The following is a 180,000-nucleotide window of genomic DNA, read 5'->3' on the forward strand; positions in this document are numbered from 1 at the left end:
GCGAGCTGGGTTCAGAACGTCGTGAGACAGTTCGGTCCCTATCCGTCGCGGGCGTAGGAAATTTGAGAGGATCTGTCCTTAGTACGAGAGGACCGGGATGGACATACCGCTGGTGTACCAGTTGTTCTGCCAAGGGCATCGCTGGGTAGCTATGTATGGATGAGATAAACGCTGAAAGCATCTAAGTGTGAAACTCGCCTCGAGATTAGATTTCCCATTCCTTTGGAAGTAAGACCCCTGAGAGATGATCAGGTAGATAGGATGGAAGTGGAAGTGCCGTGAGGCATGGAGCGGACCATTACTAATCGGTCGAGGACTTAACCAAAGTCAAAACGCAGTTTTCTCTGAAGTGTTTGAATCTAGTTTTGAGAGAACAAATTTCTTTCAACATTTAAATAGTGCGGTGACGATGGCATGAAGGATACACCTGTTCCCATTCCGAACACAGAAGTTAAGCTTCATTACGCCGAGAGTAGTTGGGGGATCGCCCCCTGCAAGGGTAGGAAGTTGCCGTGCGACTAAAGTCGTTAGCTGTTTGGCTAGCGGCTTTTTTTGTTGTAAAATTTAACAAAAAATATCAAACAAAAAAAAAATAAAAAAAACAAAAAATATCAAAAAAATATTGACGATTATTTTGTAAGCGCTTATAATTAACCGTGTGATTTAACAAGGGGGGATTTATTATGAGTGTTTGTAATCGTTTGTTTTCTAGTGAACATATCTATATTAGCAATCAACAAGATCAAATAAAAGTTTTTGAAGAAGTTGCACAAAAATTGGTGGAAGCCAATTTAGTGACAGATGATTTTTTGAATAATTTAGTTGAGCGAGAAAGTAACTATCCTACAGGTTTATCACTTAAACCCGTGGGAGCACAATTGCCAGATATTGCAATTCCGCATACGGAAAGTGAGTTTGTTAAGGTAACAAAGATTGTACCGATTAAATTAGTACATCCAGTTAAGTTTAAAAATATGTTAAATCCTAGTGAAGAATTGGATGTATCGTTTTTATTTATGATTTTAAATAAAAATGGACAAGCGCAAACAGCCATTCTAGCTAAGATTATGGATTTTATTAATGCGCAAGACCCGACTAAATTACAAGAATTTTTTGGATATACAGATCAAGCAATGGTATTTGAATTTTTAAAAACAAACTTTAAGGAGGAATTTTAAATGATTAAAATTTTAGCAGCATGCGGAGCAGGAGTTAACTCAAGTCATCAAATTAAAAGCGCGTTGGAAGAAGAATTAAGTAAAAGAGGCTATCAAGTTAGTTGTGATGCAGTAATGATTAAAGATATCAATGCTGAAATGTTGGAACATTATGATATTTTTGCACAAATTGCCAATACTGATTTAGGGTTTGAAGTAAAGATTCCAGTTGTTGATGCAGGAGCAATTTTATATCGTATTCCAGCTATGGCAGAACCTGTTTACCAACAAATGGAAGCGGTTATTAAAGAACTTAATAAATAATAAAAGGATAAACTTGAAGGTAGGGGGCTATCAAGATGGACGTAATTATTAATTTTGCGAATTGGGTACTTAAGCCATTAATTCAAATGGGAGCAGCACCTTTAATGACGATTGTCTTAACGTTTTTAGCGTTGTGTTTTAGGGTGAAGTTTTCAAAGGCATTAGAAGGTGGAATTAAATTAGGGATCTCGATTACGGGTATTAGTGCAATTATTAATATTTTAACCACTGCTTTTTCAGGAGCTATGACTGACTTTGTTGGGCGAACTGGTTTATCTTTAAACGTGACAGACGTTGGTTGGGCACCGCTAGCAACAATTACTTGGGGATCACCATATACACTTTATTTCTTATTAATTATGGTAATTGTTAATATTGTGATGTTGCTTTTGAAAAAGACAAATACTTTAGATGTTGATATTTTTGATATTTGGCATCTATCAATCGTTGGATTATTTGCAATCTTTTGTGGTGCAAGTTTATTTATAGCAACTCTTTTGGTTGTCTTTATCGGTATTTTAAAGATTATTAATTCTGATTTAATGAAGCCAACCTTTAACGATTTGTTAAATGCACCTGATTCTAACCCGATGACAACAACTCATATGAACTTTATGATGAATCCAGTTATCATGGTTTTTGATAAGATTTTTGATAAGCTTTTCCCATGGCTAGATAAGTATGATTTTGATGCAGCTAAGTTAAACAGTAAAATTGGTTTTTGGGGTTCAAAATTTGCGATTGGTATTTACCTAGGAATTTTTGTGGGCTTGTTAGCTGGACAAAAACCATCACAAATTTGCACATTAGCCTTTACAGCTGCGGTCTGCTTGGAATTGTTCTCATTAATTGGTAGTTGGTTTATTGCGGCTGTTGAACCATTGTCTCAAGGAATTACAGATTTTGCTTCTAAGAAATTAAAAGGTCGTACATTAAACATTGGTTTGGATTGGCCTTTCATTGCAGGCCGTGCAGAAATTTGGGCAGCTGCAAACATCTTGGCACCAATCATGTTACTTGAAGCAATTATTTTACCAGGTAATAAATTATTGCCATTAGGTGGGATTATTGCGATGGGGGTAACGCCTGCTTTGCTTGTTGTAACACGAGGTAAATTGATTCGAATGATCGTAATTGGAGCAATTGAGTTGCCATTATTCTTATGGTCAGGTACATTGATTGCACCATTCGTAACAAATATTGCTCAAAAAGTAGGAGCGTTTCCGAAAGGGTTGAATGCACATTCAATGATTTCACATACAACGATGGAAGGACCGATTGAAAAATTCTTAGGTTATTTAGTTGGTCATGCATCACAAGGTGAAATTCAAATGATTATTTATATGGTATTAGCCTTAGTAGCTTATTTGCTAATTTTTGTATGGTATGCTTTTGAAATGAAGAAACGTAACAAAGCATATAAAGATGCCAAAAAATAGCTCTTTACTTGAGATAGACAATATTTATTTTGATTTGTTAAACTAGTTTTGTTTAAAGTAAAGACTAAGGAAGGGATTTTTAATGTTAAAAAAAGAACGTTTAATTGCAATCTTAGAACAAGTTAATCAACGAGGCATTGTGACGGTTAATGATTTGATTACGATTTTAAATGTCTCTGATATGACTATTCGACGTGATTTAGATGAGCTAGCCAAAGATGGAAAGATTATCCGTATTCATGGTGGCGCTCAAAGCATTAATGCACCGACTTTAACAGAGTTATCCCATATTGAAAAAAAGAAAATTCATTCTGTTCAAAAAGAAGCCATTGCTAAACAAGCAGCTAGTTTGATACAAGAGAATTCAACGATTTATCTAGGCCCAGGAACTACAATTGAACTGATAGCTCAATATGTCCATAGAACCGAGGGCTTAAGAATAGTTACTAATAGTTTGCCAGTTTTTAAAACATGGAAAAATAAAGATATCGAATTGATTTTAATTGGGGGAAATTACCGTAAAAAATCAGGCGCATTTATTGGAAGCTTAACAGTTGATATGTTAAAACAACTAAAGTTTAACCAGGCATTTGTGGGGATAAATGCATTGCGCGATCAACATTTGATGACAGCAAACCCAGAAGAAGGGTTAGCACAAACAATTGCGCTAGAAAATTCACGTAAACGAATTATTTTAGCCGATAAATTCAAGATTGAACAAGACGATTTTTATGAGTTTTACAACTTAACAGATATTGATATGTTTGTGACAAATGAAATCGAAGATATAGAAATACTTGAAAAATATCAAAAGTATACCCATGTAATTGAGGCAAAGAATTAATTAGGAGGAATTTATGAAAGTAGCATTAGGGGCGGATCAAAAAGGGTTTGCATTAAAAGAAGAAATCAAAGAATATTTAACATCCAAAGGTTATGAGATTTTGGATTTGACACAACAACCAGCTATAGATTTTGTTGATTCAGCAGTAGCCGTTAGTGAAGCGGTGCTAAGTAAACAAGCCGACAGAGGTATTATGTTTGACGAATATGGTGTCGGCTCAGCTATGGCAAGCAACAAAATTCAAGGTATGGTTACAGCTAATGTTGCCGAAGAAAACACAGCGCATATGACTACTGAACATAATGGAGCTAAGGCAATTGCATTAGGAGCTGGCATAGTGGGGATAAAGCTAGCACAAGCGATTGTAGATAACTATTTAGGAATCGAATATGCTGGTGGACGTCATCAAATTCGATTGGATATGCTAGAAAAATTATCATAAAAATGGGGGATTGTGATGATTATTGCACTTGGAAATGATCATATTGTAACAGATGTTAAAATTAAGATTTCAGACTTTTTAAAAGAAAAAGGCCATGAAGTGATTGATGTAGGAACTTATGATAACACACGGACACACTATCCAATTTACGGCTTGAAAGTAGCTGATTTAGTTCGTAACAAACAAGCTGATTTAGGTGTTGTTTTGTGTGGAACCGGCGTGGGAATATCGACTGCTGCAGATAAAAATACAGGGATTCGTGCAGCTTTAGTTTCTGATGTATTAGCTGCTAAGTATGCCAAAGAACAACTAAATGCCAATGTGATTGGCTTTGGGGGAGCTGTTGTTGGGCAACATGTGGCGCAAGAAATTGTAGCAGCCTTTTTAGATGCCACCTATCAGCCAACAGAGCAAAATCAAGCAATTTTAAAGAAAATGGAAGCTTTAGAAAAAGATAATCCAAAACAACACAACAATCCAGACTTTTTCAAAAAAGAATTACAACTTTGGGATGAAGGGTATTATCACGATTAATAGGGGAAGAAAATATGTCAAACAAAATTGAAGCTTTAAAGAAAATGTCAAATGAAAATGGAGTTATCGCAGCTTTAGCGATTGACCAACGTGGCTCTCTAAAGAAAATGTTAGCGGCAGCAGCTAACAAAGAAGCTAATGAAGAAGATATTGTTGAATTTAAAAAGGTAATTTCTCGGGAATTAACCCCTTATGCTTCTGCAATCTTACTTGATCCAGAATATGGCTTGCCAGCAGCAGCGATTCGCCATGAAAATTGTGGCTTATTAGCAGCATATGAAAAGACAGGTTATGATGTGACCGAACCAGGACGCATGCCTGATTTGTTGGCTGATTGGTCAGTAAAACGTCTTAAAGAAGCCGGTGCTGATGCGATTAAATTCATGTTGTATTATGATGTGGATGAAGATGCTAAAATCAACGAACGCAAACAAGCCTTTGTTGAACGCATTGGAGATGAATGTTTGGCAGAAGACATTCCATTCTTCTTGGAATTAATGTCATATGACACAGAAATCGAAGATACCAAGAGCAAAGAATATGCCAAAGTAAAACCACACAAGGTTAATGAAATGGTTAAAGAATTTGCCAAAGACCGCTACAATGTTGATGTGTTGAAGGTAGAAGTGCCGGTTAACATGGAATATGTGGAAGGCTTCAATGGCGAAAATGAAGTAGTTTACAGCCGCCAAGAAGCGCTTGATTACTTCAAAGCTCAAGATGAAGCAACTAACAACGTACCATTTATCTTCTTGAGTGCAGGGGTTTCAGCAAAATTATTCCAAGACACCTTATTATTTGCGGCTGAAGCAGGCTCAAGCTTCAATGGAGTATTATGTGGTCGTGCAACCTGGCGTCATAGTATCGAACCATTCGCAACTAAAGGTGAACAAGCAGCCATCGAATGGTGCCAAACACAAGGTAAGGCAAACATTGAAGAATTAAATGCGGTCTTAGAAAAGACCGCTCATTCATGGTTAGATAAAAAATAATCCAGTGATTTTGCTTATTAAAATTGCGAGATGAGGTTCACTAGAAATGGTGGGCCTTATTTCATTTGATAAATTCAAAATTTTTAGATAGATTAAAGTTACTTATAAAAACATGATTCAAGCTATTTTTTTAATTCAGCGGTAATTTTTATATTTAATAAATATTAGTTTTTATTGTTGAGTTTTATTCGTGTATGTTAATGTTAATGAGGAAATTTAAAATTAGGGGAAATTTTATGCTAAATAAGAAGTTTGTAACTGTGGTAGCGACGGCATGCTTAACTGTAGGAAGTTTTTATCCTAGCTTGGCTAGCATTAAAGCTGTAGGGTTAAATGAAAGCGTTACCTCAAAAGAGGAGGGTTATCAACCAATGGATCTAGCCAAGGATAGTGATAATGTATTAACATCTCCTAAAGAAACTGTTGATGTGAATCTTTTGGGTGATAATGAGCGTACAGTTTTATTTGATGATAACTGGAAGATTCATTTAGGCGATGTTGATCAAGGACAGGATACTAATCTAGATGATTCTGCTTGGAAAGTAATTGATTTGCCAAACGATTATAGTATTTCGCAAAAAGTCAGTGAATCAAACGAAGCAGAAAGTGGTTTTTATCCTGGAGGAATTCAATGGTACCGTAAGAGCTTTGTTTTACCGCAAAAATATCAAGATAAACAAATTGTGCTTGAATTTGATGGCGCATATATGAATACAGAAGTTTATTTAAACGGTAAAAAGTTAGGGATTCATCCAAATGGTTATAGTCCATTTGCCTTTGATTTGACTAAAGATTTAATATGTGACGGAAAAACAACAAATGTATTGGCAGTTAAGACCAATAATAAAATTCCAAGTAGTCGTTGGTATTCAGGAAGTGGGATTTATCGCGATGTCCATCTAACGGTTAGTGATAAATTACATGTTGCCTATAATGGTGTTCAAGCAACAACACCTAATTTAGCGCAAGATCAACAAAATGTGACATTAAACTTACAAACCAAAGTACAAAACGATGATCAAAGTACAAAAACATTTAGTGTAAAACAAGAGTTATTAGATAAAAACAATCAAGTAGTTGCAAGTCAAACTAGTTCTAGCCAAAGCTTAGAACAACAGCAAACTACAACGGTTGCGCAAAATTTAAAGGTAACTAAACCGACATTATGGCAACCAGATAATCCATATTTATACACGATTAAAACGACCATTTTGCAAGATCAAAAACCAATTGATATGTACACAACCACTTATGGATTTAGATACTATAAATTTGATCGTGAAACTGGTTTTTATTTGAATGGTAAAAAGATGAAGCTACAAGGCGTAAGTATGCACCATGATCAAGGTGCGTTAGGTGCCGTGGCAAATCCAAGTGCGATTGAACGTCAAGTTAAGATTTTAAAAGAGATGGGTGCAAATGCGATTCGCTCAACTCATAATCCAGCTTCACCTGTTTTGATTCAAATGGCTAACAAGTATGGGATGTTAGTCATCGATGAAGCTTTTGATGATTGGACAGCTTATAAAAACGGTAATGTTAATGACTATAGCAGTCATTTTAATGAAAAAATCGGCCAAGACAATCAAATTTTAAATGCCAAACCAGATATGACTTGGGCAGAATTTGATGTAAAAGCAATGGTCGATAGTGCTAAAAACGATCCATCGGTAATCATGTGGTCAATAGGTAATGAAATCACTGAAGGAACTACAGGTGATACTTCTAATTATCCAAATATTGCTAATAACTTAATTACTTGGATTAAACAAATTGATCAAAGTCGGCCGGTGACTTTAGGTGATAATCAATTAGGAAATGCGACGCTAGATCAAATCAATGATTTAATTACTAAGGTTGACGGTGTCGTTGGAAAAAACTATAAGAAGCCAGCACAATTAGAAGAAGTGCGCAAACAACATCCAGATTGGATTTTATATGGTTCTGAAACAGCTTCAGCCATTCATAGTCGAGGCGTGTACAACACTTATGGCAAAGATGATAAAAACTTACAAATGTCAGAATACGATAATGATTCTGCCGTGGTTGGTTGGGGTGATAGTGCAAGTGACGCTTGGAAATATGTGATTGAAAACGACTGGAATGCCGGTGAATTTGTGTGGACCGGTTTTGACTACATTGGAGAGCCAACGCCTTGGAATGGAATTAGTACAGGTAGTGTGAGCCAACAAGGGGCAAAGCCTAAGTCATCTTATTTTGGAATTGTAGATACGGCTGGTTTCCCAAAGGATACGTATTATTTGTATCGCAGTATCTGGAATCATGATTCGCATACTTTAAACCTAATGTCAACTTGGAATGATAATGAGATTGTCAAAGACGAGGGTGGTAAAGTTCAAGTTGATGTTTATACGGATGCACCAAAAGTTGAGCTTTATTTGAATGGTCAAAAAATTGGTACGCAGACTGCGACAAAGCATACCACTAAAGCTGGTTATACCTATCAAACCTTTGATAATGGCAAACCATATCCAACTTTTAAGGTTAAATGGCAAGCTGGAACTTTGAGTGCAAAAATCTATGATGAAAAAGGAAATGATATTACTAAAGATGCGGTAGGACGTAAGGAAGTTAAAACTTCAAGTCAAGCAACCCAGCTCAAAGCAACGGTAGATCATACTGAAATTACGGCTGATGGGCGTGCCTTAGCTTATGTCAGTGTTGATGTATTAGATAAAGATGGGAATTTTGTACCTGCTGCAGATAATCGGATTAATTTTAATGTAACAGGGCAAGGTAAGTTGGTTGGTGTAGATAATGGAAATCCTACTGATATAGATAGTTATCAAGCCACAAGTCGCAAAGCATTTAATGGTAAAGCCTTAGCTATTGTACAAGCAACTAAACAAGCCGGACAAATTAACGTTGAAATTAGTGCTGATGGATTAACCAAAACCAAAGTAAGCATTCAAGCTAAACAGCCGCCACAAACAACATCAGTATATATTAAGAGTTATGAGTTAGCTAAGAATTACTATCTTTATCCAAATGCGCAATTAACTTTGCCAGAAACGCTGACGTTAAATTATAGTGATGGTTCAAGCAAGCAAACGGCGGTAACTTGGGATAAATACGATCAAAGTCAATTGGGTAAAGTCGGATCATTTACACTTCAAGGACAAATTGAAGGTACAGACGTGAAACCGCAAATTACTATCAATGTGATTTCACCACTTGTTACTGTGCAAAATTATTCTGCAATGGCGGTGCAAAGCCAACAAGATTTAACTTTACCGACTCAATTAAAGAGTGTGGATGCAACAGGCAAACCAAGTGTTGCGGTTAATGTAACTTGGCAAAAGCCAACCTTAGATATTAGTCAATTAGGAATTCAAAAAGTTCAAGGAACGGCTAATGTTTATGGTAAAACATATCCAGTAACCGCAAGTATTCGTGTCGTTAAACCTGCAGATAATCCAAAAAATATTGCACGTTTAGATAATGATAAACCTAAAGTAACTAATGGTTATCAAACAACAGATGGCAAAATAGTTGACAAGCAAACGACACCAATCAGTGATTCTTTAGATGCATTGACTAATGGAGTTACTAATAATGGGACAGATACTAGTCAACGTTGGACTAATTGGTCGTTAAAAGATGATAAGAGTGTTGCTCAGACTTATGTTCAATTTGAGTGGAAAAATGACTATCCAATCAATAATTTGAAGTTGTATCACTTTACTGATAGTGCAGGTTCAACTTTACCAGGTCCACAAAATATTCATTTTGAATACTTTGATGAAGCAACCCAAAAATGGGAAAAAATAGAAGCCTCAAATATTACGCAAGTTAGTTATACAAATGGAGATACACCATATGGATTTATTAAACCAGTAACAACTAAGAAATTGCGTATCTGGGTAAAAAATCCGGCACCAGGAAAATCAATCGGATTTACAGAAGTTGAAGTTTATCCTTATGTACAACAACCACAAGCTAATAGTACAGCTACATTGGCTTCGCTTAAGGTAAATGGACAAGAATTGCTTAAAACAAGACAAGCTGATTTGAATTTTGAAGTTAATACCCCAGATGAATTAGCGGTAACTTATCAAGATGATCCACAGGCAAATTCAGCGGTAACAGTTGCTAAGTTAGATGATAAAACAACCAAAGTCTTAGTGACATCAGAAGATCATCAACAAACAACGACGTATACGATTGTTAATAAGTATCAAAAACCAGCTGATAATCAACCACAAAATCCAGGACAAGGTGATTCAACTACACCAACACCAGATCAACCACAATTAGTTGGTGATAAAAATCCGCCTAAGACACCTGATAATCATTTTACGGTTAACAAAAAAGCAACAGGTAAATTACCAAAAACGGGTCAAACAAACAGGCCTCAAGCAGTGATTTTAGGAGTAAGTTTGAGTCTAGGCGCTGTAGTGGGGTGGCTATTATTGCGTAAAAAAGGGTAAATGTTTGCATTTTTACGATGAAAAGAATATATTAAACGTAAGAGAAGAGATTAGATTTCTTGAAAAATGGGGTGTTTATAATGTCAAATTATCAACGGATATTAGTTGCTGTTGACGGTTCAAAAGGAGCACAGATCGCATTGGAACATGCGATTGAAATTGTTAAACGTAACCCACAAGCGCATCTGGATATTTTACGAGTTATTGATATTAACGCGTTAGAATACGGTGGAGCGGGGATTGCGTTAGATGGTGCTAAGGTTTATGAATTAGAACAGGCTAATGAACAATATATGTTTGATTTAAACACACAACTAGTGGAGCAATACCATCTAGATGCGGCGAAAGTTCACGTACATTTGCGTTTTGGTAATCCTAAAACAGTGATTGTACATGACTTTCAACCTGAGTATCAAAATGATCTCTTAATTGTAGGTTCGACGGGCAAAAACTTCATTCAACGAATGGTTGTCGGCTCTGTAGCAGCTTACGTTATTCAAAATGCAGGCTGTGATGTTTTAGTCGCTAAGTTTGAGTAGTTAAAAACGAGGAAAGTTTTAAGCTTTCCTCGTTTTTTTACTTATTTGACAAAGGTAGGTAAAGTGTTTTTCATATAAACTAAAAAATTTTAGAAAATTATTTCAAAAAAACGCTTGCAAAATATTTTATAACATATTATATTTGTGATATAAAAAATTATAAAGAGGGGTGGAGCTTATGTATAAGCCAATTATTGGGATTTCTGGAAGCATTATTGTAGACCAGGGTGGAATGTTTCCAGGATATACACGTTGTTATGTCAACGAAGATTATGTTAAAGCAGTAATCCAAGCAGGTGGGGTACCTTTTATTATTCCAATGAATGATAAAACTGATGTTTTACACGACCAAGTTGAATTTTTAGATGGGTTGATTATGACTGGGGGCCATGATGTTACACCTTATTTTTATAAAGAAGAACCACAACAAAAATTGGGTGAAACCTTGCTTAAACGGGATTTGTTTGATTTTAAATTATTAGAGTTAGCGCAAGAAAAACAAATTCCAGTTTTAGGAATTTGCAGAGGATTTCAAATTATCAATGCTTTTTTAGGCGGAAGCATGTATCAAGATTTAAGTTATGCACCACAAGAATGTTTGAAGCATTGGCAAGGTCATAATCCAACACAAGCTACGCATACGGTAAATGTTGTTGCAGATTCTTATCTTGAAAAGATTGTTAGGACAGATGAAATGATGGTTAATTCATTTCATCATCAGGTTATTAAAGATGTTGCAGAAAACTTAATTGTTAGCGCAAGAGCTAAAGATAATGTGGTTGAAGCAGTAGAGAGTAAAGATCATTTGTTAGTCGCAGTTCAGTGGCATCCAGAAATGATGCATGCAGTTGATGATACGATGCAAGCGTTGTTTGATGACTTGGTAGGTAAAGCAGAGCAGGGGAGAATACAATGAAAAAGAAATTAGGTTTTTGGTCGATTGTTTTATTGGCGGTAAATGCGATTATCGGATCAGGAATTTTTTTATCACCTGGTTCGGTGGTAACCTTAGCGGGAACTAAAACCGCCTGGGTTTATCTGACGGCCGCTTTATTTGCCGCTGTTTTAGCGATTACATTTGCGGCAGCAGCCAAATATGTAACGAAAAGTGGAGCAGCTTATGCTTATGCCAAGGCGGCTTTTGGCGAAAATGTTGGCTTTTATGTAGGAATTACTCGTTTTGTGGCTGCAAGCATTGCTTGGGGAGTTTTAGCCACCGGCGTGGTTAAAACGGTGTTGTCAATTTTTGGGCTAGATAGTACAGATTTTTGGTTAGTCACATATGGTTTTATCGGCTTGATGGTTGTTTTGTTATTGATTCATTTGCTAGGAGCAAAGGTTTTTGAGTTCATTAACAACTTATCGACAATTGGGAAATTGTTTGCCTTAGTGACAACGATTGTAGCTGGGGGATATTTGTTGATAACAACAGGGCAAAATCATTTTGCAGATATCAATGATCTAAAAAATGCTAGTGGACAACCCCTGATTGCACCGATGAATACTTCGGTGTTTGTGACAGCAACGATTGCCGCTTTTTATGCTTTCACGGGTTTTGAAAGTGTGGCCAGTGGTTCAGAAGATATGCAAGAACCACAAAAAAACTTACCTAAAGCAATTCCGTTGGCCATTTTAATTATCGCAGCGATCTATATTGGAATTGTTTTGGTAGCGATGACCTTAGATCCTAAAGCAATTGTTGAAACTAAAGAAGTTGTAGCGCTAGTGGCCATTTTTGATAATGTGATTATTCGTAACATTGTCTTGTATGGTGCTTTGATTTCGATGTTTGGGATTAATGTGGCTGCTTCATTTTTAACACCACGAGTTTTAGAAGCGATGGCAAATGAAAAACAGATTCCACAATGGTTTGCTAAACGTACCAGTAGGGATTTTCCGTTACGTGCCTTCATGATTACGGCTTTGATTGCGATTGTTATTCCAATGGCTTTCAAATATAACATGACAAGTATTATTGTTTTAAGTTCTATTTCACGCTTTGTGCAATATTTAGTCGTTCCAATCGGAGTAATTTGCTTCTTTTATGGTAAAAATGCCGAACCAATTTTGAACAATGTTTCTAAAAATTGGTTGACCGATGTGGGCTTACCAATCATTTCGGTGGGGCTAACAGGCTTTTTATTGATTAAGTTTGATTGGGTAGGTCAATTTACCATTCTTGATGCAGCTGGCAAAGCCCATGCTAATTGGTATGCAATCTGTGCTATGCTGATAGGTTATCTTATTTTACCGGCAATTTTATTTATGATGACAAAAAAAGAAAAGAAAATGGGGGATTTTTAAAATGTTAGAAAGATTATCAAGTCAAAATGCACCAAAGGCAATCGGAAGTTATAGTCCAGCTAGTCGAGTAGATAATTTGATTTTTACTTCAGGGCAACTTGGTTTAGAACCGACGACTGGTAAATTGGCAGGGGATGATATTACTAGTCAGGCAACACAAGCCATGAATAATCTTAAGGCTATCTTAGAAGATAATGGTTCCAGTTTAGCTAAAATTGTTAAAACAACGGTTTATTTGAGTGATATTGCTGATTTTGCTTCTTTTGATAAGGTTTATCAAGGCTTTTTTGCAGGGCAATATCCAGCACGGACAGCCTTTCAAGTTGGAGCTTTGCCAATGGCAGCCAAAGTAGAAGTTGAAGTCGTGGCACTTATTGAGGAGTAGATATCATGCGAGTGAATACGTCTTTATTGCACGGTTATCCGGTGCTAGATACACAAACCGGGGCGGCTTCAATTCCAAAATATCAAACCTCAACTTTTGCCCAAAAAAAGATTGGTAGTAAGCAAGACTATAGTTATACGCGTTTTGGTAATCCAACGGTTCATGCTTTAGAGGAAGCTTTTGCTAAATTGGAAAAGGCTGATTACGCCTTAGCTTATGCTTCAGGCATGGCGGCAATTTCAAATGTTTTAATGTTGCTTGAAGGTGGCGATCATTTGTTATTGCCTAAGGAAGTTTATGGTGGGACGTGCCAATTTGCCAACCATATTTTACCAAGGTATGATATAGAGGTGTCTTGTATTGATATGTCGGATATCAACGAGATTAAAGCTCATCTCAAACCAAACACGAAGATGATTTATTTAGAAACACCTTCTAATCCGTTATTGAAGATTACCGATATTGCGGCGGTTGTTGCGTTAGCAAAACAACATCAAATTTTAACGGTAGCGGATAATACTTTTATGACGGCACTATATCAAAATCCATTAGCCCTAGGCGTTGATATTGTAGTTGAAAGTGTTACGAAATTTATCAATGGACACAGTGATGTTGTTGCTGGTGTAGCGGCAACTAACGATAAAGAAATCTATCAACAGTTATTGTTGTATCAAAAGAATTTTGGGGCAGTTTTGGGAGTAGAAGAAGCATGGCTTGTTTTACGGGGAATGAAGACCATGGGATTGCGGATGGAAAAATCGATTGATAATGCAACTCAGATTGCAGCTTTCTTGCAAACATGTCCTAATGTTAAGCGTGTCTATTATCCAACCTTACCCAATCATCCTAATGCTGCTATTCAAAAGAAACAAGCAACCAATGGTGGTGCAGTTTTATCATTTGAAGTAAGTAATCAAGCGGTCTTAGAAGCAGTTATTGATAAGTTGCAAATTCCGATTTTAGCAGTTAGTCTAGGTGGTGTGGAATCGATTTTATCGCATCCAGCAACGATGTCACATGCTTGCTTATCGCAAGAAGAACGTCAAAAACAAGGAGTAACAAACAATTTATTGCGTTTATCTTGTGGAATTGAAGACCTTGAGGATCTATTAGCTGATTTAAAACAGGCCTTAGGTTGTTAGATTAAGGAGTGTTATATGCAACCAAAATTACAAAGTTATGTTGCGTTAGTTGATTTTTTAGCTGATTTTTTAGGCGAGCAGACGGAAGTGGTTTTGCAAGAAATTACAAATGATCATCACGCAGAAATTGTTTATATAAAAAATAGTATTTCGGGGCGGACAATAGGTTCACCTGGAACCGATTTTTTATTGCGTATTTTGCAAACTAAACAATATCAAACGACCGATTATCTGGCGCATTACACAAGTAAAGCAAGTAATGGTAAGCTTTTGAATTCTTCAAGCTTTTTTATCAAAGATGAACAAGCACAATTAATTGGGATGTTATGTATTAATTCCGATCAATCACAACTGTTAGAGTTAGAAAAATCATTAACTCAAAGCTTAGCGTTATTAAAAGGTGTGATGCAACCTAAACAAGATGAGGTCATCGCTCAACAGATTCAAGAAAACTTGTATCTTTCTACAGATAATGTTATTGAAGATGCTATTTTTGAAGTTTTAGGGGTGTATAAGTTTCCAGAAACCTTGGTAGCTAAAAAAGATAAACTAGCGATTGTGGAACGGTTGTATGCGAAAGGCTTTTTTGAGCTCAAAGATGCCGTTACTAAATTAGCCCAAGCTTTTAAGATGTCGGAAGTGAGTATATATAAATATATTCAAGAAATTAAAAAAGATATAAAAAAATAACCTTTTCTTATGAGATGTACTTTTTTACATATAAATATGTGTAAAAGGTGCATCTCATTTTTTATGGAGATTGTTTAAATTTATAGCATTTATTTATATATTCAGTTATATTGATAGTATATAGGGGATAACGTATATAAATATATAAAATTGCTAATTATAATGAGTGATATGTTTAATATCTTAAGTTAAATTTTATTATGTATAATGTTTTTTTTTTCACTTTTTTGTGAATATAATTATCTTTTTTGGAAAGCGTTAACAAAATATAATTGAATTATATTAGAGGAGGTTTTGCAGATGAGATTGTTTTTATTAGTTACTGAGTTAAACTCTACTGATGCCTATAAATCAATTGATTATTTATCTCAAAAATATCAAGTCACTAAAAGAACGATTCAAAGTGATATTGCATATTTAAAAAATGTTTCCTCTAAGCATGGTTTTCAAATGCATACTAAAAGAGGTGAGGGATATTTTTTAGAAATTATTGATAAGGAATTGTTTGATGATTTCCTGAAATTTTTAGATAAGAATAGTTTTCTTGATTATGAAAATCAAAGAGAAAAACTAATTTTGACATACATATTGTTAAACAATTCATATGTTTCTATGGAAAAAATTGCAGATTATTTTCGAGTTTCAAGAACCTTAATAAAAAATACATTGACGGGTGTAGGTAAATTAGCTAAAGAAAATAATTTATTTTTAGAAAAGAAAAGTCATTATGGCTTAAAGATAAATGGTAATAGAGATAATATTATCAATTATTTGATTAAAGCATTGAATGCAAATGATATTGTATTAGAAAACTTATTGAAAGACAAATTAAGTGATTTTACGCATATAGAAAATGATATTGCAAAAATTATAAATAGCGAGCGATTAGATGTATATTATGTTGAATTTTCGAATATTATTAGTGTGATAAAAATAATAATGTTAATTAATACTTTGAATTTTTCATCTGATAAAGAAGTTGAAGAATATGAAGTTGGTGAAAATATAGACCAACTGGCTGCAAAAATAATTGCATTATTAGAAATGAAATATCAACTTAAAATTTGCGAAAGTGATCGAGTATATCTAAGGAAGATTCTATATGAAAAAGTAAAGCAGCCTTTTAACATAAGGGAAGAAATGCTTGAAAATGATATTGATGCCTTTTTATTGGATATTGATAAAAAATACAAGACATCATTTTATAGAGATTTAGACTTTAAAAGAATGTTGAAATTACATGTTTCAATGTTGTTGGATAGATTGAATCGAGAGGTGTCTTATCAAAATCCTGTTGCAAATGAGTTGAGCATCAAAGAACCAATGATTTTTAATATAGCCATAAAATTTGGCGAGATGTTGAATGCTAAGTATGGAGTTACTAGTAGTTTCGATGAACTAGGATTTATTGCTATGCATTTTGCAGCACACATAGAACGAGAACAGCAAGAGAAGCTACTGACGTACAACAATATTGGGATTGTTTGCTCATCAGGTTTAGGAAGTGCCTATATGCTAAAGCTAAAGTTGCAATCGATATTTCAAAAAGCAAACATTAAAACATTTTCTTTTTTGCAACAAGATGAATTACAAGCATTTACACCGGATATTATTTTTACAGTAATGCCATTAAATTTGAAGATAGATTGTCCAATTATATATATAAAAGAACTATTAAATGAAAAAGATTTTTATCACATAAGAAATATAGTTCAAAATGAATTATCAAAGAGTGTTGGAGTTGAGCTTAAAGAATCAAAGGAATTCTTATATAGTAATTTATTCAATAAAAAATTTTTTAAGATATATTCAAGAATAGATAAAAGTTACACACAAATTATTCATGAAATGGCAGTGGAGATAGAAAAATATGGATATGGACAAAGTGATTATTCAGATATGTTATTAAAAAGAGAAAGTTATGCTTCAACAATATATCAAAATGGAATTTGCATTCCGCATCCATTAGAAACGAATGCAAAAAAAAGTGTAATTTCTATAGCTATTAACCAAGGATACGCTTTAGGTGAGTCTAAAGTATCGGTAATTTTTATGATTTGTCTAAGACGAAGAGATGTTAGATTTTATACAGAAATAAGTAAAGTCTTGTATAAATTAATAAATATGCCCAAATACGTTGAAAGGATGGTAGAGGCTAAAAGTTTAGAGGAAGTAACAATTATTTTTAAAGAAATTGAGGGTGAACTTTATGAATAACGATTTATTAATAGAACTAAGTAATACAGATAGTATAGCTTCTTGTGAATATGAAACGAGAAAAATATTGTATGAAAATTTAAAGGATAAGTGTGATGAAATTTTATTTGATAAATTAGGGAGTATTATTTTTCATAAAAAAGGAACCTCTAAAAATCCACTTAAATTAATGTTTTGTGCTCATTTAGATGAAGTTGGATTCAAAGTTAGAAGTATATCAGAAACTGGACTAATTTATTTGATTGCGGTAGGAGGTGTATTAGATAAAAGCAAAGAGATGCAAATAGTGAGAATTACGACTAATTCTGGAGAAAAAATAGAAGGAATTTTAAATGTTTCTCGTAATTCAGAGGGAAAAGTTGCAGAAATGTACGTGGATATTGGTGTAGATTCAAACCAAGAAGTTTGTGATTTAGGAATTGAAATTGGAAATATGGTTTGTTTTGCTACAGAGGCACGTAAATTAAATAAAGATATTTATTTAGGGAAAGCATTTGATGATAGAACTGGCTGTTATGTGATTGCTAATATTTTACAGGAAGTGTCAAAGACAGAAAATGATATTTATATAGTTGGAACGAGTAGTGAAGAAGTAGGAATTAGAGGTGCTAAAACAGCAACCAATTTGATTAAACCTGATATTATTTTTGCAATTGATGTTGCCAATAATCCTGAGACTGATAGAAGTCATTTTAACCATCGAAGAATAGGTTATGGCCCGATGATTGTTCAATATGATAAGACAATGGCTCCTAATCTTAAGTTAGTGTCTTATATTAAACAATTAGCTAAGAAAAATGGAATTAATTATCAAGAGGATATGTTCAAAGGAGGTGGAACAGATGCTGGTAGTGCGCATTTAGACGAAGATGGAAGATTAGCTGTAGTTTTAGGGATTCCGTTACGCTATTGTCATGGAAGTTGTTCTTTAACACATAAAAATGATTTAAATCAGTTAATTTCTTTAGGAATCTTATTAGCACGAACTTTAAGACGCAGTGATTATGAAAAATTTATTAACTATATGGAGGTGTAAATATGAATGAAATGGAACGCAATGTGATGGTAATGATATCTTCTGCGGGACAAAGTAAAGCTAAAGCATTTGAAGCTTTAAAAATGGTCAAGCTGGGTGACTATGAAAAAGCGCGTAAATTATTACAAGAATCTAAAGATGCTGATTTAGAGGCGCATAAAATCCAAACCAAACTTATTCAAGAAGAGATTGCATCAGGTAAAAATAATGAAGTTAATTTATTAGTGGTTCATGCGCAGGATCACTATATGACATCACAATTAGCTAGAGATTTAATTGAAGAATTAATTAATGTTTTTGAAGCAAAGGAGAAATAACTATGAGAATCGTTTTATGTTGTGCAGGTGGTTTTTCAACCACAATGTTGATGGATAGTATGAAAGAAACTGTCAAAAAGAGTGCTAAATTAAATGAAGATGATTTTGATTTTATTGCTATCCCTGTTGATATTTTACAAAATGAAGTCGAAAACTGTGATGCGTTAGTTATTGGTCCACAAATTGCGCATAAAATTGATTATATTAAACCAATTATCGCTCCTTACAACATTCCATACGTTATTGTAGATCAAGAAACTTATGGAAAAATGGATGGAGCTACAGTTTTAAAGCAAGTATTAATTGCGCGTAGAAAGGCAGATATGGATAAAAAATAGAAAGTGAGGAGTTGTTTATATGTTTGATAAGTTTGAAGCTTTTATGTCGAAATATTTGACTCCACTTGCTAATAAAATGGATAAGCAAGTTCATCTCAGTGCAGTGAAAAAATCAATGGTTGCGATGACTCCGTTGTTAATTATTGGGAGCTTTTGTTTGATACCTGAAGCAATTCCGAATATGATTGGAAAATCTAATCCTGTATCGCAATGGATTTTGGCTAACTTAGATATAATTTATATTCCCTACAATGTAGGTATGGCATTAATGTCACTTTATGTTACTGTTGTGATTGCATATCATTTAGCAAATTCTTATAAACAAGATGTTCCAGGCTCTGTTAGTATGGCATTAATTTCATTTTTAATGATGACAGTACAGTACACTAAAGATGGAGGAGTGGATACAACATTTCTTGGACCTAAAGGGTTATTTGCAGCTATGTTTGCATCGATTATTGCAGTTGAATTATTTAGATGGTGTAAGAAAAAGAACTTTACAATTAAAATGCCAGATTCAGTTCCAGATTTTGTATCTCGTTCATTTGAAATGATTCCAATTTCAGTAATTATTATTGGGTTCTTTTTAATTATTAGAATAGTTTGTGAAAATGTGTTTAACATATTACCACCATTGATTTTCACAAATCTATTAGCTCCATTGGTAGGATCGATGGATAATCCTTTAGCATATACATTTTTAAAGATTTTGCAATGTTTATTATTCTTCTTTGGAATCCATCCATCTGTATTGAGTCCAATTACAAGTCCAATTTCGACTCAATTCTTAGCAGATAATATTGCTAATTATAAGGCACATTTACCAATGACACATTTTTATTGTCCTGGACCAGATTCTGCATTCGGAAACTTCACAGGAACTGGTGTAACCTTTGGATTAGTCTTCTGGTGTTTGCTTTCCAAAAATAAAGCGCTTAAACAAATTGGTAGAGTAGCTTTGATACCTGCATTATTTGGTATTAATGAACCAATTCTTTTTGGTGCCCCAATTGTATTGAATCCAGTATTTTTCATTCCATTTGTTATCTTAGGTGGCATTATTTCAAGTATAGGTGGTTGGGCAATGTATTTTGGATTGATGCGTTGTTCATTTTTCACACCACCTTACGTAGGTGTATTTTTAGAAGGGTATTTAACAAATATGGATTGGCGTTCACTAGTTGTAAATGCAATTCAACTTATTTTGTCAATAATTGTATGGTACCCATTCTTTAAAATATATGAAGGGCGTTATGGAAATAAAGAAGATAAGAAAGATACAATTTCTAAGGAAGATGAAGAAATATTGAAAGATTTAGATTTGGATTTCTAATAATGTTGGTGGAGGTAGGCTGGGTAAGCCTACCTTTATTTTTATTATTGAAAGGTGATTATGATGCAGAAAGTTACAAAAGTAAGAGAATTATTAGGGCAAAAAGGCTTAGATGCAATATGGATCAAAAGTAAAACTATGAAAAAATGGTTAGCAACAATGACAGGTAGCGGATGTCAAATTTTTATCACTAGGGAAGATGAATATTTAATTTTAGATGGTAGATATCTTGCAGAAGCAAAAGATAAAGAACCAAATTTAAATATTTTGCTACACGAACAAAATGCTAATGCAATTGAATATGTGTATATGATGATAAATATTTTTCAAAAAAAAGGATACCAAAATTTAGGAGTAGAAGCTAGAGATATATCTGTTAAAGAATATCAGGCTCTATTAGATGCAGGAATAAATGTTACTTTATTAGATCAAGAGATTGTATCTTTACGAATGATAAAAGATGAAAGCGAAATTGCTAAACTTAAAGAAGTAGTAGAATTAACAGATCAAATTTTTCTTAAAGTTTTATCTAAGGTAAGACCCGGAATGACAGAAAATGAGTTGAGTGCATGGATACAATATTATTCTATCTCAGCAGGGGCACAAAAAATGTCATTTGATACAATTGTTGCGACAGGTGAACGAACAGCATATCCACATGGACGTCCAACTAATAAAATCATTAAAGAACATGAACCTATAATGATTGATTTTGGAATACAGTATGATAACTACCAATCTGATATGACTAGAGTATGTTTTATCAAAAAACCAACTCCAGAAATTAAAGAAGTATATAATTTGGTATTAGAAGCTCAAAAAAAATCAATTGAATCTATTAAAACAGGAGTTCTTGCAAAAGATGTGGATTCTGTTGCAAGAAATATTATCACTGATGCAGGATATGGAAAGTATTTTAATCATGGGTTAGGACATGGATTAGGTATTGGCGAAGATGGGGAAGGCCCTTTATTAAATAAACAAAGTACAACTATTTTGCAAAATAATATGGCTATGTCATGTGAACCTGGGGTATATATTCCTGGCTTGGGAGGTATTAGAATTGAAGATGATGTTGTAATTTTAAATGGTATAGGAATGAGTTTAAATAAAACAACTAAAGATTATATTATTTTAGATTAGGCAAAGGAAGTGCGAGGATGGAGTATAATTTTAATGAAATAAATAATCGATTGGGTACTTATTGTACACAATGGGATTATATTGAGGATCGATTTCATAAAAAAGATTTATTACCTTTTTCGATATCTGATACAGATTTTATAGTACCTTATCCAGTAACTAAAAAGATACATGAATTAGCAGATAAGCAAATTTATGGTTATACTAGGTGGAATCATACAGACTTTAAACATTCAATAACCGATTATTTAGTGAAAAGATTTAATACAAAAAGTAATGCTGATTGGGTAGTATATAGTCCCTCAGTTATGTATTCTGTTTCAGTTTTAATTAGACTATTATCTGAGGAAAATCAAGGAGTCTTAACTTTAAGTCCGATGTATGATTCATTTTTTACTGTTATTGAAGGAAATAAACGTAAACTTGTTTCAAGTGAACTTATTAATAATAATGGGAAATTTGAGATTAATTTTGTAGATTTAGCTAATAAGGCTGAAAAATGTGAAATTTTATTACTTTGTTCTCCACATAATCCAACCGGAAGAATTTGGACTAAAGATGAATTGGAAAAAATAATTAGTATTTGTCGAGAGCATAATGTTAAGATTATTTCGGACGAAATCCATATGGATATTCAAATAGGAAATAACAAACATATCCCTATTTTAAATTTTTATAGTGAATACCCAGATATTTATTTAGTATCTTCTTCCAGTAAAACTTTTAATACTCCAGGATTAATAGGTTCTTATGCATTGCTTCCTAATGAGAAAATTTATGAACAATTTTTGTATCAAACTAGGAAAGTAGATTTCTTAAATTCAGCTAGTATTTTTGGAATGTATGCGACAATGATAAGTTATAACGATTGCAGTGATTATGTCGAACAGTTAAATGAATATATTCGTGGAAATATGTATTTAGTTGAAGACTTTATTCAAGAAAACTTATCAGATTTTAAATTTAGAGTGCCGGATGGAACGTATTTGGCATGGATTGATGTTAGGGATGTTCCATATACCTCTGATGATATTCAAAAAGCTTTAGTTGATGTAGGTGGTGTTGGAATAATGCCAGGCGAGACATATGGCAGTCAAAAATATTTAAGGATGAATGTTGGATGCCCGCAAAAAAAAGTCATGGAAGGGTTAAAAAGAGTAAAAAAAGCTATGAATTATTTGTATCAAAAATAATATACTATAAGCAAGGAAGTGTGTGAAATGCATGCATTATGGAATTATTTAACAATTTTGATTGATAAGACTCCTAGCAATGTTAAGGTATCAAGTAGATTAATAGCGTATATTATTGATTGGGCAGTAGGGGGGATTTTTGCAGGAATTCCTTCAGTATTAATTTATGCCGGTGTAACTAAAAGTTCTAAAATGTTTAGTAATTTATATGTGTTTCCTGCACAGGGATATGGAACTTTATGGTCGTACATAGCTGGTATATTATGTGTACTATTTGGATTATGGTATTATGTCTACGTTCCATATAAGATTTATCCTGGTCAAACATTAGGGAAACATTGGTGTAAATTAGAAATAAAGAAAACCGATGGTACATCTTTAACTTTAAAAGACCTTTTAATTCGACAATTTATTGGACTAACTTTGTTAGAAGGAGTAGCTATAACAATTACGCGTTATATTTGGGAAATGTTGACATTGGCAACGTCTTTTTATATAGATTCTTATATTTCTATAGTTGCAACGATTATAACTATGATTTCTATGATGTTAGTAATAGCCACACCATCATCTAAGGCACTTCATGACTATTTATCTAAAACAAGTGTATGTACATGTGAATAGAAAGATATAATTAAAAAAAGATGCTTTTCTCATGAAATATTGGAAAAGCATCTTTTTTTTACAATTTAGCTTCGTCGACTTTAACGATCCAGCCTTCAGGGGCCTTGCGATCGCCAAATTGAATCCCAACTAATTCATCGTAAAGTTTTTTAGTAACAGGACCTACTTCTGTTTCGCTATAGAAAACATGGAACTTATCGCCAATTTGGAATCCACCGATTGGCGAAATTACAGCAGCAGTTCCACAAGCACCTGCTTCGGCTAAGTGATCGAGCTCATCGATATAGATGTCAGTTTCTTCAACAGGCATATTGAAGTGATGCTCAGCTAGATAAAGTAATGAGTACTTTGTAACGCTTGGCAAAATGGATGGTGAGTCTGGGGTAACGAATTTGCCATCTTTAGTGATAGCAAAGAAGTTAGCCGAACCGACTTCTTCAATTTTTTTATGTTCGATTGGATCTAAGTAGATACAATCTGAAAAACCTTGTTGTTGAGCTTGCTGGCCAGGGAATAGGCTAGCTGCATAATTTCCGCCAACTTTAGCTTGACCGGTTCCTTTATGAGCAGCACGATCATATTCGGAAGCTAAGAAGTTAGTAGGAGTTAAGCCACCTTTGAAATAATTTCCAACAGGCATAGCAAAAATCGAGAAAATATATTCTTCAGCTGGATGAACTCCGATATTTTCACCTACCCCGATGATAAAAGGACGTAAGTAAAGAGAAGCGCCCGTACCATATGGTGGAATGTATTCTTTATTAGCACTAACAACTTGTTTTAAAGCGTCAATGAACATTTCTGTTGGGACTTCAGGCATTAACAAGCGTTGGCAACTCTTTTGTAGACGTTTTGCATTTTGATCGGGTCTAAATAAATTAACACTACCATCTTTGCAACGATAAGCTTTCAAACCTTCAAAAGCTTCTTGACCATAGTGAAGGACAGGTGAACCTTCATTGATTGTGATGGTAGCATCTTCAACCAAACCGGCGTTTTGCCATTCACCATCTTTAAAGTAAGCACGATAGCGGTAAGGTAAGTTCATGTAATTAAAGCCTAAATTGTTCCAATCAAGATTAACAGTTTGAGTCATCTGGATTCCTCCTTTATTTTTAGAAAAGCCCACTATTAAAAGAAACAGCGGGCTTTCCAAGAGTTAGAACTCTTATTTGGTATACTATTATCAAAGCATTTATGATACTTTATTTACACTGTATTTTAACAAAATTTTAAGCAGTTTGCAATTTTCTCTGTGGCAAACATGTGTAAGAAAAAGGCTAAAAATCTTGACTTTGTTTTAGAAAACGATTACACTTTAGTTGTAGGGAATAGTGGCTCACAATCTGTTGATTCGTGAATTACGTGATTAGTTTTCCAAAAAAGCTAGAAGAAAAGAGGTCGAGAGCTTGTTTTATTCCTTATTAAATAGCGATTAGACTCACTAAGGAGTTTGCAGATGTTATCAGATACTAAGAGAAGTATCATTTATGAGCATTTGTAAGTCCTTGAGTGTAAGTCTGATCGTTATTTTTTATATTATCGTTAATAAATTTAAGGAACCTTTGCAAAATTTGGCTAGGTTCTTTTTGTTTAGACCAAGCAACCACGTGTCCGCTCGTTAACTTAGGTTCAAAGGTGACAAAAGTTAGCTGAGATGGATTGATTAATTCTTGTAAACTGGCGATACTTACTAAGGCATAATGATGTTTTTTCACTAATAGTATGCCATTAGCGCCGAGATTGATATAGCCAGCGATATTTAAGTCAGCTTCTTTTAAAATTAAATCTAGTTCATCTTGGACGATTTTGCGGCGGGGTAAGAGAACCCGATGATTTTTTAAATCTTGGGGTTGAAGTTGTTTTTTAGTTGCTAAAGGATCGTTTTTTGCAAGGTAAACGCCCCATTGCTCAGTAGCTGGTAAGCTGAAAAAATGATATTTCTCAGCTTCAATTGGTCGGATTAAGAAAATTAAATCTAATTGGTTGTTATCAAGTTTTTCTTTTAAATCATCGCCATCTGCATCGTATAACGAAAACTTAACTAAGGGATATCTTTTTTGAAATTGTGCAATTAAGTCGGTTACTAAGTAGCTGATACTTGATTCAACAATTCCTAAGCGTAAAGTGGCAGTAGGTTGTTGTTTTAGAGAGCTTAATTCATTTTTGGTTTCTTCCAAAAAAGCCAACATAGCATTAGCCCTTTTTTGAAAAATGAGTCCAGCAGGAGTTAGGACAATACCAGATTTTTGCCGAACGAAAAGAGTTGTTTGGAGTTGGTTTTCCAAATCTTGCAATTGACGTGATAAAGTCGGTTGGGTAATGTGTAATAAATTAGCAGCTTTAGTAATATTACCGGTATGTGCGGTTACGAGAAAATATTTAAGTAGACGTGTTTCCATTTTTTACCTCTATCCATGCTTAAAATGTATAATTTAGTATTCGTTATAAGTATTTTACATCATTTTATCGGGGAAGTAGAATTAAGTTGCGAGGTGAGTAAATAATGGAAACAAATTTTAAACAACAAAATATTTTTGGAATGGGGCATGAAAATCAGGATTATGCTCAATTTTTCAATAAAAACAGTTATTTAAATGAACTAGCAACACTCACAAAAGAGGGAATGCAAGTTGCCAATGTAACCTTTGAACCAGGATGTCGTAATAATTGGCATATCCATCATGATGGTTATCAATTGTTATTGGTAACAGCAGGTCAAGGTTGGTATCAAGAAGAAGGAGCACCGGCTAAAAAATTACTGCCAGGTGATGTTGTCTATATTGCTGAAGGAATTAAGCATTGGCACGGTGCAACTAAAGATAGTTGGTTTGCACATGTTGCAATTACTAAAGGGACTAGCGAATGGCTCGAATCTGTCGACTTTTTAGATTAAGGAGGGTTTTAGATGAAAAAACAAACAGCAGGACACCAACAATTAGGAGACTTTGCTCCACAATTTGCGCACTATAATGATGATCTTTTATTCGGAGAAGTTTGGGCTGATGAAACGGTTCTATCGCCTAAATTACGCAGTATGTTAACTTTGAGTGCCTTAATTAGCGGAGGTAACTTTGCTCAAGTTGAGCCACATTTAAAAATGGCCAAGGAAAATGGTGTAACAAAAGATGAAATTAGTGCGTTAATTACACATTTAGCTTTTTATGTTGGATGGCCTAAAGCGTGGTCAGCCTTTAATTTAGCCAAAGAAATTTATCATTGATAGGAGAAAGTTAACTGTTACTAAAAATATAGAATAATGTAGAAAAATGTGTTATAATAAACCATGGAAAGAAATAAAAATGTGGGTGGTTATTATGACAATGTTAAAACCAAAAGAAATGGCTGAACGTTTAGGAGTTACAGTCAGAACTTTGCAAATTTGGGACAGTAAGGGTGTGTTAAAAGCATATCGGACTCCCACAAATCGAAGATATTATACTGAAGAACAGTATTTAAACTATATTGGTAAATCAGAGTTAAACAAACGTAAAATGGTTGCTTATGCTAGAGTATCGACAAATGGTCAAAAAGATGATTTAAAAAATCAAATTGACTTTATTAAGCAATACGTTAACGCTAAAGGCATCATCTTAGATGAAACAGTTACCGATATTGGTAGTGGGCTTAACTATAATCGCAAAAAGTGGAATAAATTACTAGAAGAAGTAATGAATAATCAGATTGATACGATTTACATTACCTATAAAGATAGATTTATTCGTTTTGGTTATGAGTGGTTTGAACGATTATGTAAAATGCACAATACTAAGATTGTGGTATTAAACAACGTTGAAACCAGTCCAATGCAGGAAATGATTGATGATATGGTAAGTATTATACACGTATTTTCCTGTCGTTTATATGGTTTACGTAAATATAAGCACGAACTAGAAAATGACAAATCTTTGAAAAGTGGTGGAAATGATGGTGCTAAGAACTCAAAAAGTTAGACTTTATCCTAATAAAACTATGCAAAAAATCTTAGATGAGTTGTGCGATTATCGGAGATATTGCTGGAATGCTGGTTTGGCTTTATGGAACGATATGTATGAAGAAGCACTAATCTTAGATGATAAGCGTTTCAGACCAAATGAATACAAGGTTCGCAACGAGTTAGTGGCTAATAAAGCTGATTGGCAATATCGTTTTTCCGCTCGTTGCTTACAACTAGCAATTAGCGACTTAGACAAGGCTTGGAAGAACTTTTTTGATAAGGCACAAGTTGATTGGGGTAAACCACACTTTAAGTCAAAGAAAGCCCCTAGACAGGGATTTAAGACTGACCGTGCTACGATTATTAAGGGTAAATTGCGTCTAGATAAACCACACGGAATTAAGAATTGGTATGACATTCGCACGAGTGGTGCTAAATCGTTAACTGGTAAATTAAAAGTCGTTTCAATTTACCGTGAAAATGGTAAGTATTGGGCAAGTTTACCTTTTGAAATCGAAGTGGCAAACAAAGCTAAAACTGGAAATAAAACCGCAGTTGATATTAATGTCGGACATTTCAATTACACTGACGGTCAAATTAATGTTTTACCTAAACAATTAAATTACCTTTATCAACGTATCAAATATTATCAAAAATCTTTGTCAAAAAAGCGTATAGTAAATGGTAAACAAGCAATGCAAAGCCATAATTATGTTAAAACGAAAGCCAAGTTACAACGTGATTATCGCAAGGTTGCCAATATTCAACGTGACCTTATTCAAAAGTTCACTACAAAACTAGTTACTAATTACGATAAAATCGCAATTGAAGATTTACAGGTTAAACAAATGCAAATGAATCATGTGGCTTCAAAAGGTTTGCAAAGGTCTTTATTTAGCTATTTCAGACAAGTTTTAACCTACAAGTGTGAATGGTATGGTAAAGATTTGCTTATCGCTGATAAATACTATCCAAGCACACAAAGATGTTCTAGATGCGGTTATGTTAAAACTGGTGATGACAAAATCAGTTTAGCTGGTAACCAAAAACATAATACAAAACATAATGAATATATTTGTTATGAATGTGGCAATGTTATGGATAGAGATATAAATGCAGTTTATAATCTTTTGGCTTTAATATAAAGAAAAACGGGGTGGGCTACACCCTTAAACTGTAAGAGTTAGTCACTGTCATTACCCTCTAGTTAGGATATGGGAATACTAATGTTGACGACAGTAAATAAAATTAGGAAAGGAAAACTATATAATTCTTTCTAACAATGTAGAAGAACGTATTTAAACTTCTATATTGTTCTACATTTTATATAGCAGGCAAAATCAATGGTAAAGTATCTTTATTTAATGCGACATGGTGAAACATTATTTAATGTTCAACATAAAATCCAAGGTTGGTGCGATTCACCCTTGACGTCTAAAGGAATTGCACAAGCCAAAGTTGCTGGCAAGTATTTTAAAGAGCAACAAATTGAATTTGACTATGGCTATTGTTCAACGTCTGAACGTGCTAGTGATACACTTGAAATTGTAACTGAAGGTAAATTACCCTATCAACGAGAAAAGGGCTTGAAAGAGTGGAATTTTGGAGCTTTTGAAGGAAAAGATGAATGTCTAAACCCTAAGCTGCCATATCGTGATTTTTTTGTTCAATATGGCGGTGAAGATCAAGAAGAAGTCAAGCAACGTTTAGGTAAGACGTTAACTAGGATTATGCAAAATGAGACACATACGACTATTTTGGCAGTATCTCATGGGGGTGCATGTGCGAACTTCTTACGATATTGTCTAAAAACAGATGAACTTAAACCGTATACAGGCGGAAAAATTGGTAACTGTGCAATTTTTAAGTTTAGTTTTGAAGATGGGCAATTCTCTTTTGAAAAAGTGATTAATTTAGACTTTTCTAAGTTGCCTTAAAGTTAACTCTAAGGTTTAGAATAGTAAATGAAAGGGGTTTTTATGAACATTAAACAAGTTAGTCAAGAAACGCAAATTTCAAAAGATACTTTACGTTATTGGGAAAAAGTTGGTTTAATTACAGATGTGTCTCGTAATTCAAGTGGATATCGTGATTATACTGAGCAACAATTACAGCAGATTGAATATGTTAAATGTATGCGTGCTGCCGGAATTTCAATCGAAGCACTCTTAGAATACACTAAGTTATCGCAACAAGGTAGCGAGACCCTAGCGATTCGTAAACAAATTTTAATAGCACAGCGAAAACAAATTGTTGCTCAATTGAAACATTTTCAAACGATGTTAGAGTTGTTAGATAAAAAAATTGAAAAGATTACAGGCTAATCAATAATATAGATTGAAATGAATAGAATCTTGCGATATGGTTAAAAGATTCTATTCATTTTTTTGGTTAATTAATACATAATAAAATTAAAAAAGATCGTAAAAAAATAGCCAACCGACACATGGACTAATAGTGGAGATTATCCCACCTAAAAGCACATTTTGTGTTGTTGGCTATTTTTTTAGTGTGTAGTTCCTGTTTTTAAATCTGTGATATCAGTTGGATTTTCCACTGCGGCTTGAATGGCTAGTTCTAATGATTTAGCAATAGTTTCAAGTGGCATTGATGGAGTTTCCACGGCTTTATTGATGACTTGTTCAGGCGCAAAAGGTACATGGATAAAGCCACCGCGAATATCTGGATACTTGTTTTCGATTAAGTATAGTAAAGAATACATTAATTCGTTGCAAACAAAAGTTCCAGCAGTATAGGAAATATATGCGGGTAACCCAGCTTCATGTGCTTTTTGCACCATCGCTTTTAATGGCAATGATGTGAAGTAAGCATTAGCGCCGTCTTCTTTGATTGGACAGCCGAGGGGTTGTTTGCCTTCATTATCAGGGATGCGTGCTTCAATCAAATTGATGGCTACCCGTTCAAATGAAACGCTAGCTCTGCCACCTGCTTGACCAACGCAAATGACGATATCTGGTTGTTGCGCTTTAATAGCTTGTTCAAGTGTTCGCCCACTTTTGTCAAATACGGTTGGAATTTCGACTTTGACAATTTGTGCACCAGCAATGGTATCTGGCAAAAGTTTAACTGCTTCAAAAGCAGGGTTAACTTTTTCACCACCAAAAGGATCAAAACCAGTAACTAAAACTTTCATAAAAAAAATCCTTTCTAAAATTATTTGAAAAAGATCATATAGCAAATTTGTAAAATCAACATCACAATTGCGATTAGAGCTTGATTTTTAATAACACCGTATTTATCTTTCATTTCCAAAATGGCAACGGGAACGATGTTAAAGTTGGCAGCCATTGGAGTAAGTAAAGTACCACAAAAACCACAAGTTAATGCTACCATTGTAACTAAAGCAGGCTCGGCTCCTTGGTTTAAGACAAATGGTGCACCAATCCCGACAGTCATCACTGTAATAGCTGCAAATGCATTTCCCATAATCATGGTAAAGATTACCATGCCTAAAGCGTATAAGATAATACCGATATTGACATTGCCGGTAGGAACGATACTGCTGACTGCATTAGAAATGATTTTGCCAACGCCTGCTTGGGTAAACACGGCACCTAAAGATGCTAAAAGCATAGGTAACATTGATAATGGCCCCACAGTTGCTAACATATCAAATGAATCTTCTAAAAAGACATGCGGTTTGTTGTCTTTTGATAAAATCATCAAGATAATCATTGCTAAAATAACACCTAAGCCAACCCCAACTAAAGCGCCTAGATTGGTAAATAAAGCTGTTAAGATAGCAACAACACCGATGCACAACGCTGGAATGAAGACTTTATTGCCAATCTTGTCGGCCATTTGATACATGTAGTCTTTACTAGCTGTATGTGTATGGCCTTTGCTAACACGTTTAAAGATTGCAGGTAATGTCATGATGATAATCAAGACACCGTTTGTCAAAGGAGTCAAAAAGCGTCCTGCACCAATTACAATCCCTAATGCACTCCAAAAAATTCCTGTGCCAATGCGATGTGGATTAGATTTATCAATGAAGTTATGCACACCCAAGAAAAAAGCGATTAGTCCCATAACTATGTAGACGAGTTCTAGTAGTTTGTCGCTTAGTAAAATTTGAGGATCAGTAAAAAATGTCATTTGTCATCCTCCTTAGTAATACCGTAATATTTTTTCATCAAGCGTTTGTCTTTAAAGTACACATAAGCACTTGCGACCAGTAAAGCAACTAAAGCCACTGGGATTTCGACTGTCATTAATTCAACGAGGCTAACATCAAATCCTAGGCTTTTGAGGGTAGATTGGACTAATAAAGCACCGGCTCCACCGATAAATAAGTTTTGTCCAAAAAACCAAGCAGTGTTTTCCATGGCAGAAGACATACCTTTAAGTTCTTCGAAATATTCTTCATTATCAGGTAAGTTTTTAGACTCGATGGTTCCTTCCATCATTGGATAAACGATTGGACGGACAAAACCAGCTACACCGCCAAAACTAACGTTAAATGCAGCAAAGACGGTTCTAAAAACGCCATAAATAATCATAATCATACTATTATTAACACGTTTAACATGCTTAATCATGCGCGCAGCAGATTCTTTTAGACCGTTACGTTCAAGCGTACCGGTAACAAGCATGATTATGATAAAGATTGCCATTCCACGGTTAGCGATAAAACTGCTACCTAATGTTTCTAGCATTGTTGTGATGCCCATCCCACTAACTAAAGCAGTTACAATTAATGATGCGACAACAATTAAAATTGAGTCAAGTTTAAGAGCAAAACCGATAATTACGATTAAAACGCCGATTAAACTCCAGACATTTCCATCCACGAAAAAATGCCCCACCTTTCTTAAAAAAGTATTAACAATATTTCTATTATATAAGAAATGTGCCTAGATTAGCAAATTATGCTTTAGTTATTGCTTATCAGTAGGAGGTTTTTGTGAACGTAATTTGCGCCACATATAAAGGATGGCGATTGTTATTGTAGAGATACAAGCACTGATTAGCAAAAAATTGATAAAAAATAGGCCAAATAAAGCAAAGGTGCTAGGAGTTGCGTTTAAAAGATAATTGATACTAAAAAATAAGACACATAAAGTTACAAACCAAATGCAACCACTGATTAAGATAACTTTTATTTTCATCGTTTTCCTCGTTTCTTATTACAAGTTAAATCTATTATAAGCTAGAAAGCAAAACTTGTCTTGAATGATTTTTAGCGGTAAACTGATAAAGAAATCAGCACAGAAAGGATAAATTAGATGAGTGACGTAATCGATATCAACGATATTTTGGCTAAGATGAATCCTAACCAAAAAATCAACTACGATAAAGTCATGCAAAAGATGACACAAGACTGGCAAAAACAAACTAAACGTCCTAAACTCTTGTTGCATAGTTGTTGTGCCCCTTGTAGTACGTATACATTAGAATATTTGACGAAATATTGTGATATTACCGTTTATTTTGCTAATTCAAATATTCATCCGCGTGAAGAATATTATCGCAGAGAATACGTGCAACAAAAATTCATTCATGATTTTAATGAAAAAACAGGTAATAATGTTCAATTTTTGGCAGCTGCATATAAACCCCAAGAATACTTTCAAAAAGTGCGTGGATTTGAAAAAGAACCTGAAGGGGGCAAACGTTGTGCGGCATGCTTTGATTATCGCTTAGATGCGGTGGCTAAAAAGGCTGTTGAATTAGGCTTTGATTATTTTGGTAGTGCCTTGACAATCAGTCCCCATAAAAATTCGCAAGTTATCAATCAAGTCGGGATTGAAGTCCAAAAATTTTATACAGCGCATTATTTACCAAGTGATTTCAAGAAAAATGGCGGTTATGCACGCTCAGTTGAGATGTGTAACGAATACGATATTTATCGGCAATGCTATTGTGGTTGCATTTTTGCGGCTAAAGATCAAGGTGTAGATTTCACCAAAATCAGATATGATGCCCTAGACTTCATGCAAGGTAAAGATGCTGCTAAAGAGTTCCCTGAAATTTTCTTTAAAATTGATGGTCAAGAAGTATAAAAAAGCGTGAAATGAACAAAAAGTCCATTTCACGCTTTTTTAATCTCCTCCAACGATGGTTGCGACTTGGCTAGATAAATTACGCCAATAAAGAATTGAATTGGCAGCAAAATCTTCGGAAAATGTAGCAAAGCCTTCACGCGGTTTGATTTGACCAAGTGTTTCGCCAATGATACCAGTAACGTTTAAGACTTGATCACTTTCTTGCCAAGTGATGTCCCAATATGGGCCTTCCAATGCGTCTTCAAACATTGCACTAACGCCTTCGAGTGTAGTTTTTAGCAAAACTTCTTCTTTAGTTGCTTCTTCAAAGCCGTTTGCCTTAAGCCAAGCGAGTTTTTGTTCGACTTGCGCCATATCATCTGGAATTAAATTATACATTGTAATACCTCTTTAGTATTTAATTTGTCTTTAGTGTAACAGATTTGTGCAAGGAAAAGTATAGAAAAATATCTAAAAAACAGTATAATGAAATTAATATTAGGTAAGGAGAGCACGTATGACACAAGTAATACTTGAACGACCGTTTATTAATATTGTTAATTTGATTTGGAGCTTTGATCGGTCAACGAATCAAGTGTATTTGTTGTTGCTAAAAAGAGCACATACACCTTGTCAAGGACGTTGGGCCTTACCAGAAACGTATTTACGAAGCGAAGAAAGTGCAGATCAAGCGGCTTTACGCTTAGTAAGAGAAAAGATAGGATTGGACTTGTCGGCAATACATACAGAACAATTAGCTACGTTCACACATCCTAAACGAGCACCTGGAGCTAAAGGACAAAGTCGGACCTTGTCGTTGGCTTACATGACGTTTTTACCGGAGATGCCACCGTTAAAAGCAGGGTATGGAGCAAGTGATGCTAAATGGTTTAGTTTTTCGTTTAACCAAGCTGGGTATTGCCTACAAAATGGGAAGTTAGCGTTTGAAGCAGCCTTATCGTTGACAGAAGAGCAATATTATCAAAGGGCTCCTAAAGTAGCCGCTGATCCTACTCATTTGGCTTTTGATCATGAATGGATCTTTAAGGTTGCTAGTTTGCGAATTCGTAACAAGCTAGATTATCAACCTAATATTTTGTTGATATTAGGTAATGAGTTTACCTTAAAAGAAGCGCGCAGTGTCTATGCCAGCTTTTTAATGACAAAACTAGAAGCCATCGATAATTCAAATTTCAAAAAAACCCACGGGCATTTGTTTGAAGAAATTGGCACAGCTAATCAACAACGTCCCGGACGCCCAGCAAAACTATTTAGATTGCATAAAACCACCTAGTGTATAAACACGGGTGGTTTTTTGATATCAGCTTGACTTTAAATGCAAATGCATTTAATATTGATTGGTATGTTATTTTATTGAGGAGGAAGAGAATTTGGCAAATATTTCAAAAACAATTAATCCAAAGATTCGTTTGCTTGTGACAGTTTTGCTTTTAGCATCGACTTTTGTTAGTTTAACCAGCCAAACGATGATGGTAACGGCTCTACCAGTAATTCAAAATGAAATGAATGTAAAATTAACCGCAGTACAATGGCTGACGACCGGTTATACTTTAATCATTGGGATCGTCACCCCATTGTCGTCTAATATGTATGAAAAATTTAAAAATCGCACGGTCTTTTTAGGGACGATTGGGACATTTATTGTTGGGACATTTTTAGGCTGCATAGCAACTAGCTTTAATATGTTGTTGTTAGCACGTCTAGTTCAAGCGTGTGCCGGTGGGATTTTGATGTCGTTTCAAATGACAACGATGATTTCGATTTATCCACCAGAAAAACGCGGTTCGATCCTAGGAATGTCAGCATTAATCATTGCGACAGGCCCAGCGATTGGACCTACGCTGTCAGGTGCGATTTTAGAATACTTACCTTGGCAATGGTTATTTATTATCTTTGTGCCAATTATGATTGCAATTTTTGTACTTGGATATTTTATTTTTCCAAATTTCTCAGAGCCTAAAGATATTAAAATTGACTTTGTTTCTGTATTGTTATCGTTAGCTGGTAGTGGCTTGGCTTTAGCAAGTTTGACGGTAATGATTGGAAATATCGTAAACGGCTTGGTAATGTTTGTTGTCGGAATAATATTAGTCGTAATCTTTGTCAAACGACAATTAAAATTGAAACATCCAATGCTCAAAGTCCAAATCGTTAAGTATCGTTCGTTTAGAATGATGACGTTAGTAGGGATTTGTGCATTTATGGTCTTGTTGGGAACAGAACAAATGATTCCGATTTTTGCTGAAGGAGTTAGTCATGTAAGTAGTATGGAATCTGGGATGATCTTGTTGCCAGGGGCAATTGTCAATGCTGTTTTAGCACCTTTTGTAGGTAAGATTTACGATGCAAAAGGGCCTAAGTTTTTGATTCCAATTGGGTTTTTCTTGATGATTATAGCTAGTGTTCCGTTGGTATTTGTGACTAATGAAACACCGGTATGGGTCTTGACTGTTGCTTATGCAGTGCGTTTAGCAGGAAATGCTTTTTGTTTTTCACCAGCAGTTTCCGAGGCGTTCTTAGATGTACCTCACACAGATATCAGTCATGCCACAGCGTTAAATAATGCTTTGCGCCAAATTTCTGGGGCAGTTTCTGTCACATTGATGGTCGTTTTATCAGATTTACCAGGAAACTTAGTCAGCGGTACACGCTTGGCATTTAGTTTTACAGTAATTTTGATTGTAGCTTATCTATGTATTTTCTTAGCTTACATGAGCAAAAGAAAGGAAAGTTAGATGATTGCAGATATCGAACGCTATACGGCGATATTTAATCGACAATTACGTCATGATTTAAAGCAAGAATTAGAACCTTTAGGATTAAATGAAACGAATTTCTTTTATTTACCGTTGCTAGTACAACATCCAGGGATTAATCAGGCTTACTTTATTACGGCTATTATGCGTGAACAAAGTATAGTGACTAAACAAATTAATAAGTTAGTCAAAGAAGGTTGGATTGAAAAGCGAATTTCTAATGAAGATCGTAGGCAATCTGAACTTTATCCAACACAAAAAACTTTGAAAATAATGCCTAAAATCGATGAAATTACGAGTAGCGTCAGTCAAAAGTCAGTAGCAGGACTAAGCAAAGAAGAACAAGAACAATTTGCAAAGTTATTGATGAAAGCAACTCAAAGCTATGCACAAATAGTATTACATTCTTAAATTAAAGCGCTAGTTAATTTGACTAGCGTTTTTTATTTGTTTTGCGATTTTTAGGTGGCTAGGCTATACTTGAAAAGGAGAAAAAAATGAAGTAATGAGGTGTAGTAATGCTTGAAAAGACTCCTTTAATTTCTGTAGTGGTACCAATTTATGGAGTTGAAAAATATTTGCAGCGCTGTTTAGACTCAATTGCTCAACAAACATATCAAAACTTAGAAATTATTTTAGTAGATGATGGTTCGGTAGATAATTCAGGTAAAATAGCTGATGAGTATGCTTTAAAAGATGAACGCATGCTTGTAATTCATCGGGAAAATGGTGGTTTGTCAGCTGCAAGAAATACAGGGATTAAAGCTGCAAAAGGTGAATATATCACGTTTGTTGATTCAGATGACTACATTGATGAAGATTACGTAGAATATATGTATCAACTATTAAAGAAAGATAGTTTCAAAGCTAAGCTGGCCGTATGTTCTTTACGTAATGTGTTTGAGCAGACTGGAAAGATTCACGGAAATGGTAACGGTAAAGAATGTATCTTGACCGGTAAAGAATGCTTAGAGATGATGTGTTATCATGATCAGTTCGATACCTGTGCCTATGCGAAATTAGGCGAAACTAGTTTATATCGTGAGCATCTTTTTCCAGAAGGAATGCTTTTTGAAGATATTGGGCATACTTATAAAATTTTATTGGAATGTCCACGTGTGGCCTGTGGTTTTGTCGACAAATATTCGTATGTGATGCGTGCTAATTCGATTGTCCAATCTAGTTTTAGTTCTAAAAAATTAGATTTATTAACAATGACTGATCAAATGGCAAAAACAGTGAGTGACGTGTATCCGGATTTAGCTAAGGCTGTTTTAAGACGACAAGTGTATGCGAGATTTAGCACGTTAAATCAAATGTTAGATGCTAAAAATGTGTTACAACAAAGAAAAGAAATAGTAAACTTTTTAAAAAAGCACAAAAGAGAAGTGTTAAAAGATCCTAAGACGCCTAAAAGGGATAGATTAGCCTATCTGATGTTAGCTTTAGGTTATCCAATTTATCGTATGGCATGGAAATTTTATGAAAAAAAGAAGATTAGTTAAGGAGAAGACATATGCTACTTTCGGTTGTAATGTCAGTTTACAATGGTGAAAAATATATACGAGAACAGCTTCAATCACTAAAATCTCAAAGCAGGCAACCAGATGAAGTGTTAATTTTTGATGATGGTTCAACGGATAATACGTCAGAAATAGTTATCGATTTTATTCGAGATAATAATTTGAAGAATTGGCAGTTTATAAAGAATAGAGTAAATAAAGGGTGGCGTAGAAACTTTATTGAAGGAATGTGGCAAGCTAAGGGTGATTTGATTTTCACTTGTGATCAAGATGATATTTGGCGACCAGATAAATTGCAAATAATGGAAGAAGTAATGAAAACTCATCCTGAAGTTAAATTATTGACATCAAATTATAAAGAATTTTATGAAGACGGAACAACTAAAATAGGTCCTTGGAAAAATGACCATAATTTGATGAAAATTGAGTTGCCTAATAATTATCTGCTAGTTAAGAGTCCAGGATGTACACATTGTATTCGTAAAGGAATAGTCGAACTTACTAAGAAATATTGGCGTCCAACTTATGCACACGATGCCTTGGTTTGGCGGTTAGCTCAGTTTGCAGACGGATTATATGCTTATACAGATACATTAATTTCTTGGCGAAAGCATACACAAAGTGCTTTTGCTAAAGAAAGTCGAGATTTAAAATGTATTTCTGAAAAAGAAAAATGGATTGGTGAAGCTAAGAAATTTTGTAAAGATCTGCACAAGTATATAAGAGAAGATGTTGCAGGAAATGTGGCCAAACAAGAAAAGGTTTTAATGCGTAACGATAAATGGTTAGCAGTTAGGACTAAGTTTTATCAAACAAAAAATCCATTAAGAGGCTTACAATTGGCATTTTATTGGGATTGTTTTCCAAGATATCGCCAATACTTAGGAGATTGGTATCTATTATTTATTAAGCGTAAATAAATTCTGTATAACCGGTAAGTATTTGCGGTATACTCTAGAAAAGATAATTTGTAATATGATGAGGTGAATCAAATGAAGGCGATTTTAACAACAATAGGAAAAGATCAAGTCGGAATTGTGGCTAATGTTAGTCAATATCTAGCGCAAAAACAAATCAATATCTTAGACTTGTCACAAACAATTATGGATGGCTATTTTACGATGATGATGATGGTTGAAATTCCTACAACTGTGGCAATTGAAGAAGTAGCTAGCCAACTCAATGATCTGGGAAAGAAATTAGGCGTAGAAATCAACATTCGCAACGAAGAAATTTATCGTGCAATGCATCAATTATAGGAGGTTGCCAGCGTGGAAACAGAAAAAATTCTTGAAACAGCACGTATGATTTCGGATGAAAATCTTGATGTGCGTACAATTACGATGGCAATTTCTTTGATCGATTGTATCGATAGCGATAGTGATAAGGCTTGCCAAAAAATTTATGACAAGATTACAACGAAGGCACGTGACTTGGTTAAGGTCGGCGAACAAATTCAAGCAGAATATGGGATTCCTATCATTAACAAGCGCGTGACCGTAACACCAATTTCAATCATTGCAGCTGCAAGTCATGACAAAGATTATGTCAAATATGCTTTGACTTTGGATAAGGCAGCTAAAACGTTAGGAATTGATTTTATCGGAGGCTTTTCAGCTTTAGTAGATAAAGGCTACCAAAACGGAGATAAGACGCTGATTGCTTCTTTACCTGAAGCATTAGCGCAAACAGATTATGTGTGTGCATCGGTTAATGTTGGTTCTACAAAAAATGGGATTAACATGGATGCCGTGGCACAAATGGGACAAGTGATTGTCGATGCATCTAAGTTAGATGTGATGACAAACGCTAAAATGGTGGTCTTTTGTAATGCAGTTGATGATAACCCATTTATGGCTGGAGGATTCCAAGGGATTACCGAACCTGATGTAGTTATTAACGTGGGTGTTTCTGGACCTGGAGTAGTTAAGTGTGCGTTAGAAAAGGTTAAAGGGCAACCAATTGATGTGGTTGCTGAAACAATTAAGCAAACAGCTTTTAAGGTTACTAGAATGGGACAATTAGTTGGTACGTTAGCCTCACAAAGATTAGGTGTACCATTTGGAATTGTCGATTTATCTTTAGCACCAACACCAGCAGTTGGAGATTCGGTAGCGCAAATTCTAGAAGAAATCGGCTTAGAACAAGTTGGAACACATGGAACAACTGCTGCTTTAGCTTTGTTAAACGATGCAGTTAAAAAAGGCGGTATCATGGCATGTAGCCACGTTGGTGGGTTGTCAGGCGCATTTATTCCGGTTTCAGAAGATGCCGGCATGATTGATGCGGTTAAATCAGGTTGCTTGAACCTTGAAAAGCTTGAAGCAATGACAGCCGTATGTTCCGTGGGATTAGATATGATTGCGGTACCTGGCGATACGCTGGCTGAAACGATCAGTGCGATGATTGCAGATGAAGCTGCAATCGGCATGATTAACAATAAAACAACAGCGGTTCGAATCATTCCAGTTCCAGGCAAAGGCGTGGGCGAAAGCATCGAATTTGGTGGTTTACTAGGTTATGCACCAATCATGGCGGTTAACGGTGCATCATCGGCGCAAATGATACACCGTGGAGGATTAATTCCGGCACCAATTCATAGTTTCAAAAACTAGAAAATATCCCTTGCTCAAAATTTTGGGCAAGGGATATTTTATGCTCTTTTTTTGAATGGGTAATCTCTGTTGAGATAAAGAGAACGAATAATTGGAATTTTAGGAATGATAATAATAGCAATAATTGTCAAAAGTACACGATAAGATATTAAACCAATCATTTGAACAATGTCGTTATAATGATTTCTGCCTAAAAACAAAGCAACTTTGTTCCCAATAGAAAAACTATTCATATCAAACAAATGAACGCATAAAACTATTAAAGACATCTTTCCATAGTATTGGACAGCTTGCAACTTCCAACCTAATTTATCTGTTATACAGTAGGATAGGTACATGATAAAGTAGCTTCCACCAATAGCGCCAATAACAGCCATGGCAGGATTTGTTGCGTAACCTACGTTAATATAAAAGGCGCCAGATTTCATGGATAACAACCAGAGAACAATTCCTGCTAGTGCAAGATAGATATTTCCTTGATGGATTAAATCGTACTTGCGGATTTGTTGACCAGCAAAATAAAAGCTAAGGCTGATTAAGGCTGCATCCAAACTCCATGGTAATTGAATAAATTTAGCGATATAAAAACCTAATACGGTACAAATTAGTGAATAGCAAGCTAAAAATAAAGTAGAATTGGTAGACTTGTTGCTTAGCTTTATTCCTAGATTAAATAAAAAGTTTCCTAGATACATTGCAAGCAAGAACCAAATAGCACCGATTGCGTAGACAGTTAAATTAATTTTAGGAATTACCGAACTGGTTCCGAGACCGTATATTCCGGTAACTATAAAGTCTTTTAAATTAATTTGTGATATCCAGTTGGGGACATAATTATGCCCAAAATAGCAGACAAGCCCAATTAAGATAACGGTTGTAAAGTAAGGTAATAATAGATTTTTATTACCGCCACTAAAAACTTCAGACCATTTCTTTTCACGCGATAAGTAGCCTGACAATACAAAAAAGATAGGAACGTTAACTGTGAATAGGAAATTACTCCACATTGGATGATTGCCGATATTTGAATGAACCATGATGATCATCAACATCCCTAAAGCTCTCGAAATATCAATCCAATAAACTCTTTTTTTCATAATTTATACTCCCGTAATATAATAATCAACATTAATTATATTTTTGTATTGAGCGCAATGCAATTATCAATTTTTTAATCATTCAATTTACTGATTGTTTGACGGACGGTATTAACGATACTGCGGTCTGCAGAAAAGACGATGTGATCGCCAAGTTGAATCTGTGTATCACCATGTGGAGCGATGGGTTTGCCTTCGCGGAAAATACGGCTGATTGTGATGTGTTGGATGAACGGCAGATCTTTGACTTCGAGGCCAGCGAACTTGGCATTGTTGACGATAACTTCATACAAATGAGCAGAACCGGTCAACAATTCAAGTGTCGATGGCGTTTCGATAATGGCACTCATGATTCCTACGCTGGTGTCAAAGGCGCTAAAGTACTCAATACCGGCTTTTTTAAGAGTTTTATCCATCTGTGACATGCTGACAGGATCAGAATTTTCGATACTTGTAATAACGCGTTCAACACCGTATTCTTTTGCGGCTAAAGCCAGCTTGAAGTTAATTTCTGGCTTAGAGTAACCAAAGACCATGATGTCGGCATCAAAAACTTGTTGAGAAATTAAATCATCAGGTTCTAGTGATTCTAAAAAATTAATGTTGCCGATATGATTATAGGTCGTGTAATTCTTCTTACTATCAGTGTACATCTTGATGTCATACCAATCGGCTGTCAGGCGTTTTAAGACGTTGACGGTCACGAGGTTGACTCCCAAAATATGCACGGTGGTTTTTTGTAAGTCTTCAGGTTCTGGTTGAGTTAATTTGTTAAAGAGCAACGGGCCAACGATACAAGTTAAAATGCCGGCAATCAGAAAGGCTCCGGATTGTTGTGCGTTAATGACTTTGAGGTCTTCAGCAACGGTTAAAACGGCCAAGACTAAAGTAATCGTTGTGCTTGATAGAAATGCCCCAGCTAAGGCGTTTTTTTCTTTAAAACGCAAGCGCAAACCAAAATATGTCGTCATTTTAGCTAAAATAAAGCAAATAAAGAAGATGGGAATCAATACTAATGTCTTAGGTGAACTCAAGAGACTAGGAATATCTAATTTAACCCCTGTTAAGATGAAGAAATATGGGATAAAAAAGCCGTAGCCTAAGGCATCTAGTTTATGTTGGGTGCTTGTAGCTGGCTGTAGCAGCTTAAGGACTATTCCAGCGACAAATGCACCTAAGATATTTTCTGCGCCAACTGCTTCGGCTAGCAAAACCAAGGCGATGATAATCGCAAAAGCCAAGCGAATATCAATTTGGGTGGTTGCCTTATTAAGAGCGTTTAGATCCTTGAAAAACCATTGGAAGTGTTTGAAGATCAAAGCACCAGCGATAAACAATAAAGAAATCAACCAAATACTGCCGCCACGACCAGCGACTAGTGAACTATAAATCGTTAAGGATAATAACGGAATGACTTCACCTAAAACTGCAATCAATAAGAGCGCTTGACCTAAGGGTTTGCTTAATAATTCATTTTCTTTAAGCACAGAAATAACAATCCCTAAGGCAATGGTTGAAAATAAAATAACGGCTAAAAATAAGTCGCTAAATAGACCACTTAATTTTAAGAGATATGCCAAAATAACCGAGGTGATTAAGGTTGCACCATAAGCGATGACGGCCACTTGATCGGCGGAAGTCGTCGGTTGATTTTGCGCACGCTTTAAGGCTAATGGAGTGACCGGGCCGGCATTTTTCTTAAACAAGCTAAAATCGATCTCCATGCCACTTAAAAACAACAGGATAATCACGCCAAACGTTGACATATAGTTGAGCAGACTATCTAGATGAATGATGTTAACCCCACTTTTGCCAAGAATGATACCAACGATAATTTCTGCGATTGAAGTCGGAATTAATGAAATTTTTAATCTGTTAAGCAACATAGGGGTACAAAAGGCCACCAGTGCGACCAATAAAAACGAAAGTTCCAATTTAAAACCTCCTATTTAATTTAGGTTGTTAGATAATTATACGGTAATTTATAGGAAATAACCAAATAAAGTGATGAAAAGGAAAATACTATTTTATGAGTTAACTAAATAAAAGTATGTATGGTGAGTAAAGAAATGGTTTATAATATCAGAGTGAGTGTTAATTATTAAAGTTAGAGAGGGAAAAGTTGTGTCAATTAGAGAAAAAATTGAAAGATTTGTTTATCGTAGTATAAAAATAATATATATTTTTTTGATGATGTGGACTTTTTTGGGAGCAGTTAGGTCTCCTAATTTAGAAATAAATAATGTTAGTGGGATAAGTATTGGAATTATTCTTATAGCGGTTTTTATTTACATAATTGGTAGAATTAATAAGATAAAAGCCATAATACATTGGATGATTCGTAAGTGTAGTAGTATGAAAGTAGTGATTTGTTGGACAGCTCTAGTGTTTATATTACAGTTTTCTTTTGTTATATTCACGCATCCTAAAATAGGTTTTGATGTAGGAGGAATCCATAGGGCTATTTTGGGAGATATAGATATAAATTATTTTTCACATTGTACGAATAATTTACCTATCCTTTTAGTACAGCATTTTATTTATACTATTTTTCATAATGAAGGATGGCTATTATTAGATGTAATAACACTTTTCTTAGTGGATATTTCAGCTGTTTTAAACGTTTGTACTCTTGCATTAGTTAATAAAAAGTATGTAGTTAGGGGAGTATACGTTCATCTTATCTGGTTAGCTTTATTTCCTATGATTATTGTTCCGTATACCGATACTTGGGTTTTGCCATTAGTATCTCTGACTATTTTAATGTGGGCTTTGATGGTTAAGAAAAATATAAACTACGTTGTTAAAATTTTGTGTGCAGTAATAATGGGTGCGGCGATTGTCGGCGCATATTTTATAAAACCCTCTGCTGTAATAACTGCTATAGCAATTGCTTTAGTAGAATTAATAAGAGTTGGATTTAGAAGGAAAGTTGGAAAAGATACAGTTAAGAATTTAGGAATAATAGCTTGTTTATGCGTATCTTTTATAGGCTTTTTTTTCATGGCGAAATCTACAATTAACAATCAGAAATATGTTGCTTTAGAGAAGGACAAGGCTATGCCGCCAATACATTTTGTTGCAATAGGATTAATTGGGAATGGAGGTTATAATCCACAAGATGCATCGGATATGTATAGAGCAAAAGATACAAATGAAATAAAAGAGATATCCAAAAGAAAAATAAAAGAACGCTTAGAACAAAAAGGACCATTAGGTTATATTAGGTTTTTGTTGCATAAACAAAACATGAATACTGCAGATGGAACGTTTGGCTGGAATGCAGAAGGGGCGTTTTTAGATCAACAAATGCCAACAAAAGGAGTAGAAAAAAGAATAGCAGAATATATCTATCCTAATGGCAGAAGACTACATGATTTTTCTTTTGTGGCACAAGTGTGGTGGATAGTTTGGTTATTTATTTTACTATTTGGATGTACAAGTAAAAATGATAGAATTACGTGGATGACACGACTAGCGATTATCGGTGGAATGGTATTTTTATTATTGTTTGAGGGAGGGAGAAGTAGATATTTAATTCAATTTTTACCTAGTTTTTTAATTTTGGCATCTATTCAAATTGAAACAGCTAAATTTAAAATTAAGAATCTTTTACAAGATGTTATATAGGCATGTGGCTGTAATTAACTTAGAAGTTTATATGATATAAAAATGGCTTAACGTATTAGTTGAGCCATTTTTTGTTGTTTTTGACTGGTTTTTGAAAGTTTTTGGAGTTTTGTGATTGATTTTTATTGAAAGCGTGTTATAATCATTTAGGAAAGAGGTGTTGAAAATGCTTGCGGAAAAAAGACAACAGCTGATTCTAGAAATGCTTAAGAATAATGGCATCATCAAGATGCAAGACATCTGTGAGAAGACCGATTGCTCGGAATCTTCGGCCCGGCGTGATTTGCAATTGTTAGAAGAACAAGGTTTACTTGTCAGAGTTCATGGTGGAGCTAAGATGAAATATTCGCTCCAACGTGAAATGGACATGTCTGGTAAAGAAAACCAAAACATTTCTGCTAAAGAAGCAATCGCTGAATTTGCAGCAAAATTAATTCGCGATGATGATGTGATTTATTTAGATGCTGGTTCGACAACTTTGGCACTAATCAAGTACTTGGGAACGTTTAGTGGTTTGACAGTCGTGACTAACGGTGTTCAACACGCCAGTGCCTTAGCCGATCAAAATGTGCGCACAATTCTTGTTGGTGGTCAATTAAAAAATTCAACCAAGGCACTAGTTGGTTCACAAACGGTCAGCGATTTACAGCGATTGCGTTTCAACAAAGCTTTCTTAGGAATTAATGGCATTCATCCTAAGTATGGCTATACGACGCCTGATCCAAGTGAAGCGGCTGTTAAGCAAGTTGCACTGGAACAAAGCGAAAAAGCCTATGTCTTAGCCGATGCAAGCAAATTCAATAATGTGTCGTTTGTCAAGATTGCGGATTTAGGAGCAGCAGAGATCATTACCCAAGAATTATCAAACGAACTGTTTGCACACTATAGCAGTCAAACGACGATTCAGGAGGCAAAAGAGAAATGATTTATACAGTAACGGTTAATCCGTCAATCGATTATATCGTCCAATTAAAGGAATTGACCTTGGGTGAAGTTAATCGTATGGACTATGATAACAAGTTACCAGGAGGTAAAGGAATCAACGTTTCACGGATCCTTAAAGAATTAGGTCAAGATAGTGTGGCCTTGGGCTTTTTGGGTGGTTTTACCGGTGAATTCGTCAAAAATGAACTTGAAAAAACAGGTATCAAGACGAACTTTACCATGATTAAAGACGATACACGTATCAACGTCAAGATTAAGGCCCAACAAGAAACTGAAATCAATGGGCGTGGTCCGGTTGTTTCGGAAAGAGAACTAACACAATTTACGGCGCAATTTGATAAATTGAGTGCCGGAGACGTGGTGATTTTTGCAGGAAGCTTGCTACCTTGTTTGGATCAAAACTTCTATTTTGACTTAATCAAGCAAATTCGGGCGCGTGGCGCAGAATTTGTGATTGATACAACGGGCGAAAGTTTATTGAAGACTTTGCCTCAAAATCCATTGGTTGTTAAGCCAAATAATCATGAACTAGCAGAATTGTTTGAAACGACATTTACAGGCATCGATGATATTGTTGAGCACGGTAAAAAACTTTTAAAATTAGGTGCACAACACGTGTTGATTTCGATGGCTGGAGATGGTGGTTTATTGATCACTAAAGATGCTATTTATCGTTCATTGGCACCAAAGGGCACGGTTATTAACTCTGTTGGTGCAGGTGATTCAATGATTGCTGGCTTTACCGGCACACTTGCTTCAACTGGTGATGTCGTTGAGGCTTTCCGCTATGGTTTAGCATGTGGTTCGGCAACTGCATTTAGCGAAGACCTGGCAACAAGAGAAAAAATTGATGAAATCTTACCACAAATTAAGATCACTAAATATTAATACTTTCAGGGGGAAAACAGGATGGATATTCGTAAGTTATTACTAACCGATATCATGATCATGGATTTGCAAGCTAAAACTAAAGAGCAAGCAATCGATGAAATGGTGCATCAATATTTTGTTAAAGGAATCATCGATGATGAAGAACTTTACAAGAAAGATATTTTAGCACGTGAAGCTCAATCATCTACAGGTATGGGTGATGGAATTGCAATTCCACACGCACATGATAAAGCTGTTAAAAAGCCAGCTGTATTATTTGCACGTAGTATCGCCGGAATCGATTATGATGCAATGGATGGTCAACCATCCCATCTATTTTTCATGATTGCAGCTCCAGAAGGCGGCGACAATACGCATTTGCAAGCCTTAGCTGCTTTATCTAAGGTTTTAATGGATCCAGAAGTTGTGGCTGCATTGAAGCAAGCAAGTACTCCACAAGATGTACAAGATATCTTTGCCAAGGCAATTGAAGCTAAGCGACAAGCTGAAGCAAGTCAAGTGACACCAGAACCTAAAGCAGACAGTGATCGTCCATATGTGGTCGCAGTAACAGCGTGTCCAAACGGAATTGCTCACACATATATGGCTGAAGAAAATCTTAAGAAAAAAGCAGCCGAAATGGGTGTTGATATTAAGGTTGAAACAAATGGTTCCGAAGGGGTTAAAAATGAATTAACCGCACAAGAAATCAAGCAAGCTAAAGGTGTGATCGTGGCAGCGGACAAAAAAGTTGCAATGGCACGTTTTGATGGCAAACCATTGGTTAACAAATCCGTAACTTCTGCTATCAAGAACCCAGAAGAACTATTACAGACAGTCTTAGACGACAAAGCATCAATCTATCATGCTAGCCAAGCTGAACAAGAAAGTACAACAGCTTCTGATGGTAGCTTCTGGGGTAACATTTATAAACAATTGATGAACGGTATTTCTCATATGTTGCCATTCGTTATCGGTGGTGGAATCTTGATGGCCCTATCCTTTGTGGTTGAACAATACTTCGGTGGGGCAGATTCAATGGCATTTATCTTCTTGAATAATGCCGGTAACTTAGCCTTCGCGTTTATGGTACCTGTTTTGGCCGGGTATATCGCGGAAGCTATCGGTGATAAGCCAGCCTTGATGCCTGGTTTTGTCGGTGGTTTGATGGCAACTGTTTATAGTGGTTCGTTTGGTGGTGCATATGTTGCAAACGTGATGACAGATGCTAAATCAGCCGCAGGTTTCTTGGGTGGGATTGCAGCTGGGTTTATCGCTGGTCATATGATGAATGGCTTAAAGAAAGCTTGTGCTAAATTGCCACGTTCTGTTGAAGGTATGAAACCAATGTTGATTTATCCAGTTTTAGGTTTATTGATTATGGCGTTGATTATGTTCTTTATCATCAACCCAATCTTTTCAACGATCAACCTATGGATTACTAATTTCTTGGAACATTTAGGAACAGGTAATGCTGTTATTTTAAGTTTAGTATTAGCAGGGATGATGTCTATCGATATGGGTGGTCCTTTCAACAAAGCAGCTTATGTCTTTGCTGCTGGTGCATTCGCCAATAACCCACATTCTGTTGAAGCTGCTGGTTTAATGGCAGCCGTAATGGTTGGTGGGATGGTACCACCATTTGCAACAGCAATTGCAACATTGGTCTTTCCTAAGAAATTTACTGATGACGAAAGAAAAGCTGGTATTTCTAACTGGGTTTTAGGTTTCTCATTTATTACTGAAGGTGCTATTCCATTTGCAACAGCCGATCCAGGCCGTGTGTTGCCGTCATGTATCGTAGGTTCTGCAGTGGCTGGGGCTCTTGTTGGTTTATGGCATGTTAGTGTGCCTGCACCACATGGTGGTTTCTGGGTAGCTCCACTTGCAACTAATATTTTAGGTTATTTCGCAGCCGTGATTATTGGTTCAATTATTGCAGCCGTAATCTTAGGTATGTGGAAAAAAGAAGTGAAATAAGCGACTAACTCTAAGGATTTTCTGAAAAGAGAATCCTTTTTTAGTATGACAAAGTCGTGGATATAGAATATAATTAAAGAGACTATATAAAAGTATAAATGAGGTCTTATTAATGAGAGAAAAATTTGTAGATAGTATGAATTAGCTGATAAAATGGATTTATATTCTTTTTATGTTATGGATATTTTTAGGAGCTTTAAGAGATTCTAACTTAGAAATAAATAATGCTACCGGTGTTAGTGTAGGTGTGTTAATACTGTTAGTAGTGTTGTTTTTTGTTTTCAAAAAATTGGATTTAGTAAGATTGGAAATTTTTTCTTAGGTAAATATAAATTTCTTATAGCAGGTATTTTAGCAGTTGGTGTAATTACTTTTCAAATATATTTTGTGATGAATATACATCCTGCTATTGGTTTTGATATTTCAGCATTACATAATGCATTGATTGGAAAGCCGGATAATGTTTATTATTCACAATATCCTAACAATGTTTCTTTCTTCATGTACATGCATTTTTGGTCACAACTTTTTGGTTCAACAAGTTGGTTATTTTTAGATTTATGTACACTTGTTTGGACGGATTTATCAGCAATTTTAAATATTTTAGCATTATATTTTATAAATAAGAAGTTAGTGGTTCCTGGGATATATATTCATTGGTGAAATGTTATTTTTATTAATTTTTGAAGGTGGGAGAAGTGGATGACTGATTCAATTTTTACTTGTATTTTTTATTCTTCCCACAATTCAATTAGAATGTTACAAGAATGAAAATAATTATAAATTAACAAAATTTATAGGAGAAACAGAATGAATATTTTTAAAAGAAATAAGATATTAATTAATTTAGGAATAGTTAGTCTATTTAGTATTTTTGCGTATTTGATGATTTTACCATTATATACAACTGGGAAAGTTGCTGTATTATCGGATTTTTATTTTCATGCAGCTAGGGTAGAAGAAATCTTTAATAATTTAAAGCATGGGGAGATGTTTACCTTCATTGCTACATTAACATTTCAACATACTGGAGTAGGATCATTTTTATTTTATCCAACGTTATTTTTGTATCCATGGGCAATATTAAGGTTCTTTTTTAATCCTATAAATTCATTTTATATGTGGTATTGGTTAATTACGGTATTAACATTTGTAATTAGTTATTATTGTATGTTTAAATTCTCTAAGAATAGACTTCAATCGTTAATTTTTTCATTTTTATATGTTTTAATGCCATATCATTTATATTTAGGAACTTCTGTTTTTGGAGAGTTTATTGCCTCTATGTTTTTGCCAATTATTTTTTTAGGTGCATACTATATTTTTTATGGAGATTATAGAAAATGGTACTTTTTGAGCATTGGTATGGCTTTATTAGGATATAGTCATATTCTTAGTGTGTTTATGACATGTGAAGTACTAGTTATAATATTTATAATATTATTATTTATAAAGAAAATAAGTATTAAAAGAATTGGGTATATATTAATATCAGCAATAGTCACTTTGTTAATGGTTTTACCAGTAATTTATCCATTTATTACAGACTTTATAGGAAAAAATATAAGTAGTGCATTGCCTGGAATTTCTCCACCATTATTAATGACAGGTAGTAGAATTTTTGAAGCATCGATTTCTAATGAAGTTACTAATTGTAGTATTGGTGTGATATTGCTAGTTACATTATTTTTTGGATATGTAAAAGAAAAGCCGTATAGATTTATTTATTATCTAGGAATATTATGTGTTGTTATTTCAACTAACTTAATCCCTTGGATGGCAGTATCAGATACTTTTTTGGGGATGGTACAATTGCCATTTAGATATTTAATGTATGCAGGATTATTTTTGGCAACAGTATGTTGTTATAAAATTTTAATGTATATGCAAAGAAATACGAATTTGAATCAAAAAAATGTATATCATAGGATACAAATTACTTTAATTATTTTTGGAGGTAGTTTTATATTTTATTATGGCGCTAACTCAGATATTATTGATAGGGTCAAAGTAGATAATTCTGAACAGTATTTACAACCAGCAAATAGTTCTGACTCGGTACAAGTTGTTCCTAATATAGTTCAACTAGACAAAAATAATTATCGAAATCAGTTTGGATATGCGGTATTATATGGTGAAACGGATTATTATCCTAAAGTGGCAATAGATAATGAAAAATATAAAAATGATATTATAAATAATATAGCAGTTATTAATAAAAAAGAGATAAAGATTACTCCCATAAGTCAGCCAAATCAACTTGTCTATGATATTAATGTAGCTCAGAAAAGTAATGTTGATTTGCCTGTAATAGCATATACTAATACAAAGGTAAATATTGACGGAAAAAATAAAGAATTTACTATTAGTGATAGGGGAACTGTTAATGTGAAATTATCTAGAGGAGAACATACAATTACAGTTGGCTATGAGCCACCAAAGACCTTTTATAGATTAATTGTTTTTTCAATTTTTGTTATTATTGGTTTATGTGTGTTTATTATAAATAATAAAATAAATAGTAAAAGAATGGTAAAAATTATTAGTAAATAGGGAGTTAAAATATGAAAATTTCACTAGTTATACCATGTTACAACGAACAAGAATCTATCCCGTTATTCTATCAAGCTTTAGAACAAGTAAAGCCACAATTACGCGGTTATGAACTAGAATATTATTTTGTTAATGATGGTTCAAAAGACAATACATTAAATGAGTTACGGCAATTAAATAAGCAACATCCTGATTCAGTACACTATATTTCTTTTTCACGCAATTTTGGGAAAGAAGCTGCTTTATACGCAGGGCTACAAGCTGCTACAGGAGATTATGTAGCGGTGATGGATGTTGATTTGCAAGATCCACCAGAACAATTACCGGAAATGTTAGCGGGAATTGAAGATGAAGGATACGATGTTGTCGGAACACGGCGCGTTGATCGAACAGGAGAACCAGTAATTCGTTCTTTCTTTTCGAACATGTTTTACAAATTAATTAATCGTATCTCAAACACTCAATTTATTAGTGGTGTGCGGGATTATCGCTTGATGACACGTCAAGTAGTTGATTCAATTTTGGAAATGTCTGAATACAATCGTTTTTCAAAGGGCCTTTTTAGTTGGGTTGGTTTCAATGTTAAGTATTTAGAATATCAAAATCGTGACCGTGTAGCAGGAGAAACATCTTGGTCGTTTTGGGGCTTATTGAAGTACTCAATTGAAGGAATCGTCAATTTTTCTGAAGCTCCTTTGGCGTTTGCATCTTGGTTAGGGGGAGCTTCTGCTTTTGCATCAGTGGTCAGCATCATTTTTATTGTTGTGCGTAAGATAATTTATGGTGGCAGTGTAAGTGGCTGGGCATCATTGATTTCTGTAATACTATTAATTGGTGGAATTCAATTGTTGTGTTTAGGGATTGTTGGCAGATATATTGGTAATATTTATTTGGAAGTTAAAAAAAGACCAGTGTATATAATTAAAGAGAAAAAATAGGAAAGGATATAAAATGTATATTAGATCACTAATTAGAGCTGGTGAAGCACGGATGAATTTCATCATAAAAAAACATGAAAAATGTGGTGATGTAAAGGAAAGAGAAAAAATAAATAGTCGATATGAATTATTTGGTCTATTTGGTCTATTAAAGCTATTATTCTGTTCTAAAAGTAATTCTTATAAATATAATCTAGCAATAGTTGCAATTATGAAGAATGAGGCACCATATATTGCTGAGTGGATTAATTATTATAGATCAGTTGGTGTGAAGCATTTTTATATTTATGACAATGAAAGTACAGATAATTTAGAGAGTGTGATACAGGGCTTGACAGATGTTACCTATCAAAAAATTCATGGAAAAGCTCGCCAGTTAGATGCGTATAATGATGCCTTAAATAGATATGGTAAAAGTTGCAAATACATGGCTTTTTTGGATGGTGGTGAATTCATTTTTTGTCCTAATTCAGACAACAAGCTAGTACCCGTACTAGATGCATATTTCTCTAAAAAAAATATCGGAGGATTGGGGATTAATTGGCAAGTCTTTGGATCGAGTAATTTTGACACCAAACAAGAAGGGCTCATAACAGATAATTATGTTTATCGTTCAGATGAAAATTTTGAAAAGAATAGACATATAAAAACTGTATGTATGCCTTCTAGAAGTGCTGGTTTTGTTTATGATCCGCATAGTATGATATATCTTCCGGGCTATCATGCTATTAACGAAAATTTTGAGAGAATAGAAGGGCCACTTACTGAGGTTCCTAGTACTAAGAAAATTAGGATAAATCATTACTTTTCAAAATCAAAAGAAGAGTTCTTAAGTAAAAGAGCAAGGGGTCAGGCAGATTCAGATAAAATTCGTGATATGAAACAATTCGATGACCATGATAAAAATGATATATATGACGATTCTCTTAGAAAGTACAATCGTTGTCATGGATTAAGTATGTAATATAGTTATGTAATAGTTTTAAAATGCATTGAAAAGCGAGAAAAGATGTTAGTTCGTTTTTCAATGCTATTTTTGACTATTCTTTTAAAAACTTGAAATCTTCTTGAAAATATAGCACAATAACAATGAGTGCCTAGGGCACTATAAAAGAAATCGTTGATGTTTTTACATCTAGGAGGATATTTACATGACAAAGTACCTAGTAGTAGGCGCAGGACTTTTTGGCGCTGTTTTTGCACACGAAGCTGCTAAGCGTGGCCATGAAGTTAAGGTAATTGAAAAAAGAGGTCACATCGCAGGAAACATCTATACTAAAGAGATTAATGGCATTCAGGTTCATCAATATGGAGCACATATTTTCCATACTTCTAATGAACATGTTTGGAACTATGTAAATCAATTTGCTAAGTTTAATCGTTACACTAACAGTCCGGTGGCTAATTACAATGGTGAAATTTACAACTTGCCGTTTAATATGAACACCTTTAACAAATTATGGGGTGTGGTTACTCCTGAACAAGCCCAAGCTAAGATTGATGAACAACGGGCAGTTTTAAACGGGAAAACACCTGAAAACTTAGAAGAACAAGCAATTTCATTGATTGGGACAGATATCTATGAAAAACTAATCAAAGGTTACACCGAAAAACAATGGGGACGTAAGGCGACTGATTTGCCAGCCTTTATCATCCGGCGTTTACCGGTGCGTTTGACGTACGATAATAACTACTTTAATGATGATTACCAAGGAATTCCGGTTGGTGGTTATACGCAGATTGTAGAAAAAATGTTAGCTCATGAATTGATCAGCGTTGAAACAAATGTAGATTTCTTTGCTAAAAAAGACGAATATTTGGCAAGTTATGACCGAATCGTCTTTACAGGAATGATTGATGAATTCTTTGATTATGAATTAGGTGAATTAGAATATCGTTCATTACGTTTTGAAAGTGAAGAATTAGACGTTGATAACTATCAAGGTAATGCCGTGGTAAACTACACGGATGCCAAAACGCCATTTACCCGAATCATCGAACATAAGCACTTTGAATTTGGAAAAGGTGATAAGAATAAGACGGTTATCACGCGCGAATATCCACAAGACTGGCAACGTGGTGATGAACCATACTATCCAGTTAATGATGATAAAAATAACCGTTTGTACAAGCAATACACACAATTAGCTAAGCAAAAAGCAGATAAGATCATCTTTGGTGGTCGCTTAGGACAATATCGTTATTACGATATGGACCAAGTTATTGCTGCAGCTTTAGTAACAGTAAAAAATGAATTTGAGGGATAAAAATGAGAGTTGTCCGCAACTATTTATATAACGCGGGGTACCAAGTTTTAGCGATTATCTTACCATTAATTACCGCTCCATATATCAGTCGTATTTTAGGTGCACATGGGGTTGGGATTAACGCGTATACGAATTCTTTAATAACATACTTTACGTTGCTGGCCAGTGTAGGAATCGGTTATTATGGAAATCGTCAAATTGCATACGTGCGCGAGAATGCTCAAAAGTTAGCACAGACTTTTTGGGAAATCCAGATTGTTAAGACTGTTACGACAATATTGGCAACTGTTATTTTTGCGATTTTTGTGTATTTCTACGACAAATATACGATATATTTGTGGTTACAGGCGCTTAATCTATTAGCGGTCGCCTTCGATGTTTCTTGGCTTTATATGGGTGTCGAAGATTTCAAACGTACGGTAATGCGCAATACGATTGTTAAGATTATATCTGTAATTGCGATCTTTGTCTTTGTTAAAGATGTCAATGATATCGGGGTATATATTGTCATCTTAGGGCTAGGGAATCTGTTAGGTAATATGATTTTATGGCCACACTTATCTAAGATGTTGACTAAAGTTAAATTTAGTCAATTAAAACCCTGGCAGCATCTAGGCCCTTCTGTAGCGTTGTTTATTCCGCAAATCGCAACGCAAGTATATCTTCAATTAAATAAAACAATGCTAGGGGTCATGATTGGAACAACAGCGTCAGGCTTTTATCAAAGCTCGGATAACTTAGTTAAAATGGTGCTTGCAATTGTAACGGCAACAGGAACCGTGATGTTACCGCACGTTTCTAATGCCTTTGCAGGAGGCAACCATGAAAAAGTTAATAAATTGTTGTATACCTCATTTGATTTTGTGTCAGCAATTGCTTTTCCGATGAGTTTTGGTTTGGCTGCAATATCTTTGAAATTTGCTCCGGTTTTTTATGGTAAGGGATTTACACCTGTTGGTACGGCAATGATGATCGAAGCAATTGTTATTTTATTTATTGGTTGGAGTAATGTAATTGGCTTGCAATATTTGTTACCGACTAATAAAGATCGGGCATTTAGTACTTCGGTTATCATTGGAGCGGTTGTTAACATTATCTTGAATGTTCCAATGATTTATTTATGGGGACTAAATGGAGCTATGTTGGCAACTGTATTGTCCGAATTGGCGGTGACAGGGTATCAGTTGTACGTTATTCGCAAATTGGTTTCATATCGAAAATTATTTACAAACACATGGAAGTATTTAGTTGCTTCATTCGTGATGTTTGGGATTGTATTTTTTGTGGATCAAAGCTTCGGAATGAATCTTTTAAATATTGTAATTGAAATTTTCTTAGGTGGAATTGTCTATTTGATTATAATTTTTCTTTTGAAACCAAGTATACTGAGGAAGCTTGATATATTGTGGAAAGATAAAACTTTAATGTAATTAAGGAGGACATATAGAATATGTCAATGTATATTGTGACCCATAAGGGAATTTCTGAAAGAATTCCTGTAGGGTATCAACCATTATTGGTTGGCGCAGAGATCAATGGTAAGAAGAAAGAATATATTAATGATAATGAAGGATTAAGTATTTCTGAAAAAAATAAGAATTATTGCGAGTTAACAGGACTCTACTGGATATGGAAGAATTCTTCTGAAAAAAATGTAGGAATTTCACATTATCGAAGATACTTTTCAGAAAAATTAGAAAATAAGGCGTATAAGCATATACAAGTTTTATTAGGAACTCTAAAACCAATTAGCTTATGGAAATTAGATAAGTATTTGGAAGATTTTGATATTATTGTTCCTAAAAAAGAATGTTATACCATTAGTGTAGAAAAACAGTATGCACAATGTCATAATATTGTTGATTTAAATGAGACCAAAAAAATTATCAGTAATCTAACTCCGGAATATTTAGAAGCGTTCAATAAAGTTATGAAAGGACATTGTATGTCTATGTATAATATGGTTTACACGAGGAAAGAGTTATTTGATGATTATTGTGAGTGGCTGTTCAAAATCTTATTTGAGTTAGAAAAAAACATTGATATAAGTGACTATAATAATTATCAAGCTAGAGTTTTTGGTTTTATATCTGAGAGATTATTCAATGTTTGGTTGGAAAAAAATTCGGAATTAACTATTAAATATATAGATGTTTATAACATTGCTGAGTTGAATCGAAAAAATACTTTAATAAAGTTTACTCATTTAGTTAATTCAAAAAGGAGATAGCAATGTGTTTTTTTAAAAAAAGATCACAGTTATTGGATAAGGTATCCGGTGTAGAAACATATGGTAATTTAATGTTTTATGTATTATTGTGTATATTTCTGATTATGCAATTTTCATCGGGAACTATGATATATGAAAGTTATTTAACCGCAGATTTTCCGTATGAAGTAATAATGATAGTATCATTTATTTTGGCAGTTAAAATTTTTTTGATGGATGAATTTAGCAGTCTACAAGAAATGTCATTGTATCTATCATTTGGGTTACTATTATGGATAAGTTGTAAATTAGCAGAGACATATGATATTGTTTATTATTATATTTTTATTGTAGGAGCAAGAAATAAGGATTTTAAAGTAATCACTCGAATATTTTTATTGACTATATCTGTCAGTTTACTCATCACTATAATATCAGCAAAAATAGGGTTACTACTAGGACTGACAATTGGTCGGACAGACGATACTGTGATTCGTTATGCTTTAGGAACAGTTTATCCCACAGATTTAGCTGCTAGAACATTTTATTTACAATTAATGTATGTTGTATTACGAAAATTTAAGTTAACAATACCTGAGTTTATTGCTGGTTTTGCATTCTCAATTATGATGTATATTATTACTGATACACGTGTAGATGCTGCGTTGATGATTGCGACATTATTTATTGCTATAGGTTATAAATATGCTATGAGCATATTAGACTTTTTGGGAAATAAAGTATTAATATTATTGGGCATGCTGTCAGTATTTGGGATGATTGGTTTAACATATATATATACTCCTAAGATTGGAATTTTAAGAATTGTTGATAAATTATTATCAACACGTTTGCAAAATGGTCATGGAGCATTTGAAAATTATAATGTTACAATGTTTGGCCAATATATTTTTCAGCAGGGAAATGGTGGATTACACACAAAGCCATTTCATTACTTTTTTATTGATTGTACATTTATTAGAGTTCTAATGATGAATGGTTTAGTAGTTTTTATGTTATTTATGTGGGGACTATGTTATATGTTAAAGCGTTTCATGAATAATAGAGCATATTCTTTAGTTTGGGCATTGATTTTGATTGTAATTAGTTCTTTAATTGATCATCATATGACAGAATTATCGTTTAATATTATTTTCTTAGCGATGTTTTCAAATATCAGTTATTTTATAGAGTACAAAGAAAATAAAAAAATAGTTTAATTTTTATATTAAAGTGGAGAATAGTATGGGACATAGAAAATTAATGTTATCAATATTTTGGAAGTTCATTTATATTACGTCTTTATTAATCTCTATGCTTATTCTGATAGTAAGTGTGTTCGTTCCTGGAGAAATTAGAGGAATTACAGACAATATGTTGTCAATTCCTACAATTATTTTTGGCGGAGTGGTATTCTTTATTTTTATAACTTTAATGTTGAATATTATGAAAATGAAGAGATTTCGTCTAGCAACATATATAGTATTTATAAGTTTTCAGATTATTCTACAAATTTATTTATCAATTAAGATGCAAGGAGCGCAAGGCGTTGATGATTTTGATATGTATCTTCAAATTGGAAGTTTATTGAATAATATATCTGCATCGTGGTCATCTTATTTTTCATTTGCTCCGAATAATGTTGTTGCAACTGTTATTTTTGGAATAATTGCTAAGGTAGCACAGGTATTACATCAACCAGAAGTTTTTTTATAAATATATTTTCTTATATGTGTATTGATATTTCTGTATTATCAGGTTTTATAATAGTTAAGAAATATCTATCTCAAAGAGTTGCAGATACCTATTTTTTATTGGCAATGTTATTTATGCCATTATATATATTTCCGTTGATAATGTATACAGATCCATTAGCTGTGTTATTTTTGTCGTTGGGAATGTTGTTTTTTTCTAAAGTGAACATTAAAAAATATAAATTGTTATCAAATATAGGGTTATTGTTGATTAGTTCAATTCTTTTTTTGATAGCGACATTTATTAAAACTAACTCAATAATTATGATTATTGCAATGATATTAGTCATAATTTGCGGTACAGATATAAATTTTAAAAGGAAAATATTAGTATTTGTATGTATATTTGTTTCAATAATATTTTTTTCAAAATGGAAGAAAAAGTACAAAATAAGTACGTTCCTATCAATGTAGAGTATAATTTTCCATATTCTTATTGGATAGGTGTTGGATTTAATAGCGATATGGATGGTACGACTTTTAAGAATGGAATTGGTACGTGGGATGAAACAAATAAATATACTACTCTTAAGGAAAGAGATAATTACAATAGACAATATATTAAACAATCTATAGAAGAATTAGGTTTGCCAGGTTTAATGAATTTATGGGCTAGGAAAATAGATGTACAGTGGTCTACTGGTGCAATGGGAATTAATAATCGAAATTATGAAATCTCAAAATCTTTTCCTAGAATTTATGAATATATTTATGGGTCACAAAAAGCATTTATCCTGACCTTTTCACAAATTATATATATTGTTGATGATTGGCTATGCTTTTGCCTCTAAGAAAATGATAACAGAAGCAAAAGAATATTGTTGGGAAAAATTGTTAATACTATTTGTTATTGGAGTGTTTATATTCCATACTGTGTTGTGGGAGGTTCAAGAAAGGTATAGCTTTTTAGTTGTTATTTGTTTATTGATTTTTGGAAGTAAAGGCCTAGCAGACTTAACTGAGAAAGCAAGTAGTATATTAAAATATAATGCAAAATTTATTACTCTTTTATGTGTTACTGGACTTATTTTAGGATTGTCATTTGATTATAAAAAGACAGCTCCTAATTTGGTTGATTTACCAGTTGTGGGGCAAAATTTTTTTAGGACAGAAAATATGGTTTTAAAACCACATAATATTGTGAAAGAGCAGATATATATACCAAATAACTTCAATAAGGTGAATTTACCGATTCAAGGAGAAAAAAGTGATTTTTTAGTATATTTGATTGATAATAATGATAAAAAATATTCCATTAATCATGAGTTAAAATATCTAACGGGCGGAAAATATACTATTGTTATAAAAAATATATCAGAAAATGATATTTTTATTCCCATAGGAAAATCAGAGAGCAGATTAGGACTTCTTCAGAAACCTATTAATAGAACAAAAAATGAATTTTTGAAATTCTTTATATCTTATTCAACAGAGGTTGGTTTATCATCAAAAGCTCTATATTTATGGCTAATTATTAATATCTTAGTTCTGGGAATCTTTATGCTTTTTAGAAAAAAACTTATAAATTAAGTTTCAATTATGTAACATATATTAAAAATAGATGTTTTTTTATTTCAATGTGCAATTCATACAATAAAAAAATTGCAAATTGTTTAATTAATAGCTATAATGTTAAAAGTAGTACCTAATGGGCTATAGTTGAAATTTAAAAAGGTAGGATTTTTTGTGGAATCTGAAATATATGTGGTTAGTCATAAAATGACTAAGATGCCACAAGGTTCAATCTATTGTCCGATTCAAGTTGGACAAAATGAAGATAATTTTGTTGGCTATTTGAGAGATAATACTGGGGATAATATTGCTCTAAAAAATGCAAATTATTGTGAACTAACGGCTCAATATTGGGCTGCTAAGAATCGTCAAGCAGATATTAAAGGTTTAGTACATTATCGGCGTCTTTTCTCTAATGGTAAGGCTAATTTCTTTAGTAGTGAAGATAAGAAGTTAGCAGATGTGATGACCAATGAGACGTTGGAAAGATTATTAATGAATCATGATATGATTTTACCTAAGAAGCGGAATTATTATATCGAAAGTTCATGGTCACATTATGCACATAGTCATAATGTGAAGGATCTTGAGGTGACGCGTGAAGTTATCAAAGAAATGTATCCAGACTATCTCGCGTATTTTGATACTTTATTACAAAAAAAATCGGCTCATATGTTTAACATGTTTATAGCAAAAGCTAGGATTTTCGATGAGTATACATCTTGGTTAATGAATATTTTACAAGAAGTTGAAAATAGAATAGATATTAGTGATTATAGCACATATGAAAAGCGAGTATTTGGCTTTATTAGTGAGTTGTTATTGGATGTGTGGGTAGAAAAAAATAAGATTAATTATGTGGAAGTACCAGTGATGTTTATCGGTAAGCAACATTGGGTAAAGAAGATTACTTCATTTTTAATGCGCAAATTTGTGGGACACCCCTTAGATTAGCGATTGTATTATGAAAGGGTGCAGGATATGACAGAAGGCCTTAGCAAGAGTATCTATCTAGCTTTTAAAAGATTGATAGATATTATTGTTTCTGTAATTGCACTGGTTTTTGTTTTACCAATAACATTGATTGTTTTTATTATTGATTGTTTTGGAGAAAACAGAGGCCCGGTGTTTTATAAACAAAAGAGAATAGGTAAAAATCATAAGCCTTTTTATATGTACAAATATAGGTCGATGATTGTTGGGGCAGAGGATTATTTAGAAAAGGATCTTAAATTGCATGATTTATATGTAAAAAATAACTATAAGTTACCTCCCGAGCTAGATCCGAGGGTTACAAGATTTGGAGTTTTTTTAAGAAAGACGTCAATTGATGAAATTCCGCAATTTTTCAATATTTTGAAAGGGGATATGACATTAATCGGTCCTCGCCCAGTTGTGGAAGAAGAATTGTCGGAATATGGCGACAGGATAGATAAATTTTTATCTGTAACACCTGGAGCGATGGGATATTGGCAAGCTTCTGGTAGAAGCAATGTGGGTTATCCTGAACGGTGTGACTTAGAGCTGTACTATGTTGATCATGCGTCATTTTTATTTGATGTTAAACTTGTTTTTAAATCGATTAGTAGTATTTTTAAAGGTTCGGGGGCATATTAGGAAAACATAGGATTAGCGTATTAATCCTATGTTTTTGTGTATTTATGGATGTATATATGGTAGGTGAAAAAATGGTACAAAAATTGTTAAAGAAAAAAAACGTTTTTTTTTTATATCATTGTTTATTTTAACTTTTATTATAGGAATCTTTATACTATCTATTTTAGGTGGAGAACCGTTTGGCACAGGAACATTAGCTATTATGGATGCTAATATTCAATATGTTGATTTTTTTGGATATTTACATGATATCTTATTAGGGAAAAATAGTGCCTTATATACATTAAGTAATCTGTTGGGCGGGGATCCTATATCAATAATTAGCTATTATTTACTATCACCATTTAACTTATTATTAATGTTTTTTAGTAAATCAGAGATTCCACTATTTTTTAATATAGTAGTTTTATTAAAATGGGCTACATCAGCAACCACATTTGCAATATTTATTATAAAAAGATTCGAAAATAAAATTAGTTACTTATTTACTACTATTTTTTCAATAAGTTACGCTTTTATGCAATATAATATATCGCAATCAAGTAATTTAATGTGGTTAGATGGCGTATATATGCTTCCTTTAATTGCTCTAGGTGTTTACTATGCAGTAAATAAAAATGATATCAAATTATTAAGTATATCAGTTGGTTTGACAATTATTTTTAATTGGTATGCCGGTGTGATGAATTGCTTATTTTCAGCGATACTGCTCATATTTGAATTATTATGTAAAAATCAAGAAGAAGGCACAAGTAATATCAAAAATTACAGTAAATCAATTATTAGTTATGCGATTGGTATGTTCTTAGGAATTATGTTAAGTGCTATAATCTTTTTACCTACAGTTATCGCTTTAAGATCAGGGACCCGTGGTGCGTTTGATTTAGAATTATTTAGTCTAAAGTTATTAGGAAATCCATTGAATATTTTAAAAAGTTATACTATCGGAACGATAAGTTCTTTAGGAAATAGTGCTTTATATTCCGGAAGCTTAGCGTTGATTATGGGATTATTAATTCCATTTTATGCATCGAAGATACGCGAAAAATTAGCATATGTATTTTTGTTGGTTGCATCGGTAATGATTTTATATTGGAATCCATTATATGTTGTATTCTCATTATTTAAGCAAGTAGATAGCTATGTGTATAGATGTTCGTATTTAGTATGTTTTGTATTATTATTTTGTGCAACAACAACATCTAAGAAGTTGATGCAATCCGATAGGCAGTTATCAAATGTAATATTTTTTGGAGTAATTATTTCTGGTGTAGTTTATTTTTTAAATTATCCTTTGGTAAGTACAAACTCACAAAATATTAAGCTGACTATAATATTTATGCTTGTTCTTTCTATCTTATTAGTAACATACATTAAATTTAAGAAATTAAGATTAGTTTGTGGAATTACAGTTTTAATTTTTTCCGTGGGAGAAGTAAGTCTTAATATGTATCAATTATTTTCTGAAACTTATAAGTTAACTGATGGACAAAGTTTCAGTCAATATGAGAAAAGTCAAGAAAGACAAATTGAAGAAATAAAAAACAACGATTCGGGTGTGTATAGGATTAGTCAATTACTGAATAGAGGTCAGATTGTTGGAGGCTTAACAGCAAATTATAATGAATCTTTAGCTTTTAATTATTTCTCACTTGCTGGGTATTCTTCAAGTCCTGAGGTAGAAACAATGAATCTATTAAATAATTTAGGATACAGAAGCGAGCAAGATAGAATTACTGTTGTAAATACTTCAATCTTATCATCAGATTCATTATTGGGAGTTAAGTATATTTTGGCGAATAATCAAATTGGGAATTTAGAAAAAGTAAATGGAGATGAACGGATAAATAATAAATACATTTATAAAAACCAATATTCATTACCTATGGCATTTGCGTGGGATTATAAAAACACTAATTCTATTCAATATTACAATACTTTTGACTATCAAAATGAATTATATAGTAAAATATTAGGTGAAAATATTAAACTTTATACACCAATAGAATATACGGCGAAAAATGTAGAACATGGGATTGAGTATACATTAAAATTACCATCTGGGCATTATATGTTCTATGGAAATATACCATGGAACCGTTGGATAAATAATTGTCAGATAATTTTTGCAGATAATTCAAGTATTCAATATGCAGGATGGTTATCTCAAGGAGTATTTAATATTCCTACTAGTAATACGTCTTCAACAATAGTAACTATGAAGGCAAATGATTCATTAATGATTCAAATTCCACAATTTTATGCTTTAAATTTAGATAATTTGAAATATGTACATGATAAAATTGCAAAAAAATCGGCTCTATTGGATATACAAGGTTCCAAAATAACAACTACAGTGAAGAATTCTGAAAATAATTCGTTATTTATATCAATACCTTATAATAAAAACTGGAATGTTACTATTAATGGAAAATATGTTTCAGTTGATAAAGTAGCTAATAGTTTAATGAGTATTCCTCTAGAGAATGGAAAAAATAAAATTGTATTGACTTACAATAATAAAACTATTGGATGGGGAATTATAGTAACTATTGTAGGGATTGTGTTTCTTATTATTAAGGAAAAATTATATCGTAGAAAAATTTAGAATAAAGATTTTGTCAAATTGGACTGATGAAGTAGTCGTCAAAGGTTGAAGTTATAAATTTTAATCTTTGAGCTCTCTTTACTGGAATTTTCCAGTGAGGAGGGCTTTTTTGTTGGCTTATTTTGGAAAGAAAAAACATTTAAATAAGCCTATTCAAAGACTTGATTTGAATACTTTTATTTATAATTAATTAGGTTGTTAATAAGAAAAATCCGCAACCGCATATTGAAAAAACTACGAAAGCCATAGCTAAGGCGTTTTAAAGTTTTGCTATGTGTATGCAGACTTTCGAGTTTAGCGTTGGAATATTGCTTTGTTAAAGCTAGACGGATGCCTTGTTCATAGTCTAAAAATGCTTTTTTTAATGGTATGAAGTAATTTGAAAAATATTTTTGGTTGTTTTTGTATGATAAGCCCAAAGCAGTTTGTGGGAGTACTGATAAGCTACTTTGAGTACGATAGAAATTGTAAGTAAACAATCGATGACATCAGATTTAGTTAGGATATCCTATTTAAAATTAATCCGATTTTTGTATGTTGTGTAATTTAGTTTATCTTCTGATTTTAAAAGTAGTCGATATAATGGTTAACGGATTAGTACTTTTTTATGAACAAGTTAGCTTATTTTGCAAAAAGCTTTAAGATAAGTTTTTAAAACGAGTCAAAAAAGAAGTTTTAGAAACTTATTTTTTATGGATAAACAAGGACGAAATAAGTTGTCAATAAAGAATTTATATGTTTAAAAACTCTGGAAATTTTTTTAGTATATTTCGTTATTTGACATTTATATTTAATCTTGACAATTTCTTAAATACTCTCTAAAGTAGAAGTGTTTAGAACGATATTTTGTAAAAGGGGTCTAAATTAATATGAAAAGAAACTATGTTAAAACACTTAGTTTTTTATTGGTATTGGGTGGATCGATGATTATGGCTGGAACAAAAGTTAATGCAGACATTGTTCCATCTAGCACACTGTTAGCTCCACCAAAAGATGCAAATAAGCAAGTTGAAAAATTTAATACAACAATGCAATTGAGTTTTGAGCCAAGAGCAACAGGAACAGATCGATTTGCTGTAGGAGATACAAAGTATACACATGTAGATGCGGTTGATATTGCTTCTTATCAATACCAGATGACTTTAGCTGATTTTCAAAAACTTAAAGCAGCGGGAGTTAAGACGGCGATTGTTAAGATTAGTGAAGGAACATATTATGTTAATCCATATGCAAGAAAACAAATATCCTTAGCTCGCCAAGCTGGACTTAACATTGCAGTTTATCATTATGCTACATACAATAATGCAAATTCAGGATTAGATGAAGGTAGGTATGCGGCGAAAACAATGAAGTCTCTAGGTCTTGGCACAGGGACATTAGTTTTTTCTGATATAGAAGATAATTCTACTCTTAGCTCTCAGGTAAAAGATGGTACTAATGCTTTTTGGCAAGGATTGAAAGAATCTGGATATACTAATTATGCGATATATACTTATCAGTATTATCAATATAGAGATGCAGTAATTTCTACTGTTGGTAAGAATAGAACATGGATTGCACAATATCCATATAGTCCAACCAAAAATGGTTATTATGAACAGCAATGGAGAAATGAAGGCTATGGGGCTTGGCAATTCTCATCGACAGCATATATTGCAGGGGGAAATTATACCGGAAGCATAGATGTCTCTCGTGATTATAATGGTTTGTTAACAGGAACACCATTGTCTACCAATGTAGGTGTTGTAGATGCTGCGTATATTAATGGAAAATCTTTCCATATAAGCGGATGGCATGCAGCTGATGCTGCGGAAACACAAAAGAATGCATATATTATTGCTTATGATTCGACAGATAACAGAGAAATTGGTAGAGTTAAATATGAGCCAAGCTTACGCCAAGATGTTGCTAATTCTGATTATGGTTATTTGTATAACGCTAAGTATAGTGGATATAGTGTGGATATTCCTATCCCAGATGGATATCAAATCTCAGGTAAAAATATTCAATTTATTATGAGATATTCAGCGGATACTAATGGAAATAGTAATTATACAGATAAGTGGTCTCAAAAATATAAATTTAGTAGTAATTATTATAATATAGACAATTTTAGTATAGAGAATGGAATTGTTAATGTTTCAGGCTGGCATATTTCAGATGCATCAAGTGGATATTCTAATCCATATATATTAATTTATGATGCAACAACTGGAAAAGAAATAACAAAGCGTGTAAAATATAATCCGATTGAACGAATGGATGTCTCAGCTGCCTATCCTCATGTATATAATTCGGCTAAAAGTGGATTTGATTTACAAATTCCATTGACTAATAAGAATATAGCTGGTCACAAAATACAAGTGATTATGAGATATTCTGATAATGCAGATACAGGAGAAGGAAGCTTTCAAGATATTTATTCTAATGCATATACGATGCCAAATGAAAACAAATATTGGATAGATAATTTCAATATTGATTCAGATAATGTTGTACACGTTTCTGGATGGCATATTTCGGATGCATCTAGAGAATTAAATAATCCGTATATATTAATTTATGATGCAACAACGGGAAAAGAGATAACAAAGCGTGTAAAATATAATCCGATTGAACGAATGGATGTCTCAGCTGCCTATCCTAATGTATATAATTCGGCTAAAAGTGGATTTGATTTACAGATTCCATTGACTAATAAGAATATAGCTGGTCACAAAATACAAGTGATTATGAGATATTCTGATAATGCAGATACAGGAGAAGGAAGCTTTCAAGATATTTATTCTAATGCATATACGATGCCAAATGAAAACAAATATTGGATAGATAATTTCAATATTGATTCAGATAATGTTGTACACGTTTCTGGATGGCATATTTCGGATGCATCTAGAGAATTAAATAATCCGTATATATTAATTTATGATGCAACAACGGGAAAAGAGATAACAAAGCGTGTAAAATATAATCCGATTGAACGAATGGATGTCTCAGCTGCCTATCCTAATGTATATAATTCGGCTGAAAGTGGATTTGATTTACAAATTCCATTGACTAATAAGAATATAGCTGGTCACAAAATACAAGTGATTATGAGATATTCTGATAATGCAGATACAGGAGAAGGAAATTTTCAAGATAGTTGGTCGCAAGAATTTATACAATAGTATATAATAATATTTAATGAATGTAAGAGATGATAAGAACTTGTGTCAGAATTTTCTCCGAAAAGCTATGAAATAAAGACTCTTAGTCAAAGTGGACTGATAGAGCAGTCATCAAAAATTAAAGTTATTAATTTTGATTTTTGAGCTCTCTTTGCTGGTTTTACCAGTGAGGAGGGCTTTTTTGTTGGCTTATTTCGGAAAGAAAAAACACTTAAATAAGCCTATCCAAAGACTTAATTTGAATATTTTTATTTATAACTAATTAGGATGTTAATAAGAAAAATGCACAACCGTATATTGAAACCATAGTTAAGGCGTTTTAAAGTCTTGGTATGTGTATGAAGACTTTTGTGTTTAGAGTTGGAATATTTGTTTGTTAAAGCTAGGCAGATCCTTTATTTATATAAAAAAATGTTTATTTTATGAAGTTCCGTAGATATTTCACGAAGTAATTGAAAAACATCGGGTTGCTTTTTGTGATAAGTATAGATTAGCTTATTGATAATATTCATTTGTTAACTAACTTTAAATGTGGAGTTGGATAAATAATGTTTAACCTGTGTGGACATGGAAGTATGTTATCGAGTTTATTCTAACTGAATATCGTTAAATTTACTTTTTGAAAGGTATAAAAAATCAGGACTGTTAAAAATGTTAACAGTCCTGAAAAATTGAATTAAATATTATCGATTATTTTTTGTTTTAAAATTATTTGATTTTTTGTTGTGCCCATTGAGCACTGAATTGCTTACCGATTAATAAGTCGTATTGGATAAGACGATAGTCATATAATAATTGTTGTTGTTTAGGTGTTAAATCGTTTTCTTTGATAAATTTATTATCTTGATTTATTAAAAGACTGTCGGACCCTATATCTGCTCCAGTTATATTAGTACTGATGGTAGGTAATTCTTTAGAAACTTCTGTTAGTAATGCATAATATGGAGTAACTTTGTTATTTCCAACTTCCAATGCTAAGGCAGGAAATTCATATGGTCCAACTATTGGATTATCTAATTTTACAGTAGATCGATTGCTATATATAAAATAATCTGTTTCATGCATAGTCAGAGCATCTTTTTGAGGATTAAGGTTTGAATAGATTCCTGGTAGATGATCTCCGTACCATACAACAGTAATAGGTTTATCAATCTGGTTTATTTTATCTATAAAGTTTTTTAAAGCAACATCTGTCTTACTGATACCTTCAATATATCCTTCTATTTTTGAATTATTTTCGGATGTTACTGCTGCGCCACTTATTTTAAAATCGTTTTGATCATATTTTGCTATATCATACGGTTGATGATTTTGCATGGTTGATAATTGAATAAACGTAGAACCACTATTATTGGTAATTTGTTTTAGTAATTCTTCATAGGCAGATTCATCTGAAATAACTGAACTATTTCCTAGTCTATCAGTAAAAGATAATTTATCTTTACTATCTATATGATAAAAATGTTGAAAACCATATTTGTTAAATACTCCAATTCTGTTATAGAGATTTGCTGTATACGGATGAATGGCAATTTTATTATCAAATAGATTGGTAATGTTAGGAGCAATTTGTTGTCCAGGGACAATTTGATAGTATGGGGTTCCAGCATTTGGAACCAAGTTTCCTTGAGCCATACCGGATAAGGCCTGCCACTCCATGTTAGCAGTACCTCCGCCTAGTCCAGAGCTGACCATTAAACCGGATGAAGTTTGTTGTTTAAGATTTGTAATAAAAGGAATAGGATTATGATCGATATTCAATCCTGGAATGCGACTAGGATCACTAAAACTTTCACTTAAAATAAATACAACAGTTTGATTTTTTAGTGAGTTTGTTCGTTGCTGATTAATCTTGTTTGCGATTTTTGTGTATTTACGTTCTATATTCTTAATAGTAGTTTCATTATAGTTAGCTGGTTTTTTCATAGGACTACCTATAAAATCATTTGCAAATTGCAAGATAGGCCCATTTATTTTTGCACTTCCAGTTATATCCCAAGGAGTATCTTGATATTGTATGGCTTTAAATACCATAGTGCGTATTGTATTTGAATCATTTTTCCAAAATATTATTACTAGAAAACTTAAAGCCAGCAAGAATGTTAATATTCTTCTTTTAATTATTGGGTGTCTATACTTCATTTTAGGTTCTATTTTTCTTGAAACAATAACTGTTACTGCTAACAGTACTATTATAGATCCTATAACAGTATATATGGTTCCATGATTAACTAAGCTCATAATTTCAGGAAGATTTGATATAAATACCAAATCTGAGTGGAGAATAGGTTCATTGCGTATAGTCATTTTTAGATATTCTGCGACGGTTATTAATGTGGATACTAAAATAATGATAGATACTGAATAAATATATTTATTCGTTAATATGTACAACAAATAAAATACTGCCAAATAAATTAAACATGTGATAAATATTTTAGAACCTTGATATAATATGACAGAATTAAGTAAATCAATATTCACTTTAGCTTCCGTAGCTCGAACAACTAGAAATTGAATGACAGTTAAAAAATATATAATTAGGGTAATCAAAATAAGTCGTTTATTTTCAAAGATTATTTTCTTACAATTATTAAAGAGACTTACTAGATCAGAACTATCCGTAATATTATATTTTTTAACAATTTTTTTAAATATGGGCAATTGTAATATAAATTTTATTGCAAAAAATGAGAATAAAACACTTAAATATATATATAAAATATTTTTTGTGATAGCTATACTCCAGTGTTTGAATGAAGTATTAGTTTCAATAGACCAGTTAACCTTAATAAAATTAGCGAAAATTGGAGTATGAATCAAAAAATAAGTATTGAAAATTAACAAGTTTAGATTAGTATATGTATTTTCGTTATTTATATTTTTATAAATATTAAAAGTAATAACAGATATTAAAAAAGATAGTATAGAATATTGAGATAAGATATTTTTTTCGAAATTGGTAGGATTTTGGATTGTTGGAAGATACTTAATGATTATCCAAGTGATTCCAAGAAAAACTAAAAGTATAATTAAATCTTTTAAAATTTTGTGTGTTTTGTTTGGATTATTCCAGAGTATACCTAAGATAAAGAGTAAAGAAATCCAAACAATATTCGTGCCAGACGAAATTGACCAAATGTTTTGGCCAAAAACAAGAGGAGAAACAATGATAAACCATACTAATATAAAAGTAATGGCTTGTTTTTGCTTATCTGACCAAAGGTTAATTTTTTTTGCAAGCGGTGAACCAAAGATGTAGCAAAGTAATAATGATGATGCAAAAGGATAAATATTACGACTTATTGGAAAAATTAACCCTAAAATATCACGATATGAAAAATTTTTAACATAGCAGATTAAAATTATTAGACAAAGGATTGTTAAAGAATAATAAGCTAAAACAATTTTAGGAAGTTTTCCTAAAGGATTATTGTCCTTGCTAATTGTTGAGCCTATATAAAGTGCTAAAAAATTATAGCTGATATTGCTTAAGGTGAGCAAAAATTGATATATATTTTTTGAGAATTTAATATATAATATTATGAGAAGTAACATATTCTAAGATTAATGAATTGCCAAAAACTTTATGATAGCATTATAATAGCAATATTAAATATTTTATTAATTATGTGAAAGGACTATTCTATTTGAATAGAACTAAGGTATTATTATGATTTCAGTTGTTATGGCCACATACAATGGTGAGAAATTTATTGAAGAGCAGTTAATGAGCATTTTAAATCAAACAATAAAACCTGATGAAGTATTGATAGCAGATGATTGTTCAAAAGATAGTACTGCTATGATAGTACGAGAATTTATTAAAGAAAATAACTTATCAAACTGGAAATTTAAAGTTAATACACATAATCAAGGATATCAGAAAAATTTTTTTAATTTATTGAAAGAAGCTAGGGGAGATATTATTTTTTTGTCGGATCAAGACGATAGATGGCATCAAAATAAAATTGAAGTTATGAGTGATATTGTGCAGAAAAATGATAGAGTATATGCATTATGTTCAACTGTGGATTTAATTGATGAAAATTCTAATAATATTAAAGCTCCTAAAATTGATAATCTGTATAATTCAAATTTTACTTTTTCAGAAAAGCCCCTACAAAACATTAATTTTTTTGATATTACTTCAATTATGTCTAGTAATATATCTCCAGGTTGTTCCATGTGCATTACGAAAAATTTAAACAAATATTTTTTAGATACGTATAATTTTAACATGCCCCATGATTGGCATATTAATTTAATAGCAGCTATGCTAGATGGCTGTTGTTTAATGAATAAAGATTTAATTAGTTATAGGCTTCATAGCAATAATACTATAGGTGCTTCGACGGGGACAGGGATTAAAGATGCTTTAAAAAAATATAAACGTACAGAAAAAATTACTGAATTTACGGGGAGATTAGATACTTTTGAGAAGTTAAAAAATTATTTTTCTGTAAACTCGTCTCAAATAGCTTACGTAGAAAAATATACTAATGCTCGATTAAGCTTTTACAAAAAGCCTAATTTAGTAACGTTAAAAAAATTGCGTTCGTACAAGGAATATTGGATGACTTCTAAAAAACGAGGTCGGATGTTTGATATTCTTGTTGCATTACATTTAGATTGGCTTTTATATCGTATCTATGGTCAAAATAGGAATTAATTATTTTATATTTAGAGTTGAATATTTAAATATATGAGAATTATTTAATCTCTGCTGCGATGTCCTTTATTATTTCAGTAACTGTAAATTATGTTTTGAGTGTTAGATATGTCTTTAACATAAATGAAGATAATGCAACTTTGCGTAACTGGTTGCTTTTTGTGATATTTAGTGTGATAGGTTTACTTCTTACTGAGATAATTATGAAAATAGGCGTAGATGTATATAGCTTAAATTATATGATTACTAAAGTTGGTGCGACAATTATAGTTAGGGTATATAATTTTGTTACACGTAAGGTGTTTTTAGAGAATTGAGTCGTTTTTTCTTGACAAAATACCATGTTTTTAATATCTTAGTCTTAAACTTAGGTTCTATAATAAATTATGTAAAAAGGCACTTGATATTTATTAATATCAAGTGCCTTTTTATTTTTAAACGATTTTAAGTGGATCTGTGTTACTTTTATTGGTAATAGAATTAAAAAACTTTATTTATCTTTCCCCAATCTGTTTCATAAACGTCTCTAGGGCTTCTTTCCAATCCATGAATTCAAAGCCTGTCTCTTTTGCTAGATGCATGACGGAATAGGCCGGACGAAAGGCTGCCGTTGGGTATTGATCAGAACTTACTGGCAAAACTTCGACATCTTTATCTTTCAAGATTTCTTTGGCAAATTCATACCATGAACATTGTCCATCGTTACAACAATGATAAATTCCGTATGCAATCTTGTTATCGACTAAATACGTAATAAATTCGGCTAAGGTTCGCGTCCAAGTTGGACGTCCAACTTGATCGTCAACAACCGTTAGTTGAGGATGGCTTTGCGCTAATTTAAGCATTGTATAAACGAAGTTATGGCCCCATTGACCATAAACCCAAGCGGTTCGCACGATATAATATTTAGCACAGTATTTTTCAACCGCTTGTTCGCCTAAAAGTTTAGTTCTACCGTATTCGTTCTTAGGCCCTTTGGGATCATCTGGGAAGTATTCAGTCGTCTTTTCTCCATTAAATACATAATCGGTACTTAGATAAACCAATAATGCATCGTATTTTTGACAGGCTTTGGCAATAATTTCAGTCCCTGTCACGTTTACTGCTTCGTTAAGAGCCTTACCTTCGCCTTCAGCCTTATCTACCGCGGTATAAGCCGCACAGTGATAAACTACATCTGGGTTATTTTGAGCAAAATAGGCTTCAACTTTAGCTTCATCTGTAATATCTAAGACATTTACATCTGCTGCATCGTAAGCAACATTTCGTTCATCTAATAAATGTTGGAGTTCTTGGCCTAATTGACCATTTCCACCAGTAATTAAAATCTTCATTTTTCTACCTCAATCTTTTAAAAAAGGCAACTGAGTAGTTGCCTTTAGTTATTTATTTTAAAGCTGCACGTTCTTTTAATGGACGCCACCAATCTTCGTTTGCCAAATACCAGTTGACTGTTTCTTCAATCCCGGTATCAAAAGTATATTTAGGCTTCCAACCTAACTCTTGTTCAATCTTAGTTGGATCGATTGCGTAACGACGGTCATGACCTAAACGATCTTCTACATATTCGATGGAATCTTCAGTCAAACCTAATTTTTCAACGATTAAGTGCACAATTTCATTGTTGGTACGTTCATTATGCCCACCAACGTTGTAAATTTCGCCTTTTTTACCATTGTGCAATACTAAATCGATAGCTTGACAATGATCGTAAACATGTAACCAATCGCGTACATTCTTACCATCGCCATAGATTGGTAACTTCTTACCGTCCATCCCATTTGAAGTCATTAACGGAATTAACTTTTCAGGGAATTGATATGGACCATAGTTATTAGAACAACGTGTAATGTTGACGTTTAAGCCATAGGTTTCATAATAAGCACGGACTAACATATCTGCGGATGCTTTACTTGCAGAATACGGTGAGTTAGGTGCAAGTGGAGTTGTTTCAGTGAAATAACCTGTCTCACCTAAGGTTCCATAAACTTCATCAGTTGAAACTTGTAGATATTTTTCGAGGTTCATGGTCTTAGCCACATGTAATAAAGCTAAAGTTCCTTGTACGTTTGTTTCTACAAAAACTTCAGGATGCAAGATCGAACGATCGACATGGCTTTCCGCCGCAAAGTTTACAATCGTATCGATTTGATGTTCTGTAACCAAGAATTCTACTAATTCACGGTTAGTGATATTACCTTTAACAAAGATGTGATTAGGATTGTCCATCACATCGTCTAGGTTGTGAATATTGCCTGCATAGGTTAATAAATCAAGGTTAACAATCTTATATTCAGGATATTTTTCTAACATGTAGTGTACAAAGTTACTACCGATAAAACCAGCTCCGCCGGTCACTAAAAGGTTTTTCATTTTTTTAGTCCTTTCCATATACGAAATTCAAATCCGCATCTTTGAAGTTTGGATGTTTTTTATCTTTATCAGATAAAATCAAATGGTCTATTGGCATTGGCCAATCAATTGCCAAATCAGGATCATCATATGCGATGCCACCATCTGCTTCAGGATTATAGTAGCCATCTACCTTGTATAAGAAGTTAACGTTTGGTGTTAGGGTTACAAATCCGTGTGCAAAACCTTTTGGTACTAATAATTGACGATGATTATATTCGCTTAAGATGTAACCTTCCCATTGACCGTAAGTTGGAGAGCCTTTACGACAATCAACCAAGACATCATAAACTGCACCAGTTGCGACTCGAATTAACTTTGTTTGTGCATAAGGTGCACGTTGAAAATGTAAGCCGCGTAAAACCCCAGGTTCTGCCGATAATGAGTGATTATCTTGATTAAAATCAAACTTGATACCTGCTTGTTCAAATTTATTTCTTGTATAGGATTCAGTAAAGAAACCACGGTGATCACCGAATACATCTGTTTCAATAATTTTAACATCTTGGAGTTTTGTATCTAAAACTTTCATTGTCTAAATGCCACCTTTATTTTTCTTCGTCTAACAAGCGCAATAAATATTGGCCGTAGTCGTTTTTTTTCATTGGTTGAGCTAATTGAGCTAATTTTTCACGTGAAATCCAACCATTTTTATAGGCGATTTCTTCTAAACATGAAACTTTTAAGTTTTGACGTTTTTGAATTGTTGCGATAAAACTAGAAGCTTCAAGCAATGATTCATGTGTACCAGTATCTAACCAAGCATAGCCACGGCCCATTAACTTGACGTCTAGTTGCCCACGCTTAAGATATTCTTTATTAACATCGGTGATTTCTAGTTCGCCACGTTCTGAAGGTTTGAGATTTTGCGCAATCTCAACTACATTGTTATCATAGAAGTAAAGTCCAGTAACGGCATAGTTACTCTTAGGCTTATCTGGTTTTTCTTCAATTGATAATGCATGCATATCTTTATCAAATTCAACGACTCCAAAACGTTGTGGATCATGAACATGATAACCAAAGACGGTAGCCCCACTAGGTTTAGCAACTGCTTCTTTTAATAAACTAGTCAAGCCACTGCCATAGTAGATATTGTCTCCTAAAATCAAGCATACAGAATCTCCCCCAATGAACTCTTTACCCAAGATGAAAGCTTCTGCCAAGCCATTAGGCTGTTCTTGAACTTTATAAGAGAGATTAATTCCAAAATCAGAACCATCACCTAATAATTCTTCAAATAATCCTAAGTATTCTGGTGTCGAAATTACTAAGATATCCTTAATTCCAGCTAACATCAAGGTTGATAGTGGATAATAGATCATCGGCTTGTCATAAACGGGAATCAATTGTTTAGAGATACCGCGTGTAATAGGATAAAGCCGTGTACCACTACCCCCAGCTAAGATTATACCTTTCATATTCTTAATTCCTTTACTTTGTATTAGTCTCAAAAGTGAAACTGTCTCTTCTTATTTTCCTATATTCAAAATAAAAGTGCAAGTTAATTGTTAATATTAAAAAGCCCTACTTGATCATCTTCATGACAAGTAGAGCTGAAAATGTAATTATTTTATCTATTTTTCTCTGCTGTTTCCTTAGAATAGCGCGCTTTTAAGGCCCAAAGGATCGAAACGGTGTCGACAACTTCTTGAAACATTGCGCCGATAAAGGCAGGGACAAAACCGGTGCTGGCGACTAACATTAAGAAAATACAAATTGCAATCCCGATCAATACCGCTTGACGTGCGATTCGCATGGTATCTTCTGAAATTTCAACAGCTTTAGCGACACGAGACAAATCATCTTTTAAGATAACAACGTCAGCAGATTCGCTAGCGGCAGTCGAACCGTGTGCCCCCATGGCAATCCCAACATCAGCGGTTGCTAGTGAAGGGGCATCGTTTACACCATCGCCAACCATGATGACAGGGCGTTTATCTGTTGCGATATTTTCTAAGGCTTTAATCTTATCTTCTGGCAATAATTCAGCAAAAACTTGGGTAATACCTGCTTTTTGTGCAATTTTTTGTGCAATGTTTTCTTGATCACCAGTCAACATTACAATGTTGTCAACGCCGTGTTGGCGCAGGGTTTTCATCGTTTCTTTAGCTTCGCTTCTAATATGATCGCTAAAGACGATATATCCCCAAAGCTGACCGTCAACAGAGACGTATGAAGTTGTTTGTTCTAATTCTTCAATGCTACTTTCTGGGGCAACAAATTTAAGTTTACCAACCTTAACAAGTTTGCCTTTAATTTGTGCCTTGATCCCGTTACCGGTAACTTCTTCAAGCGAGTCATTAGGGTCTAGATCAATATTTTGGCTTAAAGCGTATTTAACTAGAGAACGAGCTAAGATGTGACTTGATTCTTGTTCAGTGCTTGCGGCTAATTCTAATAATTCAGTTTCAGAATGGCCCTCAAAAGCTACGATTTGGCTAACGGTCAATTGTCCATCGGTAATGGTACCTGTTTTATCAAATGCTGCAGTCTTTGCGGTCGCAAGTTTTTCAATTACATCCCCAGTTTTAACAACAATCCCATTTCGTGAAGAGCGGCTCATCCCAGAAACGAGTGCTACTGGTGCGGCTAAAATCAATGGACAAGGCGATGCAACAACTAAAACTTCAGCAAAACGTACGGGATCTTTCGAGATAAACCAAGCAATTCCTGCGATTACATAAGCTATCAACGTAAAAGGAACGGCATAACGATCGGCTAAGCGTACGAAATGTGCAGGGGTTTCTTCTGCTTCTTTAACTAATTTGATTAAGCGTTGATACTGACTATCTTTAGCTAATTTATCAACAAGCATTGTAATGGAAGAATCACCATTCAAAGAACCAGACATTATTTCTTGTCCAGGACCTTTGCTGATAGGACGAGATTCACCGGTTAGTGATGATTCATCAAACATGCTAGAACCTTTGATGATATGCCCATCAACAGGCACTAATTCGCCTGGCTTGACGATTAATTTGTCGCCGATTAAAACTTCGTCTACTTGCAAGTCAACTGAGCCATCTTCTGTAATACGGTGTGCAATATTAGGCGAATTGTCTAATAAAGCTTTAAGCTCTGTATTAGCTTTTTTAGCAGCATAGTCTTCTAAAGATTCACCGCCAACAAGCATGATTAAGACAACCATTGAAGCCCAGTATTCGCTAACAAGCAATGTTGCTACAACAGCGGTAATCGCAAGCAAATCAACCCCGTATTGTCCTGAACGTAAGGTTTTAATCATTTCAATTAACATCGATAACGAAATCAGCGAACCGACCACGCTTACGATAATTTGGGCCCATAAGTTTAAGTGCAAGCCAAATTCTAAGAAAACGGCTAAAGCACCAATGGCTAAAATGACCCAAAGTTTAGTGGTATGTTTCATAATTATTCTGCTCCCCTCAAATGTTTTAAGTTTAGATGTATTGTAACATCAACGTTTATTAAGTCAAAATAGAATCATTCTAAATGATAATCTTTTTCAATTAGATGAAGGAAAATGTTGATTTAACAGCGTTTGTTAAAATAAATTAAAAAATCTCTAAACGAAAAACATTCTCAATTGGTTTTTCCATCAAAAAAAGAGCCCTAGTTAAAGGCTCTTTTAATAATTACATTTATTAACGGACAGCTTTTTCTTGTAAGGTTACAACACCGATAGCATTTAGTCCTGTGTGCGTCATGATAATAGGGCTAGTCAATTCGGCTAAATAAGGAACGTCTTGGTTTTGAGGAAGTAAGGTTTGCTTAATGCGGTCTAAAAATTCTTTATCGGTACCAACATTTGACAATGAAAGTTCACATAAAGGATTATCTTCATAACCTTGTGCAAGTTCACTGCAGTATTTTACAAATGTCTTGCGACTCCGCCCCTTTGCGACCACATCTAAACTTTCATCATTTAAGCGCACAATAACTTTGAGATTGATGAGCTTAGTCAACATACCAGCCATCTTGCTGACACGTCCGCCAGCAACTAAACAATCTAGGTTATCTACCAACACATCAATCGTTGTCCGTTTGGCGATATCGGCGCAATGAGCAACAATTTCTGCTACACTCTTACCTTCTTGTGCATCTTTAGCAGCGGCTAAAACTTGAAATGCTAAGCCACGATCGGTTGATTTGCTGTTGATAACGGTTACCTTAGTTTCGGTCATTTGTGCCGCGCTTTGAGCAGTGTTAAATGTCCCACTTAAAACATCGGATAAAATGATTGCAACAACTTCTGAGCCATCTTTGCCTAGTTCATCAAAAACTTCTACAAAGCGTCCCATTGGTGGTTGACTTGATTTAGGAATATTGCCTTTACGTAAAGCTTCAACTAGTTGTTGACGTGAAATATCTTCGCCATCAACATAGTTTTGACCTGCAATTTCAATTGAAAGTGGAATGATCGTAATATTGTTTTCTTTTATTTCAGCGGCTGTTAATTGTACCGATGAATCCGTTACGATTTTAATCATAAAAAAACTCCTTGTCACGTATTTGACTATACCAGAATACACTTATCTAACTTAAATTATATTACAAAATTAAACGTCCGTAAACCAAACGCATGACTAGTCAGTCTCAAAATTTTGCTTTATTTTATTTCGACATCGATTAACCGCATTAACATATGTTTGTTCTGAAATATGTAAATTTTTGGCTGCTTGCTTTTGGTCAGATGTAGTCAGATAATTGTAAAAAACTTTATTTTCTAGATAAGAAAAGTCATTTAATGCGTTTTTTAATTCTTCTTTTAATGCTAGTCGTTCTTCAGGGGATAAATGTGTCATGTGTGTATTAGTAAAATTAGGATACAGGCTTAACATGGTATCATATGAATAAGCATTAAGATCAGCAGCACGCTTTTTAGCTGCTTGGTGTCTGATAATAGATAAAAATTCATTGCGAAGATTATTTTTGAAAAAAGCGCCAAAAGTTACTTTCTTGGTTGTATCGAATGATTGAACAGAGTTAAAACATACGGTTAAAGCAATTGCAAAAGCATCATCTTGATCAAGAAAACGGAATTGAAAATCAGCTAATAAAGCTGAAATCATTGGACGATATTTATCAAACAAAATTTTTAACTTAGGACTTTCTGGATCCTCTAAGATAGCAGTTAGTAGTTGAACATCATCACTTGAAATTGACATTAAAAAATCCCCTTTTTTAAATAAAACTTTTAAATTATCGTACCGTTCAAAGATAGCGCTTACAACCCGTATTTGGTTTTGTTAATATATCAATTAGTTAATCATAAAAAAGTGTTTCTTTAAAGAAACACTCTTACGTAAATAAACTATTTTTGTTTTGTATTTAGATAAATAAAATATTTATCGAGATAAATTTTATGTGCGATTGTAACGATGATATTATGAAGCATTGTTTTTTCTTCTGATTCAGAATGAATCGTGTGATTTTGAGGTGGTTTAATTTCAAAAATTTCATGAAGTAGTTCTTCTAATTCTGTACAAAAGTATATATAAGCATCTTTTGTAGTATAAGACTCTTGTTGTAATTTTACTAAGGTCTGCAAATTATCTAATGAGAGCACACTTTTAGTCAAGGCAATAAAGAAAAGATGTGCTATCTGTTCGCGTGAATATTGTTTTTTAACAGGACTGGCAATTAGTTTCTTTTTTACATAATTGCTAATCATCGAATTGGTCAAACTAATTCCAGCTAAAGGTTCTAAATATTCGTTTAGGTATTTAGTAGTTTGCTCTAGGTATAAACCGACGTTTGGAATTTCATTGTATGCTGGTAGTTTGACACCATCTAGAGACTTGGCTAACTGTTGTTTAATAGTGGATGCCACTGAATCTGCCTCCAAATAAAGTAGTTTAAAATTATTATACAAATATCTCTTCACAAGGTCAATAAATCTTTTTGAAAGGTTATTGAATATCTCTTGACAAAGAATTTGTAAACATATACAATCAAAATGAAGATGAGTTTTTAAAAAACCGCTAAGAAGATTTTAAAAGGAATTAAAAATTTATGACAAGATATAAGATTGTTGCTGATTCAGCAGCTAACATTTTACAATTAAAACAAGTTGATTTTGCTACTGTACCATTGTGTATTCAAGCAGATCAAGCACAATATTTAGATGATGCACAACTTGATGTCGATAAGATGATTACTGATTTACAAAATTATACGGGCAAAACGACCACTGCATGTCCCAATATTCATCAATGGTGTGAGGCTTTTTCAGGGGCGGATATTGTGTTTGCGGTGACGTTGACTAGCGCACTTTCTGGTAGCTATTCATCAGCATTACAAGCAAAGGAAATTTATCAAGAAGAACATCCAGACGTTAAGATTTGTGTCTTAGATTCTTTGGCAGCTGGGCCTAAGATGGTCTTAATGATTGAAAAATTAGAAGAATTAATTTTAAAGGAAACACCTTTTGAAGAGATTGTAACTATTTTAAATGAGTATCAGACTAAGACTAAGCTAATTTTTTCTTTAGAGTCATTGGTTAATTTAGTTAACAATGGTCGGATTAACTCGACAACAGCTAAGGTTGCGCATCTTTTAAAGATTCGAATGATTGGCAGTGCAAGCCTAGAAGGTAAGCTAGAGCCGTTAGGAAAGGCACGAGGAGAAAAAAAAACCTTGGCAATGCTAGTTGAAAAATTAACAGAATTTGGGTTTAAAGGCGGTAAAGTCGTGCTTGCACATTGTCAAAATCAAGCAGGGGCAACTAAATTACAAGAGATGATTTTAGAAGTTTATCCAACTTCTCAAATTACAATTACAAAATGCCGAGGACTATGTAGTTATTATGCTGAACAAGGCGGCTTGATGATAGGATTTGAAATTTAAAAAAGTTGGTAGGTACGATTGATAAAACGATGCTACCTAGATTAGTATGCGTATTTTGTGCGGTATGACATATTGTGAAATGTCAACCTTACTTAATTTATTAAAATCGATAAAATAACCGAGTTTAGCAAAATTAGCAACAATTAGTCCGACAATAAAGGCAATTGCTGACATGATTTCAAAATAAAGCAAGGTCTTAGTGCCAATTCGACCTAATTTTTTCATGTCTCCTAGTTCAGCAATCCCCACAACTAAACAAGAAGCCACGATAGGCAAGACGACCATTGATATCAAATTTAAAAAGATATGTCCTAAACCATTAGCAAAGCCAATGAACTGTTTATTTTGATAAAAAATAGCCCCTAAAATAATTCTTAAAAATAATCCAATTAGAATTGGATTCCAAGTGATTTTCCCTTCATAAATAAGCTCACCTTTATTTTTTGATAATTAAATTGTACTATACTTAAAAGTTTTTTTTAAAATAATAAAAAAATAGGAATTTATTTTGAATTGTATAAAGAAGTGCACTAGAATGGAGGTTAGTTAAAAAGCATTAGGGGGATAAAAATGTTAAAAGCAACTATTTTTCAGCAAGATATTTTGACACAAAAAGATAATATGTTTTTGGCTGCTCAAAGCGTTTTAGATGAAATTAAACAAAATCACTGTAAGGAAGCTGTAATTCGAAGTATTAATTTTAATAAAATGGTCGATGATATTTGGTTTGCAATTTTGACATAGCCATCTTTGAAACGACGTCAAGTCTTTTTGGATAGGTTAGTACAAGAAATTGAAACCGTGGATATTAACGAAAAGATTGCTAGACGTCGCGGGGTTAGATTTAATGTAAAATCATTGGAAAATAGGCAAGAAAAAATTGTATTATTAGGCTTAGCAATCGCGCAAAAGGAATTGTTAGCTAGTTGTGCTTTTTAATGAAAAATGAATCTTTGTCAAATCAAACAGAGCTATGTAAAAATTTTCTTTCAGACCTGTTTTATTTAACAAATTTATTCTAATGGATGTTTTTATATCTCTGTTTTACAAATTATAAAATAGAAATAATAGAAAAATAGCTGGTCAAATTTCATTTTTAGAAATTCGATCAGCTATTTTTACGTCCAGACTGGTACTTTTTTCTAGCTCTTATTTATATTCACAAGTTGAATTTTTACGGATAAATGTTACAGGTAAAATATATTCATCCGTTTGTAATGGGGCTTTTGGATTGGCAATGCGTTCCAATAATACATTTACCAATAAAGAAGCGATATCGGCAATAGGTTGTTGAACAGTTGAAAGTTCTGGGTGATAGTCTTGTATAAATTTAGTTCCATCAAACCCCGTGACTTTTAATTCTTCAGGTACCTTAATACCTAGTTTGGCTGCCTCTTGTAAGACTAAAATAGCGGCTAGATCATCTGTACATACAATACCATCGGCACTTTTCTTTTCGAGTAATTGGCGAATCGCTAAGGCACGGATTGCCGTTGAATCAAAGAAATTAATTGTATGGAAATGTTCATTCAGACCGTATTTTGCTAAGACGCTTTTGTAACCTAAAAGTCTTTGATCAGTAGGATTACCTTTGATAATAGGGTTTCCTAGAAAATAAATATGACGACAACCAGCTTGATAAAGCTCTTCGGTTGCTAAGGTAGCTCCTTGATAGTTATCGCAAGAAACAATCGGAATGTTGTCTGAAAGTTTACGGTCAAACGAAACAATGGGCAGACCTGTTTCATGATATTCTTCGATACCTAGATTATGTGCTCCTGCAATGATGCCATCGACTTGATTAGCCATTAACATCTTGAGATATTCACGTTCTTTGTGTTTATCAATACCAGCATTACATAAAATTACTTTGTATCCACGAGCAAAAAGATTTTTTTCGATAGATTCTACTAATTCCGCAAAGAAAGGATTAGTAACTTGTGGGAAAATCAAGCCAATCAGCTTGGTGTCTTTACCTTGGAGTGAGCGAGCCAACAAGTTAGGTTGGTAATTTAGCTCTTGCATTGCTGCAAAGACCTTATCTTTAGTTTTTTGACTTAAGTATCCATAGTTATTGATTACGCGCGAGACCGTTGTAGGAGAAACACCTGCTTTTTTGGCAACATCCGTCAATTTTGGACGCATTGAAAATCCCCCTTGATAAAAAATTGTTACATGTTGAATAATTCCCAACACTTACCAGTGTAACGCATTTTTGCTTCGGAGATAAGACTAACTTGAGTATTTTTAGGTTTATTAAAGAAGCGGGCGGTTAAAACTTTTTGACCACCATTAACGAAAATTTCACATAACGAATGATCAATCAAGATTTGTAGCTGTAATTCTTGATGTTTAGGCAATGTGATTGTACGAGTCATGCCCCATTCTTCAGCAAAAATAAGATCAAGTTTAGAACGATCCAAGCATAATTTACCGTCTTTAGTATCAAAATGTAATTGTAAGCTGTGTTCTAATTGGTCATCACCAGCCAAATGAAGTGTTCCGTTGCTATCAGCTGCCAAAGTTAATTGGATTTCATATTGATTTTGTTTTGGTTTATATAAATCTGTACGCTTAGCTTCAGTCATGCCTTGTAAGGTAGTTTCATTATGGCGCAAGGAAGTCATTGTCTTAACCGGTTTTTGAAGTAAATGACCATCTTGATAAGTAAGTTCTTTGACTACACTTAAGCAATGAGCCCAATTTTCAGCGTCTGTTGGATAAGCAATTTCTGGTAAACCAACCCAGCTAATCATATAAGCTTTGCCATCTGGAGCATTAAATGCTTGGCTTGCATAAACATCGAATCCTTCATCTAAATTGTGTAATTTTGAATCACTTGGGGTAAATTGAGCATTTTCAAGATCAATATTTTTACCAACTAAGTAGGCGTTAGGATAGATGTTTTGGTAGTCTAGATTTTCTTTTGCGATACCTTGTGGACAAAAGATCAATACCGGATGATCATCAACAAAGACTAAATTAGGACACTCAATCATATAGCCAAAATCTAAGTCTAACATGTCAAGGTAGCCATGATCTTGCCAGTTTTTGAAGTCGGTAGTTGAAAAAATAGCAATTTTACCGCGGGTCGTTTCTTTATCTTGAGCACCTAAGATTGCAAAGTAACGGTCGGCGATTTTTAGCAATTGCGGATCACGAAAATGATCGGTAGTATGTTCACTTTGTGCAAATAATGGTTCTTTTAACTTGGTGATATTGTTGTCTTTATCCATCCATGCACCGTTTTGATAAGGATGGCGTACCCAGTCTTTATCACGAACGTTGCCGGTATACATCAAAAAGAGTTTGTCATCGATTTGGCAAGCTGAACCAGAATATGCACCGTGGCTGTCATAAATCGTATCAGGTTCGATTGCTAAGCCGATGTTTTCCCAATGCACTAAGTCGTCTGATTGAAGATGAACCCAAGATTTTACTCCATGGACTGCGCCAAATGGATATGCTTGATAAAAAACATGCCATTTGTCATTGAAGTAAGAAAAGCCATTAGGATCATTAAGTAGACCAGATATAGGGCGAATATGATATTTTAATTGATATTTTGAATTAGCTGCTTGATGTTGTAGTTCTAATAATTTAGCAGCTGACCATTTCGAATACGGTAGGTAACGTAATTCATCAGTCCATTGCATCGTTTATTCCTCCTAAGTGGTTTGTTGAAACCGTTGCATTAACTATTATTTTATGTTACTGCCTGGTATATGTCAAACGTATATCTTATATATTTATTGTTTTAATAGGGGATTTAGTTTTTTTAAAACAAAAATATGATAAACGATTGACATATTTTGAAAATACGTTATTATAGATTTATAAAATCGGTTACAACTAATTTTTAAAGGAGTGGAAAAAATGGATCACAAAAAAGTTGCGTTAGAAGTTATCGATGCAATTGGAAAAGACAATATGTTAGCTGTGGCACATTGTGCGACACGTTTACGTTTTGTTTTAAAAGATGATCAAAACATTGATCAAGCTAAGTTAGACGGAAGCGTTGATATTAAAGGGACGTTTAAAACCAATGGTCAATATCAAATTATTATTGGACCTGGTGATGTTAATAATGTGTATGATGAAATCATCAAAATCACAGGACTCAGTGGGGCTTCAACTGAAGATTTAAAAAAGATTGCCAGTGAAGGACAAAAGGTAAATCCTATCATGGCCTTTATCAAGCTATTATCAGATATTTTTGTTCCAATCATTCCTGCTTTAGTAGCTGGTGGTCTTTTGATGGCGTTAAACAACTTTTTGACATCTAAAGGATTATTTGGCAGTCAAGCGTTGGTGGAAAGTATTCCTGCAATTAAAGGAATTTCTGACATGATTCAAGTAATGTCAGCCGCTCCATTTATCTTCTTGCCAATTTTAGTTGGGATGTCAGCGGCTAAACGCTTTGGAGCTAATCGCTTCTTGGGTGCGGCTGTCGGGATGATTATGACAACGCCTGGTTTGGTTGATGGCAAATATTGGGATATTTTTGGTATGCATGTTGCACAAGCTAATTATCAATACCAAGTTATCCCAGTCTTGGCGGCTGTTTATATCTTGTCAATCTTAGAAAAATGGTTGCATAAGCGCTTGCCAGCAGCTGTTGACTTTACTTTTACACCGTTAATTTCTTTGATGGTGACAGGCTTTTTAACCTTTGTAGTTGTTGGACCTGTGATGCGTGAATTATCCGATGCGATTACTTATGGAATCGTATGGATTTACGACACGTTTGGTTTTATTGGAACTGGGATCTTTGGGATGTTGTATTCGCCAATCGTTTTGACTGGTTTACATCAATCCTTCCCAGCGATTGAAACACAGTTGATTACATCTTATGCTCAAAACCATTCCGGTTCAGGAGATTTTATTTTCTTGGTGGCTTCAATGGCTAATGTTGCACAAGCTGCTGCATGTTTTGCGATTTTCACATTGACTAAGGATAAAAAAGTTAAGGGCTTGGCTTCTTCTGCAACAGTGTCTGCATGTTTAGGAATTACCGAGCCTGCGATGTTTGGAGTAAACTTAAAGTATAAATTCCCGTTCTTTTGTGCTTTGATTGGCTCAGGTATTGGAGCTGCTTTAGCCGGCTTGTTTCATGTTGTTGCGGTATCTTTAGGTTCAGCAGCATTTTTAGGTTTCTTGTCTATCCAAGCATCTTCTGTGCCAATGTATTTAATCTGTGAATTGATTACTTTTGCAGTGGCATTTGCTTTAACTTACCTTTATGGTAAGAGTCATAATGCTCAAGTTAATCCACAAACAACAACAGTTAATGAAAGTGTGGCAGTTAAATCAAATCAAGCTCCTGTTGTTACAACTCAAGAATTTAAGATTGCAGCACCTGTTTCTGGTGAAGTTAAGGATTTAAAACAAGTTGCTGATCCAGTTTTCTCATCTAAAGCAATGGGTGATGGGGCAGCTGTTGTACCAAGTGAAAACGAAATTTATGCACCAGCAGATGGTGAAATTACCGTTGTTTACGAAACTAAGCATGCATATGGTATCAAGACTACTGATGGAGCAGAGATTTTGTTACACTTAGGGATTGATACAGTTAATTTAAAAGGTGAAGGTTTCAATACAGAAGTTAAAGTCGGTCAACAAGTTAAGCAAGGCGATAAATTAGGCACAATGGATCTTGGAGCGCTTAAAGAAAAAGGCTATGACACTACGGTAATGGTAATTGTAACTAATACGATGGATTTTGCAAACGTAGCATTGAGTGGCCCAAATCCTATTAAACATGGGCAAGAACTTTTGAGCTTGACACGTTAATAAAATAAACACCCAGTTAGTTTACTATGTATTTTTCGTTTCAAAAAATACACAGTATGTTAATTGGGTGTTTTTGTTTTATTTTTTAAAATTGATTTGATTGCGATATTCTAAAGGGCTTTGATTGAAACAACGCTTGAAGGCTTTAGAAAATGTGAATTGATCTTTGTAGCCAACCAGATTAGCAATCTGTTGTAAAGAATAATCTGTTTGCGTCAGCAATTTTTTTGCGTGTGTCAGTTTTAACTTGAGTAGATATTGTTGCGGACTGATATTTAGATTTTGTTTGAATAAACTGTGCAAATAGCTACGCGAAATATGCAAGTTGGCGCATGCATCACTGACATTGCAGCCGTTTTGATAGTTTCTTTTAAAATAATCGGCGGCTTGTTTAAAACTAACAGTATAGTTGAGCTTTTTTTGATGTTTATGATTGGGATATTGTGCTAAAAGTTGATGAAAAGTTTGATATAGCAGACTTTCTGTTAAAAGTGAATTGGTTAAACTATTTTGCAAACGTAATGCTTCAAACAAGGCTTTAAAGCTTTTTCCAAATGCACAATCGTTGACGTGACGTAAATAATAGTGTTCATCTAAAGCGCTACGAGCAAATATTTCCCCGGTATAAACGCCAGAAAAGCCAATCCAAAAATAGCTCCAAGGCTCGTTTTTGTCAGCTTGATAAAAACAAGGTACGGATTTGGGAAGTAAAAAGACATCGCCTGCTTGTAAAGTAGCCATTTTTTTGCCGGCACTAGCAAAGGTTCCTTTACCTGCTGTGATGTAATGTAAGATATAACAATCACGGATATTATTCCCCCCAAACGTGTATCCAGGAGAAGTATCTTCTTGACCGTAAAAGACGATATTACAGTCGAAATGTTCAATTTCTGTTCGTTTAAATTCAAAATTCATCGGTTAAAACCCCATTTGTTATGTCAAAATGTCCTGTTGACATTATGACATATAATTAATAAACTAGTCCATGTTTTTTTGATCTACAATATAATATTATGAAGATGTACAATGAAACGATTACACAAGAGGTGTCGAATATGCAACATTTGATTACATTTGATCAAGAAAATAAAATTTTTAATTTAAGCAATGACAAGATTACCTATCTTTTAGGAATCGAAGAAGGCAATGTTTTAGCACACATTTACTTTGGTAAAAAGGTCAGTGGCTATCATAACCAATTCAAATATCCACGTTTAGACCGTGGTTTTTCAGGAAATTTACCCGGATCGCTTGACCGGACTTATTCATTAGATAGTTTGCCACAAGAATATTCAAGTCAAGGTGTGGGCGATTATCGTATTTTGGCGGCTATTATTCGTCAAGAAAACGGTGCTACTGCTAGTCGTTTTGTTTATCAAGGACACGAAATTTTAGCGGGTAAGCCTAAGTTGGCAGGGTTGCCAGCTGCTTATGTAAAAGATGACGCAGAAGCACAAACGCTAAAAATTTATTTATTCGATGAAGTTAGCCAAGTTAAATTAGAATTACTTTACACGATTTATGCTAATAGAGCAGTGATTACGCGTAGTGTCAAGGCTATTAATGAAGGTACGCAAAATGTAACACTTGAAAAATTAGCCTCACTACAATTGGATATGGTAAAGCCAGATTTAGAAGTTTTATCTTTACCAGGTGGACATGTTAACGAACGCAATGTCCAACGTGAAAAAGTAGGTTTTGGGATTAAGAAGTTTGCTAGCCGTCGTGGAACAACTAGCCATCAAATGAATAACTTTATTGCTTTATTAGAACCAAATGCTAGTGAATTTAGTGGTGAAGTTTATGGTTTTGATTTAGTTTATTCTGGTAACCATAGTATGGAAGTTCAAAAAGATCCATATGGACAATATCGACTAGTTGCCGGTATCAACGATGAAAACTTTGCATGGATGCTAGAACCTACACAAAGTTTCCAAACACCTGAAGTGGTGATGGTTTACTCAGATCAAGGTTTAAATCAGATGAGTCAAACATATCATGCGTTGATTCACGATCGAATCGTACGTAGTAAATTCAAAAATCAAGAACGTCCAATTTTGGTTAATAACTGGGAAGCAACTTACTTTGACTTTGATGAAAGCAAGTTGCGTCCAATCGTTGATGAAGCCAAGAATTTAGGAATTGAAATGTTTGTCTTAGATGACGGTTGGTTTGGTCATCGCAACGATGACAATTCATCTTTGGGCGATTGGTATTTAAACAAAGGTAAGTTCCCAGATGGCCTCAAAGGTTTTGCCGATTATGTCCATGCTCAAGGTTTGAAATTTGGTTTGTGGTTTGAACCAGAAATGATTTCGCTTGATTCAGACTTGTATCGTGCACATCCAGATTACATGTTAAAAGTTCCTGGCTATCAACCTTCTCCAGCACGTAATCAATTTGTGTTAGACATGGGCAGAAAAGAAGTACGGCAAAATATCCAACAACAAATGGAAAAGTTGCTAGACCAAGGATTTATCGATTACATCAAGTGGGATATGAACAGACACTTATCGGATGTATATTCTGTTGCTTTAGCACCAAATCAACAAGGTGAAGTCTTACACCGCTATGTTTTGGGGCTTTATGAAATGTTAGAAGAATTGACGACTAAATACGATAATATCTTGTGGGAAGGTTGCTCTGGTGGTGGCGGCCGCTTTGATAGTGGTTTTGCTTATTATATGCCACAATCATGGACAAGTGATAACACCGATGCAATCGCACGTTTGAAGATTCAATATGGAACCTCAATGGTTTATCCAATTTCGACGATGACGTCACATTTATCTGCTGTGCCAAATCATCAAACAGGACGGATTACTCCATTTAATACGCGGGGAAATATGGCGATGAGTGCGGTCTTTGGTTATGAATTAAACTTGACGCATTTGACGGATGAAGAAAAACAACAAGTTAAACAACAAGTGGCCTTTTATAAAGAAATTCGGCCATTAGTGCAATTTGGGACCTTTATTCGCTTGAAGAGCCCATTTGAACAAAATGATGTTGCGTGGATGTTTGTCTCTAAAGATCAAAAAGAGGCCTTGTTGTTTACCTTTAACATTTTGGCGGATGCACAACCAGAATTTACCTATACCAAGTTGGCGGGCTTACTAGCAGATGCTAAGTACCAAGATGTTGAAAGTGGTGCGGTTTATTATGGCGATGAATTGATGAATATCGGTTTATACCAACCTGTTGTCCGACAAGACTTTAGTTCACAATATTATCATTTCAAGGCTTTGTAATTGAGGAGAAATCAAATGAGTATCAAAAATGAAACAATGTTGATTACCTATGCAGATAGTCTAGGTAAAAACTTAAAAGAATTAGATGAAAATTTAAGTAAATACTTTAAAGGCGCTCTCGGTGGAGTTCATCTTTTACCATTTTTCCCTTCAACAGGTGATAGAGGATTTGCGCCAATTGATTATGTCGATGTTGACGAAGCTTTTGGAAGTTGGGAAGATGTTGAAAAATTAGGTGAACAATACTATTTGATGTTTGATTTTATGATTAATCATATCTCACGTCAATCTAAGTATTATCAAGATTATCAACAAAATAAAGATCAAAGTCCGTATAAAGATTTGTTCTTGAGCTGGGATAAATTTTGGCCAGAGGGTCGCCCAACTAAAGAAGATGTGGATTTAATTTATAAACGTAAGGATCGTGCACCTAAACAAGAAATCGTGTTTGCTGATGGCACATGCGAAAATCTTTGGAATACTTTTGGTGAAGAACAAATCGATTTAGATGTCAGAAAAGACGTGACTAAGGAATTCATCAAAAAAACATTATTGAGTTTGATTGAACATAAAGCTAGTGTGATTCGTTTGGATGCATTTGCTTATGCTGTCAAAAAGTTAGACACCAATGATTTCTTTGTTGAACCAGAAATCTGGGAATTATTAGATTATGTCAGAGACATCACAAAGGCAAAGGGCTGTGAATTATTACCAGAAATTCATGAACATTACACGATTCAAGCTAAGATTACCGAACATGACTATTTTGTCTATGACTTTGCCTTGCCGATGGTTGTTTTATATTCGCTTTATAGCGGTAAGACGAATCGTTTGGTCAAGTGGCTTAAGATGAGTCCAATGAAACAATTCACGACGCTTGATACACACGATGGTATTGGGGTAGTCGATGTTCGTGATATTTTAACGCAAGACGAAGTTGATTTTTCTGTCAATGAATTATACAAGATTGGGGCAAACGTAAAACGTAAATACTCTAGTGCAGAATATAATAATTTAGATATTTATCAAATTAACTCGACATATTACTCGGCTTTAGGCGATGACGATGCCAAGTATTTCATGAGTCGCTTGTTACAAGTCTTTGCGCCTGGTATTCCACAAGTCTATTATGTTGGCTTATTGGCAGGTAAAAATGATATTGAATTGTTAGAAAAGACCAAAGAAGGCAGAAACATCAATCGCCACTATTATACAAGTGATGAAATTGCAACCGAGGTTAAACGTCCAGTCGTAGCGGCTTTGTTGAACTTGTTGCGCTTTAGAAATCAAACACCAGCCTTTGATTTGGAAGGTTCTATCGATGTACAAGCACCAAGTGAACACGAAATTACAATCGTACGAAGCAACAAAGATGCAAGTGATCAAGTTAGCTTGACAGCTAACTTGCAGACATTAGAATATACCGTTAAACACAACGGCCAAGTTGTAGTGTTTTAAGGTCTTAAAAGCTAGCTTCAAGCTGGCTTTTTTTGTTGGTTTGCATGAAAGCGGAATTATAATATAATTTTAAAAAATTAGCTTTGTTTAGAAAGGGATTTAGGGGAAGATGAAAAAAGCAATACCTTTTTTATTTGAGGGAGATTATAATCCTGAACAATGGCCTAAAGAAACCTGGGCAAACGATTTGGAGGTCTTTAAGCAAGCTCAAATTAATTCGGCTTCGATCAATATTTTTGCATGGGATAGTTTACAGCCTGCCGAAGATGTTTATGATTTTTCACAACTTGACGAAATCATGGACAACTTGAGTTGAGCTGACTTTAAGATAGTTTTAGCGACAGCGACAGCCGCGATACCGGCATGGATGTTTAAAAAGTGTCCAGATGTTGGGAGAGTTGATTATCAAGGAAGACGCCATGTGTTTGGGCAACGTCATAATTTTTGTCCGCATAGCTCGCATTATCGACGTTTTGCACAAAAAATGGTTGCACAACTAGCTAAGCGTTACGCAGCTAATCCACAACTGGTCAACTGGCACATTAACAATGAATATGGGGGGATGTGTTATTGTGAACATTGCCGGCAAGCGTTTGTTGCGTGGTTAAAAAACAAATACCAAACCTTAGACAACTTAAATCAAGCCTGGAATGCTAAGTTTTGGGCACATACCATTCATGATTGGGATGAAATAGTGGTTCCTAATGAATTAAGCGAAGAAGCCGGGAACCAAACAGCTTTCGGAGCGATTTCATTGGATTATCGGCATTTCCAAGCGGCAAGTTTGTTAGAGTGTTATTTGTTAGAAAAAGCTGAAATCGAAAAATATGATACTGCAACACCGATTACGACTAATTTTCATGGTGTGCCAAATAACGATATTGATTATTTTAAATGGACTAAACACCAAGATGTCATCTCATATGATAGCTATCCGCAATATGATACACCCGCTCATGAGACGGCCTTTTGGTTTGATTTGATGCGCGGGTTAGGTGCGGGTAAGCCGTTTATGCTGATGGAATCAACACCAGGTCAAGTCAACTGGCAAGCTTATAGTCCGCTCAAACGTCCTGGACAGATGTTTACGCAAAGTTTGCAAGCCATCGCGCATGGAGCAGATACGGTGCAATATTTCCAATTGAAACAATCGATTGGAGCCCAAGAAAAATTTCATGGCGCAGTCATTGCGCATAGTCAGCGGACGGATACACGAGTTTTCAAGGAAATTCAACGCCTCGGTCAAATGCTAGCGCGGCTTGTACAACTTTTAAAGATAGCCAAGTGCAAGCCAAGGTTGCCGTACTTTTTGATTGGGAAAACATGTGGGCCTTACAATATATGGCAGGTATTAGACAAGATATTGACTATGTCAAAATCGTTCAAACTTATTATCGTCATTTTTATGAGTAAAACATCACCGTTGATGTGATTGGAAATACAAATGATTTTAGTGCGTATGATTTAGTTGTTGCCCCTGTGTTATACATGGTTTCATCGCAACTTAAACAAAAACTAAGTGATTATATTGCAAATGGTGGGAACTTGATGACGACTTATTTATCTGGTTTAGTCGATCAAAATGATAATGTATATCTAGGCGGTTATCCAGAGGCTTTGCGTGAATTGACTGGCATCTGGGTTGAAGAAAACGATGTTGTGGTGCCTAAACAAACTATCTGGGTAGATTATCAAGGTCAAAAGTATCCGACTGAATTATTGTGTGATTTGGTTCATCCACAAGAAACCGAGGTTTTAGCAACATATGCTAGTGAGTTTTATGCGGGCATGGCGGCCACTACTAAAAATAACTTTGGCAAAGGGAAAGTCTGGTATTTTACCAGTCAATTCGCAGATGAAATGTTGGTTAAATTAGTGACTACCATTAGTGATGAGCTAGCCTTGCCACGTATGATGCAAAGCAAAACAAAGCTAGAGATAATCCAACGTGTCAAAGCTGAGATAAAACTAACCTTCATCTTAAATCCAACGGCCAACAGGCAAGTCGTGCCAGCTGAATTTATCGGACGAACAGATTTATTAAGCCAACAGCCTGTTTTGGGTAGTTTAGAAAGTTGGCAAGCGGTGATTATTTAATAAAAAAAGAACTGAAACGATAAAATATTTTATCATTTCAGTTCTTTTTTTAACCAATTTTATCAAACCGTTCAACATACAGCATACAAGCGGTCATTGCGATACTTGCAAGCAATAAACAAGCGATTGAAAAGGTCCATGAATGAAAGATTTCAAAGCCATAACCAAATAAAAATGGACCGACTGCTGCTAGTAAGTAGCCACCTGTTTGAGCCATGCCAGATAGTTTGGCAGTTTTGTGAGGATCGGTGGTTTTTAAAGAAAAGGTTGTCATAAGATATGGGAATAACGCTCCTACAGATGCGCCGATTAAACAGTTGATTAACAACCAATAACCAAAGCTAGCTTGTTGGAAAAATAAGGCTGCAATTCCGATGATACCCAATAAACAAAAGCCTCCCATGATTGTACGTCGTAATTTAGCGCTGACATGTGCAACGAGATTTGGTAAAAACATCGATAATGGTAGGCTGATTAAGGAGTAAACACCAGACAATGTTCCAGCAGTAGCATGTGAAAGTCCAGCATTAGAAGCCATCGTAGGTAACCAGGTTAACCCGGTGTAAAAGAGCATTGATTGAAAGCCCCCAAAGATTAGCAAGACCCAAGCAACTTTATTCTTCCAAAACGAAGAAGTTGTTTTTTGCTTGGAATTAACACTTAGTTTGTGATTGAATTTGACGTTTGGTAGCCAAACCACAAAACTTAGACAAATTAAGACGGTTAAAACTAAGATGAGAATCTTCCAAGATGATGCTTGAGTAATAGGAACAGCTAAAGATGAGGCGACTGCAGCAGAAATTCCCATCGATGTCGTGTAAAGTGTCGTATATTGACCGATTTTATGTGGGAAATATGCTGTTACGATACTAGGCATCAAGACGTTTAAAACAGCAATGCCAGCACCAATCATAGCAGTTCCTAAATAAAGTGTTGGCACACTTAAAGTACGAATAAATGAGCCAACAGCCATCAAAAACAATACTAAACTAAACGACCATTCGATACCGATTCTTTGTGCAAGTTTAGGTGCAAAAGATGACACCAAAGCAAACATCAATAATGGAATTGTCGTTAATGTTCCCAATGAACTGACTGGTACGTTTAAACCAGCAGCGACTTCCGTTAAAATTGAAGGAATCGTTGTGAAGGGAATTCTTAGCATCGCAGCTACTAAAATAATCCCTGGAATTAAAAATTTTGATTTTTTTAACATAACTAACTGACCTCTGTTTTTTAAAATACCTTTCCAATTATACTAAAAAACAGGTTAAAACAAAACTAGGCTAAATTTTTGCTCCACTAGCATTGAATAGTGGCAGATGTTCAAGATAAGAAATATCCGTGCGTTTGTTGGCATCTCCTTCAGCTAAGACAGCTATCTTAGTTTGCAATGTAACGTTGGCTTTCTTGAGGAGTTCTGTCGCAGCTGCTAATGATCCACCGGTGCTGATGACATCGTCGACTAAGACAACTTTTTTTCCTGCTAAAAAAGTTGCATCGTTTTTATCTAAGACAAGTTTTTGTTGATTAGTGGTCGTAATTGATTGGACATTAACACATAATGGCTCTTGCATGTAGCTTTTGATGGATTTGCGTAAAACAACATATCGATCATGCCCCAATAGCAAGGCAAGTTCATGCGTTAAGGGGATTCCTTTGCTTTCGAGGGTAACTAATGCTTGGCAATCTGTAGGGATTTTTTTAACGAGTTCTTTAGCAACAGCATGTGTTAGTTGTGCGTCACCTAGCATTACAAAAGAAGCGATGGTTAAATCTGTTGAAATAGGTAAGAGCGGTAATTTACGAGTTAATCCTGCTATGTTGAGTGTGTAAGTTTGTGACATAATTAAGCCCCCAATCCAAGTAACGGTAAAATAAATTTTAAACAACCACCGGCAAGTAAGCCCGCAAAAGGATCAATCAAAGCAGTGACAATCATTGTTAAAGCAGCGATAGTCGGATTAGGACTTGCTAATGAGCTAGTGGCATTTTCTGGGAAAGTGACAAAAGCACCTAAGACAAATAAAAAACCTGCAATAGAAGAACTAGGAACAAAGCGTCCAATTTTAGGCAACCATCCTGCCAAAAGAATTACCGCCATAATTAACATCATCATGATACCTGCAATTACTGGTTCAGGCGCACTAGCCGTAGCTGAGATGATGGTTTCAACCGGCGCACCGCCAAGTAAACTAGTTCCCAGGTCTGCCAAAGCTTGTGTGCTAGTTAATAAATTTAAATTGACAGGGTTAGGTTTAACACCTGTCATTTGACCGGTGATTAAGCCATAAGAAAGGTTAGCGCCGATGTTAAGGCAAGCTAGGCTTAAGGCGCCCCGCATTACCGTAGGATTAAATATCGGCTTAGTAAAAATGAAGCGGCGTGCGGTTACGTATTCAGGAAGTTTGGCATTATATTTTTCGATGACTACCGCAAATAAACTTGTACCTATCACGGATAAACAGATGGTCCAAACTAAATCGTGGCTAATAATATAAGTCAAAAGAGCGATACTAAAAGAAACCCAGCCGCTTTTTTGTGGTCCTTTACACATCTCTAGCGAAATTTTGGCTAGCATGATTCCAACACCAGCCATCATAGCATTGATGATATCATTGCCTAAAAAATTAACTATCTTAGTTAATGTCCCACTTAATCCAATTGCTAACATGATAAGTGAACCGCCAAAAATAATCGATGTTCGTTCGCGAATGTTTTGTCCAAGTTTACCTGTGAGCGCTAAAGATTCAGCTTGAAATGAAAGTGGAGCAACTGATTGGAAAATACCATTAATTGCTGAAGCGAAAATAAAAGAAAAAGTGGTAGGAAAAACTGCAAAACCAAGTGTCATAGCCATGATTCCTTGAGGGATGCCATTTAAGACAACACCAATAGCGGCCATTAAATCAGCTAACCAATCCAAAATAAGCACATCCTTTTTATATGATATGTTCGTTATATCAGAAAAATAAAGCCTAGTCAATCTCATTTTTACGTTAAAAACGAACAAAAAACGAACTATAGAGAAATAAAAAATGGATTAGTACGTTTTTATCAAAGGTGAAGTGAACTTTTTTATGGGGTGCATTTGTTAAAAAATAATGTTAAACTTTGAAAAAAAGATTTAAGGAGAAAATAGATGGCACGTACACAAAAGCAAAGAATGTTGGCGCAAGAATTATATATTGCGGCTGATCCAACATTAAAAAAAGAAGCTAAACAAGCCAAGATGTTGTTGCATCGCTTTAATCAGCTTGCACCAGAACATTTTTCTAAACAACAAGAGTTGCTTAAGCAATTGTTAGGCAAAGTGGGGCAAAATTACTATATTGAACCGCCGTTTTATTGTGATTATGGCCAAAACACCTATATTGGTGAAAATTTTTATGCCAATACTAATGCGATCTTTTTGGACGTTGCTAAGATTACGATTGGGGATAATGTGATGTTTGGACCGCGCGTGAGTTTATATACGGCAGGTCATCCACTTGATCCAGATGTTAGAAATATAGGGTTAGAATTTGGTAAAGAGATAAAAATTGGCGATAATGTATGGTTGGGTGGTAATGTTGTAGTTTGTCCAGGAGTGACAATTGGTGCAAATAGTGTGATTGGGGCAGGCTCGGTTGTTACTAAAGATATTGCTAAAAACTCCATAGCAGTTGGTAATCCGTGCAAAGTATTACGTAAGTTAAATCAAAAAGATCGCGAATATTGGCAAAGCCAGCGCCAAGATTATATCGCAGAAATGGGCGCATTTATTAGCGATTAAAAGCGAGTAAAGTCTTAGCGTTGTGGCTGATTTCAAAAATTGTTATCCCAGCATTTTGTGGTTCGTTTAAATTGACTAAAGAGCCGATATCTAATAGCCAATCAAGCATTAGTTTAGTAGTAAAACCATGACTAACGACAAGAACTGTTGCAGTTGGATATTTTTTTGCTACCTGTGTTAAAAATTCGCCTACTTCTTGTTTTGTTTGGGCAAAACTAGGTGCATTAGTTAATTTTTCAAATCCAAGTAATAAGTTATGATGGGCATCAAAAAATTGAGGGTATTGTTGCCAAATGTCTTTTTCAAGCATGCCATCCCATGAGCCATAATCGTATTCTTTAAGGCGACAATCAAAGGTTACGGGTTGATTGTCGTTGATTAAAGCAGCGGTTTGAGCTGCTCGTAGTAGTGGACTAGCAAAGATTTTGTCAAAACTAATCCCAGCTAGTTTTGCTTTAGTTGCCAAGGCTTGTTGTTTTCCATAAGAAGTCAAGGCGGTATTGATTTTAGCACCTTGAAGGATGCCTTGTTGATTGGCTTGACTTTGGCCGTGTCTAATTATATAAAATGTTGTCATACAAATCCCTCTGTGTTTTTAGCATACTATATTTAAAAAGAAATGCAAATTTTTAATAAAAAGACTAGACGTTGATGTCTAATAAACGTATCATATTAAGTGTGATAGATAGAAAACGTTTTACACTAAGGAGATTTCTTTGACATGCGACTTTTAGAGATGAAAAATGGCTTTAACTTTCGAGACATAGGTGGTTATCAAACCAAAGATAACCGTACGCTTAAATACCATAAGCTTATTCGTTCGGCTAGTTTGGCTGAATTAGTGCCAGAAGATTTAGTCTATCTTGACGAGTATGGAATGCGACATGATGTTGATTTTCGTTCGCCTGCTGAATGTCAAGCAGCACCAGATCTCTTGCCTGAAAATGTGCAGTATCACTTTACGCCAGTTTTTCCAATCGATGAAACCCGCAGTACACAAAAGAGTTGGGAAGAGCGGGAACGTTACAACACAGACCCAGCACTTGGTGTGGCTGAAATGAAATCAGCATATGCTGATATTGTGTTGGCTGATAGTGCACGTGTCGCTTATCGTAAGTTTTTTGATGTTTTATTGGCTAACGACAAAGAAAATGAATCTGTTTTGTTCCATTGTTCGATGGGAAAAGATCGTACTGGGATGGGAGCCGTTTATGTCTTGACTGCTTTAGGAGTTGATGAACAAACGATTCGTAAGGATTATTTGGCTTCAAATGAATATTTGCGACCTTTGCGAGAAATTAACCTAAACAAGGCTAAGCAAGCGGCTAAGACACCTTATTTTGTTGCTAATATTCGCAGTCTTGGGCGGGTAAGCAATGCTTATCTTGATCATGCTTTGCTTTTGATTAAAAAAGAATACGGTTCGGTTAACGATTATTTGCGTAATGAATTGATGTTAAATGATAAGCAATTACAGGACCTACAAAAAATTTATTTGAATTAAAAAACTACCAATCCAGTTATGATGGATTGGTAGTTTTTTAATGATCGACACTGACGAATGAATTGAATTTTAAGTATTGGTAATGCAAACGCATATGTGAAAACTCAAATGGAGTTCCGTTATCTAAAAAGAAGATACCTTCCATAATACCGACTGGTTCATTTTCTTTTAGCTTCAGTAATTCCTGATCGCGCTTAGTTGAAGGTTCTGCAAAGACTGATAAAAACGATTTAGTCACCGAAAGATTATAGTTTTTTTGTAGATAATTAAAGATTGAACTTTCGATCTGTGTGCGAGAAAGTTCAGGGACAATTTTAATTGGGATATAACCTGTTTCAATCATGAAAGGTTGTTCATCAAATAAGCGCAAGCGTTCAATTTTATAAACAAAATCATCCGGTTGTAAGAATAAGTCGCGTTGTAATTCTTCTGTAGGTGAGATGACTTCGAAGTTGAGTACTTGGCTTTTAGGACGTTTGCCGTTCATCTTAAAATTATCAGTAATTCCTAAGTTTGTTCCTTCTTCGTAGTTAAAGACAGATTCATTTTTTAAGTATAATGGATTGATAAACGTTCCAGAACCACGCTTTTTGAAGATGATACCATCACTGGCCATCCGTGTTAATGCACGCTTGACAGAGCTGCGACTGACATTGTATTGGTTAGCTAATGTTCGTTCATCTGGAAGCTTCATATTGGTGAATTCTTGGGCAAAAATACGCCGTTTTAAATCGGAAATAAGTTGTTTGTAGAGCAATTCAGCCATCGTTTCACCTCGCGAAAAATAATATCTAAATTATAGTTAACCATATAGGAATAAAAACAACAAGCTTTTTATATATTAGAGTGAAAAAACCCTTGAAAAATAGTAAAAATTTAGTAAAATAATTAGTGTAATTAGTAAAAAATCCTGAGAGAAAATATTTTTCTTTTTAGCTCAAAAACTGTTAAAATTAAATACGCAATAAGATAAATGATTGCTTTTGCAAAGGGAGGATTTCCAATGTCAGTATTAGTTTTAGGCGGTGCCGGTTATATTGGTTCACACATGGTTGATCGTTTGATTGAAAAAGGCCATGACGTAGTAGTTGTTGATAATTTGGTGACTGGACATAGAGCTGCTGTGCATCCAGATGCTAAGTTTTATGAAGGTGATTTGGCAGACCAACCATTTATGCGTGAAATTTTTAAAGAAAACCCACAAGTAGATGCGGTTATCCATTTTGCAGCCTTTTCTTTAGTAGGCGAATCTATGACAGAGCCGTTGAAGTATTTTGATAACAATACGGCTGGGATGATTAAGTTGCTTGAAGTTATGAATGAATTTGGAATTAAAAAGATTGTCTTTTCATCGACTGCTGCAACATATGGTATCCCTGAAAAAATGCCAATTCATGAAGATGACCCGCAAAATCCAATCAATCCATACGGTGAAAGTAAGTTGATGATGGAAAAAATCATGCGCTGGGCAGATCAAGCATATGGAATTAAGTTTGTAGCCTTGCGTTACTTCAATGTTGCTGGTGCCAAGCCAGACGGCACAATTGGTGAAGATCATCACCCAGAAACACATTTAATGCCAATCGTGTTAGAAGTTGCGATGGGTAAGCGTGATAAGTTGATGATTTTTGGAGATGATTATGATACACAAGATGGAACCAACGTACGTGATTATGTACATCCATTTGATTTAGCGGATGCACACATCTTAGCCGTAGAATATTTACGTGCAGGTAATGATTCAAACGCATTTAACCTTGGTTCATCGACAGGTTTTTCAAACCTTGAAATCTTAAAAGCTGCACGCGAAGTGACCGGCAAAGAAATACCTGCTGAAATTGGGCCACGTCGCGGAGGCGATCCTGATAAGTTGATTGCAGCTTCTGATAAGGCACGTGAGGTCTTGGGCTGGCAACCACAATTTGATGATATTCACAAGATTATTCAAACTGCTTGGAATTGGCATACAAGCCATCCAAACGGTTATAACGATCGTTAATAAAAAACCGTCAATATGATTTGAGTTTCTGTGCTTAAAAAGCATTATCAGAAATTTGTGTCATATGTGACGGTTTTTTATGTCTAATTTATTTTTTCAAACAACGAAACAGCATTTTCTGCCGATACAGGCAAGTAAGTAGAACCTGTAAGTTCTTGATTGATATGCAGGTTATAGTCTGCTGTTAAGCTAGGTACTAGCTTAGATAATTCGTTAAGTTGTTCAGATTCGAAACGATTAAATGAGAAGTTACGTAGCTTTTTCATGTTGTTTTCGAGGTTAATTGAAAAGCTAACGTTTAAAAAATGACCGTCTTTGTTGATTAAACGCCATTCTTTGTTTTTCCCGATACGTGATTCGATCTTTTGAACAATAGTTTCATTCATCTGCTAAAAAGCCTCCCTATTGTGAACTTCCTCTTTTTCTCCTTGTGTATACCATACCTTTTTATTTTGGATAAAGCAAGTGTTTTTTGAAAAAATATAAGTATTTACTTTTTATTACTTACAGATAATACTTGGAATTATTGGGTTTGGAAGTCGAAAATAAATTTATTTTTCGTAAATTTGCTTATTATTAACTAAAAAATACCAATTTTTTACTTACAAAAATAATCATATAATTTTATGTAATCGCTTTAAAGTGTTGGCGTTGTGAGGTAAAATAAGATTATAGTAAACAGCTAAAAAATAAAAGAGAGGCAGTTTGATTATGAAAATTATAAAGAGTGTTTTAGACAATTTTGAAGGAAATATTGTAACTAAGATTACCTTGATTAATGATAATGGAGTGCAAGCTTCGTGCTTGACGATGGGAGCAACATGGCAAGAATTTTTAGTTCCCAACAAAAAAGGTGATTTAACTAATTTATTATTAAGTTTTGCTGAAACCAAAGATTACTATAGCAATCCATTATGTGTATGTCAGTCAATCGGACGTGTAGCGGGACGCATTAATAATGGCTCTTGTGTTTTGAATGGTAAACAAATTACATTACCGAAAAATAATAATGGCAATACTTTACACGGTGGTCCAAACGGTTTTAATACTTTAAATTGGGATTACACAGTGTCAGAGACAAAAAACAGTGTCAGTGCAATTTTTCAAACTAAGATTACTGAACAAGCAGATGGCTTCCCAGGCGATATGCTTGCGACTATCATCTATACTTTAGACAATCAAGATTGTGTAACAATCACTTATAGTGCTTTGGCTGATAATAAGGATACTTTGTTTAATCCAACAAATCATGTTTATTTCAATTTAAGTGATCGCCAAGACTTAGCGACACATTCTTTAAAGATTAACAGTAGTCAATATCTTGATTTAGCCGATGACTTGATTCCAACTGGACGAGTGCATAGTGTAGAAGATAGTCCATATGATTTCCAAAAATTCAGCAACGTTAAGCAAGCAGCCCAAGCTGTATGCGGTTTTGATGATGCTTTTGTTGTTAATGAACCTGGTAAGGCAAACGAACCAATTGCTATTTTACGTGATAATGAAAGTGGGCGCCAAGTTACGATTGATTCATGTCGCAATGGTTTGGTGATGTATTCGATGGCAGAAATTCCAAGTGGAATTAAGTTTAGTCGTGATAATGGTAAAGAAGCTATCGGTGGAGAAGGGTTAGCCTTGGAAGCTCAAACCTTACCAGATGCAATTAATCAAGAAAACTTTGGTGATATCGTCTTACCTAAATTTAGCAAGAAGACGTATCGTATTAGTTATAAATTTGATCAAATCTAATAAAAAACCTCATGGCAAATTTGATGTGTATCCTCTTTATTGGATGATCCAGTAAGGAGGCACACAGCATAAGTGCCGTGAGGTTTTTATTTATGTTTGAGTTGTAGATGTTTTTCTAATTGATAACTGGTAGGCGTAATTGCTTGGAAACAAGTAGGAAACTGTTTAATTCCAATAAGTGTCAATTGATGCATAGCGCGTGAACAAATCGTATATAAAATTCCAATGTCATCATCTGTATAAGAAGATTGTGAAATATCAAAGGCTAAAACATTATCAAACTCTAAACCTTTAGCCAAATAAATCGGCAAGATGACATTTTGTTGTGGCAATTTTTGATCTTCTTTTTTGACCAATTTAAAACCAAGTCCATCTAGTTTAGAAGCTAAAAAGAAAGCTTGTTTAGCATCTTTGGTAATTAAGGCGATTTGACCATTTAAAAGCGCTACTTGTTGCTTTAATGTTGCCAATCCAATATCTAAATCCGGAACTAAAATTAATTTAGGCAATGTACCTGGACGATTAAATGCCTCAATGTTATCACCATCGGGTAGTAATTGTTTAGCAAAATTAGTGATTTCATAAGTGGAGCGGTAACTTCTGTTTAATGCGATTAATTTACTTTTTTTAACGTCTAAGGTTTGTTGAAGACTGTTTAATAATTTATCAGGTGTTTGTAGCGGGTTAAACAAGGCTTGTTCGCTATCGCCTAATAAAGTTAATTTTGCTTTTGGAAAAGCATGTTTAAGATATAAAAGCATTGCTAAGCTGTAATCTTGCATTTCATCGATAAATAAATGTGCAATCGCCATGTTTTGACCGCTACCAGTCAATAAGTCGCGTAAATAAAGCAAAGGAGCACAATCAGCTAATTCTATGCGATGATATTCTAGGTTTAATGTAAACTGACGAGTTGCTTTAGGTAAGGTAGTATTTAAGAAATGTTCATATTGGGCATAAGTGTCGATGAAATAATCATTGTATAAAGCTTCATAAACTTTGGCGTAGCGTTTTTTAAGAATTTGGCGCGCTAAATAATCTTGTTCATCAGCAATTTCTTGGAAGCGTCCACGCTCTTTATTTTGCATCAAGGCATGATATTGGCGCTCATTTAGCATTTCAATTTGTTCTAATACCCAAGGTAGACGCGTTTGAGTACGGATACGTTTGTTTAATTCTTTAATTAATAAGTTTTTAGTTTCCAAAAACCGTGCAGCCGGCTTAAGGGTCGCGGGTAAGTTTTGATAATAGCGCGCGATTTGTGTTTTGCTAAAAAAGATTTCGCCGTCTAATAAAATATCAGAAAAACAAATATCTGCAGGGTCTAAGCTTGTAACATAAGCGCTAATTTGTTGCATGAAATATGCACTTTCCTTAATTTTAGTCATAAAAGATGCTTGATTTTGTTCATAGCGTTCAAATAATTCTTCGACTTTTAGCCCCTCAAAGCGCCGTTTTAAAAAGGCGTTAAGCGTCAGTTGGCGCATATTTTTTTCACCTAAACTAGGCAAAACTTCTGAAATATAATGTGAAAATAAATAATTAGGTGAAAACAAGATAATTTGATCGACAGCTAATTTTTCACGGTTATGATAAAGCAAAAAAGCAATACGTTGTAAGATGGCTGAGGTTTTACCTGATCCAGCCACACCTTGAACCAACAATAAATCATTTCTAGTATCTCGAATAATATCATTTTGCTCTTTTTGAATGGTAGCCACGATATTTTTCATGTATTCATCGGAATGCTCGCTTAGTACGCTTTGTAAGATTTCATCACCAATGGTTTCATTAGTATCAAACATATGCTTGATTTGACCGTTTACAATGGTAAATTGACGTTTTTTAAGTAATTGTGCCTTTTGTAAGCCAGCGGGCGTAGTATAGCTGACCTGTCCAAGCGTTCCGTTATAATACAGTGCACAAATTGGAGCACGCCAATCATAAATTAAGAAATCTTGATTTTGATCGACAAATGATGCGGTTCCAATATAAAGAGTTTCGCTTTCTGTGTTGTCTTCTTGAATATCGATTCTCCCAAAGTAAGGCGAATTTTGTAGTGTACCTAATTGTTTGAGCTGATGTTTTAGAATTTTTTGATCTTGTAGATTCTTAGCAACAAGTTGCTTTTGTTGTTGAACCTCAGCGTTTGTTTCCATCTGGTCATCGATTTCAAATGTATTGATTTTAGCATTTTGGCTGTAATTACGTTCAACCAAGGCTGTTTCTTGTTGTGCCTTAGCCAGATCATCTTTGAGCTTTTGTGTCCGTTGTTTGATGAGTTGGCAAACATAAGTGACACGCTTTTGTTCTTTTTTACGTTCTTGATCCATGCTTAGCGTCCTTTCTAGATGCTTAAACGTAGCGGTAATTTTTTTACAGGCTTGATTATAACACGAAAAAAGCTAGGGCATGCCTAGCTTTCGTTTTTAGTGATATTAATTTGACCTTGCTTGCGTAATAAGCGTTCTTTATTGCGATGTGTTCGGCGTAAGGTTTCTTTAGTGATGGTATCTTCGTCTGGAATAAAAGAAATATCTGTATCGATGATACCAAAGTGATAACGCATCAAATTTTCGATGTGTTCGCTTAGATGATAGCTTTCTAAGACGTTCATGTTTGCATTGACAGTAATCACAGCGTCTAAGGTGACCATATTACCGCTATAATGAGCCTTGAGTTCATTGACATGTTTAACGTCTGGCAAAGCAGCAATGACATCTCTAAACTGAGCTTCAGCTTCAGGATCAAAGTAATCGGCTAAATTTAAACTACTTTCAAAAAAGATGCGTAGACCTGAATAAAGAATAAATAAACCAACTAAGATACTCATCGCACCATCGAGCCAAGAAATTTGGAAAAATAAGGCGCCACCAATAGAGATTAACGTACCAATACTGGTTAAAGCATCGCTAAGGCTATCTTGGGCAGCAGCGATTAATGCTGCATTTTGAAGACGATGACCGTTACGTTTGTTTAAACACCAAACACCAAGCATGATACAACTAGCGATACCAGCTCCTAGTAAAGCGCTTGGTTCAGGGATCACATGTTTTTTAGGATCCATCAATGCAACAACGCCAGATACAATGATTTGCAAAGCGATTGCACACATGATGATACTAGTTGTTAGAGTAAAGATAGTTTCATAACGAAAACGTGTAAACTGAACACGTTGATCATTGCCTGTATGCTTAAGTGATAATTTAGGTAAAGGAGCACCAACGATGTCTTGATCATCAATATCTTTTGCAATATGAATGCCGACTAGTAATAAGGTGGTCGAAATGATTCCAGAAAGATTATTAAAAGCATCGGCACGTAACGTTTGAGAAGAGCTTAGGATAGATAAAAAATACTCGATAATAGAGATGGTAAGATAAGCGCATACATTGATCCATAGGTGTCTAGAGGCGTTGTGCAACTTGTCTAATTCTGCTTGTTGAATTTTTTCCCAATCACGATATTCACGTGCAATATGTTGACGAATACGTTTAGACATGATATTTCTTCTTTCTACATGATTAGTAAGATTGATTATCATTATACTATGGAAAGGCTAAAAAGCTTTGTTAAATTTAATATTTTTTTAGAAAAATTTTTTGGAAATATATGAGAAAATTTAGAAAAACAGGTGTTTTACGCGGTAACTTTCCTTGACTTGCCAAGTAAAGGAAATTACACTTGTATATATGTAATTTAGAGTGTTTTTAGTGTTTATAACAATATATATTTGAACTTTTAAGGGGGATATGATAATAAGATGTGTGGTTTTGTGGGATATGTTAACCAAGACGGTGTTTCGAGTCAAGTTATTGAAAAAATGGCGCGAAGAATTGCGCATCGTGGACCTGATGATGAAGCCTTTTTTACTGATGAGGGGGCGTGCATGGGCTTTAGACGTCTGTCAATTATTGATTTAGCCCATGGTAAACAGCCAATGTTTAATCAAGATCAAACTAAGGTTTTAACATTTAACGGTGAAATCTATAATTATCAAGAAATTCGTCGTGAGTTACAAGAATTAGGTTATCAATTTAAAACTGATGTTGATTCAGAAGTATTAATTCATGGCTATGATCAATGGGGGCCTGAATTGCTTCAAAAATTACGGGGGATGTATGCTTTTGTTATTTATGACCGCAAGACACAAGAAGTGTTTGGCGCGCGCGATCATTTTGGCATCAAGCCATTGTATTATTATGACGATAAAAAAACGTTCTTATGGGCTTCTGAAGCTAAAGCTTTTTTAGAACATCCTAATTTTGTAAAGGAATTTAACGAAAAATTATTGCCTGTACATCTTAGTTTTGAATTTATTCCATCGAAAGAAACAATGTTTAAAAATGTCTACAAGCTTTTACCCGGACATTACTTTATCCACAAAGATGGTCAAACAACAGTAACACAATACTTCAAGTTTAACTATGACAATATTGATGAACAACAAACGATTGAAGAAGATGCTAAGCAAATTAAACGCTTAGTCGATGAATCGGTTGACGCGCATATGATTGCCGATGTTGAAGTTGGAAGTTTCTTATCTAGTGGGGTTGATTCTAGCTTTGTATTAAATGAAGCTGCTAAGTTAAAACCAATCCAATCGTTTTCGTTAGGTTTTGAAAACTCCAAGTACAGTGAATTAGATTGGTCAACCAAGTTTGCCAAAGAAATCGGCCAAAAAAATACACGTATTACAATGGATAGCGATGATTACTTTGATATTTTACCAACTATCATGTATTACATGGATGAGCCGTTGTCTAATCCATCGGCTATTCAGCTATATTACTTGTCTAAAGGAACAAGAAAAGAAGTCAAGGTTGCTTTGTCAGGTGAAGGTGCCGATGAATTTTTTGGAGGCTATAATACCTATCTAGAGGCTGTTCCATTTGAACGCTATCAAAAATTTGTTCCCAGCTTTATTAGAAAACAACTAGCTAAAGCTGTAGCAGGTTTGCCACGTTTCCATGGACAACGCTTCTTAACAAGAGGAGCACAACCTCTAAGTGAACGTTATTATCGCGTCAATTATGTTTTTAATTACCAAGAACGTCAAAAACTTTTGAAAAACAAAGGACTAAACTTAGATACAGGTGCTTATACCAAGCATATTTTTGATGATGTGGCTGATAAAGATCAAATGACACAGATGCAGTATTTTGATATTAATACATGGTTACCTTATGATATTTTGCATAAAGCTGATCGGATGAGTATGTGTAACGCTTTAGAAGTTAGAACGCCGTTGGTTGATAAACAAGTGGCTAGTTTTGCAGCAACAATGCCAATCAAAACACGTATTCGAGGCAAAGAAACAAAGATTTCCTTACGTACAGCAGCTGCCCAAGAATTACCAGCTAGTGTAGCTAATAAAGAAAAATTAGGATTCCCATCGCCCTTGGCTTCGTGGATGAAAGAAGAAAAATACTTGCAACGAATTAAAGAAGCTTTTACAAGTGATGTGGCTGCTAAATTCTTTGATACGCAAGAATTGCTTAAGGTATTAGACCAACATGTTAATGGTGTTTCGACGATGCAAAAGGTCTTTACGCTGTATACATTTATCTTATGGTATCAAGTTTATTTCCCAGAAGATACTAAAGCAGATACTGCAACTAAAATCCGATACTATCAAAAAGCACAATAAAGGAGTGTTTTAAATGTCATTGACGGTTAGTCAGGCAATGATGCTACTTAAAGAGCATCAATTATTGGTTCAAAGTTATGATATAAGCGAAGATATGCAGTTTCAAAAGCTAGCTTATGATTCGCGTAAAGTCGAAGCTAAGACGCTGTTTTTTTGTAAAGGAGCCTTTGTTTTAGACTATTTAGAGATGGCTAAAAAACAAGGAGCAAGCGCATATGTAGCACAGACTTATTATCCTGACGTTGCGTTGCCTGCCTTAATTGTTAGTGATGTTCAAAAAGCCTTAGCAGTGTTGAGTGCGGCTTTTTATGATTATCCACAAAATAAATTAGCTATTATCGCAATCACAGGCACTAAAGGTAAGACGACTACAGGATATTTAGCCTACAATATTTTAAAGGAAGCAACGAAAAGTAAGACAGCACTATTTTCAACGATTGATCGAATTGTTGGACCTGAAAAAAAGGATTGTTTCAAGTCTGATTTGACGACACCAGAATCACTTGATTTATTCCATGATATGTACCAAGCTGTAGCCAATGGAATGACGCATTTGGTAATGGAAGTTTCTTCACAAGCATATAAGAAAAATCGTGTCTACGGATTAAAATATGATGTAGGGATTTTTTTAAATATTAGTTCCGATCATATCGGTGCAAATGAGCATCCAGATTTTGCAGATTATTTATATTGTAAAGAGCAACTATTGCGAAATGCGCGTAAATGCATCATCAATGCTCAAAGTGCGTATTTTGATGAGTTATATGATGTAGCTAAGAGCTCTTGTGGAGCAGATAATGTCTATTCATTTGCTAGAAAAGGTGTACAACAAAAAGTTGATGTTTTATTTAGTGGAGCGTTAGAAAACCTTAGTCACAGTCAACTAGAAGTTCAGTCAATTTCTAGTAAGGCTAAGAGTCTAACGCAACTAGATGGTAGCTATGATTTAAGTGTACCAGGCGATTATAATGAAAGTAATGCATTAGCGGCATTACTTGCCACTAATTTGCTTATTGCAGATAATAATGCGGCTAAAAAAGCACTAGCTAATACGCATATTCCAGGTAGAATGGAAATTATTGCTAGTCAAAGTCATGGAACTGTTTATGTTGATTATGCACATAACTATGCTAGTTTGAAAGCTTTATTAGTCTTTTTAAAACAGCAAAATCCAAACGCCTTGATTACTGTGGTATTGAGTAGTGCTGGCAATAAAGGATTGTCACGGCGCGCTGATTTAGGTAAAGCATTAAATGAAGAAGCTATGAAAGTCATTTTGACAACCGATGATCCTGGATTTGAAGATCCACATGATATAAATCAAGAAATTAGAGCACAGATTATCACAGAAAATATCGAAATATCAGAAATATTGGACCGCTGTTTGGCAATTAAACAAGCTATTCAAACAAGTAAAGCTGGCGATGTAATTGTCTTAGCAGGTAAAGGGGAAGATCCATATCAAAAAATAAAAGGAGAAGATGTTTTTTACGCAGGGGATGTGAAGGTAGCAAAAGATATTATAGAGGAGCTTGAGAAATGATGACGCAAACAGATATTGCATTTACACCGATTCTTTTAGGAAGTGATTTTAATGCCTATGGTTTAGCGCGTTCTTTTTATGAATTATATCAACGTCCAGTCAAAGCCATTGCAGAATTGCCTTTAGCACCAACACGCTTCACTAAAATTGTTGATTTACATTTAGTTGAAGGGTTTGCAAGTGATCCGGTATGGATTGAAACGATGCTTAAGTTAAAAGAAGAATATCGTAATCACAAAGAACCAGTTATTTTATTGGGGTGTGGCGATGGTTATACGGAATTGATTGTTAAGCATAAAAAAGAGCTTGAAGATGTCTTTATTTGCCCTTATATCGATGAAAATTTATGGACTAAATTAAGCAGTAAAGAAAGCTTTTATCAAGTTTGTGATCAATATGATTTGCCTTATCCGGCAACGCGTGTCATTACCAAGCAAATGCATCAAGATAAACAAGTAAACCAGCCTTTTGATTATCCGGTAGCGTTAAAACCATCTAATAGTGTAGAATGGTTAGCCGTCAAATTTGAAGGGCGTAAGAAAGCTTTTAGAATCCAATCACGCCAAGAGTTAGACTATGTTTTAGATCAAGCATATAAGAATGGTTATGAATCTGATTTTATCTTACAAGATTTTATTCCAGGCGATGACAGCAATATGCGTGTGTTAAATGCGTATGTTGATCAAAATCATCAAGTTAAGATGATGTGTTTAGGTCATCCTCTACTTGAAGATCCAGCTCCAGCGGCAATTGGTAATTATGTAGCTATCTTACCAGAATATAACGAAACTATTTACAAGCAAATTAAGCAATTTTTAGAGGCAATCAATTTTACAGGATATGCCAATTTCGATATGAAATACGATGTGCGTGACAATACTTTTAAGCTTTTTGAAATTAATTTACGACAAGGTCGCAGTAGCTTTTTTGTAACGCTTGCTGGTTGTAATTTGGCACAATGGGTTGTTAAAGATTATGTAACTAAAGAATTGGTCCAACAACCCACACTTTATGCTAACAAAGATGAAGAAACCCTTGCCTTGTGGTTAGGTGTTCCTGTTAGTGTCTTTAAAAAATATGCACGTGACAATCAAGATAAGCAAAAAGCCTTGGAATTGATTCGCCAAAAGCGTTGCGGAACAACTTATGCATATTCAAAGGATATGAACCTTAAACGTTGGACATTACTAAAGTGGATGGAATATAATTACATCAAGAATTTTAAAAAGTACTTTGCAGAAAATAAAGGATGATGTGTAGTGAAAAGATTCTTCACGATTATTGGTGGAATGGGAACGATGGCAACTGAAAGCTATATTCGTTTGTTAAATCAACAAACACCGGCTAGTTGTGATCAAGATTATTTAAATTATATCTTGGTAAATCATGCTAGTGTCCCCGATCGGACGGCATATATTCTTGATCCTACTAAGCCAAATCCCTTAGAACCATTATTAGAAGATTTCAAGCAACAAAGCCTACTAAAGCCAGCCTTTTTCACGTTGCCTTGCAATACTGCACATTATTTTTATGATGAGTTAACGCAAGCCACAGATGTTCCAATCATTCATATGCCAAGAGAAACCGTAAAAGAGATTAATACCCTATATCCAAATGCCAAAAAAGTGGGGTTGTTAGCGACAGAAGGTACTTTAAACGATGGCGTTTATGATAAAGAAATCTTGCAACAAGGCTATGAACTAGTCAAACCAAGCTTAGAGATTCAAGCTAAGACTAGTGAGTTAATCTATGATGATATCAAACAAAAAGATTATGTTGATGCTAAGTTATTTGAAGAAATTGTATCTGAGATGATGGTCAAACATGATTGTGATGTCGTAATTTTGGGTTGCACAGAATTGTCATTAGCACAAGAACGTCATCCAGTGACCAACTGGCCGGTTGTCGATAGTCAAGCAACGCTGGTTAAAAGAACGCTCGAATGGGCTAAAGAATTATGTTAAAAAAACCATGAAATAGCGTAATTAGTACGTTATTTCATGGCTTTTTTATTTATTAACTTAATTTTGAACTAAAAAAGCTTAATTCACATGCTTCTAAATCTAGGGCATAACTGATGTCTTGGTTGCCACGGACGGTCATTTCCATATCTGTTGAATAAACGATCAAGGCTAAGCGACGTCCTTTTGGTAAATGATAAAATATTGGTTGTAAGGTGACGTTTAAATCATAAAACTCATTGGCTTTTAGTTCATCGTTTTGCCAAAGATTGGTACGATTTTGCAAGTTGATATGTCCTTTAGAAATCAATTTAAAGTCACTTGGCTTATCTAAAGCAAATTCGACCAAATCATCTTCACGCCAGCGATAGCCTAATCCTAAGGTTTTACGACCTAAAAGTTTAGGGACAGCACCTAAGCGTTTAGCCGTACCTAAATCTACAAGCATGAAGCTAAGCATTCCATAATTTTTAGAACTGGCAACTTTGAGTTTAAGTTTTGGTGTGCCGGTTAAATATTGGTCGTTTGTTAACGGCTGACTACTAAAGACTAAGCGACTTGTATTTAATTCAGGTGCCGTCAATAGTTCGTTTTGCCAAGTATGATAGTCTTTACTATACTTGGCAAAAGTTTCTTGCGGCAGTTGGTCGTTGAAGCTGACTTGACCAACTACCTTGGTTGTTGTTAATTCATCTAATCCTAAATGAAGTGTTTGCAGCTTAGCATCTGGTGTTTGCCAAGATTCGAATTGATGCCAAGTTTCAGCAACTGCATTATCTTGAACTAAAACATCAGGTAAAATTTCGTCTGCATCGTTGGCTACCTCATAAAGCTTGTTGGTTAACCATAGATTCATCATGGAACTAAAGTCAATAGAACGCATGTTATTGATATAGATGTGTTGACCTTGATGCAAGATAAGCTTGCTTTTGACTGGTAAGTCTTGAAGAGCTTGATACAAATTATAAACATTACGTACCTTGACATTCCAGTCGTTTAAACCATGTACCATTACGACATCACATTTAATGTTGGCGATATCTTTTAGGTAGTTACGCGCATCCCAAAAGGCATTATAATTACCACTTGCTCGATCTTGCTGGATAGTAATTTGAGCAAGTTGTTTTTTATAAGTTTCCTTAATCTTGTAAAAATCAGCAGCATCTTTTTTGCGGCTAAAACATTCGCCACATAAAACATCGGCATCTTCACCAGGGAAACCACCTGGTGCGATTACTAAACCACCATCACGATAATAATCATACCAATTGGAGATGGCTGCTTCAGAGATAATTGTCTTTAAACCGGAAACTCCCGTTGTAGCGGCAGCTGTTGCGAGCGTTCCAAGATAGGATTTGCCAGTCATAGCAACATTGCCGTTACACCACCAGGCTTTAATTTCAGTGGTGGCTTCTTTAGTGGTAAATGCTTGGCGTTTGCCGGTTAACCATTCGATGATTGCAATAGTCGAGAGAGTTTCTTCTTTAGAACCACAAGTCCGTAAGCCATCCGAGCCGCGTGTTCCGATGCCAGCTGCATAAACAACAGCAAATCCGCGCGCTAAAAAGTAATCATTAAGTGTGTAAGATAATTCGCGTGCAAAAGTTTCGCTTGCTTGAGTAGTGATTTTATTAGCGCTATATTTTTGTGCATTGGGCAAATTAAAAGTAGGAGCACAGATGTCTTCATAGCTTTTTTTGGTTGGTTTTTTAGGCGTTAGTGGGACGTTGACATCATGCGTTAATTTTTCACCTAATTTATCATTTGTTCCTTGATTGTATGGGCTAGCAGTGTAAAGTACGGGTACTTTTAAGTTAGATTCAGTTTCTTTTGGACGAATAATTTCGGCTTTTAATAAATCACACTTGCCATCTAAGTCGCTATCAAGATCTGATTGAATATAAACGACTTCATAAATTAATTGACTCGTGTCAAATACTGGTTGAGTTTTTCCATTAAAAATTAGTGGTTGGGTGATTTGACCGTAAAATTTATTAAAGAAACCTTGTGTGGCTAGATAGTCTAAGAAAACTTGGCCTGTTTTAGTTGGAGTATTTAATAAATCATAAAACGCACTAATTAATTCAGTTTGAGTATTAATTTTTTCATGGTAGGGTAAATTAGTTTTTTGCATGAATGCTAGTGGTTGTTTTAAGGAAAAATCATCGTCAACTTCAAAATGCAATAGCTGCAAAGCAACGTTATAAAAAGCACATGCATCCACGGTTTCTGATTGACAAAAACTAAGCACATCATTTTTAGAAGTTGCAAGTAAATTTTGTAAGGCAGCGTGTTTGGCGGCAATTGTTGTCTTAGTGGGTATGATTTCTGTTAATAATTCAAGCCAAAGAGCGGTGGTGTCTTTTGTTGGATAATCTGTCAAACAAGTTAAGCCTAAACTTTCAAGTTCGCTAACTTGTGTGGTGATTGTAGTTTGACAACGGGAAAATTGGTTAAACTTCATGGTAATCCCCCTTATAAAAATATTATGTTAATTATACCGCAGTTTTTAAATCTGTGCTGAGTCGTTTTACGTGAGATTAACTCTAAAATGATGTAAAATAGAAGCAGAATTAAAAATATAGGAGGTAGCTTTTATGAAGTATGCACAGACAAAAGAAGTTTTGAATCAATTGGTGGCAGATTTGAGTCAAATGGCGATGGTTATTCATCAAGCTCATTGGTATATGCGAGGAACAAACTTTTTAAAACTTCACCCATTAATGGATGAATATATGGATGATATTAATGCACAATTAGATGTTATTTCAGAACGACTAATTACTTTAGATGGCGCACCTTATTCAACGTTAAAAGAAATGATTGAACATACTGCAATCAAAGATGAACCTGGAACATATTCCAAGACAATGCAAGAAAGATTAGAAATATTAGTGGTTGGCTACCGGTATTTAGCAGACTTATACCAAAAGGGAATTGAAATTGCAGGTAAAGAAGATGACTACAGTACGCAAGATATTTTCATTGGTTTTAAGACAGACATCGAAAAGAAAATCTGGTTGTTACAATCAGAATTAGGTCAAGCTCCCAATTTAGATAAATAATGCATGAACGGACTGTGATAAAGATCCTTATAAAAAGTAAGCATCTTTATTGACAGTCCGTTGCTGTTCATAGTATGCTTAACGGACAATCAGTAACTAAAAGTAAGTGAATAGGATTGCATGTATTTTTTACTTGAGTTAGCATAGGAGGAAAGAAGTATGAAAAAATTAGGGTTGTTATTGGTTGCTGTTTTAATGGTAGTTGCCACAACTTTAGGTAATATGACGAGTGTCGCTGCAAAAACGGCATCCAAACAAGTTTTTAACCTACAATCGCAAGGGGAATTATTGACACTTGATCCTGCCCAAGCAACTGAAGGGGTTAGTTTAGTGGCAATTACTAATACAGTTGAAGGTATTTATCGTTTAAATTCTAAGAGTCAACCGCAACCAGCTTTAGCTAAAAGTGTGGCTAAGCCTAGTGTAGACGGCTTACATTACACGATTAAGTTACGTAAAAATGTTAAATGGTCCAATAATACACCAGTAACGGCTAAAGATGTCGTTTATGGCTGGCGTAGAGTGGTTGATCCTAAGACTGCTGCACCATATGCTTACTTGTTTGACGGTATCAAGAATGCTACGGCAATTCAAGAAGGCAAAGCAGATCCTGAAACCTTAGGCGTTAGTGCACCAGATGACTACACTTTGCAAATTGATTTGGAACGTCCAATTCCATATCTTGATGTTTTGTTGGCTTTTCCAACTTTCTTTCCTCAAAATGAAGCCTACGTTAAAGAACAAGGCAAGAAGTTTGGGACAAGTGCTAACAATGTATTAGCAAGTGGACCTTATGTTTTGAAAGGTTGGAGTGGTACCCAACAAAAATGGCAGATGGTTAAAAATAAAAAATATTGGGATAAAAAGAATGTAAAGATGCAAACAATCAACGTTCGGGTAGTCAAGCAAGTTTCAACTGCTTTAAACTTGTTCCAAACAGGTAAATTAGATGATATTGTTTTGACTGGAGCAATTGCACGTAGTAATAAAAATAACAAAGACGTTGTGATGCGTAAGGGGTCTTCAACAAAATATTTAGTACCAAACTTCAATCAAACATTAAAAGATGAAAAACTTAGACTGGCTATTTCGCAAGTCATTGATCGCAAGAGCTTGGCTAAAAATGTTTTAGGCGATGGCTCAATTGCCTCGATTGGCTTGATTCCTCAAGGGTTGATGAGTAATCCTAAAACCGGTCAAGACTTCGCTAAACAAGCCGGTAAGGGTGTATATACCGATGTGAAAAATGCTAAGAAGTTGTGGAAAGAATATCGTGCAACAAACAAGCAACCTGTAACTTTGACGCTATTGACAAGCGATGAAGATACGGATAAAGCAACGGCTGAATACATTCAAAGTGCTATTGAAAGTAAACTCAAGGGTATCAAAGTCGATGTTCAAGCTGTGCCAGACAAGGTTGTCCAACAAAGAGCTAAAAATGGAGAGTTTGACTTGTATTTAGCTAACTGGGGTGCTGATTATCCAGATGCAATTAGCTTTTTAGATATGTTTATCCCAGGTTCAAGCTTTAATTACGGTCAATATAACGATACAACTTATACAGACTTGATTAAGAAAGCTAAAATTACAGATGCAGCTGATACACAGTTGCGTTATCAAGATTTGCTTGAAGCTGAAAAACTGTTGATGAAACAACAAGGTGTAATTCCTTTATATCAACGTGCAGTGATGCATCTAAATAACAAAAAAATTAAAGGAATTATTTATTACCCAACTGGTTCACACTTTGACTATAAATATGTAGAAAAGAAAAATTAATATCATAAAAAAGGTGGAAAGCTTGACTTTTCGCCTTTTTTCGTAAGTTTGAGTGGCGCAACAATTCAAAAAATAGTACAATATTTTTTGAAAAATATTTTTAAGTGAGGAGAGCGATATGGAGTTTTTAGGAACATTATGTTTGGTGTTGATCACCACGGCTTTGGCAGGTCATTTTAGTCGAAGAATAGGCATTCCTGCTGTAATTGGTCAATTATTGGTGGGCATCGTTTTAGGCCCGGCGGTGTTAGGATGGGTGACAAGTGATCATTTCATGCATTATTTTGCAGAAATTGGTGTTATCATCTTGATGTTTATCGCCGGATTAGAAAGTGATCTTGAATTATTGAAAAAATATTTGAAGCCAGCCGTTTCAGTGGCTTTATTTGGAGTAGGCGTTCCGATTGTTGTTGTTTACTTTTTTGGAAAACTGTTTAATTTTAATTTCGAACAAGCCTTATTTTTAGGGGTAATCTTTGCAGCAACTTCTGTAAGTATTTCGGTTGAAGTTTTAAAAGAGCTTAAAAAGATCGATACTAAGGAAGGAACAACGATTCTTGGTGCAGCTGTGATCGATGATATTATGGCAGTCTTGATTTTAAGTGCCTTGGTTAGTATCTTTAGTGACATTTCAGCTAGCACTAGTAGTCATGAACCTTCATCGTTGCTATTGAGTTTTGGGCTACAAGCCTTGTATTTTGTAGGTGTCTTTTTTGTCTTTCGTTTTATCGCACCGCCTTTAATGCGATTTGCACAACATTTGACGATTCCAGTTTCTGTTATCTTAGTTTCGTTAGTTTTGTGCTTAGGCATGGCATATGTAGCAGATTTAGTTGGTTTAAGCGGAGTGGTAGGTTCATTTTTTGCAGGGGTTGCAATTGCGCAAACGCCGTGCAAAAAAGAGGTCGATTCCAATATTGAGCCGATTGGATATGCAGTCTTTATTCCGATGTTTTTTGTAAGTATCGGCTTAAATATGACATTTGATGGCTTTTTAAATGATCTAATCTTCATTATTCCACTAACAATTTTAGCATTGTTAACTAAGTGGATTGGATGTGGTTTTGGTGCTAAAGTGTTAGGTATGGACTTGCATTCAGCTAATATCATTGGAGCCGGAATGGTATCGCGTGGTGAAATGGCATTGATTATCGCACAGATCGGTTATAGTGCTAAATTATTATCTGAGCAATACTACTCAGGTGTAATTGTAACGATTATTTTAACTACCTTAGTAGCACCATTTATGCTAAAAGATGCCTTACAACGCCAAGAAAAAAGAGCAAAATAGTTAAAAAGCGTAGGATCTCTATTAGATTCTGCGCTTTTTTTGATAGTTGCTAATTCACTTAAACACTACAAAATAATTACATAATGCTTACAAAGCTACCACTGATTCATTACATTTGTTTTATATACTAAAAAGCGAAATGTTAGTAAAAGTAATTTAGAGGTGGAAAAAATGTCGATTGAATTAAAAAATATTGCTAAAAGTTATGACGGTGAAAATTGGACCTTACAAAATATCAATACCAAGATTGAAACCGGGGAATTTTTCGCCATTGTAGGCCCGTCTGGATGTGGAAAAAGTACTTTGTTACGAATGATTGCCGGGTTGATTTCAATTTCAGATGGTCAATTATTAATCGATGACAAAGATGTTACTAACTTGGCACCTCAAGATCGCAATTTAACGATGGTTTTTCAAAATTATGCGTTATTTCCATTTTTATCTGTAAAAGATAATGTTGCATTTGGCTTGAAGGCTCGCAAGATGGATCCAAAACAAATCAATGAGCGCGTTGCCCAAGCGCTAGAATTAGTTAATTTGACAGAGTATGCACAAAGAAAGCCACGTGAACTTTCTGGTGGTCAACGTCAACGAGTTGCAGTAGCACGTGCAATCGCAAGTGATGCAAAGATTTGCTTGATGGATGAACCTTTATCTAATTTAGATGCTCAATTGCGTGGCAAGATGCGTTCTGAAATTCGTGAGATTCAACAACGTCTAGGTTTAACCTTAATCTATGTAACACACGATCAAGTCGAAGCAATGACGATGGCTGATCGTATTATGGTTTTACATGATCATAAGATTCAACAGATTGGAACACCGCTAGAAATTTATACCAGACCAGCTAATACTTTTGTCGGGGAATTTTTTGGAACACCACGGATGAACATTTTACAAGCTGATTATGATGAAGTGTTAAACAAATTAACGCTTGATGCGGATATGGAATTTGCAGTTACGCAAAAATTAGTTGCTGGGCAATATCGAATTGGAGTTCGTCCGGGTGCATTATTGTTAGATGCGACCGCAAATATTACGAATGCACATGTTCATAACATTGAATATTTAGGAAATCAATCGATCATCGAAGTAACATTAGATGACGGTCAGCAATTACGTATGACAACACCAGAAAGCGATGATACCTTGTATCGTATCAATCAGCGTGTCAAAGTAACTTTAAATGGTGATTATTATGTATTTGCCCCAGATGGTGAAATTTTAATGTATGGCAAGGGAGGAAGTCAAAATGGAACAACTAACATCCAATGTGAATTACAAGGCGTCGCAGGCCGCTAAAAAGAAAGTCTTAGCTAAGGGATTTAATGTTAACGCTAAAGATAAGTTCTATGCATTAGCATTTTTAGGACCATCTTTAGTCGTTTTAGGCTTATTTGTCTTTTATCCAATGTTAAAGACACTTTATTTGAGTTTATTTTTAACAAATAGCGTAGGCAAACCCACGGTATTTGTAGGCTTGCAAAATTATATTGATCTGTTAACTTCTAGTGCATATCTCAACAGTTTAAAGGCGACATTTATCTATGTTTTGGGTGTGTCCATTTTGACCGTAGTATTTGGCTTATTGCTTGCACAAACGGCAAGTGCCAAGCTTAAAGGAATCGGCTTTTTTAGAACAGTCTTTTCAGGTACTATGGGTGTTTCGGTTTCGGTAGCGGCTATTTTTTGGCTATTTATTTTCAATCCTTCGGTAGGCTTATTAAATAAAATCTTGGAACTTTTTGGTATTCCTGCCATCAATTGGTTAACAGAACCAGGATGGGCAATGTTGGCGATTATTGTTTCAACTGTATGGATGAATTTAGGTTTTACTTTTTTGATTTTCTTTGGCGCATTACAATCCGTTCCCGCTACACTTTATGAAGCAGCTCAAATCGCAGGGGTTTCCAAGCGTTATCAATTTTTTAGAATTACAATTCCAATGATTTCACCTACCTTATTTTTTGTGTCCATTATTACATTGATTGATGCATTTAAGAGTTTTGGCTTAATCGACTTGATGACTGCGGGTGGACCAAATAACGCAACTAACCTATTAGTATATCGGGTTTATCAAGATGCATTTATCAACGGTAATTATGCTTTAGCTAGTACCGAATCGATTGTTTTAGCAATCGTCATTGCAATTTTTACTTTGATTCAATTTAAATTCTTAGAAAAAAAGGTGACATATTAATGATGGAGACACAAAATACTTCTATAAAAAGTAAGCTTGGACAATATATTGTTTTATGTTTATTAGCCTTATTTGTTTTAGTGCCATTTATTTTGGGCTTTTGGAGTAGTCTGTTACCGACTGCTGAAATTTCACAAGGGAAGTTTTTTAGTACAAATATCTCATTAAATAACTATATTTCAGCAATTCATCATACAGAAATACTACGCTATATGGTAAACAGCTTAGTAATTTCTTTGGTGACGATGCTAGCCCAATTACTGTTTTGTTCAATGAGCGCTTATGCATTTGTCTTTTTGAAATTTAAGGGACGTAACTTGTTGTTTGGTGTGTTTTTGATTACGATGATGCTACCATTTGAAGCCCAAGTGATTCCTAACTTTAATACGATGCGTCAATTAAACTTGTTAAACACCTATGCTGTAATGATTGTTCCATTTTTAACATCTGCTTTTGGAACATTCATGTTACGGCAAGCATTCATGCAAATTCCAGGCGAATTAAAGGAAGCTGCTGATATCGAAGGGTTATCGCATTGGCAATTTTACCTTAAAGGTGCTTTACCTTACGCTAAGATTAGCTTGTTGACACTTGCATCGTATAGTTTTTTAGCTAGTTGGAACCAATATATGTGGCCAATGTTGACGACATTTAGTGATCAGTTTAGACCAGTGCAATATGGCTTGAAACAATTGCAATCACAAGAAACGTTTAATGATTGGGGAATGATTCAAGCAAGTGCAGCAATCGTCGTAATTCCAACGTTGATTGTTTTATTTATCGGACAAAAATCATTCAAGAGTGGTATTAATGATGGGGCGGTGAAATAATGAAACTGACAAAACTTGCTAAATTTGTATGTGCAGGGACTTTGGCTTGTTTATTAGGAGCTAGTTTGAGTGGTTGTAGTAAAAAAGATGCAATCCAAGCAGATACACGTACTAAAATTGTTTTTTGGCATGAAATGACCGGCCAAGGACAAGATAAGCTTGAACAATTAGTTAATGAATTTAACAAGTCCCAAGATAAATACACCGTTGTTCCAGAATTTGTGGGAAGTTATAACGAAGCGATTCAAAAAATCTTGAATACACATGGTACGGATGCTTCGCCGGCTGTTTTTCAATCGATGGACGTTTCGACTGCACAGATGTATTATAGTGGATATACAACACCTGTTCAAAAGTTCATCGATGAAGATAACTATGATGTCAGCCAAATTTCAGATGTAGCACGAGCTTTTTACTCTAAAGATGGCAAGCAACTTTCGATGCCATTTAACACATCACAACCGGTGCTATATTATAATGCAACGCTCTTAAAGGAATATGGTATTACACCACCACCTAAGGATCCATCTTATAGTGATATTACTCGAGTTGCTAACGAACTTTATGAAAAATCAAATCATAAGATTAAAGGTATGAGTGTTGAAATTTATGGTTGGTTTTTTGAACAATTCATGGCCAACTCTAAAGTATGTATGGCTAATAACGATAATGGACGTTCTGGAATTCCAACGGCAGTTAATTTCACTAATCAAGCAACGGTGGATGCTATGAAATGGATTCAAGATAATTTAAAGAACGGTTCATTTATGAATTATGGTGCTGGTTCAAATGCTGGAACCAACGAAACAGCGGCGTTCTTATCACGAAAATTAGGTATGTTTTTACAATCTTCTGGTTCAATTACACAGTTAACAACCGGAACTAAAGACGAAGTGGGCGTGTGTTATTATCCACATCCAGATGGCCAAGAGGCTAATGGAGTCTCGATTGGTGGAGCATCTTTATGGATTTCAAATGACAAATCAAACAAAGTTCAACATGGGGCATGGGAATTGATTAAATTCTTGTTATCTGCTAAATCCCAAGCACAATGGCAAGCAGCCACAGGTTATTTAGCTTTAAATAAAAAGTCACAAGAACAAAAAGTTTTAGTAGATTTGTATAAGAAAAATCCAGCTGCTAAGGTTGCAAGTGATCAATTGAATAGAACGATTGCTAATACGGCTAATTCAGGTATCTTCATGCAAAATGTTGTGCAAGAACGCCTCTTGAGCCAAACCGCAATGGAACAAATTTATGATGGAACAGATGTTAACAAAGCGCTTCAAGAAGCCCAAAATTCAATGAATAGCTATATTACTTCCAGCAACAAGGCGGAAGGATTTACTAAGTAAAGAAGGAAATAATATGACAGTACAAACGAAAATTTTCGGACATCGGGGATATCCGGCCAAGTTTGCAGAAAATTCATTAGAAGGATTTAAATATGTTTTAGATAATGGCATTGACGGAATTGAGTTTGATGTTCATCTGACTAAAGATAATATTCCTGTGATTATGCATGACGAAAAGATTGATCGCACAACTGATGGTAGTGGATTGATTAATGATTATACTTTAGCAGAGTTGAAACATTTTAAATTGGCTAATGGTGAAAGTATCCCGACTTTGCAAGAACTTTTGGAGCTAGTTGGCTCAAAAGATGTGTTGCTTAACTTAGAATTTAAAACTGACGCTATCGCTTATCCAAACATCGAACGAATCGTCTTAGAGATGGTTGCCCAAGCTAATTTGGCGCATCCGGTCATTTATTCGTCGTTTAATCTACAAACCTTACGCAACTGTCAGGCTATTGCACCCGGGCAAAATTATAATTGGTTGATCTTTAAAGATTTGCCAAATGCCGATGAAGTGGTGGCAACAGAAAAATTGGCGGGGATTCATCCGCATCGCTACCAAGTTTGTCAAGCCCCACAACGCGTCTGGACGATTAACGACGAGGCGACGGCTAGGGACTTATTTGTTAAAAATATTGCTGGAATTTTTACTAATGAGTTCGAAAAAATGTGGGAATTACGGGCTAAAATCTAGTTGCGAAAAAAATCGTCAATTTTTGATAAAAACTTGAGATAAAACACTCGTATTCTCAAAAAAATATGGTACAATGAGAGAGTCCTAAGTAAGGACTCTCTTTATTTGTTTTTTGTGTTTTCTTTGAGCGGCAGGGGTGTCGCTCTTTTTTTGTGCTCATTTTTATTTTACTTTTTGTATAATAAAGTTAAGAAAGGTGATCAAAATGACAGAAAAAGAATATAAACATGAAGTTGTTAGACCAAATGAAAAATTACCGGTTTGGGTTTGGATGCACAATTCAAATTTTAATTATTCAAGTTATATTGCGCCACATTGGCATCAATCGATTGAATTGAGTTATACACTCACGGGTGAAATAGATGAATTCATTATTGAAGGTCAAAACTATCATTGTGAGCCTGGCAAAATACTGGTGGTTAATTCACAAGAAATTCATAGTATAAAAGTATTTAAAAACGGAATAGATAAAAGAGCGCTATCTGTAATATTTACATATAAGTTTGTTAAAGAGATGTATCCTATGATAGATAACATGGTATTTTCATTGAATAATTATTCCAAATTAACCGATGGTCAAAAATATAAATACAAGAAATTGCAAAAATTGTTACAACAAGTAGCAACAATTTACGCTGAGAAAGAAAACGAGTATAAGAATATATCGATTAGTGTTAAACTTTTGGAAATATTGGAAATTTTAATTAAGAATTTCATGATAGAAGCTAAGTGTAAAAGTACTAAGGAAGTTAGGATTGTTGAAAGGACACAAGCAATAATTGAATATATTCAAAAAAATTATCAAGAGGAATTATCGTTAGAAAATATTGCACGTTATCATCATGTTTCTAAAGAGTATTTGGCTCGTTTTTTCAAAAAATACATTGGAATCACAATTGGACAATATATAGCAGAAATAAGAGCTAAGCATGCTTATGATGATATTGTTACGGGAAAGCATAATTTAACAGAAATCGCGCTAAACAACGGCTTTAGCGGGATTAGAACGATGGATAGAGCTTTGATTAGAATTTATGGCCGAAAAGCTAGTGAATTAAAAAAGGTCAATTAGCGCCAATTATAAGTTAATTGATGACAAGCGGTCTAGGCGTTAGGATGGTACTATAATAGATGTAGAAAGCGCTTTCGATTACATTTTTAAGCTTTTTATATTATCTATACTTAATGGAGGCATTTATTATGGGATTATTTAATAAGTTTCAAAGTGGCCTAGAAAAGATCGTTGGACCGTTTGCTCAAAAGGTTTCACAAAATAAATTTATTAATTCGTTAACAGAAGGTTTTATGGCTTCAATGCCTATTACTTTAGGGATTGCTGTAATTGCTGTTTTGGGTAATTTACCATTTAAACCTTGGATGAACTTTTTAAACAGTACAGGTTTATATACTGTCGCACAAGATACGGTTTCATTGACTTTATCATTATTAGCAATTTATGTTGTTGGTTCAATTGCTTATGCTTATACTAAAAACCAAGGTGAAAAAGGTATTATTGGTGCAGTTATTGCCTTAGCTTCATTTATCTTATTAATGCCATTACAAACGGTTGAAATCAATAAAGAATCGCTAAGTGTCTTAGATACAAGTTATATGGGAAGCGATGGGATTTTCGTAGCAATTATTTTAGGTTTATTTATTCCTTGGTTATACTGTATCTTAATGAAGAAAAATTTACGCTTAAAGTTGCCTGAGGTTGTACCACCAATGGTTAGCCAATCATTAGCTCCAACTTTTGTTGCGATGATTATTTTTTCATTGGTGTTTGCAATTAAATATGTAACGTTTATCTCACCATATAATAATATCTTTAATTTAGTGACAACCTTTATTGGTAAACCAATTGCAACATTTGGTGCCTCACCAATTTCATTGATTATTGTGTTTACTTTAATGAATTTAATTTGGTTCTTTGGTATTCATCCAAACACTATTTTAAGTTGTTATATGCCAATTTTAATGATGACAGGTGTTGCTAATACTGAAGCATTTACACAAGGGAAAGCATTACCATATTTAATGTTTTCAGTTGTTGCTTCTTGCTTACAAATTGGTGGTACCGGTAATACTTTTGGATTATGTATTGCAACATTATTTGCTAAATCGGAAAAGTATAAATCGATGCGTAAATTAGTTATTCCGGCTAACTTCTTTAATATTAATGAACCAATCATCTTTGGGTTCCCATTGATGTTAAATCCATTGTACTTTATTCCGATGGTCTTTAGTCCAATGGTTTCAGGTTTTGTTGCGATGGGCTTATTCCAAATTGTTCAACCAAATCTTAATCCGACAATTTCGATGCCATGGGTAACACCAGGCTTTGTATCGACATTTATGACTGGTGGTCCGCTCTTGTTAATGTTTTGGATTATTGCTTTGTTGATTCATTTTGTAATGTATTTGCCATTCTTCTTAATTGATGATAAAGCAGAATTAGCAAAAGAAAAAGAACTATTGGCAAAAGAAGAAAAAGAAGCTGTAGTTGTTGAAACGACACAAGCAATTGCCAAATAATTGTTTATTTGTAAAGTAATTAGGAGGTTTTTTAGATGAGTTTTCCAAAAAATTTTTTGTGGGGTGGCGCAACCGCTGCTAATCAGTATGAAGGCGGATATTTAGACGGTAATAAAGGTTTAGCATGTTCTGATACGATTACGGATGGAGATGCTAAAACACCACGACGTATCATGATTGAATTGGCAAATGGTGAGCGAAAATTTATTAGTCGCTTTGAAGATGTACCTGCTGGAGCTAAAGCAGTTATTGATGAAAATACGTACTACCCGAGTCATGTAGCGACAGATTTTTATCATCATTATCAAGAAGATATTGCTTTACTTGCGGAAATGGGTTTTAAAACCTTTAGAATGTCTATTAACTGGACACGTATTTTTCCGAATGGAGATGATAAAGAACCAAACGAAGACGGTTTAGCTTTTTATGATGCGGTTTTTGATGAATGTCATAAGTATGGAATCGAACCATTAGTAACAATTGCACATTTTGATATGCCATTAAACTTAGCGATCAAATACGAGGGCTGGTTATCACGAAAGACTGTAACTTTCTTTGAAAATTATTGCCGTGCAATTTTTGAAAGATATCGAGATAAAGTTAAGTATTGGTTGACATTTAATGAAATTAACTTCTTAAGAGATTACAGCACCTTAGGAATTACGGAAGCTTCAAATTATGCTAAGCAACAACAAGCGATTTATCATGTATTATTAGCGGGAGCGAAAGCAGTTATTTTGGGGCATCAAATTAATCCTGAATTTAAGATTGGTTTGATGGTAGCTAATATTTTGTTTTATCCAGAAACCTGCAATCCACAAGATTCTTTAAAATTACAAGAAGTTGAACGCAATTTTAAAGACTTCTATTACGATGTACAATGCAGAGGTTTTTATCCTGAATACAAATTAGCAGAAATGAAGCGCCATGATTTTAAATTAGTAACAAAAACAGAAGATGCTGTTATTTTAAAAGAAGGTACGGTAGATTTCATTAGTTTTAGTTACTATAATTCGGCGGTTGTTTCGACTCGCGAAGATGCAACAAAGACAGGTGGTAATCAGCTGGCGGCCGTAAAAAATCCTTATTTAGAAGAATCTGAATGGGGTTGGCCTATCGATCCGACAGGTTTACGTCTATGTTTGAATCGATTATATGACAAGTATCGTTTACCATTAATGATTGTTGAAAATGGCTTAGGAGCATTAGACAAAATTGAAGAAGATGGATCAATCAATGATGATTATCGAATTGATTATCTAAGGAAACATATTGTTGAAATGAAAAAAGCGGTCGAAGAAGATGGTGTTGAACTTTTGGGCTACACTCCATGGGGCTGTATTGATTTAGTTTCTGCTGGAACAGGTGAAATGAAGAAACGTTATGGATTTGTTTATGTCAATATGGATGATAAAGGGAATGGAACTTTGAAACGATTACGTAAAAAATCATTTTATTGGTATCAACAAGTGATTTCTTCAAATGGTGAAAATCTAGATTAATACAGCAACAAATATCATGGATATAATCCATGATATTTGTTTTTATTTTAAATATTAGAGTATAAAAATCTGAAGTAAAGGAGAAATGATTTTATGGCACTTATTCGTGTTAATTTTATGGCAAAAAGTTTGCATAGAACAGTTTCAGCATTGGTAGTATTACCAACTGACAAAATTTCGTTTGGACCACAAAAAGTTAGTCGTCCTAAAAAATATAAAACACTATATTTATTACATGGTATCTTTGGCAGTGAAGTTGATTGGATTTCTGGTACGAGAATTCAACGATGGGCAGAAGAAAAAGATTTGGCTGTTGTAATGCCAGCCGGCGAAAATTCATTTTATACCGATCATCCTTGGAATAGCGAGTATTATTCAGAATTTATTGCCAAGGATTTGGTTGAATTTACGCGCGCAAGTTTTCCGTTGTCAGATAAAAAAGAAGATACGTTCATTGGTGGTCTTTCAATGGGCGGGTATGGCGCGTTGTATAATGGTTTGAAGTATCATGATACGTTTGGTGCAATTGTTGCTTTATCGGCCGGATTAATTGTTAATGAGGATATGCCTAAATCGGTACAAAATCCAGTGTTCTTCCCAGATGAAGATGGTTATAAGCATATGGTATTTGGAGCAGATTTAAATTCTACACTTACCAGTGAAATTAATCCAAAAGTTTTGATTGCAAAATTGGTTTCTCAAAAAGTGGCTTTGCCTAAGTTGTATTTTGCGATAGGTGAAGATGATCATTTATTAGCTGCAAATCAAGATTATGCTAAATTACTCGATGAGTTAGGGATTGAATATACCTTTGTCGTTGATCATGGCGCACATGAATGGGATTTCTGGGATCGACATATTAAGTTAGCGCTAGATTGGTTACCGTTGGATAATGCAACTAGTGGAGCTAACAGTGGTAATATCACGGGATAACAAAAATAGGGCTAGGAAAAAACTCAGCTTCAATAGAAAAAAGGCCCACGTCAAAAAATTGGCGTGCGCCGAGTTCATGTTAGAGGTGAAAAAGCAGTTCGAAATGAACTAGGATTATTACTTCTGGCGATTAACATATCAAAATTATGGCATTTATTCCAAAAAAGAGGGATAAAATCCCTAAAAAAAACGAACTAAAAATAGACATAATAGAAAAATAGCTGATCAAACTTCATTTTTAGAAATTCAATCAGCTATTTTTATGTCCAGACTAGTACTTTTTTCCCAGCCCCATTTTTTAATCTTTATTTAGTTGGCTGTGTTTAATGCCATAAGTAAAGTAGATGATAGCTCCAATTAAAAACCAAATACCAGAGGTAATCCATGTACTAATCGAAAGCTGTGATAGCATGTATACACATAATAAAACAGAAATTAGTGGTAAGATAGGGAACAATGGTACTTTGAAGCCACCGTTGTTATTAATGTCTTGGCGTTTACGTAAAGGTAAAACACCTAAAGAAACAAACATAAAGGCAATTAAGGTTCCGATGTTAACAAGATTCGTTAATTGATCTAAGGAGATAAATCCACCAGTCAAAGCAATAATAATTGTTACAATTGCCATACTGTGCTTAGGTGTATGAGTCTTAGCATCAATCTTACCTAAAAATTTTGGTAACAATCCATCACGACCAATTGAATAGATTAAGCGTGAAGAACTAAAAATCATGGTAACCATCATGGTAAACATTCCAGCTAATGCACCTAATGAGATGATGCCGGCTACCCAATCTTGGTTAACTAAATGCAAAGCATAACTAACAGGATCACCAACGTTAAGTTTGGTATAAGAAACCATTCCTGTTAAGACAACGGAAACTAAAATATATAAGATTGTACAAATGACAAGAGTACCGATGATACCACGAGGCATGTTTTTCTTAGGGTCTTTAACTTCTGCTGCTGAAGCTGAAACGACATCAAAGCCAAGATAAGCAAAGAAAACAAGCGAAGCGCCGATGCTGACACCTTTAAATCCAAAAGGCATAAAAGGAGTCCAATTGGATGGCTTAACGTAAAAACAGCCAACAATTAAAAAGAGGACAATTACGGCAATTTTGACTAAAACCATGATGCGATTGATAGCCATCGAAGTTCGAACACCTTTTGATAAAAGCCATGAGATGAATAAAACAATCAAGATAGCAACTAGATTAAAATAAGTACCATTAGCTGGATCAAATGGCCCGTTTAATGCTTTTGGAACTTCAATTCCAAATCCGCGTAAAAAGGCATTGAAATAAGAAGCCCACCCCGTTGAAACGGCAGCGACAGCTAACATGTATTCTAAGATTAAAGCCCAGCCTAAAAACCATCCGATAATCTCACCAAAGATGACGTTGCCAAATGAATAAGCACTACCTGCGATTGGTAGAGCTGAAGAAAGCTCGGCATAACACATAGCAGATGTTGAACAAACGATAGCTGCCATAATAAATGAAATGATGATAGCAGGCCCGCTGTGTAATGCAGCAACGGTTCCTGGCAAGATAAAGATTCCTGTTCCAATAACAGCACCTATACCCATTGCAATTAAGTCTTTTGAGGTTAAAGTTTTCTCAAATTTTCGATCTTTAGCAATATAGCGGGAAAGTTCTTCTTTTTGAAAAATTCGTTGTGTAAGTTTCATATAACATAACCCCCATGCTTGAATAACCATTAGATTAAAATGAGGTTTTTTTAATCTACTATTAAAATGTCTTACATATGTTTATACCATATCTTGGGCAAATGAGAAAGTAAAAATTAGAAAAATAAACATGTTTTTGGCTAAAAAAAACTAAAAGCATTAGATTTTACTTTACAAAATAATAGGCGTATAGTTCAAGTAAGAAATAAATTGAAATGAGGGTTAGATATGTGTACGGGGTTAAGTTTTGTTAATGGAGATTTTTATTTTGGAAGAAATTTGGATCTAGATTATCATTTTGGAGAACAGGTAGTTATAACACCGAGAAACTTTACATTGACTTATAAATGTGAAGCTCCTCAAACTAAGCATTTAGCTTTGATTGGAATGGCTAGTGTCGTCGATGGTTATCCATTATATGCCGAAGCAGTTAATGAAGCTGGTTTAGGGATGGCAGGTTTGAACTTTCCAGGATTTGCACATTACGCTAGTGTTAAAAAGGAAAATGCATTAAATTTGACCCCTTATGAAATAATCTTATGGTTATTAGCACAGTGTAAAAGTGTACAAGAAGTTCGCGCAAAAATAGCAAACTTGAATATGGTGGAGATTGACTTTAAGCAAGGTCTACCATGTGCAAGTTTACATTGGTTAATAGCAGATAAACATGAATCTGCAGTTTTAGAAGTTACTAAGGAACAAACTAAGCTATATGATAACCCAGTTGGAGTTTTGACCAATAATCCAACTTTTGATTATCATCTTTTAAATTTACATGCTTATCTAGGTGTTAATCCTAATCAGCCGGTAGATACTTTGACCAAACTTGGTTTACAACCTCTAGGGCAAGGAGTAGGCACGGTTGGATTGCCGGGAGATTATTCGCCTGCTTCGCGTTTTATTAAAGCAGTGTATTTAAAGAGTCACGCATTGTGTGAACAAAGTGAACTAGCAAATGTGACGACTTTTTTCCATATTTTAGATTCGGTGGCTTTTGTCAATGGAGCAACACAAACGCCAGATAAGACGCATGATATTACGCTTTATTCTTGTTGTGTTAATGCGCGGACAGGGGAATATTACTATAAAACATATGAAAATAATCAACTCACAAAGATTAGTTTACACAATGTTGATTTAGAACAAACTACTTTAAGTTGTTATCCATTGGTTACTACCCAACAAGTCTTACAAGCAAATTAAGCTATGAAAGTACGTTTTTTAGGCGTACTTTTTTTGTTACAATAAAAATAAGTCTAAATTAAAGGAAGGTAGCGATGAAAAAACGTGTATTGGTAATTTGTGGAACATCAGGAAGTGGTAAGACGACTGTCAAAGAATATTTGGTTCAACAAAAAAAGATGATTCCGGTTTTGACACATACGACGCGTACTCAACGTCCAGGTGAAAGTGATGATGCATATCATTTTGAAACACAAACGAGTTTTTTTGAAAAACATTATTTAGAATACGTTAAATATGATGGTAACTACTATGGCTCATCGTATGAAGCCTTACAAGAAGCATTTAATAAAGGTGATTGGGCAGTTATTGTCTTAGATACTAAAGGCGCCTTAAGTTATTTGGAAAAATTACCGACCAACACGGTTGTTTTATATTTGCAAGTCAGTGACAAGGAATGCTTGCAACAACGGTTATTAAAGCGTGGGGATACTTTAAAAGCAGTTAAGAAGCGTTTAGATAGTTTAGAAGCTAAACGAGATCAATGCTTACCGCAAGCTTTAGCTTCTAAGGCATATATTTTAGAAAACGATCAATGGCAACAGACCGTCCAAAAGCTAGATGAATGGTTAGCTACTTTATAGTAGGATTGTTTTAGTAAATATGATATGCTATTATAACAGTAATGATTACGATATAAAGGAGAAAATAGGATGCTGACGGAAGCTTTACAGGTGTTGAAACGTGGCGGTTACAAATTAACCAAACAAAGAAAGAGTATGCTAGAGTATTTGAGTCGTTTCAAGCATCAATATGTTGATATTAAAACGATTGACGCACATATGCGCAAGATTTATCCTACGATGAGTCATAATACTATTTATCGTAATATTAAAGAATTTGAAGAATTAGGCATTGTAGAAACAAGACGCAAAGCCGGTGGAGCTAGCGTTAAGTATCAGTGTGACTTTGATAATGTACATCATCATCATTTTATTTGTCGCAACTGTGGACATGTCCAAGAGATTCAAATGTGTCCTTTAGAAGTTTTTGCAGATCAATTACCTGGATGCTTGATTGAAGATCATCGGTTTGAATTGCATGGTCTTTGCGCAAATTGTCAGCGAAAATTAGCAAAGGTTTAAGAAATATTTGGTAAAACTTTGAAAAAAATAGGCTAGACTAAAAAGTGGAGGAAGAAAATGACTAAAAGAACAGCCCCTTTTATTACACCGTTTGCGATTATGTCAGCGGTTTTGGCCTTAGGAGCGACAAATGTAGCAGTGAATAATGTGACTAATACCGTTGAAGGTAAGCCTAGAGTTGAAGTTAATTCTACTCAAAGTAGTAGTACTCAAATAAATAGCAGCTCTAGTCAAAAAGAATCTAGTTCAGTTGAAAGTCAACAACAAGCTTCGAGTAGTACTCAAGTTCAAGAATCTTCGCAACAAGAATCTAGTTCTAGTCAATCAAGTAGTAGTAGTAGCTCTAGTTCAAGTGATACAACAACTAAGCCAAACGATCAAACACAAACTAAACCAGATGATGGTGAGCAAGCAGCGTCTTCGAGTGCGCAAACGACAATTCAAACTCCACCATCGACCAATCAAACAACAAACTAGGAGAAAAAGAGAATGTTTAGTTTTTTTGGAACAATTGCAGGCTATTTAGGCTATATTAATCTTAGTGTTAAGCTAAAAAATCAAATATACACTATTCTAGCATCCGGTGGTAATTTTTATTTGCTATATGTTGCATATAGATTTTTTGTCAACGGCTTTGTTGGACGCGGCACCTTGTTTATCTTAGCATTTTTAATAATCGCTTATTTTGCATATTTGAATTTTTTGTATTACTTTACTACTAAGTCGTCAAAATATGATATTTCACCTAAGATTGAAAAAATGCTAGGGATTGCAGCTAAAGATCCATTGGCTACAACAAGCAAGAGTAAGCCACAACCAGGTTTTGTTCAAACAAATGGTATTTTTAGTGAAGAAAAGCTTTTACCAACAATAATCGATATTACTCCAACACAACAACAAAATTTAAATATGTTGGTAGCTAAATTAGAAGCAAATGGTTATTTGCAACTAGATTATGGTCAAAAAGATGAAGCGAGTTTATTAGCAAAAGCTAGCCAGGATGCTAAACCAGTATATGCATTACAAGAACCTGTTGTCTTGCCTTATTTTGAATTGCAAGTAACGCCTCAAGGTCTATTCGTATATGGCGGTCTTAACCAATTAGAAAAATATGAATTAGCACAGATTAAAACAATTGGTTTGTTGGCAGCTAAAAATGCACAACAAGATTATGATTTGACTTTAGCAACAGTTGTAGTTCAAAAAGGGCATTATCGTAGGGCAGGACGTGCTAGCTTAATGCCAGAAACTAAAGCTGATTTTGCGTTAGAAGTTAAGGTAGCGTATAAAGAAAAGGCATAAAAAAAGGCCTCCTTGATATGTACTTTGATACATATCAACTGGAGTGCCTTTTTTATTAATTATTTTTTTGTTTATACCAATAGACTGGAATCCCTACAAGAATGAAGATAAGTGAAACGATAACGCCAGGCAGATCAGAAAAGATTTCACTTATTAAAACAAATGTGGTGCAGACAATCGCGATGATTGGCACAATAGGGTAAAGTGGTGTTTTGAAATGATCGCCGTTTGGATTTTGTTTGCGTAGCTTAAAGATTCCAAAGAATGTCATTACGTAAAAACAATAAATAGTAAAGATACAAACTTCGGTCAAACGATCAGCATCAACACACAAAATCATTCCAATTGCGATTAGGGAAGTAATTGTCGTAGCAACCATTGGAGTCTTCATTGTTTTGTGAATATAAGAGATTTGCTTAGAAAATGGCAATTCATCGTTTTTAGCCATAGCGTACATAATACGGGGAAAAGACATAATTTTTCCATTCATACAACCGATGATTGAAATGATGATGCCGATATTTAATAAGCGCCCACCTAAATTACCAAAAGCAATTGTTGCAAAGTGTGGTGTTACATTTTCGCCTAATTTATGAATCAAGTCAGCAGGCATAACGCGAAAAATTGCAAATGTTACCGACATATAGGTCAATAAGACCAATAATATTCCGCAGATGATAGCTAGCGGTAATGTTTTTTTAACATTTTTAATTTCGCCACCCATATTAGCCAACAAAATCCAACCATCATAGGCAAATAAAGTTGCTAAGATGGCAACACCCAAATTACCATTTGAGTTATGTGCTACAGTTTGTAAGCTTTGTCCAAATGCGTTTTGATTACCAAAAAAAAGACCAAAGATAATAATCGCCACGATAGGAATGAATTTGGCAATAGTGGTAATGTTTTGGAAATAAGCTCCAAAGCGATTGGCCAATAAGTTAAATGCAGTCAAAATAACAACAGAAGAAACTGCGATAACAAGTGTTGACGATTGTGGAAGATTAAAAAATGAAACCAACAAGACTGCTAAATAAGCACCTAATGCTGCAATCATGGCGGGTCCATAGATGACGATTTGCATCCAACCCGTTAAAAATCCCCAAAGCTTACCATAAATCTTTTCCATATAAATGTATAAGCCACCAGTATGGGGAAGCTGTGCTCCGATTTCTGCAATGGTTAAGCCTGAGGTTAATGTAATTAAGCCTCCAAGCGTCCATGCTAGCAAAGCATTGTTGGTTGAACCTGAATAATCCAAAACAGATGCTTGCTTGAAGAAAATCCCTGAGCCGATAACCGTTCCAACTACTAAAGAAAGTGATGAAAAAAAGCCCAGTGAACGATCGAGTTGAACAACACTTTTTTTCTTATCCATATTAGTAGAACCCACCTTTCTTTTTTTATTTGAAAAACTATGGTATTTTTCAAATTGGTATGTTTTATTGTAACGTGCTTTTTCTAATAAAAAAAGTATTTTCTCTTAAAAAACCTAAATTTTTTTACGAAAACGTTCGAATTCAAAAGGAAGGTATCATATAATTATTGTAATTTTTTTATCATTTTTCGGTTAGGGGGATAGTGTTGGAGTTAGTAGTTAATAGTTAATCCTAAGTTGTCGAAATATCAAGTCGCACGCTTTTATCAAAACCTAGAGCAGCCACTGACCGAGCATGAATTAACTAGAATTACTAAAGCTTTGCGTAAATCATATGTGATTGCAGCTTATGAACAACATGAATTGGTCGGATGGATTTGTGCGTTGAGTGATTATATGACGATTGTTTACATTCAAGATATCTTGATTACACCCGCTTATCGTAGTAAGAGGATTGCTTGGACATTGATGCGTCATCTAATGGATTATTTTGCACATGTGCCCCCGTATAGATGCGATTTTAAAAGATAACCAAGTTAGTGAATTATATACGAGTCTAGGGTTTCATACACTTGAAGATAAGGGCCAAAAATTATATTGTTTTGAACATTATCAAAAATAAGGCATGCCAGTTAAGCTTTGAAAAGTTTAACTGACATGCTTTTTAAATTTTAAACTGACGCAAACGTCCAGCTAATTGTAAAGATAATTGTGCGCTAATTTGAGTCCCCGTTGTGGTGTATTCGGTAGAAATAATAGTAGCCTGTTGATTGAGCAATTCGACAAATCTGCCTTGATCAAAAGGAATCAAAAAGGTTTGTGTTACCAGGTCTTTGAAAAGCCGTTGTTTAATCGTTTGGGCTAATAATTCTAATGATGAAGGATCATTAGCACTATAAATCAAATCATTACCTTCACATTGTGGATAGTTTTCGTTTGTTTTATCAGCTTTATTGAAAGCATACAATGTTTCGATATTGTTAACACCGATTTCTTTTAAGGTTTGATCGGTAGTATCCATCATTTCTTTCATATGTGGATCTGATAAATCAACTACATGAATTAATAAGTCAGCTTGAGCTGCTTCGGCTAAAGTTGATTTGAAAGCAGCAACAAGATGATGTGGCAATTTAGAAACAAAACCAACAGTGTCACTAAGCAAGAAGGTTTGATTGTCTGTAAAGTGTAAGCGACGTACTGATGTATCTAAGGTTGCAAAGAGCATATCTTTTTCAAAGACTTGTTTATCTGCATCTTGACCGACTAATTTTAATAAACCATTAAGTGTAGTCGACTTACCAGCGTTGGTATAACCAACGAGTGCTACAGCCTTTAACCCGGCTTGTTTACGCGCCTTTCTGCGTGTTTCTTGGCCTTTTAAAAGCTCTTTTAATTCTTTTTTTAGGTTGCTAATACGTTTTTCGAGTACACGGCGATTTAGTTCGATTTTCTTTTCACCAGCACCACGGTTAGTATAGCCTCCGCCGGTATTGCCGGCTGTTTGTTGATCGAATTTATTGATACTTGAGGTTCTTAGACGAGGGAGTTGATATTGTAATTTGGCAATTTCTACTTGTAGTTTAGCTTCTTTTGTTCGGGCACGTTTAGCAAAGATTTCAAGAATTAAGGCTGTACGATCTAAGATTTGTAATCCAGTCAGCTCTTCGAGATTTCTGATTTGAACAGCACTTAATTCATCATTGACTACCAAAATTGAACAATCATGAAGTTGCGCACTGGTGGCAATCTCTTCACATTTTCCTTTGCCAAAGTAACTAGCTGCCAAGGGACGTGAGATATTTTGTCTAATATCTGCACAAACGACCATATCATTTGCGCTGGCTAAAGCGCCTAATTCATCCATTGTATAGTCAAAATTGAGTTGTTTATTGGCGATGCCTGCAATAATTACGGGAATCATGATGTTTCCTTTCTATTTTAGCTTTTGTTTTTATTTTAGCATATTTTTAATAACTTGAGTTTTAGAACTAAAATGATAAAGAATCTTAAATAAAAATTAGAAAACGTTTTAATGAATCTGAAGGTTAACGTTCGGTATTTGTACGAATAAATGGTGTAAATTTACTGATTTTGAAGTTAAATTAGAAAAAATGGGTATATAAAATGCTTATTTTTAGGGAAAATTTGAAAAACGTAAAATTTATTTTAAGAAAAATTAGAAAAATACTTGAATTTCATAGCAAATTCATATAAAATTCAATTATTGATTAAAAAGTATTTTGTTTTGTTAATTTTTTATAAAGGAGTTGTCATAATATATGAAGCTTAAAAAATTTGCAGCAGTCGGTACTGTTTTGGCCGTTTCTGCTTTGACATTAGCAGCTTGTGGTTCTAATAAGTCAAGTTCTAGTGGTAGTGACGCGCAAGTTTTAAATTGGAACGAATCTGCAGAATTACCAACGATGGATCTTTCACAAGCAACTGATACAGTTAGTTTTACAGCTTTAAATAACACAATGGAAGGTTTGTATCGTATTGGTAAAAATTCTAAGATTGAGCCAGGAATTGCTAAGAAAACAGAAGTTTCTGATGATGGTTTAACTTATACATTTACTTTACGTAAAGATGCTAAATGGTCAAATGGTGATCCTGTTACAGCTAAAGATTTTGTTTATTCATGGCAACGTACAGTTGATCCTAAGACTGGTTCACAATATGCATACCTTTTTGATGGCGTAGCAAACGTTAACGATATCATGAACGGCAAAAAGCCAGTAACAGACTTAGGAATCAAAGCTGAAGGTGACTACAAGTTAGTTGTTACTTTAGATAAAGAAGTTCCATACTTCAAATTATTACTTGGTTTCCCAACATTCTTCCCACAAAATGAAAAAGCTGTTGAAAAGTATGGTTCTAAGTACGGTACAGCTTCTAAGTACATGGTTTACAACGGTCCATTTAAGTTAACTGGCTGGACAGGGACAAACTTGAGCTGGACATTAGCTAAAAATAACGCATACTGGGATAAGAAAGCTGTGAAGTTATCTAAGATTAACTACAAGGTTAACAAGACAGCTTCGACTTCTTACAACTTGTATCAATCAGGTAAGCTTGATGCAACTAGTTTAAGTGCTGAACAAGCAAAGCAATTAAAAGGTTCTAAAGAATATGTAAGCCGTCCACAAGCTTCAACATTCTACTTTGAATATAACCAAACTAAGAAAGCTTTCAAGAACAAGAAGATTCGTCAAGCTATCTCAATGGTAATTAACCGTAAACAATTTGTTGATAAGGTTTTAGGTGATGGTTCTATTCCTGCTAAAGGTTTAGTACCAGAAGGTTTATCTAGTTATGATGGTACAGACTTTGCTACAGCTGCTTACGAAAAGACAGGCGTTGAATACAACGTTGAAGAGGCTAAGAAGTTGTGGAAGGAAGGTATGGCTGAAGAAGGTTTAACTTCCTTAGACATTACTTTGCTTAGTGATGATACAGACGGTGCTAAGAAGTCAACTGAATTTGTGCAAAGCGCAATCGAATCTAACTTAGAAGGCGCTAATGTAACGGCTGCTAATGTGCCATTTAAGACACGTTTAGACCGTTCACAAAAGGGTGACTTTGATGTCGTAATCTCTGCTTGGGGTGCGGACTTTGCTGATCCAATTTCATTCTTAGATATGTTTACTACAAATAACTCATACAACCGTGGTAAGTGGAGTAACGCTGAATACGATGCTTTAGTTAATGCTTCTAAGACAACAGATGCAGTTGATCCTGCAAAACGTTGGGATGATTTAGTTAAAGCTGAAAAGATCTTGATGGAAGATCAAGGCGTTTCACCAATCTATCAATCAACACAAGCTTGGGTAATTAAATCTAAAGTTAAGGGTGTTATCTACAATTCATCCGGTGCAAACTACAACTTTAAAGAAGCATATGTAAAAGAATAATTAGTTAAATTGTAAGATTTAACACCAAGGGGATTGGTATTTTCGTACCAGTCCCCCTTGGTTTATATAGGCTTTTTAAAACAAATACTGTAAAAATCATGTATTTTACGCTATTATAGAAAATAAACAGTTTTATCTGTTATTTTAAGAGAACATTAGGAATGTGAGGGCAAGTTATGAAAAAATACCTGTTAAAGCGTGTTTTTTATATGGTGTTGACGCTCTTTTTGGTCGCAACCATTACCTTCTTTTTAATGAAGTTAATGCCAGGGACACCATATTCGAATCAGCAAAAGCTGACGCCAGAACAAATTCAAATCATGAACAAGCAATATGGTTTGGATAAGCCAGTTTGGATGCAATATCTCGTATATATCGGTGGAATGTTACACGGTGATTTGGGGACATCTTTCCAATTCAGTAACCAACCCGTTTCATATTTAATCTCCAGTCGTATCGGTGCTTCTGCTCAATTAGGGGTTCAAGCAATGATTTTTGGGGTATTCTTTGGAATTATTATTGGTTCAATTGCAGCGATCAATCGTAATACTTGGATTGATACGTTAGCAACAATTCTTTCTATTATCGGTAAATCCGTACCAAACTTTGTTTTAGCGGTCTTATTACAATACTATATCGCATTGAAGTTAGGTTGGTTCCCAATTGCTGATTGGGGTGGCTTTAACTACACGGTCTTACCAACAATTGCATTGGGGGTTGGACCTTTGGCTGAAACGGCCAGGTTTATTCGAACCGGGATGGTCGATGTCTTAAACTCTGATTATATCGAATTGGCTAGAGCTAAAGGTTTAAGTCGTTTTGGAATCGTCTATCACCATGCTTTACGTAATAGTTTGATTCCATTGGTAACTTTGATTGGACCATATACAGTTGCCTTGATGACAGGTTCAATGGTTATCGAAAATATCTTTTCAATCCCAGGGATTGGTGAACAATACGTTAAGTCAATAACAACAAATGACTACCCAACTATCATGGGGGTAACAATGCTCTTTTCTGCAGGGCTAGTTTTAGTTATCTTGTTAACTGACATTGTTTATGGCATCATCGATCCACGTATTCGTCTTGCAGGAAGTGAGGGTTAAGCATAATGGAAGAAAAAATTAAATTAGCACCAGAAAGTTTTGAGCCCTTAACTCAAAGTGTGCACCTAGACAATGAAAAGATTGCTGCACCTTCATTGACCTTTACTCAAGATGCATGGCGTCGTTTAAAGAAAAATAAGGGTGCTGTAATCTCATTATTCATCATCTTGATTATGGTGATTGTTGCTTTTGGATCTACACCATTTATCGATCATGATACTTTGGTAAAATCTACACCTAAATACGCTAACTTACCACCTAAGATTCCGGGTGTAAACATTGATGGACTGAACGGTAAGTCTTTAGTGGCAGGCGAATGGGTTGATCAATATAAGAGTAACGATGTACCTAGCGATAAGTATTTCATCTTAGGAACTGATTATTTAGGTCGTTCCTTGGCTCAACGTATTATCTACGGTACTAAAATTTCTTTAATCGTTGCGATTGTAGCGACATTTTTTGATTTGACCATCGGGGTAACCTATGGGATTGTATCAGGTTGGCGTGGCGGACGTACAGATACGATTATGCAGCGTGTCATCGAAGTTATTTCTTCTGTGCCAAACTTAGTTATTGTTGTTTTAATGTTACTTGTTTTGAAACCAGGTATGGGTTCTATCATTTGTGCGATTGCGATTTCTAGTTGGACAACGATGGCGCGGATGATTCGTGCCGAAACGCTACAGCTTAAAACACAAGAATATGTTTTAGCTGCACGAACCTTGGGTGAATCGGCACCAAAGATTGCTATCAAACATTTGGTGCCAAACCTCTCAAGTATCATCATCATTCAAACGATGTACACCATTCCAAGTGCAATCTTCTTTGAAGCCTTCTTGAGTTTCATTGGGATTGGTATTTCTGCACCAGAAACATCACTTGGGGTATTATTAAACGAAGGGCAAAAGAACTTCCAATTCTTGCCTTACCAAATGTGGTTCCCAGCTATCGTCTTGTGTGTCTTGATGATTTCGTTTAACTTGTTAGGTGACGGTTTGCGTGACGCATTTGATCCAAAGACTAGAAGGTAGGTTGAATTATGGGTGAAAGAATTTTAGAAGTAAAAAACCTTGAAATCAATTTCCACACATATGCGGGCGACGTGAAAGCCATTCGTGATGTGAGTTTTCATTTGGATAAAGGCGAAACGTTGGCCATCGTTGGGGAATCTGGTTCAGGTAAATCAGTAACGACCAAGAGTTTGATGGGCCTATTAGCTAACAATGCACAAGTAATGGGCGGTTCTATCATGTTCCATGGTCAAGACTTATTGCAAAAGACCGAAAAAGAAATGCAAAATATTCGTGGTAAAGATATTGCGATGATCTTTCAAGATCCAATGACTTCGCTTGATCCAACCATGAAGATTGGTCGTCAAATTGCAGAACCTTTGATGAAACATAAAAAGGTTGAAAAGAAAAAAGCAATGGCGCAAGCTTTAGAAATCTTGAAGCTTGTTGGAATTACTAACGCTGAGGAACGTATCAATGATTATCCACATCAATTTTCTGGTGGTCAACGTCAAAGAATCGTGATTGCGATTGCTTTGGTATGTTATCCAGAAATTTTGATTGCCGATGAACCAACAACAGCTCTAGACGTGACAATTCAAGCACAAATTTTAGATTTGATGAAAGAATTGCAACAAAAAATTGAAACATCAATTATCTTTATCACGCACGACTTAGGCGTTGTAGCCGGAATGGCAGATCGTGTTGCCGTGATGTATGCCGGCCAAATTGTTGAATATGGTACAGTTGATGAAATTTTCTACAATCCAAAGCATCCATACACATGGGGCTTATTAAATTCAATGCCAACACTTGAAAGTAAGCACCTAGAAGCGATTCCAGGAACACCACCTGATTTGTTAGATCCGCCAAAAGGTGATCCGTTTGCTGCACGTAATCCATATGCGATGAAGATTGATACAGAAAAACAACCACCATTCTTCAAAGTTTCAGATACACACTATGCAGCAACATGGCTTTTGCATCCAGATGCACCAAAGATTACACCGCCAGATGAAATTATCAGACGACAAAAAATCTACGCAAAAATGATGCAAGAACACAACGATAAAGACTAATCAGGAGGAAAAGACCACATGCCAGAAAAACGTAAAAAAATTCTTGAAGTTAAGCATTTAAAGCAATACTTCGGCGTGGGCAGACCTGATATGGTTAAAGCTGTCGACGATGTTACTTTTGATATTTATGAAGGTGAAACATTTGGTTTGGTAGGAGAATCTGGTTCAGGTAAGACGACAACAGGTCGTAGTGTGATCCATTTATATGATCCAACCGATGGCCAAATCATCTTTGATGGTAAGGATGTAAGTAAGTTAAATTCACGCGCAGAACATCTTCGTTTTTGTCGTGATATGCAAATGATCTTCCAAGATCCATATGCATCTTTGAATCCACGTATGACAGTTGAAGACATTATCGCCGAAGGAATCGATATTCACGGTTTAGCAAAAAGCAAAGAAGATCGCCGTGCAAAAGTTGAAGAACTCTTAGAGACAGTTGGCTTGAATAAAGATCACGCTAGTCGTTATCCGCATGAATTTTCTGGGGGCCAACGTCAAAGAATTGGGATTGCGCGTGCCTTAGCGGTAGAGCCAAAATTCATTATTGCCGATGAACCAATTTCTGCGTTAGACGTGTCTATCCAAGCTCAAGTTGTTAACTTGTTAAAAGATTTACAGCTTGAAAAAGGATTGACCTATCTATTTATCGCGCATGATTTGTCAATGGTTAAATATATTTCAGATCGAATCGGAGTTATGCATTATGGACGCTTACTTGAAGTTGGTCCAGCCGATGATGTGTATACAAAACCATTACATGATTATACTAAGAGTTTAGTGTCAGCTGTACCGGTACCAGATCCAGAATTTGAACGTAATCGTAAGCAAATTCCATACGATGCTTCTTTAGAAGAAGATGTGGAAGGAAAGCCACGTAAATTGCGTGAAATTACACCAGGACATTTTGTGCGTTGCTCAGAAGACGAAGTTGAGATGTACAAACAAAAAGCAGCTAAGTACGAAGAAGCTTAGCAAAAAAGCATCCGTTTATGCGGATGCTTTTTTGTTAAAAAATGATTAACAAATGATTGAAAATTGATTAGGAGTATTTTACAATGAAAATATCCTAAAGAAAAGAGGGCTTAGCATGTCATATACCACAGAAGTTTTAGAACGTGTAATCGCACAAAATCCGGCACAACCAGAGTTTCATCAAGCTGTAAAAGAGGTTTTAGAGTCGCTAGAGCCAATCATCAGTCAAAATGAAGAAGTATACCGTAAGGACGCTTTATTAGAACGTTTAACTACCCCAGATAGGCAAATATTATTTCGGGTAGCTTGGATTGATGATCAAGGACAAACGCAAGTCAATAATTGTTATCGCGTGCAATTTAATAATGCAATTGGACCTTATAAGGGTGGCTTGCGTTTACATCCATCAGTTAATCTTGGTATTATCAAGTTTTTGGGCTTTGAGCAAGTTTTTAAAAATGCTTTGACAGGTCTACCAATTGGCGGTGGTAAAGGTGGTAGTGACTTTGATCCTAAAGGTAAATCTGATCGTGAAATCATGGCGTTTTGCCAAGCTTTTATGACAGAATTGATGCGCTACATTGGCCAAGATACCGATGTTCCAGCTGGTGATATTGGTACGGGAGCACGTGAAATTGGTTATTTATTTGGCCAATATAAACGTTTAAAAGGAACATATGAAGGAGTTTTGACTGGAAAAGGTTTGACTTATGGTGGTTCACTTGCACGAACAGAAGCTACAGGGTATGGTTTGTTGTATCTTGTTTTAGAATTGTTGCGAGATCATCAAATAGATTTGGCAGGGAAACGTATAGCTGTTTCTGGATCTGGTAATGTGGCGATTTATGCAATTGAAAAAGCACAACAATTGGGGGCTAAGGTTGTGACTTGTTCTGATTCAAGTGGTTGGGTATATGATGAGGCTGGTATTGACGTAGATTTGTTAAAAGAAGTAAAAGAAGTTAAACGGGCACGGCTAACAGAATACGTCAAGCAAAGGTCAAGTGCAACTTATCATGAAGGTAAAGGTGTCTGGAGTGTTAAAGTCGATATTGCTTTGCCTTGTGCAACGCAAAACGAGTTGGATCTAGCAGATGCTAAGCAACTAGTGGCTAACCAAGTTTTAGCAGTGGCTGAAGGGGCTAATATGCCAACGACTTTAGAAGCGACTAAGTACTTGCAAGCCCAAGGCGTTTTATTTGTACCAGGTAAAGCAAGTAATGCCGGGGGCGTGGCGGTATCTGCGTTAGAAATGAGCCAAAATTCGGGACGTTTGAGTTGGAGTTTTGAAAAAGTTGATCAAGAACTTCAAAAAATTATGACTAATATTTATCAAACGATTGCACAAGCTGCTAAGGAAGTAGGATGTCAGGGAAATTATGTCGTAGGAGCAAACGTTGCGGGCTTTAAAAAAGTGGCCGAAGCGATGCAAGCCCAAGGAGTTTATTAAAATTTTAAAATAAAACCATCAACGTTAGCAACTACTAGCTTTGATGGTTTTTTAGTAATCAATATTAAAAAAGAAGTCTAAGAATACAAAAAGCCTACGAAAATGTTTCATAGGCTTTTTGGTATTATACGGTTTAATATTCAAAATCTGTAGCGCTTTGGTTGAAGTAAGCCACGCTGATTTTGTCGTTATCGACCACAAGTTTAGTGACAGAACCATTAGCAGGAGATACAGTGATATCAACGCTAGGATCGAAATGGTGGACGATGCTACGAATTGTTGTGCCGTGACTGACGAGTAAGACATTGCTGTTATCTGGGACAACTTTTTTGAGGTAATCAAACCCAGCACCGACACGCTCCCAGTATTCGGCATTATTTTCGGCATCGTGGAATGGATCGGCTGCTTTGGCAAAATCCTTAGCTTCCTCAATTGAGTAATTTTCAATGATTTCTTTAAAGGTGCGACAGTTATGGGCTGCACCAATCATCAACCAAGCTTGACTAGAGTCACTACCTTCAAAATAGCCATAACCTTGTTCACGGAAGTTACGTAGTTCGGTTGGTGTTGGAGTAACAGGTGAAGCGACATTTTCTTCTAGAATGTATTTGCAAGTACGTGTTGCTCTGGTGGTATCACTGTGAAAGGCAAAATCAAAGTTGATATGAGCCAATCTCCGGCCTGCTTTATGACCATCTTGAATACCTTTAGGGGTCAAAGGTGAGTCACACCATCCTTGCATACGATTGTAACGGTTAAGATAGGTTTGTCCGTGGCGGACAAGATAAATATTAAAAGCCATAATTTTGAGTTCCTTTCTTATTGCAAATAATCAAAATCAGGATCGACTTGATTGTAGTAGCAGACTTTAAAATCATGTTCATCAACACGAAGTTTGGTGATGCTACCGTTTTTAGCTCCGTTATTGATAAAATCAATTTCTGGTGCAAAAAGATGTACAATGCTCATGATAGTCATTCCGTGACTGACGACTAAAATATTTTCTTCTGGTTGAGCAATTTTTCTTAGATAATCAAAGCCAATTTTAACACGCGTCCAAAATTGAGCGTCATCTTCGGCATCTGAAAAAGGGTCTGCTTGTTTGGCAAAATCACGACTTTCGCGTAACGAGTATTTAGTCATAATTTCTTGATAACTACTGCAACCATGAGCTGCGCCAATCATTAACCAAGCTTGTTTATCATCGCTGCCTTCAAAATAACCAAAATTTTGTTCACGAAAGTTGCGCATTGCAATAGGTGTGGCAGTAGTAAACTTATTTTGCCGTAAGATTGCTTCACATGTTTCTTTAGTCCGCATGGTATCACTTCTAAAGACACGATCAAATTTGATTTCAGCTAGATTTTTGCCAGCTATTTCACCGTCTTTAAGTCCTTGAGCAGTCAAAGGTGAATCAGACCAACCTTGCATACGTTTATAGTAATTAAGCAGTGTTTGTCCATGACGAACAAGATATAAATTAAATGCCATTTGTTTGCCTCGCTTTAATTTGATGTCTTAAGTATACACTAATTAAGTGCGAGTTGCTTGAATTGTTTGTGCATAAAAAAAATGCTACAATAGGTTATTAAGAATTTTTTGGGAGTGATAGCATGGTTAGTATTAAGCAACAAGAGCAACAACGCATGGATCAAGTTGTCGCTAAGATTCAAGTAGCACAAAGAAAAGATCAAGCGGATCTAAAGAACGCTCAAGCTGATAAGGCAGCCATTCAGGCGGATTTTAAAAATAACGTACGCATTAAAACGACCACTTATTCGGGCATGATGGAGACTGCTTTGACCGTGCGTCAACAACAACAACTCCTTCAAGAACGCGAAAATAGTTGGCAACAAGCTAAACGTCGCTTGGATGTTTTGGAAAAATTAGCGAAGAAACCTTATTTTGCTCGAATTGATTTTCAAGAGAATGGTGAAGCTAAATCTGAAAGTGTCTATTTAGGCTTAGGAACGTTTAGCGATGGGCCAGATAATATCTTAATTTATGACTGGCGTGCACCAATTTCAAGTATTTATTATGATGGTGGTTTAGGAAAAGTTAGTTATGAAACACCAGAAGGCAGTCAAGAAGTTGAATTAACCTTAAAGCGTCAGTTTATGGTTGAAGATGCAAAAATCATCACGGTATTTGATACAGATGAAACTGTCGGTGATCAAATGTTATTAGAAGTTTTAGACGAAGCTTCTGATATCAAGATGAAAAGTATTGTAACAACTATTCAAAAAGAACAAAACAAGATAATTCGAGATACTAAATCAGAGTTATTATTTGTTCAAGGGGCAGCCGGTTCAGGTAAAACTTCTGCTGTATTACAGCGAATCGCCTTTTTATTATACCGTTATCGGGGAAATTTAACTTCAGGACAAGTCGTTTTATTTTCGCCTAATCAATTATTTAATGATTATATCGATCAAGTGTTACCAGAATTAGGCGAACAAAACATGATACAGTTGACGTATTATCAATATACACAAAGACGTGTACCTAAACTACACATCGAAACCTTACAGGAAAGATTTGAAGAAAGTGAACAAGCAATTCCTTCAAATGTCAAACGTTTAAAGGATAGTCTAGTATTTTTCAATGCCACGACAGCTTATACCAATTACTTAGAACAAGCAGGTATGCGTTTTAAAAATATCATGTATAAAGGTGAAGTCTTCTTTAGCAAAGAACAAATCAAAGAGATTTATTACAGTTTTAATGAAAACTATCATTTGAAAAATCGTTTGGATGCGACTAAAGAAGAGCTTTTACAACGCCTAAACGCACGTGTTGCCAAGGAAGCTAAGAGCGATCGTGTACAAAAAGCGATTCAAGAATTGAGTCAACAAGAGCTAAATGACTTGTATGGTGAAAAAAAGAAGAGCTTTGCTAATGGAGATAAAGAATTGCAATTCTTAGCTAAAAGCTATGTGATGCGTGATTTTATGACGATTAAAGCTGCAATTGTCAAAAATCGTTTCTTAAATCTCAATGCGCAATACATGCATTTCTTAAAAAATATTCCAGTATTATTGGATTTAGATAAAGCTCAAGTTAGTCAACAAGAATGGCAGGATGCGGTTTTAGCAAGTAAACAAGATTTACAAGCAAAACGTCTATCTTTAAATGATGCTACTGCATATTTATATTTGTATGATCGAATCATCGGCAAAAAAGGACAACTAGATATTAAGCAAGTCTTTATCGATGAAATTCAAGACTATACACCATATCAATTAGCCTATTTGAAAAAAGAATTTCCACGGGCGAAATTTACGATGCTAGGAGATTTAAATCAAGCTATCTTTACTAAGGAAAACTCACGTAGTTTACTCAAAGACTTAGCGACGATGTTTCCTAAAGAAAAGACTAAAGTGGTACAGTTGACTAAGTCTTATCGTTCAACCAAACAAATTACTGATTTTACACGTGAAGTGTTAGTCAACGGAGCTGCTGTAGAAGCCTTTGAGCGAGCTGGCGAATTGCCAAGTATTAGTTTTGCTAAAGATCAAGCAGACATGATCGCGCTGGTTGATAAACAACTGCAAGCAAATGAAAATGATAAAATGACAACCGCAATTGTCGCAAAAACGTTAGCTCAATGTGAACAAATAACTAAACAGTTACAAGCTAAAGGCCAAAAAGTAACTTTGATTAGTACGGAAAATCAACGCTTGGCGCAAGGGACAATTGTTGTTCCAGCATTTTTGGCTAAAGGATTGGAATTTGATGCAATCATCATGTGGGATGCAAACAAGCAAAACTATAACCGTGAAGATGAACGGCAGTTGGTTTATACGATTTGCTCACGCGCAATGCATCGTTTAAGCATTTTTGTAAATGGACAACTTTCGCCATTGCTAGCTAAGATTGATACTAAGTTATATGAAGTTAAATAAGTATTTTAAAATAGATGTTATCTAGGTGATAGCATCTATTTTTATAGACAAAAAAAGCTCGCATTACTAATGCGAGACTCAATTTAATCAGTAAGTTTTTTTCTAAGTAAAGGTACCAAATGCTCAATTAATAAATCATAACCAGCTTCTGAATAGTGGATATCATCGGGTTGCAAGAGGTTTTCACCTTTGTGTTGAAAGGCAATATCATACCAATCAAGATAAGTAATGTCTTTTTTCAAAGCCACTTCTTGGGTAGCTAAGGCATATTGATGCAACTTGGCTAAAGGCCGAAAAACTTGTCGTGTTGGGCCAGTGATGCCAGGTGTGATTAGGATACATTTGTTTTTTCCAATCTCATCAATCATGGTACAAAGATTTTCTTTATAAGATTCAAGTGTTGTTTTTTCGTCTGCAACATCATTGGTACCAAAAAAGATAGTTACAATATCGGGATTAGCCAAATGTACATCGGCTTGCAATCGTTGCAAGGCGTTACGGGCTAAATCACCAGGGACACCACGGTTTATTAATTCTAAATCTCCCATCGCTAAGGCATCACGAAGCTTATGGGTAAAAAGAGGTGAAGGAAAACCGTCCATTACACCGGCAGTAATACTATCACCTAATAAAACGATTCTATTCATAATTTTGTAAACCTTCTTTAAAAATTTTGCACTATTTATTTTACAATAAAACAACTTGCTTGAAAAGTAGTAAGCTCTTACAAAAGTCTAAAGGATTTGTGTTATAATTGTTAAGAATTTATTTTTAAGAGGAAGTTTAGATGGAAAATCAATTGAATTATTATAAAATTTTGCGTAGTGAATGGCGTGAATTTTATAAAGAACATATTGTACCGTTGAGTTTTCGAGAATTAAATCATATTAGGTCACTAAATGACCAAATTTCTTTGCAAGATGTTAAAGAAATCTATATGCCGTTAGTACATTTGTTAAAGTTAAAGATGCAAGTGCATCAACAAATGCAACAGCAACAAGCTGAATTTTTAGGGATCAAAGCTCAAAAAGTACCGTTTATCTTAGGAATTGCTGGTTCAGTAGCTGTGGGTAAGAGTACGACGGCGCGCTTGTTGCAAAATTTGTTAAGTGAACTTTATCCAGATAAGAAAGTACGGCTAATTACCACTGATGGTTTTTTGTACCCAACACGTGAATTAAAGCGCCGTAAGCTGTTAGCACGTAAAGGTTTCCCCGAAAGCTATGATATGCCGCTATTAATCAATTTTATCAATGATGTAAAAAATGGCTTACCGGCTAAAGCGCCAGTGTATTCACATGAAATCTATGATATTATTCCGGGACGGTATGATTTAATTGAAAAACCAGATATTTTGATTGTTGAAGGAATCAATGTTTTGCAATTGCCGTCTAATCAGCAAATCTATGTCAGTGATTTCTTTGACTTTTCGATTTATGTCGATGCTAGCGAAGATTTAATCAAGCAATGGTACTTGGAACGCTTTGAGATGTTGTTGGAGCGAGCTAAAAATGAGCCGTATAACTATTATTACTCTTATGCACAAGGAGATCGCCAAGTTGCACGGCAAATGGCTCAAGATGTTTGGGAAAAAATTAATCATAAAAATCTGCAAGAATATATCCTACCGACTAGAAATCGTGCGGATTTAATCTTGACAAAAGGCGAAAATCATTTAGTAAACGAACTATATTTAAGAAAATACTGATTTTGTATGCCAATTACCGTTTAAAATAAATCTTAAGCTGTTGACCTGTACGTGTTTACTAGGTAAAATGGAGTAAGTGATTTGTAAAAAACGCAAAAAAAATTTAAGATGAGGTGAATATCTTGGCTAACGTTGAGATGCAGGCATTTGATAAGATCATCGTATTGGATTTTGGGAGCCAATACAACCAATTGATCACGCGCCGAATTCGGGAATTTGGGGTATACTCGGAGTTACTATCCCATAAATTGACCGCAAAAGAAATTAAGGAAATGAATCCAAAAGGAATCATCTTTTCTGGTGGTCCAAATAGTGTTTATGATGAAAGTGCCTTTCATGTTGATCCAGAAATCTTTGAATTAGGCATTCCTGTTTTAGGAATTTGCTATGGGATGCAATTGATGGCAAACATGTTACCTGGTGGGAAAGTTGAAAGCGCCGAAAATAAGGAATATGGTAAGGCCATCATTTCCGTGCCTGATAAACAAGCCGTGATGTTCAAAGATTTGCCACAAGAACAAACAGTTTGGATGAGCCATGGGGATTTGGTAACGCAAGTGCCTGAAGGTTTTGAAGTGACCGCAACTAGTGGTAACTGTCCAATTTCTGCGATGGCTAATACCGCTAAGAAGTTTTATGGTTTGCAGTTCCATCCAGAAGTGCGTAACAGTGAATATGGTAATGACATCTTACGTCGCTTTACCTTTGATGTTTGTGGCGCTAAAGCAAACTGGTCGATGACAGATTTTATCGACATGCAAGTAGCTAAGATTCGCGAAACTGTTGGCGATCAAAAAGTGTTATTAGGTCTTTCTGGTGGGGTGGATTCTTCGGTTGTCGGTGTCTTGTTACACAAGGCAATCGGGGATCAATTGACCTGCATCTTTGTTGACCATGGTTTGTTGCGTAAAGGTGAAGCTGAACAAGTAATGGAAAGCTTAGGCGGCAAGTTTGGCTTAAACATCATCAAAGTCGATGCTAAAGAACGTTTCTTAGGCAAATTAGCCGGTGTGGCTGATCCTGAAAAGAAACGTAAGATCATCGGTAACGAATTTATCCGAGTATTTGACGATGAAGCAACCAAGTTAAAGGGTATCAAATTCTTGGCCCAAGGTACTTTATATACTGATATCATCGAATCAGGAACAGATACAGCGCAAACTATCAAGTCCCATCATAACGTGGGCGGTTTGCCAGAAGATATGCAATTTGAATTGATTGAACCATTAAACACGTTGTTTAAAGATGAAGTGCGTGAATTAGGTGAAAAATTAGGGATGCCACACGAATTAGTTTGGCGTCAACCATTCCCAGGCCCAGGTCTTGGGATTCGTGTGATTGGTGAAATCACCGAAGAAAAATTACAAATCGTGCGCGATAGTGATTTGATCTTGCGTGAAGAAATCGCTAAGCATGGTTTGGATAAAGAAATCTGGCAATACTTCACCGTTTTACCAGGAATTCGTTCCGTTGGTGTGATGGGCGATGGCCGGACTTATGATTACACGGTAGGTATTCGTGCCGTAACCTCAATCGATGGAATGACAGCTGATTTTGCGCAAATTCCATGGAATGTTTTACAAGAAATCTCTGTGCGGATCGTTAACGAAGTCGCACACGTTAACCGCGTGGTTTATGATATTACATCCAAGCCACCGGCAACAATTGAGTGGGAATAATAACTAAAAAGCCTAGCTTCCTTGTTAATTAAGGAGCTAGGCTTTTTTGAACTGAAATAAGTTTTGTTTTTTATGTAAAAAAGTGATAGTGACCATGTTTTTATTAGTAGATAATTTAAATTTAGATATGTTACAATTGATTTGAGTCACAAAGACATGAGCATAAAAATACTAAGCCGTCAAGGAGTTGTCTAAAACGGCTTAGTATTTTTTTTTAGAATTTTTGTTAAAGGGGGATGTAATTTGAGTCAAGTACAAAATTTGACGTTATCCTGTCTTTTAAATATAAATGACATTTATCTATCAAGTAAGAATACTCCAGAAAAATTCTATGAGTATCTAATCTACTAGCACCTCATCTGTTATCAAAATATATAAATCTTTTAGTAAAGCTCTTGCAATAGCTAATCGCTATTTTTGACCACCAGAGAGATTACTGGCATCTTCTTCAATAGGTGACTGAAATTGAAGAAGTAGTCCTTCAATATATTCTTTTACCTGAGCTATTTCAAATGTCCAAATAATCTGTTCCCTCATGGGTTGGTAGTTTAAACCAATCATTTTTGATAATACTTCATGTCGATTTCCATAGCTTATAATTTGCTAAAATGAGCTAATATTTCATTCATGTTATAAAGATACTTTTGAGTGGGAATAATAGCTAAAGAAACTGTAGGGGGGTGTATAATTAGAACATCAGATTGAGAGATAAATTTTGCAAGAAAAATAGTAGAGAGGTTAAATAATGGACAAATTTTCAGAAAAGAGTCTGCGATCGTTAGGCAGCTATTATGTATATGGACTGATTGACCCAAGAAATAAGCAAATATTTTATATTGGAAAAGGAACTGGAAATAGAGTATTTGAGCATGAAAAAGAAGGTATGGGTAATTTTGATAGTGAAAAATTGAAACTAAAAACTATAAAAGACATTAAAGCAAACAGATTAGAAGTAGAAAAAATTATTATCAATTCAAATCTTACAGAACCTGAAGCCTTTGCAGCAGAAGCCACACTTATCAATGCATTTAATTATGTTGGGGATTTTAGACTAACAAATATTGTTTCTGGACATCATTCTACGCAAGCACTATCTGTAGATGAATATGAAATGATATATGGTGCTGAAGAATTACAAAAAGAAGATATAAAGCATAGAATTATGGTTATCAAAATAAATAAGCTTTATCATAGAGAAATGGCTAAAACGGATTTATATGATACTGTTCGTGGTGTCTGGCGAGCATCAATAAAAAAGGCCAAAACCGTGGATTATGTATTTGGAGTCTATAATTCTTTGATTGTTGCCGTGTATAAGCCGACACACTGGTATATTTGTAAGGATGCAACAGACAAGCTTCCAAAACATAGTAGGGTGTTAACCGAAAAAATAGCAAATAGAATATTTTTTGTGGATGAGGAATATGAGCGCAACTCATCAATGGATACAGTGGAGAAATTTTACTATGGCAAGAGTATTACAAACTTAAAAATAAATCAGAGTGCACAAAATCCGATTACATATTTAGGAATATAAAAAGTAACTGCTGAATTTAAAGAATTGTGCATCATAGGATATCGAAATTTTAAGGGGATTAAGAGCTTAAAATAATTCATAGATAGAAGATTCATAGATATAAACGTATCGAGTTTGAATAAAAAGTCTAGTAGTCTTGGCTGATAAGGCTACTAGACTTTTTGTTTGTTGTATTAAAAATATTGGTCTTTTATAACTCTTTTAAGGGATCATTACAAAAACTACTTATAGTCCAAGAGTTTTTAGTGGAAGAACTTCGAAATAATAAGGGCATTTATGTTTTTGCATAAAGTCAAAGTAATCATGATAGCGTGGGGCATTAAACCAATTTGATAATAAATAAATATATTGAACCGAATATCCGATATGATTAAGTAATTTTTCATATTCATAGATTTTAAATAAGAAAGTTACTAGTTTTTCATCGACAGAACCAGAACTATGTTGAAAATTTTTTTCAATAATATAGACTGTTTTGTTTTTCTCATTAATAAATGCCTCATCTGGGGCCTAGCGTTTTGAATTATAATGCTTATAGTCAATACCGTTATCTTTCAGAAATTTAGTTGAAAACTTAGTCTGATTTATCGATAATCCAATAAAATTATTATTACCCTTCATATCTCCGAAAATTGTTTCAACATCTGTTCGTCTTCTTTGATAGATAGTTGAACAAGACTACATGACAGGTCAATTTAGAGACGGGTTTTCTTTAGCTTTATGTTTTAAATATTCCCAGTTTAAGTTTATTGATTTAATCTGTTGTTGGTCCTTTTGAGTTTTCGCTAATTGTTCTAATTTCTTTGTCGCTTGAAATTTATCAGCTTAATATTAGCAAGAGATTAGCCATAAGAAAAGGCCCACGCCAATTTTTTGACGTGAGCCTTTTTTCTATTGAAGCTGAGTTTTTTTCCAACCCCTTTTTGATGTTTAATGGAGACTAAATGGGCAAACTAGATAAACTTCTTGGCAAAATCCGCGCAAAGCGTTGTAGACATGTTGAGCTCGACTATATTTTGTACAGACCCCAAAAACCGTAGGACCTGAACCGCTCATTTGAGCTGCTTGTGCTCCAAATGAAATCATCTTATTTTTAATACGCAAGATTTCAGGATATTTATGGGAGGTGATAGGTTCTAAGACATTGCCCATATTAGCCGTTAGTTTTTCTATGTCGCCGTTTAAAATGGCTTGGCATACCGCATCTACATCTTGATGAATGATACGATTATAATCAATTTGCCGAATGATTGAAGGCGTTGAAACACTTGCTTTAGGTTTAGCAATTACAAACCATAAGGCTGGAAGTGATTTTAAAGGTGTGATTTTTTCACCACGTCCGGTAACTAAAGCAGTCTGGCTATAAACGCAAAAAGGAACATCAGAGTCAATTTTTAATCCAAGTAAAGCTAGCTGCTCTTTAGAAAGATTTAGTTGCCAAAGCTGGTTTAAACCACGTAAAACAGCTGCGGCATCTGAAGAGCCGCCCCCCATTCCTGCTGAAACTGGAATTTTTTTAGTGATTGTGATTCGAACACCTTGTTTAACATTAAAATCTTGTTGTAATGTCTTGGCCGCTTGATAGGCGAGATTACGTTGATCATCTGGCAAAAAACCTGAATCAGTTTCAACTATAATCTCAGAGGTGTTGTCTAAAGTTTCAATGTGTACGTAATCTGCTAAATCAATAGCTGTCATCACCATATTCCACTCAGGTTCACCATCTTGATGGCGAAAGGGGGTGTCTAAGCTCAAATTGAGTTTGGCGGGTGCCTTTTCCAAAATCTCCATGGTCTCACCTTTTCTTCCGAAATATTAATACTTCTATTATACTGATTTATTTTAAATTTTAAAAGGTTAACCCAAGTTAAAATTTTGAATAAAAAATGAAAGATGAATATACCAACTTCTATTATAAGATGGTTGTATTTGATTTGGATAACGGTTACAATTTAGGTGCAAATATAATTTAAAATATTAGATGAAGATTTGAGGTGTTTTTTTATGGAAAGAAAATGGTGGCATGATGCGGTGGTTTACCAAATTTATCCGCGCAGCTTTCAAGACAGTAATGGAGATGGTATTGGAGATTTACAAGGAATAATTCAACGCTTAGATTATCTAGAAAAACTAGGTGTTGATGTTGTATGGTTAAGTCCTGTTTATCGCTCACCTAACGATGATAATGGCTATGATATCTCTGATTATCAAGATATTATGGAAGAATTTGGAACGATGGCCGATATGGAAGAATTAATTGCTAAAGCAGCACAGCATGGCATTAGAATTGTGATGGATTTAGTGGTAAATCATTCTTCAGATGAACATCCATGGTTTATTGAAGCTAAAAAGTCAAAAGATAATCCATATCGTGACTTTTATATTTGGCGCGATCCAGTTGATGGACATGAACCAAATGATTTGACAGCGAGTTTTGGTGGCTCAGCTTGGGAATTTGATGCAACGACAGGACAATATTATTTGCACTTCTTTAGTAAAAAACAACCGGATCTAAACTGGGAAAATCCTAAATTACGCCAAGCCGTTTATGATATGATGAATTTTTGGATCGATAAAGGAATTGCTGGTTTTAGAATGGATGTTATCGACATGATTGGTAAAAAGCCAGATGAAAAAATTACGGTTAATGGACCTTTACTACATGATTACATCAAAGAGATGCATGCTAAAACGTTTGGACCTAAAGATTTGTTGACGGTTGGTGAAACATGGAGTGCTAATGAACAGATTGCCTTGCAATATACTAAGCCAAGTAATCATGAATTAAGCATGGTATTTCAACTTTTCTTTACTCAACTAGATCAATATCCAGATAAAGGCAAATTCTTCACGCGTGAGTTAAATGTAGCCGGTATTAAGGAAATTTTTGATCGTTGGCAAGTAGCTTTAAATGAGCAAAGTTGGAATGCTTTAGTCTGGGAAAATCATGATTTGCCACGTGCAATATCTGAATATGGTGATGAAGGTGCTTATCGTATAGAAAGCGCAAAGATGCTAGCGATTATGTTATATATGCTAAAAGGTGTTCCTTACATTTATCAAGGTCAAGAAATTGGGATGACCAACTGTCCAATCAGTGATGTGAGTCAAATCGATGATATCGAAAGTATTAATGCTTATCGTGAGCTAACACAAAGCGGACAGATGACTAAACAAGAAGCTTTAGATGCGATTAATAAAAAGGGACGTGATAATGCTAGGACGCCTATGCAATGGGATACTAGTGCCAATGGTGGCTTTACGACAGGGACACCTTGGTTACATGTAAACCCTAATTATCAAACGATTAATGTCAAAGCAGCTTTAGAAGATCAAGATTCAATCTTTTATACTTATCAAAAATTGATTCAGATACGTAAGCAAAAGCCTGTTGTGGTTTATGGAGATTATCAAATGTTAACTCAAACGGCACCGGAAGTTTATGCTTATACTAGAAGTTATCAAGGACAAACCTTACTGGTTGTAGCAAATCTTAGTGCTAAACCACAGATGATTAACCTACCACAATATGGAAAACAAAAAGCGTTATTATCGAATTATGCGCAAGGAATCATTGATTTAAAAGCAAAACCTTTGAAGCCTTATGAAGCTTTCGTGATTGAGATTAAATAAAAATTAAAAATTAAAAAGAAAACATATTGACTTTTTAATTTTTATGTAATATATTTTATTCATCCGAAACAAGTAGCCGGTGCTACAAAAAAACAGTTATTGCTATTCTAAGGCTACGTAAATTCTGTTTGCTTGATACAAGTTTGTATCAAAGATAGAAAGTTTCGTTAATCAGCTTAATCTGAGATAAACAGCCAAACTCATTTAAGCCGGTTAAGTACACCCCTCAAGAAGCTATCTTAAAAGTAGTTTCTGATTAATATAAAAGAGTCTATGAAAAAATATTTCGTAGGCTTTTTTTATGTGACTGGCTAGAAAAATTTTTTGACTAATTAGTGAGTATTTTTGGATTATTTGATTGACGAAAAAGGCTTTACATGGTACGCTAATTTCTGCTATTATTCAGAATAACCGAACGTTAACCCTTCGTTGTTACATGGTATGATAGTCTTTTTTTATAATATTAATCACATTAAAAAACGAACATTTTTACGAAGTTCGCTAGAAAAAATAGGGAATATACCGTATAATGTAAAAAGATGATGCTTTTTACATATATGAGTTAATTATTTTGGAGGAATTATTTTGAAAACTAGAAGAAGTGATCGTTTGATCGATATGACCCGTTACTTGTTAGAACGTCCACATACATTGATTTCATTGACTTTTTTTGCAGATCGTTATGAGTCAGCTAAGTCGTCGATTAGTGAAGATTTGGCGATTATTAAGCGAACCTTTCAGACACGTGGAATTGGGATTTTAGAAACAATTCCTGGTGCGGCCGGTGGTGCACGTTTTATTCCTTCGATTTCAGAAGATGAGGCACGAACTTTCATCGGAGAAATGGTTAAGTCTTTATGTGAAGAAGATCGTCTTTTACCAGGTGGTTATGTGTATTTATCCGATTTATTGGGGAATCCTGAAGTTTTACGTAAAGTTGGACGTGTAATTGCACGTCAATATATTGACAAAAAAGTTGATGCCGTAATGACTGTAGCTACCAAAGGGGTACCTATTGCACAAAGTGTTTCTAGTTATTTGAATGTTCCTTTTGTGATTGTACGTCGTGATTCCAAGATTACAGAAGGTTCGACTGTTTCTGTAAATTACGTTTCTGGTTCAAGCGAAAGAATTGAAAAGATGGAATTATCTAAGCGAAGTTTAAAGCGTGGTTCACATGTTTTAGTCGTTGATGATTTTATGAAGGGCGGTGGAACCGTCAACGGGATGAAATCAATGATTGAAGAATTCGAATCAGAACTGGTGGGAATCACTGTTTTTGCAGAAGGCTCATTTGAAGGCAAACGAATGGTTGACGATTATACATCGTTATTAAAAGTAGATAAAGTTAATACTTTGGATAAAACGATTCATGCTAGTGCAGGTAGTTATTTAGAAAAAGTTTTTGGGGAAAAATAATTTAGTGGTGATATTTGCACACTGCTTTTTAGTGAAAAGATTACAGGACTAAAAAGAGTTTTGTCAGATTGGGGGAACCATGGGAATCTTAGTATCTGGCTTGCTAATCTTGGTGTTAATTGCCGCATTAATATGCGCAATATGTGGAGTTTTTTGTCATAAAAATGGCCAAGGCAGTCAATTAAAACTATGGAGTGCTTTAATTTTGGTAGGTATTTCAGGGGGGTTAGCTACAGTAGTCTTGCATTATGAACAAAGTTATGCCACTGCAGAGCAAACTTTTATGACAATATTTAAAGAGACCTACCAAAATTTTAAAGATGTTAAACGTGTTCAACGTTTTGAACATATGGATGCTAAACAAAAACGCAAGTTATATCAAAAAACAAAACGGATTGCCCGTGAAAGTTATTTGAATAGTAAAGTAATCATGCAACACGCAATTAATGAAATGAACGAAAATAAGACATTATTTCGTTTGCAAGATTATCACCATGCTAAGCAAGCACAAAAACTTTTACAAGAGCAATATGATGAATTGACACACTAATATTGGCTCTTTGTCAAATTGGACTGATAGAGTAGTCGTTAAAGATTGAAGTTATTAACTTTGATTTCATGAACTCTCTTTACTATTTTTTAGTAAGGAGAGTTTTTTATTTACAGTGGTTTAGAAAAAGCAGTAATGCCCTGCCTTAAAGACTTGCATAGAGATATCGGCATTCGTATCTAAAGAATTTTTTGTTGTGAATTTTCATAGAAACTTTTTTAGATATTTGACAAAGCAATCGAAAAAACATAGTTGCTTGCCTTTTTACAAAAAATTAGGATCATTAGAAATTCTATCAGTCTTAAAAATTATAGAGCCACATTAAATCAGTGCTTTTTTTGTGTTATAATACGGTCTGTAATATTAATTAGGAAATGATTTGAAGGAGTGCTAATGATGGCAAAGTATGCGATTATCTTGGCTGCCGGGCAAGGAACCCGTATGAAATCTAAACTTTATAAGGTTTTACATCCTGTATGTGGTAAGGCGATGGTAGATCATGTCTTGACACAAATTGAAAAAAATGAAATGGACAAGATTGTAACGGTCGTGGGCCATGGAGCCGATAAGGTAAAAGAAGCCTTGTTGAATCGAACAGAATACGTTTTGCAAGCAGAACAACTTGGAACTGGACATGCAGTTTTACAAGCTGAAGAATTGTTAAAAGATTGTCAAGGAATGACTTTGATTGCTTGTGGGGATACCCCGTTGTTGACTGCTAAAACTTTTGCGGAATTATTCGAATATCATAAATCCAAAGGGGCCGTTGCAACGGTCTTAACAGCACACACTCCAGAACCGTTTGGATATGGACGAATTGTGCGTAATGAATTAGGGATTGTTGAAAAAATTGTTGAACAAAAAGATGCTACTAAAGAAGAAGCAGCAATTACAGAAATCAACACCGGAGTATATTGCTTTGATAATCAAGAACTTTTCCATGCCCTTCATCAAATCAAGAATGATAATGCGCAAGGTGAATATTATTTAACCGATGTGATGGAAGTCTTCAAAAAAGAAGGTAAGATAGTAGCTGCTTATCAAATGAAGAAATTTGAAGAATCTATGGGAGTAAATGATCGTGTAGCCTTAGCAAATGCTACTAAGGTAATGCAACAAAGAATCAACGAAAAACACATGAAAAATGGTGTAACCTTGGTTGATCCGGATAGTACTTATATTGATGTGGACGTCAAGATTGGCAGTGATACTGTGATTGAAGGTGGTGTAGTCTTGAAAGGACACACGGTTATTGGAAATGACTGTGTGATCGGGGCACATAGCCAGATTGTTGATTCTGTTTTAGAAGATGATGTGACTGTAACAGCTTCTGTTATCGAAAAAGCCGTGATGCATGCACATTCTAATATCGGTCCTTATAGTCATTTGCGACCACAAGCAGATATTGGACAAGGCGTTCATATTGGTAATTTTGTTGAGGTTAAAAAAGCACAAATTGGACAAAATACGAAGGTTGGACATTTGACTTATGTAGGTGATGCTACTTTAGGCAAAGAAATTAATGTGGGTTGTGGTACTGTATTTGTCAACTATGATGGAATTAATAAGCATCATACGACTGTTGGGGACTATTCTTTTGTTGGAAGTGGTTCAAACATTATTGGACCAGTTAATATCGGTGATCATGCCTATGTGGCGGCTGGTTCAACAATTACTGATGATGTCCAAGCACACGATATGGCGATTGCGCGTGGTCGTCAAGTTAATAAAAAAGGATATTACGATAAATATCCAGTAGCTCAGGCAGCTAAAGCGTTAGAAGAAGATAATCAATAATAATTGATGAAGAAAAATCACGGAACTGCTTGATTTTAATTGCACAAATGAATAAGATTATATTAGAAAAAAGATAAATAATTGGAGGCTGCTATGTCTGAACATTGCAATAGTCCAAAGCTTAAAATATTTGCTTTGAACTCAAACAAACCCTTAGCTGAAAAAATTGCGCAAGCTGTAGGTGTTCCTTTAGGGAAAACTTCGGTTGATCGTTTTAGTGATGGTGAAATCCGTATCAATATTGAAGAAAGTGTACGTGGAGATGAAATCTTTATCGTACAATCCACTTCTGCACCAGTTAACGATAATTTGATGGAACTTTTAATTATGGTGGATGCTTTGAGACGCGCAAGTGCTGCAACAATCAACGTGGTAATTCCTTATTACGGATATGCACGTCAAGATCGTAAGGCACGCTCACGTGAACCAATTACCGCTAAATTAGTAGCAGATATGTTAGAAAAAGCAGGTGTGAATCGTGTGATTGTGCTTGACTTGCATGCGGCACAGATTCAAGGTTTCTTTGATATTCCAGTTGATCACTTGATGGGTGCACCGTTGTTAGCCGATTACTTCTTGGCTAATGGCTTAGATAAAGATGCTGTTGTCGTATCACCTGACCATGGTGGGGTGACACGTGCACGCAAGTTAGCAGAATTTTTGAAAGCACCAATCGCAATCATTGATAAGCGTCGTCCTAAAGCCAATGTGGCTGAAATCATGAACATCATTGGTTCTGTTGAAGGCAAGCGTTGTATCTTAATCGACGATATGATTGATACTGCTGGTACGATTACTTTAGCTGCACAAGCATTGATGGATGCTGGCGCAATTGAAGTTTATGCATCGGCAACTCACCCAGTTTTATCGGGTCCTGCAATTGAAAGAATCGAAAAATCTCCAATTAAGCATTTAATCGTAACAGATTCGATTAAGTTGCCTGAAGAAAAACAAATCGATAAGTTAATCGAAGTTTCCGTTGGGCCACTAATCGGTGATGCAATCAAACGAATTCATGAAAACAAACCGGTTAGTCCGTTGTTTAAGAATCGTTTCTATGCACACGAAAAAGAATAGTTAGCGAAATTTTCTTTAAAAGAGCTACATTTGCTCTTTGTATCTTTTAATAGTGAAGAATTTTTTGATAGAATTATTTATAGACATATAAAAATTTCCTTTTAGAATTGTTTTGACGACTTTATTCTCACGGACATTTTTATATGTCTTTTTGTTTTTTTACAAAAAAATAGGACCGCTAAAAATTCTAGCAGTCCTAAAAATTATAGAGCCAAAAAGCTAGCGTACAGGAATTGTACTAGCTTTTTTAGTCGAGTCGTTTGACTAGTTTAAAAGCTTGTGTATGTTGTTTTTGATCTTTTAAGGCGGCAGCTTCATCGAAAATATAATATGTTTGACCGTTTTTTTCTTGAACTAACAAAATAGGTTGTTTGGATTTTGCGTGATGAATTTTAGCCGCTATATAGGCTTTATCGAAATCATATTCGCTAGCAAGCGACTGGCCTGGATTAAAAAAGACATTTTCACTCATAAAGCTCACCTCATTATTTCTTTTGTTAACTTTATTTTACCACGAAAACATTTTAGTCAAAAGTTATTACACCTTGGCGAACTAATTGATCTTTGATTTGTGCAAATTCAATGAAAGAATTAGGTTTAGGTGGGATAAGGAGATGTTTTTCCATCCAAATCATATCAAACCATTGGTCAAATTTATACGCACAGTCATGAAAATGAGCACATTTGCTAAATCCTAGATGCTCATGAAATTTTGGACTGGTCAAATTTAAGTAAGGATTGGTCGGCGTCTTAGGGTAAGCGATACAAGCGTTTAAGCTGATAACGTTTTGAGCCGCACTGATTTTTTCTAACAGTTGATATAAGCGCGTACCAATTCCTAAGCCTTGGGCTGAAGAATCTAAGTAAATAGAAGTTTCCACACTCCAATTATAGGCGCTACGATCTTTGAAACTGCTGGTATAAGCATAACCGATAATTTTTTCGTCTTTTATGGCGACAATGTATGGATAGCGCTGTAAGGTTGTTTCAATACGTTTTTTAAATTGCGCACAGCTAGGTGGAGTTGTTTCAAATGTAATGGCTGTGTTTGTGACATAAGGGGTATAAATATTTAAAAGTTGAGCCGCATCGCTAGGTTTGGCAATCCGAAAAGTTAGGTTTTCCATAATATTGCTCCTTTAAAATAGTTATCTTAATGATACTTGACATCAAGTTAGTTGTTAAGTAATTATCTCAATATTGCAATTGACTTTGTATCTATGGTACATTGAACTTAATGTTTAAATTAATTAAAGAGAGGTTAATGTTTTGATTACAGTTACTGATTTGAGTTTGAATCTATCGGGACGCGTTTTATACGATGAAGTTAACTTGAAGTTTACACCGGGAAATTGTTATGGAATCATTGGGGCAAATGGCGCTGGTAAATCAACTTTTTTAAAGTTATTGGAAGGTAGTTTGCAGCCTACTACAGGTAATATTTCTTTTGGACCAAATGAACGAATCTCAAGTTTAAGTCAAGATCACTTTGGTTTTGAAGAATTTGATGTGATGGAAACCGTTATTCAAGGACACAAACGTTTATACCAAGTTATGAAGCAAAAAGACGCACTTTATGCTAAGGAAGATTTTACGGAAGAAGATGGTATTAAAGCGGCTGAACTTGAAGGTGAATTTGCTGAAATGGACGGTTGGAACGCTGAAGCTGATGCATCGCAATTGTTGCAATCACTAGGTATTAGTGAAGACATGCATTATCAAAAGATGAGTGAACTAACGGAAAGTCAAAAGGTTAAAGTCTTATTGGCCCAAGCGTTATTTGGTGACCCAGATATCTTATTACTAGACGAACCAACTAACGGGTTAGATGTGCATACTATTACCTGGTTAGAAAACTTTTTAGCTGATTATAAAAATATTGTGATTGTTGTTTCCCACGACCGCCATTTCTTAAACCAAGTTTGCACGATGATGTGTGATGTTGATTTTGGTAAGATCAAGTTGTATGTAGGAAATTATGATTTTTGGTTGGAATCAAGTCAATTAGCAGCTAAATTGCAAGCTAATGCTAACGCCAAAAAAGAAGAAAAGATCAAAGAATTGCAAGAATTTATCGCACGTTTTTCTGCAAATGCGTCTAAATCTAAGCAAGCTACGTCACGTAAGAAACAATTAGAAAAAATTACTTTAGATGATATCAAACCTTCCTCACGTAAGTATCCATTCATCAAATTTGAAATGGAGCGTGAATTGGGTAATGATTTATTAAAAGTTGAAAATGTTTCTAAGACTATTGATGGAGTCAAAATCCTAGATAATGTTAGCTTTATGATTCGTCCAGGTGAAAAAGCAGCGATTATTTCACGCAATGACTTAGCGCAAACGACCTTGATGCAAATCATCGCCGGTGAGTTAGAACCTGATACTGGTAGTGTGACTTGGGGTCAAACCACGATTAGAAGTTATATGCCAAAAGACTTGAATGCTAACTTCAATAATGATGAATTAAGCATTTTAGATTGGTTACGACAATATGCAACTAAAGAGCAAAATGATAACACCTTCTTGCGCGGCTTTTTAGGTAAGATGCTCTTTTCAGGTGATGACATTGAAAAGCAAATCAAAGTTTTATCTGGGGGCGAAAAGGTACGGTGCATGTTATCTAAGATGATGCTTTTGCAAGGCAATGTCTTGTTGATGGATGATCCAACGAATCACTTGGATCTTGAATCAATTACGGCTTTAAATGACGCGTTAGTAGCGTTTCCTGGTTCATTGGTATTTACCTCTCACGACCATCAATTCATTCAAACAATTGCTAACCATATTATCGAAGTTTCCGATAAAGGTGTTGTTGATCGTCCAGATACAACATACGACGAATTTTTAGAGCACGAAACTGTTCAACAACAAGTTGCTAAACTTTATTAATATATAGAAAACTCTTGGTTTTATCTCGTTTGAGATGTAAACCAAGAGTTTTTTTAGATTTTAGCAAATAAGGCTTGCAAATAGGTATAGACCATATTATAATTGGGCTATACCAATGGAAGCGATAAAATAATGGAGGAAATTATCATGAAGATTATTGTTGTTAAAGATAGTATCGAAGGCGGTCGCGAAGGCTTTAAAGTATTTAAAGAAGCTTTAGACAATGGCGCTAAGGTTTTTGGTTTGGCAACTGGTAGCACTCCAGAAACAACTTATGCACAAATTGTAGATAGTGATTTAGACTTTTCAAAATGTACTTCGATTAACTTAGATGAATATGTTGGTTTAGGAGCAAATGATCCGCAAAGTTATCATTATTTTATGAATCAACATTTATTTAGTAAAAAGCCATTTGCGCATTCTTACTTACCAGATGGTTTGGCTAAAAATGCTAAAAAAGAAACTGCACGGTATGATGCATTGATTGAAAAAAATCCAATTGATCTTCAATTATTAGGTATTGGTCAAAATGGTCATATTGGTTTTAATGAACCAGGCTCTTCTTTTGATGGTAAGACACAAAAGATTCGTTTGACTGAATCAACAATTGAAGCTAATTCACGCTTCTTTGAAAATGAAGATCAAGTACCTAAATATGCTTATTCAATGGGAATCGGTAGCATCATGAAGGCTAAGAAAATCTTGCTTGAAGCCTATGGTCCAGCTAAAGCAGAAGTTATTCGCAAAATGGTCAAAGGTCCAATAACAGAAGATGTTCCTGCAAGTATTTTACAAAGACATCAAGATGTAGTCGTGATTGCCGATGAAGCAGCTGCTGCCTTATTAAGAAGCTAAAAAATAAAATCCCTCTTTACTTTTTTGAGTAGAGAGGGATTTTTACATATATCAAATTAACGTGGACGAATCTTAGTAACTTCACCTGAACTAAGTGTTTGACCATTTGCTAAAACTAATTCACCATTATCGTTAATATTAACTGCAACAGAATTAAAGACTTTATCACCTTGCGTAATTGTGACTTCGTGATTAAGTAAATAGCAATTTTTGCGGTACTCATCCATGAAAGAAGCGGTTTGATAATTAGAATAAATATCAAAAAATTCGCTTAAAAAACTAGCGATAAATTCGTTACGACTTACATTTTTAGCCAAAGCTTGATCACGTAAAGAGGCTACAGTTTTCTTTAAATCATAATCAAAAGAACTTAAAGGAGTTAGATAGTTAATCCCACAGCCTAAAATGATTTGACTAACGCTACGACTTTCCAAATCAACAATACCTTCAGTTAAGATGCCACATACTTTTTTGTTGTTTAGCAATAAATCATTAACCCATTTGATTTGAGCTGTAGTATCTAATTTGTGCAAAATAGTGCGGTGCATTGCAACTGCAGCTGCCGTGGTTAATAAGCCTGGATTAAAATTAGTGTGAGTATTGTTTAATAACAGACTTAAATAAATCCCGGTTTTTTGAGGTGAACTAAAGAAACGTCCGTGACGTCCGTAACCGGCAGTTTGTTCTTCACTGATAATGACAAGTGGATTTGTTAACTTAGACATAGCCGCTAACTCTTTGGCGCGGGTGTTGGTTGAGTTTAGTGATTGATGAATCTCAAAATCTAATTGTAAATCTGTTGGTAGATAACTTTTAATTAGCGCAGCAGACAATTTATCATTATCTGCTAGGCGATAGCCGCTTTTTTGCCGACTTTCTATGGCATATCCTTCGTTTTGTAAGGTTTTGATTGCTTTCCAAACCGCAGTACGTGAGACTTGCAATTTGTCAGCCAATTCTTGTCCTGAGATGAAATCGTTACTGTTTGCTAAGATTTGGATTAACTTTTTAGTGGTGTTCATTTCAATCAGCTCACTTTACTTTATTTCGTAATTATTATAACTAAGAAGTGGCTTTGAGTCCAAGTGGCAAGCTAAAAAGAATATTAAGATTTAATTTAAAGATTTTACTCAAGGTTTTTTCGTGGTATCGTTAAAAAGAAAGTTGGTGAAATATGATTAACAAAAAACAAGGATTAACATTGGTAATATTAGCTTTAAGCGGTATTTTATTGTTGTTTTTCACAAAAAATAATGCAAAATTATATCGCCAACCAATCGGCAAAGTTATGACTGTTAAACAGCAAACAGTGCAAAAAAACGTCGATGAATTTGGCAATCATGATGTCCAAACTACACAACTAGTGACGCTTAAAATCTTAAATGGACATTATGCCAATAAAAAAGTGACTGTCAATAATACTTTTGCTAAATCAGGGGCATTGAGTCAAAAATATCGTCCAGGTCAAGAAGTCTTTTTAGACATTCATAGGCTAAAAGATGGACAGTTGAGCATAACATTATCCGATTTAAAACGCGATGTTTATCTGATCTTTTTGGTTTGGTTAGTTGTAGTTGTTTTATATTTGATGATGCGTATGCAAGGTTTAAAGACCTTGCTAAGTGTAATTTTAAATGTCTTGTTATTTTTATTTTTCATTCAACTAGATGTTGTGTTGAATTTGAATAATTTCTTTTGGCTATTTGCTCTTAGTGCGGTGTTATTTACACTATTATCTTTGAGTTTAGTTATTGGATTGAATAAACAGTGTCTTGTTACTTTTTTAGCCGTAATCTTGGCGACAAGTAGCGCTTTAGGGTTGAGCATGTTATTGATTGCAGTTACAGGACAAAAAGGGATTCATTATGAAGCGTTGGATTTCGCGACCCAAGCTCCCAAACAACTTTTTTTATCTGCGACAGTCATTGGTTTATTAGGAGCGGTGATGGATGCTGCTACAGATATTGTTTCTACGTTATTTGAATTAAAACAAACCAATCCTAATGTTTCGCAAGCGCAATTGTTTAAATCAGGACGCCAAGTAGGGCAAGCTGTGATGGGCCCTTTGATTAATGTGTTGTTATTAATCTTTTTTGCCGAAAGTTTTGCTTTAAGCGTGCTTTATTTACGAAATGGCAATACCTTTGCTTATACGTTTGAATGGACGATGTCTTTAGGGATTTTAGAAGCTTTGATAAGTGCGATAGGTGTAGTCTTGGTGATTCCAAGTGCAAGTTTATTGGCTGCTATGGCGTTAGGAGGAAAAAAAGATGTCGTCTCTTAGTTTATTGACGTTAGTTTTAGGAATTTTGATGATTTTAGTTGGCGGTAAACAAGGGTTGGCTGCATATCTAGGTGTGATATTGAATTTTGGCTTACTTTTTTTGGCAGTTATTTTAATTGCAAGTGGCTTTAACATTATCTGGATATGTATCTTTTTTGGAATTTGTATTTTGGCTTTGACGATTTATTTAGGGAGTCATGATGAGCGTGCAACCAATGTGGCCTTTGTAGCAACTTTAATCGTCTTAGGTGTAATGGTTTTGTTGATTATTCCATTAGATTATTTGGCTAATACAGCAGGATTTGCCAATGAGCAATCCGAACAAATCGAGGCTTTTAACCTGTTGATTGGTGTAGATTTTAGACAATTATTGCTAGCTACGACTATCTTAAGTACATTAGGGGCTTTGGCAGAAGCAGCAATAGCAATTGCAAGTGGACTAGAAGAATTGTGGCAACAAAATCCAACACTAACTACTGTGCAGTTGATTAAAAGTGGTAAAGTTATCGGATTTCAAATTATGGGCATGACATTTAATACTTTATTTTTTGGGATGTTTGGTAGTGATTTGGCGTTGTTTATCTTGTTATATCGCTTAAAAAATACGTTTGGGTATTATTTTAATTCCAAAATATTTGTAGCAGAATGCATGTTAGTTTTATATGCAGCTTTAGCAGTTATTTTAGTAATTTGGTTGACGATTTATTTGATGACACGCAAATTGATGCGTTCCCAAAAAAGAGATATTTCATGATATAATTAAGTGAACAATAAAAAGGGGGAGTAGCCCATGAAAAAACGAATAAGTGTAGTGATTGCTACGGTGTTTATGTTAGGTTTAGCTGGTTGCGCTCAAAGTCAAGAAAAACAAGCGGATAAAGCATATCAAGCGGCGTTAGTAAAGATTAAAGATGGGCAACAAACAACAGCTTTAGCGAAGTTAAAAGATGCTCCACAAAACGCCAAGATTAAAGGTTTAACGCAAAATGTAACAGATTTAATTGCAGTAAAAAAAGCACTCGATAAACCTGATTTAACAACAGCTAAGAAAAAATTAGCTGATTTGCAAAAGATTCAAGGGCCAAGTGCGGTGAAAAAACAAGTTACTAAGTTAACTAAAGATTATCAAACTATTCAACTTGCTCAAACCTATTACAGTGAAGTCAAAGATTATTATGCAGCTCAAAAATATTTTGCTGCAGGAGGAAGTTTACAATCGTTACAAGCCTTGTCAAATAAGCTAGTTGCAGTTAAAAATTTACAAAAAAAGGCAAATTCTTATGAAGATTTGATTGCCAAAGCTCAAAAACAAAGCGAAAAACAAACAGCTAGCGAGCAAGCAAATGCGCGCAATTCAAAGATTGTCCAAGATGAATATGCTAAAAAGACAGGGCAAGATATTAACGGAGCATCTAATGATCAAATTAATCAAGTTGTCCAAAGCCTAAGTAACGATCAAGTTATTTCTGCCTTTAAACAAGCAACGGCTATTCCAAGTGAAGATGGTGATCAATATTATGTGCAAAGTCTAGGACAAAACCAATATCAAATTGAGATTCGCCATACTAGTCAAGCCGATAATCAATTATCTAACCTTAAAGGTATGTATAAATTTAATATGCAAACTAAAAAAGCTCAAAAGTTAAATGAGATTACTGGACAATATATAGATATTAATTAAAGGATTGTAGGAATTTATGAATAGACTTAAAGCTAAATTTTGCCCCAAAATTGTTGGAGGCGTTTTGTTACTAGCCGTTTTAGTGATGTGTTATGGAATAATTTTTAAACAACAAACACGTGTATCAGATTGGCTGTTTTTGTCCGGCCTGGCCTTGGTGTGCTTGGCTGTTATCGATATTTTATTGCATGCACACTTATTGGCAGGTTGGTTTCAAAAACAAAGAAAAGGTGAAAGTGATGAAGAGTTTGCTAAACGTAAAATTGATGTTCACCGGGTTGGTTCGTTAAAAAATAAACCAATTCACTTTGAAAAATTAGCATTTAACAGTTTATTATTGGGATTGTGTTTGATTGTTTTAGCAGTTTTGATTACATTATAAAAAGCACAAGTCTGACATGTTTTTCATATCAGACTTGTGCTTTTAAATTGAGCTAAACTCTTTTGGGAAAAAGAAACGTTCATCACCGACTTGTTTATCACGAATAGCATTTACAATGGCGCTTGCATTGGAAAGTTCAACAAAATCATCACAGTCTTTAAACAAAGTAATTGGTGTTTTCTTTTTAGCATCATCTACAGCATAAGGTGAATCATAGCTGTCGTTTAAAGCCGTATAATATTTTTCATCAAGCTTAGCATCTTTAAGTGCTTGTTTAATTTCGTTAATCTTTTGAGCGTTTTTTGGTGTATTTTTGAGTGATTTAAATGGTTGGCGATTACAAAAGCGTTGTGCCAAATCACTTAAAATAGGATCTTCGTGTGTTTGCCAGATATTAAAACAAGTATTTAAGACATGATCGTCTAAGCTTAAATATGTTTGTAGCGGAATTTCATTTTTGGCAAAAAACGGTTTTAAAAAATGTGTCGTCAATTGATCATCTAATTTATTTTCCAAAAAGAGATCTTTAGCACGAGCTAAAAGATTACCAAGTAAAACTTCCATTGAACGCGAGACTGGATAAAAATAAATTTGCTGATACATTTGAAAACGGCTGACAATATAATCTTCAACAGCATGCATTCCCTCAAAATCAAAGGTGATTCCTCCTTTGTAAGGACGCATAACACGTAAAATTCTAGTCAAATCAAATGTTCCGTATTTAGCACCAGTAAAATATGAATCACGCAGTAAATAATCCATACGATCGGCATCCAATTGACTAGAAATCATTTGAACGACCTGCTGATTAGGATAAGTTTTTTGAATGACAGCGACTACTTTTTTTGGTAGTGAGGCGTCAGTGTTAGCTAAAATTTGATGAATTTGTGTTGTTTTATCTAAAATAATACGACATGTCATTTCTTCATGATCGGTGTTAAAAATTTTTTCAAAGGTATGTGAATAAGGTCCATGCCCAATATCATGGAGTAACGCAGCGCATAAGGCAACTAGTCGTTCATTATCATTCCAAAGACCATCTTGGGTAGTTTGGCTAGGATAGTTACGTGCAAACAAGTCACAAATTTGACGGGTTATCTCATAAACACCAACCGAGTGTGAGAAACGTGAATGTTCAGCCCCATGAAAACTATAGCTGGTTGTGCCTAATTGTTTAATGCGACGCAAACGTTGGAATTCACGGCAATTAAGTAAGTCTAAGATGACAGGATGTTGAATATAGATATAATTATGGATAGGATCACGTAAAACTTTTTCACGCACAAGCATTTGCACGCCTCCTTTGTTATAATACATGTATTATAACATGTAGGACAAAAGGTACGAAAAAAGCTTGTGATTTTTAGATAGAAGATAAAAAGAGGTTAGATGAGATGGTAAAAAATGAAGTTCCTGTACATGTAAATGTCAGTACGCAAATTAAACAAGGAAATGAGTTAGAAGAATTTACAATAGAAACGACTGGTAATTTTACTGTTATTGGAGATGTTGGATATTTACGTTACTATGAAAAATATACCGATCAAGCCGATGCTTTGGTAACCATGAAATTCAAGTCTGAACAGTTACAATTAATTAGACGGCAAGAAGATTTATTGTTGCGATTGATATTTGATAAGCAAACTAGACAAAGAGCTAATTATCGAATTGGAGCGAATAATTTGAGCTTAGAGACATTAACGCAAGATTTACAAATCAATTTAATTGCGCCCCAAAATAGTGGGGCGGTTTTGGTTGATTACCAACTTCATAGCGGTCATGAACTGTTGGGAGAATACAAAATAAGATTGCAATTTAACGCATAGTATTGTAAGATGAGGAGTAGACTGTTGAAAGGACGTGTATGGTTTGGAGCTAGAAAGATTCAAAAATGTCAATAAAGAAGAATTGTCGATGATTGAAGTTGCACGTGCGATTTTGAAAGATAGAAGCGATGTGATGGCTTTTGCTGATTTAACAAATGCTATCCAACAATATCTTGGAAAAAGTGATGAAGAAATTCGCGAACGTTTACCTCAATTTTATACGGATTTAAACATCGATGGTAGCTTTATTTCCTTGGGCGATAATATGTGGGGCCTACGCTCATGGTACCCATATGAATCAATCGATGAAGCACTTGTTCATTCTGAAGACGACGATGAAGAAGATCGTCCAACACGTAAGAGCAGAAAGAAAGTCAACGCCTTTTTGGATGACGTTACCGATGATGACGTGATCGATTATGACGATGATGATCCAGAAGATAGTGATGATATCGAAAATGATTATGATGTCGATGACGATGATGATGAAGAAGATCAAGAGTTAAAAGAATATAGTAAAGATTTAAGTGATATCGGAGAATCAGACGATGATGATGAAGATGATTTACCTGATGGAATCGAAGGGCAATTGTCGGAATTAAGTGATGATTCTTTAGATGAAGAAATCTAAAGTTCGTTCTTGACGCTCATTTAATTATTATGTAAAATGCTTTATGGGCGCTTCACATATTGTGGAGACAAAAAGCACGGTAATCAGAGCTCCCTATTCATAGAGTTTGGATAGGGAGCTTGTTATTTTATTATCCCCAAGCTAAAACAATATTTAATCAAAGGAGAGCATTTATAATGACCAAGTATATTTTTGTTACTGGCGGTGTTGTATCCTCTTTAGGGAAAGGTATCGTAGCTGCATCTTTAGGTCGCTTATTAAAAAATCGAGGTTTAAAGATTACTATTCAAAAATTCGATCCATATATCAACGTCGATCCTGGTACAATGAGTCCATATCAACACGGAGAAGTTTTTGTAACTGATGATGGTACAGAAACAGATCTTGACCTCGGTCACTATGAACGCTTTATTGATATCAACTTAAATAAATATTCTAATGTAACGACAGGTAAAATTTATTCAGAAGTGTTACAAAAGGAACGTCGTGGTGATTATTTAGGTGCAACAGTTCAAGTTATTCCGCACATTACAAACATGATTAAAGAAAAAATCATGCGTGCTGGTGCAATTACGGATGCCGATGTGGTTATTACAGAAGTTGGTGGAACTGTTGGTGATATTGAATCTCTACCATTTTTGGAAGCTTTGCGTCAAATGAAATCCGAAGTTGGTGCAGACAACGTTGTTTATATCCATACAACTTTAGTACCTTACTTGAATGCAGCTGGTGAAATGAAGACTAAACCAACACAACACAGTGTTAAAGAATTACGTGGTTTAGGAATTCAACCAAATATCTTGGTTTTAAGAACGGAAAAACCAATTTCACAAGATATGCGTAATAAGATTGCTAATTTTTGTGATGTTGAACCAGAAGATGTTATTGAATCAATGGATGTTGACACATTGTATCAAATTCCGTTAAATCTTCAAGCGCAACATATGGACGATATCGTATGTGCTAAGTTGCATTTAGATACACCACAAGCGGATATGGAAGAATGGCGTCAATTAAAAGACCGCGTACAAAGCTTAACAGGTCAAGTTAAGATTGGTTTGGTTGGTAAATATACTCAATTACCAGATGCTTATATTTCTGTTAACGAAGCTTTGAAGCATGCAGGTTATCAAATTAATGCTAAAGTAGAAATTGATTACATTAACTCCGAAGAAATTACCGCAGAAAATGCGGCTGCTAAATTGGCAAAATATGATGGTATCATCGTTCCTGGTGGTTTTGGTGATCGTGGATTGGAAGGGATGATTCAATCTATTCGTTATGCACGTGAAAACAATAAGCCATTCTTAGGGATTTGTTTAGGGATGCAAATGGCATGTATCGAATTTGCACGCGATGTTGCTGGCTTAGCAGATTGTAACTCTGCAGAAGTAGATCCTAAGTGTGAAAATAATATTATTGACTTGATGGCTGATCAAGCTGATGTTGAAAATATGGGTGGTACACAACGTCTTGGTTTATATCCATGTAAATTAAAACCAGGTACTAAGACTGCAGCCGCTTATGATAATCAAAGTGTTATCCAACAACGTCATCGTCATCGTTATGAATTCAACAACAAATATCGTGATATTTTGACTGAAAAAGGTTTAACTTTTGCAGGGACTTCACCAGACAATCGTTTAGTAGAAGTTGTTGAAATTACGGATCATAAGTTCTTTGTGGCAGCACAATATCATCCAGAGTTCTTATCTCGTCCGCAACGCCCAGAAGGTTTATTTGCAGCTTTTGTTAAGGCTAGTGCCGAAAAATAATTTAAGAAAAAATAAAAAGCAGTTAGTTATTTTTAGCCAACTGCTTTTTATTTTTGATAAAATGTTCGTAAAAAGCAGAAATGTCAGTAATTATGGATTGAAACCCAAGCGAGTATCTTGTAAGATGAAATAAGGTATCTTTTCTTGAGATATTTTTGAAATAAATTAATGTTGATGCACACTGAAGCTAAAAGTGATTAAGTGTGTATATTTGAATTGTGCTTATAAATAGAAATTGAGTAGTGAGGCTGAAAAATGAAGAAGATGATTGTCCAAGGTGGTCAAAAGTTGCGTGGCGAGGTGACTATTGGTGGAGCTAAAAATAGTACAGTTGCTTTGATACCAGCAGCTATTTTGGCGGATACACCAGTGAAATTTGATGCGGTACCAGATATTTTAGATGTGCATAACTTGATGTTAATTTTAAAATCGATGAATGTAACCTCGCATTTTAATCATGGCGTGTTACAGATAGATCCGACTCAAATAAAGCAAAATCCCCTTCCTAGTGAGGCAATCAGAAGTTTACGAGCTTCATATTACTTTATGGGAGCGTTGTTAGGGAAATTTGGCAATGCTACAGTGGCTTTTCCAGGTGGAGATAATATTGGTCCTAGACCCATCGATCAACACATTAAAGGCTTTCAAGCGTTAGGAGCAAAAGTTATCGAAAAAGGGAATGTTGTTAGTATTACGACAGGAAAAGATGGACTTAAAGGAGCTCGAATCTTTTTTGATTTGGTTTCTGTTGGAGCAACGATTAATGTTATGTTAGCCGCAGTTAAAGCTAAAGGTACAACCGTCATGGAAAATGTTGCGCGTGAACCTGAAATTGTTGATTTAGCAACTTTTTTAAATAATATGGGGGCAAAGATTCGGGGAGCAGGAACTAATGAAATTAGAATCCAAGGTGTGGAAAGTCTAAAAGCTAACAATATACACACTATTATTCCTGATCGGATTGAAGCTGGGACGTATCTATCATTTGCCGCAGCTAATGGAGAAGGTGTATTGGTAAAAAATGTAATTACTGAACATTTGGATCCTTTCTTAGCTAAACTAATTGAAATGGGTGTCAGATTGGAGATAGATGAAGATAGCATTTATGTTCCAGGAGGAGATTTATTAGCGCCAGTTAGTATTAAAACTGCACCCTTTCCAGGATTTGCAACCGATTTACAACAGCCGTTGACTCCACTGTTATTAAAAGCTAAAGGAAGCTCGACTATTATTGATACTTTATATCCTGAAAGAATTAAGCATATTTCTGAAATGCAAAAGATGGGTGCAAAGATTGCTAGTAAAGATGGTTTGATTACAATTCAGCATTCCGCTAATTTAACAGGAGCAGTTGTGGAAGCTGGTGAAATTCGTGCGGGCGTTTCCTTGTTAGGCTTGGCCTTGATGGCTCAGGGTAAAACGATAATTACTCAAGCAGACAATATTTTGCGCGGTTACGATCGTATTGTCGATAAGTTTAGAGGTTTATCGGTTAATTTAGAAATAATGACAGTTGCCGATGATTTGAATTAAAAGAGGTGTGTTTGGTGTGGCTAGTTTGACGTTAAATGAATTAGAACAAAAGACGCTCAAAGAATTATACTGCTATGCGCGTGAGTATAAAATTTCTTATTACAGCCATATGAACAAAAAAGAACTAGTCTTGGCTGTTTTGCGTGCTCAAGCTGAGCAAGAGGGATTTTATTACATGAAAGGTGTTTTGGATATCGTTTCTCGAGAGGAAGGGTATGGTTTTTTACGTCCAATTAATTATTCTGCCTCTAAAGAAGATATCTATATTTCATCTTCTCAAATTAGACGCTTTGATTTGCGCGTGGGAGATTTGGTAGCAGGAAAAGTGCGTTTGCCTAAACCAGGCGAACGTTACTATGGCTTGATGCATGTTGATTCTGTTAATGGTAAGCCACCAGAAGAAGCTAAAAAAAGATCTCATTTTCCAGCTTTAACACCAATTTATCCTAATCATCAATTGAAGTTAGAAACTAGTTCGCAAAATTTAGCTAGTCGAGTTGTTGATTTGTTTGCTCCGTTAGGTTTAGGGCAAAGAGGGATGATTGTTGCTCCGCCTAAAGCAGGAAAAACAACGTTATTAAAGCAAATTGCTTGGGGGATTAGTGCTAATTATCCAGAAGCAAAGCTAATTGTTTTATTGATTGATGAGCGACCTGAAGAAGTAACGGATTTAGAGCGTTGTATCGATGGTGAAGTAATCTATTCTACTTTTGATAAATCGGCAGAAAATCATATTCGGATTGCTGAATTAGTTTTGCAACGTGCGATGCGTTTGGTTGAAGATAAACAAGATGTGGTTATTTTATTAGATTCACTAACGCGTTTAGCACGTGCTTATAATTTAGTGGTTCCCCCAAGTGGACGAACTCTTTCTGGTGGGATAGATCCGGCTGCATTGTATCCACCTAAAAAATTTTTTGGAGCTGCACGCAATATTGAAGAGGGTGGCAGTTTGACGATTTTAGCGACAGCCTTAATCGAAACTGGTAGCCGTATGGATGACGTGATTTATGAAGAGTTTAAAGGTACGGGAAATCAAGAATTGCATTTGTTGCGGCAATTAGCAGAAAAACGTATTTTTCCAGCAATCGATTTACAAAAGTCAAGCACGCGTAAAGAAGAATTACTGTTTGATGCAAAAGTACGTGAAGTGGTGTATTATGTACGACAAAATTTTGATGATGATCCTGAAAAAGCTACGCAAAAGATTTTTGCAATGTTGCAAAAGACTAAGGATAATGAACAATTTTGTCAATGTGTAACGCTTTTACAAAATTCTACGCAAAACAAAAAAAGATGATTGCGCTAAAAATTCATTCATGTTATGATGGTGAGTGTTGTAAGACACACAGAATAACTCTGAAGCAGCAAATGGTTCAGGGCAAAGGAGCGAAATACTAATGAAACAAGGAATTCATCCAGAATACCATGAAGTAGTTTTCATGGACTCAGCAACTGGTTACAAGTTTTTATCTGGTTCAACAAAGACTTCTAAAGAAACTGTTGAATTTGAAGGTAAAGAATACCCATTAATCCGTGTAGAAATTTCCAGTGATTCTCATCCATTCTACACAGGTCGTCAAAAATTCACACAAGCCGATGGTCGTGTGGATCGCTTCAACAAGAAGTACGGTTTTACAAACTAATTTTGACAACAGCATATTGCTTGAAAAAGTCTGCTTGCTGACTCATAATCGAGTCAAGGGCAGATTTTTTTGTGGAGGTATATTGATGAAAAAGATGAGTTTGTTAAATATAGTGTTACTTTTTGTGACCTTATCGATGCTTTATTCATTGATAGCGACGATTTTACAAGCTTTACAACAATCCCAAGCACAAGCTAGTGCAACGTGGTTTTTAGCCTTTGAAATTGTTTTAGGTTTAGGATTGATTTTTTTGCCTAGAATTATTGCGAAAATAGGTAAATTTTCATTACCAGATGTCATTTATTTATTTTTCTTATTATTCATCTATGGGTCCGTTTATTTAGGAACAGTTAATCATTTTTATAGTATTGTTGCTCATTGGGATAAAGGTTTGCATTTGCTTAGTGGCCCGTTAGTGAGTGCTTTTGGATTGTCGTTACTTGGAGCAATGTTACCTAAAGATATCATTTTTCGCTTATCGCGATCATTTGTTTATTTGTATGGTGTAGCATTTGGGGTTTTAGGCGGAGTGTTATGGGAATTTTATGAATTTACATGTGATAGTTTTGGGATGAATTTACAACGCTATATGCAAGCTGGTAAGCCGTTAGTTGGTCGCGCTGCTTTGTTAGATACTATGGGAGATTTATGGATGGATTTTATCGGAGCAGCTTTGTTTATGGTGTTTGTGATTATTAAATTAGCAAAAGATAAACATTGGTTGAAAAACTTTGAGTTTCATAAAATCTAACTTGCACTTTTGTATAAATCATATTATGATTGGTATTAAGAATATGGATGACACCAAAATTTGCCATAAGTAAGGCGCAACAGAGACATGGTGGTTGCTGCAAACCATGATGCCTGAAAACTCCAGCAAATTGTGTCGACGGGTAATGCCGTCCGGGAAAACCGTTAGCTTATAAATGAGTGCGCAAAAGCGAACTTGGGTGGTACCGCGGAAGACTAAAGCCTTTTCGTCCCAGTGAAGGGATGAGAAGGCTTTTTATTTTCATTTACAAAGGAGAGATTATCATGTTGGATATCAAAATGATTCGACAAAACACAGCTGAAGTAAAAGAAAGATTAGCAACACGTGGGGTTAAAGGTGCTACAATTGACGAATTATTGGCTAAAGATAAGTTGCGTCGAGACTTATTAGTCGAAGCAGAAAACCTAAAGATGCAACGAAATACTGTTTCAGAAGCAATTGCCCAAGCTAAACGCAATAAAGAAGATGCAAGCCAACAAATTGCTCAAATGCGTGAAGTTGGTGGTAAGATTAAGGGATTAGACGAAAAAATCAATGAAGTTAATGAAATAGTTTACGATATGGCTGCACGTATCCCTAATTTGCCTAATCCACAAATTCCTGTAGGTGAAGATGAAGAAGCAAATGTCGAAAATTATAAGGTTGGTACGCCGCGTGAATTTTCATTTGAACCAAAAGCTCATTGGGATATCGGTGAAGATTTAGGAATCTTAGATTTTAAACGAGGTGCTAAAGTATCCGGGGCACGTTTCGTATATTATAAAGGATTAGGTGCTCGGTTAGAACGTGCTTTGTATAACTTCATGTTAGATGAACACGCTAAAGAAGGATATACCGAAATGATTACGCCTTATTTGGTTAATGATGATTCAATGTATGGCACTGGTCAATTTCCTAAATTTAAAGAAGATGTTTACCAAATGCGAGGGGAAAGTATGACTTTAATTCCAACTGCTGAAGTACCTTTGACCAACTATTATCGTGATGAAGTAATTCCAAGTGAAGAATTACCAGTTAACTTTACAGCATTAAGCCCATGTTTTAGATCAGAAGCAGGTAGTGCAGGTCGCGATACACGTGGGTTGATTAGAATGCATCAGTTCCACAAGGTTGAAATGGTTAAATACACTAAACCAGAACAATCTTATGAAGAATTAGAAAAAATGACAAAAAATGCTGGCAATATCATGGAAAAACTTGGCTTGCCTTATCATGTGATTACACTTTCAACTGGAGATATGGGTTTTAGTGCAGCTAAAACTTATGATTTAGAAGTTTGGATGCCAGCACAAAATACCTACCGTGAAATTTCAAGCTGTTCTAATTGTGAAGATTTCCAAGCAAGACGTGCGCATATCCAATATCGTGACGAAAATGGTAAATTACAATTTGTGCATACTTTGAATGGTTCAGGTTTAGCGGTTGGACGTACATTGGCTGCAATTTTAGAAAATTATCAAAATGAAGATGGCTCAGTAACGATTCCGGAAGTATTACGACCATATATGGGTGGTTTAGATAAAATTACTAAATAAAAGCAAAGAGCAGTATGTGTTTAGACACATGCTGTTTTTTTAGTACTTAAAAAGTGTTAAAATCTTAAAGAAAGAATTTGTTTAGGAGTGAAGGTTATGACTAAATTTTATTTAGTGCGTCATGGAATGACCGAATATAATTTGCAAAATAGATTCCAAGGAGGAACGGTTGATTCGGCGTTATTGGCAGAAAGTTTAGTGAATGCACGTAAAGTAGGTCAATACTTAGTTGATGTAGATTTTGCTAAAGTTTATTCTAGTCAACAAAAACGTGCTTACTGTACAGCTAAAGAAATTGTGAGTCAATTTAGTGAAC

The 180,000-nt window shown here is 34.8% G+C and carries 161 protein-coding genes, 2 rRNA genes and 1 pseudogene (2 of these 164 running past the window's edge); 121 read left to right on the forward strand and 43 right to left on the reverse strand.

All coding sequences use genetic code 11. The features are described from left to right. The 24 genes from QM017_RS00575 to QM017_RS00690 form a co-directional block, all read left to right on the forward strand. Positions 1 to 325 (forward strand): 23S ribosomal RNA (locus QM017_RS00575); it begins 2,591 nt to the left of the window's first position. Between the two features lie 74 nt (positions 326 to 399). Continuing rightward, positions 400 to 516 (forward strand): 5S ribosomal RNA (gene rrf, locus QM017_RS00580). A gap of 167 nt (positions 517 to 683) precedes the next feature. Beyond that, positions 684 to 1,178, forward strand: coding sequence for a PTS sugar transporter subunit IIA (locus QM017_RS00585; protein WP_282708494.1), 495 nt, complete (start codon positions 684 to 686; stop codon positions 1,176 to 1,178). Continuing rightward, positions 1,179 to 1,481, forward strand: a complete 303-nt coding sequence (locus tag QM017_RS00590; RefSeq protein ID WP_178195694.1) for a PTS fructose transporter subunit IIB — start codon at positions 1,179 to 1,181, stop codon at positions 1,479 to 1,481. It begins immediately after the preceding gene. Positions 1,482 to 1,516: 35 nt separating this feature from the next. Next, the gene (locus tag QM017_RS00595) at positions 1,517 to 2,920 is read left to right on the forward strand and encodes a PTS transporter subunit IIC (protein WP_282708496.1); all 1,404 of its coding nucleotides are present in this window, start codon (positions 1,517 to 1,519) and stop codon (positions 2,918 to 2,920) included. Between the two features lie 82 nt (positions 2,921 to 3,002). After that, complete coding sequence (locus QM017_RS00600) at positions 3,003 to 3,764, forward strand: DeoR/GlpR family DNA-binding transcription regulator (RefSeq protein WP_282708497.1); 762 nt, start codon at positions 3,003 to 3,005, stop codon at positions 3,762 to 3,764. Positions 3,765 to 3,777: 13 nt separating this feature from the next. Continuing rightward, the gene (gene lacA, locus QM017_RS00605) at positions 3,778 to 4,206 is read left to right on the forward strand and encodes a galactose-6-phosphate isomerase subunit LacA (protein ID WP_282708499.1); all 429 of its coding nucleotides are present in this window, start codon (positions 3,778 to 3,780) and stop codon (positions 4,204 to 4,206) included. A gap of 15 nt (positions 4,207 to 4,221) precedes the next feature. After that, complete coding sequence (gene lacB / locus QM017_RS00610) at positions 4,222 to 4,740, forward strand: galactose-6-phosphate isomerase subunit LacB (protein WP_178195702.1); 519 nt, start codon at positions 4,222 to 4,224, stop codon at positions 4,738 to 4,740. A 14-nt stretch (positions 4,741 to 4,754) separates the two neighbouring features. After that, entirely contained in the window at positions 4,755 to 5,732 is a 978-nt protein-coding gene (gene lacD, locus QM017_RS00615; RefSeq protein ID WP_282708500.1) for a tagatose-bisphosphate aldolase, read from the forward strand. A 236-nt stretch (positions 5,733 to 5,968) separates the two neighbouring features. Continuing rightward, on the forward strand, positions 5,969 to 10,183 hold the full coding sequence (locus QM017_RS00620; protein WP_282708501.1) for a glycoside hydrolase family 2 TIM barrel-domain containing protein: 4,215 nt from the start codon (positions 5,969 to 5,971) through the stop codon (positions 10,181 to 10,183). 77 nt (positions 10,184 to 10,260) lie between these two features. Next, positions 10,261 to 10,722: a universal stress protein gene (locus QM017_RS00625; RefSeq protein ID WP_178197769.1), complete on the forward strand. Its 462-nt coding sequence runs from the start codon at positions 10,261 to 10,263 to the stop codon at positions 10,720 to 10,722. Between the two features lie 178 nt (positions 10,723 to 10,900). Next, positions 10,901 to 11,638: a gamma-glutamyl-gamma-aminobutyrate hydrolase family protein gene (locus QM017_RS00630; RefSeq protein WP_178197765.1), complete on the forward strand. Its 738-nt coding sequence runs from the start codon at positions 10,901 to 10,903 to the stop codon at positions 11,636 to 11,638. After that, positions 11,635 to 13,026 carry an APC family permease gene (locus tag QM017_RS00635; protein ID WP_282708502.1) on the forward strand — a complete coding sequence of 464 codons (1,392 nt, stop codon included), beginning with the start codon at positions 11,635 to 11,637 and terminating at the stop codon, positions 13,024 to 13,026. The genes QM017_RS00630 and QM017_RS00635 overlap by 4 nt, the downstream gene beginning before the upstream one ends. A gap of 1 nt (position 13,027) precedes the next feature. Then, positions 13,028 to 13,411, forward strand: a complete 384-nt coding sequence (locus tag QM017_RS00640; RefSeq protein ID WP_282708504.1) for a Rid family detoxifying hydrolase — start codon at positions 13,028 to 13,030, stop codon at positions 13,409 to 13,411. A 5-nt stretch (positions 13,412 to 13,416) separates the two neighbouring features. Next, the gene (locus QM017_RS00645) at positions 13,417 to 14,553 is read left to right on the forward strand and encodes a PLP-dependent aspartate aminotransferase family protein (RefSeq protein WP_282708505.1); all 1,137 of its coding nucleotides are present in this window, start codon (positions 13,417 to 13,419) and stop codon (positions 14,551 to 14,553) included. Between the two features lie 15 nt (positions 14,554 to 14,568). Next, the gene (locus QM017_RS00650) at positions 14,569 to 15,243 is read left to right on the forward strand and encodes a PAS domain-containing protein (RefSeq protein ID WP_282708506.1); all 675 of its coding nucleotides are present in this window, start codon (positions 14,569 to 14,571) and stop codon (positions 15,241 to 15,243) included. A gap of 300 nt (positions 15,244 to 15,543) precedes the next feature. Then, positions 15,544 to 17,460, forward strand: coding sequence for a PTS sugar transporter subunit IIA (locus QM017_RS00655; RefSeq protein ID WP_282708508.1), 1,917 nt, complete (start codon positions 15,544 to 15,546; stop codon positions 17,458 to 17,460). Beyond that, positions 17,453 to 18,496, forward strand: coding sequence for an aminopeptidase (gene ypdE, locus QM017_RS00660; protein WP_282708509.1), 1,044 nt, complete (start codon positions 17,453 to 17,455; stop codon positions 18,494 to 18,496). The genes QM017_RS00655 and ypdE overlap by 8 nt, the downstream gene beginning before the upstream one ends. 2 nt (positions 18,497 to 18,498) lie before the next feature. Next, positions 18,499 to 18,813 carry a PTS lactose/cellobiose transporter subunit IIA gene (locus QM017_RS00665; RefSeq protein WP_282708510.1) on the forward strand — a complete coding sequence of 105 codons (315 nt, stop codon included), beginning with the start codon at positions 18,499 to 18,501 and terminating at the stop codon, positions 18,811 to 18,813. 2 nt (positions 18,814 to 18,815) lie between these two features. Next, positions 18,816 to 19,151: a PTS sugar transporter subunit IIB gene (locus tag QM017_RS00670; protein WP_282708511.1), complete on the forward strand. Its 336-nt coding sequence runs from the start codon at positions 18,816 to 18,818 to the stop codon at positions 19,149 to 19,151. A 19-nt stretch (positions 19,152 to 19,170) separates the two neighbouring features. Then, entirely contained in the window at positions 19,171 to 20,484 is a 1,314-nt protein-coding gene (locus tag QM017_RS00675; protein WP_282708512.1) for a PTS transporter subunit EIIC, read from the forward strand. 63 nt (positions 20,485 to 20,547) lie between these two features. Continuing rightward, positions 20,548 to 21,627 (forward strand): M24 family metallopeptidase, encoded by a 1,080-nt coding sequence (locus tag QM017_RS00680; protein WP_282708513.1) that lies wholly within the window; start codon positions 20,548 to 20,550, stop codon positions 21,625 to 21,627. Between the two features lie 17 nt (positions 21,628 to 21,644). Continuing rightward, a complete protein-coding gene (locus tag QM017_RS00685) occupies positions 21,645 to 22,820 on the forward strand; it encodes an aminotransferase class I/II-fold pyridoxal phosphate-dependent enzyme (RefSeq protein ID WP_282708515.1) in 1,176 nt (391 codons plus the stop codon). Between the two features lie 27 nt (positions 22,821 to 22,847). Then, on the forward strand, positions 22,848 to 23,444 hold the full coding sequence (locus QM017_RS00690) for an RDD family protein (RefSeq protein WP_282708516.1): 597 nt from the start codon (positions 22,848 to 22,850) through the stop codon (positions 23,442 to 23,444). Positions 23,445 to 23,502: 58 nt separating this feature from the next. Here QM017_RS00690 and QM017_RS00695 read toward each other — a convergent pair whose 3' ends face one another. Together QM017_RS00695 and QM017_RS00700 are read right to left on the reverse strand one after the other, a co-directional pair. After that, entirely contained in the window at positions 23,503 to 24,540 is a 1,038-nt protein-coding gene (locus tag QM017_RS00695) for a branched-chain amino acid aminotransferase (RefSeq protein ID WP_282708517.1), read from the reverse strand. 388 nt (positions 24,541 to 24,928) lie between these two features. Beyond that, positions 24,929 to 25,846 (reverse strand): LysR family transcriptional regulator, encoded by a 918-nt coding sequence (locus tag QM017_RS00700; RefSeq protein WP_282708518.1) that lies wholly within the window; start codon positions 25,844 to 25,846, stop codon positions 24,929 to 24,931. 104 nt (positions 25,847 to 25,950) lie between these two features. On the opposite strand from QM017_RS00700, the gene QM017_RS00705 reads away from it, so the two are divergent. The 6 genes from QM017_RS00705 to QM017_RS00730 all read left to right on the forward strand — a co-directional run bounded on the left by QM017_RS00705 (position 25,951) and on the right by QM017_RS00730 (position 29,705). Then, on the forward strand, positions 25,951 to 26,340 hold the full coding sequence (locus QM017_RS00705) for a cupin domain-containing protein (RefSeq protein ID WP_178197753.1): 390 nt from the start codon (positions 25,951 to 25,953) through the stop codon (positions 26,338 to 26,340). Between the two features lie 12 nt (positions 26,341 to 26,352). Next, the gene (locus tag QM017_RS00710) at positions 26,353 to 26,667 is read left to right on the forward strand and encodes a carboxymuconolactone decarboxylase family protein (RefSeq protein ID WP_282708519.1); all 315 of its coding nucleotides are present in this window, start codon (positions 26,353 to 26,355) and stop codon (positions 26,665 to 26,667) included. A 94-nt stretch (positions 26,668 to 26,761) separates the two neighbouring features. After that, a complete protein-coding gene (locus QM017_RS00715; RefSeq protein WP_282708520.1) occupies positions 26,762 to 27,397 on the forward strand; it encodes an IS607 family transposase in 636 nt (211 codons plus the stop codon). Continuing rightward, positions 27,372 to 28,526 carry a transposase gene (locus tag QM017_RS00720; protein WP_282708522.1) on the forward strand — a complete coding sequence of 385 codons (1,155 nt, stop codon included), beginning with the start codon at positions 27,372 to 27,374 and terminating at the stop codon, positions 28,524 to 28,526. Before QM017_RS00715 ends, QM017_RS00720 begins: the two co-directional genes overlap by 26 nt. 198 nt (positions 28,527 to 28,724) lie before the next feature. Beyond that, positions 28,725 to 29,318 carry a histidine phosphatase family protein gene (locus QM017_RS00725; protein WP_178197749.1) on the forward strand — a complete coding sequence of 198 codons (594 nt, stop codon included), beginning with the start codon at positions 28,725 to 28,727 and terminating at the stop codon, positions 29,316 to 29,318. Positions 29,319 to 29,360: 42 nt separating this feature from the next. Next, entirely contained in the window at positions 29,361 to 29,705 is a 345-nt protein-coding gene (locus QM017_RS00730; protein ID WP_282708523.1) for a MerR family transcriptional regulator, read from the forward strand. Positions 29,706 to 29,887: 182 nt separating this feature from the next. Here QM017_RS00730 and pcp read toward each other — a convergent pair whose 3' ends face one another. From pcp to QM017_RS00745, 3 genes are read right to left on the reverse strand one after another with little or no spacing between them, the layout of a single operon-like run. Continuing rightward, positions 29,888 to 30,535, reverse strand: a complete 648-nt coding sequence (pcp, locus tag QM017_RS00735; protein WP_282708524.1) for a pyroglutamyl-peptidase I — start codon at positions 30,533 to 30,535, stop codon at positions 29,888 to 29,890. Positions 30,536 to 30,555: 20 nt separating this feature from the next. After that, positions 30,556 to 31,500, reverse strand: coding sequence for a DUF979 domain-containing protein (locus QM017_RS00740; RefSeq protein WP_282708525.1), 945 nt, complete (start codon positions 31,498 to 31,500; stop codon positions 30,556 to 30,558). Continuing rightward, positions 31,497 to 32,195, reverse strand: a complete 699-nt coding sequence (locus tag QM017_RS00745; protein WP_282708526.1) for a DUF969 domain-containing protein — start codon at positions 32,193 to 32,195, stop codon at positions 31,497 to 31,499. The genes QM017_RS00740 and QM017_RS00745 overlap by 4 nt, the downstream gene beginning before the upstream one ends. 435 nt (positions 32,196 to 32,630) lie before the next feature. Here QM017_RS00745 and QM017_RS00750 point away from each other — a divergent pair, with 435 nt between their 5' ends. Beyond that, positions 32,631 to 33,407: an epoxyqueuosine reductase QueH gene (locus tag QM017_RS00750; protein WP_178197739.1), complete on the forward strand. Its 777-nt coding sequence runs from the start codon at positions 32,631 to 32,633 to the stop codon at positions 33,405 to 33,407. A 39-nt stretch (positions 33,408 to 33,446) separates the two neighbouring features. On the opposite strand, the gene QM017_RS00755 is transcribed toward QM017_RS00750, so the two are convergent. Next, the gene (locus QM017_RS00755; RefSeq protein ID WP_178197737.1) at positions 33,447 to 33,788 is read right to left on the reverse strand and encodes a hypothetical protein; all 342 of its coding nucleotides are present in this window, start codon (positions 33,786 to 33,788) and stop codon (positions 33,447 to 33,449) included. Between the two features lie 118 nt (positions 33,789 to 33,906). Here QM017_RS00755 and QM017_RS00760 point away from each other — a divergent pair, with 118 nt between their 5' ends. The 7 genes from QM017_RS00760 to QM017_RS00790 all read left to right on the forward strand — a co-directional run bounded on the left by QM017_RS00760 (position 33,907) and on the right by QM017_RS00790 (position 40,304). Beyond that, on the forward strand, positions 33,907 to 34,683 hold the full coding sequence (locus tag QM017_RS00760) for an NUDIX domain-containing protein (protein ID WP_282708527.1): 777 nt from the start codon (positions 33,907 to 33,909) through the stop codon (positions 34,681 to 34,683). A gap of 97 nt (positions 34,684 to 34,780) precedes the next feature. Further along, positions 34,781 to 36,145: a DHA2 family efflux MFS transporter permease subunit gene (locus QM017_RS00765; protein ID WP_282708528.1), complete on the forward strand. Its 1,365-nt coding sequence runs from the start codon at positions 34,781 to 34,783 to the stop codon at positions 36,143 to 36,145. After that, the gene (locus tag QM017_RS00770; RefSeq protein WP_282708529.1) at positions 36,146 to 36,577 is read left to right on the forward strand and encodes a MarR family transcriptional regulator; all 432 of its coding nucleotides are present in this window, start codon (positions 36,146 to 36,148) and stop codon (positions 36,575 to 36,577) included. It begins immediately after the preceding gene. Positions 36,578 to 36,684: 107 nt separating this feature from the next. After that, entirely contained in the window at positions 36,685 to 37,671 is a 987-nt protein-coding gene (locus QM017_RS00775; RefSeq protein WP_282708530.1) for a glycosyltransferase family 2 protein, read from the forward strand. Between the two features lie 11 nt (positions 37,672 to 37,682). Further along, positions 37,683 to 38,609 (forward strand): glycosyltransferase, encoded by a 927-nt coding sequence (locus QM017_RS00780; protein WP_282708531.1) that lies wholly within the window; start codon positions 37,683 to 37,685, stop codon positions 38,607 to 38,609. A 72-nt stretch (positions 38,610 to 38,681) separates the two neighbouring features. Continuing rightward, on the forward strand, positions 38,682 to 38,948 hold the full coding sequence (locus QM017_RS00785; RefSeq protein WP_282708532.1) for an ACT domain-containing protein: 267 nt from the start codon (positions 38,682 to 38,684) through the stop codon (positions 38,946 to 38,948). A gap of 12 nt (positions 38,949 to 38,960) precedes the next feature. Then, positions 38,961 to 40,304, forward strand: coding sequence for a PFL family protein (locus tag QM017_RS00790; protein ID WP_282708533.1), 1,344 nt, complete (start codon positions 38,961 to 38,963; stop codon positions 40,302 to 40,304). A gap of 38 nt (positions 40,305 to 40,342) precedes the next feature. Here QM017_RS00790 and QM017_RS00795 read toward each other — a convergent pair whose 3' ends face one another. Next, positions 40,343 to 41,401, reverse strand: a complete 1,059-nt coding sequence (locus QM017_RS00795; RefSeq protein WP_282708534.1) for an acyltransferase family protein — start codon at positions 41,399 to 41,401, stop codon at positions 40,343 to 40,345. A 74-nt stretch (positions 41,402 to 41,475) separates the two neighbouring features. Further along, complete coding sequence (locus QM017_RS00800; RefSeq protein WP_282708535.1) at positions 41,476 to 43,335, reverse strand: cation:proton antiporter family protein; 1,860 nt, start codon at positions 43,333 to 43,335, stop codon at positions 41,476 to 41,478. Between the two features lie 190 nt (positions 43,336 to 43,525). On the opposite strand from QM017_RS00800, the gene QM017_RS00805 reads away from it, so the two are divergent. The 18 genes from QM017_RS00805 to QM017_RS00890 all read left to right on the forward strand — a co-directional run bounded on the left by QM017_RS00805 (position 43,526) and on the right by QM017_RS00890 (position 64,284). Next, positions 43,526 to 45,031, forward strand: coding sequence for a TIGR03766 family XrtG-associated glycosyltransferase (locus QM017_RS00805; RefSeq protein ID WP_282708536.1), 1,506 nt, complete (start codon positions 43,526 to 43,528; stop codon positions 45,029 to 45,031). Positions 45,032 to 45,197: 166 nt separating this feature from the next. Further along, the gene (locus QM017_RS00810) at positions 45,198 to 45,956 is read left to right on the forward strand and encodes a DeoR/GlpR family DNA-binding transcription regulator (protein WP_282708538.1); all 759 of its coding nucleotides are present in this window, start codon (positions 45,198 to 45,200) and stop codon (positions 45,954 to 45,956) included. Continuing rightward, positions 45,953 to 46,864 (forward strand): 1-phosphofructokinase, encoded by a 912-nt coding sequence (gene pfkB / locus QM017_RS00815; RefSeq protein WP_282708539.1) that lies wholly within the window; start codon positions 45,953 to 45,955, stop codon positions 46,862 to 46,864. Before QM017_RS00810 ends, pfkB begins: the two co-directional genes overlap by 4 nt. Before the next feature lie 21 nt (positions 46,865 to 46,885). Then, positions 46,886 to 48,826 (forward strand): fructose-specific PTS transporter subunit EIIC, encoded by a 1,941-nt coding sequence (locus tag QM017_RS00820; RefSeq protein ID WP_282708540.1) that lies wholly within the window; start codon positions 46,886 to 46,888, stop codon positions 48,824 to 48,826. A gap of 390 nt (positions 48,827 to 49,216) precedes the next feature. Next, positions 49,217 to 49,489, forward strand: a complete 273-nt coding sequence (locus QM017_RS00825) for a hypothetical protein (protein ID WP_282708541.1) — start codon at positions 49,217 to 49,219, stop codon at positions 49,487 to 49,489. A 147-nt stretch (positions 49,490 to 49,636) separates the two neighbouring features. After that, complete coding sequence (locus tag QM017_RS00830; protein ID WP_282708543.1) at positions 49,637 to 51,379, forward strand: hypothetical protein; 1,743 nt, start codon at positions 49,637 to 49,639, stop codon at positions 51,377 to 51,379. Positions 51,380 to 51,390: 11 nt separating this feature from the next. After that, positions 51,391 to 52,317 carry a glycosyltransferase family 2 protein gene (locus QM017_RS00835; RefSeq protein WP_282708544.1) on the forward strand — a complete coding sequence of 309 codons (927 nt, stop codon included), beginning with the start codon at positions 51,391 to 51,393 and terminating at the stop codon, positions 52,315 to 52,317. A 13-nt stretch (positions 52,318 to 52,330) separates the two neighbouring features. After that, complete coding sequence (locus QM017_RS00840) at positions 52,331 to 53,281, forward strand: glycosyltransferase family 2 protein (RefSeq protein WP_282708545.1); 951 nt, start codon at positions 52,331 to 52,333, stop codon at positions 53,279 to 53,281. A 187-nt stretch (positions 53,282 to 53,468) separates the two neighbouring features. Next, a complete protein-coding gene (glf, locus tag QM017_RS00845; protein ID WP_282708546.1) occupies positions 53,469 to 54,584 on the forward strand; it encodes a UDP-galactopyranose mutase in 1,116 nt (371 codons plus the stop codon). A 2-nt stretch (positions 54,585 to 54,586) separates the two neighbouring features. Continuing rightward, positions 54,587 to 56,014, forward strand: a complete 1,428-nt coding sequence (locus QM017_RS00850) for a flippase (protein ID WP_282708547.1) — start codon at positions 54,587 to 54,589, stop codon at positions 56,012 to 56,014. Between the two features lie 20 nt (positions 56,015 to 56,034). After that, positions 56,035 to 56,814, forward strand: coding sequence for a DUF4422 domain-containing protein (locus QM017_RS00855; protein WP_282708548.1), 780 nt, complete (start codon positions 56,035 to 56,037; stop codon positions 56,812 to 56,814). Between the two features lie 2 nt (positions 56,815 to 56,816). After that, on the forward strand, positions 56,817 to 58,013 hold the full coding sequence (locus QM017_RS00860) for a hypothetical protein (RefSeq protein WP_282708550.1): 1,197 nt from the start codon (positions 56,817 to 56,819) through the stop codon (positions 58,011 to 58,013). Positions 58,014 to 58,239: 226 nt separating this feature from the next. Then, positions 58,240 to 58,509 carry a hypothetical protein gene (locus QM017_RS00865; protein ID WP_282708551.1) on the forward strand — a complete coding sequence of 90 codons (270 nt, stop codon included), beginning with the start codon at positions 58,240 to 58,242 and terminating at the stop codon, positions 58,507 to 58,509. Between the two features lie 409 nt (positions 58,510 to 58,918). Then, positions 58,919 to 59,338 (forward strand): hypothetical protein, encoded by a 420-nt coding sequence (locus QM017_RS00870; protein WP_282708552.1) that lies wholly within the window; start codon positions 58,919 to 58,921, stop codon positions 59,336 to 59,338. Beyond that, positions 59,307 to 60,077 (forward strand): hypothetical protein, encoded by a 771-nt coding sequence (locus QM017_RS00875; RefSeq protein WP_282708553.1) that lies wholly within the window; start codon positions 59,307 to 59,309, stop codon positions 60,075 to 60,077. Before QM017_RS00870 ends, QM017_RS00875 begins: the two co-directional genes overlap by 32 nt. Before the next feature lie 156 nt (positions 60,078 to 60,233). Further along, on the forward strand, positions 60,234 to 61,013 hold the full coding sequence (locus tag QM017_RS00880; protein ID WP_282708554.1) for a DUF4422 domain-containing protein: 780 nt from the start codon (positions 60,234 to 60,236) through the stop codon (positions 61,011 to 61,013). A 27-nt stretch (positions 61,014 to 61,040) separates the two neighbouring features. After that, a complete protein-coding gene (locus QM017_RS00885; RefSeq protein WP_282708556.1) occupies positions 61,041 to 61,676 on the forward strand; it encodes a sugar transferase in 636 nt (211 codons plus the stop codon). A gap of 118 nt (positions 61,677 to 61,794) precedes the next feature. Further along, the gene (locus QM017_RS00890) at positions 61,795 to 64,284 is read left to right on the forward strand and encodes a YfhO family protein (RefSeq protein ID WP_282708557.1); all 2,490 of its coding nucleotides are present in this window, start codon (positions 61,795 to 61,797) and stop codon (positions 64,282 to 64,284) included. Positions 64,285 to 64,460: 176 nt separating this feature from the next. On the opposite strand, the gene QM017_RS00895 is transcribed toward QM017_RS00890, so the two are convergent. Further along, positions 64,461 to 64,763 (reverse strand): transposase, encoded by a 303-nt coding sequence (locus QM017_RS00895; RefSeq protein ID WP_349238452.1) that lies wholly within the window; start codon positions 64,761 to 64,763, stop codon positions 64,461 to 64,463. 450 nt (positions 64,764 to 65,213) lie between these two features. On the opposite strand from QM017_RS00895, the gene QM017_RS00900 reads away from it, so the two are divergent. Beyond that, positions 65,214 to 67,454 (forward strand): GH25 family lysozyme, encoded by a 2,241-nt coding sequence (locus tag QM017_RS00900; RefSeq protein WP_282708558.1) that lies wholly within the window; start codon positions 65,214 to 65,216, stop codon positions 67,452 to 67,454. Between the two features lie 708 nt (positions 67,455 to 68,162). Here QM017_RS00900 and QM017_RS00905 read toward each other — a convergent pair. Further along, entirely contained in the window at positions 68,163 to 71,012 is a 2,850-nt protein-coding gene (locus QM017_RS00905; RefSeq protein ID WP_282708559.1) for an LTA synthase family protein, read from the reverse strand. Between the two features lie 115 nt (positions 71,013 to 71,127). On the opposite strand from QM017_RS00905, the gene QM017_RS00910 reads away from it, so the two are divergent. Next, positions 71,128 to 72,126 (forward strand): glycosyltransferase, encoded by a 999-nt coding sequence (locus QM017_RS00910; RefSeq protein ID WP_282708560.1) that lies wholly within the window; start codon positions 71,128 to 71,130, stop codon positions 72,124 to 72,126. A 494-nt stretch (positions 72,127 to 72,620) separates the two neighbouring features. Here QM017_RS00910 and rfbD read toward each other — a convergent pair whose 3' ends face one another. The 8 genes from rfbD to QM017_RS00950 all read right to left on the reverse strand — a co-directional run bounded on the left by rfbD (position 72,621) and on the right by QM017_RS00950 (position 80,353). Next, the gene (gene rfbD / locus QM017_RS00915; RefSeq protein WP_282708561.1) at positions 72,621 to 73,460 is read right to left on the reverse strand and encodes a dTDP-4-dehydrorhamnose reductase; all 840 of its coding nucleotides are present in this window, start codon (positions 73,458 to 73,460) and stop codon (positions 72,621 to 72,623) included. Between the two features lie 52 nt (positions 73,461 to 73,512). Beyond that, positions 73,513 to 74,499, reverse strand: a complete 987-nt coding sequence (gene rfbB, locus QM017_RS00920) for a dTDP-glucose 4,6-dehydratase (RefSeq protein WP_282708562.1) — start codon at positions 74,497 to 74,499, stop codon at positions 73,513 to 73,515. A 4-nt stretch (positions 74,500 to 74,503) separates the two neighbouring features. Next, positions 74,504 to 75,070, reverse strand: coding sequence for a dTDP-4-dehydrorhamnose 3,5-epimerase (rfbC, locus tag QM017_RS00925; RefSeq protein ID WP_282708563.1), 567 nt, complete (start codon positions 75,068 to 75,070; stop codon positions 74,504 to 74,506). A gap of 16 nt (positions 75,071 to 75,086) precedes the next feature. Continuing rightward, positions 75,087 to 75,959, reverse strand: a complete 873-nt coding sequence (gene rfbA, locus QM017_RS00930; protein WP_282708564.1) for a glucose-1-phosphate thymidylyltransferase RfbA — start codon at positions 75,957 to 75,959, stop codon at positions 75,087 to 75,089. Positions 75,960 to 76,111: 152 nt separating this feature from the next. Beyond that, positions 76,112 to 77,929, reverse strand: a complete 1,818-nt coding sequence (locus tag QM017_RS00935; RefSeq protein WP_282708565.1) for a heavy metal translocating P-type ATPase — start codon at positions 77,927 to 77,929, stop codon at positions 76,112 to 76,114. 235 nt (positions 77,930 to 78,164) lie between these two features. Further along, positions 78,165 to 79,010: a DegV family protein gene (locus QM017_RS00940; RefSeq protein ID WP_282708568.1), complete on the reverse strand. Its 846-nt coding sequence runs from the start codon at positions 79,008 to 79,010 to the stop codon at positions 78,165 to 78,167. Between the two features lie 96 nt (positions 79,011 to 79,106). After that, on the reverse strand, positions 79,107 to 79,688 hold the full coding sequence (locus QM017_RS00945) for a sigma-70 family RNA polymerase sigma factor (protein WP_282708569.1): 582 nt from the start codon (positions 79,686 to 79,688) through the stop codon (positions 79,107 to 79,109). 146 nt (positions 79,689 to 79,834) lie between these two features. Further along, the gene (locus QM017_RS00950) at positions 79,835 to 80,353 is read right to left on the reverse strand and encodes a DUF1836 domain-containing protein (RefSeq protein WP_282708570.1); all 519 of its coding nucleotides are present in this window, start codon (positions 80,351 to 80,353) and stop codon (positions 79,835 to 79,837) included. A gap of 182 nt (positions 80,354 to 80,535) precedes the next feature. Here QM017_RS00950 and QM017_RS00955 point away from each other — a divergent pair, with 182 nt between their 5' ends. After that, positions 80,536 to 81,369, forward strand: a complete 834-nt coding sequence (locus QM017_RS00955; protein WP_282708571.1) for a DegV family protein — start codon at positions 80,536 to 80,538, stop codon at positions 81,367 to 81,369. 36 nt (positions 81,370 to 81,405) lie between these two features. On the opposite strand, the gene QM017_RS00960 is transcribed toward QM017_RS00955, so the two are convergent. Next, the gene (locus QM017_RS00960) at positions 81,406 to 81,795 is read right to left on the reverse strand and encodes a cation:dicarboxylase symporter family transporter (protein ID WP_349238492.1); all 390 of its coding nucleotides are present in this window, start codon (positions 81,793 to 81,795) and stop codon (positions 81,406 to 81,408) included. A gap of 144 nt (positions 81,796 to 81,939) precedes the next feature. Between QM017_RS00960 and QM017_RS00965 the strand changes: the two genes are divergently transcribed. Beyond that, positions 81,940 to 82,113, forward strand: a complete 174-nt coding sequence (locus QM017_RS00965; protein ID WP_282708572.1) for a hypothetical protein — start codon at positions 81,940 to 81,942, stop codon at positions 82,111 to 82,113. Between the two features lie 27 nt (positions 82,114 to 82,140). Continuing rightward, positions 82,141 to 82,308: a hypothetical protein gene (locus tag QM017_RS00970; RefSeq protein ID WP_282708573.1), complete on the forward strand. Its 168-nt coding sequence runs from the start codon at positions 82,141 to 82,143 to the stop codon at positions 82,306 to 82,308. Between the two features lie 210 nt (positions 82,309 to 82,518). On the opposite strand, the gene QM017_RS00975 is transcribed toward QM017_RS00970, so the two are convergent. Both QM017_RS00975 and QM017_RS00980 read right to left on the reverse strand, forming a co-directional pair. Continuing rightward, entirely contained in the window at positions 82,519 to 83,514 is a 996-nt protein-coding gene (locus QM017_RS00975; protein ID WP_282708575.1) for a LacI family DNA-binding transcriptional regulator, read from the reverse strand. 26 nt (positions 83,515 to 83,540) lie between these two features. Further along, positions 83,541 to 85,025: a sucrose-6-phosphate hydrolase gene (locus tag QM017_RS00980; RefSeq protein WP_282708576.1), complete on the reverse strand. Its 1,485-nt coding sequence runs from the start codon at positions 85,023 to 85,025 to the stop codon at positions 83,541 to 83,543. 220 nt (positions 85,026 to 85,245) lie between these two features. Here QM017_RS00980 and QM017_RS00985 point away from each other — a divergent pair, with 220 nt between their 5' ends. After that, entirely contained in the window at positions 85,246 to 87,162 is a 1,917-nt protein-coding gene (locus tag QM017_RS00985) for a sucrose-specific PTS transporter subunit IIBC (RefSeq protein ID WP_282708577.1), read from the forward strand. 78 nt (positions 87,163 to 87,240) lie between these two features. Here the strand turns inward: QM017_RS00985 and QM017_RS00990 are convergent, their stop codons facing one another. Continuing rightward, positions 87,241 to 88,077, reverse strand: a complete 837-nt coding sequence (locus QM017_RS00990) for a helix-turn-helix domain-containing protein (RefSeq protein ID WP_282708578.1) — start codon at positions 88,075 to 88,077, stop codon at positions 87,241 to 87,243. A 140-nt stretch (positions 88,078 to 88,217) separates the two neighbouring features. Here QM017_RS00990 and QM017_RS00995 point away from each other — a divergent pair, with 140 nt between their 5' ends. The 3 genes and pseudogenes from QM017_RS00995 (at position 88,218) to QM017_RS01005 (ending at position 93,968) form a co-directional block, all read left to right on the forward strand. Beyond that, the gene (locus QM017_RS00995) at positions 88,218 to 90,413 is read left to right on the forward strand and encodes an alpha-galactosidase (protein WP_282708579.1); all 2,196 of its coding nucleotides are present in this window, start codon (positions 88,218 to 88,220) and stop codon (positions 90,411 to 90,413) included. A 15-nt stretch (positions 90,414 to 90,428) separates the two neighbouring features. After that, entirely contained in the window at positions 90,429 to 91,871 is a 1,443-nt protein-coding gene (gene gtfA, locus QM017_RS01000; RefSeq protein WP_282708580.1) for a sucrose phosphorylase, read from the forward strand. Positions 91,872 to 91,980: 109 nt separating this feature from the next. Next, a pseudogene (locus QM017_RS01005) lies at positions 91,981 to 93,968 on the forward strand (beta-galactosidase). A gap of 49 nt (positions 93,969 to 94,017) precedes the next feature. Here the strand turns inward: QM017_RS01005 and QM017_RS01010 are convergent. The 3 genes from QM017_RS01010 to QM017_RS01020 form a co-directional block, all read right to left on the reverse strand. Further along, positions 94,018 to 95,184 (reverse strand): MFS transporter, encoded by a 1,167-nt coding sequence (locus tag QM017_RS01010; protein ID WP_282708581.1) that lies wholly within the window; start codon positions 95,182 to 95,184, stop codon positions 94,018 to 94,020. 70 nt (positions 95,185 to 95,254) lie between these two features. Continuing rightward, positions 95,255 to 95,815, reverse strand: coding sequence for a phosphoribosyltransferase family protein (locus QM017_RS01015; protein WP_282708582.1), 561 nt, complete (start codon positions 95,813 to 95,815; stop codon positions 95,255 to 95,257). A gap of 2 nt (positions 95,816 to 95,817) precedes the next feature. Next, on the reverse strand, positions 95,818 to 96,894 hold the full coding sequence (locus QM017_RS01020; RefSeq protein WP_282708583.1) for an NCS2 family permease: 1,077 nt from the start codon (positions 96,892 to 96,894) through the stop codon (positions 95,818 to 95,820). Positions 96,895 to 97,110: 216 nt separating this feature from the next. Here QM017_RS01020 and QM017_RS01025 point away from each other — a divergent pair, with 216 nt between their 5' ends. Further along, positions 97,111 to 97,743 carry a sugar O-acetyltransferase gene (locus tag QM017_RS01025; protein WP_282708584.1) on the forward strand — a complete coding sequence of 211 codons (633 nt, stop codon included), beginning with the start codon at positions 97,111 to 97,113 and terminating at the stop codon, positions 97,741 to 97,743. Here QM017_RS01025 and QM017_RS01030 read toward each other — a convergent pair. Beyond that, positions 97,733 to 98,320 (reverse strand): histidine phosphatase family protein, encoded by a 588-nt coding sequence (locus QM017_RS01030; protein ID WP_282708585.1) that lies wholly within the window; start codon positions 98,318 to 98,320, stop codon positions 97,733 to 97,735. The genes QM017_RS01025 and QM017_RS01030 overlap by 11 nt on opposite strands. A gap of 144 nt (positions 98,321 to 98,464) precedes the next feature. On the opposite strand from QM017_RS01030, the gene QM017_RS01035 reads away from it, so the two are divergent. Next, entirely contained in the window at positions 98,465 to 99,247 is a 783-nt protein-coding gene (locus QM017_RS01035) for a tyrosine-protein phosphatase (protein ID WP_282708586.1), read from the forward strand. 37 nt (positions 99,248 to 99,284) lie between these two features. Here QM017_RS01035 and QM017_RS01040 read toward each other — a convergent pair whose 3' ends face one another. Next, a complete protein-coding gene (locus QM017_RS01040; protein ID WP_282708587.1) occupies positions 99,285 to 100,013 on the reverse strand; it encodes a GntR family transcriptional regulator in 729 nt (242 codons plus the stop codon). Positions 100,014 to 100,250: 237 nt separating this feature from the next. Between QM017_RS01040 and galE the strand changes: the two genes are divergently transcribed. Continuing rightward, on the forward strand, positions 100,251 to 101,246 hold the full coding sequence (galE, locus tag QM017_RS01045; protein ID WP_282708588.1) for a UDP-glucose 4-epimerase GalE: 996 nt from the start codon (positions 100,251 to 100,253) through the stop codon (positions 101,244 to 101,246). An 83-nt stretch (positions 101,247 to 101,329) separates the two neighbouring features. On the opposite strand, the gene QM017_RS01050 is transcribed toward galE, so the two are convergent. After that, a complete protein-coding gene (locus QM017_RS01050; RefSeq protein ID WP_178197992.1) occupies positions 101,330 to 101,632 on the reverse strand; it encodes a hypothetical protein in 303 nt (100 codons plus the stop codon). A 325-nt stretch (positions 101,633 to 101,957) separates the two neighbouring features. On the opposite strand from QM017_RS01050, the gene QM017_RS01055 reads away from it, so the two are divergent. Continuing rightward, positions 101,958 to 102,995, forward strand: a complete 1,038-nt coding sequence (locus QM017_RS01055; RefSeq protein WP_282708589.1) for an aldose epimerase family protein — start codon at positions 101,958 to 101,960, stop codon at positions 102,993 to 102,995. Positions 102,996 to 103,081: 86 nt separating this feature from the next. Here QM017_RS01055 and helD (QM017_RS01060) read toward each other — a convergent pair whose 3' ends face one another. Next, positions 103,082 to 105,328 carry an RNA polymerase recycling motor HelD gene (gene helD, locus QM017_RS01060; protein ID WP_282708590.1) on the reverse strand — a complete coding sequence of 749 codons (2,247 nt, stop codon included), beginning with the start codon at positions 105,326 to 105,328 and terminating at the stop codon, positions 103,082 to 103,084. 83 nt (positions 105,329 to 105,411) lie between these two features. After that, positions 105,412 to 106,497 (reverse strand): cation diffusion facilitator family transporter, encoded by a 1,086-nt coding sequence (locus QM017_RS01065; protein ID WP_282708591.1) that lies wholly within the window; start codon positions 106,495 to 106,497, stop codon positions 105,412 to 105,414. Positions 106,498 to 106,758: 261 nt separating this feature from the next. Between QM017_RS01065 and asnB the strand changes: the two genes are divergently transcribed. From asnB to QM017_RS01085, 4 genes are read left to right on the forward strand one after another with little or no spacing between them, the layout of a single operon-like run. Next, positions 106,759 to 108,645: an asparagine synthase (glutamine-hydrolyzing) gene (gene asnB, locus QM017_RS01070; protein ID WP_178197988.1), complete on the forward strand. Its 1,887-nt coding sequence runs from the start codon at positions 106,759 to 106,761 to the stop codon at positions 108,643 to 108,645. 13 nt (positions 108,646 to 108,658) lie between these two features. After that, a complete protein-coding gene (locus tag QM017_RS01075) occupies positions 108,659 to 110,188 on the forward strand; it encodes a UDP-N-acetylmuramoyl-L-alanyl-D-glutamate--2,6-diaminopimelate ligase (RefSeq protein WP_282708593.1) in 1,530 nt (509 codons plus the stop codon). Continuing rightward, the gene (locus QM017_RS01080; protein ID WP_178198018.1) at positions 110,188 to 111,441 is read left to right on the forward strand and encodes a carboxylate--amine ligase; all 1,254 of its coding nucleotides are present in this window, start codon (positions 110,188 to 110,190) and stop codon (positions 111,439 to 111,441) included. The genes QM017_RS01075 and QM017_RS01080 overlap by 1 nt, the downstream gene beginning before the upstream one ends. Before the next feature lie 6 nt (positions 111,442 to 111,447). After that, the gene (locus tag QM017_RS01085) at positions 111,448 to 112,152 is read left to right on the forward strand and encodes an amino acid racemase (RefSeq protein WP_178197986.1); all 705 of its coding nucleotides are present in this window, start codon (positions 111,448 to 111,450) and stop codon (positions 112,150 to 112,152) included. 52 nt (positions 112,153 to 112,204) lie between these two features. On the opposite strand, the gene QM017_RS01090 is transcribed toward QM017_RS01085, so the two are convergent. Further along, positions 112,205 to 114,613: a Xaa-Pro dipeptidyl-peptidase gene (locus QM017_RS01090; protein ID WP_282708594.1), complete on the reverse strand. Its 2,409-nt coding sequence runs from the start codon at positions 114,611 to 114,613 to the stop codon at positions 112,205 to 112,207. 133 nt (positions 114,614 to 114,746) lie between these two features. Between QM017_RS01090 and QM017_RS01095 the strand changes: the two genes are divergently transcribed. From QM017_RS01095 to QM017_RS01150, 12 genes are all read left to right on the forward strand, one after another. Further along, a complete protein-coding gene (locus QM017_RS01095) occupies positions 114,747 to 115,214 on the forward strand; it encodes a DNA starvation/stationary phase protection protein (RefSeq protein WP_178195946.1) in 468 nt (155 codons plus the stop codon). Positions 115,215 to 115,373: 159 nt separating this feature from the next. Then, positions 115,374 to 116,993, forward strand: coding sequence for a peptide ABC transporter substrate-binding protein (locus QM017_RS01100; protein WP_282708595.1), 1,620 nt, complete (start codon positions 115,374 to 115,376; stop codon positions 116,991 to 116,993). A 118-nt stretch (positions 116,994 to 117,111) separates the two neighbouring features. Further along, positions 117,112 to 118,284, forward strand: a complete 1,173-nt coding sequence (locus QM017_RS01105) for a cation:proton antiporter (RefSeq protein WP_178195950.1) — start codon at positions 117,112 to 117,114, stop codon at positions 118,282 to 118,284. 171 nt (positions 118,285 to 118,455) lie between these two features. Beyond that, complete coding sequence (locus QM017_RS01110; protein WP_282708596.1) at positions 118,456 to 119,586, forward strand: ABC transporter ATP-binding protein; 1,131 nt, start codon at positions 118,456 to 118,458, stop codon at positions 119,584 to 119,586. Beyond that, on the forward strand, positions 119,537 to 120,484 hold the full coding sequence (locus QM017_RS01115; protein WP_178195954.1) for a sugar ABC transporter permease: 948 nt from the start codon (positions 119,537 to 119,539) through the stop codon (positions 120,482 to 120,484). The genes QM017_RS01110 and QM017_RS01115 overlap by 50 nt, the downstream gene beginning before the upstream one ends. A 2-nt stretch (positions 120,485 to 120,486) precedes the next feature. Beyond that, the gene (locus tag QM017_RS01120; protein WP_178196033.1) at positions 120,487 to 121,314 is read left to right on the forward strand and encodes a carbohydrate ABC transporter permease; all 828 of its coding nucleotides are present in this window, start codon (positions 120,487 to 120,489) and stop codon (positions 121,312 to 121,314) included. Then, the gene (locus QM017_RS01125) at positions 121,311 to 122,669 is read left to right on the forward strand and encodes an ABC transporter substrate-binding protein (RefSeq protein WP_282709543.1); all 1,359 of its coding nucleotides are present in this window, start codon (positions 121,311 to 121,313) and stop codon (positions 122,667 to 122,669) included. The genes QM017_RS01120 and QM017_RS01125 overlap by 4 nt, the downstream gene beginning before the upstream one ends. Positions 122,670 to 122,682: 13 nt before the next feature. Further along, a complete protein-coding gene (locus QM017_RS01130; RefSeq protein ID WP_178195958.1) occupies positions 122,683 to 123,366 on the forward strand; it encodes a glycerophosphodiester phosphodiesterase family protein in 684 nt (227 codons plus the stop codon). Positions 123,367 to 123,571: 205 nt separating this feature from the next. Beyond that, on the forward strand, positions 123,572 to 124,438 hold the full coding sequence (locus QM017_RS01135; protein WP_282708597.1) for an AraC family transcriptional regulator: 867 nt from the start codon (positions 123,572 to 123,574) through the stop codon (positions 124,436 to 124,438). Positions 124,439 to 124,566: 128 nt separating this feature from the next. Further along, positions 124,567 to 125,901: a PTS transporter subunit EIIC gene (locus tag QM017_RS01140; protein ID WP_178195962.1), complete on the forward strand. Its 1,335-nt coding sequence runs from the start codon at positions 124,567 to 124,569 to the stop codon at positions 125,899 to 125,901. A 35-nt stretch (positions 125,902 to 125,936) separates the two neighbouring features. Then, positions 125,937 to 127,403 (forward strand): family 1 glycosylhydrolase, encoded by a 1,467-nt coding sequence (locus tag QM017_RS01145; protein ID WP_282708598.1) that lies wholly within the window; start codon positions 125,937 to 125,939, stop codon positions 127,401 to 127,403. 93 nt (positions 127,404 to 127,496) lie between these two features. After that, complete coding sequence (locus tag QM017_RS01150) at positions 127,497 to 128,336, forward strand: alpha/beta hydrolase family protein (RefSeq protein ID WP_282708599.1); 840 nt, start codon at positions 127,497 to 127,499, stop codon at positions 128,334 to 128,336. Positions 128,337 to 128,634: 298 nt separating this feature from the next. On the opposite strand, the gene QM017_RS01155 is transcribed toward QM017_RS01150, so the two are convergent. After that, positions 128,635 to 130,029 carry an amino acid permease gene (locus tag QM017_RS01155; protein ID WP_282708600.1) on the reverse strand — a complete coding sequence of 465 codons (1,395 nt, stop codon included), beginning with the start codon at positions 130,027 to 130,029 and terminating at the stop codon, positions 128,635 to 128,637. A 228-nt stretch (positions 130,030 to 130,257) separates the two neighbouring features. Between QM017_RS01155 and bsh the strand changes: the two genes are divergently transcribed. The 5 genes from bsh to QM017_RS01180 all read left to right on the forward strand — a co-directional run bounded on the left by bsh (position 130,258) and on the right by QM017_RS01180 (position 133,658). After that, complete coding sequence (gene bsh / locus QM017_RS01160; RefSeq protein WP_178195971.1) at positions 130,258 to 131,232, forward strand: choloylglycine hydrolase; 975 nt, start codon at positions 130,258 to 130,260, stop codon at positions 131,230 to 131,232. A 74-nt stretch (positions 131,233 to 131,306) separates the two neighbouring features. Continuing rightward, positions 131,307 to 131,855: an AAA family ATPase gene (locus QM017_RS01165; protein ID WP_282708601.1), complete on the forward strand. Its 549-nt coding sequence runs from the start codon at positions 131,307 to 131,309 to the stop codon at positions 131,853 to 131,855. A gap of 69 nt (positions 131,856 to 131,924) precedes the next feature. Next, a complete protein-coding gene (locus QM017_RS01170; protein ID WP_282708602.1) occupies positions 131,925 to 132,356 on the forward strand; it encodes a transcriptional repressor in 432 nt (143 codons plus the stop codon). Between the two features lie 57 nt (positions 132,357 to 132,413). Further along, on the forward strand, positions 132,414 to 132,833 hold the full coding sequence (locus QM017_RS01175; RefSeq protein ID WP_282708603.1) for a hypothetical protein: 420 nt from the start codon (positions 132,414 to 132,416) through the stop codon (positions 132,831 to 132,833). A gap of 12 nt (positions 132,834 to 132,845) precedes the next feature. Further along, positions 132,846 to 133,658, forward strand: a complete 813-nt coding sequence (locus tag QM017_RS01180) for a DUF6681 family protein (protein WP_282708605.1) — start codon at positions 132,846 to 132,848, stop codon at positions 133,656 to 133,658. 55 nt (positions 133,659 to 133,713) lie between these two features. Here the strand turns inward: QM017_RS01180 and QM017_RS01185 are convergent, their stop codons facing one another. Continuing rightward, positions 133,714 to 135,036 (reverse strand): amino acid permease, encoded by a 1,323-nt coding sequence (locus tag QM017_RS01185; RefSeq protein WP_282708606.1) that lies wholly within the window; start codon positions 135,034 to 135,036, stop codon positions 133,714 to 133,716. 237 nt (positions 135,037 to 135,273) lie between these two features. Between QM017_RS01185 and QM017_RS01190 the strand changes: the two genes are divergently transcribed. Continuing rightward, positions 135,274 to 135,567 (forward strand): GNAT family N-acetyltransferase, encoded by a 294-nt coding sequence (locus QM017_RS01190; protein ID WP_282708607.1) that lies wholly within the window; start codon positions 135,274 to 135,276, stop codon positions 135,565 to 135,567. A 133-nt stretch (positions 135,568 to 135,700) separates the two neighbouring features. Here the strand turns inward: QM017_RS01190 and hflX are convergent, their stop codons facing one another. Next, positions 135,701 to 136,957, reverse strand: a complete 1,257-nt coding sequence (gene hflX / locus QM017_RS01195) for a GTPase HflX (protein WP_282708608.1) — start codon at positions 136,955 to 136,957, stop codon at positions 135,701 to 135,703. A gap of 358 nt (positions 136,958 to 137,315) precedes the next feature. On the opposite strand from hflX, the gene QM017_RS01200 reads away from it, so the two are divergent. The 6 genes from QM017_RS01200 (at position 137,316) to gdhA (ending at position 144,567) form a co-directional block, all read left to right on the forward strand. Further along, positions 137,316 to 138,947, forward strand: a complete 1,632-nt coding sequence (locus QM017_RS01200) for a peptide ABC transporter substrate-binding protein (protein WP_178195987.1) — start codon at positions 137,316 to 137,318, stop codon at positions 138,945 to 138,947. A 176-nt stretch (positions 138,948 to 139,123) separates the two neighbouring features. Continuing rightward, positions 139,124 to 140,053, forward strand: coding sequence for an oligopeptide ABC transporter permease (gene opp3b, locus QM017_RS01205; protein WP_282708609.1), 930 nt, complete (start codon positions 139,124 to 139,126; stop codon positions 140,051 to 140,053). Between the two features lie 5 nt (positions 140,054 to 140,058). Beyond that, positions 140,059 to 141,084, forward strand: coding sequence for an ABC transporter permease (locus tag QM017_RS01210; RefSeq protein ID WP_282708610.1), 1,026 nt, complete (start codon positions 140,059 to 140,061; stop codon positions 141,082 to 141,084). An 8-nt stretch (positions 141,085 to 141,092) separates the two neighbouring features. Further along, the gene (locus tag QM017_RS01215) at positions 141,093 to 142,142 is read left to right on the forward strand and encodes an ABC transporter ATP-binding protein (RefSeq protein ID WP_178195993.1); all 1,050 of its coding nucleotides are present in this window, start codon (positions 141,093 to 141,095) and stop codon (positions 142,140 to 142,142) included. A gap of 18 nt (positions 142,143 to 142,160) precedes the next feature. Further along, the gene (locus QM017_RS01220) at positions 142,161 to 143,117 is read left to right on the forward strand and encodes an ATP-binding cassette domain-containing protein (protein WP_178195995.1); all 957 of its coding nucleotides are present in this window, start codon (positions 142,161 to 142,163) and stop codon (positions 143,115 to 143,117) included. Between the two features lie 115 nt (positions 143,118 to 143,232). Then, on the forward strand, positions 143,233 to 144,567 hold the full coding sequence (gene gdhA, locus QM017_RS01225) for an NADP-specific glutamate dehydrogenase (protein ID WP_282708611.1): 1,335 nt from the start codon (positions 143,233 to 143,235) through the stop codon (positions 144,565 to 144,567). 133 nt (positions 144,568 to 144,700) lie between these two features. Here the strand turns inward: gdhA and QM017_RS01230 are convergent, their stop codons facing one another. Both QM017_RS01230 and QM017_RS01235 read right to left on the reverse strand, forming a co-directional pair. Further along, entirely contained in the window at positions 144,701 to 145,369 is a 669-nt protein-coding gene (locus tag QM017_RS01230; RefSeq protein ID WP_282708612.1) for a histidine phosphatase family protein, read from the reverse strand. 17 nt (positions 145,370 to 145,386) lie between these two features. Then, on the reverse strand, positions 145,387 to 146,058 hold the full coding sequence (locus QM017_RS01235; protein ID WP_282708613.1) for a histidine phosphatase family protein: 672 nt from the start codon (positions 146,056 to 146,058) through the stop codon (positions 145,387 to 145,389). Between the two features lie 122 nt (positions 146,059 to 146,180). Between QM017_RS01235 and helD (QM017_RS01240) the strand changes: the two genes are divergently transcribed. Further along, on the forward strand, positions 146,181 to 148,472 hold the full coding sequence (gene helD, locus QM017_RS01240; RefSeq protein WP_282708615.1) for an RNA polymerase recycling motor HelD: 2,292 nt from the start codon (positions 146,181 to 146,183) through the stop codon (positions 148,470 to 148,472). An 83-nt stretch (positions 148,473 to 148,555) separates the two neighbouring features. Here helD (QM017_RS01240) and QM017_RS01245 read toward each other — a convergent pair whose 3' ends face one another. Beyond that, positions 148,556 to 149,119 (reverse strand): GDSL-type esterase/lipase family protein, encoded by a 564-nt coding sequence (locus QM017_RS01245; RefSeq protein WP_282708616.1) that lies wholly within the window; start codon positions 149,117 to 149,119, stop codon positions 148,556 to 148,558. Positions 149,120 to 149,259: 140 nt separating this feature from the next. Between QM017_RS01245 and coaA the strand changes: the two genes are divergently transcribed. Both coaA and guaA read left to right on the forward strand, forming a co-directional pair. Then, the gene (coaA, locus tag QM017_RS01250) at positions 149,260 to 150,180 is read left to right on the forward strand and encodes a type I pantothenate kinase (protein ID WP_282708617.1); all 921 of its coding nucleotides are present in this window, start codon (positions 149,260 to 149,262) and stop codon (positions 150,178 to 150,180) included. A gap of 122 nt (positions 150,181 to 150,302) precedes the next feature. Then, entirely contained in the window at positions 150,303 to 151,859 is a 1,557-nt protein-coding gene (gene guaA, locus QM017_RS01255) for a glutamine-hydrolyzing GMP synthase (RefSeq protein ID WP_282708618.1), read from the forward strand. Positions 151,860 to 152,270: 411 nt separating this feature from the next. Here guaA and QM017_RS01260 read toward each other — a convergent pair whose 3' ends face one another. Next, entirely contained in the window at positions 152,271 to 152,420 is a 150-nt protein-coding gene (locus QM017_RS01260; RefSeq protein ID WP_178196023.1) for a hypothetical protein, read from the reverse strand. A gap of 184 nt (positions 152,421 to 152,604) precedes the next feature. Between QM017_RS01260 and QM017_RS01265 the strand changes: the two genes are divergently transcribed. Further along, a complete protein-coding gene (locus tag QM017_RS01265) occupies positions 152,605 to 153,396 on the forward strand; it encodes a hypothetical protein (RefSeq protein WP_282708619.1) in 792 nt (263 codons plus the stop codon). A 930-nt stretch (positions 153,397 to 154,326) separates the two neighbouring features. On the opposite strand, the gene ispE is transcribed toward QM017_RS01265, so the two are convergent. Further along, a complete protein-coding gene (gene ispE / locus QM017_RS01270) occupies positions 154,327 to 155,187 on the reverse strand; it encodes a 4-(cytidine 5'-diphospho)-2-C-methyl-D-erythritol kinase (protein ID WP_178196027.1) in 861 nt (286 codons plus the stop codon). 213 nt (positions 155,188 to 155,400) lie between these two features. Between ispE and QM017_RS01275 the strand changes: the two genes are divergently transcribed. From QM017_RS01275 to QM017_RS01295, 5 genes are all read left to right on the forward strand, one after another. Beyond that, the gene (locus QM017_RS01275) at positions 155,401 to 157,029 is read left to right on the forward strand and encodes an alpha-glucosidase (protein WP_282708620.1); all 1,629 of its coding nucleotides are present in this window, start codon (positions 155,401 to 155,403) and stop codon (positions 157,027 to 157,029) included. Positions 157,030 to 157,614: 585 nt separating this feature from the next. After that, positions 157,615 to 158,448, forward strand: a complete 834-nt coding sequence (gene purR, locus QM017_RS01280; protein WP_178196031.1) for a pur operon repressor — start codon at positions 157,615 to 157,617, stop codon at positions 158,446 to 158,448. 79 nt (positions 158,449 to 158,527) lie between these two features. Beyond that, positions 158,528 to 158,998, forward strand: coding sequence for a hypothetical protein (locus QM017_RS01285; protein ID WP_178196349.1), 471 nt, complete (start codon positions 158,528 to 158,530; stop codon positions 158,996 to 158,998). Between the two features lie 393 nt (positions 158,999 to 159,391). Continuing rightward, positions 159,392 to 160,795 (forward strand): bifunctional UDP-N-acetylglucosamine diphosphorylase/glucosamine-1-phosphate N-acetyltransferase GlmU, encoded by a 1,404-nt coding sequence (gene glmU / locus QM017_RS01290; RefSeq protein WP_282708622.1) that lies wholly within the window; start codon positions 159,392 to 159,394, stop codon positions 160,793 to 160,795. 93 nt (positions 160,796 to 160,888) lie between these two features. Continuing rightward, positions 160,889 to 161,872 carry a ribose-phosphate diphosphokinase gene (locus QM017_RS01295; protein WP_178196353.1) on the forward strand — a complete coding sequence of 328 codons (984 nt, stop codon included), beginning with the start codon at positions 160,889 to 160,891 and terminating at the stop codon, positions 161,870 to 161,872. A gap of 247 nt (positions 161,873 to 162,119) precedes the next feature. Here QM017_RS01295 and QM017_RS01300 read toward each other — a convergent pair whose 3' ends face one another. Together QM017_RS01300 and QM017_RS01305 are read right to left on the reverse strand one after the other, a co-directional pair. Continuing rightward, positions 162,120 to 162,344, reverse strand: a complete 225-nt coding sequence (locus QM017_RS01300; protein ID WP_178196355.1) for a hypothetical protein — start codon at positions 162,342 to 162,344, stop codon at positions 162,120 to 162,122. Between the two features lie 52 nt (positions 162,345 to 162,396). Then, complete coding sequence (locus tag QM017_RS01305) at positions 162,397 to 162,999, reverse strand: GNAT family N-acetyltransferase (protein ID WP_282708623.1); 603 nt, start codon at positions 162,997 to 162,999, stop codon at positions 162,397 to 162,399. Between the two features lie 142 nt (positions 163,000 to 163,141). On the opposite strand from QM017_RS01305, the gene QM017_RS01310 reads away from it, so the two are divergent. Both QM017_RS01310 and QM017_RS01315 read left to right on the forward strand, forming a co-directional pair. Beyond that, positions 163,142 to 164,764, forward strand: a complete 1,623-nt coding sequence (locus tag QM017_RS01310) for an ATP-binding cassette domain-containing protein (RefSeq protein WP_178196359.1) — start codon at positions 163,142 to 163,144, stop codon at positions 164,762 to 164,764. Between the two features lie 147 nt (positions 164,765 to 164,911). Then, positions 164,912 to 165,619 carry a glucosamine-6-phosphate deaminase gene (locus tag QM017_RS01315; RefSeq protein WP_178196361.1) on the forward strand — a complete coding sequence of 236 codons (708 nt, stop codon included), beginning with the start codon at positions 164,912 to 164,914 and terminating at the stop codon, positions 165,617 to 165,619. 56 nt (positions 165,620 to 165,675) lie between these two features. On the opposite strand, the gene QM017_RS01320 is transcribed toward QM017_RS01315, so the two are convergent. Next, entirely contained in the window at positions 165,676 to 166,641 is a 966-nt protein-coding gene (locus QM017_RS01320) for a biotin--[acetyl-CoA-carboxylase] ligase (protein ID WP_282708624.1), read from the reverse strand. Between the two features lie 152 nt (positions 166,642 to 166,793). Here QM017_RS01320 and QM017_RS01325 point away from each other — a divergent pair, with 152 nt between their 5' ends. From QM017_RS01325 to QM017_RS01340, 4 genes are read left to right on the forward strand one after another with little or no spacing between them, the layout of a single operon-like run. Further along, positions 166,794 to 167,903, forward strand: coding sequence for a YibE/F family protein (locus QM017_RS01325; RefSeq protein WP_282708625.1), 1,110 nt, complete (start codon positions 166,794 to 166,796; stop codon positions 167,901 to 167,903). Next, complete coding sequence (locus tag QM017_RS01330) at positions 167,890 to 168,657, forward strand: YibE/F family protein (protein ID WP_282708626.1); 768 nt, start codon at positions 167,890 to 167,892, stop codon at positions 168,655 to 168,657. Before QM017_RS01325 ends, QM017_RS01330 begins: the two co-directional genes overlap by 14 nt. A 36-nt stretch (positions 168,658 to 168,693) precedes the next feature. Beyond that, complete coding sequence (locus QM017_RS01335; protein ID WP_282708627.1) at positions 168,694 to 169,584, forward strand: hypothetical protein; 891 nt, start codon at positions 168,694 to 168,696, stop codon at positions 169,582 to 169,584. A 16-nt stretch (positions 169,585 to 169,600) separates the two neighbouring features. Then, the gene (locus QM017_RS01340) at positions 169,601 to 169,966 is read left to right on the forward strand and encodes a DUF3899 domain-containing protein (protein ID WP_282708628.1); all 366 of its coding nucleotides are present in this window, start codon (positions 169,601 to 169,603) and stop codon (positions 169,964 to 169,966) included. Between the two features lie 42 nt (positions 169,967 to 170,008). On the opposite strand, the gene QM017_RS01345 is transcribed toward QM017_RS01340, so the two are convergent. Beyond that, entirely contained in the window at positions 170,009 to 171,256 is a 1,248-nt protein-coding gene (locus QM017_RS01345) for an HD domain-containing protein (protein ID WP_282708629.1), read from the reverse strand. Positions 171,257 to 171,360: 104 nt separating this feature from the next. On the opposite strand from QM017_RS01345, the gene QM017_RS01350 reads away from it, so the two are divergent. The 9 genes from QM017_RS01350 to QM017_RS01390 form a co-directional block, all read left to right on the forward strand. Next, positions 171,361 to 171,792 (forward strand): DUF1934 domain-containing protein, encoded by a 432-nt coding sequence (locus QM017_RS01350; protein WP_282708630.1) that lies wholly within the window; start codon positions 171,361 to 171,363, stop codon positions 171,790 to 171,792. Positions 171,793 to 171,835: 43 nt separating this feature from the next. Continuing rightward, a complete protein-coding gene (rpoE, locus tag QM017_RS01355) occupies positions 171,836 to 172,423 on the forward strand; it encodes a DNA-directed RNA polymerase subunit delta (RefSeq protein ID WP_178195558.1) in 588 nt (195 codons plus the stop codon). 176 nt (positions 172,424 to 172,599) lie between these two features. Continuing rightward, the gene (locus QM017_RS01360; RefSeq protein ID WP_178195560.1) at positions 172,600 to 174,198 is read left to right on the forward strand and encodes a CTP synthase; all 1,599 of its coding nucleotides are present in this window, start codon (positions 172,600 to 172,602) and stop codon (positions 174,196 to 174,198) included. Between the two features lie 255 nt (positions 174,199 to 174,453). Beyond that, positions 174,454 to 175,731: a UDP-N-acetylglucosamine 1-carboxyvinyltransferase gene (locus QM017_RS01365; RefSeq protein WP_282708631.1), complete on the forward strand. Its 1,278-nt coding sequence runs from the start codon at positions 174,454 to 174,456 to the stop codon at positions 175,729 to 175,731. Positions 175,732 to 175,747: 16 nt separating this feature from the next. Beyond that, entirely contained in the window at positions 175,748 to 177,031 is a 1,284-nt protein-coding gene (gene rho, locus QM017_RS01370) for a transcription termination factor Rho (RefSeq protein ID WP_282708632.1), read from the forward strand. A gap of 100 nt (positions 177,032 to 177,131) precedes the next feature. Next, a complete protein-coding gene (locus QM017_RS01375) occupies positions 177,132 to 177,377 on the forward strand; it encodes a type B 50S ribosomal protein L31 (protein WP_178195566.1) in 246 nt (81 codons plus the stop codon). 85 nt (positions 177,378 to 177,462) lie between these two features. After that, complete coding sequence (locus tag QM017_RS01380; protein WP_282708634.1) at positions 177,463 to 178,128, forward strand: hypothetical protein; 666 nt, start codon at positions 177,463 to 177,465, stop codon at positions 178,126 to 178,128. A gap of 284 nt (positions 178,129 to 178,412) precedes the next feature. Next, positions 178,413 to 179,684, forward strand: coding sequence for a serine--tRNA ligase (serS, locus tag QM017_RS01385; RefSeq protein ID WP_282708635.1), 1,272 nt, complete (start codon positions 178,413 to 178,415; stop codon positions 179,682 to 179,684). Between the two features lie 96 nt (positions 179,685 to 179,780). Then, positions 179,781 to 180,000, forward strand: partial view of a histidine phosphatase family protein gene (locus QM017_RS01390; protein ID WP_282708636.1) — the 5' portion only. It continues 410 nt past the right edge of the window; 220 of the gene's 630 nt are visible here — the first part of the coding sequence; the start codon lies at positions 179,781 to 179,783; the stop codon falls past the right edge of the window.

Source organism: Ligilactobacillus sp. Marseille-Q7487 (assembly GCF_949152225.1).
Taxonomy (GTDB): Bacteria; Bacillota; Bacilli; order Lactobacillales; family Lactobacillaceae; genus Ligilactobacillus.

Excerpts from the sequence above, each read along its gene's own strand:
- QM017_RS01015 (WP_282708582.1), bottom strand. The coding sequence starts at position 95,815 with ATGTCACAAACTTACACACTCAACATAGCAGGATTAACTCGTAAATTA.
- QM017_RS01030 (WP_282708585.1), bottom strand. The coding sequence starts at position 98,320 with ATGACAACATTTTATATAATTAGACACGGCCAAAGTCAAGCCAATCAA.
- QM017_RS00730 (WP_282708523.1), top strand. The coding sequence starts at position 29,361 with ATGAACATTAAACAAGTTAGTCAAGAAACGCAAATTTCAAAAGATACT.
- helD (WP_282708615.1), top strand. The coding sequence starts at position 146,181 with ATGGTTAGTATTAAGCAACAAGAGCAACAACGCATGGATCAAGTTGTC.
- QM017_RS01295 (WP_178196353.1), top strand. The coding sequence starts at position 160,889 with ATGTCTGAACATTGCAATAGTCCAAAGCTTAAAATATTTGCTTTGAAC.
- QM017_RS00885 (WP_282708556.1), top strand. The coding sequence starts at position 61,041 with ATGACAGAAGGCCTTAGCAAGAGTATCTATCTAGCTTTTAAAAGATTG.
- QM017_RS00855 (WP_282708548.1), top strand. The coding sequence starts at position 56,035 with ATGTCAATGTATATTGTGACCCATAAGGGAATTTCTGAAAGAATTCCT.
- QM017_RS01115 (WP_178195954.1), top strand. The coding sequence starts at position 119,537 with ATGGAACAACTAACATCCAATGTGAATTACAAGGCGTCGCAGGCCGCT.
- QM017_RS01285 (WP_178196349.1), top strand. The coding sequence starts at position 158,528 with ATGGGAATCTTAGTATCTGGCTTGCTAATCTTGGTGTTAATTGCCGCA.
- QM017_RS01375 (WP_178195566.1), top strand. The coding sequence starts at position 177,132 with ATGAAACAAGGAATTCATCCAGAATACCATGAAGTAGTTTTCATGGAC.
- QM017_RS00645 (WP_282708505.1), top strand. The coding sequence starts at position 13,417 with ATGCGAGTGAATACGTCTTTATTGCACGGTTATCCGGTGCTAGATACA.
- QM017_RS00720 (WP_282708522.1), top strand. The coding sequence starts at position 27,372 with ATGGTGCTAAGAACTCAAAAAGTTAGACTTTATCCTAATAAAACTATG.
- lacA (WP_282708499.1), top strand. The coding sequence starts at position 3,778 with ATGAAAGTAGCATTAGGGGCGGATCAAAAAGGGTTTGCATTAAAAGAA.
- QM017_RS00690 (WP_282708516.1), top strand. The coding sequence starts at position 22,848 with ATGCATGCATTATGGAATTATTTAACAATTTTGATTGATAAGACTCCT.
- QM017_RS00810 (WP_282708538.1), top strand. The coding sequence starts at position 45,198 with ATGCTTGCGGAAAAAAGACAACAGCTGATTCTAGAAATGCTTAAGAAT.
- glmU (WP_282708622.1), top strand. The coding sequence starts at position 159,392 with ATGATGGCAAAGTATGCGATTATCTTGGCTGCCGGGCAAGGAACCCGT.
- QM017_RS00870 (WP_282708552.1), top strand. The coding sequence starts at position 58,919 with ATGGAAGAAAAAGTACAAAATAAGTACGTTCCTATCAATGTAGAGTAT.
- QM017_RS00595 (WP_282708496.1), top strand. The coding sequence starts at position 1,517 with ATGGACGTAATTATTAATTTTGCGAATTGGGTACTTAAGCCATTAATT.
- QM017_RS01040 (WP_282708587.1), bottom strand. The coding sequence starts at position 100,013 with ATGGCTGAATTGCTCTACAAACAACTTATTTCCGATTTAAAACGGCGT.
- QM017_RS01105 (WP_178195950.1), top strand. The coding sequence starts at position 117,112 with ATGGAGTTTTTAGGAACATTATGTTTGGTGTTGATCACCACGGCTTTG.
- QM017_RS00755 (WP_178197737.1), bottom strand. The coding sequence starts at position 33,788 with ATGTATAATTTAATTCCAGATGATATGGCGCAAGTCGAACAAAAACTC.
- QM017_RS01350 (WP_282708630.1), top strand. The coding sequence starts at position 171,361 with ATGGTAAAAAATGAAGTTCCTGTACATGTAAATGTCAGTACGCAAATT.
- QM017_RS00770 (WP_282708529.1), top strand. The coding sequence starts at position 36,146 with ATGATTGCAGATATCGAACGCTATACGGCGATATTTAATCGACAATTA.
- rfbA (WP_282708564.1), bottom strand. The coding sequence starts at position 75,959 with ATGAAAGGTATAATCTTAGCTGGGGGTAGTGGTACACGGCTTTATCCT.
- pcp (WP_282708524.1), bottom strand. The coding sequence starts at position 30,535 with ATGAAAGTTTTAGTTACTGGTTTTGATCCTTTTGGTGGTGAAAAAGTT.
- QM017_RS01050 (WP_178197992.1), bottom strand. The coding sequence starts at position 101,632 with ATGAATGAAACTATTGTTCAAAAGATCGAATCACGTATCGGGAAAAAC.
- QM017_RS01155 (WP_282708600.1), bottom strand. The coding sequence starts at position 130,029 with ATGAAACTTACACAACGAATTTTTCAAAAAGAAGAACTTTCCCGCTAT.
- helD (WP_282708590.1), bottom strand. The coding sequence starts at position 105,328 with ATGGATCAAGAACGTAAAAAAGAACAAAAGCGTGTCACTTATGTTTGC.
- QM017_RS01210 (WP_282708610.1), top strand. The coding sequence starts at position 140,059 with ATGGAAGAAAAAATTAAATTAGCACCAGAAAGTTTTGAGCCCTTAACT.
- QM017_RS00780 (WP_282708531.1), top strand. The coding sequence starts at position 37,683 with ATGCTACTTTCGGTTGTAATGTCAGTTTACAATGGTGAAAAATATATA.
- QM017_RS01135 (WP_282708597.1), top strand. The coding sequence starts at position 123,572 with ATGACAGAAAAAGAATATAAACATGAAGTTGTTAGACCAAATGAAAAA.
- lacD (WP_282708500.1), top strand. The coding sequence starts at position 4,755 with ATGTCAAACAAAATTGAAGCTTTAAAGAAAATGTCAAATGAAAATGGA.
- QM017_RS00695 (WP_282708517.1), bottom strand. The coding sequence starts at position 24,540 with ATGACTCAAACTGTTAATCTTGATTGGAACAATTTAGGCTTTAATTAC.
- QM017_RS00640 (WP_282708504.1), top strand. The coding sequence starts at position 13,028 with ATGTTAGAAAGATTATCAAGTCAAAATGCACCAAAGGCAATCGGAAGT.
- QM017_RS00590 (WP_178195694.1), top strand. The coding sequence starts at position 1,179 with ATGATTAAAATTTTAGCAGCATGCGGAGCAGGAGTTAACTCAAGTCAT.
- QM017_RS00910 (WP_282708560.1), top strand. The coding sequence starts at position 71,128 with ATGATTTCAGTTGTTATGGCCACATACAATGGTGAGAAATTTATTGAA.
- QM017_RS00750 (WP_178197739.1), top strand. The coding sequence starts at position 32,631 with ATGAGTGACGTAATCGATATCAACGATATTTTGGCTAAGATGAATCCT.
- QM017_RS01265 (WP_282708619.1), top strand. The coding sequence starts at position 152,605 with ATGGACAAATTTTCAGAAAAGAGTCTGCGATCGTTAGGCAGCTATTAT.
- QM017_RS00710 (WP_282708519.1), top strand. The coding sequence starts at position 26,353 with ATGAAAAAACAAACAGCAGGACACCAACAATTAGGAGACTTTGCTCCA.
- QM017_RS00955 (WP_282708571.1), top strand. The coding sequence starts at position 80,536 with ATGACAAGATATAAGATTGTTGCTGATTCAGCAGCTAACATTTTACAA.
- QM017_RS00740 (WP_282708525.1), bottom strand. The coding sequence starts at position 31,500 with ATGACATTTTTTACTGATCCTCAAATTTTACTAAGCGACAAACTACTA.
- QM017_RS00655 (WP_282708508.1), top strand. The coding sequence starts at position 15,544 with ATGAGATTGTTTTTATTAGTTACTGAGTTAAACTCTACTGATGCCTAT.
- rfbD (WP_282708561.1), bottom strand. The coding sequence starts at position 73,460 with ATGAAGATTTTAATTACTGGTGGAAATGGTCAATTAGGCCAAGAACTC.
- QM017_RS01215 (WP_178195993.1), top strand. The coding sequence starts at position 141,093 with ATGGGTGAAAGAATTTTAGAAGTAAAAAACCTTGAAATCAATTTCCAC.
- asnB (WP_178197988.1), top strand. The coding sequence starts at position 106,759 with ATGTGTGGTTTTGTGGGATATGTTAACCAAGACGGTGTTTCGAGTCAA.
- QM017_RS01260 (WP_178196023.1), bottom strand. The coding sequence starts at position 152,420 with ATGATTGGTTTAAACTACCAACCCATGAGGGAACAGATTATTTGGACA.
- opp3b (WP_282708609.1), top strand. The coding sequence starts at position 139,124 with ATGAAAAAATACCTGTTAAAGCGTGTTTTTTATATGGTGTTGACGCTC.
- QM017_RS00830 (WP_282708543.1), top strand. The coding sequence starts at position 49,637 with ATGAATATTTTTAAAAGAAATAAGATATTAATTAATTTAGGAATAGTT.
- QM017_RS00680 (WP_282708513.1), top strand. The coding sequence starts at position 20,548 with ATGCAGAAAGTTACAAAAGTAAGAGAATTATTAGGGCAAAAAGGCTTA.
- QM017_RS01065 (WP_282708591.1), bottom strand. The coding sequence starts at position 106,497 with ATGTCTAAACGTATTCGTCAACATATTGCACGTGAATATCGTGATTGG.
- QM017_RS00990 (WP_282708578.1), bottom strand. The coding sequence starts at position 88,077 with ATGAATTTTGAATTTAAACGAACAGAAATTGAACATTTCGACTGTAAT.
- QM017_RS01360 (WP_178195560.1), top strand. The coding sequence starts at position 172,600 with ATGACCAAGTATATTTTTGTTACTGGCGGTGTTGTATCCTCTTTAGGG.
- QM017_RS00705 (WP_178197753.1), top strand. The coding sequence starts at position 25,951 with ATGGAAACAAATTTTAAACAACAAAATATTTTTGGAATGGGGCATGAA.
- rfbC (WP_282708563.1), bottom strand. The coding sequence starts at position 75,070 with ATGAAAGTTTTAGATACAAAACTCCAAGATGTTAAAATTATTGAAACA.
- QM017_RS00940 (WP_282708568.1), bottom strand. The coding sequence starts at position 79,010 with ATGATTAAAATCGTAACGGATTCATCGGTACAATTAACAGCCGCTGAA.
- QM017_RS00715 (WP_282708520.1), top strand. The coding sequence starts at position 26,762 with ATGACAATGTTAAAACCAAAAGAAATGGCTGAACGTTTAGGAGTTACA.
- QM017_RS01080 (WP_178198018.1), top strand. The coding sequence starts at position 110,188 with ATGACGCAAACAGATATTGCATTTACACCGATTCTTTTAGGAAGTGAT.
- QM017_RS00860 (WP_282708550.1), top strand. The coding sequence starts at position 56,817 with ATGTGTTTTTTTAAAAAAAGATCACAGTTATTGGATAAGGTATCCGGT.
- QM017_RS00600 (WP_282708497.1), top strand. The coding sequence starts at position 3,003 with ATGTTAAAAAAAGAACGTTTAATTGCAATCTTAGAACAAGTTAATCAA.
- gtfA (WP_282708580.1), top strand. The coding sequence starts at position 90,429 with ATGAGTATCAAAAATGAAACAATGTTGATTACCTATGCAGATAGTCTA.
- QM017_RS01175 (WP_282708603.1), top strand. The coding sequence starts at position 132,414 with ATGACTAAAAGAACAGCCCCTTTTATTACACCGTTTGCGATTATGTCA.
- QM017_RS01145 (WP_282708598.1), top strand. The coding sequence starts at position 125,937 with ATGAGTTTTCCAAAAAATTTTTTGTGGGGTGGCGCAACCGCTGCTAAT.
- QM017_RS00685 (WP_282708515.1), top strand. The coding sequence starts at position 21,645 with ATGGAGTATAATTTTAATGAAATAAATAATCGATTGGGTACTTATTGT.
- lacB (WP_178195702.1), top strand. The coding sequence starts at position 4,222 with ATGATTATTGCACTTGGAAATGATCATATTGTAACAGATGTTAAAATT.
- QM017_RS01235 (WP_282708613.1), bottom strand. The coding sequence starts at position 146,058 with ATGGCATTTAATTTATATCTTGTTCGTCATGGACAAACACTGCTTAAT.
- QM017_RS01110 (WP_282708596.1), top strand. The coding sequence starts at position 118,456 with ATGTCGATTGAATTAAAAAATATTGCTAAAAGTTATGACGGTGAAAAT.
- QM017_RS00965 (WP_282708572.1), top strand. The coding sequence starts at position 81,940 with ATGTTAAAAGCAACTATTTTTCAGCAAGATATTTTGACACAAAAAGAT.
- QM017_RS01300 (WP_178196355.1), bottom strand. The coding sequence starts at position 162,344 with ATGAGTGAAAATGTCTTTTTTAATCCAGGCCAGTCGCTTGCTAGCGAA.
- QM017_RS01120 (WP_178196033.1), top strand. The coding sequence starts at position 120,487 with ATGGAGACACAAAATACTTCTATAAAAAGTAAGCTTGGACAATATATT.
- QM017_RS01365 (WP_282708631.1), top strand. The coding sequence starts at position 174,454 with ATGAAGAAGATGATTGTCCAAGGTGGTCAAAAGTTGCGTGGCGAGGTG.
- QM017_RS01315 (WP_178196361.1), top strand. The coding sequence starts at position 164,912 with ATGAAGATTATTGTTGTTAAAGATAGTATCGAAGGCGGTCGCGAAGGC.
- QM017_RS01025 (WP_282708584.1), top strand. The coding sequence starts at position 97,111 with ATGGCACGTACACAAAAGCAAAGAATGTTGGCGCAAGAATTATATATT.
- QM017_RS00700 (WP_282708518.1), bottom strand. The coding sequence starts at position 25,846 with ATGGAAACACGTCTACTTAAATATTTTCTCGTAACCGCACATACCGGT.
- QM017_RS01335 (WP_282708627.1), top strand. The coding sequence starts at position 168,694 with ATGAAAAAACGAATAAGTGTAGTGATTGCTACGGTGTTTATGTTAGGT.
- QM017_RS00785 (WP_282708532.1), top strand. The coding sequence starts at position 38,682 with ATGAAGGCGATTTTAACAACAATAGGAAAAGATCAAGTCGGAATTGTG.
- QM017_RS01140 (WP_178195962.1), top strand. The coding sequence starts at position 124,567 with ATGGGATTATTTAATAAGTTTCAAAGTGGCCTAGAAAAGATCGTTGGA.
- QM017_RS00935 (WP_282708565.1), bottom strand. The coding sequence starts at position 77,929 with ATGAAACATACCACTAAACTTTGGGTCATTTTAGCCATTGGTGCTTTA.
- QM017_RS01275 (WP_282708620.1), top strand. The coding sequence starts at position 155,401 with ATGGAAAGAAAATGGTGGCATGATGCGGTGGTTTACCAAATTTATCCG.
- QM017_RS00835 (WP_282708544.1), top strand. The coding sequence starts at position 51,391 with ATGAAAATTTCACTAGTTATACCATGTTACAACGAACAAGAATCTATC.
- rfbB (WP_282708562.1), bottom strand. The coding sequence starts at position 74,499 with ATGAAAAACCTTTTAGTGACCGGCGGAGCTGGTTTTATCGGTAGTAAC.
- QM017_RS01380 (WP_282708634.1), top strand. The coding sequence starts at position 177,463 with ATGAAAAAGATGAGTTTGTTAAATATAGTGTTACTTTTTGTGACCTTA.
- QM017_RS00760 (WP_282708527.1), top strand. The coding sequence starts at position 33,907 with ATGACACAAGTAATACTTGAACGACCGTTTATTAATATTGTTAATTTG.
- QM017_RS00985 (WP_282708577.1), top strand. The coding sequence starts at position 85,246 with ATGGATCACAAAAAAGTTGCGTTAGAAGTTATCGATGCAATTGGAAAA.
- QM017_RS00635 (WP_282708502.1), top strand. The coding sequence starts at position 11,635 with ATGAAAAAGAAATTAGGTTTTTGGTCGATTGTTTTATTGGCGGTAAAT.
- QM017_RS01100 (WP_282708595.1), top strand. The coding sequence starts at position 115,374 with ATGAAAAAATTAGGGTTGTTATTGGTTGCTGTTTTAATGGTAGTTGCC.
- QM017_RS01090 (WP_282708594.1), bottom strand. The coding sequence starts at position 114,613 with ATGAAGTTTAACCAATTTTCCCGTTGTCAAACTACAATCACCACACAA.
- QM017_RS00795 (WP_282708534.1), bottom strand. The coding sequence starts at position 41,401 with ATGAAAAAAAGAGTTTATTGGATTGATATTTCGAGAGCTTTAGGGATG.
- QM017_RS01185 (WP_282708606.1), bottom strand. The coding sequence starts at position 135,036 with ATGGATAAGAAAAAAAGTGTTGTTCAACTCGATCGTTCACTGGGCTTT.
- QM017_RS01340 (WP_282708628.1), top strand. The coding sequence starts at position 169,601 with ATGAATAGACTTAAAGCTAAATTTTGCCCCAAAATTGTTGGAGGCGTT.
- glf (WP_282708546.1), top strand. The coding sequence starts at position 53,469 with ATGACAAAGTACCTAGTAGTAGGCGCAGGACTTTTTGGCGCTGTTTTT.
- QM017_RS00665 (WP_282708510.1), top strand. The coding sequence starts at position 18,499 with ATGAATGAAATGGAACGCAATGTGATGGTAATGATATCTTCTGCGGGA.
- QM017_RS01075 (WP_282708593.1), top strand. The coding sequence starts at position 108,659 with ATGTCATTGACGGTTAGTCAGGCAATGATGCTACTTAAAGAGCATCAA.
- QM017_RS00945 (WP_282708569.1), bottom strand. The coding sequence starts at position 79,688 with ATGTCAATTTCAAGTGATGATGTTCAACTACTAACTGCTATCTTAGAG.
- ypdE (WP_282708509.1), top strand. The coding sequence starts at position 17,453 with ATGAATAACGATTTATTAATAGAACTAAGTAATACAGATAGTATAGCT.
- bsh (WP_178195971.1), top strand. The coding sequence starts at position 130,258 with ATGTGTACGGGGTTAAGTTTTGTTAATGGAGATTTTTATTTTGGAAGA.
- QM017_RS01245 (WP_282708616.1), bottom strand. The coding sequence starts at position 149,119 with ATGAATAGAATCGTTTTATTAGGTGATAGTATTACTGCCGGTGTAATG.
- QM017_RS00620 (WP_282708501.1), top strand. The coding sequence starts at position 5,969 with ATGCTAAATAAGAAGTTTGTAACTGTGGTAGCGACGGCATGCTTAACT.
- QM017_RS01200 (WP_178195987.1), top strand. The coding sequence starts at position 137,316 with ATGAAGCTTAAAAAATTTGCAGCAGTCGGTACTGTTTTGGCCGTTTCT.
- QM017_RS01165 (WP_282708601.1), top strand. The coding sequence starts at position 131,307 with ATGAAAAAACGTGTATTGGTAATTTGTGGAACATCAGGAAGTGGTAAG.
- QM017_RS00995 (WP_282708579.1), top strand. The coding sequence starts at position 88,218 with ATGCAACATTTGATTACATTTGATCAAGAAAATAAAATTTTTAATTTA.
- QM017_RS01320 (WP_282708624.1), bottom strand. The coding sequence starts at position 166,641 with ATGAACACCACTAAAAAGTTAATCCAAATCTTAGCAAACAGTAACGAT.
- QM017_RS01330 (WP_282708626.1), top strand. The coding sequence starts at position 167,890 with ATGTCGTCTCTTAGTTTATTGACGTTAGTTTTAGGAATTTTGATGATT.
- QM017_RS01305 (WP_282708623.1), bottom strand. The coding sequence starts at position 162,999 with ATGGAAAACCTAACTTTTCGGATTGCCAAACCTAGCGATGCGGCTCAA.
- ispE (WP_178196027.1), bottom strand. The coding sequence starts at position 155,187 with ATGGAGATTTTGGAAAAGGCACCCGCCAAACTCAATTTGAGCTTAGAC.
- QM017_RS01150 (WP_282708599.1), top strand. The coding sequence starts at position 127,497 with ATGGCACTTATTCGTGTTAATTTTATGGCAAAAAGTTTGCATAGAACA.
- QM017_RS01010 (WP_282708581.1), bottom strand. The coding sequence starts at position 95,184 with ATGTTAAAAAAATCAAAATTTTTAATTCCAGGGATTATTTTAGTAGCT.
- serS (WP_282708635.1), top strand. The coding sequence starts at position 178,413 with ATGTTGGATATCAAAATGATTCGACAAAACACAGCTGAAGTAAAAGAA.
- QM017_RS01180 (WP_282708605.1), top strand. The coding sequence starts at position 132,846 with ATGTTTAGTTTTTTTGGAACAATTGCAGGCTATTTAGGCTATATTAAT.
- QM017_RS00820 (WP_282708540.1), top strand. The coding sequence starts at position 46,886 with ATGGATATTCGTAAGTTATTACTAACCGATATCATGATCATGGATTTG.
- QM017_RS00840 (WP_282708545.1), top strand. The coding sequence starts at position 52,331 with ATGTATATTAGATCACTAATTAGAGCTGGTGAAGCACGGATGAATTTC.
- QM017_RS00670 (WP_282708511.1), top strand. The coding sequence starts at position 18,816 with ATGAGAATCGTTTTATGTTGTGCAGGTGGTTTTTCAACCACAATGTTG.
- coaA (WP_282708617.1), top strand. The coding sequence starts at position 149,260 with ATGGAAAATCAATTGAATTATTATAAAATTTTGCGTAGTGAATGGCGT.
- QM017_RS01095 (WP_178195946.1), top strand. The coding sequence starts at position 114,747 with ATGAAGTATGCACAGACAAAAGAAGTTTTGAATCAATTGGTGGCAGAT.
- QM017_RS00650 (WP_282708506.1), top strand. The coding sequence starts at position 14,569 with ATGCAACCAAAATTACAAAGTTATGTTGCGTTAGTTGATTTTTTAGCT.
- QM017_RS00775 (WP_282708530.1), top strand. The coding sequence starts at position 36,685 with ATGCTTGAAAAGACTCCTTTAATTTCTGTAGTGGTACCAATTTATGGA.
- QM017_RS01345 (WP_282708629.1), bottom strand. The coding sequence starts at position 171,256 with ATGCTTGTGCGTGAAAAAGTTTTACGTGATCCTATCCATAATTATATC.
- hflX (WP_282708608.1), bottom strand. The coding sequence starts at position 136,957 with ATGATTCCCGTAATTATTGCAGGCATCGCCAATAAACAACTCAATTTT.
- QM017_RS00905 (WP_282708559.1), bottom strand. The coding sequence starts at position 71,012 with ATGTTACTTCTCATAATATTATATATTAAATTCTCAAAAAATATATAT.
- gdhA (WP_282708611.1), top strand. The coding sequence starts at position 143,233 with ATGTCATATACCACAGAAGTTTTAGAACGTGTAATCGCACAAAATCCG.
- QM017_RS00585 (WP_282708494.1), top strand. The coding sequence starts at position 684 with ATGAGTGTTTGTAATCGTTTGTTTTCTAGTGAACATATCTATATTAGC.
- galE (WP_282708588.1), top strand. The coding sequence starts at position 100,251 with ATGTCAGTATTAGTTTTAGGCGGTGCCGGTTATATTGGTTCACACATG.
- QM017_RS01325 (WP_282708625.1), top strand. The coding sequence starts at position 166,794 with ATGATTAACAAAAAACAAGGATTAACATTGGTAATATTAGCTTTAAGC.
- QM017_RS01230 (WP_282708612.1), bottom strand. The coding sequence starts at position 145,369 with ATGGCTTTTAATATTTATCTTGTCCGCCACGGACAAACCTATCTTAAC.
- QM017_RS01130 (WP_178195958.1), top strand. The coding sequence starts at position 122,683 with ATGACAGTACAAACGAAAATTTTCGGACATCGGGGATATCCGGCCAAG.
- QM017_RS00975 (WP_282708575.1), bottom strand. The coding sequence starts at position 83,514 with ATGCGTCCAAAATTGACGGATGTTGCCAAAAAAGCAGGTGTTTCTCCT.
- QM017_RS00865 (WP_282708551.1), top strand. The coding sequence starts at position 58,240 with ATGAAAATGAAGAGATTTCGTCTAGCAACATATATAGTATTTATAAGT.
- QM017_RS01220 (WP_178195995.1), top strand. The coding sequence starts at position 142,161 with ATGCCAGAAAAACGTAAAAAAATTCTTGAAGTTAAGCATTTAAAGCAA.
- QM017_RS01055 (WP_282708589.1), top strand. The coding sequence starts at position 101,958 with ATGAAAATTATAAAGAGTGTTTTAGACAATTTTGAAGGAAATATTGTA.
- QM017_RS00900 (WP_282708558.1), top strand. The coding sequence starts at position 65,214 with ATGGCTGGAACAAAAGTTAATGCAGACATTGTTCCATCTAGCACACTG.
- QM017_RS00725 (WP_178197749.1), top strand. The coding sequence starts at position 28,725 with ATGGTAAAGTATCTTTATTTAATGCGACATGGTGAAACATTATTTAAT.
- QM017_RS00980 (WP_282708576.1), bottom strand. The coding sequence starts at position 85,025 with ATGCAATGGACTGATGAATTACGTTACCTACCGTATTCGAAATGGTCA.
- QM017_RS01170 (WP_282708602.1), top strand. The coding sequence starts at position 131,925 with ATGCTGACGGAAGCTTTACAGGTGTTGAAACGTGGCGGTTACAAATTA.
- QM017_RS00825 (WP_282708541.1), top strand. The coding sequence starts at position 49,217 with ATGAATATACATCCTGCTATTGGTTTTGATATTTCAGCATTACATAAT.
- QM017_RS00630 (WP_178197765.1), top strand. The coding sequence starts at position 10,901 with ATGTATAAGCCAATTATTGGGATTTCTGGAAGCATTATTGTAGACCAG.
- QM017_RS00850 (WP_282708547.1), top strand. The coding sequence starts at position 54,587 with ATGAGAGTTGTCCGCAACTATTTATATAACGCGGGGTACCAAGTTTTA.
- QM017_RS00675 (WP_282708512.1), top strand. The coding sequence starts at position 19,171 with ATGTTTGATAAGTTTGAAGCTTTTATGTCGAAATATTTGACTCCACTT.
- pfkB (WP_282708539.1), top strand. The coding sequence starts at position 45,953 with ATGATTTATACAGTAACGGTTAATCCGTCAATCGATTATATCGTCCAA.
- QM017_RS01035 (WP_282708586.1), top strand. The coding sequence starts at position 98,465 with ATGCGACTTTTAGAGATGAAAAATGGCTTTAACTTTCGAGACATAGGT.